Source organism: Eudoraea sp., assembly GCF_039969275.1.
In the GTDB taxonomy this organism is placed as follows: domain Bacteria; phylum Bacteroidota; class Bacteroidia; order Flavobacteriales; family Flavobacteriaceae; genus Eudoraea.
In genome coordinates this window covers 519,043-733,297 of record NZ_JBDVOC010000010.1, presented here as the reverse complement: position 1 = coordinate 733,297, position 214,255 = coordinate 519,043, and the positions used below count along the sequence as shown (strand labels likewise).

The following is a 214,255-nucleotide window of genomic DNA, read 5'->3' as shown; positions in this document are numbered from 1 at the left end:
CGACGGGGTCCACCCCTTTCCATACCGAACAGGGAAGTTAAGCCCGTCTGCGCCGATGGTACTGCCGTAACTGGTGGGAGAGTAGGCCGCCGCCTTCTTTGAAAGCACTTATCATGTATTTGATAAGTGCTTTTTTTTTGATCAATAATTATTTGACCTGCAACTTTATTGGAATAATGAATGATCATTTTAGGAAAAAATCTTTCATAGTCCGAATAATTGGATAGGCTATTGAACAATTTTTCCTAATTTCAACAATATACTTTATACTTTTATAGCCAACCAACTTTTTATTATGAAAAAAAACTACCGTATTGTAGTCCTGATTCTAATTACATTTTTTGTCATTTCGTTTTTGACCAATATTTTGGGTGCCCTTAATCCAAGTGTATCATTAAGTTTTGGGCTGAGTGAAACTATGGCAGGGTTTTTACCTTTTACCTTCTTTATAGCATATGGGGTAATGTCTATTCCTTCGGGCTTTATGCTCGAAAAATATGGCGAAAAACGATTGATGCTATTTGCCTTTTTTTTGGCACTAGCTGGCTCAATTCTTTTTGCATGTATTCCTACTTTCGGAGTGTTCTTAATGACGCTCTTTACCATTGGTACGGGGATGGCGATATTACAAGTTGTAATTAACCCCTTATTAAGAGTAGCTGGTGGAGAGGAAAATTACGCCTTTACTTCGGTCCTGGCACAGCTGATCTTTGGGGCGGCATCATTTATCAGTCCCCAGGTATATTCATGGTTGGTTACCAGTTTGGCGGATACAGATAAAGCAGGAAATTGGTTTATAGATATACTTTCCAAAATTGTACCGGCTGATATGTCCTGGGTTTCAATGTATTGGTTATTCGCCATAGCTAGTTTAATCATGATATTTATTATAGTTTCAATTGCCTTTCCTAAGGTAGAATTAATAGATGAGGAGAAAGTTGGATCAAAAGAGACCTATTTAAATCTGTTCAAAAGTAAAATTGTCATTTTATATTTTCTGGGAATATTTGCCTATGTTGGTGTGGAACAAGGTATTTCCTACTGGATGTCCAAGTTCCTGCAGATATATCATGGATTTGATTACGAAACCACCGGTGCTGTAGCTGTTGGCAATTTTTGGGGACTCATGACGATTGGGGGATTAATAGGATTGGTTTTATTAAAAGTTATGGACAGCAAAATAGTTTTAAGACTGTTTAGCAGCCTGGCAATAATTAGTTTGGGAGTTGCCTTATTTGGAAACGCCAATAATTCACTATACGCCTTTCAAATCTGTGGTATTTTCTTATCAGTGATGTATCCCATTATCCTGTCTCTAGCCTTAAATTCTGTAAGCAAACACCATGGCTCGTTTGCAGGAATATTGATGACCGGAATTATGGGTGGAGCTGTAATGCAATTACTAATTGGGTTTATAAGTGACCTGACCTCATTGAGAGTTGGAATGTTATTAAATTTTGTTGCCCTGTTATTTGTTTTTAGTATTAGCATTTGGGCGAAACCTATCATAAAAAATAAAACAATACGCTTAAGGAAAAGTAAGAATTAGAATGGATAAATCTAAATCGGTAAAATTAATTGGAGTTGATCTGGGAGGTACTAAGGTCAACGTTGGATTGGTTGAAGGAAATAAAATTCTAAGCAATGAATCTGTGAAACTTCCAAAGGATTCACAAAGTGAATGGAATGTTATCAATATTATTATTGATTTAATTAAGAAGCAACTTGGCGGACATAAAGTGGAAGGAATAGGTATAGGTGTTCCTAGTATTGTCGACAGGGAAAAAGGCATTATTCATGAGGTTCAGAATATTCCTTTGTGGAAGGAAGTTCCTTTGGCAGAAATTTTAAAAAAGGAATTTGGAATCCCTGTCTTTATAGATAATGACGCTAATTGCTTTGCCTACGGAGAATTAAAGTTTGGTTTGGGAAAAGGGTATAGACATCTGGTTGGACTTACCTTAGGTACTGGTATGGGATCAGGGATCATTACGAATGGACATTTAATGGGTGATGCAAATTGCGGGTCAGGAGAATTTGGGATGATTCCTTATAAGGATGGTATTCTGGAAGATTATTGCAGTGGTAAGTATTTCAAAAATTTTTACGAATCCAATGGGGAAGAATTAATGACCCTTGCCAAGGTAGGAGACACCAAGGCCCTTGAAGCCTTCAATAATTTTGGGGAACATCTGGGAAATGCGGTTAAAACCATTCTTTACGCTGTAGATCCTCAAGTAATAATAATTGGAGGTTCAGTGGTTAATTCAGTGGAATTTTTTGAGACGAGTTTGACAGATTCAATTAGTGATTTTGCCTATAAAAAAGTTCTGGAGAAGTTTGAGATTTTGTACTCCAAAACTTCAAATATTGCCATATTAGGGGCTGCCTCACTCTATTATGACCGGATTGGAAATAACAACTTATAGATAATTATACAAAGTAGCTACTTCCAAAGGGTTTTCAGTCGTTTGTGAAAATTTTTAAATTCTTGGCAATTAATCTCTAAAAATACCTCAGGATGGCCATAAAACTTGATGAAGCTTAGTAGAAAGTGCCCCAATCCAAATTATCCCGAATTACTATCCTATAGATAATATGACAAACAGCACTTCATTTGGTATTTAAATAGGAATGGACTCCACAGAGTTCACGGAATAATCAATTCGTTTATTTTCTCTTAAAACCTATATATGATAAGCATCATGGCAGGGATTACAGCTGTGTAATACTTTTAATATAAATACCCTTTATAACAGATAATCCATGATACACCTATTAAAACCAAAAGATTTAAGGAAAGGCCTGGCCATAAAAAAAATAGACTGGACGCAAATTAGAAAATCAGAGCCATCTAAATTGCTAATTGGACAGGAACGTGCGCTGAAATCTCTTGAATTTGGTATTGGGAATAAAAGAGGTGGTTTCAATATATTCGTATCTGGCTATCCCGGAAGCGGAAAATTGAAAGCTGTTAACCACTTTTTGGAAGAAAAAGCAAAATTGGAAGTAACCCCGGATGATTGGTGCTATGTTAACAATTTTCAGGACTCATTCTACCCTAAAAAGCTCAAATTGCCGAATGGCGGCGGACAAATTTTTAAACTTGAAATACAGCGTTTGATCATGGAAATACAAAAAATCCTGATCAATGCCTTTGAAAGTAAAGAATATCATGATAGGAAAGAGCAAATTATTGAAGATTTTAGACAAAAGGAGAAGGAATTATTCCAGAATATACATAAGAAGGCAAGGGAGAATAATTTTACCGTTACCAAAACTCCTATAGAAATATTGGTTATCCCAACTGATGATAAGGGAATGCCCTTAAATGACGAAAAGTTTAATAAACTAGACAAGAATAAACGTAATACTATACTCAAAAGACAATCGCAATTAAAGAAGGAACTTTTTGACTTAATTCGAAAAAATCGTGAATTGGAACGCGCCAGTAATGAATCTCTCATACAATTAGATGAGAGTATAGCTTCTTATGCCATAGACACATTATTGCAAGAATTGAAAGAAAAGTACAGGGACTTTGACGACGTACTATTACATCTGGACGGGATTAAAAAAGACATAATTGCCAGTTTACATGGTTTCTTGAAAGCGAGCTTAAATCAGGACAAGCATGATTATAAACAGGAACTGAAATTCCAAAAATATGAGGTAAATGTAATAACCGATAATTCAGATATATCTGGTGCGCCTATTGTACTTGAATTAAATCCAACTTTAAATAATCTCTTTGGAAAGGTAGAACACGAATCGTATATGGGAACACTCATTACGAATTTTACTCTTATAAGAGGAGGAACTTTGCATAAAGCAAATGGAGGTTATCTGATAATAAGCTTGAAAGATTTACTGATGTCCTACTTTTCCTGGGATAGCCTTAAAAGAGCCCTAAAGAATAACGAGATTGTTATTGAAGATGCACGAGAACAATTAGGCATTATCGGTGCTAAAAGCTTGAAACCCGAACCAATACCACTCGATATTCAAGTAATTTTAATAGGGTCTCCCAGGTTGTACTATCTATTATATGAGCTTGACGAAGATTTTAAAGAACTATTCAAGGTTAAGGCGGAATTTGATACTTCTATGGACTATTCCTCTCAAAACATTAAAGATTTTGCCGGCGTTACCTATAGGATACAAAAGGAAAACGACTTATATCCTATTAATGACGAAGCTATGGGAAAGCTTGTGGAACATGCATCCAGAATGGCAGAAGATCGCGAGAAAATTTCTATTAAATTTCGTGAAATAAGAGATGTTATCCATGAGGCAGATCATTATGCGCGAATTGCCAAAAAAGATGAAATCGGATCTGAAGACATCAAAGAAGCCATTGAATCACGGTATTATCGTTCCAATCTGATACAGGACAAAATAAACGAAATGATAAAGAGAGGACAACTTATGATTGATCTGAAAGAATCTAAGGTGGGTCAGATCAATGGAATTTCTGTACTTGATCTTGGGGACATCCGCTTTGGCAGGCCTAATAAAATAACAGCCAGTATTGCTTCTGGTAAAGTGGGGTTGATTGATATCGAAAGGGAAGCTAAATTGGCAGGACCAATCCATACTAAAGGAATCTTGATATTGCAAGGGTATTTATTAGAAAAATATGGACAGGACAAAGCTTTGAGTCTCTTTGCCAGTTTGGTTTTTGAACAGAGTTATTCCGAAATTGAAGGGGATAGTGCTTCGTGTGCTGAATTATTCGCCTTGTTGTCCAGTCTTGCACAGTTACAGATTAAACAAGGAATTGCGGTTACTGGTTCTATTAATCAAAAAGGTGAACTACAACCTGTTGGTGCCATTAATCAGAAAATTGAAGGATTCTATGCAGTATGTGCTCAAAGTGGCTTGAATGGTGATCAAGGTGTCATTATTCCCAAACCTAATTTGGAAAATTTAATGTTAAAAGAAGAAATTTTAACAGCTGTTGAACAAGGTCTGTTCCGTATCTGGGCAATAGATACTGTTGATGACGGTATTGAAATCTTAATGGGCTTAGCGGCTGGCAAAAGATTGCAAGGTGGCTCTTTCTCAAAGAATTCTGTTCACTATAAAGTAGATGAAAGGCTCAGGGAACTTAACAGGAATGTGCTGCCAGTTGCAAATGCCGGGAAGGAAGAACACAGTAACACGTATTACCTGTGAAATCGGTTTGTAAATCGATCAGCTGGCATAGCTCCTGGATATGTAGTTCAATTAAATTCTTGGCAAATCGCCTTCTCCTTTAAGTGGTAAATTAGAATTTCCCATTAAATAGGTGTCTATATGATAAGCGGCCTGTCTGCCTTCTGAGATAGCCCATACAATTAAAGATTGCCCCCTGCGCTGGTCTCCGGCAACAAAAACTCCCGAGACATTTGTCATATAGTCTTTTATTGATGCTTTTATATTGGTTCTTGGATCAGCCTCCAGGCCCAATTGTCCTACAATAGTCATTTCAGAGCCTGTAAAGCCCATAGCCAGCAATGCCAGTTCACAGGGCCATTCCTTTTCTGTACCTTCAATTTCTTTTAAAACAGGTCGCTGCCCGGGTACTTTCTCCCACTCCACATCTACTGTAATAAGGCTTTTTAAATTTCCATTTTTATCTCCTATAAACTCTTTGGTAGAAATACTAAAAAATCGTTCTGCTCCTTCCTTATGCGATGAACTCGTACGCAATCTCATGGGCCAGAAGGGCCATGGTTGGTCTTCAGGTCTTTCTGTAGTAGCTTTGCCCAATATTTCAAAATTGGTTACCGAAGCCGCTCCCTGCCTGAAGGAGGTTCCTATGCAATCAGAACCTGTATCGCCTCCGCCAATAACAATAACATTTTTATCTGTGGCTTTAATTTCTTCACCGGGGTACTTTAAGCCATCTACTCTTCGGTTGTTTTGTCCTAAAAAATCCATAGCCTGCACGACGCCCTTTAAATCTGCGCCCTTAATAGGTAACTTTCTTCGAACAGTGGCCCCACCACACAATACAACAGCATCATAATCTTTGTGTAGCTCTTCGGCCTTAATATCAATTCCTATATGAACACCACATTTAAATTCAATACCTTCTTCTTTCAAAATTTCGAGCCTTCGGTCTATAACATGTTTCTCCAATTTAAAATCAGGGATCCCATACCTTAGCAGGCCACCAGGTTTTTCGTCTCGTTCAAATACCGTAACTGAATGACCTGCCCGGTTAAGTTGCTGAGCGGCTGCTAAGCCTGCAGGTCCTGAGCCTACCACGGCAACTTTTTTACCCGTTCTAAATTCTGGCGGATTGGCCACTACCCACCCTTTTTGGAAAGCGGTTTCAACAATATTCTTTTCAATATTTTCAATAGACACCGGATCTTCATTGATTCCAAGGACACAGGCTTCCTCACAAGGAGCGGGGCATAATCTTCCGGTAAACTCAGGGAAATTATTTGTCGCATGTAAAATTTCGGCGGCTTTTTCCCACTTGCCTCTGTAAACCGCATCATTAAAATCCGGTATTAAATTACCCAGAGGACATCCACTATGGCAAAAAGGTATGCCACAATCCATACATCTGGCACCCTGATTTTTGAGTTCTTTTTCCTTCATGGGAAGTGTAAACTCTTTATAATTCTGAATGCGCTCATCTACCGGAGCATAATTCTCTACTTTTCTATCGAATTCCAAAAAACCTGTTATCTTTCCCATGTATCGATTATATTGTTTCTAATTTTTCTCTTTCCAGTCGAATTAGTGCCTGCTTGTATTCTTCAGGGAATATTTTAATAAAGCTGGGAAGGTAATCTTCCCAATTCTCAAGAATTCTCTGAGCAAGTGGACTTAGAGTGGTATTGTAATGATTTTCAATTAATTCCCTAAGTTGCTTTATGTCATTATCTTCTTCAACCGCCAGTAGGTTTAACGCCTCCTTATTACACCTTTTCTCAAAAGTCTTTTTCTCATCAAAAATGTAGGCGATACCTCCGCTCATTCCAGCGCCAAAGTTTCTTCCAACTTCACCGAGTATTACGGCTACGCCACCTGTCATGTATTCGCATCCATGATCTCCAATTCCTTCAACCACGGCCTGTGCCCCGGAATTCCTTACGCAAAAACGTTCACCGGCTTTTCCATTTATATAAGCTTCGCCTGAAGTGGCACCATAAAGCGTTACATTTCCGGTTATGATATTATTTTCCGGTTGTAAAGTTGATTTATCCGGAACTTTTATAATCAACTTAGCGCCTGAAAGTCCTTTCCCTAAATAGTCATTTGTGTTTCCATTGACCACCATAGTCAGGCCTTTGGTAGCAAAAGCCCCAAAACTTTGCCCTGCAGAACCCGTAAAATTTAGTTTCAAGGTGTTTTCAGGGAGCCCTTCAGCACCATATATTTTGGATATTTCATTACTAATAATCGCACCTACTGCCCTGTCAGTATTGTGAATTGGAAAATCTAAAGATATTTTTTCCTTTCTAAAAAGCGCAGGATGTGCTTTCTCAATAATCTCGAACTCTATAGAATCATCAATATGATGTTGTTGCTTTTGGGTATTGTAAAATTTCGTATTCTTTGGAACATCTATCGTATGAAGTATAGGTGTCAGGTCTATTCCGGCAGACTTATAATGATCAATTGCGGCATTTCTATCTAGTTTTTGTACCTGGCCTATCATTTCATTAACTGTACGAAAACCTAGCTGAGCCATTATTTCTCTCAATTCCTCGGCTACAAAATACATATAGTTGACTACATGTTCTGGCTTACCTTTAAACTTCTTTCTCAGCTCAGGATTTTGCGTTGCAATACCCACCGGGCAGGTATTTAAATGGCAAACTCGCATCATAATACATCCGGAAGCCACAAGAGGAGCTGTTGCAAATCCAAATTCCTCTGCTCCTAAAAGACAGGCAATTGCTACATCTCTCCCTGTTTTTAATTGTCCATCGCACTCCAGCACTATTCTGTTTCTCAGGTCATTCAGCACCAAAGTCTGCTGTGCTTCAGCAATTCCTAACTCCCATGGAAGGCCTGCATGTTTAAGTGAGGTCAATGGAGATGCACCGGTTCCGCCGTCGAATCCGGAAATAAGAATTACATCGGCCTTAGCTTTGGACACCCCCGCAGCAACTGTTCCTACACCGACTTCAGAGACGAGTTTCACATTAATCCTGGCCTTGCGGTTTGCAGATTTAAGATCATAAATTAATTGCGATAAATCCTCAATGGAATAGATATCATGATGCGGTGGTGGTGAAATAAGACCTACATAGGGTGTTGAATTTCGTGTTTTAGCAATGGCGGGGTTTACCTTTGGGCCGGGTAATTGCCCTCCTTCTCCAGGTTTTGCACCCTGAGCCATTTTAATCTGTATCTCCTGAGCATTTGTAAGATAATCTGAAGTAACACCAAACCTTCCGGAAGCAACTTGTTTAATTGCGCTGTTGCGCCAATCTCCTGTCTGGTTTTTATAGAATCTATCAGCATCTTCTCCGCCTTCCCCTGAATTGCTTTTGCCTCCAATCCTGTTCATGGCAATAGCCAGATTCTCATGCGCCTCTTTACTAATGGAACCATAGGACATAGCACCAGTCTTGAATCTTTTAACTATTTCCGTCCAGGGTTCTACTTCTTCAATAGGAATTGGGTCATAATTTGAAAATTCGAATAAACCGCGAATGGTCATTAAATTTTTGGATTGTTCATTTACCATGTTGGCAAATTCTTTATAGGTGTCCGGCTCGTTATTTCTAACAGACTTCTGAAGTTTGGCAATAGATAAGGGATTGAACATATGTTTTTCCCCATCGCGCCTCCAGCGGTATTCCCCTCCAATTTCAAGATCTAGATTAGCTGCAACATGCTGATCCTGATAGGCTTTTTTATGTCTTTTGGATACCTCTTTTTCTATTTCATACAAACCGATACCCTGAATACGCGTTGGTGTATTTGGAAAATATTTATCCACAACTTTGGTGTTAATCCCAATACATTCAAAGAGTTGGGAACCCCTGTATGAATTTAGAGTAGAGATACCAATTTTATTCATAACCTTTAAAATACCCTTGCCAATGGCCTTATTGTAGTTTTTAATGGCCTCATCAAAAGTGTATTCCGTAATATCATGTTCTTCAATTTGTTCTGCAATTATCTCATTTACCAGGTAGGGATTAATTGCACTTGCTCCAAACCCGAACAATAGTGCAAAATGATGGACTTCCCTTGGCTCTGCAGATTCTATAATGATGCTTAATTTGGAACGTTTACCCAAGCGCTGAAGTCCGCTATTTACATAAGAACAGGCAAGTAAAGCAGGTATAGGCGCTTTGTCTTTATCGGAGTCTCTATCAGATAAAATAATAATGTTTGCTCCGTCATCAATGGCTTTCTCTGCTTCTCTTAAAGTTTTTTCAAGAGCTTCCTCCAAACCGTTATGTCCTCTGGCAATAGTATAGAGAATGGAAATGGAAACGACTTTATAGTCAGGGCTGGCATCGTAGTTTTTAATCTTATCGAGATCTTCTTTGGAAATAACAGGATTTTGGATTTTTAACTTTCGACAACTCAATTCAGTAATGTCAAAAATATTATAATCACTTCCCAATGTAAGGGAAATATCTGTTATTAATTCTTCACGAATACCATCTAAAGGTGGATTAGTTACTTGTGCGAAAAGCTGTTTAAAATAATTATACAAAAGCTGAGGCCGCTCAGATAGTACTGCGATAGGGGTGTCTGACCCCATTGAGCCTATGGGTTCTTTTGCATGTTGCCCCATTGGAAGAATAATTGTATTTATGTCCTCCAGAGTATACCCAAATACTGCTTTTCTTTTCTCCAGAGAAGCTTCATTTAGAAAAAGTGGGCAATCATTATATGGGATCTTTTTCAGGTGAACCAAATTGGTGTCCAACCACTTTTTATAAGGGTTCTTCTTTGCTATTTTTTCTTTAATCTCCTCATCGTTTATAATTCTTCCGGCTTCCATATCAACCAGAAACATTTTTCCCGGTTCAAGTCGGCCGTGATATTCTATATTCTCAGGCTTTATTTCTACCACACCTGTTTCAGAAGACATAATTACATAACCGTCTTTTGTAACCGAGTACCGTGATGGTCTAAGGCCATTTCTGTCTAAAACAGCACCTATGTAACTGCCATCCGTGAAGGGGATAGATGCAGGGCCATCCCATGGTTCCATCACACAGGAATTGTATTCGTAAAAAGCTCGCTTCGCTACTGACATTTCCTGGTTCTTTTCCCAGGCTTCGGGAACTAGCATCATCATTACTTCCGGAAGAGACCGCCCTGTCATTAATAGCAATTCTACTACCATATCCATAGATGCAGAGTCAGATTTTCCAGGTAAAATTACAGGTAGAATATTTTTTATTTCCTCTCCAAACAGATTACTTTTTAATATGGCTTCCCTTGAACGCATTCGCATAACATTACCTCTAAGGGTGTTGATCTCCCCGTTATGACACATGTACCTGAAAGGTTGGGCAAGATCCCAGGTCGGAAAAGTATTGGTGGAAAAGCGCTGATGAACCAAGGCTAATCTGGTAACTACCCTCGCATCCATTAAATCTGTAAAGTAGAGCTTTATATCATTAGGCATTAATAGCCCTTTGAAGATGATAATTTTTGTTGAAAGACTGGGAGCATAGAAAAAATTACTTTCCGATAATTTTGAGTTAATAAGTGTATGTTCTGTTACTTTCCGAGCGATATACAGCTTAAGGTTAAAATCAAAATCCTTTTGCTCCTTATTTTCTTTACCAACAAAGATTTGTTTAACAAAAGGCTCTGTTTCCCCCGCGATTCTTCCGGGAATAGCTTTGTTAACTGGAACATTTCGCCATCCTAGTAATTGTAATCCCTGTTTTTTTATATTTTCTTCGAAGATCGAGACACAATAGTCCCTTTGATTTTCCTTTTTTGGAAAGAAAACATTACCCACAGCATAATCACCTGCTTTAGGAATTGTAAAATCACATTCATCCAGGAAGAACTGATGAGGAATATCAATCAGGATACCGGCACCATCTCCTGTCTTACCATCCGCACTTACAGCTCCCCTGTGTTCTAATTTATCAAGGATTTCGAGTGCCTTGTGAATGATATCATTCGACTTTTTTCCTTTTAGGCTGCAAATAAATCCAGCACCACAGTTATCATGTTCAAATTCAGGTAGATACAAGCCTTGTCTTTTCATCATCTTTATTACAGTATTTACTCAAAAATATCATTTTAAATGAAATATATACATCATTTAATAATATAGTGTGCAAAATATTTAACGTTTACAATAAAACGTTAAAAAATATTCAATTTGAAATTTTTAGGGGCCCTAAATTGAGATTATAATAAAACATAAGTATAAGTTGCCTACTAAAGAGAAGGTTGGAGGGGGTAAATAGGTCAAAGTTGAGATTATTTTACTCTGACCCCTGCATTTTGAAATATTATTGAAAAGATTAAATGGTTATTCGTTCGGTTTCCCTAATAATTTTAGGGCTGTTGATTATTTATAGTATTCAAGGGGCTAATTTTTTAGTATACTTCTGGATATTACTATCTTTTGTATCTCCGATGTTCCCTCATATATTTGGGTGATTTTTGCATCCCTCATCATTCGTTCAACATGGTATTCTTTAACGAATCCATTTCCTCCAAATATTTGTACAGCTTCCACTGTTGTTTCCATGGCAATTTGTGAGGCATAAAGTTTGGCCATTGCACCAGAAATATCGTAATCATTACCCTGATCTTTATCCCACGCAGCTTTGTAAACGAGATATCTGGCCGCTTGAATTTGTGTATGCATGTCTGCCAGTTTAAAAGCAATAGCCTGATGGTTAGCTATTTCCGTGCCAAATGCTCTGCGTTCTTTTGAATACTTTTTGGCTAATTCATAAGCGCCGGCGGCTATTCCCAGTGCCTGTGCTGCAATACCAATTCTTCCACCGGCAAGGGTCTTCATGGCAAATTTAAAACCAAAACCATCTTCACCAATTCTATTTTCCTTGGGTACTTTTACATCGTTGAATATTAAAGAATGCGTATCGCTCCCTCGTATTCCTAATTTATTTTCTTTAGGTCCTATTTCAAATCCCGGCATTCCTTTTTCAACTATCAGCGCATTTATTCCTTTATGCCCTTTTTCTACATGGGTTTGAGCAATTACTATATATATAGATGCAGAATTACCATTTGTGATCCAATTTTTTGTTCCGTTCAGAACATAATGGTCACCTTTATCAAGAGCTGTGGTTTTTTGAGATGTGGCATCACTACCCGCTTCCGGTTCTGAAAGGCAGAAAGCACCTATAATTTCACCTGAGGCCATTTTTTTCAGATATTTTTCTTTTTGCTCCTTGGAACCATAGGTCTCTAAACCCCAGCATACCAATGAATTATTTACAGATACAACAACCGAAGAGGATGCATCTATTTTTGAGAGTTCCTCCATGGTTAAAACATAGGACAAGGTATCTAAACCACTCCCGCCGTATTCGGGATCTACCATCATTCCCATAAAACCGAGCTCTCCCATTTTTTTCACTTGTTCGGAAGGGAATTGCTGTGTCTCATCACGTTCAATTACACCGGGTAACAATTCGGCATGGGCAAAATCTCTGGCCGCCTGCTTAATCATTTCCTGTTCTTCTGTTAGCGTAAAATTCATTGCAATAGAATTTGATATAAACCATTACAAAGATACAAGACTGATGTAAAATATGTATGGATAGATTACCTTATTTATAAAAGTGAAAGTCTTTACAAAAGAGTTAACTTTTGCTACCAAGTATGATCTAAAAAGCTTTTAAAGTAGCACAATATTTTTATATTTGTCTGAGGTGCACCTATTACCTAAAATATCAAATATATTATGAGACAACACTAGCTTCATTTGGTTTATTTATAGTTATAACACCAATTTTAGTTCACATATTTAAATCTTGTCACATAATTAGTTGATAATCAAATGAAAAAGCTATTAAAAATATATGAAAACAAACCGCCAGAGATAGTCTTTAACTGGAAGGATTCAGAAACTGAAGCTGAAGGATGGACAGTTATTAATTCTCTAAGAGGTGGTGCAGCGGGGGGTGGAACCAGAATGCGCGAAGGTTTGGACATGAACGAAGTGCTATCCCTGGCAAAAACAATGGAAGTGAAGTTTACGGTATCTGGCCCGCCAATTGGAGGAGCGAAGTCGGGTATTAATTTTAACCCTCATGATCCAAGAAAAAGAGGAGTTCTGGAAAGATGGTATGCAGCTGTTTCTCCCCTACTTAAAAGTTACTATGGTACCGGAGGAGATTTAAATGTAGATGAAATTCATGAGGTTATACCAATAACAGAGGATGTTGGCGTTTGGCACCCGCAGGAAGGCGTGTTTAATGGTCATTTCAGGCCCACAGAAGCCGATAAAATAAATAGGATAGGACAGCTAAGACAGGGAGTTATTAAGGTTTTGGAAAGCAATACTTATTCCCCTGATGTCAGCAAAAAATACACAGTTGCCGATATGATAACGGGTTTTGGTGTTGCAGAAGCAATAAGGCACTACTATGATATCTTTGGCGGAACTGTGATAGGTAAACGAGCTATTGTTCAGGGATTTGGGAATGTAGGATCAGCTGCAGCTTTTTATTTGGCCCAAATGGGTGCCAGGATTGTTGGAATTATTGATCGTGTAGGTGGTGTTATTAATGAAGACGGTTTTTCATTCGAAGAAATAAAGACCTTCTTTTTGCATAAAAAGGGAAATACATTAATAGCAGATGCAGATAAAATGATTCCTTTTGATGAAATGAATAAACGTATCTGGAGTTTACCCACGGAAATTTTTGCACCTTGTGCGGCTTCCAGGTTAATCACCCAGGAACAAATCTCTGAAATGATAGATACAGGCCTAGAGGTCATTTCATGTGGCGCAAATGTGCCATTTGCAGACCCTGAAATATTTTTTGGGCCAATTATGGAGTATACAGATGAAAGGGTAAGTCTTATCCCTGACTTTGTTTCTAACTGTGGAATGGCCAGATTATTTGCCTATTTCATGGAGCGAAGAGTGGGTATGGATGATGAATTAATTTTTAATGATACTTCAGATACCATTCGAAAAGCAATTTTGAATATCTTTAAAGAAAATGTAACAAAAAAGAACATGAGCAAGACGGCATTTGAAATTGCCCTAAAACAACTAATCTAAAACCAACCAACATGGAGACCATTATTATTATTGTATTCTTAGCAGGCTATTTGGCTATTACCCTTGAGCATAATCTAAAAATAGACAAACTAATTCCTGCATTGGCCATGATGGCAATTTTATGGGCCATTATAGCATTGGCTCATTTGCCGGTATTTGAAGTAAACACCGACTTAAAAGAACTGGAACCTTCACATATTGATGAAATGCTGTTGCACCATTTGGGTAAAACCGCAGAAATTATTGTGTTCTTATTAGGGGCAATGACTATAGTGGAGATTATAGATTATTTTGATGGGTTTGCTACAATTAAGGGTTATATCCGCACCAGAAAAAAATCTAAATTACTGTGGCTTTTTTCCATATTAGCTTTTATTCTTTCCGCAATTATAGATAACCTTACAGCTACCATTGTATTGGTAACCATATTGCAAAAAGTAATCAAAGAACGTGAGGTTAGGCTTTGGTTTGCAGGGATGATTATTATTGCTGCTAATGCCGGAGGGGCATGGTCTCCTATTGGAGATGTTACAACTACAATGCTATGGATCGGCAATAAGGTTTCCGCTCTGCAACTCATTAAATTTGTACTGATACCATCAATAGTTTGTATGGTCCTTCCTGTTCTTGTGGCATTGCGGTACAAGGCATTTAAAGGAAATATTAAGGCTGAATTGGAAGATAAAGAAATGGCAAAATCACAATCCCCGTTTGGAGCAACCATGTTATATCTGGGATTGGGTTCTATTGTTTTTGTACCATTTTTTAAGACCATTACGCATTTACCTCCCTATGTGGGGATGATGCTTTCCCTGGCAGTTGTGGCTGCGTTTGCAGAAATTTATACAAGCGCTAAGTTCAGTATTTCGAGCGTTGATTCGGCGGAGAGTCAGGAAGGAGCTCACCATAGTGCTGTGCATGCTTCCTTATCCAAAATAGAGCTTCCAAGTATACTATTTTTCCTTGGGATACTTCTGGCGGTGGCTGCCCTGGAATCCTTAGGAATGTTATTTCATTTTGCAGGTACACTAGATTCTACAATGCCATTCCTTGGCACTGAAGCAATAAACGGATCTGTATCAGATTTGGTAATACTATTATTGGGGGTTGGATCCGCTGTAATAGACAACGTACCTTTGGTGGCTGCCAGTATGGGGATGTTCTCAATACCTTTAGATGATTCTGTCTGGCATTTTATTGCTTATTCCGCAGGAACAGGAGGAAGCATGTTAATTATTGGATCGGCAGCCGGCGTTGTAGCTATGGGAATGGAGAAAATTGATTTTTTCTGGTATTTAAAGAAAATTGCAGTGCTGGCATTCATTGGTTTTATTGGCGGAGCGGCTGTTTTTATACTTATTCGAAATTTACTATTAAACGCATAATTTAATTGATAAAATACCGTTATAAGGGCAACTTTTAATAGGGAAAAATATGATTATGATTCAGGATCTTGTGGACGAAGCACAGGTTGGCGAAGTTATTTCGGAAGAAAAAACACTTTCAGTTATTGATCTTATCTTTAATGGGGGAGCAGGAAGTATTATAATTATTTCAGTTTTGTTTGTGATGCTGGCTGTTGCGTTATACATTTATTTTGAGCGCTTGTTGGCTATAAAGGCAGCCTCAAAAATAGATAAGAACTTCATGAATCAAATACGCGATCATGTAATGAATGATAAACTGGAAGCTGCTAAAATATTGTGTGCCCAAACAGATTCTCCGGTTGCGAGATTAACAGAAAAAGGGATTTCCAGAATTGGTAAGCCCTTAGATGATATTAATACAGCTATTGAGAATGCCGGAACTCTGGAGGTTTACAAATTAGAGAAAAATGTAAATGTTCTTGCTACGGTTGCTGGCGCTGGACCCATGATTGGGTTTTTAGGAACCGTTATTGGTATGATTATAGCATTCCATCAAATGGCCAGTAGCGGCGGACAAGCAGAAATGGGCGCTTTGGCATCAGGTATTTATACCGCAATGACTACCACAGTTGCAGGTCTGATTGTAGGTATTGTAGCTTATATGGGCTACAACCACCTTGTGAATCGTACAGATAAGGTAGTTCATAAAATGGAGGCAAATGCCGTGGAATTTCTTGATTTACTAAATGAACCTGTTTAAAACAGTCTTATGAAAATTAAAGGAAGAAATAAGATCAGTCCGGAATTTAGCATGTCCTCAATGACGGACATTGTATTCCTGCTGTTGATCTTCTTTATGTTAACCGCTAATTCACCCAATGCGTTGGACCTGCTTTTGCCAAAGGCAAAAGGAAAATCTACAAATAAGCAAAATGTTTCGGTAACGATTAATAAAAACCTGGAGTATTTTGTGAACAGCGAGAGAATAAACGGAGAATACATAGAAATTGAATTAAAAAAAGCACTTGAGGGCCAGGAGAAGCCCACTGTTATTCTAAGGGCTGAAGAAAGCGTGGCCATAAAAGAAGCGGTCAATGTAATGGATATTGCCAATAGGAATAGTTATAAAGTGATCCTGGCTGTGCGGCCAAATTAATGTCCTTTTTAGACACGAGACACAAAAAAAAATCATTTACGCTTACAACTATTTTGTTAAGTGTACTCCTCCTTTTACTTTTTTATGTTGGCCTTACTTATATGGATCCGCCCATAGAGAAAGGGATCACCGTAAATTTTGGTACAATGGAATTTGGTATGGGTGAGAAGCAACCCGTTAAAAAAATAAAGTCTCAGCCTGCGGAACCCGTGAAAGAGTTAGAGGAGGAAGTAGTAGAAGAAAAGCCTGCTGCTCAACCGGAAGAAGTAGTTGAAGAAGATCTAACAGAAAAGGCCACTGAGAAGCTACTTACCCAGGAAGATGAAGAATCTGTAAGAATCAGGCAACAGGAGGCTGCAAAACGTGAAGCTGAAGAAGCGGCAAGGAAAGCCCAGGCCAAAGAGGAACAATTGGCAAGGGAACAAAAGGCTGCAGAGGAAAAAGCCCAGCGAGAAAAGGAAGCCAAAAAGAAAAAGCTGGATGAACTTATGGGCGGACTTAATAAATCTGACGGTGAGGTTCAGGGTGGTGAGGGTGATGATGACATGGCAGGAGATAAAGGACAACCAGATGGAGATCCGTATGCCACAAGCTATTATGGTAGTCCCGGATCCGGAAGTGGAACTGGCGGATATGGCCTCAGCGGACGCTCTCTGGTGAGTAAGGGCAAAGTGCAACAAGAATGCAATGAAGAAGGAAGAGTAGTTGTTAAAATTACTGTAGATAGAAATGGTAAGGTTATTAATGCTACTCCGGGGGTAAAGGGCACTACTAATAGTCATCCCTGTTTATTGGAACCTGCAAAAAAAACAGCATTTCTGCACAAATGGAATCTGGATTCCAAAGCGCCCAGTCAACAGATAGGATTTGTTGTGGTGAACTTTAAACTGGGGGAGTAATTAATGAACTACAAGGAGACCCTGGATTGGATGTTCGCACAACTTCCAATGTACCAGGAAAAGGGATCAAAGGCATATAAAGGCAAACTAAAAAACAGCCTGTCTTTGGCCACACACTTAGAAAACCCACATCTAAATTTTAAGAGTATTCATGTGGCAGGAACAAATGGGAAAGGTTCCAGCAGCCACATGCTCGCATCCATATTGCAGGAAGCTGGATATAAGGTCGGGCTGTATACTTCTCCCCATATGAAAGATTTCAGGGAGCGGATTAAGATTAATGGAAAACCTATTAGTCAAAATAATGTCATAGAGTTTATTGAAAAGAATAAGGGATTTCTGGAAACAAATAAGCTGTCTTTTTTTGAAATGTCTGTGGGAATGGCATTTGAGTATTTTTCCAGGAAGAAGGTATCCATTGCTATAATTGAAGTGGGCCTGGGCGGACGTTTAGATGCTACGAATATTATTACTCCCGAAGCTTCACTTATAACGAATATTGGCTTAGACCATACAGATTTACTGGGTCATACAATGGAATTGATATCAAGAGAAAAGGCCGGAATTATAAAAGAGGAAGTTCCTTTAGTGATTAGCGAATATCAGGATGAGATTGCCCCTGTTTTTGAAGAAATTGCAAAGGAAAGAAATTCATATCTGATCTATGCGGATAAGCAAGATTTGATGGAGTATAAAACCTCTCTTTTTGGGAGTTATCAAAACAGGAATATTAAAGGGGTGTTGGCGACTATTAATTTACTTAAAGAGTTTAATATAAGTGAGGAACATATAAGAAATGGCCTTATGAAGGTGGTTGAGAATACAGGACTGCTGGGTAGATGGCAGATTCTGCAAGAAAACCCCAAAGTTATGTGTGATACGGCCCACAATAGTGAAGGCCTCACTTTGGTGCTGGAACAAGTTAAGCTGCAAAAATTTAAAACCTTACATATAGTTCTCGGTTTTGTAAAAGAGAAGAATCTTGATGTACTATTACCCTTGTTTCCTAAAGATGCGATTTATTATTTGGCCAGACCTGATATTCCAAGGGGGTTAGATGCAGAAATCTTAAAGAAAAAAGCGTCGGAATTTGGATTAGAAGGAACAATATATGCTTCTATACCAAAAGCCTATAAAGCAGCACTAAGCAAAGCAGATAAGGATGATTTTATCTATATAGGCGGCAGCACATTTACGGTTGCAGAGGTCCTGTGATTTTTTCTTATTTTTTGTTTTAGGTAACAAAAAACTATTCTATATTTGCATCCCCTTAGGGGCTCTTAGCTCAGTTGGTTCAGAGCACCTGCCTTACAAGCAGGGGGTCACTGGTTCGAATCCAGTAGGGCCCACATCAAGCAGATAACCTGCGCCAAACGGCGCAGGTTTTTTTATTCCCGGCATAAAGCCAAACTCGCTTGAGCTTTTGTTAGGGAATAAAAAAAGCAGGCATTTAAAGCCTGCAAGTTATCTATTTGCAGGTGCGGTTTCCCGATGGATATGTAATCCAGTAGTTTAGAGGGAATAAAAAAAGCAGGCATTTAAAGCCTGCAAGTTATCTATTTGCAGGTGCGGTTTCCCGATGGATATCTAATCCAGTAGTTTAGAGGGAATAAAAAAAGCAGGCTTTTAAAGCCTGCAAGTTATCTATTTGCAGGAGCGGTTTCCCGATGGATATGTAATCCAGTAGTTTAGAGGGAATAAAAAAAGCAGGCTTTTAAAGCCTGCTAGTTATCTATTTGCAGGAGTGGTTTCCCGATGGATATGCAATCCAGTAGGGCCCACTTGATTATCAAAGAGTTACATGTTATTTCCATGTAGCTCTTTTTTTATTTGCACAAAATGTTAGAATTATTAGTATAATATATTCCAATTATGATCAATAGATGGAAGGTTTAAACCAGGGCGACTTCACATTCAATATATAGGATTTAGGCAGATGGGACTTCTTCTTTATAGCATTAGATTACTACAACTTTTTTTATTTGTATTAATACAATACTACTGTTGAGGAGATTACGAAAGCTCTTTTACGACTTCAACAAAATTCGAATATGATACTCATGTAAGAACTCAAAAGGCACACTTATTTGGAAATATTTAGGGATATGTGAGTATATTAGTATGCATATAACGAGTTAGCGAAAACATTATGATGAATACTTTTATTTATGAAAACATATGGTAGATTGAATACAACATTAATTAGTGTTTAAAAGGAATAATAATTTACAAATCTTAGTCATGGTAAAAATTAGGTATTCTATATTACTAACAGGTCTTGTCTGGCTGGTATTTTTTCCGTATAAAATCAGTGGACAAGAAACAAATGCATTAAATGAAAAGTTTATTCATGAAGTGGACTCTATAGTGAATCTAGTGCAATCAAAATGGAATGCGCCCGGAATTGCCATAGGCATAGTAAAAGATGGCGAGGTTCTTTATAAAAAGGGGTATGGATACAAAGACCTTCAAAAGAAAGAACCTGTTACTTCAAATACCTTATTTTCAATTGCATCTTCTACCAAAGCATTTACATCTACAGGTATTGGTTCATTAGTTGAAGAGGGAAAGCTATCCTGGTATAAACCTGTACGAAGTTATTTTCCCATTTTTCAATTAAGTGATACTATGGCTAACAATAATTCAACTCTTATTGATATTTTAAGTCATAGAACGGGTTTGGCAGGACATGACGTGATGCAAATTGCCATTGCAAAACAATACGATCGAAGAGAAATAGTAAAAAGATTAAGGATCCTTGAATTTTCAAAACCCTTTCGGACTAAATTCATTTATCAAAATCAGATGTATCAAGCTGCTACTGTTATAACTGAAGAAATTTCTGGAATGAAATGGGAGGATTTCATAAGACAGCGCTTATTTGAACCATTAAATATGAACTCAACTATTTTTGCAGGTCCTGAGCTTATTCAACATAAAGATAAAGTCGCAACACGATATACATTTACTCCCGAAGGTGAAATCATTCCTGCTACACCAATAAATTCCTTTATGGAGGAAGTTTCAGGAAGCGGATCAATTTATTCCAATGTTGATGATTTATGCAATTGGATAATCTTCAACCTAAATAGAGGAAAATATAATGGTAATATTATTATTTCGGAGGAAATAATGGACATGATTCAAAAACCTCAAACTATTATTCAAGGTGTCCTATTGCCGGAATTATTAATGCATTCTTATACTGTGGGTTGGAATTCCATGGTTTATAAAGGCCATTTTATGCTTAACCGGCCTGGTGGATATATTGGGATTGCATCTAACATTGCTTTTTTCCCTTTGGATAATATAGGAATTGTCGTACTCGGAAATTTACAATCGACAACTGCTCACATGATTCTATCATTTGAAATCATTGACAGAATGCTGACTCTCGATTCAACACCCTGGTTTGAAAAATTATGGCCCCTCGAAGAATACAGTAAACAACAATTTATAAAGCAACTGAAACCTTCTAAAAAGGAGGGTGAAGTTATCAAGCCATCAAAATCGTTAGTAGATTATGCAGGCGAGTATCAGAATGATGCTTATGGAAACATTATTGTTAAATACGAAAATGATAAATTGTCTATTGACTATATAAATAACTCAGAATTACATCATTATGATCAGGATATATTTGAGGCGTATCAATTATATAAGTTTTATAAATTTGAATTTAGTAAAGACCTTGAAGGGAAGATTTTAGCATTAAAATGTCCTTTTGAACCAGCCACTTCTGACATTGTATTTAAGAAAGTCTTCGAATAGTTAATACTTTCGCTAACACAGCATATAAATAATGGCGGGGTTAGTTGGCTGCCAATGGTAGAATTTCTATTGTAATGTCCACATTGGCTGATAAGAACTCGCTTCGAAAACCGCCACTACTCATATGCTAAACCGTTAGAGAACATTGCTGATTTAAATCTATGATTAAGTTAATATAATATGAAACTTTTCAAAGGATGGATAGGTGAACAGAAAACTGCCCTCAATATGTGGTTTTCACTCAGCGCGAATACTTACCGCAGGTTTCATAATATCATCCTACCTTCCAAAAATGGTACGACCCAGATTGACCATCTTTTGATTTCACGTCATGGATTATTCATTGTAGAAACTAAGAATAAGAAAGGTTGGATTTTTGGATCAGAGAATCAATCTAAATGGACACAAACTTTGTATAAAAAGAAGTATACGTTTCAAAATCCACTAAGACAAACATAGAGACAAAAAAAGGTTTTATCTGAATTCTTAAGTTTGAACGAATCAAAGATATATACCATTGTCTACTTCGTTGGAGATTGTAAGTTTAAGACTTCTTTACCTTCTAATGTAATAAAATCAGGGCTAAATGGATACATAAGGAAATTCCGAAATAAAATACTTTCAGATCAAGAAGTTGATTGTATAATTAATGAAATTGAACAGTTTATTTCAAAATCATCTTTAACGAAAAGGGATCATTTACGGTCTTTAAATAAAAGACATACCTCCAAAACGATATGCCCAAAATGTGGCTCAGATCTAGTTGAAAGAACAGCTATTAAAGGTCCTAGAGCAGGAACAAAGTTTCTAGGATGTAAAGATTATCCGAAATGTCGCTTTACAAAGAATTTATAAAAAAAGTAGATGTCATTTTGAGTTTGGAAAATAATTAGTTAAAAACTAAAACGTTCTCTAACAACGTGGCCTGCAAGTTATCTATTTGCAGGAGTGGTTTCCCGATGGATATCTAATCCAATATTTGGCAGAGAATAAATAAACAAGCCGTCAATGAATAGTTATATAAGTTACTCAGGTCTGCTTATTCCTGTGAAGTGGCATTCATTTCCTCTTCACTTAACCAGCCACCACCAAGCGCTTTATAAAGATTTACATAGCCGGTAAAAAGCTTCTGGGTAGCCTCAGATAAACTCAATTCTGCTTCAAATGCCTGTCTCTGGCTTTCAATTAATTCAAGAAAACTCGTAACACCTTTGTCGTATCGTTCACCCGAAAGATATTGGGCATTTTTAGCTGCAGTAACATGATCCTGCCTGGCTTGAACTTCTCCTTTTAGGGTGGCTATTTCAATAAGAGCATCTTCCACTTCCTGGAAGGCCACTATTACCGTACGTTCGTATTCATAGACCACCTGCTCTGTTATCTTCCGTTCAATTTCAACCCGCCTTTTGTTTTTGCCAAATTCAAACAAAGGTCCAAGAAGGCTACCACCAATAGCCCAGGCGGCCGGATTAGCGGTTAAATTGGAAATATCACCACTTACTACCCCCAGCATTCCGGTGAGACTAATAGCAGGAAACCTCTGAGCAACCGCAATACCTATTCTGGCAGTTTGAGCGTGTAAGAGAGCTTCTGCCTGAAGAATATCTGGCCTCCTTTCCATAAGCATTGAGGGCAAACCAACAGGGATATCAGGAGGTAAGTTTTGTTCATCCAGTTTAGCTCCTGTTGTAATAGGGCCGGGACTTCTGCCGAGAAGTATTCCTAAGGCATTTTCAGTTTGCGCTACAGATCTTTGAAAAAAAGGTACCGCGGCAGCGGCGATTGCCCTCTGAATTTGAGCCTGATTCAGGTCAATTTCAGGTACAATACCCTGGTCGTATCTGGCTTGTATTATATTAAGAGATTTTTGTCGCAATTCCAGGGTCCTCCTGGAGATATATTCCCTCCATTTAAAATCAAGTAACTGATAATAGGTACTGGTAACTGCTGCAATTAAGCCTATTTGTACAGTACGTTGACCATATTCTGAGGCTACCAACTCCGCTTTAGCTGCCTCGTTGGCACGTCGGAATTTACCCCAAAAATCCAATTCCCAGCTTAATGTTCCAAAACCAGCAAAGATATTTTGCGCAGAAAAATCCTGGGTGGGAGCCCCTCCTACTACATTACCCCTGGAGGCGCCTATATTGTAACCTATCTTTGGATAAAGATCAGCTCTTGTAAAACCCAGTTGAGCAAGGGCCTGTTCTATCCTTGAGGAGGCAATGAGTGCATCTTTATTTTCTCTTAGACCAATTTCAATTAGTTCTTCCAAAACCGGATCGTCAAATAATTCCCACCAACTTATGTTGAGTACAGAATCTGTCATGGCCAATTGAATGCTATCATAGCGATAGACCGCAGTAGAATCTATTTCTGTACGCTGAGTTTTAAAACTAGGACCTACTTTACATGCTTCAAATAAAAAGAGGGTACTTATAGCAATAAGTATAAAGGAAATTTTGATTTTCATTTCTTTTATCTTTTTCATCTTAGTCCTTAATTACTGTTGAGGTTGCCATTTCTTTATCTCGTTTTTTCTCATATCCGGCAAGCTTGCCAATCAGAATAAATAACATTGGGTAGAAAAACACACCCAAAAGCGTGGCCAAAGACATACCCCCTAGAAGTGCCATTCCCATTACTTTTCTCGCTTCAGCTCCCGAACCAGAAGCAATCACCAAAGGAAAAACCCCTAAAATAAAAGAGAAGGCAGTCATAAGAATAGGTCTGAATCTGGATCTTGCTGCTTTTATAGCTGCATCAAAAAGGCTCGCTCCTTTTTTAAATTCATCATTAGCAAATTCCACAATTAAGATGGCATTTTTAGCTGCCATCCCAATTAGCATTACAAAGGAAACCTGAGCAAATATGTTGTTTTCAAAAGTTGGACTAAATAATCTGGCTACCCATAGAAATATAAGGGCTCCAAATATGGCAAATGGAGTGCCAAGCAGGATTGAAAATGGTAAAGACCAACTCTCGTATTGTGCAGCCAGGATCAGGAATACAAATACTAAGGAAAAAGTAAGGATGATCATGAGGGATCCTGAGGATTTTTTCTCCTGATAGGACATGGCATTCCAACTATAATTCATGTCTGGAGGCAGCACTTCATCTCCTACTTCCTCTAGCGCTGCCATTGCCTGGGCCGAAGTATAACCGGGTGCAGGACTACCAGTTACTTCTACCGACCTGTATAAATTAAATCTATTCGTATAATCTGGTCCTGAAACAGGTATTACAGTGGCGATTGTAGCAAGGGGTACCATATTACCTTCCTTGTTTTTTATAAAGAAATTGTTGATCTGTTCTTCATTCACTCTATATTCCGGTTCAGCTTGTATATAAGTTTTATAAAGCCTGCCAAACCTGGTGAAGTTGTTCACATAAGCTCCTCCCATAAAAGCCCCTACAGTGGTGTAGAGATCATTAAGAGAAACGCCAAGTTTTAGAGCTTTCTCTTTATTGATGTCTAAAAATCTTTGTGGAACATTAGCCTGGAAAGTAGTGAAAGCAGCTCCAATTTCGGGTCTTTCATTTGCCGCTTTTATGAATTTCATGGTGTTTTGCCCGAGGTATTCGGGGGTGTTTCCTGCTCTATCCTGAATCATTAGACTAAAACCAGAACCATTACCTAAGCCGGGTAAGGCCGGGGGTCCAAAAGCAAATACCTGAGCCCCTTTTATTTTTTGAGCAAACTCCATGTTCAGGTTATTAATTACCTCCTTGGCTGTTAAGTCCCTGTCTCCCCATTCCGTGAGGGTTACAAACATAAAACCATTATTGGGGACAGCAGAACCCGCCAATATACTATATCCGCCTAGAGTAGTTAAATACTCTATATCAGGATTATTTAGAATGATTTCTTCTACTTGTTTGGCAATGACATCTGTTCTCTGAATAGATGCCGCATTGGGGAGTTGTATGTTAACATAGAAGAATCCCATATCCTCTTCAGGAATAAATCCGCCAGGTACCAGACTCCCAAACAAGCCGGCACCTAAGGTCATCACAAGAATAAAAATGACACCTCTTTTCAGTTTTCGGGAAACTACATTGGTAAAACTCATATAGGAATCGGTTGACTTGTCCATTCCCTGGTTGAATTTATGGAAGAATTTGCCCAACAATCCCTTATATGGTTTAGGTTCTTTTAACAGTAAAGAACATAAGGCTGGACTTAGGGTCAATGCATTTACAGAGGATACCAGTACTGAAACTACTATAGTAATAGCGAATTGTTGGTAAAGTAACCCGGTAATTCCCGCCATCCCGGCAACAGGTATAAAAACGGCTACCAATACTAAGGTAGTCGCAATAATTGGCGCGGTTACCTTACTCATGGCGTCCAAAGTGGCTTGTTTGGCGTTCATCCCCTTAGCAATATTTACTTGCACGGCCTCAACCACAACAATGGCATCATCTACTACAATACCAATTGCCAAAACAAGTCCCAAAAGGGATAAAACATTTATTGTAAAACCTAATATGGGGAAAAAGATAAAGGCTCCTATTAAGGAAACAGGAATGGCTAAAGTAGGAATTAAGGTAGCACGCCAATCTTGTATGAAGATAAATACTACCAATACTACTAGTAAAAGAGCAATAAACAGGGTTACCACAATATCTTTAATACCTGCTGTAATAGGTAAGGTAGAGTCAAGGGCTACATCATATTTAATACCTTCCGGAAAATTCTTGGAAAGATCTTCCATCTCCGTTAATAAATTCTCGGCCAATTCAACAGCATTAGATCCAGGAGCCTGGTAAACCGCTATAATGGCACAAGTTTCTTTATTCATTCTTGGGATCATAGCATAGGTTTCAACTCCAAGATTTACAGTGGCAATATCTTTTATTTTTACTTGAGATCCATCGGTATTTGTTCTTACAACAATATCCTCAAAAGCCTCAGCGGAATTAAATCTTTCTGGTAAACGAACGGTGTAGGTAAACTCCGTACCAGGTGGTGCCGGCTCTGCTCCGAATTTTCCTCCCGGAACAATTACATTCTGTGCATTTATGGCATTTAGAATTTCAGGTACTGTAATGCCCATTTTAGAAAGTAAATCGGGTTTCACCCAAATTCTCATCGAATATTCAGAAGTTCCTAAAATATCAACCCGCCCAATTCCTTTAATTCTTGATAACTGATCTTTTATATTTATCAAAGCATAATTACCCAGAAAATCCTGATCATACCCTCCATCAGAAGTAAGCGTCATGGCCATCATAATATTAGGTAAGGACTTTTCGGTGGTTACCCCAAATTTTGTTACCTCCTGCGGAAGCTTTGCGGAAGCAGCAGAGACCCTATTCTGAGCCAAAACCGTATTCATATCAGGGTCAGTACCTACATCAAATGAAATGTCAATGACCATAGAACCATCATTGGCGTTGGTAGATTTCATATAAATCATGTTATCTACCCCATTGATTTGCTGTTCTAAAGGAGTAGCAACAGATTCTTCAACGCTGATTGCATTGGCTCCTGTATAGTTGGCTCTTACCTGGACAATTGGAGGTGTAAGGTTTGGATATTGTTCTATGGGTAATCCTATCATAGATACACTACCCACGATGACAATAACAATGGCTATTACAATAGCCACAATGGGTCTTCTAACGAAGAAATTACCTGAGTTTTCGGCCATATTAGGTTTAGTTTTCAGAGTTTTGACTATCGAATGTTGTAACCACCGGCCGTATTTCCATACCAGTTGCTACCTTTTGCAAGCCATCAATTACAACCTGTTCGTTTGCAGCTAACCCTTCTTTGATAAGCCATAAATCACCTATTTTGTCTAAGACTTTTACTTGTCTTGCTTTTACCATATTTCCTTTTTCTACAACAAATACGGAATATTGACCTTGTAGTTCCGTAACGCATTTCTGTGGGATAAGAATGGCATCTTCGGCTATTTCAAATTCAACCCGTATTTTGGCATACATTCCGGGTCTAAGGAGTCCTTTATTATTATTAAAAGATGCCTGGACCAATATTGAACCGGTTTCGGAATCTATAGCCCTTCCCAGGAATTCTACGCTTCCTTTTTCCTCATAAATTGTTCCATCTGCAAGGATTAATGTTAAATTACCCTGGTTATTCGGGTTCTGACGATCTACAGTGCCATCATCAGACACGCTTTGTTCAAAATCGCGGGCAATTGATAAATATTCCGCTTCCGTTAGAAAAAATTCAACCCTCATTTTACTAATATCCGATACCACATTAAGAATTACAGGGTTAGGCTCGCGCCCGACAAATTCGCCGGTTCGCGCTTCCGTTTTGCCTATCAACCCATTTATTGGAGAACTTATTCTGGTATAACCCAGCTGTATTTGAGACATTCGTAAATTGGCCTGGGCTGCCTCTACTGAAGATACGGCGGCATCTCTGCTCGCCTGGGCCGCATCCAGATCACTTTTGCTCACCGCATTAATTTCTGCTAAAGGTTTGTATCTGGCTAATTCATTCTCAGCATTAACCAGATAAGTTTGAGCCTCCGCAACCGTACTTTCCAAAGATGCCACCTGTGTTTCAAATGGTTGTGAATCTATTGTGTATAGTAATTGTCCTTTTTTAACCGGATAGCCTTCTTCAAAATGAACGCCAAGAAGAAACCCTTCAACCCTGGCTCTGATTGGGATGTCCTGAAAGCCATATACTTGTCCAACAAACTCCCGGTTTAAAGGGACATCTTTTTTAATGACATTAATAACCTGGATTTCGGGAATAGGTCTTGCTGCTATAGATTTATCCTTACATGATGTAAAAAACACCGAACCTATGCATATTAAAATTAAAATGTGGGAAAAATATATGGACTTCATAGAATTATGAATTAAAAAGTGAAAATAGTATTTATATTGCATTGAAAAAAAAAAAGAGTAACTTGAATATTAAATCCCTCAACAAATACAAGTTTTCCATTTATTTAATCAATTCTAAGATTTAATGATAAGCTGACATATATCATACCCAATAACTCCGTTGATATGTAATTTTATGACTTAACTATATATGCTATTTAATAATCAACACAATAAGATATGAAAAGTATACTCACAATTCTCGTTTTTTTAGTGACATTCGGTTCTGCATTTTCTCAGACTGGGGAGGATAAGCACCCCCTTCTCACGGATAGATTTATAATTGGAGCTGGCTGGTATTTTCCAACCAGAGATATAAAAGTGGAAGTAGCGGGTGATATCGAAGGTTTGGAAGATATAGATTTTGACGAGACCCTTGGTCTTAGTCAAGGGGATAACACCTTTAATTTTGTTTTCTTTTGGAGATTTTCCAAGAATAAATTTTGGTCTGTACGCGGAGAGTCTTTTAGTGTTGGGAGTACAAGAAATGTTATCCTGGATGAAGAGATAGAATGGGAGGATATTACTTATCCCGTAGGTGGTGAAGCCGAAGTGTCTTTTGGGGTTGCCTTATACAGAGTCTTCTTCGGGAGAGTTATAAGTTCCGGACAAAAGCATGAGTTAGGTGGAGGGCTTGGTATACACGGACTTAATGTCAAGGCTTCAGTGGAGGGCGAAGGCTTTGTTGGAGATACATCAGCTGGCTTTGAGAGAAGTGAAACAGAGGCATTTCTACCCTTACCCAACATTGGGTTTTGGTATACTTGGGCACCTACGGACAAATGGGCATTTTCGGCTAATTTAGACTGGTTTGGTATTAAAATTGATAATATATCCGGGGGTTTATGGAATGTTAGTCCTGGGGTTACTTACCAGATTATAAGAAATCTTGGGGTGAATCTTAATTATGAGTTTATGAACTTTAACGCGGATATTGACGGGACTGATTTCAGAGGTAGTTTTGATTTGACATTCAGTGGCCCTTCAATACGTGTTATGGGTAATTTTTAGATCAAAGCAGATTTAATTTTCCTTATAATTTTGGTGATGAAGAATTATTTATGGCTTTCCTTTGTGCCATTTAGCATGGGGTTGCCTAACTACTCATTTTATTTGATTACACTTTGATTTTTTTATCAAAAGTAAAATAGTGACCTTTTGGTTATTGATCATAAAAAAAGAATTCAACATCTTCTCTTTTTTGTATTTTCACGTCTTAATATGTCCAAAAACACTATAAAATGAAAGACATTCTTACAATTGTTATTTTTTTGGTGACATTCGGTTCTGCATTTTCTCAGCAAGAAGATGATAAGCATCCCCTTCTCGCGGATAGATTTATAATAGGAGCTGGCTGGTATTTTCCGGCCAGAGATGTGAAACTGGGAATTGAGGGCAGTGTCGACCTTGAAGAACAGGAAGAAATCGACTTTGACGAGACCCTTGGTCTTGAAAAGGGGGAGAACACTTTTAATTTCAATTTCATGTGGAGATTTTCTAAATCCAAATTGTGGTCTGTACGTGGTGAATCTTTTAAAGTTGGGGCTACAAGAAATGTAACATTAGATGAAGAGATAGAATGGGAAGATGTTATTTACCCCGTAGGTGGAGAAGCCAAGGTGTCTTATGAGATAGGTTTATACAGAATCTTCTTTGGCCGGGCAATTAGTACAGGACAAAAGCATGAGTTAGGAGGAGGACTGGGTATTCATGGGCTTAATGTCAAGGCTTCTGTTGAGGGTAATGCTATTATTGATGGCCAGTCGGCAGGCTTTGAAAGGAGTGATGTATCAGCATTTCTTCCCCTACCCAACATTGGTTTTTGGTATTTTTGGGCTCCTACAGACAGGTGGGCATTTTCGGCTAGTGTAGACTGGTTTGATGTAAAAATAGATAATATATCCGGGGGTTTATGGAACGTTAGTCCGGGGGTTACTTTCCAGATTATCAGGAACCTGGGAGTGAATGTCAATTATCAGTTTTTAAAATTTAATGCGGATATAAATAAGGATAGTTTTAAAGGTAGTTTTGATTTAAAATTCAGTGGCCCTTCAATACGTGTTATAGGTAATTTTTAGATCAAAGCAGATTTAACTTTCCTTATAAATTTGGTGATGAAGAATTATTTATGGCCTTCCTTTGTGCCATTAAGCATGGGGTTGCCTAACTACGCATTTTATTTGGTTACACTTTGATTTTTTTATCAAAAGTAAAATAGTGACCTTTTGGTTATTGATCATAAAAAAAGAATTCAACATCTTCTCTTTTTTGTATTTTACGTCATAATATGTCCAAAAACACTATAAAATGAAAGGTATTCTTACCATTGTTGTTTTTTTGGTGACATTCGGTTCTGCATTTTCTCAGCAAGAAGATGATAAGCATCCCCTTCTCACGGATAGATTTATAATTGGAGCTGGCTGGTATTTTCCGGCCAGAGATGTGAAACTTGGAGTAGAGGGTAATATCAGCATAGGTGAAATAGAAGAATTAGAAGACATTGATATAGATCGGACACTTGGTCTTAATGAGGGGGATAAAACCTTTAATTTTAATTTCTTGTGGAGATTTTCCAAGAATAAATTTTGGTCTGTTCGCGGAGATTATTTTAGAGTTGGGACTTCAAGAAATGTTATCCTGGATGAAGAAATAGAGTGGGATGAAATTACATATCCCGTAGGTGGAGAAGCCAATGTGTCTTATGAGATAGGCTTATACAGAATCTTCTTTAGACGGGCAATTAGTACAGGACAAAAGCATGAGTTAGGTGGAGGGCTTGGTGTACACGGACTTAATTTCAAGGCTTCAATTGAGGGCGAAGGCTTTGTTGGAGGTACATCAGCTGGCTTGGAAAGGAGTGATATATCAGCATTTCTTCCCCTACCCAACATTGGTTTTTGGTATATTTGGGCCCCTACAGACAGGTGGGCATTTTCGGCTAGTGTAGACTGGTTTGGTATTAAAATTGATAATATATCCGGGGGTTTATGGAATGTTAGTCCTGGGGTTACTTTCCAGATTATCAGGAACCTGGGAGTGAATGTCAATTATCAGTTTTTAAAATTTAATGTGGATATAAATAAGGATAGTTTTAAAGGTAGTTTTGATTTAAAATTCAGTGGCCCGGCCTTGCGCATTTTAGGTAATTTTTAAATCCAAGCGGATTTAAATTTTACGCATAAAACCAATGATGAAGAATTATAATCGGATTCCCTTGGTGATTCAAAACCCAACGTTGATTAGCTGCTTCTAATATTTGGTTTTGTGTCTTGAATTTTTTAATTAAAATGAAATAGTACCACTGTAGTAATAGATGATAAAAAAAATTAACAGGTTGACATTTTTTGTAATTTAGCACATTAATATAAACGTAAATAAAAAATACTCAAAAATGAAAACAAAAACTATTTTGCTCGTTATTGGAATGACTTTAATGATGAGTCCTGCATTTTCTCAGTCTTTTGATGATTACCTGGAGGTTGTAAGAGATGTATTGAATACCGAAAAGAAAGCAGCAGTAGCAGAAACTATGGCACTAAGTGAGGCTGAGAGTGGTGCATTTTGGTCGCTATACAATGAATACAATGCAGAACTGTACAAGGTCCATACAGAACGAGTGAATATAATAAAGGATTTTGCGGCCAATTATGAGTCAATGACAGATGAAAAAGCCGATGACCTTGTGAAACGTTCATTGGCTTACCAGACAAAACTACTCAAGCTAAATAAATCCTATTTCAAAAAGTTTAAGAAAATTCTACCTGCCACAAAAGCAGCACTTTATTTTCAGGTTGAAAGCAAGATTGATGATTTAGTTAATGCCTCGCTGGCATTGGAGATACCTCTTGTTAATACCAATTAAACTAAATGATAAAAGTGTTCTATTTGTTATAGGTCTTCTTATATTCTCATTTACTGGATATATTTAAATTTGGCTTATAACAAATAGTACATTTAATGGTGCTTGATCTGATCACTCAAATCAATACCTATAGCTATAGATATCTTTGAGTTTAACCTTATCGCCCTTCACATTGATTATTTCTAAATCGTAACGGATAGTTATCGCAGTACCTGGCGGCGCATAATAGTAAATGATCCAGGCATCGGATTCTCTCGTTCCAAGACAGCCATTGGAACTTGCTTTACCTAAGGTTTTAGGGTTGGTGGTTGGATGTATCATCTGCCCATTTCTAATCCCGTTTATTTCAGTTTCAATCCAGGGAATTTGAGGCATTAAAGTTCTTTTATTATCATCTCTTTTTGTTATATAAAAGCGCTTTTGGTCTACAGGGTTATAAAATTTAGGATTTCTTTCCAGACGGACAATTTCTCCCCTTCCGGTTATTGTTCTTAAGTCGGTGATTTTATCACCCATGGCCAGATATTTTTTCGTGTTTTTTCCTACTCTAACCGGAAAGGTAAATAGCAAGGCAGTATCCTGATAAATACGAAGCTTAAACTCGGGGATATTTACATCGAGATGCGTTTTTTTAAAAGAATCTATAATACAGGCTGCCGACAGGGAATCCGGGATCAATATGGAGTCCGGGGATTTTAGAACTAACAGTTTCCGCTGATCATACACAAAAGAATCCCGTGCTATCATTCGATAGTAATCTGTATTGGCGAGGGTATCTATTATCCATGGATTGGCACGAACCAGAAGGTGTTCTGTAAGAGGGTAAGAAACCAAAGAGTCATAGGCATTCACCAGGGAGTCCATGTATTCAAAATACTCACTAATAGCCACATTACGGGTTATGTGGATCCATCTGACTGCCATAAGCTTTTTTGTTGAATCTCCTGCATGTACAGTCGAGCTCATTTGAGATACGCTCAACGGCCTAATAAAGCTAATGGCAGGTTTTACTGAAGCACATATACATAAAATTGAAATCCCAAGAAGAAATACAGGTTTGAAGATCATCGCTCTTGCTGTTTAGTTCAATTTTCTTTTGCCTTAGAATCACCAGAGACAGTATAAAATTACTGCTCAAATGAAGATAAGACAATGAGTAAGATCAGTCCGTACATATGACTTATATCATTTATGGAATAGAGTATTAAAGGTATATTTGAAGTATATAGTCTACATGATAAAAAACACCTATGAGTACGGTAAAACGAAGTTTGGGTGGAATAAAACAATTCTTTATAGAAATAGGGGAGCTGGCATATTTTGCAGGCCGCTTTTTTAAAGAACTGTTCAGGCCTCCTTTTGAGTTTAAGGAGTTGCTTAGACAGTGTTATCATATGGGTAACCGTTCCCTGGTTCTTGTATTGGTAACGGGGTTCATTATTGGGTTAGTCCTTACCTTACAATCCAGGCCTACGCTAATTGAGTTTGGTGCTGAATCCTGGATGCCTAATATGGTGGGGATTTCTATTGTTCGAGAACTGGGTCCTGTGATTACTGCGCTGGTTTGTGCAGGGCGAATTGCTTCAGGTATCGGAGCCGAATTGGGTTCCATGCGGGTTACTGAACAAATAGATGCCATGGAAGTATCAGGAACAAATCCGTTTAAATATTTGGTCGTGACAAGAATCTTAGCAACTACTCTTATGCTTCCATTGCTTGTAATCATGGGAGACGCCATTGCGTTATACGGATCTGCACTGGTTGAAAATTTTAAAGGAAACGTCTCTTTCCAGCTCTATTTTAATCGTGTTTTTGACGCCTTGGATTATCGGGATTTGGTTCCTGCAACTATAAAGTCATTCTTTTTTGGTTTTGCAATTGGACTGGTGGGATGTTTTAAGGGCTATTACAGTAAAAAGGGAACCGCAGGTGTAGGTTTAGCAGCCAATACTGCTGTGGTCTTTACATCCATGTTTTTGTTTGTAATAGACTTTATAGCTGTTTTAATATCTGATATATTTTACGATTTGTGATGTTACAAGAAAAAGAAAGTTCCAATAATACTGTGGCCAACGAAAGTGAAGTCATAATCCATATCAAAGATCTTTATAAGCGCTTTGGAAAGAACCATGTACTCAACGGCTTTAATATGAAACTGTACAAGGGGGAAAATTTAGTGGTCATGGGAAAATCGGGTTCAGGAAAATCTGTAATGATCAAATGTCTTGTAGGATTAATGCAACCCGATAGTGGTTTTATATCGGTTATGGGAAATGAGATTAAATTATTGGATAGGCCAACCCTGGATATTCTTCGTTCAGAAATTGGATTTTTGTTTCAGGGAAGCGCTTTGTATGATTCTATGACAGTAAGGGAAAATTTGGAATTTCCTATGCGACGGCATAAAGAGAAACTTGGTGATATCTCAGATACAACTCCTTTGGTACTTGAGGCTTTAGAGAGCGTAGGTCTTGCAGACGCTATAGATTTAATGCCGGTAGAACTTTCCGGTGGAATGAAAAGACGTGTGGCATTGGCGCGTACCCTGATTCTCAGACCTAAAATTATTTTATACGACGAACCAACCAGTGGTTTGGATCCCATAACTGCGAAAGAAATTATTGAATTAATGCGAAGTATTCAAAAAAAATATGGTACATCTTCCCTGATCATTACGCATGATGTGGACTGTGCACGTGTAATTTCAGAACGTATGATTCTACTTGTAGATGGTATTAATTACGCCGAAGGTACTTATGATGAACTTGTTAAATCTAAAGACCCTAAGGTAGAAGCATTTTTTAAAAAATAACGATATGGAAAAAACAAGCCTGGAAAAACTAAGATTGGGCATTTTTGTGATCCTGGGAACGGCATTGCTGGTATTTGCAGCCTATGTGATAGGAAACAGACAAAATATGTTTGGTAACACTTTTACGATCCACGCCGTTTTTAAAAATGTAAATGGCCTTGAAAAAGGCAATAATGTGCGTTACTCAGGAATAGGTGTTGGTACTGTAAAAGATATAGTAATGGAAAATGACTCTACTATAGATGTAGTAATGGTCATTCAGGATAATATGTTGAAGCATATTAAAAATGATGCTATAGCTACTATAGGCTCTGATGGCCTGGTGGGCAGCATGATTGTAAATATTGTTCCCGGAAGTGGAATGGGAGCAATGATAAAGTCTGGAGATGAAATTGTTTCTTATAGTCGTATTGGCGCTGAAGATATGATGAGTACCTTAAATGTAACTTCTGAAAATGCAGCACTGCTAACTGCCGATTTGTTAAAAGTTACAGCAGCTCTTACGAAAGGAAAGGGTACCTTAGGCCGCCTACTTAATGATACCCTAATGGCTCAAAATCTTGAACAGACCATCTTGAATCTGAAACTGGCTAGTGCCAATGCCAATAATACGCTGAAGGAAGTGAATAGATTTGTAGACGCAGCCAACTCTGAGAATTCTGTGGTTGGTGTCTTATTGCGCGACTCCCTGGCCGGACTTGAAATAAAACAAATTATTCACAATCTTGAGTCCGCCAGTTATAGGATGGAGAAGTTGACAGTAAATTTGGATAGTGTGGTTACCGGTATTTCGGAGGGGGAAGGAGCTTTAAATTACTTAACCAAAGACACTGTTTTGGTCCAACGGCTCGAAGCAACCATGAAAAGTATAGAAGAAGGTACAGCAAGGTTTAATGAGAATATGGAAGCGTTTAAGCATAACTTTTTAACCCGCGGTTATTATAAAAAAATGGCCAAGGAGGAACAAAAAGCTGCAAAAAAGGAGCAGAAAAAAAATTGAATGGAATTTATGTAATGCTCATTCTCATATATAAGGCTGTCTTACTATAGTCTTCCATTTTTCGGGTGCAGCCCTCCTAATATCTGAAAGGTAGATTTCATGATGCTTTCCCGAAAGCTTGTGCCCATCATTTATTATGCAGTCATGAACTTTTTTAATAGTAGGTCCTTCTTCCGAAAATGGCCCAATATGTAAAGTTTGTGCCGTTTTTCCTTCAGTAAAAGCTTCAAAACGAATTTTAGATAATGCTTTTGGGTTCTTTTTTTTTCTAACCTCTTCTGTGGCGATAGCTATCAATTCATTGGTCACCACTTCCGGTTGCATAATCATAGCGGTCCATTTCCAATCTTCCTTTTTGTTTTGATCAAATTTTGACATATCGTCCACCCACCAAAGTCCCTCCAGTGGCATAACGCCATAGTCAATCTTTTGTTTTCCTTTTTTAATCATAAATTTTAGGGTATAGGATAGGGTATACAGCGCCTCTATCGCTTCTTTATACGCCAAGGAAGTATTTGGATCTCCTGCGCCGTCTATCATCAAAAAGTTCATTATAGGGACATCTCTAAATTCAATTTTTTTTTGAGATGGTTTGTAGAGATGTTTCAATTCTTTTTTGTAATCAATCTTGTCCATCTTATGGTCGTTTTGAGGTGTATATCTATTAATTTTAAAAATAGTCAGGCTCTTTTAATAGAACCTTCTTATCCAACTCAGGTCTAAGGACCGTTTTGTTCAATATTAAGCCGTCTTTTGTCTTTTAGGGCCCAGTAGATACCTTTGACTCCGGCAACCCATTGGTCATATAAATAAATGAGTGTAATTTCTTCAATAGTTTCTAAAACACCTATAATTATCATTGTATAAAATAACCAATAAACAGGACCAAAGAATAACAACCAGAGTATAAATACCCCTTGAATAACAGCGGATAATTTGGCCAGATAGGTATGAAAAGCGGTGGCTTTACCATATTTTTTATACGCAATTATCATTTGCAGAATGTAGGGTACAAAAGCAATTAAAATCAGAGGGTAGTTCTCCTGCATAAAATCGGGCTCAAATTTTATCAAACCTATCAAACCAACCACCAGCGTCACTTGGTCCCCATAAGAATCCAATTGTGAGCCACGTGCACTGGTAATCTTAAGTTTTCTTGCTAAAAAACCGTCAATAGCGTCAGTGGAATAGCTAACAAGCAAAAACCAGCTAAATAATTCTCGTTCATTAAGCCATATTAAAGTAAGCAAAAAGGGTACGGCAGCTATCCGATAGAATGAAAACCAATCTGCGATATTGAAATCTCTGAATCTTGCCATATCCTGGTATTTAAATTCCCTTACGGGTACTTTTAAAGATCTTACATAAAACTAAATCTGGTGCCTATAGGTTATATTCGAAGGATATCCGTTGGAGTTTCGACCAAAATGGTGATTTTTCCACGGAGCGCAATCGGTTGTTTCATAATTTCGGGATTGTGTCTTATCATTTTAATCCAATCTTCAGAAGAGAATTCATGAGGTTCAAATTTGGAAGTATAGGCCGGATGATTTTGATTAACTAAATCTTTTACTTCTATACCTAACCTATCTGCCAATTCCGCTATTTGTGTTCCGGTGGGTGGTGTTTTTAGAATATCTATCTCTTGTACGGGCCAACCTTCAGATTTGGCGTAGGCCAAAGTCTGCTTCGCCCTTTTGGATTTAGAACTATAAAACAGGGTGATTTGTCTGTCTGAAGTAGCTATTTCACCCATAAGCTTGGTTTTTATTGAGTTTAAGATAAAATTAGTCCATTTAATCATTTGTAAAAATGACAATTATCATATAGCCGTTTTCTTACGGAATATGACTTAGGTCATTTTTAGTTGTTTTTCTTTTTGCTAGATTCATCTCGTTAATTCAATTAATTCAAAATGCGTATCCTATGAAAACCATACTCTGTGCCACGGATTATTCGGATAATTCAATTTCAGCATTGAAGTTGGCCAATGTGTTTCGCAAAAAACTTGATGCCGAGCTTCATGTTATTCACGTATTTGATATTTCAGCAACTTTTATTAGTACCGTGAGTTTGGCATATGCCAGATTAGAGGAGGCTGCATTTAATAGTCACCGGGAAAAACTAGATGCTTTTTGCTGGAAGTATTTAGAAATGATGGAGGGTGATAAGGGTCCTGTTATTCATGTGGTTGAGAATAGTATCGAGTCTGATGGTATATTGGTAAAGGCTGAAGAAATAAGCGCCGAGCTCATATTTGTCGGGATGACAGGAAGTAATATTGTAAAAGACTTATTTATAGGAAGTACAGCCACTGCTCTGATAGAAAAATCTCCTGTACCTGTATTGTCTGTCCCACAAAATTCCAGGCTTTCAGGGCCAAATACCATTGTATACGCAACGGCCTTTGAAGAAGCAGATGTCCTGGCCATTGAAAAGATTTCTGAGTTTGCATCCGTCTTTGATACTGAAATTAAATTAATACACGTTTCAACCAAAAATGAGTACGCTGCAGAAGATCAAATGCTTTGGTTCAAGGAGTTGCTTAAGGAAAAGGTTGCTTATAAAAATATCAGTTTTGAATTTAGATTATCAGATGATATTTTCAACACCTTAAAAGACTATTTAAAGGAGGTAGATGCAGATATTCTGGCAATGTTGGAAAGAGAAGGTCACACCTTAATTCCGAATCTTTGGCATTTTGATCTCGTAAAACGAATGAAATTGGAGCGGCTGGTTCCATTGTTAAGCTACCAAAAAAATAGTATTGGAATTACATGATAATTGATTGCCATTAACTCTTTATTAATCTTATTAAAGATATTTACTCGCAAAACTTATCGAAAGAGATAATTTGATTCGGTCAAAACCTAAACAAGGCATTCATAGAAATGTTTTTAACCTGCATTTCTTCCTTTTCAAGAAAGAAGACATTTCCACCCTGGAGAAAGGTGCATATGGCAGCCATATTTAATAAGGAGATATTTCGCATTTCTTTTCGGGAATCAAGAATTAAGCACCCTTTAGAACTGTTATAGGTGCCAAAAACATCTTCTTTTTGTTGTACAAAAAGGGTATCTATTTTTCCTTTGACAGCTGCCGGAATAATTTCTGAAAGTTGCCAGGAAGTTTTTGTAGTATGAAACTTATCAATAAACTTTGCCAGTTTTTCACGCATTGTCGTTTCAAAATAATATTGAACCAAACCCCAGGATTCTTTGTGTAACTGGTTTGCACCTTTAAATTCAGGATCTCCACTTAGATTGGTATCCCATAATTTATGGTATGAATTTATTTTCTTGTAAATAGGGTACAACTCATCGGTACATGCCAAAATCAAAGGAGTCTTTTTATTTGATATTATTTTAGCAACCCCTTGATTAACCTTTCTAAAGAAGCTAACCAGCTCTTTTTTTTCGTCTTCCTTACCTTCTCCCTGACCATGAAACGACCCTGCCGGATACATCATATGACCTGTTCTGTATTGTAACATATTTTGCTCAAAATCATAACCCACAACTTCTTCTAACTGTTTGGGAATTATTTTTTTAATTTGAAGTTCCCTGAAGTTATTTCTGGAACCCTTATATAATTTTATATAGTCCCGGCTTAGTTCCAGGAGATAGTAAATACCGTTGTTGTGAAACAAGGGGAGCAACGGAATTAAATAAAAATGATCGGCAACATAGGTTTTTATTTCAAAGGAAAGAGGTAATTTATAGTATCTGATCCCATTCTCTCTATCTAAAAATATTGCCAGACCTTCTGAAGGATTTCTCCATAAACTTAGATCAAAAATAAGGTTTCGGATTGGTTTAAGATAGGTATTAATTTTAGTTTCATGCATTCCATATTCAGCCAAAAGCGTATGTACTTTTTTCAGACAAGATTTTAAATTAGATTGCCCCATACCTTCATTTTGCTCTTTCCCTTTTTTATACATTGGCAGATAAATGGAAATGCAATGCTGGTCCTTTATTGCAGCTAACTGCTCAAAAGTTTTTTTTGTAAATGTGTGTGCTAAAAAATTATTCATGATCTTAATTTTCGCCAATTTATTAAATGATGTAGAAATCTGAAATGACAAGGATCAGGGGAGTAATGTTAATTCATGATTTTGGATGCAAATGTGTCTTAAGCATAAGAAATTCACTTACGTTATTAACATCAATTGCACCAACAAGTTTGTTGGTTTTGTCGGTTACAGGAAAAAAGCGTTGCTTCTCAGTATTGATCATTCCAAAAAATTCTTTTAACTCATCAGTGGCTTTCATGGTCTTATATTTTGTGTTCATAATTGCCTTCACTTTAATTGAACCATTTTGAGCATTATTAAGAATGTTTTTATGATTTAAAATACCTGCTATTTCCCCATCTTCTGTAACTACAAAATCCTTTTCTGTACCTGCTAATATTATCTCAAAAACATCTTCAAGATTATTTTCAGGATGCAGTAGCGTAATATTAGTCAACAAGGCTTCCTGTACAAAATGACCTTCAACCAGGGATTTCTGTTTGACCATTTGATTTTCACTATAGGCAGCTAGAAAAATAAAGAGTGCAATTAGTATCAGAAAGGGATTGAAAAAAAGACCCAGCATGAAAAAAACAACAGCTAAAGCCTGCCCCAATCCTGCGGCTATTTCAGTAGCTCTTGCTCTATCCATAGTAAATGACAATAAAGCGCGAAATACACGACCACCATCCATTGGGAAAGCTGGAATTAAATTAAAAACTACCAGCATTACATTGGCTATGAAAAGATAAAATAAAAGTGTCTCCAAAGTTGGTGCCGATAATAACTGCATCAAACTATCCGCATCCAGTCCAAAATAACTTCTCATGGGGACGACCATATAGAGTAGTATTGCAATTATCACATTTACAGCAGGCCCTGCCAAAGCTACGATCAATTCTTGCTCTGGTTTCTCAGGCATTTTTTCTAAAGATGCCACGCCACCAATAGGCAATAACGTAATTTTTTTAGTACTTATATTAAATCTCCTCGCAGTTAGGGCATGTCCTAATTCATGTAGTATCACGCAAAGGAAGAGCAACAAGATTAAAATTATATTCATCAAGGCTGTATTCGCAGTTCCACCTCGTTGTATATCAAGAAAGACTACCCATATCAATAAAAGAGTAAATGTCCAATGCACCTCTATTCTAATTCCGGCAATTTTTCCGAGCTTTAATACACCCTTCATTTGTTGATTTTTCATGAAAGTATTTAGATATGGGAATTTTAGCAATGACCAATGTCATTACATCATTATTATTTGAGTTGTAATTTTAGAGATAGTACCCTTCAAATCATCTCTTATGAACACTTTAAAGGAAGATAAATATGTACTCCTGGACGATATAATTTCGATCTGGGATCAAATTTTCACTATAGCTCCTTTGGTCTTAATTGGGACAAAAGAAAAGCAAGGTTATGATCTTGCGCCAAAACATATGGCAATGCCCTTAGGCTTTGGCAATTATTTTGGGTTTGTCTGTACCCCAAGGCACAATACATTTAGTAATGTGTTGGCCACTGGCGGTTTCACGGTTAGTTTTCCAATCCCCGACCAAATAATCACAAGTTCTTTGAGTGCCAGTCCGCGAATGGAATGTATTTCCAAATCGGAAGGCATAGTTAACGCCTTGCCTATTTTAAAAGCACCTTCTATGGATGCGCCTATACTAGCCGATGCCTATTTTTATTTGGAGTGCGGGTTACATAAAATTATTGATGGCTTTGATGATTATAGTATTATTACGGGAACAATTAAGGCTGCTTATGCCCATAGAGATTATATAAAAGTTTCGGAAATGGACGAGCAGGAACAAATTTTAAAGAACCCCTTACTTGTATATATCGCCCCAGGTAGATTTGCTAAGATCACGGAAACATATGACTTTCCCTTTCCAAAAAATTTTAAGCGATGAAAAACCCGGAGAAAATAGCGGCTGCGGCGCAAGAATATCTCTTGACTCATAAGGAACAGATGATTCTCTTTTTAAAGGAATTGGTTGGTATGGAAACCCCCTCTGACAAAATTAATTCCCAGCACCAAATATTGGCTTATTTAAGAGATAGATTTACTGCTATGGGTTATTTGGCAATTCATGTATCCGGTAAAAATACCGGCGGTTACTTGTATGCAAGGCCCAAAATTAGAAAGAAACATTTACCCCTTCAGCTTTTGATAGGTCATTGCGATACCGTTTGGCCCTTAGGGACAATAGAAAAAATGCCCCTAACTTACATTAGAGGTAAGATAAATGGGCCAGGTGTTTATGATATGAAAGCTGGTATTACCCAGATGGTTTTTTCCCTGATGGCGATCAGGGAGCTGAATATAACACCAAAGGTTGAGCCTGTAGTATTTATAAATTCTGATGAAGAAATTGGAAGTAGAGAGTCTACTTATGCCATTAAAAGATTAGCAAAACTTGCGAACCGGGCCTATGTTTTGGAACCCCCTTTAGGATTAAATGGAAAATTAAAAACAGCGAGAAAGGGCTTAGGCCGTTTTACTATAACAGTTCGCGGAAAGGCAGCACATGCCGGATTAGATCCTGCCAAAGGGGTGAATGCCATAGTAGAATTATCACAACAGGTCCAGAAGCTTTACGCTATGAATGATCTGGACAAAGGGATTTCAGTAAATATAGGCATGATCGAAGGGGGTATCTCACCCAATGTCATTGCACCTTTAAGTAAAGCCGTAATTGATGTTAGAGTCCTTAAAGTTGAAGATGGGGATGTGATAACAAAAAAAATAAAAGCCTTAAAGCCTATACATAAAGATGTTGAAATGGAAATTGAAGGGGGGATAGGCAGACCGCCGATGGAAAAAACTCCCCGTAATCAGCATTTATGGAAATTGGCAAAAAAACAGGGACAAGAATTAGGACTGGACCTTGAAGAAGCAACTGCCGGGGGAGGTTCAGATGCCAATACAACCAGCCTCTTTACTGCTACTCTGGATGGCCTTGGAACCCCTGGTGATGGTGCGCATGCAGCGCACGAGTATATTTTACAAAATAAGCTTGTTGAAAGAACAGCACTTTTGACACTCTTATTGTTATTAGAACCTTTAAATGAAAAAACATGAACCATCAATTTATTTATACGTCATTAACCAGAATTTCTGATTTGGCTGAAATGGAATTCAACATTGAAAAACTTCACAGGGAACATTGGGAAACCGGCGATTATGTTGTAAGTAAGATCCTGGATCCTGGAAGTAACACCTTGAATTTGGAGCTTACAACCGGCAGAATGCGGGGAGTAATTGGAGGGGAGTCAGTCGTTGGTGCACTGGGAGAGCGTTTTGCAACTCTTGAAGCGACAGGGACATGGCGTAAAGTTAAATCCGACCTTAAGATGAATGTTTTAACCGGAGCTGGTTTGATGGGAAAATTAACCTCAAAATCTATTTTTTTGCCAAACATGATGGAAGTAGATTATACAGGTCATGCATTCAGAAATGGCAAAAAACTTAGTATGAACGATTTTGTGGAAACAGTTGAGCCAATCCCGTTTAATACACCGGTGATCCTATTTGTAGGGACTTCCATGTCTGCAGGAAAAACAACTTCTGCCAGAATAGTGGCCAACCTTTTTAAAGTTGCCGGATACAAGGTAGTTGGCGCTAAGCTGACCGGTGCCGGACGTTATAAAGATATTCTGGCCATTAAGGACGTAGGGGCAAATGCGGTTATGGATTTTGTGGATGTTGGGCTGCCATCTTCAATTTGCCCGGCAGACGTTTACAAGACAAAGTTAGATCAGCTAATGAGCAGAATCGAGCATCAAAATGCTGATGTAGCTATTATTGAGATAGGTGCATCGCCTTTGGAGCCCTATAATGGAGATCTGGCTATTAACGCTTTGAGAGAGCATATTAAATGTACGGTTCTTAGCGCTTCGGATCCATATGCTGTATACGGTTTAATGAAAGCCTTCGAGATTATTCCGGACATCGTAACCGGGATTGCATCCAATACGCTGGCAGGAGTTAGTATGGTTGAAAAACTTTGTAATGTTAAGGCTCTGAATTTAATTGATTCTTCAACTTCTGAGGAGTTAAAAGAGGTGCTGTCGGCAAAAACGGGTTTTTCTTTATCAGGAAAAAGGAGTGTTTATGGTTAACACGCCCATAAGCTGATAAATATCATACTGAAATAATTTCTTGAGTTTTATCTTAGAAATGAAAAATAAAATTAGTTTAAGCATGAAAACTTCAGAAAAGAATATTTGTCAGAGTTGTGGTATGCCAATGAAGAATATGACAGATTTTGGAACGGATAGAGATGGAAGTATAAATACGGAGTATTGCCATCATTGTTATGAAGAAGGCCAGTTTATCGATCAGGGGATTAGCCTTGAAGAAAAAATGGCCAGGAATATTAAGATTGCCGAAAAACTCGGAATGTCAAAAACTACCGCTTCTAAATTAGCCAGGAATACACTTCCTAAATTAAGGCGTTGGAGGAAATCAAATAAAGCCAAACAGAAAAGAGAATAACGCTGAAAAGCTAACCATGGGAACAGTTTCACTTAATGAACAACGAAGATCACGCTTTACACTCCTTCAGGTTATGGAAGGAGTAGAGGGAATACTTATAATTATATCTGCCTTTTTAACCTTGTTTTTTAAACCATTAAGAGATCGCTGGGGATTGAGCCACAAGGAGGCCAATTCTCCATTTCCTGGAGATCATTTAGTACCACAGCCGCGCTCAGAGTTTGTTCACGCCATAGAAATAAATGCCCCGGCAAAATTGGTCTGGCCATGGATTGCACAAATAGGGCAGGGAAGAGGTGGTTTCTATAGCTATGAGGCATTAGAAAATATATTTGGCTTGCAAATCTATAATTCGGATAAAATTTTACCTGAATTTCAACAACTCAAAATAGGCGATTTAATTCCTTTTAGTCCAAAGGATACTTACCCTGTTGTAATTTGCGAACATGGAAAAGCTTTGGTCATTGAAAATTGGTATGATTTAAATAAAAATTCTGTTTACAATCAGGCTTTAGAATCCCCAATGAATTATTTGCATCTAAGTTGGTTGTGGATGGTAGAACCAATTGATGAACATAGGTCCAGATTTATCTCCAGAAATAGAGTAGATTACAGCCCTTCCCTCAAAAACAGTTTGCTATTTGGACCCATGGCCGAACCTATTGTGTTTGCTATGGACAGGAAAATGTGTTATGGTATAAAAAGAAGAGCGGAGAATTTATACAGGACTACTCTGCAATAGTCATTCATTCCTTTAGGCACTTTATTAACTCGGAATACGATAGGCTTATGAAAATAGATATACTCCCGGTAGTTCCTAAACCTTTTATAATGCTCTTACCACTTGCAGGAATGGGTTTATTTGTTCTACTGTATATTTTGGCAGCCATAAATTATCCGGGAGGTTCATGGATAGTAATAGATCAGGAAGGATTCAATTTTTGGAACAATTATCTCTGTGATTTATTAGACCGTAATGCCATAAACGGTGAACTAAATCCTGCGCGTTTTTTTGCCAGAGCTTCGCTGGGAGTACTTTGTATAAGCCTGGTTTTATTATGGTATTATTTACCCGGGTTATTTTCGAATAAAAGCATCAATCTCATTGTTATGTGGTTGACTGGGATTTTGGCATTACTGATTACAATGTCTCTCACATCAGGAACTCATGATATTACAGTTCGTATCGCAGGAATTTTTGGGGTAATAGCCTTTATAAGCTGTTTTGTTGAGCTGTATAAGGCGAAATATTTCTCACTTGTAATTTTAGGGCTTGTATGTCTGATAATTTTTTTGGTTAACTATTATATTTATGAAACCGGGACCTTTATAAGAAGCCTTCCCGTTATTCAAAAAGTCACCTTTTTTTGCTTTATTCTGTGGTTTGCTTTTCTGGATATAACCTACTACAAATATTTAAAATTTAAACACGATAAAATTAAGGTTAGCCACAAATAAAGTGCTAGATATCAAGCCTTTCACAAAATTAGCAAAGGCATTTGCATCAATGTTTTTTGAGGTGTAAATGTTTTGTTTCAGGGCATTTATTTCGTAACTTGAAAAGACGGGTATTTTAACCTGAAGGAGGTCTTTATCTTCTATAAGCATTGAGAAGAATAAGCTTAATATGGGTTAAAAAAATAAACGAAGAGCAGATCTAAGGACTTTTTTACGAGAAAACAAAAATAATTTAAAACTTACATTATGAGCGCATTATTCGTATTTACCATAGTATTCTTACTTTTTCTGTTGGCAGGAATAAGAATTGTTTTTGAATATAAAAGAGCATTAAAATTTCGATTCGGAAAGTATATGAAAATACTAAATCCGGGATTCAGGTGGATAATACCTATCGTAGACACAATCCAAGTTGTGGATATAAGGGTCATCACCATAAATATCATATCTCAGGAGGTAATGACTGAAGATAATGTACCCTGTAGTATAGACGGAGTGGTTTTTTTTAAGATCTATGATCCTGAAAAGGCAGTTCTGGAGGTTGAGGAATTTTCTTTTGCCATTACACAACTTTCTCAGGCGGCTCTGAGAGATGTATGTGGAAAAGTAGAACTGGATACCATTTTATCAAAACGTGAAGAAATGGGTAAAAACATTAAGAGCATTGTTGAGCAGGAAACTCACGAATGGGGTATTGAGATTATAGATGTAAAAATCAAGGATATTCAGTTGCCTGAAAATATGAGGCGCATGATGGCAAACCAGGCTGAAGCCGAAAGATCAAGAAGAGCAAGAATCATTTTAGCACAGGCAGAAGAACAGGCTGCGGGCAAGTTACTGGAAGCAGGGCTACAAATAGATAAATCACCTTCTGCAATTAAGTTGAGGCTATATCAAACATTATCCAATATTGCATCGGAGAAAAATTCTACAATACTCTTTCCGTTTCCTGAAGAGGTATTACCGAAAAAATCTAAAAAAAAATCGGGCAAGTAAAACAGATTATGGAGAAGGAGAAGCTTCCGGATCAGGATTGTGAATCAATGATCTCTTGTGTATAATCTCTCTTTGTATTGGGTGATTGACTAAGTATTATAATTAGCACTCCCAGGATAGTATAAGAGAAGTGGAGGTTATTATAAGCAATTCCAAAGTAAAGTTGCATATTAATCCAAAGAATTAATAAAAGTCCTATGTAAAATGAAAAGGTACAGGACCAGTGGAATTTCTTATCCCAATTGATCTTCTGTGCCCAATTCAACTTTTTTCTGGTCAGTAACCCATACAAAGTAATTAAGGGTAAAAGACCTAAAAATACAAACAGGAACAATCCGGGGATCAAAAAATTCTTAAATGGGGCACTTTCAAGTATATCCGTAGGAAGACCAATACCCTTGCCAGAGGGGTCACTAATAAGACTTAACGCCGCAGGTACAGCACTAATGGCCTGAAGAAATATTAAAACTATGAGGAGATAGCTAGAAATTGATCTTTTCATTAGTATTATGTATGATTTTTATACAAATAGCCAATTCCCCATAAACCATAAATGGTTATTAATGATAAAGTGATGGGAAAGGAAATGTATTTTTCGGGGTTCAATACAATCGCGTTAGTTTCGATAGAAATAGTATATAGATGAACGATAGGCCAATAAACGGAAATAGCCAAACCACCAAACATAAAAAAAGCCCCCCATTTTTTTCCTTTAATTAGTCCCAGTATTCCAAGTACCAGCATGGGGATATAGATTATTGTATCTCCAAAAGCGAAGCCCTTGGCAAATGCTATTCCAACTTTACCAATTTCTTTTTCTGATTCTTGTAAACCCAGATCTATGGCTAAATCATAATTTATTAATGATAAGGTTTGGCCTACGATCAAAAAGAGAATTAAAACAATTGCCGTTGAAACTAAAACCCAAAAACCGATACCTTTTTTATTATTCATGACTTGATGTATAATCCTGGTTGCAATCTATTATTTTTTTAATTGGGCGAATAGCACCATGTAGTTATTGCCAACTTCTTTTGCACATTTAGGGCAGTACGCATAATGCACATAATATCTTTGTGCCTTTACTTTGCGCATTTGTAAATAAGCGTCCATTTGCTTTATGAATTTTGGGATATCTTTATAAGCACCATCAAAAACCTTACTCATAAATGTTCCGGAAAGTGTTGTGTTATTGGCGTTTGCCACGGTGTCGGTAACAGAGAGATAGATTTCTGACATAAAAGCATGCGGGTCTGTAAATAATACCAAAATATCTTCTTTATTGTTTGATAGTTTTTTGGAATCCTCTGCCAGTTTCATCATTTTAGTAATTCTCTTTCCTATCATGGGGGGTAAAGGAATATGAAAGAAAGTAGGGACTGTTGCTTTGATAAATTTCTTATGATTCCAATTGAATGTCTTTTCATTCCATTTTTCAGGGTGAAATTTTGGACAACATTCTTGTTTTACTGCTTCCATTACCAATAATTTTAAACCAAGATTTGGACTTTATTAGTAAACAATCAAACTAATTAGCTTTCTTGCAATAATTCTTTCTTTAATATATTCCTAAATCGGGTTGCGCTTAAATAATGATCTTCAATTAGTTCTCCATCGTGCAATAAGCTGAAAACCCCATAGCCGGAAGGAGCTTGTTTTGCTTCACTTGCGCTTCTTAACTTATTTACTTTAAGATCAATACCGTAGTCCAAAGCCGTATTTAGAAGGGCAAATACCGACTTTTCGTGCCACGGACATTGGTCTGCATAGACTAATTGCCAGCCATTGTATTTCTTTTGATTTGCAGTCCAATCTATAAGTTTAGGGTCTTTAGCTTTTGGCTCCCATTTTTTGGTCATTAATTCAAACCTGCCTCTTTGATCTACTTGTATAAAGCCGTTATTTTCAAAGATCCTTTTGTCTGATATCCATGCGCCCTTACTGGCCATCGCGCAAATACCGACCATTTTTTTCTTTTTGGCCTCGTTTTCCACTTCCTTAATAAGTAATGAACCATACCCTTTGTTTTTATTTTTATTGGGGTATACATACATACAGTGAATAAACATAAAGTCATGACCCAGAACAGGTCGCCAGGCATTGGACACAGGGATATACTCTATGAAACCTATCATTTTATCTGTATTGTCCTTTAGAATTTTCATCCGCAATCCAAGCTTATATTGTTTCTCAAACCATTTGCGCTTGCTTTGGAATCCCGGTTTCTTTATATCCTTGATACAAAAAAAAGTTTCTTCCTGTACATTTTCAGGTGTAACATCTATAATTTTTGTCGGTTCCATATCTTCTGATGCTTCAATGAGCACTGGTTATCTTCCAGAAGTCTTCGGCTTCTTTTTCCATTTTTTCCAGCCTGGTATAATAATCCGGAAATTCCTTTAAATGAGCCCAGGCAATTTTTCCAGTAAGGTATTTGTCATCATTAGTGACATTGGTTTCAGGAAACCGTGTACCATGTTCAAATTCAACATTAATTCCATCAGTAAATTCGTCTAAACTTACCTCTTCCCAATTGATACCAAGAGATTGTCCAATCTCTTTGGCATCTTGTTTTTTAATTTTTTTCATTTTTATTTTTTGTTTTATTTTGAGTTCTTTTATGCCCCAGGGGATATAGGCTATACACATGAGTGCAGCTCCTACTGAGCTGATCAACTCTATATCCGGGTTTATTAGTAATAACAGACCAATGATTATAAATGTACCCTGCCATTTAGCAATAATCTTTTCCTTCATTAATCCTATGGCCTGTAGAATTCCACCTACCATCAAGGCAAATATTAGCCATACGATAAATAAAAAACCCTTTTTATCCACAATTACCTGTAGGTAGGGTACCAGATTGTTAAATTCTTCTTCCGGAAGGGTGTCAAATGCCGAGAGCACTAAGCACAATGCACCTTTATCTACGGCTAAAATAAAAGCTCCAAATACTCCAATTACTCCTCCCCAAAATCCATATTTCTTGCCTTTACCCTGAAGTAAATTCATGGTTCCCACAAAATATACAATGATCACAGGTACCGCAAAAGTTACAATTAGATGACCGATATGATACATAGGATTATTGTGAAACCGCCCCACGAGTTGCTCAACTGTAAATAAAGGTTCCATCGCAAGTAGGTTGGGATGGGTGACAAAGCCAATAAGAAGCATAATCGGATATACGATTATAGATAGGGCATATCCTTTCTGTTTAATTTTATCGATAACATCGTTCTTCATCTTGTATTATTATAATGGTTGGTCCAGATAGCTCTGATATTTTTGAAATCCTTGATTAATCATTTCTACCGTGGCTTTACAAGTAATTGTAGATCCGGAGATACCATCAATCATTGTGTTACCTTTAATTAAGGACACACCGTTCTGTTTTAAACCAAAGTCATTTAAATCAGTCTGGAATACTTTTCCAACAAATTGACTTTCATAAGGTTCCTGTGTGATTCCGGCACCATACCCTTCTGATTCTGCCTTGTGTTTAAATTGAAGCCCCAGAATTTCTTTTCTATTATTATCAATTAGGATTTTTGCCCAGATGGATCCTGAAAATCCCCTGTTTTGTACAGCCAGGATCACCTTATCTGATCCAATAATTTCAAATATAGGCAGGGAAGAAGTCGACCTTCCCTTTATTATATTTTTATAAATCTTCGTAGTTGTTTCTGAATCAGAAATAATAACATCATCATTTTCATCAATAAGCTTAAAAACCAATAAACTGGAAAGTTTAGTTGTATCTGCAAAAGAGATTTTTGCGAATTCTAGTAGCTCTTTTAATTCCGGGGAAATTTGCTTTGTAACATTCGCTTCTTTTAGTGAATGCTCCACAACAGCTTTTTCCCTGCAGTTCCAGGTTAGAGGAAGCAAGAGTATTAATACCAAGCAGATCTTTTTATTTTTTACTTTGGTATTCATGTTACTATTTTTAACCAGCCATTAATCCGCCATCTATAACATAGGTGTTTCCGTTAACGTATTTGCTTTCATCAGAAGCGAGATAAAGAACCAGATTAGCAATTTCTATAGCTTCTGCATACCTGCCAAAGGGTACAATGGCTTCAAAACCTATTTGAACCTCTGCAGTATTATCAGGAGAAATATCCTTTTCTATTCTTCGCATCATTTGGGTGTTTACCGGCCCTGGATGTATGGTATTTACACGTATTTTTCTATCTGCAAATTCTAATGCAGACACTCTCATTATCCCTATTACCCCATGTTTACTGGTTACATAAGCTCCTAAACCACTAAAACCTTTCAGTCCTGCCACCGAAGATGTGATAATCACAGATCCTCCTTCATTCATCTTGGGGATTACGTATTTACACCCATACCAGACTCCCTTTAGGTTAACGGCTATTACCTTATCAAATTCGTCATTAGGATAGTCTTCAATTGAACTTGAGGGCCCTTCGATTCCTGCATTATTGAAGAACAGATTTATTTTGCCAAATTTAGACAAGGTTTCAGCAGTATATCTTTCTACATCAGCTGGCTTGGATACATCGGCAACGCAATAGGCCAAACGTGAAGAATCCAGTTCTTTGGAAGTCGATTCCAGCTTTTCTTTATTTATATCAACGAGCATAACACTTGCCCCTTCTTTGAGAAACAATGCAGCTGTACTTTTGCCTATTCCGGCAGCTCCCCCGGTAATAATGGCGACTTTATCTTTTAGTTGTTCCATGATAATTTTTATAAGTTAAGTTTTCGGATTTCCCATGTATTTTTAGGGGATTTGACGGCTAAAGTATTTACAGATAGAAATTTTGCACGGAGTTCAGGCAATTCATAGCGCCTTACAGACATCGAAATACCATCTCTTTTATTTATTAGCAACATAATATCACCCGCAGTATCTAAGAGAACTTCACTAAATCTATAATCATAGATATTCAATTGGAAATTATTTTTACCTCTAAAGTCTTTGGTAACAAGTATACCAACGGCATATCCTTCATTGAATTCAGTTAGATTCAAATATTCGGGTTCTATAATTACTTTACCTTCTTTATTTATAAAACCATAGGTCATAATCTCCTCTTCCTCCATGAGTTTTTTAATCATACATCTCCCATTTTTAAATTGAGGAAAACGTATGGCATTAACATCGTTCACTGAGGTATTAGGTAAATTGTTCCAAACAAAATCATCTCTAAAGTCTATTACCAATTGGCCTTCTTTATTTATAAAGCCCCATTCATTACCCTTTCTTATTGCTGCCAATCCTTCACTAAATGGCGCTATTTCATCAATTCCGGTAAGTTCCTGCGCAAAGAGTAAAAAAGGCAATATGATTAAAGCGAAAAGCGGGAATATTTTATTCATAAGATTTTATGTTTAAAAGTGTTAATATCAGCGCAAAATTACGTTGTGGTTAATAGGTGTAAAATGACCTTAGTCATATAAAAAGCAGAACACCAGCAATCTATGCCTTGTGTATCACAAGGCTAAAGGAAGGTATATCTCTTCTTATGTTTTAAAACATTATATTAGAATAAATCATACTCTTAAGGTCCTTTGGAAGTCCATCCCTAATATCTTGCATCTCACCCAGGGAAATATATTTTCTCAAATAAATAAAGGTGGTATCTATATATTGCTCGGCCACTTCATCACTGTATTCAAAATCATTAATAGCTGAAGGACCATCGTGTTTTCTTACCAGGTCTATAAATTCTGCCATATGTTTTATTTTCAACTTCTTTTTTTTTCTAAGCGTCCATCCGTTAACATAAACTCCCTTTAAGAACATAGGTAATTGCGCAATAAATTGTAAAGATTCCTCGGTTGAAATCACATCGCGTAAACTGTGCAGAATAGAAGCTAATATTCTGCCTGCTTTGTCTCTGTCGTTACCAAGATTCATTTCCTTGGTGTATTCTTTAAGAAATGTATTACCCTCTGTAGCATATTGATTAAAATTTAGTGCCATGATTATAGTTTTTATATGTGAATCATAAAGATGAGCAGTAGCGTTGCCATTACAAATGATTTTGGTCACCCGAACCATAATTATTAAGATTTTATTTATCAATCGGCAACTGCATCCTTTCTAAATGATTCTACTGATTAATATCATAGTTATCATCTCTGATGCTCAGTAAATTTGAGATTTAGATAAATACCATTATTATGAACATACTTCTTCCTACAGATTTTTCTAAAAATTCCGGGAACGCTATTAGTTATGCCATGGAATTATTTAAAAATGAAAAATGTAACTTTTTCTTCCTTCATACATATACCCCTTCATTTTACCGGATGGATTATATGCTGGGAGGGCCTTTATTTAGTGCTATTCCCGATACCGGTGTTGATATCTCACTGGCCGGTTTAGAAAAAACGCTTGAAGATGTTAAGAAATCTTATGAAAATCCAAAACATAGCTATAATATCATTTCAGCTTTTAATACACTTACAGATGAAATCAATGAAGTAACAATAGAAAAGGAAATTGATATGGTCGTGATGGGAACTCAGGGCGCAACCGGGGCTAAAGAGATATTTCTTGGGACAAACACAGTTTATGTTCTCCGAAAAGCCATTGCACCGATCTTGGTAATTCCGGAAAACTACACCTTCCAAAAAATTCAAAAAATATTGTTTCCATCAGACTATTTGTCAAATTATAAGGAGAACGAATTGAGTGCTGCTATAAAAATGGTCAAATTGAATAAAGCAAAACTTATCGTTTTACATGTTAAAGAGGAGTATGATCTGACCGCGAGTCAACAGGAAAATAAGATGGCCCTATATCGTGGTTTAGATGGCTTGTCTACTACCCTCACAGAACTAAAAGGTAGTCTAATGCCAAATGCAATTTTAAATTATGTCCAAGATAATAAGATTGATCTCCTTATGATGATGAATAGAAAGCATTCATTTTTTGAACGACTTGTTGAACGACAAAATGTAGATCAAATAGGTTTTCATATAAAAATACCCTTCCTGGTCATTAGAGATACGGCCCAGGTTGTTAAATAACAGTTATAGATGAAAAATATTTTACTGCTTACCGATTTTTCCAATAATGCTTGGAACGCCATATTCGCAGCTTTGAAAATGCATGAACATATGGCTTGCCATTTTTGGCTATTAAACACTTATGAACCCAGTTTTGCAAATATTCTTGGAGCCAAGAGTAAAGAAAGATTAGGTGTAATCTACGATTCTCTTGCAAAGAACTCTTCAATCGAACTTGATAAGATATTACAATATTTAGAAATAAATCATTCAAATAAAAACCACACATTTGAAAAACGTTCTGTGTCAAATGATATAGTAAATGCTGTAAAGGAAATTTGCAATGAAAAAGATATTGATCTAATTGTCATGGGAACTAAAGGCGCTACTGGCGCCAAAGAAATTTTTATGGGAAGTAACACGGTAGAGCTTATTAAGATGATAAACAGCTGCCCCATATTTGCCGTTCCAAGTAAGCATGACTTTAAAGATTTAAGTAAGATTTTGTTACCTACAGAGTTTACAAGATCATATACAAAATACGAATTGGATCCGCTTATAGAACTGGCAACAAGCTGGAAATCAGAAATATTAATAATTCACATCGCGCAGGAATTTTTGTTGAATGAAGAACAACTAGCTAATAAAAAAGTTCTGATAAAACGTTTGGGTAAAGTTGAGCATTCTTTTCACAATGTGGAGATGCAGGCTAATGTAGCTGATTCAATTAGTACGTTTGCGAAAGAGAGCAGAGCAGATATTATTGTTTTAATTAATTATAAGCATACTTTTATAGAGAAATTAACCCGCGAAGCTGTGGTAAAAAAAGTGGGCTTTCATTCACAAATACCATTGCTGGTTCTTCCGGAATGAACAGGAACATTTAGTGTCTTACACAAGATGATCAAAAAATAAAATTTTACTATGATTCGAATAGTTTTACCTACAGATTTTTCTAAAAATGCATGGCACGCAATAAAGTATGCAACATTTCTTTTTGAACAATCACCTTGTACTTTCATTATAATTCATGCACACCAGGTAAGCCCATCGGGTTTAATAAGTACAATAAATAAAGAACGAGAAACCAGACTTCATGAGATTACTCTTAAAGAATCTGAACGAAAGCTTAATAAAATAGTAAATCACTTAAATAAAATAAACAAGGTTCCGGGACACGAATTTGAAGGAGTACTGGTTGCCGATACTTTATTAAATGCGATAGGTCGTGAAGTAATAGATAAGGATGCTGACTATATTATTATGGGAACCCAGGGAGCTTCTGGTTTAAGTGAAATATTTATGGGTAGTAATACGGTAAGTGTTATAAAGAATATTAACTTTTGTCCGGTTATTGCAGTTCCCAATTCTTATGATTTTAGCTCTTTCAATGAAATTTTGTTTGCGGCAAATTTTAAACACATGTATCAAAGAGTTGAATTACAACCATTGCTGGATCTCGCTAAACTTCGTAAAGCCAGAATTAATGTTATTCACATAAATGAGGAAGAGGAATTAAGCGAGGAACAACTAGAATTAAAGAAATTGCTTCGCAACTTATTAGGAGAGAAGGACAGTGTTTTTGAAGATTTTGACTATCACCCTAACATTGCCTTAAAGATTAACGATCTAACTGAAAAGAAAAGCGCTGGGTTGATAACAATGATAAATTCTCAACATAGTTTTTTTAAAGGGCTGACTCACGAACCTGTTGTCAAAAAAGTTGCTTTTAAAACAAAGATCCCCTTTTTGGTCCTTCCCGAAGTGGAGTAATAACCTTTATTCAGCTACGCAAATTCAATAAATCAAAACCTATTTCACTATTTATGTGCCCTAACAAATCCGGGAGCTATTTATAAGCATAGTTTATCGTTTGAGTAAACAGAATACCATAAATTTGCACTTGAAAATCCAAGTATCAATGAGCAAAGCCATTTATGTAGCTACCATCGAGCCGAATAGCGGCAAATCGTTAATATCATTAGGACTCATGCATTTATTATTGGGGAAAGCTGCTAAAGTAGGCTACTTCAGGCCAATAATTGATGATTACGGACCGGGGGAGAAGGACAATCATATTAATACGGTGATTTCCTACTTTGGAATACAAATGGAATATAATGAGGCTTATGCCTGTACCAGAAGTGAGGTAATTCAAAAATACAATCAAGATAAGAGTGATGAGGTATTAGACAAGATCATAGAAAAGTATAAAGCCATTGAATCTCGTTTTGATTTTGTTTTGGTTGAGGGAACCGACTTTTCTGGGGAGGGATCTATTATAGAATGGGATATTAATGTTTATATGGCCAAAAACCTTGGGATCCCCACTGTTATTCTGGCTAGCGGAGTGGGCAAAACCTTGGAAGAATTGGTTGATAACCTTTACCTCGCTTATGATTCCTTTACCAATAAGGGTGTTGAAGTCTTAATGGTAGTTGCCAACAAAGTAGAACCCCAAAATGTAACCCTGGTAACCAATGGTCTTTTAAAAGCACTTCCAGGCGAAGTGCTACTTGGCACCATCCCAATAAATCCAGACCTTGGTAATCCTACCATGAAAGAAATTGTTAAAGAACTGAAAGGAGATGTTCTTTTTGGTCGGGACTTTTTAAATAACCAGGTGAGTAATTTTAGTGTGGGGGCCATGCAGTTACGAAATTATCTCACTCATTTTAAGGAATATGGATTGGTCATAACTCCAGGTGATAGATCTGATATTATCCTGGGAGCCTTGCAGGCTAACTTATCTTCTAATTATCCAACAGCCTCAGGAATCGTGCTCACTGGTGGACTTGTTCCAGAAGATCCGGTTATTCAATTAATCGAAGGTCTCTCGGAAATCGTTCCCATCATCTCAGTTCAGGGAGGTACCTTTTCTATTGCGAATAAGGTTGGGGCAATACGTCCTAAAATATATGCGGAGAATAAACAAAAAATAGAGGGGTCTATTCAGGACTTTACAAGATTTCTTCCTATAAATGCTTTGGCTGAGCGCCTCATAACCTTTGAAGCAAACGGAATAACTCCACGAATGTTCCAGTATAATCTCCTTAAAAGGGCCCAGAGTGTCAAAAAGCATATTGTTTTACCGGAAGGTACTGATGAACGCGTACTTCGGGCAGCTAAGGAGCTAATCGATGCAGATGCTGTTAAACTAACTCTTTTGGGTGATCCTTTACAGATAAAGGAAAAGGCAAGACAACTGGATTTGCTGCTTGATTTTGAAAAAATTAGCATTATAGATCCTATAAATTCAACTTATTTTGGAGATTATACGGATACGCTGTATGAATTACGCAAGCATAAAAATGTAGATAAGGCCATGGCACAAGATCTTATGGCAGATATTTCTTATTTTGGAACAATGATGGTCTATAAAGGGGATGCGGACGGTATGGTTTCCGGGGCTATTCATACAACCCAACATACTATTAGACCGGCACTTCAGTTAATTAAGACTAAACCCAATGTGTCTATTGTTTCCTCCGTATTTTTTATGTGCCTAGAAGACCGGGTTTCAGTTTATGGTGACTGTGCAATAAATCCCAATCCGAATGCAGATCAATTAGCTGAAATTGCTATTACTTCTGCTGCAACTAGTTTGGCATTCGAAATAGATCCCAAAATAGCTATGCTTTCTTATTCTTCCGGAAGTTCCGGTTCAGGGGAAGATGTAGAAAAGGTACGTGAAGCTACAGAGCTTGTGAAAAAAAGAGCGCCTTATCTTAAAGTTGAAGGCCCTATCCAATACGATGCTGCCGTAGACAAAAATGTAGGTAAAACTAAAATGCCCGACTCGGAAGTGGCCGGACAGGCAAACGTTTTTATTTTCCCCGATCTTAACACGGGCAATAATACATACAAAGCGGTACAGCGAGAAACCGGTGCCCTGGCTATAGGTCCAATAATTCAGGGACTAAATAAACCTGTAAATGATCTCAGCAGGGGGAGTACAGTTAACGATATATTTAATACAGTTATTATAACTGCCATCCAGGCCCAGGCATTATAACTTAATCATTTCAATGAATATTTTAATTATTAACACGGGGAGTTCTTCAATTAAGTTTCAGCTAATGCATATGCCATCAGAAAACGTTTTGTGCTCTGGTATGGTAGATAGAATTGGACTGGAAAATGGAAATTTGAAGTATGTAAAGGCAGATTACCAAACTAATGAAATACTCCAGTTTTCATCGCACAGAAAGGGACTGAAGCGCGTAATAGAATTGGTTTTGGACCCTGTTCACGGAGCCATTGGCGACGTAAATGAGATAGATGCCGTGGGGCACAGGGTAGTCCATGGCGGAACTGCTTTTTCTGAAACTACAATTATTACCAGGGAAGTAAAAGATAAGATTGGTGAATTGAGTCAGTTAGCGCCATTGCATAATCCGCATAACCTGGAAGGGATATTAATTGCTGAAGAATTATTTCCAAATGCCAAACAGGTTGCGGTCTTTGATACCGCCTTTCATCAAACTATTCCATTGAAGGCTCGAAAATATGCAATACCGGAAAAATTTTACTCGGATCACGGAATACAACTTTATGGCTTCCACGGCACGAGTCATAAATATGTAACAGAAAAGGCCACAAGCTTTTTGGATAAAAAAGCAGCGAAGATTATTAGTATTCATTTGGGTAACGGCTGCAGTATTACTGCCGTCCAAAATAGAAAAAGTACGGACCATAGTTTAGGTTTTGCTCCCTCAAATGGACTTATCATGGGCTCCAGAAGTGGAGACATTGATCATTCCATGATTTTTTATCTTGTAGAATCATTGGGTTATAGTTTGCAGGAAATAAATGATTTGCTCAATAAGAAAAGTGGAATGCTGGGACTTACTGGTTATAGTGATTTGAGGGAAATTCAAGCTAAAGCTAATGAAGGTGATTCGAAATGTCAGCTAGCATTGGAAATGAATGCATATAGGATTAAAAAATATATTGGGGCTTACAGCTCTGCCATGAACGGATTGGATACCTTAATATTTACTGCGGGGATAGGTGAAAATTCAAGTTATCTTAGGGGGCTGGTCTGTTTTGAGATGGACTTTTTTGGAATTGAGCTTGATACAGAAAAGAATAACCACAAATCTTCTGAATTTCGGGAAATACACAAAAGCTCTTCAAGGGTGAAAATTTTGGTCATCCCCACCAATGAGGAATTGGAAATTGCAAAGCAAACCTTTCAATTGCTAAAAACCTCCTGACAACAAAAAAATACGCTAAAATTACTCTGTGAAATGATTAAGATCATTTCGCATAGAAAATTTATACTCTAACTTGACCAATTATTAGTATTAACCTAAAAAAATTTATCATGTCAGACAACAGTATTAAAGTTTTGTTAGCTCTTATATCAGGGGCAGCAATAGGAGCAGGTATCGGTATCTTATACGCTCCTGACGAAGGGAATAAAACCCGAAAAAAAATAAAAGACAAGGCACTTGAAATAAAAGATAAGGCACTTGAAACCAAGCACGATTTAACAGAACGAATTTCTCATGCCAAAGATGAACTCACCAAAGTAGCAGATGAGAGGAAAGAAGTTTTTGAACAAAAATTAGAGGATACCATCTCTACAATGAGTTACAAAGCAGATGAAATTATTGTTCAATTAGAGCGTAAGCTTGAAGAGATCAGAAAGAAAAATGCACAATTACAGAAATAGGCTATTATGGCTTTTGAAGGTTTAAGACAAAATATTTCTGAATTAGACGAAAATGTTAGCTCGTATGTAGAGCATAGCATAGAATACGCCAAGCTTAAAAGTTTTAAGATATCCATGGTTTTGGTTACCTCTTTAGCTAAGGTTATGCTAGTTGGTGCCATAGCAATTTTGGCTTTGATATTTTTGAGCCTGGCGGCTTCTTTTAGCTTAGGTTACGCAATTGATAATACCGTTTATGGATTCGCTATAATTGGGTTTTTATATCTGTTGTTTGCGATTATAGGCTATGTATTTCGCGACAGATTGAATAAACCTTTACTGCAATTATTTTCTAAATACTTTTTTGAGGGGCCATGATAGGAAAATACAACTCGTTTAGGGAAATTGATGATGATTTGAAAATCCTTGCTCTGGAAAGAGAGATCAATAAGGAGTATACGAAGTATAGTGTACAAGAGCTTAAGACTTATTTCTATCCCTTTAATTTAATTAGAAGTTTTGATGGTTTCGTTGCCTCGGTGATAATTCCCTTTGTTTTAAAAAAGGTGTTTAAAAAAAGACTGTCAGAATAGCAATTTTTAAAGAATTCTAATAAGACCATAGGTGTTAAATCTAATACCTATGGTCATTTTTATTCTAATTTTCTTACTGCTAAAAAAGTATCTTTGCTTGTATTAGGGCTATTTTATGAATACAGGTTTAGTATTGTCTGGGGGAGGATTTAAGGGTATTGCTCATATAGGGGTAATAAAAGCTTTAGATGAAGTTGGTTTCGAGATTACTCATATAGCAGGAACCAGTGCCGGTGCCATAATTGGGGCATTATATGCAGGGGGCTTAGATTGGAAACAAATCCTCGAATTTATAAAGAAGGTGAATATTTTTAGTATTAATAACTATGCGGTTGGTAAACCGGGGTTTGTTGATACTGAAAAATTTTGCAGCAAGTTCGCTGAGTTCTTTCCTGCAGATAATTTTGAGAGTCTTAAAATTCCTTTATTCATCACTGCCACTAACATTCTGGAAGGAAGTTTAAAGGTTTTTTCTGAAGGAGAACTTATTAGGCCAATATTGGCTTCAGCTGCATTTCCAGGAGTTTTTACCCCAATAAAAATAGCAGATTCGTATTATGTAGATGGTGGAGCCTTGAACAATTTTCCTGTAGATCTGATTAAAAACCATTGTGATCAGATCATTGGTGTATATGTCAATCCTTTTCTTAAAGTAGGGATAGAACAATTAAAACACTCTTTTAATGTATTGGAACGAGCCTATAAGATACGCTCTGCTAAAGATTCACTTTCTAAGTTTGCAGATTGCAATTTGGTAATATCACCCAAAGATTTAATCAATCACAGTACATTTTCCATAACTGATGTGGATGCTGTTTTTGATTTGGGATATAAGGCTGCCATAAAGGCACTGAAGAAACCAGATAATCTTCAAATGCCATAAAAAGATTAGCCAGGAATAATTTGGAGAGTTATTATTTAAAAACATACCAAAAGATATGCCCTCCTTAAAGGCCTTTTACTAAATGGACAAACTAAAGGTCTTCTTCAGAGGGCATTTTAAGTTAAAAGTGAAATTTTAACTAATCTCAATTACTTTTGGTTTTGCCTTTAGGACAACTTCTTTTTTTTCTAGTTTGAAGCGAAGAATTCCGTCACTGTATTTGGCTTTAATTTCCTCTTCTTTTACATTTTCTGGTAAAAGCAAGGATCTTTCAAATGCATTATAACTAAATTCTTTTCTTGTGTAATCTTCATCCTTTTTTTCCTTAGTAAACTCTTTTTTTGCGGAGATATTAAGGTATCCTTCATCAATGGTAATTTCAAAATCCTTTTTAGCGAAACCAGGTGCTGCTAATTCAATTTCAAAGTAATCTTCTTTTTCCATGATGTTTAAAGCAGGTTCTCCTGCTCTTGCGTTCCAGAAACGATCATTTATCAATTCACGATTCCAAAATTTGTCATCAAAAAAATTCTCCATATCAAAAAAATCAGAAGTAATTAAGTTTCCAAAAGGTCTTGCCCTTTTTTTAAATTTAACTAGTGTCATAATATTAGATTTAAGGTTAAACATTATTTGAGCCACGAAGGTAATCAGGACATGTACTATTCGGAATGATCTTGATCAGTCGTACTCAATATTTGTTTAAATCGAGAATGAAGGCCTTGAAAACCTTGAAGAGAAATTTTCAGAGGAATTTTTAATTGTAATAAATATACTTATAAAATGACATTGCTAACACAATGTATTATTTGCCCTCAGATTCAAAAATTGCCAGAATTTAAATATATTCGCGTCCTATGGATTACTTTATCATTACCAGTATACTTGTATTTATATCCGCTGTCTTTGGTTATCTCAATGTAAGGTTCATTAAGCTTCCAAACACCATAGGGCTTACAGTTATTACCATCTTATTTACACTTGGAATATTTGCGCTGAGTTATTTTGATGATACCTTATTAAACGCGGAACGCTACATCATAACACATATAGATTTCAGATCTGTTTTGCTTGATATTATGCTTAGTTTTCTGCTATTTGCCGGGGCCCTGCATACCGATTTGCAAAAACTAAGAGAACTTAAATGGCCCATTCTGTTTTTTGCAACTTTTGGTGTTCTCGTTTCTACTTTTCTCATAGGAATAGCTGTGTATTTTATGCTACAGGGAATAGGATTAGATGTGCAATTCATTTATTGCCTTCTTTTTGGGGCTCTAATATCCCCGACAGATCCTATTGCTGTTTTAGGAATATTAAAAAAAGCCAATGTGCCTAAAAAGCTGGAAATCAAAATTGTAGGTGAATCACTTTTCAATGATGGTGTTGGGGTGGTAATTTTCCTGACGATTTTCGGATTGGCTAATGGAACCGGTGGAGACTTTTCTTTTACGAGTGTTCTTACTCTTTTTGTACACGAGGTGGGAGGGGGTTTACTTCTTGGGGCTTTATTGGGCTGGATTACATTTAAGCTAATGAAATCTATAGACGATTATAATATTGAAGTCATTATAACTTTAGCCACTGTTATGACAGGTACCGTTGTTGCGCAATACCTGCACGTTTCTGCACCATTAGCTATGGTGGTTGCAGGATTGATTGTAGGTGGAAATACAACCAGACAAGAGGCAATGTCCGAACTTACAGAAACTTATGTGGACAAGTTTTGGGAGCTGATAGATATTCTTTTAAACACCCTACTCTTTGTCCTAATAGGAATGGAATTGTTGGTTCTGGACCTTGAAACGGAATTTGTACTGGCAGGACTCCTAGCCATTCCCATTGCCTTAGTTTGCAGGTATGTCTCCCTGGTTATTCCTGTAAATGTGTTTAAGACACGTCTTGATTTTGTTCCCAACACCAATCTAATAATGACCTGGGGGGGATTACGAGGGGCAATTTCTATAGCCCTGGCACTGGGCCTCACAGCAGAAATGCATAGAGAATTGTTTTTAGTTATGACTTACCTAGTGGTAATTTTCTCTATAATTGTTCAGGGGCTTACTGTTGGCAAGTTGGTTAAAAAACTCAGAAGAAAGAATGTTGGAATTTAGAGGTTTATAGCTTTATTTCCAGTAAAATAGGGCAGTGGTCAGAACCAAAAAATTCCGTAAGTATCTTAGAAGATTTTACTTTGGGCATTAAAGAATTACTTATCAAAAAATAATCTATTCGCCAGCCCGTATTTCGTTCACGAGCCTTAAAACGATAGCTCCAATATGTAAAGGCTACTTCATCAGAATTGAAATATCTGAATGAATCGACAAAACCTGAATTTATAAAATTATCCATTCCATCAATTTCTATTTGCGTGTAACCAGCCGTTTTATTATAGTTAGATTTATCATTTTTTAAATCGATAGCCCGATGGGCAACATTGAAATCCCCGCATATTATTAGCGGTTTTAATTTTTCTTTTTCTTTTAAATAATTGAGAAAGTCTGCATCCCACTTACGGCGATATGGCAAGCGGTCTAATTGCTGGCCCGAATTGGGGACATAGACATTAATTAAATAAAAATCGGCATACTCTGAGCAGATTATTCTTCCTTCCGAATCATGTTCTGAAATAGACATATCCAAACTGACAGCAATGGGATCAGGTTTACTTAAAATCGCGGTGCCGGAGTATCCTTTTTTTTCTGCGGAATTACTATAAAGATGATAATCTTTTAAGGGCAATAAAGCTTTTTCTACTTCAATATTCTGCGCCTTAGTTTCCTGAATACAAAGGATGTCAGGACCCAAAACATTGACAGTTTCAAAAAATTCTTTTTTTACGATGGCCCGAATGCCATTTACATTCCATGAAACGATCTTCATTTTTAAAAAATTTAATATGAATAAAAATAACACACTTTATTCATATACAGGCATTAATTAGTAACCCTTAAGGCCATGAAAGTAAAATGGAATTTAAATGTCTTTTCTTAATGTTCTTGTCTGATATTTTATGGATGATCCCGATAATTTTACGATATTGCAGCCTCCTTTAGTAGGGGGTTTAATAACGACCCGCTAAACTAAAAACAGGAGTGTTAGCTCAGTTGGTTTAGAGCACCGCCTTGACAGGGCGGGGGTCGTTGGTTCGAATCCAATACACTCCACATCAAGCAGAAAATCCACGCAAGTTTGCATGGATTTTTTATACCTGCTAAACAGGGAACTTGTTCCTGAGTTTGGCAGGTATAAAATATCAATACCGGTTTTAACCGGTATTGGGTTTTCTATTTGCAGCAGCGGACGTTATTTGGATCAGCGAGCTTATCGAGCTAATCCAATACACTCCACAACTTTTACTGGTTTAAAGATAATCCAGAATTCTTTCCAGGGCCATGCCCCGTGATCCTTTAATTAGGAGATTACCTTTTTTTAACTTATTACTTTTAAGGTAGCTGGATAAGTCATCAAAAGTGGCATATTTTGCTAGGTCCGACTTCGTTTTGTAAAAATTCTGTCCTACCAAAAACACCTTATCGAAATTCATCCCTGAGACTAGCTCAACAACTTTTTGATGTTCTTCATTGGCTTTTTCACCCAGTTCAAACATATCTCCCAGAAAAACAATTTTTACACTCCCCGGAAAATTCTTAAAATTTTTTAGGGCCGCTTCCATGCTATTCGGGTTTGCATTATAGGCGTCGAGAATAATGTGATATTCCTTCTTATCTATAATCTGTGAACGATTGTTTTTTGGAATGTAGGCTTCAATCGAATTTTTAATATCCTCTAATGGCACATTAAAATATTTTCCCATTAGCACTGCGGCACAACAATTATTAAAATTATAACTCCCGATTAACTGGGTGTTAATTTCGGTTTCTTCTGTTTCCAGCTTTACAAAAGGATGTGCTCCCAAATAATTTATCCTATAATTATTAGTATCTGAAGTGCTAAAGCCAAATTTATGTGTGTAATTTTTTAACTTTCTCTTCTGAATAACATCATCTGCATTTAAAAAAGCAAACTTTTTGTTGGCAATAAGGTGGTCGTAGAGTTCACTTTTGCCCTTTATAACACCCTCTACACTTCCAAAGCCTTCCAGATGGGCTTTCCCAAAATTAGTTATATAGCCATAATCTGGTTGAGCAATATTGCACAAAAACTCGATCTCTTTTACGTGGTTTGCACCCATTTCAATAATGGCGAATTCTGTATTTTTTTTAATGGTAAGTAGGGAAAGCGGAACCCCTATATGATTGTTTAAGTTTCCCTTGGTGGCAACCGTATTATATTTCGTAGACAAGACAGCAAATATTAATTCTTTGGTTGTGGTTTTTCCATTACTTCCTGTGAGCCCAATAATTTTTGCTTTGCAAAAATTCCTGTGATAGCTTGCCAGTTCTTGAAGGGATTTTAAAACATCGTCTACTAAAATAAAAGCATCACCTTTTACATACTTTTCTTCGTCTACAATAGCATATGCCGCACCATTCCTTATGGCTTCAGACGCAAATTTATTGCCATTAAAATTTTGACCCTTAAAGGCGAAGAATATACAATTAGGTAGAATGTTACGGGTGTCTGTGGAGACCTGAGGATACTTTAAAAAAAGTTGGTGCAATTTCTCAATTGTCATAAAACAAATATATAAAAAAGCCCCGATGCTAACATCAGGGCTCAATTCATATTCTGCATATAAAACTATTTGGCTTTTGCTTTTTTACCTCGTACAGTTTTATTTTTAGTCTTTGCTTTAGATCCAACTCTTGACATCGCACATCTGAATCCTATATAATCTGTGGCCATGTATTGTGGTAAAAATCTTCTCTGTGCAGGATCTAGCCAGTATGCCCGGTCTTTCCAAGAACCGCCTTTATAAATCCTGACTTCATCATTTATAAGTGTTGACCTATTATTACTTTTGTCATACTCGCGAATTATTTGTCCGGCAGAATCGCGCTCTACTCTGTGTTTTGGAGAATCATACATCTTTCGAGCCGGATCTTCATCATCATCCCCCGCAAATCGGTCAAAGAATCTGGATGAGCCCGGATCACCATCCCTGTAGGCTCTGTTATCACTTTCTGAGAAATTGGTTCTTAAATAGGTTTCCTGTTCATCAACAGCTACCATTTTAATTTCTCCAGGTAGATTTACAGCTACAAGTTTTCCATTAGGTAAAGTATCAAAAATTATACTATCTCGAAGAATAGTTACTTTTCCGTCTTCGCCTATCGCCGTTTTCATGTAAATATTACCTCTATAGTAGTTGAAATCACTTATTTGGTCATCCACTATTGGTCGATAAACATCGGCAACCCATTCTGCAACATTACCTGCCATATCGTACAGACCAAGGTCATTGGGTTTGTATGATTTTACCTCTGCGGTGATATCAGCACCGTCATCGGACCAACCAGCTATTCCGCCGTAGTCACCTTTTCCTTGCTTAAAGTTTGCTAACTGATCACCTCTACCCACTCTTTGGCCATTTCTTGTATAATCGCCTTCCCATGGATATTTTTTTCTACCTCTATAATTATTGTATTCTCTTGTTCCTTGTAAAGCAGCAGCTGAATACTCCCATTCGGTTTCCGTAGGCAGTCTATATGCAGGCATAATAATACCAGTACTTCTTGTGGCAAAGTTGGAAACTGAATCTTTTTTCATTTTGCCCTGTAATGAATCTATTTGTCCGTTATATACAGATTCTGGACGGTTTAGATAGGCTTCAGTACTAAAAGTGCCTTCGACCTCACCGGACATTGCCTGGTATTTTGCATCCTGAGCCAAATAACCTTCTTTTTCCAGCATTGCTTCGTTTACCCTGTCTGTTCTCCATTCGGCAAACTGAACCGCTTGTATCCAATTCACACCAACTACCGGGTATTCAGAATATGCAGGGTGTCTTAGGTAATTATTGGTCATAGTTTCATTATATCCCAATCTGTTTCTCCATACTAAAGTATCCGGAAGTGCGCCTTTATAAATATTAGCGTATTTAGGGTTTTCTGGTGGGTATACCGCTTTAAGATAATCAAGGTATTCCTTATACATTACATTGGTTACTTCAGTTTCATCCATATAAAAAGATTGAACATGCTGTGCGCTGGGAGTATTATTCCAGTCATGCATTACATCATCCTGTACCTTTCCTTTTGTGAATGTACCTCCTTCTATAAAAACAAGTCCGGGACCCGTTTCTTGTTCTTTAAAGTCAGAATTGTACTGAAAACCACCCTCTTTGGCGTTTATTTTCCAGCCTGTAGCTCTTGATACATTCTTTGATGATGATGAGGCAGATTTTTTACAACTATTAAATGTAAAACTTCCCATTATCACTGCACAAGAAAGTACAACTTTGATCAACTGTTTTTTCATCTGTATTTAGGACTTAAGTTCAATATCAAACCACATTTATCGCAATTTGATAGAATATTTAAAATAAAATTGTGTCACTTTCGGCTTATAAAACGATGATTATTACATAATATTTTATAGTTCCGAAAATATTTTTGCCCATTTGCACAGGCAAGATTTATTGGGACCTTGTCCATTTTGATAACGGCACAAAACATAATATAGTATGGATAGAAACATTTCTTTTAAATTATTAAGGACAATCTCTGCTTAATACCTTATAATCTAATGAACTTAGATTTAAATTGTAATCTGAACAAACTTCTGATTTTCAGATTTATTGGACTAAATTCAAAAATAATATACCTCGAAATGCAAGATATTTTTGAAATGCTCGTTACTTAACAAGTAATAAGACAAAATAAAGTGATTATTAAATAGTAATTATTTTGGATTTTGTACGAATTCTACATTAGATGACAAAAATGAGAAAATTAGTTATTCTAGCCTTATTTGCCTTTGTATTTAAGGCATCTGCCCAGGAGCAGAATAGGGTAATAACCACAGCGGTACCCTTTTTAACTATTGCCGCAGACGCAAGGTCTGGTGGCTTAGGAGATATGGGCGTTTCTACTTCCATTGATGCATTTTCGCAGCAGTGGAACCCTGCGAAGTTTGCATTTGCTGAGCGAAAAATGGGAATAGGGTTAGGTTATACACCTTATCTGGAAAGCATTATTACAGATGTCTCCTTATTAAGCGGTAGTTTTTATAATAAAATAAACGACAGAAGCGCATTTGCCTTCAGTTTGCGTTATTTTACTTTAGGTGAAATTGAATTAAGACAATTTGCCGGAGACCCGGGCGTAATAGCCAAACCCAATGAATTGGCAATAGATGGTTCATATGCATTAAAACTTAGCGATGTATTCTCTATGGCTATTGCGGGTAGATATATAAATTCAAATCTTAAATTACCTGAAAATGGTGATGTAGATTCAAAGGCGGCAAGTTCATTCGCAGTGGATATTGCCGGTTACTTTCGCTCCAGGGAAATAGCCTATAATAGTTTTGATGGTAGATGGAAAGGTGGCTTCAATATCTCAAACCTCGGAGGTAAAATGCAATATGATGAAGGTGGTCAAACCAATTTTTTGCCTACAAATCTGGCCATAGGCGGAGGATTTGATTTTATTTTTGATCAGGATAATGTACTGGGCTTAAATTTGGAATTCAACAAACTTCTAGTGCCTACCCCTCAGGATTTTACCGGCGATGGGGTTATAGATTCTGCAGATAATGATATATATCAGCAAATTGGCTGGCTTGAAGGGGTATTTAAGTCATTCGGAGATGCACCTGACGGGATTAGTGAAGAACTTCAGGAGGTAACCTGGGCATTAAGTGCTGAATATGCTTATCAAAATGCTTTTATGTTTAGAACAGGTTATTTTCACGAAAGCGAATTTAAAGGAGCAAGACAATTCTTTACACTTGGAGCCGGATTTAAATTCAAATCTGTCCAGATAGATCTTTCGTACCTCTTCTCTACTTCCAAAGTGAAGAATCCTCTTGAAAATACGCTTCGATTCTCGCTTACCTTTAATTTAGGGGCGGAATATTACAATGATTAAACAAAATTAGACATATAAAAAAAACCTGTCTCCGGACAGGTTTTTTTATTTGGGTAAGAAGCAGTTTTGCACAACTATCTAAAATAAAGTACATTTAGTTTTAACTCAGGTTAGCCTGGACATTTATCTCATTTTATGGAAAAACGCAGGATTTCCTTTGATTTATTGGTTTTTGAAACTTTGGATGAGCTTTCCAAAAGCGAAAAAGCACTCATGAAAATTGCCGTGGAGGCCAGAGAAAACGCCTATGCTCCATATTCTCAATTCATGGTCGGGGCAGCTGTCCTTTTAGCTAATGAGGAAATCGTGATAGGGAATAATCAGGAAAATGCCTCTTACCCTTCAGGTTTATGTGCAGAGCGGGTAGCACTTTTCCAGGCAGGTGCAAAATATCCCAAAGTTGAAATAAAAACAATTGCCATTAGTGCATCATCTAAAACCCATAAAGTAGACAGGCCTGCAGCGCCTTGTGGAAATTGCAGGCAAGCCATTGCTGAATATGAACAAAAGCAAAATTCACCAATATCTATTTTAATGATGGGGGATTCGGGTAAAATATTTAAATGCGAATCCCTGGAAGACATCCTTCCTTTGGCATTTGGAAGTTCATACTTAAAATAATCTTTTTTTATACTCCTGAAGAAATTAGATTTAACCATAAATTCATTTTTTATAAGGGATTTATACCTTTTTTATCATTTTTTTTTCACTATTGATTTAATGTGTATTTTTGTTTTTCCTTGATATTCCTGAACTATTCAGATCTGAATTTTTCGGCAAAAAACAAGGCCACTATAAAGAAAATTATTTGATGAAAAAAGTTACCAAAGAGGTATACCTAAAATGGTACGAGGAAATGTTGTTCTGGAGAAAGTTTGAAGATAAACTGGCTGCCGTATATATTCAACAAAAAGTTCGCGGATTTTTACACTTGTACAATGGTCAGGAAGCTGTCTTAGCCGGCGCATTACATGCTATGGACCTTACGAAAGATAGGATGATTACAGCCTATAGGAACCATGTTCAGCCCATAGGAATGGGTGTAGACCCCAGGAAGGTAATGGCGGAATTATATGGCAAAGTAACAGGTACTTCTAAAGGAATGGGTGGTTCCATGCATATTTTCTCAAAAGAATATAGGTTTTATGGAGGTCATGGTATTGTTGGCGGGCAAATACCTTTGGGTGCCGGATTGGCATTTGCCGACAAGTATTTTAAAAGAGATTCAGTAACTCTTTGCTATATGGGTGATGGCGCGGTAAGACAGGGCTCGCTGCACGAAACGTTTAATTTGGCCATGTTATGGCAATTGCCGGTAGTATTCGTTTGTGAAAATAATGGTTATGCAATGGGGACTTCCGTAGCAAGAACTGCTTATACCACAGATATTTGGAAACTTGGTCTGGGATATGAAATGCCTTGCGCTCCCGTTGACGGAATGGATCCATTAACAGTGGCGGAGGAAATGAGTAAGGCTATAGAAAGAGCTAGAAGTGGCGGCGGCCCCACGTTCTTGGAAATGAAAACATATCGTTACAGAGGGCATTCTATGTCTGATGCTCAACACTACAGGACAAAAGATGAGGTTGAAGAATATAAGAAGATAGACCCTATTACTCAGATTCTTGATGTTATTAAGGAGAAGAAGTACGCCAATGAAGCGGAAGTTAAAGCGATTAATGATAGGGTGAAAAATCTTGTAAAAGAATGTGAAAAATTTGCTGAGGAGTCTGAATATCCTCCTGTAGAACAGCTTTACGATATGGTTTATGAGCAAAAAGACTATCCATTTGTAAAACACAAATTATAAATAAATGGCAGAAGTAATAAATATGCCCAGATTAAGCGATACCATGGAAGAAGGTACCGTTGCAAAATGGTTGAAAAATGTTGGTGATAAGATTGAAGAGGGCGATATCTTGGCTGAGATAGAAACAGATAAGGCCACCATGGAATTTGAATCTTTTCACGAAGGCACCCTACTCCATATTGGTATTGCTGAGGGAGACGGGGCACCAGTTGATACATTATTAGCAATAATTGGTGACGAAGGTGAAGATATATCTTCCTTATTAAACGGTAAACAGGGGACATCAAATAATAAAGCAGAAGCAGAGGAGGACACAACAACGTCAGAAAAAATAGAAGAATCTACAGTAAAAGAAGAAAGTAATATTTCTAGTGAAATACCTGAAGGTGTGGAGATTATTAAAATGCCGCGCCTCAGTGATACCATGGAAGAAGGTACCGTTGCCACTTGGTTAAAAAAAGTAGGAGATGAAGTGGAAGAGGGTGATATACTGGCCGAGATTGAAACTGATAAGGCAACGATGGAATTTGAATCCTTTTATTCAGGGCAACTTCTTTATATAGGAATTCAGGAAGGCGAATCGGCACCTGTTGATGAAGTATTGGCCATAATTGGTCCGGCCGGGACTAATGTTGAGGCAGTATTGCAGTCTAAACCTTCTTCGAAAACAGAAAAAGTTACGACTGCGGAAACAGAGAATATAGCTCCTCAGGAAGCAACAAATAAAGAGGAAAAACCATTAAACTCAGGACAGCGGGTATTTGTTTCTCCGTTAGCGAGAAAAATTGCTACTGAAAAGGGAATTGATCTTATGGCTGTTAAGGGTAGCGGAGATCATGGTAGGATTGTTAAGCGAGATGTAGAAAATTTTGTACCGTCTAAGGATGTTATTGCTCCTGCTGCGGTCGCTGAAACCAAAATAACTCCAGAGAGTCAGGTAACTGCACCGCAATTCGTTCCAATTGGGGAGGAACATTTTGAAGAAGTGAAAAACTCTCAAATGCGTAAGGTAATAGCCAAACGCCTAAGTGAATCTAAGTTTACAGCTCCTCATTATTACTTAATGATTGAGGTTGATATGGATAATGCCAAGGCTTCGAGGGAAAAGATCAATAGCCTTCCGGATACCAAGGTTTCATTTAATGATATGGTGGTGAAGGCCTGCGCTATGGCCCTTAAAAAACATCCACAGGTTAATACTTCCTGGAAAGGAGATACTACCCGATATAATCAGCATATTCATGTTGGTGTGGCTGTTGCGGTAGATGACGGTTTGGTAGTGCCCGTATTAAAATTTACTGATCAGATGAGTTTAACACAGATTGGAACCTCGGTTAAAGATTTGGCAGGAAGAGCAAGAGTTAAAAAATTAACTCCTGCCGAAATGGAAGGAAGCACTTTTACGGTTTCTAACCTTGGAATGTTTGGTATTCTTGAATTTACATCAATTATAAATCAGCCTAATTCTGCCATTCTCTCAGTGGGTGCTATCGTTGAAAAACCTGTTGTTAAAGGCGGACAAATAGTTGTTGGAAATACAATGAAGATTAGCCTGGCATGTGATCATAGAACGGTTGATGGTGCTTCAGGGGCCCAGTTTTTACAGACCCTAAGAGCCTATCTGGAGAATCCGGTTACTATGTTAGCTTGATAAAAAAACGATTTCTTGAAAAACAGTCTGATTATTCATAAAATAAGGTATCCGGTATTCTTAGGGTACCTTTTGTTATTTAGAATACAAATGAAGCATGCAATTGTATTTTTAGTATTATTTCTTTTAACAGCCTGTGGTTCGTTAAAAAAAACGCAATCGAATAATCCCCCTGACGGGCTTAAAGGAAATTTGGGAAGTACTTTAGTAGATAGCACCAGCGTGCTCGAAATAATGAACTTTTTAGCATCGGATGATTTAAAAGGAAGGGATTCTGGAAGTGAGGGGATAGAAAAAGCTGCAGAATTTATAGAAGGTATTTTTGTTCAAAATGGATTAAAACCCTATTTCGCAACTTTTAAGGATACATTAGCCAATTTTCAAAAACCGGCTTATAATATAGTTGGCGTTCTGAAAGGAACCGATAAAAAACTTCAAAATGAATATATCATAATTGGAGCACACTATGATCATATTGGCGTATTAACAGCCGAAAATGGTGATACAATTGCCAATGGGGCAAATGATAATGCCTCGGGAACCACTACAGTCCTGGAATTGGCCAGGTATTTTGGAGCGTCTAAAAGCAATAAAAGAAGTCTCATTTTTGCGCTATTCAGTGCCGAAGAGAAAGGTTTAATAGGATCCAACCATCTGGCGAAAAAATTAAAGGAAGAGGACCTTAATCTTTATCTGATGCTTAATTTCGAGATGACAGGTGTACCCATGATCGACAAGGATTATATGATGTATGTTACAGGTTATGGTAAATCCAATCTGGCAGAGGAAACTAATAAATATGCGAATAAAAATTTGGTTGGCTTCTTACCCACGGCAAAAGAGTTTGGCCTTTTTCAAAGATCAGATAACTATCCTTTTCACAACGAGTTTAATATTCCTTCACAGACCTATTGCACTTTTGATTTCACTAATTTTAATTTCTACCACAAGGTAGGTGATGAGTTGGATCAAATGGATTTTGAACATATGTCCCGGGTGATAAATAATATGATACCTGTATTGGAAGGGTTTTCAAATTCCCCCGAACAAGAAATAAAGTATTATTAAATGGCTAATGTTATAATTACAGGGTGTAGCAGGGGTATAGGATACGACCTGGCCCGTCTTTTTGCCCAAAGTGGGCATAAGGTTTTGGCGCTTTCCAGAAATGATAAGCCAATTAAGGAATTAAAGGAAGGTAATATTACTGCATTTCCGTTTGATATTTGCAATGATAGAGATTTGGAAAAGGTTCAACATTTTCTAAAAGACAATTGGAAAACTGTAGATATTCTAATTAATAATGCCGGACAATTATTGAACAAACCTTTTCTTCAAACAACCAGGATTGAATTTGAAGAAATATATAAGGTAAATGTATTCGGTGTCGCAGAACTTACAAGACTGCTTATTCCAAAAATGACTATTGGGGGGCATGTGGTAACCATTAGTTCTATGGGAGGTGTACAGGGTAGCCTCAAATTCCCAGGGCTTTCGGCCTATAGTTCTAGTAAAGGTGCGGTTATTACACTAACCGAATTATGGGCTGAAGAATTTAAAGAAACGGGCCCTTCGTTTAATGTGTTGGCTATTGGAGCAGTCCAGACAGAAATGTTAGAAGAGGCTTTTCCCGGTTATGAAGCACCTATAACTGCTGAGGATATGGCCCATTATATAATGGATTTTGCATTAAATGGTCAGCGCTATTACAATGGGAAGCTATTACAGGTAAGTAGTACTACTCCTTGATTTAAAGAATATTTTGCTCTTTTAAATTTATTTTATCACTTTTTCTATGTAAAAAAGGGTCTTTATTGCAAGGCTAAAAACATTAAAAACTATTTTTACTTCAATGAACGAAACATTGTTAAAATACCTTCCTGAGAATGCAGTCACGCCCTGTCTTGAACTCATAAAGGTAAATGGTGTAAACCTAAAAATAGTTAATCAGAGAGTGACCCGCCATGGAGATTATCGTCTCATGCGTAATGGTTCGCATCAAATTACCGTTAACGCCACTCCGAATAAATATCGTTTTTTAATAACGCTTATTCATGAAATTGGACATTTGGTAGCGTTTGAAAAATTTGGAAGAAGAATAAAACCTCATGGCATGGAATGGAAGCAGACTTTTCAGTACCTGATGCTTCCATTTATTAGACCGGAAATATTTCCTTCCTCTCTTTTACCAATCCTGGCAAAACATTTTAGAAACCCGAAAGCCAGTAGTACTACGGATGCTAATTTGTCTATGGCTTTGAAAGCTTATGACATTCCTAATGATAAAATTCAAGTTTTTGAATTACCTTCCGGTAGTATTTTTAAGTTATATAATGGGAAGTTATTTAAGAAGGGGCAAAGAAAAGTAAAAAGATACGAGTGTATTGAAATCTCATCGGGAAGGATATACCTGTTTCAACCCCATGCGGAAGTTGAGGTAGTAACTAATAAATAATAAATGAACAAAAATAAAAACTATTATGCGGTTCTAATGGCCGGGGGAGTGGGTTCCAGGTTTTGGCCGGTTAGCACATCTGCATACCCAAAGCAATTCCATGACATGTTGGGTGCCGGTGCTACACTTTTACAAAAAACCTTTAGTCGTCTCAACAAATTTATACCTTCAGAAAACATACTAATTCTTACTAATGAAAGGTATAATGACCTTGTTCTGAGTCAGCTTCCCCTGATAAGCTCTAATCAGGTGATTTTGGAACCTGTAATGCGCAATACCGCCCCTTGTATTTTATATGCAGCTCTGAAAATAAAAAAAATGAACCCCGAGGGGCTAATGATTGTGGCTCCCAGTGATCATTGGATAGAAGATGAAAAGGCATTTGAACTCAATGTTAAGAGTTGTTTTGATAAATGTGAAAGGGAGGAAGTAATATGCACCCTCGGAATAAAGCCTACTTTCCCTAATACCGGATTTGGTTATATCGAATTTGAACAAATAGCATCGCTGAAAACAAATTCAGACTTGTTTGCAGTCAAACAATTTAGAGAGAAACCGGATTATGAAACAGCTAAGGCATTTTTAAAACAAGGAAATTTTCTTTGGAATGGCGGCATTTTTATCTGGAGCATCAGAACTATTTTAGCAGCTTTCAAGGAATTTCAATCGGAGCAATATGAGTTGTTCAATTCCGGATTTGATATATTTAATACCGAGGGAGAAAAAGATTTCATCGATAAAAATTATCCAAAAGCAGATAATATTTCAATAGATTATGCCATTCTTGAAAAAGCCAGGGAAATATTTGTTCTTCCCGCTACTTTTGATTGGAATGACCTGGGTACCTGGGGTTCGTTATATCATAAGCTCGAGAAGGATGAAGATGACAATGCTATTGTTAACGGTAAAGTTTTAAGTGAGGATGCTTCGGGAAATATGATTCGATTACCAAAAGATAAAATTGCGGTTATTGATGGATTAAAAGATTATATAATAGTTGATAAAGAAGAAGTACTGATGATTTACCCTAAATCCAAAGAACAGGCTATTAAAAGTGTTTTGGCAGAAGTAAAAAAGCGATTTGGAGACCAATACATTTAATTATGAATGAAGAGTTTAATGAAAAAAATCCATTATCCGATGCTGATGAGGAGTTCAGCGGAGAACAAGCGAAAAAAGATTTTCAGGGATTTTTAGGAAGCACCAAAAAATTTCTTACAGACCTTTTAAACATCCGCAAGGATACAGATCAGGAAGCTACAAAACAAGCTATTATTGCCGACATACCTTTTAAAGGGCATACGATTTGGATTTTAATATGTTCAATATTTATAGCTTCAGTAGGTTTAAATGCTAATTCTACGGCTGTTGTAATTGGAGCCATGCTTATTTCTCCTCTAATGGGTCCTATTTTAGGGGTGGGCATGTCCATTGCCATAAATGACATTGATACACTAAGACGCTCTTTGAAGAATTTTGCCGTAATGGTAGTCTATAGTATACTTACAGCATATTTATTTTTTGAATTTTTTCCGTTAAGAGACGAATCCTCTGAGTTATTGGCCAGAACGGAGCCGGATATCAGAGATGTGTTAATTGCTTTTTTCGGTGGTTTCGCCTTGGTCATAGCGAGGGCAAAAAAAGGCACTGTGGCCACTGTAATTTTTGGGGTGGCTATTGCAACCGCATTAATGCCGCCTTTATGCACCGTAGGTTTTGGACTGGCAATTGGTAATTGGGAATATGCTACCGGGGCTATGTACCTTTTTATTATCAACACAATTTTCATTGCTCTTGCCACAGTGATTGTTCTAAAATTACTCCGCTTTCCAATGGTCCGATACATGCATTCTAAAAAGAGACTATATTATGCCAGAATCGCCACTTTGGTTTCCCTCTTGGTCATGATTCCGGCCATAATTACCTTTTATAATGTTTGGCAGGAATCCCGATATATGAGACAGGCACAGGATTTAATTAAACAGACTATTGAAGTATATAGGTTTAAGGACAGGGGAAGGTATTTAGATAACCTTACTAAAATTAGCTATAACAGGGAAGGTGGTTCTTCAATTGAATTAGTTTGTATGGGAGATGAACTTATACCTGATAATGTAATAGCCAGCTGGAATGAACAAAAAAACACATTTTCCAGACTTGAAGATACAGAACTAAAAATTGTTCAAGGGGGAAGAGACGATTCTGAAATAAAATTCAATTATATAAATGAATTATACGAATCCAAGAAGGCCGAATTATTAAATAAAGATGAGCGTATTAATCTTCTGGAATCTGAATTAGCCAATCTGAGTAAACTAAGCGCAAAACAAATTCCCTTTAGGCAAATTAGTGCAGAAGCCAAAGCTAATTTTGAGAATCTCGATAGCATAGGGTTTGCTTATACCATAACTACTGACTTTACTAAGATTGATACAATTCCTATTTTTGAGGTAGTATGGAAAAAGGACACCAAGAAGCGCGACATAAAGGAAGATACCCAAAAACTAAACAATTGGTTAAAACTGCGATTAAATGATAATAAGGTCAGGGTAAAGTAGGAACAGAGCTAGTTTCGCTCTTCAATATACATTTGTCGGACCTTTTTAAATAATTCTGAGGAATACACAAAATCAGTTATTGCTTCATTATCTGTTTTAAAGATTTCCTTATTGGTGCCTTCCCATTCTTTAATTCCATTTTTAAGAAAGATTATTTTTTCGCCAATTTCCATCACAGAATTCATGTCATGGCTATTAATTACTGTAATAATGTCAAATTCTTTTGTGATCTCCTGAATCAAGTTGTCAATTAAAATCGCTGTATTGGGATCAAGGCCTGAGTTTGGCTCGTCGCAAAATAAATATTTGGGATTCATTACTATAGCCCTGGCAATAGCAACTCTTTTTTGCATACCTCCCGAAATTTCTGCAGGGTATTTTTTATGTGCATCAATGAGGTTAACCCTTTTTAGTACAATGTTTGCTCGGTCTTCCATTTCCGATCGGGATTGATGGGTAAACATATCCATAGGAAACATAACGTTTTCTTCAACGGTCATGGAATCAAATAATGCACTTCCCTGGAATACCATCCCCATATCCTGTCTTAAATCTCGTTTTTCTGTAACAGACAATTTGGAAAACATGCGACCGTCATAACTAATTGTTCCCTCATCTGGCTCAATTAAACCCAAAAGACATTTCATAAATACCGTCTTACCAGAGCCACTTTGACCTATAATCAGATTGGTTTTTCCTTTTTCAAAGGAAGTGGTTATACCCTTTAATACCTGGGTATCTCCAAATGATTTATTTAAGTTTTCTACATCTATCATTAGCCTAATAATAGTTGTGTAAGAACAAAGTTAGATATGATGATCACCACACTGGTCCAGACAAAAGAGGTTGTGCTTGCTTTGCCCACATCCAGGGCACCTCCTTCCATATAATACCCATGAAATGAAGGGACGGTAGCAATTATAAATGCAAATACAATAGATTTAATAAATGAATAGGTTACATGAAAGGGGATGAAATCCAATTGGATGCCTTGAATAAATTCAGCAGATGTACTGTAATTCCCTAAAGAATTAGCAATTAACCCTCCAAAAATTCCCACATACATGGAAATAGCAATTACAAAAGGATAAAATAACATTGCTATTATCTTAGGAAAAACCAGATAATTAAGAGAATTCACCCCCATAACTTCCAATGCATCTATCTGTTCAGTTACGCGCATAGTACCTATGCTGGACGTAATATAAGAACCCACTTTACCCGCCATGATGATAGATGTAAATGTAGGGGCAAACTCGAGTATAACCGATTGCCTGGTAGCAAACCCAATCAGGTCTTTAGGGATCAATGGATTTGTAAGGTTTAATGCTGTCTGAATGGCCACAACACCTCCAATGAATACAGAAATAAAAATTACGATCCCCATTGAACCATAAATTAGTTCATCAATTTCCTTTAAAATTAAAGTTTTCATTATTGACCACTTTGTAGGTTTTTTAAAAACCTCTCGAACCATAATGGAATAGCTGCCAATTGATGAGATGTAATTCATAAAACTATGCGATACTTCTAGCTGTAAAAATAGTAATATTAGGCTTCATTTAACCTTCATTTAAAATTTTAAAACTTAATTTAGGCATTTTTAAAACCAGAACTTGTATATAATGTTTTCCAAAAGCCATTTCACATCAATATTATTAATTGGATTCTTTTTGTATTCTTCGGGAGTAATATGTCAGCGAAGGGCTAAAGAATCTGCTAAAACAGAAGTTACTGCTCCCCTAAAAACCACGCCGAAGTTGGTTGTTGGTATTGTGGTTGATCAAATGCGCTATGATTATCTGACACGTTTTTGGGACCATTACGGGGATGATGGTTTTAAGCGTCTTGTGAATGAGGGCTTTAATTGTAAAAATAACCATTTTAATTATTCGCCTACCAGTACGGGTCCGGGACACGCATCCGTGTACACTGGTACCACTCCGTCAATACATGGAATTATTGGAAATAACTGGTATGATAAAGAAATTGATAAACCGGTCTATTGTGCATCCGATGATTCTTACGCCACAGTTGGAGCGATTTCAAATGCAGGAAAGATGTCACCTCATAGAATGACGGTTACTACTATTACCGATCAATTGCGATTGCACACTCAAATGAAGGGTAAAGTTGTTGCAATTGCTTTAAAAGACAGAGGCGCTGTTCTTCCCGGTGGTCATACGGCAAATGCCGCTTACTGGTTCCTCGGTGGAGGCCAAGGGAAATGGATCAGCAGTACCTATTATATGGAGAATTTGCCTAAATGGGTTGTAGATTATAATTCTTCTAAGGTTGTAGAGAAATATAAGAAGCCCTGGAATACTGTTGAGGATATTACTTCTTACAGGGAAAGCGGTCCTGATAATAACACTTATGAGGGTTTGTTCACAGGCGAAAGCAATCCTGTTTTTCCGCATGACCTTCCCGGTTTATGGGATAAGAATAGTAAATATGAGCTGCTAAAGGTTACACCTTTTGGAAATAGTATAACTACGGATTTTGCGATAGAAGCGGTGAAAGGAGAACAGCTCGGTACAGATGATATCACAGATTTTTTAGCAATTAGTTTTTCAAGTACAGATTATGTTGGACATTGGTTTGGTGTAAATTCTAAGGAAATACAGGATACCTATATACGTTTGGATCGCGATTTGGAACGAATATTAAAGTATCTGGATACCAAAGTGGGAGCAGGGGAATATACCGTTTTTCTTACGGCAGATCATGGAGCAATTAATGTTCCTGCTTATTTGAAAGATCAAAAAATACCAGCGGGATATATTAATAGGGCTGAAATACAATCAGAATTAGGAGAATTTATTAAATATAAGTATGGTTCCACAGAATTAATTAAAAATTATTCTAACAACCAGCTTTTTCTTGACCATAAGATTATTCAAAATTTAGATCTGAGTCTAAAGGAAGTCCAGGAGACTTTGGCCAGCGAATTACTTTCATACCAAGCCTTTGAAAAGGTATACACCGCATATCAAATGCAAAATAATGAGTACACGACCGGAATCCCATACATTATTCAAAACGGATACAACATGAAACGCTCTGGTGATATTTTAATAGTGCCAAAACCTGGAATTATTGATTATAGCAAAACGGGATCCACACACGGATCTGCTCAGATTTATGATACCCATACACCACTTATTTTTTATGGAAAAGGCATAAAACCGGGCTCAACGGCTCTTAGAACAGAAATCCCTGATATTGCACCTACCATAGCCACATTGTTGGGGATTGCATTTCCTAACGGAGCTACCGGCAAGCCTATCGCACGGATATTAGAATAATTTATTAAGAATATTTTGCCATCTTAATTTGCGAATAAACTCGCCTTCTTTTTGAGAAACCAGAAAAGGAAGACTCTTTTTTTTGGCCATGGCATAGCCTTTTAAAGTATCTATAAATAATGTCGTCTTTTTTCTTTTCAATGCCATTTTAAGCGAGGCAATGAAACTAATTAAATAGCCATAGCGCATCAGATACATGGCTTCACCTTGTAAATAACGCGCCTGTTTGTTATAGGATGCTCCCAGAGGTCGTAAATGCTTTATTTTTAGCGAATCATCTGTAATTACACTAAAATCATTATACCGGGCTAATAGCTCATCAACTGTATCCCAGCCTATCGAATTTTTTAATCCACCTATGGCATTAAAACATTGTTTGGTATAACTTTTAAAAGCACCGCGAATATGATCTTTGTTCATAGGGTGATTTAATTTCCACACTCCTTTTGAATCTTGTTCATAAGCAAATCCACCTAAAATTCCAGCCCTGGAATCTGAATTAATTAGTTCTGATATTTTTTCAAAGTAGTTTTCCGGGAGTATAATATCAGCATCCAGTTTGACAATAAAATCGTATTGGTCGTCTAGCAGCTCAAACCCTTCATTAAATGCTTCCACAACTTTAGCCCCCGGCATATGAAGGGTAGAGGAGGATCTGTTGACTTTTATAATATGGCTGTTCCCGGAAACAAATTCATCTATAATAGTTTCGGTTTTGTCTGTAGAATTATCATTCACAACCAAAACTTTCTTTGGTTGCATGGTTTGGGATAGAACAGCATTGAGCGTAGCAGCTATGTATGATTCTTCATTATGTGCACAGATTACAATATAATAATTCACGATAGTAAGGTATAATTATTCCGGTGCAATAAATCCGGTGCTTTCGGATATCCTTTTTCGCTCTGCATAAACAATATAATAACGAGGAGTAAAAGTCCGTAATAAAGGCCTAAGTCCTATTTTATTAACGGGATTAGCCCAGCTAAGGGTATCTTTTATCTCCCAACCAGCTTTTTCGAGCAACCAATTAAACTGCCAGGCCTCAAATTCATGATAGTGTCTATCCCAGGGGTCTGTTTTACTCTTATATGCTGAGGCAAACCAAAGTCGTAATGGAACACTGGTAACAATTTTATCAGCCTTTATTGCTCTCAAAATATTGTAAGGTGCGAGCAGGTGTTCAAAGATTTCAAATGCTGTGACTACATTGGCATTCGAATTCTGTACAAAGTCAAAATCTAAATCCAGGTCTTCGCCGCTAGTATTTTCAACATTATAGCCATTCTGCTTCATTATTTCAGAAAATGGGTTGGTAACCCCTAAATCCAATATGGCTTCCTGAGTAGTTATATGTTTTTGAAGAAAGGCAAGTGTATTTTTATACCTTTTATCCGGAAAAGTTTTTTCATACATATTTTCAGCATCTATAGACTATGGCGTTGATATTCATACCTGCGCCAACACTGGCAAAGATAACAACATCTCCTTTTTCTATTTGCTGATTTTCTATTTTCCCGGTTTTAACCATATGAAATAAGGTGGGAACAGTTGCCACAGAACTATTTCCCATTTCACGAATATTCATTGGCATTACTCCTTCAGGCATTTCCAAGTTAAAAGACTTGTAAAATCGATTTACAATAGCCTCGTCCATTTTTTCATTTGCCTGATGAATAAATATTTTTTTGATATTTTCAATTGGTATTCCACTTTTTTCCAAAGAATTCCTCATGGCATTTGGAACATGATTTAGCGCAAATTCATAAATTTTACGCCCATACATTTTAATATATTGAGTTTTGCTGGGACAAGATTTATTATGTGATTCGCCGAAAAATAGATAATAGGCTTCTTCGTTGGTAAATGTAGCTGAGGTATGTGCCAGAATCTCACCGGAATCCTCAGAATCTTCAATAATACAAGCTCCGGCACCATCTGAATAAATCATGGAATCCCGATCGTGCTGATCAATTACCCTGGAGAGTGTTTCCGCACCAATTACGAGACATTTTTTTGCTATACCACTTTTGATAAAAGCATTTGCCTGTATTACTCCTTCAATCCAACCCGGACAACCAAAAAGCATATCATATGCAACACAATTGGGGTTTTTAATTCTTAGGAGATGTTTTACCCTGGTTGCTAAACTAGGCACGGTATCGCTTTGGGAGTGCCCATGGCTCACGTTTCCAAAATTATGCGCAAAAATTATATAATCCAGTTCTTCAGCATCGATTCCGGCATCTTCAATAGCATCCCGGGCTGCAAAGAATCCCAAATCTGAAGTATTTAGTTCTTTATCAGCATAGCGCCTTTCCGCAATACCCGTTATTGCCTTAAACTTCTCAATGATAATCTCGTTGGTATAGGCAAAGGGAGTTCCCTCACTGGTAAGAAAATTATGTTGCTCAAAATCTTTGTTTTGAGTAGTGATCGACGGGATATAACACCCTGTGCCGCTGATTCCAATACTCATATTTAGGGGAGTTGACTTAGTTTTGGGAAAAATAATAAAAAATTCCGTCGTACTATATGGGCATAGTAATCAATTACGATGTTCAGAAGAAATCTACAACATTAGAAATAATTCTTCAGCTTTAATATAGTCTTTCAAACCCCTCTTTATAGGGGATAGACTAAGCTTCCACATATGCTTCAATTGGAGCACAAGTACATATTAAATTACGATCTCCATACGCTTCATCTACCCTTCTAATACTGGGCCAAAATTTATTTTCGAAAATGTAGGGTAACGGGAAGGCAGCCTGTTGTCTCGAATATGGGAAATCCCAGGAATCATTGGTCATCATATGCAAGGTATGTGGTGCATTTTTCAGTACGTTATTTGTATCCTTTGCTGAGGAATGATCAATTTCTTCCCGGATTGATATCATAGCATCACAAAATCGATCTAATTCATCAAGATTTTCACTTTCAGTAGGCTCTATCATAAGGGTCCCTGCTACAGGAAAAGATACTGTTGGAGCATGAAAACCGTAGTCCATTAATCGTTTAGCGATATCTGTAACCTCTATTCCGTTTTGTTTAAATGGTCTGCAATCAATAATCATTTCATGCGCTGCACGGCCTTTTTCCCCTGTGTAAAGAACATCAAATTTTCCACTCAACCTATTCTTTATATAGTTCGCATTTAGAATAGCAATTTTTGTGGACTCAGTTAAGCCAGCTTCTCCCAGCATCTTAATATAACCGTAAGAAATTAAACAAACTAATGAACTGCCCCAGGGAGCCCCTGAAATTGCTGTAATTGCTTTTTTACCACCAGTTTTAATAACCGGATTACCCGGTAAGAAAGGAACCAATTGTTCAGCAACACAAATAGGCCCTACTCCGGGTCCTCCGCCTCCATGTGGTATTGCAAAAGTTTTGTGCAGGTTGAGATGGCATACGTCAGCTCCAATAGTCGCCGGATTTGTTAATCCTACCTGTGCATTCATATTGGCTCCATCCATATAAACCTGCCCCCCATGGTCGTGAATAAGTTGTGTTATTTTTTTTATGGAGGATTCAAAAACTCCATGTGTTGAGGGATATGTGATCATTAATGCAGCCAAATTTTCTGAATGTAATTCTACTTTCTCCTCCAGGTCCACCATATCGATATTTCCTCGAGCATCTGTTTTGGTTACAACAACCTTCATTCCGGCCATTACAGCCGAAGCCGGATTAGTACCATGAGCGGATGCCGGAATAATGCAGATATTTCTATGAACTTCGCCTTTGGATTCATGATACGCTCTTATGGTCATTAATCCGGCAAACTCACCTTGTGCACCGGAATTAGGTTGCAAGGAAGTACCTGCGAAACCCGTGATTTCCGTTAAATCTCTTGCTAGTTCCTGCAGTATTATATGATAACCTTCTGCCTGTTCGACAGGAACAAATGGATGAATATTTCCCCATGCAGGCATACTCAAAGGCAGCATTTGGCTGGCAGCATTTAATTTCATAGTACAAGAACCGAGTGAGATCATAGACTGATTTAGGGCCAGGTCTTTTCGCTCTAATTTTTTGAGATAACGCATTAGTTCTGTCTCGGAATGATATGAATTAAAGACCTCGTTTTCCAGGAATGGTGTATTGCGTATTAAGGAGTGTGGAATAACATCCTTTGTTTTCTCATCAATAGAAGTAATTTCTTCGGATTCAATCAATTCACTAAAGCAATTGTAAATTAGTCTAATATCGTCCTTGCTTGTGGCCTCATTGATCGATATTGAAACGGTATTATTATCAATATAATTGAAATTAATACTATTTTTTTCGGCGATTGATTTTAAGGACTTGCTATCGGGAACCCGCACCATAATGGTGTCGAAAAAAGTGGTGTTCAATTGTTCAAATCCTTGTTTTTCAAGCAACTGACTTAATACCTTTGCATTATAATGAACTTTATCTGCTATATATCTTAAGCCTTGTGGTCCGTGATAAACAGCATAAGCCCCTGCCATCACTGCTAGTAACACCTGTGCTGTACAAATGTTAGATGTTGCTTTGTCTCTTTTAATATGCTGTTCTCTGGTTTGTAAAGCCATACGCAATGCCTGATTTCCATCTGTATCTCTGGTTAGCCCTATAATTCTTCCGGGGATATTTCTTTTGAAAGCCTCCTTAGTGGCAAAAAAAGCAGCATGCGGGCCCCCGTAGCCTAAAGGAATTCCAAATCTTTGTGTGGTTCCAACAACTACATCTACTCCAATTTCACCGGGCGGGGTTAATAAAACCAAACTAAGTATATCTGCAGCTACTGCAACTTTTATCTCTTTATCTCTGGCTTTTTGTACAAAAATTTTATAATCATTTACCTGACCATATTTACCGGGGTATTGCAAAAGAGCACCGTAAAAACCCTCACCAAACTCGAATGCTTCATGATCTCCGCTTACCAATTCAATTCCAAGGGGTTTTGATCTGGTTTGCAGTAGCGATAGGGTTTGTGGCAATACCTCATTGGAAACAAAAAATTTAACGACTTCATTTTTCTTTTGTTCCCTGTTTCTTACATCAAAAAGCATGGTCATCGCTTCCGCGGCTGCAGTGCTTTCGTCTAAAAGTGACGCATTGGAAAGCTCCATCCCGGTAAGATCGCAAATCATGGTTTGGAAGTTTAATAAGGCTTCCAATCTCCCTTGCGCAATTTCTGCCTGATATGGCGTATAGGCTGTATACCACCCTGGATTTTCAAGAATGTTCCTTTTAATCACAGATGGAGTAATACATTCGTTATATCCCAGACCGATATAAGTTTTGTATACCTTGTTTTTTAAAGAAAGGGAATTTACATGTGACAGGAATTCATGTTCGCTCATTTCCCTGCTAAGATCTAAAGGTTTTTTAAGCCTTATTTCACTGGGAATAGTTTCATATATAAGCTGGTCTATATTTTCCACGCCAATGGTTTTAAGCATTTTAGGCAGATCTTCTTTTCGAATACCTATATGTCTTGAAGCAAACAGGTCTGTCGTCATAATTCACGATTTTATAGCTAAAATAATAGTGAACAAAATTAGGGATTAATTCTTGTAAAATAATCTATTTCAAAGCGCAGTAGCCTAAAGTTTTTAACGAAAAAGATACGTTATGAACAGTTTGGCTATTTTTGTTTAATGGGGTGGTTGAGCCGTATTTTTAATTTTTATCTGGATGCAAGCATTCATGTGGCATTTGCTGTGATAAGCTTATTATTGATCACCAATCTGTATTTAAACATTTTACCAGATCAGCATTTAATTCTTTTCGTTTTTTTTGGAACCATACCGAGTTATAATTTTATTAAATACGGGGTTGAAGCAAAAAGATATATCCTGGTAAAGAATAGCTATCACAAACAAATACAAATTTTCAGCTTAATTATATTAGCGCTTGCAGGCTATCATTTCTTTTTTTTGAGCTATGCGGTATGGTTCATTTGCTGTGCATTAGCCCTACTTATAGGTTTGTATGCATTGCCTGTTTCTCCTAAGCACAAGAATTTAAGGAATTCAGGTATCTTAAAAGTAATATTGGTGGCACTGGTGTGGACAGGAACTACGGTCATAATTCCTGTAATATCCTCGGCCATTTCATTTTCATGGGACATTTGCCTTCTAATGCTCCAACAGTTTATTCTGATTCTTGTATTGCTAATTCCATTTGAGATTAGGGATCTTGAATATGATGAATTGCATCTTAAGACAATACCACAGCGAATCGGAGTATCTCAAACCAAAAACCTTGGTCTGCTCTTGTCTCTTATTTTCTATTTAATAACATTTCTTAAGGACGATTTAAGTCAGTTAGAAATTATTGGAAAGACAATACTATTTTTGATTTTAATAATTATGCTGCTAATGACTCACAGAAATCAATCAAAATATTTTGCCTCATTTTTTGTAGAAAGTATTCCGATATGCTGGCTTGGAACCCTAATATTACTGGAAAGTTATATTTAGCTATTAAGTTCAATCTTTACTTTCATTTTTTCCTTTTCCTGTTCAGAAAGGTTATGTAAATTGGCCTTGTCACAAAGTATGGTTAGTTTTTTGTTCTTCTTAGAAAATGCAGCACAGGCTTTACAGAACAAAAGGTGAATACCAAATTTGATTTGTTCAAGAAGTGTCGCTTCTTTGTATTGTTTTTTATTGCAAATTGTACTTGCTTTCTCGCAACTAATCATAACTTAAACCAATTTTCATTGAGACAACCCATAAGATTCGTTCTAGCTCTGTGGACCATTACCCAAAGGTTAGACGGATTAATCCCAAGTTCATTACATATATCTTCTGTACTTAATCCTCGTATAGTTTTCATAACAAATACCGCAGATTGCTTTTTTGGCAGCTTAGAAATACATTCCTGAATAGCTTGTCCCAATTCTGCATTTTCTATTTGGTCATTTTCAAGTGTGCTAAATGGATCCGCTACATTTTCTTCCAGCCAATCTCCTGCCGAATCACTTTGACTACTATAATTAATTCGTACTTCGGCCTTGCCTTTCTTTGAATTAATTTTTCTGTAATAATCTATGACTTTTCGTTTTAATATAGCAATGAGCCAGGTGCGTTCTGATGCAGCCCCCTGATAATTTTTAGCCGATTTTAAAGCGGCCAGGAATGTTTCCTGTACCAAATCTTTAGCGATCTCTGCATCACTCACCCGCACCACGGCATAGTTAAATAGATAGTCGGCGTATTTGTCGACCCATGAAGCAGGATTTAAAGAATTTTCTGTCATTTTGATGCTTGTGGAATCCAAAAATAAAGTAATTTTAATGAAATTATTAATTTTAAGTGTAATACGCCCAATTATGAAAAATATCGGTTATCTCATTCTTTTGCTATTTATTCAAATAAGCTGCACCCAATCTAAATCCATGTCAATCACAGAATTGACACCTCAAGATCTCGAAAATGCAGTACTTGTCGATGTTCGCACTCCTGAAGAGTATGTTGAGGGTCATTTTGATGATGCAGTCAATATTAATTGGTATGATGAGGATTTTATTAAGCAATTCGAGAAGGAGAAAATAGAAAAAGACAAAACTATTTATGTCTATTGTAAAAAAGGAGGACGTAGTGCAAGCGCCGCTGAGTTACTCACCTCGTCTGGTTATAAAAATGTAATAGACCTGTTGGGAGGTTATGATGCGCTGGAAGAAAAAAATTAGTTAAGCCGTCTTTTTCATTAATCCAGCACGCTCTAAAAGAGCTTCAATTTTAGGCTCCCTGCCCCTAAAGCGCTTATAAAGGATCATTGGTTTTTCAGTTCCTCCTTTGGAAAGAATATGATCTTTAAATTTTTGAGCTACTTCTCGATTAAAAATTCCTTTTTCTTTAAAGTAATCGAACGCGTCGGCATCTAATACTTCAGCCCATTTATAGCTGTAATAGCCCGCGGAATAGCCGCCCTGAAAAATGTGGGCGAATGATACACTCATGCACGTCTCCTGGTTATTTGGGTAAAGTAAAGTGTCTTCGAAAGCTTTAAATTCGTGTTTCTTAACATCTGAAATAACAGATGGATCAGAAGCATGCCATGACATATCCAGGAAACCAAAACTCAGTTGACGCATTGTGGCCATCCCCTCCTGAAATGTTGCAGATTCCTTTATACTTTCAACTAATGACATAGGAATAGGTTCTTCTGTCTCATAGTGCCGGGCAAATAATTCCAGAGCTTCTTTTTCATAACACCAGTTTTCCAATATCTGACTGGGTAGCTCAACAAAATCCCAATAAACAGAAGTACCGGATAAGCTTGGATAGATCGTATTTGCAAGAATACCGTGAAGAGCATGCCCGAATTCATGAAAGAGCGTTGTAACTTCATTAAAAGTTAACAGTGATGGTTTATTTTCTGTAGGTTTCGTAAAATTACAAACGTTAGAAATCTGAGGTCTTTCATTCTTGTTATTCAATATGAACTGGGGCTTAAATGAAGTCATCCAGGCACCAGCGCGCTTCCCTTCCCTTGGATGAAAATCGGCATAGAATAAGGAAACAAATTTATTATTACTATCATAAATTCTATAAGTCTTAACTTCCGGATGATACTTGTCTACATCAAATACTTCTTCAAAAGACAATCCGTATAGTCTTTCGGTTATCATAAATACTCCTTCAATAACATTTTCCAGCTTAAAGTATGGTTTGAGCTTTTCATCGTCAAGGCTGAAGCGTTTTTGCTTTAATTTTTCAGAGTAAAAAGATCCATCCCAGGACTCTAGTTGCTCAATTCCATCCAGCTCTTTGGCAAACTCTGATAGTTCTTTAAATTCACGTTTAGCTGCGGGCTTTGCCTTTATTAACAATTCCTTTAAAAAGTCATATACTTTTTCCGGGGTTTCGGCCATTCGTTCTTCTAAAATAAAATTCGCATGGCTTTTATAGCCTAATAAATTAGCTCTTTCATGTCGAAGATTGGCAATTCGAAGAACATTAGCCTGATTGTCCAGGTCATCATTATGGAAGCCTTTGCTCCCAAATGCCATTGACAGCTCTTTTCTAAGTTCTCTGTTGAGTGCATATTTCATAAATGGAATATAACTTGGATAATCCAGAGTTATAATCCATCCTATTTTACCTTTACTTTTTGCTAACTGCGCTGCTGCATCTTTTGCACTTTGTGGAAGCCCGTCAAGGTTATCTTCGTTTGTGAGATGCATTTCATATTTATTTGTCTCCTTTAAAATGTTTTCACCAAATTTTAATTTTAGTGTTGCAAGTGCTGTATCAATCTCCCTTAGGCGTTTTTTTTGTTCTTCATCCAGGTTGGCCCCATTTCTGCTAAAATTTTTATACTTTTTATCAAGTAAGGTGTCTTGTTCTGCGGTAAGTTGGTATTCGTCTTTATTCTCAAAAACCTTTTTTATTCTTCTGAATAATTTTTCATTTAGGGTAATATCATTACTAAACTCCGACAACAATGGGGATACTTCCTGGGCAATCTTCTGGATGTTATCATTGGTTTCCGCAGAATTCAAACTAAAAAATAAACTGGCAATACGTTCCAAATGTTGTCCTGAGAATTCTAAAGCCTCAATAGTATTCTCAAAAGTGGGTTCTTCTTCGGAATGAGTTATGTCATCAATTTCTTTACGAGCATTTTCTATAGCGTGCATAAAGGCCGGCATAAAATGTTCATTCTTAATACTAGAAAAAGGTGCGGTATCAAATGGGGTTAATAAAGGATTCATATATAGACCGATGTTTATTACTTTATTTATGAAGAGGAATTAATCTGCGGAGGATAACAATGTTTAAATTTCCTATTTAGGTTTATTTAGTTCCTGAGCGCCCTTAACTACTTTGTCCTTTAGTCCTTCTTTGTATAAAAGAATTTTATCCATTACACACTTATCACTGCTACCTATGATTTGCGCTGCAAGAATACCAGCATTTTTTGCGCCGTTAAGAGCAACGGTGGCTACCGGAACACCCCCGGGCATTTGTAAAATAGACAAAACCGAATCCCATCCATCAATGGAATTACTGCTTTTAACCGGCACACCTATTACCGGCAGAGGGGAAAGTGAAGCTACCATTCCGGGTAAGTGGGCTGCACCACCAGCCCCTGCTATGATAACTGAAAATCCATTTTTATGAGCTTGTTTGCTAAATTCATATAATTTATCCGGCGTTCTGTGGGCAGATACAATATCAACTTCTACTTCAATATCAAATCCCTTTAAAATATCAACGGCTTCCTGCATAACGGGAAGGTCACTTAAGCTGCCCATAATTACTGCTACTTTGCTCATATTTTTATTTTTTGCTTATTACTTTGATCGTTTTCTTTACTTTTTCGGCTATAATTCGGGCCTCATTTATATCCTCATGTATAATAGTTACATGCCCCATTTTCCTAAATGGTCGTGTCTCCTTTTTACCATAAATATGAGGTGTAACCCCGCTTAGTTTAAAAATATCTTCAATATTTTGATAAACAACTTCGCCGGTATGCTCTTCATCACCAACCAAATTAACCATTACCCCTGCCAATTTACTATCTGAACATCCAAGAGGAAACCCAAGGATGGCTCTTAGGTGCTGTTCAAATTGATTTGTATAACTGGCCTCTATACTGTAATGACCGCTGTTATGCGGTCTGGGTGCTACCTCATTGACTAAAATCTCATCCTCTGATGTTTGGAACATTTCAACTGCCAGAAGGCCTACGTGCTGTAATTTTTCAGACAACTTTAAAGCGATCTTCCTTGCTTTATCAGCAACTTTTTTGTCAATTCTGGCCGGGCACAGGACATATTCAACCTGATTGGCTTCCGGATGAAATTCCATTTCCACTACCGGATAATCGATTACTTCGCCCTGGACATTTCTCGATACTATAACGGCCAGTTCATTTTTAAAAGGGATAAGATCCTCAGCAATACATTCTACATTGGGAAGGTTTTTAAGATCATCCAGGGAACGTACAATTTTTACGCCTTGACCATCATATCCAAATTGAGCACTTTTCCATACAAAAGGAAAAGCAATACCTCCATGAGCAACACTATCCTTTATTTCACTTGTATATGCAAATCTGGAAAAAGGTGCCGTAGGAATTTGATTGTCAATATAGAATAACTTCTGTTTAGCCTTATTTTGAATAGTGCGAAGTACCCTTGAAGAAGGATAAACCGTTTTGCCTATTTCCTCCAACTTTTCAAGAGCATCTAAATTTACATTTTCAATTTCAATAGTAAGTAAATCTACTTCTTTTCCAAAGTTGTAAACTACATCAAAATCCATCAAACTGCCCTGAATAAATTCATTACAGGCAATTTTGCACGGGGCCTCGGGCGATGGATCCAGCACTTTGGTATAAATGTCAAACTTCCTTGTTTCATACAGCAGCATTTTACCCAACTGACCTCCTCCAAGAATGCCTAACTTAAAATCAGAAGAAAAGAAATTCATGAACTTATACTTTCTCAGGTGAATAAGATTATTTTGACTGGCTACAAAAATACATCTAAATGTTAGAATCTGCTGCCCTAAGCTTAAAAAAGAGAAAGCAAAATACTATCTTTGCCATCCTATAAAACCGATACCATTGATAAAGCTGCATGATAAATTGTTTAAGCCATTTCTGAAAGAAGAAGAAATACAACTTGCAATTGAGAGAATTGCAGCTGAAATCGCTAAGGACTATAAAGATGAGGTACCCATATTTGTTGGGGTTCTTAATGGGGCCTTTATGTTTATTTCTGATTTATTGAAATGTTATCCCTATCCATGTGAGGTTTCATTTGTAAAACTGGCTTCATACAGGGGCCTGATATCTACAGGAATTGTAGAAACACTCTTAGATCTTCCCGAAAATTTGGAGGGGAGAAGTGTAGTTATTATAGAAGACATTATTGACACCGGGAGGACCCTGCAGGAATTGGTCCATTTATTTGCAAAGACGAATGTCAAGGAGTTTAAAATAGCAAGCCTGTTTTATAAACACGAAATTTACAACGGAGAATATCCTATTGACTATATTGGAATAGAAATTCCAAATAAGTTTATTGTAGGTTATGGGCTGGATTATAAAGAACAGGGAAGAAATTTAAGAGATGTATACCAACTAAACCAAAACCATATGATTAATCTTGTACTTTTTGGAAAACCAGGAGCAGGTAAGGGAACACAAGCTGCTTTTTTAAAGGATCAACATAATCTATTGCATATTTCTACTGGAGATGTTTTTAGATATAATATTAAGAACAATACCGAACTGGGAAAGTTGGCACAAACCTATATGGATAAGGGCGAACTGGTTCCGGATGAAGTTACCATTAAGATGCTAAGGGATGAAGTTGAGAAACATCCTGAAGCTAACGGATTTATTTTTGATGGTTTTCCCAGAACCGTAGCCCAGGCAAAAGCACTGGATAACTTAATGGATTCAAAGGAAATGCAAATTGACGCAACTATTGCCTTAGATGCCAATGATGAAGAGCTTATTCAGCGCTTATTGGAAAGAGGTAAAATAAGCGGCAGAACGGATGATCAGGATGAGGATAAGATTAGAAATCGCTTTGAAGAATACAATCAAAAAACAGCTCCTCTTAAAGAGTATTATCAAGCTCAGGATAAATTCTATAGCGTAAATGGTATTGGAGCCATAGAAGAGATTACGGAGCGCCTTGGCACCGTAATTCAGGCGATACAGGTCGAAGGATGATCTGAATAAGAACATAGGCCAGATTATACTGCTACCATTTTTAAAACGAATATTGAGCGATGACCGAAGGGAATTTTGTGGACTATGTAAAGATGTATGTTACCTCAGGTAATGGGGGTAAAGGATCCATGCATTTGCACAGGGAAAAATATATAACAAAAGGCGGGCCCGATGGAGGTGATGGCGGTAGAGGTGGTCATATCATTATTCGCGGTAATGAAAACCTTTGGACGCTCCTTGGGTTTAAGTTTAAACGGCACTTTAAGGCCGGGCATGGTGAACATGGGAGTAAAAACAGAAGTACGGGTGCCGATGGAGCGGATGTATTTTTAGACGTACCGCTGGGAACGATTGTGCGCGATTCGGACACCAATGAATTGCTATTTGAGATTACAGCACACGGAGAAGAAGTAATTGCGGCTGAAGGAGGTAAAGGAGGTCGTGGTAATTGGCACTTTAAAACAGCTACAAACCAAACCCCCAGGTACGCACAACCTGGTATCCCCGCACAGGAAAAACAATTAACCCTTGAACTTAAAGTTTTGGCAGACGTAGGATTGGTTGGATTTCCCAATGCCGGAAAATCTACATTACTATCAGTATTAACATCTGCAAAACCTAAAATAGCGGATTATGAATTTACTACGCTCAAACCGAACTTAGGAATTGTTAAATACCGCGATTTTAGGAGTTTCGTAATGGCAGATATTCCTGGTATCATAGAGGGAGCGGCAGAGGGTAAAGGATTGGGGCATTATTTTCTAAGACATATAGAACGCAATTCCATTCTACTTTTTTTAATACCTGCAGATAGTAATGATATTAGTAAAGAGTATGAAATTCTCTTAAATGAACTAAAAAAGTATAATCCAGAACTTCTTGACAAAAACAGATTGGTAGCAATCTCCAAGTCGGATATGCTGGATGATGAGCTAATTGGGGAAATGAAAATTCAATTAGATAAGGATTTAAAGCAAACCCCTTATATATTTATCTCTTCGGTATCAGAATTGGGTCTTAATGACCTTAAAGATGAGCTTTGGCAGCTATTAAACGATTAAATAATACAATTTTCAGCTTCCCTGTTTTTTTTCTTTATTTTTATATAAAATCGCTTATGAGAAATATAATGATCTTATTGGTTATTGTATGCGTGCTTTCCTGCAGCACGGTAAGGGTAAACTATGATTTTGATAAAACTGTGGATTTCACCAATTACAGCACTTACAATTATTATCCTGAAATGCAAACCGGTCTGAGTGATTTGGATTCAAAGCGCCTTTTTAATGCGATCGATTCAACTATGCAAATGCGCGGAATTTTATTATCCGAGGAACCGGATTTTTATATCAATATTCAAAGCGAATCTTTTGCAACTCCAAATAACAGCACTGTGGGTGTAGGCGTAGGCGGCACAAGTGGCAATGTAGGAGGGGGCGTTTCTATTGGAGTTCCCTTGGGTGGTTCTAATCTGGAACGGGAATTAATTTTTGATCTGGTAGATAGCCAAAAGGATGCCTTGTTCTGGCAGGCAATAAGTCTTAGTAATTTTAGCGAGAATAATTCCCCAAGAACCAGAGAAAGGAAGCTTAATGAAATAGTAACCAAAGTATTTTCAAAGTATCCCCCGGTCATAAAGAAAGACAAAAGAAAATAGACTAAAATTGCTTGTTAATGCTCTTGGACTACCCTAAATAAAGCCTCCAGATTACAAAAATAGCGCCGTTCACTTCCTCAATTCTACCGTTTGTCAGAAGTTGGATTCGCTATTTCTTATTAGGTAATATGTTTATGTGATTATTTTGCATTCCCTTCTGTAACAAAAAAGTAATTTTCTATACTAATGGAAGTATATAATTTCACATTATTGATAAGTATTAACTCGAAAATCATTTTACTATGAATTTAAACTTTAAAATATTTAGGCCAGCTATGTCTCTGGCCCTTTTCCTTTTGGGAGCAAGTATCTTTGCACAGGACGCAGTGGGTTCCTGGAAAGGAAACCTTGCCGTACAGGGAACTGAGATGCCATTGATATTCAATATAATTGAAACGGATGGAAATTACTCTTCAACAATGGATAGCCCATCCCAGGGAGCAACAGACATTCCAATGGATGAAACTTCTGTTTCAGAAAATGAGTTAACCATTATTTTTAAACAAGCTGGAATTAAATATGTAGGAAAGATTGAAGGAGAAAAAATGGAGGGTACCTTCTATCAAGGTGAAAAGGGACTTCCCTTGTTGCTTGAAAAAACAGTTAAAACTATTCCTGGAAATCCGGAATTAGTTAGTTCCGATGAAGAATTAAACAAGATGGCTGCAATGGATAGCGGTAATTACAGATATACCGTGGAAGATTATTTTGCAAAGCCTAAGGCTTCTACTTTTAGATTTTCTCCGGATGGAAAATATATGTCTTATCGCGAAAAAGATGATAATGGAAAGCGTCATATTTATGTAAAAGAAATATCAACAGGTACAATAACACGGGCAATTGAAGAAAAAGAAGAGTTGGTTAGGGGTTACGGTTGGGTGAATAATGAGCGCATGGCATATTTGATGGATAACGGAGGAGATGAAAATTATCATGTGTATGCCGTCAATCTGGATGGTTCAGATCTTAAAGATTTAACTCCTTTTGAAGGTGTGCGGGCACAATTCTCCGATTTATTGAAAGACGATAAGGACCATATTATTGTTCAAATGAATAAAAACAATCCTCAGGTATTCGAACCATATAAGATTAATGTGGTAAACGGGGAATTAAAACAACTCTACAGTAATGAAGATGCTTCTAATCCCATCTCAGATTATGATTTTGACAAAGAAGGAAATTTAAAAGCATTCACCAGGATTCGGGATGGAGTGGAACAGGATATCTATTATGCAACTGAGGAAGGTAAATTTGAGCTTTTCAAAAGTCTTAATTGGAAAGACGCCTTTGGGATTTTACAATTTAATTATGCCACTCCAAATCCGCATGATGCTTACATGGTAACTAATTTGGAAAGTGATAAGTCAGAAATTGTCCTTTATGATCTTAAAGAAGATAAACAAATAAAAAAGATATTCAGTAATGATAAATATGATGTTTCTGACATAGCTACTTCCAGAAAAAGAAATTGGGAGTTAGATTATTTTCAATACGAAGGGGAGAAACAAGTTATTGTTCCTGTAAGTGATTATTACAAGAAATTACACACCAAATTTGAAAGAAAATTTGAAGGCAAACAATATAATATAGCAGATTTTACTGATGACGAAAATAGCTATTTGATTTTTGTTGCCAGTGATAAACTTTATGGGGTTTATTACTCCTACGATGTTAGTAAAGATGAGTTTAAAGAGCTATATAACTTAATGCCACAGCTTAAGGAGCAGGATATGGCAGAAATGCGCCCAATCACATTCAAAAGCCGAGATGGCATTACCTTACATGGATACATTACCCTGCCTAAAGCTGCCTTAAGTGGCCAAAAGGTTCCTGTAATTGTAAACCCTCACGGAGGTCCACAAGGTATTCGAGATTCCTGGGGATTTAATCCGGAAGCGCAATTATTTGCAAGCAGGGGTTATGCTACCCTTCAGGTAAATTTCAGGATCTCGGGCGGGTATGGTAAAGAATTTTTAGAATCCGGATTTAAGCAAATAGGAAGGAAAGCTATGGATGATGTAGAAGATGGTTTACAGTACGTAATTGATCAGGGATGGGTAGATAAAAATAAAGCAGCTATTTATGGAGGTAGTCACGGTGGATATGCTGTATTAAGAGGATTGACTAAAACGCCCGATTTATATGCCTGTGGTGTAGATTATGTTGGTGTATCCAACCTATTTACTTTTATGAAAACCATTCCACCATATTGGAAACCTTATCTTAAAATAATTAAAGAAATTTGGTACGATGAGGATATTGCTGAAGAGAAAGTCATCATGGAGGAAGTCTCCCCGGTCTATCAAATAGACCGCATTAAGAAACCCTTATTTGTAGTACAGGGAGCTAATGATCCCAGAGTAAATATAGATGAGTCAGATCAGATAGTGAGTGCTCTTAGGTCGAAAGGATATGATGTTCCTTATATGGTTAAATATGATGAAGGTCACGGCTATGCCAAAGAAGAAAATTCAATAACGTTGTATAAGGCTATGATGGGTTTCTATGCCACGCATCTTGGGCAGCAGGAAATTGAACGGCCTCTAAAGGACTAATCATACTACGACACATATATTTTTAAATATTATAGAAAAGGAACCATTTGGTTCCTTTTCTTTTTTTCACTGCCTTTATCAATTCACCTTTCATGTTATTTTGAAGGACCGGATGAGTATATAAAAAAGACGGAAGTTTATTGAACTAAAAAACCTCCGTCTTAATATTACACAACCATATGCTACTGCTGCAGCAATGGAGCATATTTATCCTTATATCCGATAAGCACAGCTACATTTAATATTAGTAATACCAGCGCACCCATAATATTTTCAGGGTCCAGAGTTGCATGGAATAAAACTGCATTTACAGATACACTCATTAAAATTAATGCCAATAAAGCTCCATATTTGTTGAAAATTAAAGCAATTCCGGACACAACCTCAACAATAGCTACCATGGTGAGTGTTTTTGAGCTCATTAGTGCTCCAAAATAGGCTCCGGCATCACCCGTTGGTGCTTCCATTGGAATAAAATTTAGAAATTTGTTGAGTCCGAAAACCAGGACAAACAGCCCAAGAAGTATTCTTAGGACCATAAAGACTTTTGAATTCATAATATTTGGTTTTTGTTTAGATCTAAAACTAATAAGAAATTTTGATATTGAACAAAATTTAACTTGGGGGGTAATTTAAACAAAGCTCAGATAATACTTTTGTATGGGTCATTTTTATCTTTTATCAAACCTCCGGTAATTTTTAAGGTTTATATTTCGTTTACGACATAGTAGTTGGGTAAAGAGAGATAATGTGAGACACTTAATTTTCATTTTAATTTTTTTGGTTTCTATTGGTTCAGAAGCACAAAGAGTTTCCCCGGATATAACCTATTCAATGGGCGCCGGTAATTACAAGCATGCCAGTGAATTATTATTACAACAACCCAACCTGCATTCTAATCCTGTTTTATTGGACAAGTTGGGTGAATCTTATGCATATCTGGAAGAATGGGACAAGGCTGTGGAGATTTATAAAAAACTTACCATCTTAATTGAGGATAACCCTTCCTATTTTTTTAAATATGGTGGCGTTTTGGCAAAAAAAGCCCAAAACAGTAATCCTTTTGTTGGACTCACTCTTTTAGGGCGTATAAAATCGAGCTTTAATAAAACCCTGGTTCTAGACCCGCGTCATCCAGGAGCGCACTGGGCTCTGATAGATCTCTATGTTTCATTGCCTGGAATTGTTGGCGGAAGCTATAATAAGGCTTACGAATTGGCAAAAGAACTCCGGAAGATTTCACCTCTCGACGGCTATTTGGCCCTTGGCTATGTATATGAATATGATAATGAACCAGCTAAGGCCAAGACAAGTTATTTTGAAGCGTTGGCTTTGGTAAAAGAAGATAAATTATTTGAAAGAAATCAATTAAATTATCAGATTGGTAAGGTATGTAGTGATTATGGCATTCAATTAGATACAGGAATTAAATATATGACCAGATATATTGAGAACCATTCTATTAAGGATGGTGTGCCGATGGAATGGGCTTATTATAGGATGGCACTTTTGTACCGGAAAAAAGGAAACAAACAGAATTCCTTATTTTGGATAAACAAAGCCTTGAAAAAACGAACTGATTTTAAAAGGGCAAAGGAAGAAAAACAAAAAATTCTTGCTTTAAATGGGTAGATTTTTGATCTTAATTAAATGATATGTCTGTTTTATTAAAGTGATTTTAATAAACCGCCATCAATGGGAATATTCGTTCCTGTTATATACGCCGCTTTATCCGAAGCAAGAAAAGCAACCAAATATCCGTATTCAATGGGATCCCCAATACGTTTTATAGGTACCTGATCTTCCATGGCCTTACGGACTTTATCTAAAGGGATACCCATTTGTTCCGATTTCTTTTTATTCAAATCTGTGATCCGCTCCGTGTCAAAATATCCCGTTAAAATATTGTTTACCGTAATTTTATCAGGAGCAACCTCATTTGCTAATGATTTTGCCCATGTAACCACTGCAGCCCGGATAGTATTTGAAAGTGCCAAATAACCCAATGGTTCCTTTACAGATATTGAGGCCACGTTAATTATACGTCCCCATTTATTTTGCATCATGTGTTTTAAAGCCAGCTGCGTGGTATAAACAACAGACTTAAACAACAGGTCGAAGGCCACCTGATAATCCGCAATATCTTTTTCTAACGCACTGCCCGCAGATGGCCCCTGTGTATTATTTACCAGGATGTCTACCTTATGAGTTTCAAAATATTTTGTGATTTTTTTTTGGTAACTATCAAAATCCGTAAAATCTACAACCAGATAGCTATGAGGGGGTCCTTCATTATATGCAAGCCCCTTTACAATAGTGTTTAATTTATCTTCACTTCTGGCCATAAGCGTAACAATGGCGCCACTTTCCGCCAACTGCTCGGCAATTGCTTTACCAATACCACGGCTGCTGCCACCAATTAAAGCTCTTTTGCCTTGTAATGAAATCTGCATAAAACTATTTTTTAAAAAGCTTTAAATTCGAATGTTTTTAAATGCCTATTTGTATTCTTCCCTAACGGGGCTAAAGATATCCATTAACTTACATGGCGTTAAGGCCTTACCACTATGTGGGGCAAACGGCGGAATAATTACCAGATCATCTGGTTTACAGAGTTTAGTAAGTCCATTGACCGTAAACTCAAAAGTACCTTCTAAAACCTGCATAATTTGTTCATTTTTATGAGAATGCTCTGGTACTATGGCACCCTCTTCCACTTCCCAATAGGCTAGAGTCATATTTTCTGTATGTATCATTTTGCCATGAAAACCAGGCATAATTTCTTTTGTTTCGATGTCTGTTAATACTAAATTCATGAGACACTAGTTTTTTTGTTTTTTTAAAAGATACATATGTTCATTGAGAACATCTTCTTTAGGTAAGGTCCGTTTGGGCTTATAAATGGCCGAAAGACTAAACGTATCCTGATGGTCTATTAATTCATAACCTTTTAGGTTTGCATAAAACTCATCAGGAACGGTTTGATATTGAAATCGCTCATTTTTTTCCAGATTATCTTCTACGTAATCGATCAGTTTTTTAAAAACCAATTGCTGTTCCAATTGTGGCACGAAAGAAACACTTCCAAGATATTCATCAGGTTCTTGAATTTTATAAAAGAGTTCGAAAAGCTGTTCTGTATCTTCTTTACTTAAAAAGAAAAGCACTCCTTCCAGCAGGATAAAGGATTTTTTTCCATTTTTCAGAGTTAAAAGCTGCTCATAAAGTTTATCCTGTGATGCAAGATTAAAATCGGCTTCCAAATAGGTTATGTTCCTGCCGGGTAATTTCCCGGCCTTTTCCCATTTAGCAGTTATTTCCTTTTTGTGCGCTACCACATCCGGTTTGTCAATTTCAATAAAGTGAAGTGAATTTTCTATCAAATAGGGATACATACTGAAGCCACAGCCAAAATTGATAAGAACTTCAATATTATTTTGGACCAGGAGTTTGTTCACAGTATCATAAAAATAACGGTTGCGTAAACAGTGCGCATAAGGTTCATAGGAAGAAACAGAGGCGCTGTAGCGATTGGCATAATCCATAATACTGCTACTGGACCATAGATGGGCATACCTATCTTTGCTTAGAGCTACATCACGCATTCGAAAAGAAGCGGTAACAAAAGCAGTTTCATCTATGTTTATTTTGGTGTTCAATTTCTGGAAATAAAGTATCTTACTAAGATAGAAAGATTCTGAGTGATATAATGATTTGAGTTGCACTTTTCAATGCCTATCTTTAGCATCTAATTTTATTGTAAATGCGCATACATTTTATTGCAATTGGAGGCAGTGCCATGCATAATCTGGCCCTGGCTCTGCATCAGAAAGGGTATACTGTTACCGGCAGTGATGATGTAATATTTGAACCCTCTAAAAGCAGATTGGCAAAACAAGGAATCCTCCCTTCACAGTTTGGTTGGTTTCCAGACAAAATAGCAACTTCTTTGGATGCCGTAATCCTTGGAATGCATGCCAAGGCCGATAATCCTGAATTGATAAAAGCCAAACAGCTTGGTCTAAAAATCTATTCTTATCCAGAATTCCTCTATGAACAATCTAAACACAAAACTCGTGTTGTTATTGGAGGAAGTCATGGAAAGACTACCATTACATCAATGATCCTTCATGTAATGAATTATCATGGAAGACAGGTAGATTATATGGTTGGTGCTCAATTGGAGGGATTTGACCGCATGGTGCATCTTACTGAGGAAAATGATTTTATAGTTTTAGAAGGAGATGAGTATCTTTCCTCTCCTATAGACCGAAGGCCAAAGTTTCACCTGTACAGACCCAATATTGCCTTGTTAAGTGGAATAGCATGGGATCATGTCAACGTTTTTCCCACTTTTGAAAATTATCTGGAACAATTTCGGATTTTTGTTGACAGTATAATTAAAGGTGGGAGTATTGTGTATAATGAGGAGGATGTAAATGTAAAAAGCATCGTTGAAGCCTCGGCAAATTCAGTACGGAAACTTCCTTATTCTACTCCAGATTTTTTTGTTGAACACGGGAAGACTTTTTTAAATACCGGGGAAGGTCCAATGCCCCTCGAGATTTTCGGACATCACAATTTGAATAACCTGGCTGGGGCAAAGTGGATTTGTCAAAACATGGGAATTGATGAGGAAGACTTTTATGAGGCAATTCCTTCTTTTAAAGGCGCTTCAAAACGCCTGGAAAAGATTGGTGAAAGTAATAATACGATAATCTATAAAGATTATGCTCATTCGCCTAGTAAAGTGGCAGCAACCACAAAGGCGGTAAAAGAACAATTTCCGGATCGAAAACTGATTGCTTGTTTAGAACTACATACCTATAGTAGTTTAAATGCTGAATTTTTAAAGGAATATAGGGGGTCTTTAAAAGAAGCAGATGTATCTGCGGTATTTTATATTCCTGAATCAGTCAAAATAAAGGGTTTAGCCGAAATAACGAAAGATCAGATAGGGCAGGCATTTCAACAGCAAGACATTAATATTTTTACCAATAGTGCCGCCTTTAAAGAATTTCTTTTTAAACAGGATGTTACTAACAGCATCATATTATTTATGAGTTCCGGAAACTATGGTGGCCTGGATTTGAAGGAGATCGTAAACATGATTGAAATTAACTAACCCTGTGTAATTAATTATTACTCTCCTTTAAACACGTCTGTCAGACCCCAAATTGCCGGAGATGGTGATCTAGATGCTTGTATTCCAATTTACCCCATTGTTCAGGGGTAAAATCGCCAAAAATTGGATGTGCGTTCCAGTCCTTTTTATCTCGCAGGCTATATAGCTCTTTAACTAGTTCCTGTAACTTTTTATGTTCAACCTCAAATTCCTTTTCTTCTTTAGCCTTAGCAAAAGGCGTGGTTGGTAAGTTTTTTCGCCAGGGCTTATCACTGTACATAGACTTTTTAAAGAACCAGCTAATAATTGGATTTCCCCGTTTGGTATATTTTTTATTCTTTATCGCGTCTTTAACAAAAACCTGGCAATGCCATAGCATTTGGCCAACGCTCATTTTACCCCATAAACCTTCTGAATCCGGACTTAGTTGGTTAAATCGTTCTTCAACTTCTTTAAATGAAGATTCATCAAATATTGATTTCATGAGCTCTTAGTTAGGATTTTATGAATGAAATTTACAATATTTTTTTTTGTTGATTATCTTTAGGCCATGCAACAAAAACCTTCTTCTTTTTCCATTAAGAATTGGTCTGACGATGACAAACCAAGGGAAAAATTAGTGCATAAGGGGCGTTCGGTTCTTTCTAATGCCGAACTTATTGCTATTTTAATAGGTTCAGGGACCAAAAATGAAACAGCAGTCTCTCTTTCTAAAAGAATTTTGGCCTCCACTAATAATAACCTTAACGAATTAGGTAAGGTATCCATAAAACAATTAATGAAATTTAAAGGTATTGGTGAGGCCAAGGCCGTATCTATTGCAGCGGCTTTAGAGATAGGCAGAAGGAGGCAAAATGAGAAGACGATGGAGAAGGCACAGATCTCCGGTAGTCAGGCGGTTTTCGATCTTTTACAACCCTTGGTTGCAGACCTTCCTCATGAAGAGTTTTGGATTGTTTACTTAAATAACTCAAATAAGGTTATTCATAAAGCTCAATTGAGCAAGGGAGGTATAACTGGCACTTTGGTTGACGTTCGTTTAGTTATGAAACAAGCACTGGAATTAGGGGCAGTGTCCTTAATATTAGCCCATAATCATCCATCGGGGGCACTAAAACCGAGTGAGGCGGATAAAAAAATTACAAATAAACTTCAGAAAGCTTCGGAAGCCATGGATATTAGGGTACTGGATCACGTAATTATTACCCAAAACAAATACTATAGCTTTGCCGACAATAATTTGATATAAATATGCTTTTAATATATACTCATAAAATTACTTCACGTTTCAGTTATACCATGAAGCAGGTTTTTACAAGGATACTTGGGATAGATATCATTTTCACCACAAAGGTTGAGGATTTTATCAAACATACCGGCCCCAAGATCACTTACAGTAAACAACCTTTACAGAATGAGTTTTTTGTCAGAAGTAATGAACTGTTATTTGTACATGGGATAAATGATTTACAAATAACTTTTGAAGACTGGGAGGGTACTCCTTGTTTTTTCAGGACAAATGAACCTAGTGTCATTCCCTATGATATTTTTTCTGCAAGCTTTTATCTTTTAACTAGATATGAAGAGTATTTACCATACCTAAAAGACACGCATGGCAGATTTCCACCATCAGAAAGTATTGCTTCTACTTATAACTTTTTGCAATTACCTCTTGTGGATATTTGGGCATACAGAATTCTTGATAAGCTTAAAGAACGTTTTCCTACGGTAGTTAGTAAAAAACGAAAGTATCAACATACTTCTATTATTGATGTTACTTCATCACACTGTTTTGCACACAGAGGTGCTATGAGAAGCTTAGCCGGATTGTTGTATGACTTAGGGACTTTTAAATTGAAGCGTGTTGTGCAGCGCACTTCCGTATGGCTAAAGATCAAAAAAGATCCTTATAATAACTACGTCAGCTTAATAGAGATTCAGAAGAAATATCAAATAAAAAGTATATTCTTTTTTCAGTTCGCCGATTATTCAACCTATGATAAAAATGTTTCACCCGAAAATAATAATTTTAAATACCTGATTAAATCTGTGGCAGACTATAGCCTGGTATCTCTGGCAGCTTCATATAGTTCTTTTAGGGATATTGAATTATTAAAAGAAGAGAAAAAGAGGTTATCCAACGTTGTAAACAGGCCAATAAATTATTCAAGGATGAGATATAACAGGGTAGATATTCCTCAGACATACAGAAACCTTGTAGAAGCCGAATTTACAGATGATTACACTATGGGATATACTCATGAAATGGGCTTTAGAGCAGGTACATGTACGCCTTTTTATTTCTATGATATTACAATGGAAGAAAAACAACCCATTAAAATTCACCCATTCGCCGTACATGACTACGCCTTACTTAATTCCAATTCTGAAGATGAAGCACTTGAGAAGATTCGTATTTATTATGATCAGGTAAAAAAGGTAAATGGGCACTTTGTTACCATTTTCTCTAACGAATTATTGGGTGGAGATCAGAAGATTAATTGGTTAAGTTTATATAATAAAGTAATTGAGAAGTATCATGTATAGCCAAAATATTTCGGATATATTTTTTGACTTGGACCATACACTTTGGGATTTTGAAATGAATTCGGCGCTGACATTCAAAAAGATATTTGACGAAGTCGAAGTTGATGTGAATCTTTCTAAATTCTTAGAAATCTATGTACCGGTGAATCTCGCTTTTTGGAAATTATATCGAGAAGATAAAATCAAGAAACCGGAATTGCGTTACCAGAGGTTAAAAACAACTTTTGAAGCAATACAATACAACATTGAGGATGAAGTAATAGATATTTTATCGACGGAATATATTGCTAAACTTGCAACATACAACAACCTGTTGCCTTATACAGTTGAAATTCTGGATTATTTAAAACCAAAATATAAACTGCATATTATTACAAACGGATTTGAAGAAGTGCAGACCAGAAAACTGGTAAACGCAAATATTTTTGGATATTTTGACCAGGTTATTAACTCGGAAATGGCCGGAGTAAAAAAACCAAATCCTGAAATTTTTGAACTCGCACTAAAAAAGGCTAATGCCGCGGCGGATAAGTCACTTATGGTTGGTGATAATATTGAAGCAGACATACTAGGTGCTAAGGCTGCAGGATTTCATGCTTTGCATTTTAACGCTCATAATGACCCGAAACATGAACATTGTGTAATGATTCATAATTTGAGTGAAATAAAAAACTATTTATAGAGTTATAAAGGGGAGAATAGTATAGGAGGCAAATACCTATTTAGGTGGTTTCAGTAAATAATTAACCATTTCATAACTGGTATATAGCAATGAAATATATCCCAAAATATCTTTATACACTTATTATGTGTGCTGCAATCTTAAGTTCCTGTGTGGATAAGCAGGATTTTGATCAGCTAGATAATCTTAATGTTACTCCAACCGCAGAAGCCAGTATTCTTTATGTTGAGACCCCTGAACGAATCATTAATCAGGTATCCGGGACAAACTTTTACTCTCAAACATTTAATTTCGATGCTTTTAGCGAAGAGTTTTTTGCTGATAATGTCTTGGATGGTGTTGTAACCTATGAAGTGGAAAATACTACAAGTAAACCTCTTGATATCACATTTGAATTTTTAGATGATGCAGGGAATTCTTTGGATTCTGAAAATTTTACCGTTAATGCCGCCCCGACCGCAATATTACGACGTGAAATTGCTTATGGACCGGCCGGCAGGAGCCTTGATATTATTAGAAATACGTCTGCCATTAGAGTAAGTGCCACAAATTTAGGTGATAATACCAGTGTATCTACTTTGCCCAACCCAACGGTTTACTTAAGGTCCAGTGCTAAATTCAGGATTGGGCTAAAATGATTCGAAACCTGGTCCTTTTTATTACTCTCATCGCAGGGTATATGACTATCCATGCCCAAAATAAAGAGGTGCTATATGATTTCATTGAGATTCCGCAGGCTTTAATGGTTAATCCGGGAATGAATACAATTTATAATTGGTATGCCGGGGTCCCTTTAATATCTGGTATTTATGTGCAGGGAGCAACAAGTGGACTTACGGTAAATGATATATTTGCTGCTGATGGGCTTGATATTAATCAAAAAGTAAGAGATCGTGCATTGAATTCATTGAGTAAACGCGATGAAGTAAATGGAATATTTCAAGTTGATATATTAAACGGTGGATTCCGTGGACAAAAGGACCCGGCTAATTTCTTCTCATTTGGAATGTATGTTGAAGGCTACGCCTTAAATTATTGGCCAAAAGACCTGGCAATTTTAGCTTATGAAGGAAATGCAGACAGATTAGGGCAAAGATTTGATCTAAATGATCTTAATACCAGTGGTCAATTTATAAATGTCTTGCATTTCGGAATTAATAGACAAATAAAAAATAATCTCACTTTGGGTGCCCGGATCAAATTGTATTCAGGTATTGTAGATTTTAATTCCACAAACAATAGCGGCTATTTCGAGACCACAGTAGGTCAGAATAACTTGTTGCGAAACACCCTGGTTTCAGATATGCGATTAAGAAGTTCAGGTCTGGATGCTCTTTTAGATGCCAATGATAATGGTGGAGGTATAGGAAGTTTACTAACAAAAAGAGGGCTTTTTGGAGGTGATCCCGGGCTTGGTTTTGATGTTGGAGTTACTTATAATCTCAATAAACAAACAGTAATTACCGGAAGTCTTTTGGATATCGGATTATTATATCACACCTCTGATGTAACTAATTATACTCTTGAAGGGAGTGCCTCTATTGAGGGGGTTGAAATTATTTTGCCAGATGCACTTAGCGATCCTAATGCCGATTTTTGGGAAGATCTGGTGAATGAAATTGAAGAGTTAATTCCTTTTGAAGAGAACAGTAAGAATTATGTAACTTTCAGGCCGATAAAATTTTATTCGTCCATTCGTTATAATTTTGGTAAGCAAGGAGAACCAACTGCAGCTTGCGATTGTGACAATCAAACTGATAGCGGTGATAGATCTTTATATTATCTGAACAGTGTCGGAGGGCAATTATATGCGATAAACAGGCCACGGGGTCCGCAGTTTGCAGTAACGGCATTTTATCAAAGAAGATTTGCTAAAGTTCTTGCACTAAAAGCGACTTATACCGTTGATAAATTCACGGCTTCCAATATAGGTTTAGGCATGAGCCTCCAGGCCGGACCTGTGAACCTCTATATTATGGGAGATAATTTATTGGCTTACGGTAATATTGCTGACGGCAACTACGCTTCTTTTCAATTAGGATTAAATATCATATCTTGGGAGAGAAATTGATATATAATTTAAATGAAGAATATATTTTCCTGCCTTTTTTTAGTTTTTGTATTTTCATATGGACTGCAAGCCCAATTAAATGATTATAAATATATAATTGTACCAAAAAGTTTTGAGGGTTTTAAAAATGAAAATCAATATAAGACCAGTACTCTATTAAAACATCTCTTTACAAAAAAAGGATTTGAGACCTATTATGAGGATGATCTGCCTTCAGACTTAAATTCCAACAGATGTCTTGGCCTATTGGTAAAATTGAATCACAAATCTAGTATGTTCGCAACTAAAGTTACGATTACTCTGGAGGATTGTAATTCTAAAAAGATATATACGAGCCTGGAAGGCACGAGCAAAGAAAAGGATTACATATCGAGCTATAAAGAAGCCATAGAAATGGCTTTTGCATCAATTAGTGCCCTTGCGTATACTTATAATCCTGTTCAGAATAAAAGCGCCACGAACGATGCCATAATACCCAAAACTAAGGAAGAAAGTGTGCAACCAGTGACTATGGGGGAACAACCACCTATCCCAAATCAAAAGAATTTAGAGCAATCTGGGATGGATGCAAATCCCGTAGCAGTAGCGGCGGTGGTTGAAACAGCTACGGTAAGCACCATTGCAGCCAAATCAGAGTCCAATGTATTGTATGCACAAGAAATACCTAATGGTTATCAACTAGTGGATAGTACCCCAAAAATTCGTTTGAAAATATTTAGTACATCTATGCCGGAGGTCTATATTGGTATAAATGAAGAAGGAAATGGTATTGTATATAAACACGGATCCCAATGGTATTTTGAACATTATGTTTCCGATAAATTACAAATTGAAGAACTTAATATTAAATTCTAGTATTTACCCTTCCATCTTTTTTCTAGAAATTCTTTAAGCGCAGTTTCTCTTTTATTATTTCCAGGGATGTAAAAAGAAGTCCCTTTTATTTCGTCGGGCAAAAATTCAAGCTCTGTAAAATTATCCTCAAAGTCATGCGCGTATTTATAGTTTTCACCATATCCCAGGTCTTTCATTAACTTGGTAGGAGCATTCCGTAGGGGTAAGGGAACAGATAAATCTCCAGTTTCATTAACATTGGCTTGAGCTTTTTTGATAGCCATATAACTAGAATTGCTCTTCGGTGAAGTTGCCAGATAAATGGCACATTGGCTAAGAAGAATTCGGGCCTCTGGATATCCAATAGTACTAACAGCCTGAAAAGTAGAATTGGCGATAACCAAGGCAGTAGGGTTGGCCATACCTATATCTTCAGATGCGGATATCAATAAACGTCTTGCAATAAATTTCACATCTTCTCCGCCTTCTATCATTCTGGCAAGCCAATAGACGGTACCATTCGGGTCACTGCCGCGAATAGATTTTATAAAAGCAGAAACAATATCGTAATGTTGTTCCCCTGTTTTATCATATAATACAGTGTTTTTCTGGACCTTATGCATTACCAGTTTATCGGTGATAACAATATCCTTTTTATCTTCAGAGGTGACCACCAGTTCGAATATGTTCAATAGTTTTCTACCATCACCTCCGGAAAGCCGCAAAAGTGCTTCTGTTTCTTCAAGTTTAATATTTTTCGACTTCAGCATTATATCTTCAGCCATAGCTCTTTGTAATAATGCTTCTAAGTCTTCTTTCCCAAAAGAATTAAGTATGTAAACCTGGCAACGCGATAAGAGGGCCGGAATAACCTCAAAACTGGGATTTTCTGTAGTTGCCCCAATGAGTGTCACCCAGCCTTTTTCCACGGCCCCTAATAAAGAATCCTGCTGTGATTTACTAAATCGATGGATCTCATCAATAAATAGAATTGGATTTTTAGAAGTGAATAAACCACCACTTTGCTTTGCTTTATCTATTACATCCCGGATATCCTTAACCCCGCTGTTTATAGCACTTAAGGTATAAAATGGCCGCTGGCTTTCATTTGCAATAATATGTGCCAAAGTGGTTTTCCCGGTCCCCGGTGGTCCCCAAAGAATTAGTGATGGAATGTTTCCTTTTTTTATCTGGATGGTTAAAGAACCATCTGTACCAACTAAATGGCGCTGACTAATATAATCCTCAAGAGTTTTTGGACGTACACGTTCTGCAAGTGGTTCATTCATATGATAAATGTAATAAATACGTTTATACCCTGTACGTTAACTTAATTTATAATAAGTTGGTAAATCTATAAGCAAAAAGATTACCCTGACAATTTATCATGTTTTGTATTTATGGCCAATAATTTGAGGAAATAAAGTATATTTTAATATTATGTCGGAGGAAACCTATTTTAAATTTTCAAATAAAGTGCTGCTAGTTCCTATGATAGCGGTATTATTAATTTGGACTGTTTTTTGGGTGGAGATTCGATTTCAGATCAATTTAAATCAGTACGGCATATTTCCACGCAGTTTAAAGGGATTAAGAGGCGTACTTTTTAGTCCGTTTATACATGGATCAATAGAACATCTCTACAATAATACCATACCTATTGCTATTCTAACCGCTTCTTTGGTCTATTTCTACAGAAGCATCTCTTTAAAAGTATTGTTCTGGGGAGTACTACTATCCGGTTTGTTAACCTGGATTATTGGCAGACCATCCTATCATATTGGAGCCAGTGGTGTAATCTATGTGTTGGCCAGTTTTATATTTTTTAAAGGGATTTTTACCAAACATTACAGGCTTGTGGCGCTTTCATTGATGGTAGTATTTATTTATGGAAGTTTATTGTGGTTTATATTTCCTCTGAAGGATGATATTTCCTGGGAAGGTCATTTGTCCGGGTTTATTACGGGTTTGTTCCTTGCTCTTTTTCTAAAGGCTAAAATACCGACAACCAAAAAGTATGCCTGGGAATTGGAGAATTACAATGAAGAGGAGGATGAGTTTTTAAGGCATTTTGATGAAGATGGCAACTTTATTGAAAACAAAAACGAAGTTGAAAAATCAGAAAACCCCGCTTTCAAAATAACGTACCACTTTAAAGAAAATAGAACTAAAGACAAGCCCAATTAAACTACATTGCCCTTTGCCTTAGGGCTTCATACAAAAAAACACCGCAGGCCACTGATACATTTAGAGAGGCAATTTCACCCATAAGAGGCAGCTTTGCTTTGTGATCTACAGTTTTAAGAATTGAAGGGGATATCCCGGAATCCTCTGAACCCATAATAATGGCGCAGGGGACTTTAAAATTTATATTGTAAATACTGTGTTCCGTTTTTTCCGTAGCCGCAATTACCTCTATTCCGGAACCCTGCAAATAAAAAACAGCATCTTTGAGATGATCTATTTTAGCAATTGGCACTTTAAAGGCAGCCCCTGCTGAGGTTTTAATGGTGTCTTCTGTTACAGGTGCGGCGCCTTTTTTTTGAATGACAATTCCATCAACACCTGTACATTCTGCTGTTCGTATAATCGCCCCGAAGTTTCGTACATCAGACAATTGATCTAAAAGAAGAAACAGAGGAAATTCTTTCTTTTGAAGTACGTCTTCAACTAAGGTTTCAAAGTTGTGGAATTCAATGGGTGAAATATTTGCAATTACACCCTGGTGGTTGTTTTTGGTAAGTCTGTTGAGTTTTTCTACCGGGACAAAGGAGAAACTAATTCCATTTTCCCGGATCAGGGATTCTAATTCTTTATATAGACTCCCTCCAAGACCTTTTTGAATAAATATCTTATCTATAGAGCTTTTAGAATTAATAGCTTCAATAACGGCCCTTATGCCATAAATGCGGGAAGTTTTTTGCATGCCTTAAAGATAGATAAATACAATCCATTAATAAGGACTGTTTTGACTTATTCATGGGATAATTACCCGATAATATTTCTGGTATATAGTCTATCCTGAAGGGTAATAGTTTAGAAGTTTTGATCATTAAAACCCAAGCGCTTCAATTTCCGGGGCATCTTTATTATAATGATAGCCTCTCCAGAAAAAACCTTCCGAACTTAGTTTCCAAACAACTTCCCCACCCTCTGTGACTTCCCAAAAACCAAAATCTCCTTCGGTGATTAATCTATTCCCATTAGGTAATGTCACCGCTCCGGAAACTTTAGGGGAATACAATTCGGGATCTGTAAAACTCCAGACTATCTCGGGTTCATTGTTCGTATTAGGTAGTAATTCAAAGATATTGGGAAATTGCAGTTCATAAACCACAGATTGTTCGGTATTATTCATATTGTTGACAAAAATCAACATATTCTTTTGTCCTGAAACTTCTGTATCTATTAAATTAGGAAAATGGTTGTTATAGAACAATCGATCACCCATAGAATTATTGTAAGCTGTAGGATTGCCAAAACGGTAGACCAAATCACCTCCTTTTTCGTAATTACCACCTGTACTAGAAGTCGCTTCCATAGTATTTGTACTATGATCTATGACCCAAACTTCATGGAAAAAGTTTACACTCATAAAAATCAGATCATTAACTTCATCATAGGCTATACCGTTGGAATGCATAATATCACCGTCTTCTTGTTGTTGGGTATAATTAAAATTTATCAATTGAGGATTATCCGATATGATTCCAAAGTTTTCCTTGGTATCATCATAGTCCTGAACGAGATGGTCCCATGAATGCCATTCCCATACAATCTGATCTGTCTTAGGATCTATTTCAATAATTGCTTCAGTATAAATGTCCCGGTTATGGACCGAACCATTAACGATTGCAACCTGAACGGGCATTCGTTCCCAGACCAAAGCAATTATATTACCATTTGGCAGCAATTCCACGTCATGGTGTGTTATATAGTCTTCTGTTGAATAATCGAAGTTCCAATCAATTGTACCGTCTTTTTGAATAAACTGAATTTTTCCTCCTTTGCCTCCGAAGGTAATTAAGGGCGTATCAGCCTCAAGAATTGCAAGTAATCTGTTATCCGGCAAAAGGAAAACATCATTTCCTATATTATTTCCCAATGGCCATTCAAACAATAAATTGGCATTTTTGTCAATTAGAAATGCCCTGTTACTATTAGCGTCATTAACAAGTATATAGCTATCAAAAACAAGATCTGGATTTATGAAGTCTGTACTACCATCAAAAACTGCTGCTGTATCCTCATCTTCTCCTGAATTTGAATCGTCCGTTGAATCCGGATCTTCAGTAGTTTCGGGTTCAATATTGAAAGAATCATCATTTTTACAGGAAAGGACGACAAAAGCCAGAAAAATGAGCAATATGAGTGAAGTAATCCTTAGGTTCTTCATAAAAATAAAATGTACACAAATTTACATCATATTAACGAAAATGAGATCTTAATTAACAAAACAAAAAGCTATGAGTCAATTATTTGCATAATCTACCATAGCTTTTAAGATATAAATCTGAAAGTATCTTCAGAATAAACGAGACACTTCCAGATTAAGTAATTAAATTAGTTAACACATGGTGCCGGAGCTGGTCCGTAACTACCATAGAATCCATCAGGAGATGTAAGATCGAACGAATGTTCTCCTTCAAAGGCTCCAGAAGTATATGAAATAATCAATTCTGCTCCATCCGGCACATCTATTTCATGAATTTTTCCAAAACCATCTCCTCCTGAAACTGTATAGTCAGTTGCACTTCCATCAATTTCAAAAGTAAGGAAAGCACCATCCCAACCGTCTCCATAGCTATCCATTAAATCAGCGATCCATGTTCCACCAACAGTTGCATCAGTTATCGGAGCACATTTTATCAAAACAACAAAACTATATGACTGAAACTGTTCCGATTGCCCCGTAATACTGGCACTAAAGTTGTCTATTGTATAAACTGAGCCGTCGGTTCTAGTGGAAGTACCCAAAAAGCGAATAAAATCGCCCGCAGCAATATCTGCTGTAGTTAGACCTAATACGGATGCTATTTCATCATAGGTAACAGAAATATCAGTAGGAAAACTGGTTACAGAAACTACCGCTGCAGGACCTGCAACAATGTCGCCCCCACGTTCAATCTGAACCGCAAGATCATAGGAAGCCACATTACCGCGCCGATCACTAACAGTCGCTTCGAAAACAGCATCTGGTACTTCAGTAACAGGAACAATGGTCTGATATCCTTTTATTCTTACATAGGCCGGTATGTTATCCGGATCTTCATGTACCACTAAAGGGTCTTTGTCATCATCACGACAGGAAGTAAATGCGAGGGAAACTACAAGTAAACCTAAAATGATTTTATTTATATTTTTCATATTTTTCATTTTTTTCATATTTAAATAGATGTATTAATTTACAAAACCTGGAGGGTTAGTATCCCAGAATACAGCAGTATCCGGTTCTGCTTTCTGAGTAATGTTGGAATTATTATCAGCAGCTGTCTGTGGATACCACATAGATCGAACAAAAGTTCCAGGGTTTTCTACTACAAAGGCAGGAGTTAAATTATCTGGTTGTCCTGTTCTTCTGTATGTATTGTAGGCTTCCATACCATTACACCAGGAAGCAATAAACACCTGTTCTGCAATGATTCGCAATTTTCCGGTAGCATCGGCGGCATCATAAGCAGCCAGGATTTGAGCTACGTGCGCATCTATTGTGGCAGGAGTAGCTTCAAAACCACTACCTGTAGCCAAAGAGGCACCAAAGGCTGCTACTTTGTCCATAGATTGTCTCACACCAGCTTCCAAATATGTCCTTGCGTCACCCGTGGTCGACAGGGTCAGAGCAGTTTCGGCTAGCATTAAGTTCGTATTTGCAGAAAGGAGGAATGGCGAGACTCCTGCGCCAGCCAGACCTTCACTTACGGCTGCAGACCCTGATACAAGTCGGAATGAATTGTCATCAAAAGGACCCCCTATAGGATATGTGCCATGTAGCGTACGGAAAGCGTCATCTGGTGGAATACCGTCATCGTCCATGTGATTCCTACCCCACGCACCATCATAAGCATTTAAATTTGGTACTGTACAGTATTGAGGGAAACCGGCCCACCAGGATGGTATACTTACTTCTGTAACACATTCCTTGGTGACTACATCGGCTCCGGAAAAATCACTTTGCTGTCTGTAAAAGTAATAGCGGGTTCTGGGATCAATGTTAATGTATTGATTCGCCATCAAATCCATAAAGTAATTACATGTGTAGTAGTCAGAACTGGGACCAGCACCATCGTAATTGGCGTCAAAATAAGGATGTCTGCTATCTGGAGCCGCATTGGCTGTGCTCCACTGAAACTGTAGGTCGTCAGCATAATTTAATATTAACTGTCCCTCAGCTACCAGGCTGTTTATTAGAGACGTAGACTCTGCCGTATTAACCAATCTGGTTTGTACTGCCAGCTTTAACCTCATAGTGTTAGCTGCTTTTCGCCATTTACCTTCGTCACCATCGTAGAACAGGTCATTGGTGGGTAAAGCTATTTCTGCCTTCTGTAAATTAGCGATAGCATCTACTAAAAGCTGGTCGGCCGCTTCATAAATAGAAGCTCCCGAATCTATAGCAGGATTGAAAATGCCCTCTTCACCACGTGCTGCTTCAGAATAAGGAACGTCTCCGAATAAATCAACAAGGTTGGTTATCAAATAAGCTTCTAAAATCTGACCTATCGCAATATGTGTAAAGCGTCCGGATTCTTCCGCTACAGGGTTCATTGTTCTTATATCTATCAAAACCCCGGAATACGCGTCTTCCCAAACCTGGTCAAAATCAGATGGTTCATACAATTCTCGGTAAGTAGGACCAAATCCGTGTTGAATACGAACCGGTTCCATCCCAAACTGTGCCAAACCATTCTCTGCACGTCCTTCAGTGCCGGAATGAATGTTTGCAACTTTAATCTGAATAGCATTCAGGAAAAAATCAACATCCGCCTGAGCCGGGTTTAAAAAGTTTGGATCCGGCTGAACACCTAGTTCGGTGGTTTCGCATCCATTTATTAGTAACATTGATGTGGCAACAAAGGCCAAACCAATAAACTTATACCTATTTTTCATAATATTCTTTATATTTTTCATTTCTTATCTATTAGAAGGTAGCTCTTACAGTTAATCCTAATCGTCTTGAAGAAGGACCGGTAAAGAAATCAATACCTTGTCCGTTACCTACACCAGTACTGGAGGAGTTGGTATCATATCTTACATTTTTCGGCATATTTACAGCTTTAAACCATAAATTTTGGCCGGAAAGAGAGAATGACAAGCTTCCAAAAAATGTATCTCTCAACCAATCTGATGGTACATTATAAGCTAAAGAAGCTTCCTGCAATCTGATGGTAGTTCCGTCAAAAATATTTAAACTGTTTATACCACCACCAAAATAAGTATTGAAACCTAATTCTGTGGCGCTGATTGCGACATCGTTAGGTGAACCGTCTGATTGTTTTACTCCAGGTAAAATATACTGACTTTCTCTGTCTATAGGATTGTCGGCATCTACAGTACCCCGGCCTATCAAGGCTGCTGAGGTCACAGAATATATATCTCCACCATGTCTGTATTGTAAATTAGCAGATAACGTGAAATTTTTAAATGATACCGTGGGTATTATTGCCGCAGTCCAATCGGGGTTAGGATCACCTATTTCAGTAAGCGTGTTATCAACAAGGTAACGACCAGCATCATTCACCAAAATGTTTCCAGCATCATCCCTAAGATTTACCGATCCTAAAAGTACACCAAATGGCCTTCCTTCTACAGCGTAGTTGGCTGCCTCTCCGGTAATACCATCGGTTAGCAGAATATTCTCTGTAGCCAACTCTGTAACCGTGGTTTCAATGGCAGCAAAGTTAGCTGCAATATTAAATCCAACTGCGTGCTCAAATGGTTTTATGATATCAATGTTGGTGTCTATTTCAATACCTTTAGATTTAATTTCACCAATGTTCACTGTAGTACCCGTAAAACCTGTAGAGTTATCTAGTGTCTGCAGTGTGATCAAATCTGTGGTCTTCTTATCAAAGACACTCACATTTAAGTTCCAGATGTTAAAAAGTCGGGTGTCTAATCCTAATTCAAGTTCCGACACACGTTCCGGTTTTAGACCTGCGTTACCCAAATTATCGTCTACCGTATTAGATGAAACGACATTTCCATTTAAGTCTACCAGGTTTCTTGCATTTAGCCCTAATACACTCCTTGTTTGATATGGGCCAGGGAATCCTGCAGAAGAACCGTAACCAAAACGGAATTTCAAATAATTTAGTGCTTTTCCTTGCATTGAATCCCATATGGAGGTAGGAATAAAGGAAACACTGGCTCCAGGATAGAATAAGGAATTATTTCCCGATTCTAAAGTTGAAGACCAATCGTTTCTACCTACCAGGTTCACATAGATCCAATCCTCATATCCGAAAGTTAAATCCAGATATGCACCAACCAAATTTTCCTCAGCACTTTGTGATAAATTTGGATTACCGTTCCTCACAAATGAGTTTTGAGAAGAAGGGGTAGTAAAGTTATAATGTTCCAACACACCAAAAACGAGCTGGCCTGTACTTTCAATACCATCTGATACAAATTCATCACGTCTGGTATTTAAACCAAAGATTGCCTTAAGATTAAGGTCATCAGTAATGTTTTTATCTGCAGTCAGGATAAGGTCATGGTTCCATACCGTATTCCTAATAGTACGTGTCCTTAGCAAACCTAAGGTTTGACCATCGACTCCACCTTTGTTTTGTCCGTAGGAATTCAATTCGGTATAGGTATCTAACCCTAATCTATAAGAAAGATTCATCCAATCGTTAATTTCATATGAAATGCCTGCATTCCCTATAAAACGATCTGTGTTCTGCTTAGTTTGAACATTAGCAACGGTCCAATAAGGGTTTTGGATATCATTTCCAGACCTGTAGTAGACACTTCTACCATCAGCGGCCGTATTAGGAAGATTGGTAAGGTCTACACTACGAGGGGTATATAAAATATCCCCGAAGACAGAACCACCATTAAAGGCTGCTCCACTTCCTGTACTAGGTGCTACCGGTGGAGATCGATAACCTGTTTTAATAAAGTTAAATACTCCGTTTATGCTAAATTTGTTATTTAATTTGGCATTTCCACCTAACTGGAAGTTATTTCGCAATACTCCGTTTCCAGGCGTAATTCCCTTGTCTTCTGTTCTTCCATAGTTAGCGTTAAAACTAACTTTTTCACTACCACCTCTAACATTCACATTGAGAGTGCTTACATAACCTGTTCTGAAAAAATCTTCAACCCCATTATATGGCTTATAAGGGTATGGAGTGGTAAGAAGAGCTTCATTACCAGCTGCTAATGAAGGATCAGCGAGGAAATTTAAAGGATGTCTAAGTTGAGCAGCGCCAGCAGGATTTCCCAAAAACTGAGCAGCGTTAGAGATAGCGTCATCATCAGTTCTATCAAACCTAGGTCCCCAGTTACTAAAAAAGAAACCGAAACCCTGGTGGAAACCACCACCGTAATTATCCTGATATACAGGAAGGATGGCCTCCGAATAGAATGTGCCAGCACTTACGGTAACTTCTGTTTTGCTTGGCGCGTCACCTCTAGCAGAAGATTTCGTAGTAATCAATATTACCCCGTTTCGTCCTCTGTTACCATATAGTACAGTAGCACTTAAACCTTTAAGTACACTCACTTGATCAATTGTGTTTGGATCTATATCTAAAAATCTACTGGAGGCAGTATTACCATCCAAAATAGACCCCTGGTTATTGGTGCCTGAATCAATTGGCACTCCATCAACAACAAAAAGCGGTTGGTTAGACTGCGTAACTGAAGAATAACCACGTATAATGATGTTGGTACCAGATCCGGAAAGACCATTACTCGCGGTAATGTTAACACCCGCAACTTTACCTTGAAGAATCCTACCTAAGTCTGATTCGGGTCTCGCTGCTACTTGTTCCTCGTCTACCGTTGCAACTGAATATCCCAAGGCCCTTTCTTCTCTTTCAATACCTTGTGCAGTTACTACAACTTCTTCAAGAGCCTGAGCATCTTCTTCCATTTGTACACTAATAGTATTACTTGCACCTACAACGACTCTTACATCTCTTTGACCAATGTAGGAAAAGAGCAAGGCTTGACCTTCACTGGCACTAATTGAGTAATTGCCATCGAAATCAGTTTGGGTACCAGTTGTTGTACCTTCAACAAGGATGTTTACACCAGGTAGCGGCAGACCTTCGAAATCTGTAACCGTACCTGAAATCGTCTTGTCTTGCGCAAATGATAAATGCACAACAAACGCCAATAACAGCGTCAAGATTCCATTTAAATTTGTTCTCATTTTTTAATTATTTGAATTAGCTAACCACGAAAATCCAAATTTCATGTTAATAAACCAAACTTATTTTAATAAAACTTTATGAAGTAATCCAAGAAAAAAACAATTCTACAGACTATTGTTAAATAGATTATCAAAAATATTGTTAAAAAAATGCTTATAAAATATCATATTTCATAATAAAGTAATAATTCTAAGATATCTTTAGAAAAGTATTGTAAACTTCACAATTTTATCTTGTATTGAAATTATATCCATAATATATATATTTTTTGTCGCAGGTTGAAATTAAATTTAAAACTATATATATATAAGGTATAAACTATAGATTAATTAAGTCTTAAAAAGATTCCTTTTGACCATTACTGACCTTCAATAAAAAGCACAAAAAAAAAATCATATAAATTTATGGGATAGCATTTGAATTATAATGAATAATTACTACATTTGCCAGCCCTTAAATGAGGGTAGTATTTATACATATATATTAGTATGCCAACAATTTCACAATTAGTACGAAAAGGAAGGGCCACAATTACCAAGAAGAGTAAATCGGCTGCTTTGGATTCGTGTCCCCAGCGAAGAGGGGTTTGTACGCGGGTTTATACCACTACGCCTAAGAAACCAAATTCTGCAATGCGAAAGGTTGCAAGGGTTAGGTTAACCAATGGTAAAGAGGTAAACGCATACATCCCAGGCGAGGGTCACAATCTCCAGGAGCACTCGATAGTATTGGTTAGAGGCGGAAGGGTGAAAGATTTGCCAGGAGTTAGATATCATATTGTCCGAGGGGCTTTAGATACAGCAGGAGTTGCTGGAAGGACCCAAAGAAGATCTAAATACGGAGCAAAACGCCCTAAAAAGTAATCTAAACTTGTAAAAAGAAGAGATGAGAAAAAGACAGGCGAAAAAAAGACCACTATTACCGGATCCAAGGTTTAATGACCAACTGGTAACACGTTTTGTGAATATGTTAATGTGGGATGGAAAGAAATCAGTTGCCTTTAAAGTATTCTACGATGCAATGGATATTGTGGAAGAAAAGAAAACAGATGAAGAGAAATCTGCTTTGGAATTGTGGAAAGAAGCTCTTTCCAATGTAATGCCACACGTAGAAGTTAGAAGCAGAAGAGTAGGTGGTGCAACTTTTCAGATCCCCATGCAAATAAGACCGGATAGAAAAATATCCACTTCCATGAAGTGGCTTATAAGCTTTGCACGAAAGCGTAATGAAAAGTCCATGGCTCAAAAATTGGCTGGAGAAGTATTGGCAGCTTCTAAAGAAGAAGGTGCCGCAGTTAAAAGAAGAGTGGATACTCATAAAATGGCAGAAGCTAACAAAGCATTTTCCCACTTTAGATTTTAAAAAGTATAATGGCTAGAGATTTAAAATACACACGAAATATAGGTATTGCAGCGCATATTGATGCAGGTAAGACCACCACTACTGAACGGATTTTGTATTATACGGGCGTTAGTCATAAAATAGGTGAAGTGCATGATGGTGCCGCAACTATGGACTGGATGGCGCAGGAACAGGAACGTGGTATAACAATTACCTCGGCAGCTACAACATGTACCTGGGATTTTCCAACCAAGAACGGACAAATAATTCCTGAATCTAAACCCTTCCATTTTAATATTATAGATACCCCCGGACACGTAGATTTTACCGTTGAGGTAAATCGGTCACTTAGGGTATTGGATGGTTTGGTCTTTCTGTTTAGCGCAGTTGATGGTGTTGAACCACAGTCTGAAACTAACTGGAGATTGGCAGACAATTACAAAGTTCCACGAATAGGCTTTGTTAACAAGATGGATAGACAAGGTTCTAACTTTTTAATGGTTAGTAACCAGGTTAAGGATATGTTGAAATCCAATGCAGTTCCAATTGTCTTGCCTATCGGGGAAGAAGCAGATTTTAAAGGTATCGTTGACCTTGTAAAGAACCGTGCCATTGTATGGCACGAAGAAGACATGGGTTCTACTTTTGATATCATTGATATTCCTGAAGAAATGAAGGACGAGGTACACGAATATCGTGCTGCTTTGATTGAAGCGGTAGCTGAATACGATGAAGGATTGATGGAGAAATTCTTTGAAGATGAAGATTCTATTACTGAAGATGAAGTACATGCGGCTTTAAGAGCAGCAGTTATGGATATGAGTATTATTCCAATGATATGCGGCTCCTCCTTTAAAAACAAAGGGGTGCAATTTTTATTGGATGCTGTTTGTCGTTACCTGCCTTCTCCTATGGATAAGGAAGGAATTGTCGGTATAGATCCAAAAACGGATAAAGAAGTATTAAGAAAACCGGACGTTAATGAGCCATTTGCGGCTTTAGCGTTTAAAATTGCCACAGATCCGTTTGTAGGCCGTTTAGCTTTCTTCAGAGCGTATTCAGGTCAGTTAAATGCAGGATCTTACGTCCTTAATAACCGCTCAGGGAATAAGGAAAGAATTTCAAGAATATATCAGATGCATTCCAATAAACAAAACGCCGTAGATTCTATTGCGGCTGGTGATATTGGTGCAGCCGTAGGTTTTAAAGATATTAAAACAGGGGATACCCTTTCAGATGAAAAGCATCCTATTATTCTGGAAAGCATGAATTTCCCTGATCCTGTTATTGGGATTGCGGTGGAACCTAAGACAAAGGCTGATGTTGATAAATTAGGGATGTCATTGGCAAAATTGGCTGAAGAAGATCCGACTTTCGTGGTTAAAACGGATGAAGCGTCTGGCCAGACCATTATTTCTGGTATGGGCGAATTGCATCTTGATATTATTGTGGATCGCTTAAGAAGGGAGTTTAAAGTTGATGTCAATCAAGGAAAACCTCAGGTAGAGTACAAAGAAGCAATTACTCAAAGCGCTAATCACCGGGAAACTTATAAAAAGCAAACAGGTGGGCGTGGTAAATTTGCAGATATCGTATTTACAATGGAACCTAGAGAAGACGGCATATCCGGATTGGAATTTGTAAATATGATTAAGGGAGGTAATATACCCAGGGAATATATTCCTTCAGTAGAAAAAGGATTTAAAGAGGCTATGAAGAATGGTCCTTTAGCCGGATTTGAAATGGATAGTATGAAAATTACTCTCAAGGATGGTTCATTTCATCCTGTGGATTCCGATTCTCTTTCTTTTGAACTTGCAGCTAAAATTGGATATAAAGGAGCTGCAAAGGCTGCAAAGGCAGTGCTTATGGAGCCCATAATGAAATTGGAGGCACTTACGCCCGAAGAGAATATGGGTGATATTGTTGGAGACCTTAACCGAAGGAGAGGGCATGTTACTAATATGGACGACAGAGCGGGTGCTAAGGTCATAAAGGCAGAGGTACCTCTTTCAGAGATGTTTGGTTATGTAACTGCGCTAAGGACACTATCCTCAGGTAGGGCAACTTCAACCATGGAATTTTCACATTATGCGGAAACCCCTTCAGGTTTGGCTGAAGAGGTTATAAAAGCAGCAACAGGTGTAACCGCCTAAATTTTAGTATTATGAGTCAGAAAATTAGAATAAAACTAAAATCGTACGATCATAACCTGGTAGATAAATCTGCCGAGAAGATCGTGAAAACGGTAAAATCGACTGGTGCTGTTGTTACAGGTCCAATTCCTTTGCCAACGCATAAAAAGATATTTACAGTTTTGCGCTCACCCCATGTGAACAAGAAATCGAGAGAGCAGTTCCAGTTGAGTTCTTATAAAAGACTTCTGGATATTTATAGTTCCTCATCAAAAACAATAGACGCACTTATGAAGCTGGAGCTTCCGAGTGGTGTTGAGGTGGAGATAAAAGTGTGATAGACTATTCTGTTTCGGTTTGAAACGGATAACATGTCCGGAGCGTTTCGCAAAGGAAAAACGGCAACAAAAATATATTCGGGATCGAATTGTTTTTGATCCTGTTTTTTTTGCAGAAAAAAATAGTTTAAGAATAATTAATAAATAATAGTAATAATATGTCTGGGTTAATAGGAAAAAAAGTAGGCATGACCAGCATTTTTGACGACAACGGGAAAAATATTCCCTGTACTGTCATAGAAGCTGGGCCGTGTGTAGTTACCCAAGTCAGAACCGAAGAGGTAGACGGGTACAATGCCCTTCAGCTTGGTTTCGATGACAAGGCAGAAAAACGTGCTAATAAGGCTGAAATGGGCCATTTTAAAAAAGCAGGTTCTTCCACCAAAAAGAAAGTCGTTGAATTCCGGGATTTTGAAGGAGATTTTAAATTAGGTGAGACCGTTGGTGTCGACGTATTTGTTGAAGGCGAATATGTCGATGTCTCTGCAACATCTAAAGGGAAAGGATTTCAGGGAGTTGTTAAGCGACACGGATTTGCCGGGGTTGGACAAGCAACTCACGGTCAGCATAACAGACTGAGAGCTCCTGGTTCAATAGGGGCTGCCTCATATCCTGCGAGAGTTTTTAAGGGAATGAAGATGGCAGGAAGAATGGGCGGTGGTAGAGTTACCGTTCAAAACCTAAGAGTTTTAAAAGTTGTTCCGGAAAAAAATCTTTTAGTATTAAAAGGTTGTGTACCCGGTCATAAAAATGCTTACTTAACTATAGAGAAGTAATGAAGGTAGCAGTTTTAGATGTAAAAGGAAAAGAAACTGGGCGGAAGGCAGACCTATCGGACGCAGTTTACAAAATAGAACCCAACAAGCATGCAATTTATTTGGATGTTAAGCAGTACATGGCTCATCAAAGGCAAGGTACCCATAGCACCAAAGAACGAGCGGTAATAGTTGGAAGTACCAGGAAGATTAAGAAACAAAAGGGAACTGGGACCGCGCGAGCGGGAAGTATTAAATCCCCAATTTTTCGTGGTGGAGGAAGAGTTTTTGGACCTAGGCCTAAAGATTACTCCCAAAAACTTAATAAGAATGTAAAGAGGTTGGCCAGAAAATCTGCTCTAAGTATTAAGAGTCAGGATCAGGCTATTATGGTCGTAGAAGACTTCAATTTTGAATCCCCAAAGACTAAAGATTTCATGCAGGTTTTGAAATCCTTGGGATTGGAAAACAAAAAATCTTTGTTTGTGTTGGGTGATTCAAATAATAACGTATATTTGTCGTCGCGTAATTTGAAAGGTTACGAAGTCGTAACTAATTCAGAATTAAGTACTTACAAAATTCTTAATGCAAATCAAATCGTTCTTCTGGAAAGTTCATTAGAAGGAATTGAAACGAACTTAAATAAATAGGTTAGACATGAGTGTGTTGATAAAGCCAATTATAACGGAAAAAATGACAGCGGACAGCGAGTTGTATAATCGCTACGGTTTTGTTGTGGATCCTAAGGCCAATAAACTACAGATCAAGGATGCCGTTGAAGCGGCTTATGGCGTTTCAGTGAAAAAAGTTCGAACAATGAATTATGGACCTTCACGCAAAACCCGTTTTACAAAAACAGGGGTTCAGCACGGGAAATCTAATGCATTTAAGAAAGCCATAGTTGATGTTGAAGAAGGGGAAGTAATCGATTTTTACAGTAATCTATAAAGACACCAAATGTCAGTTAGAAAATTAAAACCGATCACTCCAGGACAGCGTTTTAAAGTAGTAAACGGGTTTGACGCCATTACTGCTGATAAGCCGGAGAAAAGCTTGCTTGCTCCGTTAAAAAAGTCTGGAGGTAGAAACAGTCAAGGAAAAATGACCATACGCCATAGAGGTGGTGGGCATAAAAGAAGGTATCGAATTATTGATTTCAAACGGGATAAGCAGGACGTTGCTGCAGAAGTAAAGTCTATCCAGTATGATCCAAATAGAACAGCTTTTATCGCCTTAGTGGAATACAAAGATGGTGAAAAGCGATATATTATTGCTCCAAATGGGTTGCAGGTAGGACAGAAAATATCTTCCGGTGAAAATGCAGCTCCAGAGATAGGTAATGCTCTTCCCTTAAGTAAAATACCATTGGGAACTATTATTTCTTGTATTGAATTACGTCCCGGTCAGGGAGCGATAATGGCAAGAAGTGCAGGAACTTTTGCTCAACTAATGGCAAGAGAAGGAAAGTATGCCACAGTAAAATTACCTTCTGGTGAGACAAGATTGGTACTGGCAAATTGTTTGGGTACTATTGGTGCAGTCTCAAATTCAGACCAGCAGTTGATTGTTTCTGGTAAAGCAGGAAGAAGCAGATGGCTGGGTAGAAGACCAAGAACTAGACCGGTGGCTATGAACCCTGTAGATCATCCAATGGGTGGTGGTGAAGGTAGAGCCTCTGGTGGACATCCAAGATCTAAAAACGGAATTCCTGCTAAAGGATTCAGGACTAGGTCAAAGACCAAGGATACAAATAGGTATATATTAGAACGTAGAAAGAAATAAAAAGAAGAAAGAAATGGCACGTTCACTAAAAAAAGGACCATACATTCATCATAGTTTGGATAAAAAAGTCCAGCTGAATATAAATTCTGGTAAGAAGTCGGTAATAAAGACCTGGTCCAGAGCATCGACAATTAGTCCGGACTTTGTAGGTCAGACCATTGCGGTTCACAACGGAAGACAATTTGTTCCCGTATATGTTACCGAGAATATGGTAGGACACAAATTAGGCGAATTCTCTCCAACAAGATCTTTCCGAGGTCATGCAGGGGCAAAAAATAAAGGTAAAAAGTAAGTAAGCTATGGGAGTTCGAAAAAAACAAATGGCCGAAAGACTAAAGGCGGAAAAGCAAAAAATAGCATTTGCTAAATTAAACAACTGTCCCACCTCACCAAGAAAAATGCGATTAGTTGCAGATTTGGTTCGTGGAGCAGAAGTAGAAAAGGCCCTTGCTATTCTTAGATTCAGTCCTAAAGAAGCCTCCCGTAGGTTGGAAAAGTTATTGCTTTCAGCAATCGCAAACTGGCAGGCGAAAAATGAAGAGGTAAATATTGAAGAAGTTGAGCTATTTGTAAAAGAAATAACAGTAGACAGCGGACGAATGCTAAAACGATTAAGGCCGGCACCTCAGGGTAGGGCTCATAGAATAAGAAAACGTTCCAACCATGTTACCTTGGTATTGGGATCTAACAATAATACACAAAGCTAGAAATTTTAGTATGGGACAAAAAACAAATCCAATCGGAAATCGTCTAGGAATTATCAGAGGTTGGGAATCCAACTGGTATGGTGGAAACGATTATGGCGATAAACTAGCGGAAGACGATAAGATCAGAAAATATGTTCATACACGTTTAGCGAAGGCTAGTGTATCCAGAGTAATTATTGAAAGAACGTTAAAGCTTATTACAGTTACCATAACCACGGCCAGGCCAGGTATAATTATCGGGAAAGGTGGTCAGGAAGTGGACAAATTAAAAGAAGAGCTTAAAAAAATTACAGATAAGGAAGTACAAATAAATATTTTCGAGATAAAAAGGCCTGAAGTTGATGCAAATCTCGTAGCGGCAAGTGTGGCCCGGCAAATTGAAAATAGAATTTCCTTTAGAAGAGCAATTAAGATGGCTATTGCCGCGGCAATGAGAATGAATGCTGAAGGGATAAAAATACAGATTTCAGGAAGGTTGAACGGAGCGGAAATGGCCAGGTCAGAATCTTATAAAGACGGTAGAATACCTTTATCCACTTTTAGGGCTGATATAGATTATGCCCTTCATGAAGCACATACTACCTATGGAAGATTAGGAATTAAAGTATGGATAATGAAAGGCGAAGTATATGGTAAAAGAGAGCTTTCTCCGCTAATTGGAATGTCTAAAGGACAGTCCAAAGGAAAGCAACATGATGGAGGCAAAAAGCAACGTCGCAGAAAGTAATAATTAAAGAAGAAGTTAGAGATTATGTTACAGCCAAAAAGAACGAAGTTTCGCAAAGCGCAGAAAGGCCGTATGAAAGGGAATTCCGGTAGAGGGAATCAACTTTCTAATGGAATGTTCGGGATTAAATCTTTGGATTCCTGCTTTCTTACTTCCCGCCAGATTGAGGCGGCTCGTATTGCTGCGACCAGGTATATGAAAAGACAAGGGCAATTATGGATTAAAATTTTCCCGGACAAGCCTATTACCAAAAAACCTTTAGAGGTTCGTATGGGTAAAGGTAAAGGAGCCCCGGAATATTTTGTCGCCGTAGTTAAGCCCGGAAGAATAATGTTTGAGGTAGCTGGTGTGCCCATGGACGTGGCTAAAGAAGCTTTAAGGCTTGCAGCGCAAAAATTACCAGTAAAGACAAAATTTATAGTGGCTAGGGATTACGAAGCGGCATAATTTTTATAATTAGGATGATGAAACAATCAGAAATAAAAGAATTATCGGTAGAAGAATTGAAGGAGAAAATGGCACATTTTAAGAAGCAGCACGCAGATCTTAAAATCGCCCACTCTGTAACACCACTTGAAAACCCCCTTCAAATTAGGAAGGCAAGAAGAACTGTGGCTCAATTAGCTACTGAATTAACAAAAAGGGATAACCAATAATTGGTTCTGCTTTATGGAAAAAAGAAATTTAAGAAAGGAAAGAATAGGCGTTGTAACTAGCAACAAAATGGAGAAATCTATTGTAGTAGCCGAAGTTAAGCGCGTTAAGCATCCTATGTATGGAAAGTTCGTACTGCGAACAAAAAAGTATGTTGCACATGATGAGACCAATGACTGCAATATTGGAGATACTGTTAAGATAATGGAGACACGTCCATTGAGTAGAACCAAATGTTGGAGACTGGTTGAAGTCTTAGAAAGAGCCAAATAATTATGTTACAGCAAGAATCAAAATTAAAAGTAGCAGACAATACGGGTGCCAAAGAGGTATTAACCATACGGGTGCTTGGTGGTACAAAGAGGAGATATGCATCGGTTGGGGACAAAATTGTAGTTACTGTTAAAGAGGCCACTCCAAATGGGGGTATTAAGAAAGGTACCGTTTCAACGGCCGTTGTGGTAAGAACAAAAAAAGAAGTAAGGAGACCGGATGGTTCTTATATTCGATTTGATGATAACGCTTGTGTTTTGTTAAATCCTACAGGTGAAATGAGAGGAACTCGTGTCTTCGGACCTGTTGCCAGGGAGTTGCGTGATAAACAATTCATGAAAATTGTTTCATTAGCTCCTGAGGTACTTTAAAATATTGTAAGATGAAATTAAGAATAAAAACGGGAGATAAAGTAAGGATAATTGCAGGTGACCATAAAGGAACAGAAGGCAAAGTTACTCTTGTGGACCGTGAAAAAAATAAGGCGATCGTAGAAGGTACCAATATGGTATCTAAACACGAAAAACCAAGTGCACAAAATCCTCAGGGAGGAATTGTGAAAAAAGAAGCTCCTATACATTTATCTAACTTATCTCTTATTGATTCCAAATCTGGTGAAACAACAAGAGTGGGTTATGAGGTAAGAGATGGGAAGAAAGTACGATTTTCTAAAAAATCTAACGAAGTAATTTAGTTATGGCTTACGTTCCAAGATTAAAGCAAGAATATGGAGAGCGAATTGTTACAGCTCTTAAAGAAGAATTTGGTTACAAAAATGTAATGCAAGTACCCAAGCTGCAAAAAATTGTGGTTAGTAGGGGAGTTGGTGCAGCAGTAGCCGATAAAAAATTGGTGGATCATGCCTTAGATGAGTTAACCCTAATCACTGGGCAAAAGGCGATATCAACAATTTCAAAAAAGGATGTTGCGGCGTTTAAACTAAGAAAGGGTATGCCCATTGGGGCTAAAGTCACTCTTAGAGGTGAGCGCATGTATGAATTTTTAGATAGATTAGTGACTACTGCCTTGCCAAGGGTAAGAGATTTCCAGGGAATTAGAGCTACAGGTTTTGACGGAAGAGGAAATTACAACCTTGGTGTAACAGAACAGATTATTTTTCCGGAAATTAATATTGATAAGATTAATAGGATTAATGGAATGGATATCACTTTTGTAACTAGTGCTGATACAGATAAAGAAGCAAAATCATTGTTAACCGAATTGGGATTACCTTTTAAAAAGAATTAGTATGGCTAAAGAATCAATGAAGGCCCGTGAAAGAAAAAGGGCGAAGGCTGTAGCAAAATATGCGGAGAAGAGAAAGGCTTTAAAAGAAGCCGGCGACTACGAGGCTTTGCAAAAACTGCCTAAAAATGCTTCTCCTATTCGTATGCACAATAGATGTAAATTGACAGGTAGACCTAAGGGGTACATGAGAACTTTTGGTATTTCTCGTGTGATGTTTAGAGAAATGGCTAACAAAGGATTGATTCCCGGTGTTAAAAAAGCAAGTTGGTAACCCAATATAAAAGTTAAGAAGATGTTTACAGATCCAATAGCAGATTATTTAACAAGAATTAGAAACGCCAGTAGTGCGGGTCATAGGGTAGTTGAAATTCCTGCTTCTAATTTGAAAAGAGAAGTAACTAAAATATTATTCGATCAAGGATATATTTTGAGTTATAAATTCGAAGAGAATAAGGTACAGGGAATTATTAAAATTGCCCTGAAGTATGATAGGTTGACCAAAGAACCGGTGATTAGAAAGATTCAGCGTATAAGTACGCCAGGTCTTAGAAAATATGCCAGTTCCGGAGATATGCCCAGAGTACTTAATGGCTTGGGAATTGCTATTGTGTCTACTTCGCATGGAGTTATGACTAGCAAACAAGCTCATCGAGACAATGTGGGCGGAGAAGTTTTATGCTACGTTTATTAAGAAATAAAGAGATAGGAAAATGTCAAGAATAGGTAACAATCCAATAGAAATTCCGGAAGGAGCCACAGTAGAACTGCAGGATAATCTTATTATTGTAAAAGGGAAATTGGGTGAATTAACTCAGGAATATTCAGGGGTTTCCATAAAAGCTGAAGACGGCCAGGTTGTAGTAACAAGACCTTCTGATTCTAAAGAACATAAAGCCAAACACGGACTGTATAGATCCTTGATTTCCAATATGATTTTGGGAGTGACCAATGGATGGTCTAAAGAGCTTGAATTGGTGGGTGTTGGTTACCGTGCAGGTAATCAAGGTCAAAAGTTAGATTTGGCTTTGGGTTTTTCACATAATATTGTTTTGAATTTAGCTCCTGAAGTTAAAGTTGAGACTATTTCTGAAAAGGGAAAGAACCCAATTATAAAGCTTAGCTCACCTGACAAACAATTGGTAGGCCAAATTGCGGCCAAAATAAGATCATTCCGCAAACCAGAACCTTACAAAGGAAAAGGGATAAAATTTGTCGGAGAACAATTAAGAAGAAAAGCAGGTAAATCCGCTTAAGAATTGAATTATGGGATTATCAAAAACTGAAAGAAGAGAGCGTATTAGAAGAAGGATAAGAAAAGTTTCCTTTGGTACAGCAGAGAGGCCTAGATTGTCTGTTTTTAGAAGTAATAAAGAAATTTATGCCCAAATAATAGACGACAATAACGGGACCACTTTAGTTGCCGCTTCTTCAAGGGATAAGGAACTAAGTAAGTCAAAGGGTACAAAGACAGAGATTGCCAACCTTGTTGGTAAGGCAGTAGCTGAAAAAGCAAAGAAAGCCGGTATAGAAGCAGTTGCTTTTGATCGTGGCGGTAATTTGTATCATGGTAGAGTAAAATCATTGGCCGAAGGTGCCAGAGAGGCCGGTCTAAAATTTTAATAGGAAATATGTTCGGGAAGTACAAAAATGTAGAAACTGTTAAACCGGGAGGTCTTGAACTAAAAGACAGACTGGTTGGTGTTCAAAGAGTTACTAAGGTAACTAAAGGTGGTAGAGCTTTTGGTTTTTCTGCGATCGTGGTAGTTGGTGATGAGAATGGTGTAGTAGGTCATGGTCTTGGGAAGTCTAAAGAAGTAGCTACAGCTATAGCTAAAGCTATTGAGGATGCTAAAAAGAATTTAATTAGAATACCACTGAGCAAAGGCACTTTGCCACATGAGCAAAAAGGAAAGTATGGAGGAGCACGTGTATATGTGCAGCCTGCTTCCCATGGTACAGGAGTAATTGCCGGAGGTGCGGTTAGAGCCGTATTGGAATCAGTTGGAGTACAGGACGTTTTGTCCAAGTCTCAGGGATCTTCTAACCCACATAATGTGGTAAAGGCTACATTTGATGCTTTACTGCAATTAAGGGATGCCAGGACTGTAGCAAAACAAAGAGGTGTTTCGTTAGAAAAAGTCTTTAAAGGATAAGTAGCAAGAGTATGGCAAAGATTAGAGTTAAACAGGTAAGAAGTAGCATTAAAAGGCCACAAAATCAGAAAAGAACACTGGAGGCACTTGGATTGCGTAAGATTGGTCACGTTGTGGAGCATGATAACACACCCAATATTATAGGGATGATCAATAAGGTTAAACACTTAGTTTCTACGGAAGAAGCTTAAAAAATATTTGTAATGAATTTAGGGAATTTAAAACCAGCCAAAGGATCTGTTCATAAAGCCGGGAAAACCATAGGCCGAGGCCAGGGTTCTGGTAAAGGCGGTACAGCAACAAGAGGGCATAAAGGTGCTAAATCAAGATCCGGGTATTCCAGGAAGATCGGTTTTGAAGGAGGTCAAATGCCTTTACAGAGACGAGTACCCAAATTTGGTTTTACCAATATTAACAGAAAAGAATATCAGGGCATTAATCTGAATAAACTTCAGGAACTTGCAGATAAAGGATTGGTTAAAAAAACAGTCACTGTAAAAGATCTTGTGGATAACGGAATGGCTCATAAAAACGATTTGGTTAAGATATTAGGCGGTGGTGAACTAAAAGCGTCTCTTAAAATAACCGTACATAAATTTACTGCAACTGCGAAAGCTGCGATTGAAGCCGCTGGCGGTGAAGCAATAAATTTATAAGTAAAGAAGATTATGAAGAAATTTTTTGAGGTTATATCAAATATCTGGAAAATTGAAGAACTAAGGGGCAGAATTATTGTAACCCTGGGTCTTTTATTGGTGTATCGTTTTGGTGCTCAGGTTGTTCTTCCCGGTATTGATACTTCTCAATTAGCAGAATTATCTTCTAATACAGAATCAGGTATATTAGGTTTATTAAACGCCTTTACAGGTGGTGCATTTGCCAATGCTTCTGTATTTGCTCTTGGAATTATGCCCTATATCTCTGCATCTATTGTGGTTCAATTAATGGGAATCGCAGTGCCTTATCTTCAAAAACTAGATAAGGAAGGTGAAAGTGGAAGAAAAACAAAAAACCAGATAACCAGATGGCTAACCATTGGGATCTGTATTGTGCAGGCTCCGGCCTACCTCTATAGCCTTGGTGCTCTAGGTGTTCCGGATAGTGCATTCCTGTTAGGTAAAGGCTTGAGTTTTATAGTACCCGCAGTAATCATTTTGGTAACAGGTTGTGTCTTTGCCATGTGGTTAGGAGAAAAGATTACAGATAAAGGAATTGGTAATGGTATTTCGCTCCTTATTATGATTGGTATTATAGCGAATATGCCACAATCTTTTGTTCAGGAGTTTGTTTCCAGAACGGCGAATAATACAGGCGGACTGATGTTTATGCTTATAGAAGTTATTCTTTGGTTTCTTGTTATTCTGGCCAGTGTTCTATTGGTTATGGCAACGAGGAGAATACCGGTTCAATATGCGAGGAGGACGGCCTCCGGAGGATATGAAAAAAATATTGCCGGTTCCAGACAATACATTCCTTTGAAATTAAACGCTTCCGGGGTAATGCCTATAATTTTTGCACAGGCTATTATGTTTGCGCCGGGGTTGTTAGGAAGAACATTTAATAATACAGCAGTAGGACAATGGATGGAAGTGCAGTTTCAGGATATTTTTGGATTGGCCTATAATATTTTATTTGCATTGCTGATTATAATATTTACATATTTCTATACAGCCATTACAGTTCCCACGAATAAAATGGCCGATGATTTGAAACGCAGTGGTGGATTTATACCGGGCATCAGACCAGGTAAAGAAACAGGAGATTTTCTTGATAAGATAATGTCACTAATCACCTTGCCAGGATCTGTTTTCCTTGCCCTATTAGCAGTATTACCTGCCGTAGTGGTTAAACTGATGGATATTCAGGCGGGATGGGCCTTATTTTATGGAGGTACATCACTTTTGATCATGGTGGGGGTAGCTATTGATACTGTACAGCAGGTTAATTCTTACTTGTTGAACAGGCATTATGACGGATTGATGAAATCAGGTAAAAACCGAAAAGTTGCATAAGTTATGGCCAAACAAGCACCCATAGAACAAGACGGTAGCATTATAGAGGCTTTGTCCAATGCAATGTTTCGAGTGGAACTTGAAAACGGACATGTGGTTACTGCTCATATTTCCGGGAAGATGCGTATGCATTATATAAAATTGTTACCCGGAGATAAAGTAAAACTGGAAATGAGCCCATACGATTTAACAAAGGCTAGAATTACATATAGATACTAACAAAGACGAAATGAAAGTTAGAGCATCCATAAAGAAAAGAAGTGCCGACTGCAAAATAGTACGCAGAAAAGGCACATTGTACGTAATCAATAAAAAGAATCCTAGATTCAAACAAAGACAAGGGTAATTATGGCAAGAATTGCAGGTGTAGATATACCAAAACAAAAAAGAGGTGTCATAGCACTTACCTATATTTTTGGTATCGGTAAAAGCAGGGCACAAGAGATATTAGAGAAAGCCAAGGTAAATCAGGATAGCAAAGTATCAGACTGGAACGATGATGAAATTGGTCGTATTCGTGATGCTGTTTCCTCTTTTAAAATTGAAGGGGAACTTCGTTCAGAAAATCAGTTGAATATTAAGCGTCTGATGGATATTGGCTGTTACAGAGGAATCCGCCACAGATCTGGACTTCCACTTAGAGGACAAAGGACCAAGAATAATTCCAGGACCAGGAAAGGAAAAAGAAAAACGGTTGCTAATAAGAAAAAAGCAACTAAATAATTAGCATAATATGGCAAAGACAAGTACCAAAGGAGCTAAAAAGCGCAAGGTAATCGTTGAATCGGCTGGTGAAGCCCATGTAACGGCTTCCTTTAATAACATAATAATTTCTTTGACCAACAAAAAAGGCGATGTTATTTCATGGTCTTCTGCTGGTAAGATGGGATTTAGAGGTTCTAAAAAGAATACTCCTTATGCTGCTCAGGTAGCGGCCGAAGAATGTTGCAAAGTAGCTCATGAAGCGGGATTGAGAAAGGTGAAAGTTTATGTAAAAGGACCGGGTAACGGAAGAGAATCTGCAATTCGGTCAATTCATAATGCTGGTATTGAAGTTACCGAGATTGTAGATGTAACACCATTACCACATAACGGTTGTAGACCACCCAAAAGAAGAAGAGTTTAATTAAGTTACATATTTATAAAAGGTTAATTCACAGGAAGTGCAATTACGATTATCGAAGGATAAGCCTTAATTCATAATCACATTTCCAAATTAAAAGAAGATGGCAAGATATACAGGACCTAAATCAAAGATCGCACGTAAATTCGGCGAAGCAATTTTCGGAGACGACAAAGCTTTCGAGAAAAAAAATTATCCCCCGGGACAACACGGTAATAACAGACGTCGTGGTAAAAAATCTGAATATGCTGTCCAGTTGATGGAAAAGCAGAAAGCAAAATATACCTATGGCATATTGGAGAAACAATTCAGAAACCTCTTTGCTAAAGCTAACAGGAGTAAAGGTGTAACCGGTGAAGTTCTGCTCCAATTGTGTGAGGCACGTCTTGATAATGTAGTTTACAGGATGGGAATTTCAAATTCCAGAAGAGGTGCAAGACAGTTAGTTTCTCATAGACACATTACTGTTAATGGAGAATTGGTAAATATTCCTTCTTATTCCTTAAAAGCTGGTGATGTTGTAGGGGTGAGGGAAAAATCAAAATCTCTTCAGGCCATACAAGATGCACTTAATGCAAATAGCAGTGTGTATGAATGGATGACATGGAACAATGATAAAATGGAAGGAAATTATGTTTCCATTCCGGAAAGAATTCAGATACCAGAGAATATTAAAGAACAATTAATCGTGGAGTTATACTCTAAATAAAAACAACACAAATCCGACTATGGCATTATTAAATTTTCAGAAGCCCGATAAAGTTATAATGATAGATTCCTCAGATTTCGAAGGCAAATTTGAATTTCGCCCTTTGGAACCTGGTTATGGTTTGACTGTTGGGAACGCCTTGCGAAGGGTATTGCTTTCTTCTTTGGAAGGATTTGCAATTACATCCGTAAGAATTGATAAAGTAGAGCATGAATTTTCGGTTATTGAAGGTGTTGTGGAAGATGTTACCGAAATCATCCTAAACCTCAAACAAGTTCGATTTAAAAGACAAATTGAAGATGTTAATGAGGAAACCGTTTCCATATCTGTAAGTGGTAAGGATCAGCTTACTGCAGGAGATTTTCAAAAATTCATCTCTGGTTATCAGGTGTTGAACCCGGACCTTGTTATTTGCAACATGGAGCCGAAGGTGAGCATAAATATGGAGGTAATCATTGAAAAAGGTCGTGGTTATGTACCGGCAGAAGAAAATAAAAAGTCTAATGCACCTTTGGGAAGTATAGCTATCGATTCAATTTTTACCCCGGTAAAAAATGTAAAATACAGCATTGAAAACTTCCGTGTTGAGCAAAAAACGGATTATGAGAAATTGGTATTTGAGATCGTTACCGATGGTTCTATTCATCCAAAAGATGCATTGACAGAAGCGGCCAAAGTACTGATACACCATTTCATGTTGTTTTCTGATGAACGTATTACTCTTGAAGCTGATGAAATAGCGCAAACAGAGACCTACGATGAAGAATCTCTGCATATGCGTCAACTTTTAAAGACTAAACTTGTTGATATGGATCTTTCTGTTAGAGCTTTAAATTGTTTAAAAGCTGCGGAAGTGGATACATTAGGCGATTTGGTTTCGTTCAACAAAAACGATTTAATGAAATTCAGGAACTTTGGTAAAAAATCATTGACAGAATTAGAAGAGCTGGTTATAAACAAGGGCCTTAATTTTGGAATGGATCTTTCAAAGTACAAATTAGATAAGGATTAATTTATCAATAAAGACAGGATTTTTCCTGTTTTAAGTAAGCATTTATATAAGTAACGATGAGACACGGTAAAAAATTCAATCATTTAGGAAGAAAGTCAGCCCATAGAAAAGCTATGTTGGCTAACATGGCTTGTTCGTTGATTGAACATAAAAGAATTAATACAACTGTGGCAAAGGCTAAAGCCTTAAAGCAGTTTATAGAGCCACTAATAACTAAATCGAAAGCTGAGAATAATCAGACTACCGAAAAAGGATCCCATAACAGGCGTATTGCATTTAAGAACCTTAGGGATAAGTATGCGGTTACAGAATTATTTGGAAGTGTTTCCGACAAGGTTGGTGAGCGACCCGGAGGTTATACCCGAATTATTAAGTTGGGAAATAGGCTTGGAGATAACGCAGATATGGCAATGATAGAACTTGTAGACTATAATGAGGTTTACAATGCTGGTAAAGCTGCTAAAAAGAAAACTACAAGAAGAAGTAGAAGAGGTAAAAAGGCCGATGAGGCTATAGTTGAAAAAGCTACTGATACTGCTGTAGTTGAGGAGGCTGCGGAAACGGTAACAGAAGAGATAAAGGAGACAGAGGCAGTAGAAACCGAGGAAGCCACTCAAGAAGTTGAGGAGGTTAAAAAACCAAAGGCAACTAAAGAAGAAGTGTCAGAACCTGAAGGAACTAAAGAAGAAGTGTCAGAACCTGAAGCAACTGAACCAGAAGATTCCGAAGAAAAGAAAAATGATTCTGAAGCATAAATTGTTTATAAAATCTTTAATATTTAATAAAGGATAGACTTAAAAGTCTATCCTTTTTTTATGTTTATTTGTCAAACGTAATCTTATTTAACAATATGAAGTATCAATCTAAAAAGAAAGCACTATTATTATTGGAAGACGGGACTATTTTCTTTGGTAAGGCAGTAGGTAACAAAGAAGGATCTGCATATGGAGAAGTTTGTTTTAATACCGGGATGACGGGTTATCAGGAAATATTTACAGATCCTTCCTATTTCGGTCAACTCATGGTTACAACAAATGCTCACATAGGTAATTATGGGACCAATATGGATGAGGTGGAATCCGGTTCTGTAAAAATAGCGGGATTGATATGTAAGAATTTCAGCTATGAGTACTCAAGACCCATTGCAGATCATAGTCTAGAGGAATTTTTGGACGCAAGCAATCTTTTCGCTATTTCCGATGTAGATACCAGAGCCCTGGTAAGCCATATTCGGGATCAGGGTGCTATGAATGCCGTAATCTCTACGGAAGTAGAAGACATAGACAGCTTAAGGGAATCCTTAAAAAAAGTGCCTAATATGGAAGGATTAGAACTTGCTTCGAAAGTATCAACCACAGAACCTTATTTTTTTGGAAACGAGAATGCTCAATACAAAATAGCAGCCCTGGATATTGGAATAAAAAATAACATTTTACGTAATCTGGCTAAAAGAGATGCTTATATAAAAGTCTTTCCTTATAATGCTACCTATGAGGATATGAACGAATGGCAACCTGATGGTTTTTTTATTTCCAACGGGCCCGGAGACCCGGAACCTTTGCATGAAGCTGTTGAGGTAGCTCGTAAGATAATGGCTAATGATAAACCTTTATTTGGTATTTGCCTCGGTCATCAGGTTATCGCGTTGGCTAATGGGATATCTACGTATAAAATGCATAATGGTCATAGAGGGATAAACCATCCGGTATTGAACCTTTTGACAGGCAAAGGTGAAATTACCTCCCAAAATCACGGGTTTGCCATAAGCAGGGCAGAAACGGAATCTAATCCGGAAATTGAAATTACTCATGTCCATCTAAACGATAAAACCGTGGCCGGTATAAGGCTGCAAAATAAAAATGTTTTTTCAGTTCAATATCACCCTGAAGCCAGCCCGGGACCTCATGATGCAGATTATCTTTTTGATCAATTTTTTGAAATGATCGCTGCCACAGTTAATAAAGATACATTGGTTTAAGGAATTGTTATATTCTGGTCTTTATAAGACTCAATATTGCGTTGTGTCCATCAGCCTTTTGTATCTTTGTTAAATAATTCAACCTTAAAATTTAGCAATATGAGTACCATAATTGATGTGCATGCAAGACAGATTCTGGATTCAAGAGGAAATCCAACTGTAGAAGTAGATGTTATAACCGAAAATGGCGTTTTAGGACGCGCTGCAGTTCCTTCCGGTGCTTCTACTGGTGAACATGAAGCCGTTGAATTACGTGATGGAGGGAAGGCCTTTATGGGAAAAGGTGTTACCAAAGCCGTAGAAAATGTCAATAATAATATAGCCAAAAAAATAGTTGGGATGTTGGTCTTTGATCAAAACCTAATAGACCAGACCATGATAGACCTGGATGGTACTCCAAATAAATCCAAATTGGGAGCCAATGCAATCTTAGGAGTGTCTTTAGCAGTAGCTAAAGCGGCTGCCAATGAGCTTGGAATGTCCCTGTACAGATATGTAGGTGGTGTTAGCGCTAATACTTTACCGGTGCCTATGATGAATATAATTAATGGTGGTTCGCATTCAGATGCGCCTATAGCCTTCCAGGAATTTATGATTATGCCAATCAAAGCAAAAAGCTTTTCGCATGCTATGCAAATGGGGACTGAAATATTTCATAATCTTAAAAAAGTATTGCATAGTAGAGGTTTGAGCACTGCAGTTGGTGATGAAGGTGGGTTTGCACCTACACTGGATGGTACAGAAGATGCTATAGAGACTATTGGACTAGCGGTTAAAAATGCCGGATATTCTTTTGGTGATGAGGTTATGATTGCACTTGATTGTGCTGCTGCAGAATTCTACGAGAATGGTAAATACGATTACACCAAATTTGAAGGAGATTCGGGCGCGATTCGCACCTCAGAAGAACAGGCAGCGTATTTGGCCGATCTCAGTAAAAAATATCCTATTATATCTATTGAAGACGGGATGGATGAAAACGACTGGGATGGATTTAAGACATTAACTGACATGATTGGTGATAGCGTTCAATTAGTTGGAGATGATTTATTTGTTACCAATGTAGAAAGATTATCAAGGGGAATTAAGAACGGCATTGCCAATTCAATACTGATAAAAGTTAACCAGATTGGTACGCTTACAGAAACGATTGCCGCTGTGAATATGGCTAAAAATGCGGGATATACTTCCGTAATGTCTCACAGGTCAGGTGAAACTGAAGATAATACTATTGCGGATTTAGCCGTAGCACTTAACACCGGTCAGATAAAAACAGGTTCGGCTTCCAGAAGTGATCGTATGGCTAAATATAACCAATTGTTGCGGATAGAAGAAGAACTGGGTGATGTGGCCTATTATCCGCAGGAAAAAGCATTTAAGTTAGGATAGAGATAATCCTCAAAATCACAAAAGCCTTTCTTCTAAGAAGGGCTTTTTTGTTGAAATGAATATATTAAAATAGCCGGATAATAAATCTCGAATTCGAAAACTATTTGAATAAGAATTAATCGGTGTGGGAGTACTATTTGAATCTAAATGAAAATGGTCATTCAAACTTTAAAGTGGCTGTTATTTAGAACAACTATTTTCTTTAATTTTTACACTTCTTATTCGCCTCAGTAATTGTTAACGTCCTTCCTTTTTCTTAAATTTACACTACTCGTTCTATAAATCAAAATCAAGCACATGTCAGAAAAAGCTACATTGCAAGTTAATGGGGAAAAGTATGAATTTCCTGTTGTTGAAGGCACTGAAAATGAATTAGCCATTGATATTAAAACACTACGTTCGTCTAGTAGTATTATCACCCTGGATCCGGGTTACAAGAATACCGGTTCATGTGAAAGTGCTGTTACTTTTCTAAATGGGGAAAAAGGCATTCTGAGGTACCGTGGATATGCTATTGAAGAATTGGCAGAGAAAGCAGATTTCCTGGAAGTTGCCTACTTGCTTATTTTTGGAGAATTGCCAAATGAGGAGCAATTAATAAAATTTGATAAAGACATTAAAGCAGAGTCCCATGTAGATGAAGAAATGAAAAAAATCCTTGATGGATTTCCCAAATCTGCACATCCGATGGGTGTATTATCTTCATTGACGAGTGCTCTGATCGCTTTTAACCCAAGTTCTGTAAACGTGTCTTCAGAGGAGGATATGTATCACGCAATAGTTCGGATTTTAGCAAAATTTCCCGTATTGGTCGCCTGGACACTGCGCAAGAAAAAAGGACTTCCATTGGAATATGGAAGTAGCTCATTGGGTTATGTGGAAAATATTCACAAAATGATGTTTAGAAGGCCTGATCAAGAATATCACAAGAATGAAATCGTAATTGAAGCTTTGGACAAACTATTAATTCTTCATGCAGATCATGAACAGAATTGTTCTACGTCCACTGTTAGAATAGTTGGATCGTCTCACGCAGGATTATTTGCTTCGCTATCTGCTGGTATTTCTGCTCTTTGGGGCCCATTACATGGGGGTGCTAATCAAGCCGTACTTGAAATGCTTGAGGCGATTAATAATGATGGAGGTGATTCCAAGAAATACATGGCCAAAGCCAAGGATAAAAGCGATCCGTTCAGATTGATGGGATTTGGACACAGGGTTTATAAGAATTTCGACCCAAGGGCCAATATTCTTAAAAAAGCTGCAGATGAGGTTTTGGCAGATCTTGGGATTGCTGATCCCATATTGGATATTGCCAAAAGTCTCGAGAATGAAGCATTGGAAGATCAATATTTTGTAGATCGGAAGTTGTATCCAAACGTTGATTTCTATTCCGGAATCATCTATAGGGCTTTAGGGATACCTGTAGACATGTTTACGGTGATGTTTGCCTTAGGCCGCCTTCCCGGATGGATAGCCCAATGGAAGGAAATGAGGCAAAGAGGAGAACCAATTGGAAGACCGAGGCAAGTTTATATAGGAGAAAATTTAAGACCTTTTAAAGCATTGGAAAAACGATAGCTTTACATAGACAAAAAAAATGCTGCATTTAAACGTCTATGATGAGACATCCAGGTTAAGATCTGTATTATTGGGTACAGCTCAAAGCAATGGCCCAGTACCCAAACCGGAAGACGCTTATGATCCTAAATCTCTGGAACATATCCTGGCCGGTACATATCCCCATGAAGAAGATATGATTGAGGAAATGGAGGCGTTTGCCGCTGTTTTCAAGAAATATGACGTGGAGGTGTTCAGGCCTGAGATAATAACTGATTGTAACCAGATTTTTTCCAGAGATATCGCTTTTGTCATAGAGAATAAACTCATTAAAGCCAATATTCTTCCGCACCGTGAAGAGGAATTTCAGGCAATTCTCCATGTTCTCGAATTTATTGCCATAGAAAACATCTTATATCCACCTGAAGAAGTGCACATTGAAGGCGGGGATGTTATGCCATGGCATGAGTATATTTTTGTTGGTACCTATACAGGTCATGATTACCCTGATTATATTACTGCAAGAACCAATTGGGAAGGTGTTGAATACATCAAGAAGATGTTTCCGCACAAAAAGGTAAAACCCTTTGAATTGCGTAAATCAATCAGTCATCCAAAAGAAAATGCTCTTCATCTCGATTGCTGTTTTCAGCCCATTGGCCATGATAAGGCCATCATTCATAAAAATGGTTTCCTAATTGAAGAAGATTACGAATGGCTGGTTTCCCATTTTGGCAAGGAAAATATCTTTGAAATCACCGGAGATGAAATGTATCAAATGTTTAGTAATGTATTTTCCATAAGTCAGGATGTCATTGTCTCCGAAAGAAATTTTACAAGGTTAAATAATTGGCTTAGAGATCAGGGCTTTACTGTAGAAGAAATACCATATGCAGAGGTCTCAAAGCAAGGCGGGTTATTAAGATGTAGTACCATGCCTTTGGTCCGGGACTAGCACTTTTGTTCCACATATTCTTATAATTCATATTTGGCTTACTCGGGATGATTAGTTGCATTTACCCATTAATTTTACTTTCTCCTCATTTTATTTTTCAGCACTTCTTTATAAAAATATGATTAGTTATTAATATCCATTGCCATATAGTTCTGTTATACCATAAGTTGAAATTTGTAGCAAAATGATTTCGGAAATGGTTACTTTTATCCTGAATTTTTAACTAACTAATGAATCAGATTACCAACACCATTTTGATGATTCGTCCGGTACAATTTCGCATGAATGAGCAGACCGCGGTGAATAACTATTTTATGGAAGATATCGACCTCCAAAACAATGCAATTAACCTGAAGGCGCAGCAGGAGTTTGATACATTTGTTAATGTATTAAGGGCTAAAGGAATTGAGGTCATAGTAATTGAGGATACACCTGATCCCGATACACCCGATTCAATTTTCCCAAACAACTGGATTTCTTTTCATTCAAATGGTACAGTAGTTATTTATCCGATGTTTGCCGAAAATCGCAGAAAGGAGCGAAGAGAAGATATTCTCGATATTCTTGAAGCCAATGGTTTCCTGATAGAGAATATAATAGACTATACTTCTGCGGAAAAAGAAGGGCTTTTTCTCGAGGGTACGGGAAGTATTTTAATGGACCGTGTAAATCAAAAAGCGTATTGTGCACTTTCTGACCGTGCACATGAAGAACTGGTAATTGAGTTTTGTGAAGACTTTGAATGTACTCCGGTCATCTTTACTGCATATCAATCTGTTAATGGAGAGCGATTACCAATATACCATACCAATGTTATGATGAGTTTGGGCGAGGCCTATGCCGTAATTTGTTTAGACGCTATAGATGATAAGAAAGAAAGAAAAAACGTAATAAATCATCTGAAACAAGACGGGAAAGAGATTATTAGCATTACTGAGGAACAAATGCACCACTTCGCAGGAAATATGCTTCAGGTAGCCGGGGTGTCAGATCAACGTTATCTAATTATGAGTTCTGCTGCATATAATAGCCTCAGACCGGATCAGATAAGTATTTTGGAAAAGTACAACCCTATAGTGCATAGTACTTTAGATACCATTGAGACCTGCGGTGGCGGGAGCGCGCGTTGTATGATGGCAGAAGTGTTTTTGCCCAGACAATAGTTTTAAAACACTTCGGCCAAACTAACTCTTATTTATCAGATACTGTAAATTCCCGAATAGCCTTATTGGGTTCCATAATATCATATCCTTCCCAGAATTCAGGATTGTAACGGGAAAGGTATGTGGCCTTAACACTGTCATTTTCAACGGAATTGGAAAATTCCCCAGTACTTATTAGCTCAGAATCAAAGACAACTAATTCGTATTTCTCCGTATTGAAGTTAATAATATCCAGTTCCATAGACAATTCATTTTGCTTCCTTCTTCCCTTTACATGCTTGTTTTTCTCGATTACACTCAAAGGTCTTCTTACACCCATTTTACGACCGAATACCTTATCAATAAATCTCAAATCATACTTATTATTACTGCCCTTACTGAAAATTGTAGTTCCTTTATAAGTGATTTCCTCATAGGAGAAACCCAACAATTTTATTCTTTTCAATGAATTTACGTTCTCATAGTCTATTCGCATTATTGCAAAGTCTTCTATGTTTACATAGATTGTTCCTCTAAAATCTTCTGACCTTTTTGGGCCAAATTCTATCACATATACGCCTTCGTCTTCAAGGGCAGTAAAACCTTTTAATCTAAATTCATAACGGTTAGATTTGTCAATAAAATTTAGTTTGGTGTCATCATTATAGAAGAGTTCAGAATAAAGATCGTGCAGTTGATTTTTTTTGGATGAAAGAAAATGTTTATTGCCATCGTCTTTGAGTTCATCTTCTAACTCAGCAGCCTCGTCTGAAGAATCAAATATGGAATCTAACTCTACTTTTTGACCAAACCAGCCCGACTTAATTTTTAAATAGGAATCAGGTTTTACATTTTCTTTAAAAATGCGCTCTAATTTGGCGGAAAGAGCTTCCATAGAACCTTCATTATTTTTATCGTATAATTCAGCCGCCTTTTCTATGTATAAGCGGTGCTCGTCCGGTTTTCTGTAAAAATCACACAAACTTTCTGTATAATAGGATGCATTTCTTGGTAAAATGGAGATCACACTGTCCAGAAATTTTTTATTAAGCTCTTCTATAGTAGATTTTTCAAATTCAATATCCAGCTTAGTCATGGTATTGAGGCTCGATTGTCTAAAGAACAAGCGTTGTTTTATAGGTTCTCTATTATAATTAGTCGGTAAATATTCTTTCACTTTATCAATGATTTCATCAATACTGAGATCATTATTAAATAGATATACTTCATTTAGTTCAATAGCCTGTGGTTCTATATATATAACGCTATCCAAAGTGGCGTTGAAGTGGATAGCTGTTTTTTTATACCCCATACTGGATATATAGATGGAATCCTGCCGTTCCAGCCTGGGGTTTAAATTTATACTAAACCTGCCTTCCTCATTAGTAATAATGCCGCGATGCTCAGCAAATTGAATCGTTGCATAAGGAATACCTTCGTTAGTTTTGGTGTCTACCACCCTGGAGGAAATAGATTGGCAATGTACAGACATAGATGCAAGCAGGAATATGTAAAGAAAAATGTTAGAAATGGGTTTGCTCATAAGTCAAATTATTGATTACTGTTTCATCTAAGACGAGTTAACCTTATAAAACGTTACTAATTTTATAAAATATTTATGCTTTTGCCAGATTTCTCATCATGCCTCCAAAAATGAAATAATGAAAAGGATGTGTATTTAACCATAAACAATAAAACTTTGTGGACCAAAAGGTTCCAGTCATAGCTGATAACGACATCTCATAATATTCAATAGTTCCTGTTAACAGAATTTTCATCGATTATAAATCTTCAATAGAGGTTGGTAAATTGTCCGCTTTAAAATCCAATATTTTTTTAAAGAATTTCTGAATAGCTTTGGTATCCGATTTCACTTTTATAAAGTAATGGTCGCGAAAGATTGAATAAATAGCAAAATTACCTTTGTAGATAGTTAGCTTGTAATACGGAATTACCAGGGCATAGGTCTCTAAAAGGGCTCGGAATCGCACAATTATTCCTTTTGGACGCATTTCCACATTGCAACTATTCAGATTGTTATCTAAAAGCAGAAGATTTCCAATTTCAATACTGGTTTCGGTTATAAATAGTTTAGGGGAACCTATTCCTTTCATCGCCCAACGTTCTTTTAATGTAAAAGGTTTACCTACTTCACTATCAATTTTCTTTGTAAGATCTCTGTTATTATAGGATACGTTTACCAGCATGGCTTTAATTTTATTCAATAACATTACTTCTTAATTGTAGCTATTTCCAATAAAGTTGACGAAAACTCTATATTTTTGTAAACACCTAAGGCTACGAGCTATAAAAGTCTAAAAATTCATTAGTTTTGCAGCCTTAATTGGGGAAATTTTATGAATATTCAGGAGGTTATTCAGACGAAGGTAATAGAGGCAGTAGCTTCGCTCTATGATATTGCGATACCCTCGGTTGAATTTCAACCTACCAGAAAAGATTTTGAGGGCGATATCACCGTAGTCGTTTTTCCCATGCTTCGCTATATAAAGGGAAATCCGGAGCAAATTGGAATTCAAATAGGCACCTATTTGGAGAAGGAACTAAATGAGGTTAAGGGATATAACGTAATAAAGGGATTTTTGAATTTAGTAATTACCGATAATTACTATAAGAATTTCTTTGATTCCACCAAAGATGATCAGCGCTATGGGCGCGAGCCAGAACAAGATAGAAATGCTATCCTGGTTGAATATTCGTCACCCAATTCCAATAAGCCGCTGCATCTTGGTCATATCCGGAATAATTTACTCGGCTATTCTGTGGCAGAAATTCTAAAGGCTAACGGGAATAGGGTATATAAAACACAGATCATAAATGACAGGGGTATTCATATCTGCAAAAGTATGCTTGCCTGGCAAATGTTTGGGAATGGAGAAACTCCTGAAAGTACCGGATTAAAGGGCGATAAATTGGCAGGTTTGTATTACGTAAAATTTGACCAGGTCTATAAGGAAGAAGTGGAGAATCTTATCGCAGCCGGAAAGGATAAAACAAATGCCGAACGCGAAGCTCCAATGCTTCTAAAAGCCCAGGAAATGCTTCGAAAGTGGGAAGACGGAGACTCTGAAGTAGTGGAGCTTTGGAAAAAAATGAATGGCTGGGTATATAAGGGCTTTGATGAGACTTACACAAATTTGGGAGTAAACTTTGATAAACTCTATTACGAGAGTGAGACTTATTTGTTGGGGAAAGATGTAATTGCCGAAGGGATAGATAATGGAATATTTTACAGGAAGGATGACGGGAGTGTATGGATAGACCTTACTGCTGAAGGACTGGATGAGAAAATTGTTCTTAGGGCAGACGGCACCGCAGTGTATATGACACAGGACATTGGTACCGCTATTCAGCGTGTAAAAGATTTTCCAGATATTGGAGGAATGGTATATACGGTGGCTAATGAACAAGATTATCATTTTAAGGTATTGTTCCTAATCTTAAAGAAACTCGGTTATTCCTGGGCGCAACATTTATACCATCTGAGTTATGGGATGGTTGACTTGCCGGAGGGGAAAATGAAAAGCAGGGAAGGAACCGTGGTTGATGCCGATGATCTGATTAACGAAATGACCAATACAGCTGCCCAAATCTCTCAGGAATTGGGGAAACTCGATGATTACTCCGAAGAAGAAAGACAAAAACTATATCGCATCATTGGTCTGGGAGCATTAAAGTATTATATATTAAAGGTTGATCCTAAAAAACGAATTTTATTTAATCCTGAGGAATCGGTTGATTTTCAAGGAAACACGGGTCCTTTTATTCAATATACTTATGCCAGGATTCAATCTATTCTTCGGAAAGCAGACCTAAGCGCCAGTGATCTTATAAATAATCAGGGGCAGAATATTAAACTTCATACGAAAGAGAAGGAATTAATAAAGCTCTTGGAAATCTACCCTGAAACTGTAAATCTTGCCGCTGAAAATTACAGCCCGGCCTTAATTGCAAACTATACTTACGATCTGGTAAAGGAATTCAATTCATTTTATCAACAGGTCTCGATATTAGGTGAATCGGAGGAAGAGATAAAGGTATTTAGAGTACAGCTTGCAAAGAAAGTAGGGGAAGTAATTAAATCTGCTTTTCAGCTGCTTGGTATAGAAGTTCCTGTAAGAATGTAATGCATCCAAACAAAAGGACCATTTTCTGGGGTTTATAAAAGACTTCTTGTATATTTTTTTTGATCCAAAAAGGTTAAAAAGATACGCGAAAACTTAAATTGGGCGTGAATCCTAAGGAAACACTTTCAATGGTCACTATTTCATCCTGCTCGTTTAATCTGTAATAGGTATTCAATATGTTTTCCTTATTCAGAATATTTAATATGGATACGCCTGCTGTGGCCTTTACCCTTTTAGAAATGCTAAAGTTGTAAATTGCAGAGGCGTCAGCCCTCAAGTAATCAGGGAGTCTGCTACTATTTGGTTCCTGATAATTGATTGAGACTGGGAAAGTGGTAAAATCTATTCCGTCTGATCCTTCCTGTGGCTTTGTAAAAGGTTTACCTGTCCTGTAATTAATACCTATTCCAATTTTCAAATTTTCATAGGTATAGGTACTGGCAAAGGTTAGGGTATGGCGGATGTCCAGATTATTAGGAAAAACATTTGGAACGATATCCTCGAAGGTATAATTATTTAAATTATAGGCATAGCTCAACCAGGTACTGAAAAGATTGTTTTTGTGATTTATCAAAAATTCCAATCCTTTCACATCGTACTTTCCAATTTCACCATTGAACTGATTTTGGTTCTGAAAGCCCTGTGTTGTGGTACTGATGCCATTTACTTCTTTATAATACCCTTCCAGACCAATAAACCATTGTCCCTTATCATAATTTATTCCCATAGAGCCTTGTTTACTTTTCACTATGGGCAAATTTGGATTTCCCGGAACTGTATCATTCTTGTTGTTGGATAACATCCAGCGCCTTTTTTCTATTCCTAGAAAATTCTGTTCCAAATCAATTATTTGATTTGTGGTCTGGTTCTTAAACTCCCCTTTTACTTCTAATAGAAGATTTGGGTAGAGCGAATAACTTAGGTTTAATCGGGGTTCAACAATCAATTCATCAAAATATTGCACATTTACAATGTAATTCAATCGGCCACCTCCTCGGGCGACTAATTTCTTGTCAGGCGATACATAGGCAATTTCACTGTATAATGAATTTGTGCGTATTACGCCTTTTATGTTACTCTCATAAGGTGGTTGTGTAACATCGGTAAAATTGGTGATACCAACTTCTGAAAATTGATATCCATTGAGCCAATTTAAAGTAGGGGTGAGTTCGTAATTCGTATTTAATTTTATGGAGGTCTCTATTACTTCATTTCTTTGATCAAGGATTTGTTGACCATTGTTTATTCGGTTCTCAGAATCAAGATTATAGTTAGAATAATAAGCGATTAACTTTGTTGAGAACCTGTCTGTCCATTCACTTTCGAGATTTCCTCCAAAAGATAGATTGGTTTGATTCAGATTGCTCTGGTCTGTTCTTGCTGAACTTACTGCCGTTTCCGTGTAATCTAGATTGTTGTTGATATTAATAAAACTAAATCGGGCTTTATGTTGGTCATTAATATCATACAATATTTTGGCTGTAAAATCATAGAAATAAAATGTTTCATCCTGATTTATATCCACATCGCTGTTTGGGTTAGAACCCCCTTCAATTTCGGTATCCTGAAAGGCTCTTTTCGAAAACTGTTTATAGGTTGGGGTGTTTAGTATATCTGTAATGGAACGTCTTGCGGAAAATTGCAAAGCTAATTTATTTGAGATAGGAATCTGACCAAAGAGGTCACCGTTAATCATGTTTATTCCCGCGCCACCAAAGAAATTACCTGCGATTTTATTTATTGATTGCATATTAATGATTCCGCTTACACCATCTCCATATTCAGAGCTCGTCCCATCTTTGATTATGGTTACATGTTCAGTCAAATAGGGATTAAAGGCAGAAATTAATCCAAAAAAATGACCGGATTGATACATTTTAATATCATCCCAAAGAATAAGGTTCTGATCGTTTGTCCCTCCTCTTATATTAATGTCTGATACCGTCTCATCTATACTTTTTATTCCGGGAAGGGCCTGCACGGTTTGAAGAACGTCGGGTTCCAAAAGTCCCGGAAGAATACCAAATTCTTCGGTATTAAGAGTAATACTGCCATCAGTTTCTTTGGTAATTCCAGTGGTCAAAAATTTATAAATTACAACTTCATCCAGCTGTTGGTAGTTTAAACTGAATAATAAGGTAGTACAGGGATTTTTACTTACCAGATCCTCTGCGGTTACGTATTTTGGTTTAAAACCTATATGTTTTATTCGGATGGAAGCTTTTCTGGGGATATTATCCAGAGAAAATTGGCCGTTCATGTCTGTTACCGTAGAAATGCTACTGCCTAATACTTCTACTGACGCTCCAGATGTGGTATTCTCACTGTAATTATCCAGGACATATGCACAGATATCTACCGTAGTGCTTTTGGAGAGCGTATAGTAGCGTTCATTTAGTTTCTTAATGATTAATTGGGTCTGATTCCGGATATCATTTAATATACTCTCAAGAGAACTACCTTCGGGAGTATCTATAATCAAGGGTTGAAGGTCCTCATCAACATAAGAAAACTTTACATCAAAATCCTTCTCTAACTGCCGGATATAAGAAATCAGACTAATATTTTTTGAGAAGGTATCTACCTGTGCCCTGCCTGAAAAAAGGGCAAACAAAAGTATTAGGTATAAAAGTAGTATACTATTATGGCGCGTTTTCGGCATAGAATAGCACGTTGTTCCCCTCTAATTCATACTTGATCTGAGAAGGAGTACTAATACTCTGTAACGCCAAATTTATGTTTGTGTTGCTAAAAGAGCCGGTAAATAATTGCTCAAGATTAACATTTTCAGTTTTAACCTCAATGTTGTATTGTCTTTCAAACTCATCCAGGACATAATTCAACGGTATACTTGTAAAAGTACTTTCACTACTCATCCAAGAAGGAGTAGTGTTTACAGGAGACTCTGTTTTCAATACATTTCCATTAATTGCTATAAAAGAATTCCCGGCAGGAAGTTTTGTTTCTTCACCATTAAAAATGACACTTACCAGGCCTTCATAACAGGTAACCTCAAAAAAGCCTTTTCTATTTTCAACATTAAATTGAGTACCCAATACGGTAACTAAACCATCGTTGGTAGCAACCGTAAATTTTTGTCCTTTGGCAACCTTAAAGAAAGCTTCTCCTTCCAGGGAGATATTTCGTTCTTTATCCCAGTTTTTTTCACTATAGGTAATCCTTGAATCCGCATTTAAGATAATCTCCGAATTGTCCGGAAGTCTCACTTCATTGCGTTCTGCATACTGTGTAGAAACAGATTCATCTAAAGTTGAGATATAAAAGTAAGATGCTGCAAAAATAACTGCTATGGCAGCTGCAATGCGCCATAACTTTCGCATAGGATTCATCCTGATTACTTTAACATCTTTATTAAGTATATTGTTATTGAGATCATTCAAGGCCTTATCCATATCAAAATCCGGCGCCTCTAAAGTACCGCTGACCTTCATTAACTTCTCATAAGAAGCATACTCAGCAGATTTTTTAAATACTGCGAGTTCTTCCTCCGAGAGGTCATTATTCAGCCATTTTGCTAAGTAATTTTCTTGCATGATTTCTAACTTTATAATAGTAAAACAATTAATTCTAACAAAACCCTACCCTCAACATTAAAAATAATTCTAAATCATCCGGCATTTATTTCCCTGGACATGCCACTATAACCCTTCTATTTGATCTCTTAGCGCTTTTAAGGCCAGAGACATACGCTTTTCAATAGCTTTCACACTTACACCTTCCATCTCTGCTATTTCTGCATATTTTTTACCATCAATCCTATTTAACAAAAAAGTGGTTCTCTGATTTTCAGGAAGACTATTTAAGGCGCGATCCAGCTTTGCTTTATACTCTTTTTCTTCCATCAAGAATTCCGGAGATTCATAAGAAGTATTATTTGACCTGTCTGCATACTTTAAACGAACCTTTTCCGCTTTAATAACATTTAAATAAAGATTGTTTGCTATAGTATACACATAAGATTTTGCCTTTTCAGGACTAACTTTGGCACAATTCTCCCACAGTTTAACAAAAGCCTCCTGAACTACGTCATAAGCTTTCTCTTCGTTTCCGAATTTATAATATATATAGTTAAAAACCGTTTTGGAATTGGCTTTGAAGAGGGTACTGAACACTTCCTCCTCACATACGTTGTCCATAATATTAAAGTTCTTACAGTTGGTTCTGTTCCAAAGATATTTTAAAAAAAATTAAAAAAGGAGTAGGGTATTTTAAAATGTAATTGTTTTAAAGATGTACGAACAACAAATAAATCCAAATCGTTATGAAAAAGTTTTTAAAGTATTCACTGCAAACCCTACTTCTTGTAGTGGCATTTTCATTCAATGCCTGTCAGGAAGCATTTGAAGAATTACCACAACCGGACGAACAGCAAACTATTATTGCAAGTTCCTCTACAGCTAAGCTTATTGAAGATACCGCCTCCAATGACGGTTCCTTTGATAATATTGTTGATGGTGCCAGCTGCTTCGCGGTTGAATTTCCATATACTGTTATGGCAAATGGTGTTACGATTACCATTGAATCTAAAGAAGGCCTTCACTTAATTGAAGAAATATTTGATGAAATTGAAGGTGATGAAGATATTTTGGAAATTATTTTTCCAATTGTTATCACACTTGCCGATTATACCGTTATTGAAATAAACGGAATAGATGACCTGCGCGAATTGGCTAACGAATGTATTGAAGGTGGACAGGATGATGACATAGAATGTATAGATTTTGTTTATCCTATTACGATATACACGTTTGATCTCAATGAGGTTGAAACAGGTTCAGTTACTGTAGAGTCTGATAAAGATCTTAGAACATTTTTTGCCGGTCTGGACGAAAATGACTTAATCGGGATTGATTTTCCTGTAGCCATGGAACTTTACGACGGTACAAAGATTGAAGTAAGAAGTAATGCTGAATTGGCCAATGCACTTGAAATGGCTAAAGAAGCATGTGATGAAGATGACGATACTGATTATAACGATGATGATTTTACTCAGGAGCGTTTAGAAAATCTATTGGTAGAATGTCCATGGTTGATTCATGAGGTTGTCAGAGATGAAGTTAATCAAACTGATCAGTACTTTGAATACTTAATGATTTTTACTGAAGATGGTGGTGTTACGGTTAAAGATAGAATGGGTAACAACATAATTGGAACCTGGAGTACACGGGTTACTGACCATGGAATTGCTATTAAACTTGAATTTGATGTATTGGTAGACTTTAACCTTGAATGGTTTGTTTATGAACTTGGTGAAGGAAAAATTAAGCTCTACTCTGAAGGCGGTAACAGAATCATTATGAGCATAGCTTGTGATCTTTTTAATACCGACCCCAATACCCTTAGAGAGATCTTGAAAGAATGTAGCTGGGTAATAAAAAAGGTGAAAAACCAGGGTGAGGAAATAGACAGATTACTTGGTTATGAGTTTAACTTTATGCCAGAAGGTTTACCTGTAGGTACTGTAACCCTTGGTAACGGTGAAAACACCTCTGAAGGAACATGGGAAATTATCATGAATGATCAAGGAAGGCTTGTGATGGCAATTACTATGGGATCAGAACCAGGAGTAAGCTTTGAATGGCCATTATCTGACTTAAGAAATGACAGATTGAAGTTTGAAGTTGAAGATATAGGTTACGAGCTTGTTCTACAAAGAGTTTGTGATGACAATAATAACGATGGTGATGTTCTTGGGATCAGAAACATGATGATGGGCGGTGATTGGATGGTTGCCCTTTATGAAGACGGTGATATGAATGAAACTGAAAATTATATGGGTTACACCTTTAATTTTATGGCTAATCATCTAATATCTACCACACTTTCTGAAACTGGTGCTTCTTATCCGGGACTGTGGCGAGTGCTTCGAAATAGCGATAGTAAACTTAAAGTATACCTGAACTTCGGAGATGTAGATCCTCTTGCTGAACTTACAGACGATTGGGAATTAGTGTCTATCACTAATGACCGGATAGAATTGAAACATGTAAGTGGCGACAATGTCGGTACAGCTGAAAAAGTGAGTACGCTGATTTTTGAAAAGCAATAGACAAATCCTTAATAGGAAAAGTATTTAAAATACCTTATTTGCCCCCCTATTTTGCTGAAAAGGGTAGCTTCTAACAGAAGTTACCCTTTTCTCTTTTATATTTCTTTCTTCAGTCTTCCATCATCCCATTGTTATTATTAAATTTGCACTTCGCCATAATTAACATAAAAAGATGTTTGATAATTTAAGTGATAAGCTGGATAAAGCCTTACATGTCTTAAAAGGGCATGGCCAGATTACGGAAATTAATGTTGCAGAGACCACTAAAGAAGTAAGAAGAGCCCTTCTGGATGCGGATGTTAATTTTAAAATAGCCAAGGAATTTACAAATAGAGTAAGAGAAAAAGCCTTAGGTCAGAATGTTTTAACCAGCTTACAGCCCGGCCAGTTAATGGTCAAAATAGTTAAGGATGAACTTACCCAGTTAATGGGAGGGGATACAGAAGACATTAATCTTTCCGCTAATCCATCCGTTATTCTTATGTCTGGTCTTCAGGGATCTGGTAAGACTACCTTTTCAGGCAAGCTTGCGAATTACCTAAAGCAGAAAAAATCTAAAAACCCTTTATTGGTAGCCTGTGATGTTTACAGACCCGCAGCTATTGATCAGCTGCATATTGTAGGAGAACAGATAGGAGTGGAGGTGTTTTCAGATAAGGAAAATTCGGATCCGGTGGCCCTTGCCAAGGCCGGATTGGCTCATGCTAAAAGTAATGGTTTCAATGTCGTAATTATTGATACCGCAGGCCGGTTGGCTATTGATGAGCAGATGATGACCGAAATTGCAAATATCCGCGATGCCGTAAAACCACAGGAAACCCTCTTTGTGGTAGATTCCATGACAGGTCAGGATGCGGTGAATACGGCAAAGGCATTTAATGATGTGCTAAATTTTGATGGCGTTATTCTAACCAAACTGGATGGGGACACACGTGGTGGTGCGGCCATTTCTATTAAATCTGTGGTTGATAAACCCATTAAATTTATTGGTACAGGGGAGAAGATGGATGCTATAGATGTATTTCACCCGGCACGTATGGCCGATAGAATACTGGGAATGGGTGATGTTATTTCTTTGGTAGAACGAGCGCAGGAGCAATTTGATGAGGAAGAAGCTCGCAAAATTCAGAAAAAAATTGCCAAGAATAAGTTTGGTTTTGATGATTTCCTCAAACAGATACAACAGATCAAGAAGATGGGCAGCATGAAAGACCTCATGGGGATGATACCGGGAGCAGGTAAGGCCCTAAAAGGAATGGATATAGATGATGACGCATTTAAACATGTTGAAGCCATTATTCACTCAATGACTCCCGATGAAAGATCCAATCCTTCTAAACTTGATGCCAACAGGAAAAAAAGAATCGCCAAGGGCAGTGGACGAACTATACAGGAAGTAAATCAATTGCTAAAGCAATTTGACCAAATGAGTAAAATGATGAAGATGATGCAAGGGGGTGGTGGCAAAAAAATGATGCAGATGATGCAGAATATGAAATAATAGTTTTTAAATCAATAATTAGTTAATAAATGACCCTTCTCAACGGAAAAGAAATTGCAAATCAAATTAAAGATGAAATAGCCGCTGAGGTTGGCGAGATTAAATTACGTGGGGAAAAAGTTCCTCATTTAGCCGCTGTACTTGTTGGTAATGACGGCGCCAGCCTTACCTATGTTGGAAGCAAGGTACGCTCATGTAAACGCATAGGTTTTGAATCTACTCTTAAACATTTACCAGAAGACACTTCAGAAGATGAATTATTAAAACTGGTCAATGAACTCAATACCGACCCTGAAATCGATGGTTATATAGTGCAATTGCCTTTGCCTAAACACATTGATGAACAAAAAGTGTTAATGGCAGTGGATCCGGATAAGGACGTAGATGGTTTCCATCCTGCAAATTTCGGTAAAATGGCCCTGGATATGGAATCTTTTATATCTGCTACCCCGTTTGGTATTATGGAATTATTAAGAAGGTACGAGGTAGATGTTGAAGGGAAACACGCTGTTGTTATCGGCCGCAGCCATATTGTGGGCAGGCCTATTAGTATATTACTTAGCCAGAAAGGTAAATTTGCCAATGCCACAGTAACCTTAGCGCATAGTAGGACAAAAGACATCAAAGCCTTAACCTTACAGGCAGATATTATCGTTTCTGCCTTGGGAGTTCCCGGCTTTCTAACTGAAGATATGGTACGTGACGGAGCTGTTATTATTGATGTTGGAATTACAAGAGTTCCTGATGAGAGCAGAGAGAGAGGTTATTACATAACAGGGGATGTTGATTTTGAGGCTGTTAGTAAAAAAGCATCTTATATAACACCCGTTCCCGGTGGAGTGGGCCCTATGACCATTGCAATGCTTTTGCAAAATACACTCCTGGCGCGTAAAAGGCGTACTCAAAAAAAATAGCAAAATTCTCTTTTTAATCTGGCCGGAATAATGAGTTGAGAAATTTGATGATTTAAGGGAAATGAGTACCTTTTGTCGCAAATCCAACTTCTATGTTCAAACCTGTTTTTATTCTTAGTATTCTAATTATTTGCTTGTCGGGATGTCAATCGGCTGAAGAAAAAACATCCGAGTTCACCGTTAAAGTTTCATTCTCTGATAATATTAGTGCCAAGGCACAAGATGGTCGTTTACTGCTTATGCTATCTACTAGTGATGAAGATGAACCGCGTTTCCAGATAAATAGTGGACTTAACACACAGTTAATATTTGGGATTAATGTAAACGGAATGGCACCAAATGTTGAACAGGCTTTTGATGCTTCAGACCATGGATTTCCGTACGCAAGTTTAGCAGAGTTACCCCCGGGAGAATATTGGGTACAAGCTTTATTACATGTTTATGAAGCCTTTAATTTGAGCACTGGTCATACTGTAAAATTACCTATGGATAATGGAGAAGGACAGAAATGGAACAGGTCTCCCGGAAACTTATACAGCAAACCAATTAAGGTTAATATTACAGCTGAAGGTGCGCAGGAGTTAAAAATAGTAATGGATGAAATTATTCCACCTATTGAAGAACCTGAAGATACAGAATGGATAAAACACATTAAGATGCGTTCCGAAAAACTTTCAGAATTTTGGGGAAGGGATATCTATTTAGGAGCACATATCCTACTTCCAAAGGGTTTTGATGAGCACCCGGAAGCAAAATATCCGCTCATGATATTCCATGGGCATTTCCCAAATGATTTTGGAGGATTCAGAACTGTTCCGCCAAATCCTAACCTTGAACCGGATTATGCTGAGCGCTTTAAGGTTTCAGGTTATAATATCATACAGCAACAGGAAGCCTACGATTTTTATAAAAGATGGAACGAACCCGATTTTCCAAGGTTCCTGATCATTGAAATACAACATCCTACCCCATACTATGACGATTCATATGCCGTGAATTCTGCCAGTCAGGGTCCTTATGGCGATGCCATAACCCATGAACTCATTCCATATATTGAAAAAGAGTTCCGGGGCATGGGCGAAGGCTGGTCTCGTTTTTTATACGGAGGCTCTACAGGAGGCTGGGAGGCACTTGCGGTTCAGGTTAAATACCCGGAAGAATATAATGGTTGTTTTGCTGCCTGTCCAGATCCTATTGATTTTAGTGCCTACGTCCTTACCAATATTTATGAAGATGAAAATGCATATTATTACAAAAGCGACCATAAAATGCTGGAAGTGCCTGCTCATAGAGACTATTTAGGTCAGATCCAATCTACCGTACGTGACGAGAATCATCTGGAATTGGTTTTGGGAGATAAATCGCGCTCCGGTCAGCAGTGGGATATTTGGGAAGCCACCTATTCCCCTCAGGGAAAAGATGGTTATCCTGAACGCATATGGGATAAAAAGACGGGAATTATAAATCCTGATGTAGCAAATTACTGGAAAGAGAATTATGACCTCCGCCACATTCTGGAAAGGGACTGGGATAAGCTGGGCGAGAAGTTAAAAGGTAAAATTAATATTTACTGTGGGGATATGGATAACTATTATTTAAACAACGCGGTTTATAAAATGGAGGAATTCCTTGAAAATACCTCCGATCCTTATTACGATGGAGAAGTTTTATACGGTGACAGGGCAGAACACTGCTGGAATGGTGACCCAAAGGAACCCAACCATATTTCCAGGCTAAGGTATAACAGCATGTATGTTCCTAAGATAATGAAACGAATAGCAGAAAGTGCTCCCCCCGGAGCGGATCTAAAAAGCTGGAGGTATAAATAGATTGAATTATCATGGATAAAAAGAAATTCACAAGCCAGGTACTGGCCGCTATTTTTTTATATACTTTATTTTCCTGGATTCTTGGAAAAGACTATTCTATGGAAGCTATTTTTAGTGAATTGAAAGAAGGAGTAGTTTTTGGTGTAATCTACGGCATTGTCATGTGGTTATGGTACAGGTATAAAAAAAAGACTAAGTAATTTATGTTTATTTGGCAAATAACTGCCCCATATCTTTAAAAGCCTTGAACTCCAGGGCATTTCCAGCCGGGTCCAAAAAGAACATCGTAGCCTGTTCCCCTACTTGTCCCTCAAAGCGAATATATGGATCAATAACAAAAGATATTCCTTTATCTTTCAATTCCGCCGCAAAAAGGTGGAAGGTATCCCAAGGTAATACCACCCCATAGTGAGGCACCGGAACATCTTTCCCATCCACCGGATTAGAATGCAACTCTTCTTTCGACTTTGGTTTGTAATGGATTACTAGCTGATGACCAAAAAGATTAAAGTCAACCCAATGCTCGCTACTTCGTCCCTCTTCGCATTTAAGGACTTCTCTGTAAAAAGTTCGGCATTCGTCCAGGTTATGCACAGGAATCGCGATGTGAAATGGTGAAATAGTTGACATAGGAAGAGATTTAAGCACTAAAATTAGCCCTTTTCTTTGATTTCAAAAAATCTATAATTTGATTATTTACATCGTCTTGATGCATAGAATGTCCTAATCCCCGGGTGCTAATTAGTTTACTGTTTGTCCAATTAGCATGCACTTTTTCTGAGTTGTGATAGGGAGTTATCGGATCTTCTATGTCGTGGATTAGTAATCCTTCAATTTTTAGCTCCTGAACAAAACGTGAAATGGAAAAATCCCAAATTCCAAATCCAAAATGGGCACGAAAATAATCGTCCAGAGCAGAAAGCACATTGTTATTGAACCCTAACAAATTTTGATAGTGTTCCATGAGTTCATATAATTCGGATGGGGAGCCGATGGTTATGATCTTTCGAATGGAATTATGTGGATAAACGTATTGGTGATACAAGGCCGCCATACCTCCAACGGAATGCCCGATTATAAAGGTGGGTTTATAATGTTTAACAATATGATGCGTACACTCTGCATATAACGGAACATTAAAAATTCCCCCGGATGAATTCCCGTGGGCAGGAGCATCAAAAGCAACTATAGCAAAATTTGCTTCACTCAGAAAACTTATCAGGTTGCGCCAGCGAAAAGAATTACTCTCCCAGCCGTGGAGCAATAAAACGGTTTCTTTAGTTCCGGCCCAGGAATAAGTTTGTATTTGCTTACCACCTACTTCAATCATTATATCCTCGGCTTGTTTTAAAAAGGAAGCTTGTAAGGGAAGCACTTTGCCTTTTCGGGGTGAACTAAACAGAGTAATAGCCTTTTCTCCAGCCAGTTTTTTTGAAAAAAGAGCAAGTATATTAAAATAGGCCCCATAAGCCCGTGCAAGAATACTATTTACTAATTTTTTCATTTTGCTATCAAATTTACCAGATGGGTGCAAAAATACAGCAATACCGTCATTGATAACCTGGCCAAAAATAAAAATTGATGGGGTTTAGATCGTATTGAATTCAATTGATTTTTTTAGCATCCAGTTTATGGAAACACAGGAATATTATCAATTCACAGCAATCTTTTGCAAGAATTTAGTCCAAAGCCCATTTCATTCCCATCCAACCATCATGTATTTGATTTTGGCATTATCGGGGATTTGCACTTCTTCAATATTAATACTGGTATCATATCTCAGACTTGCCGGTAATTCTTCTTTATCAATGGTGAAATACACATCGCTATTCTCAATAAATATAATTACATTATTTAAAGAGGTTACTATTTTCTTAATGATGTATTTATCTTTTATTTCCTTAAATGTACTTTCGAGTCCAATTCCTTTTTCTGTTTTAAATCTGGGGTCTAACACACGTATTATCCCAATTTTTGGAATACTATCACCATTTGGGGTTAAAGTCAGCAATTGCTGTCCCCCTTTTGCATAGACTTTTATAGTATTAGAATTAGACACCAAGGTGGGCTGCGAAGTATCCTTTACTATTGAATCATTGCTATAAATACTTTCCAGTTCACTTACAGGACTGGTTCGCATTAATTTTCCAACTTGTGAATTATTAATCAAAAAGTTGGGATCTCTCTCCTTTTTACAATGTGTTAGGATCAATGCAACTACTAAAAGGGATATAAATTGAATGTTTTTCATATAATGTTATCGGATCACTTTTTTTAATACCCCCAATACACCCCTAATAAAGGTTGCACTGGTTAAAACTTTTATAACCGGATTTTGACGTGTACTTCTCCGTGTTGTAGCTCTTCTTGTAGATGTTTTTCGTGTTCGAATTTCTTTTTCTTTTTCTGCCTCCTTCTCAGCTTCTATTTCAGCCCTTTCTATTTTTTCATTTAAGATCTCGTAAGCACTTTCTCTATCAATAATATCATTGTATTTCCTTACCAGTTTTGAATTATTAATTACGGAATCTAATTCACTATCAGATAAAACATCCATACGGCTCATTGGGGCACGTAACATTGTGGCAGCAAGTGGGGTTGGCCTTCCTTTTTCATCTAATACGGTAATAAGTGCCTCCCCGATGCCTAATGAAGTTATTACTTCTTTGGTGTCATAATACTCTGAGATAGGATAGTTTTCCGCGGTTAGTTTAATTGCCTTGCGATCTCTTGCCGTAAAGGCTCTCAGGGCATGTTGAACTTTCAATCCTAATTGGGCGAGCACTGCGTTGGGTACGTCTGTTGGATTCTGTGTAACAAAATAAAGTCCAATACCTTTAGAACGAATTAGTTTTACGATACTTTCTATCTGGTCCAATAAGGCATCTGAAGCTTCTTTAAAAATTAAATGAGCCTCGTCTATAAAGAAAATCAGTTCAGGTCTGTCACTGTCTCCCTGCTCGGGGAATGTGGAATATATCTCTGCCAATAAACTCAGCATAAATGTGCTGAATAATTTAGGTCTGTCTTGTATGTCTGTTAAACGAACAATATTTATGTAACCTCTTCCATTTTCATCAATACGTGTAAGGTCTTCCACGTCAAAGGATTTCTCGCCAAAAAACAAATCGGCTCCCTGTTGTTCCAATTCTATAATTTTCCTTAGAATAGTTCCTGTTGAGCTTGTTGAAATTCTTCCATATTCCTTTGCAAACTCTTTTTTACCAGTTCCCGTGGCATATTGCAAAACCTTTTTGAAGTCCTTCAGGTCTAATAAAGGAAGTTTGTTATCATCACAATATTTAAAAATAACGGCTACAATTCCTTCCTGTGTTTCGGATAAATCCAGGATACGGGAAAGTAAAATGGGTCCAAATTCTGAAACAGTCGCACGGAGTTTTACGCCATCCTGTTCTGAAAGGGAAAGAATTTCAACCGGAAAGCTTTTGGGTTCAAAAGGAAATCCAATCTTCGCGTGTCTTTCATCTATTTTAGGATGTCCTGGGCTGGGCTGGGCTATCCCGCTTAGGTCACCCTTTAAATCCATTAAAAGTACTGGGATTCCTTTATCAGACAGGTTTTCCGCAATTACTTGTAGTGTTTTGGTTTTACCTGTCCCGGTGGCACCAGCTATTAGCCCATGTCTGTTCAGGGTCTTTAAGGGAACTTTTACATAAGCTCCTGATACGGTTTCTCCTTCTAACATTGCCGCACCCATTGTCACAAAATCGCCCTTAGTTGTATACCCTTTCTCTATATGTGCAAAGAATTCTTCTTTGGTGCTCATTTGGTCTATTTTTGATAAAAATAGGGTAATTTTAACCAACAATAAAACCAAAATCGAATGAAAAATTATTTACAATTATTTACTATTCTCTCATTAGTTTGTTGTTCAACGTTGAGTTCGCAGGAAGATTCGGTTATTACTTTTCACCAATCTCATGAGGAAAAGAAAAGAAGTGCACCATATAGTGATGCTGTAGAAGCCGGAAATCTATTTTTCCTTGCCGGTCAAATAGGAATGGATCATACTACCAGAACTATGGTTGAGCCCGGAATTAAAACGGAAACGGAACAGGCAATTAAGAATATACAGGCAGTATTAGAGCATCACGGACTAACCTTAAGCAATGTTGTGAAATGCACGGTGATATTGAGTACTATAGATGATTTCTCAGCATTTAATGAAGTTTATTCCAAATATTTTACAAAGAAACCTGCGCGAACAACTTTTGCTGCCAGTGGCCTGGCCAGAAATGCGAAGGTGGAGATAGATGTAATAGCCGTTAAAAATTGAATTTATTCAGGAAGTAACACTGGCTAATCAATTACTCATTTATTTCCGGAAATTACATTTAAAATACCGTCTTCTATATGTTATCTTTGCGGGATGATTAAAAAGGAGGTTTTAGAATTGGTAAACGCAGGGGAAATGCTCCCTCTCATGGAGGAATTCTATACTATTCAGGGAGAGGGTTTTCACAAAGGTACAGCTGCCTATTTTATCAGGGTTGGAGGTTGTGATGTTGGGTGTCATTGGTGTGATGTAAAGGAAAGTTGGAATGCAGAAACCCATCCGCCAACCGCTATTAAGAGTATTGTGGAGAATGCCGCTAACTATTCAGATACGATAGTTGTAACCGGGGGGGAACCTTTAATGTGGGATATGGGACCTTTAACGGAAGCGCTGAAAAAGAAAAAACTCAATACCCATATAGAAACTTCAGGGGCCTACTTCTTGTCGGGCATATGGGACTGGATATGTTTGTCGCCTAAAAAAAACAAACTGCCTGTAGATCCTATTTACGAAGAGGCTCACGAGTTAAAAGTAATTGTCTATAATAGGAATGATCTGGTTTTTGCAGAAGAGCAGGCTAAAAAGGTTAGCAAAACCTGTATTTTGTATTTGCAACCAGAGTGGAGTGTAAGGGATAAGGTAACTCCTATGATTGTAGATTATGTAATGAAAAATCCCAAATGGAAAGTATCATTACAAACTCATAAATATCTGAATATTCCTTAAGGTTTAGCCTTTATGCTATCATTAACCTGCTTTAGCTGGGTTAGTAAATGCTGAATAATTAAGCAAACACCTATAAGAAAAAGTGCATTATTTTCCTCCGTTATTTTGAAGATCAAGGATACATTCAGGATCCAAAGCGGGAACTGCTACACCTTTAGAGATTTTACTTTTTTCTAAAACGCCCATCATCCCTCCTCCAAATTGCAATTCACCTCGCATAAGGCATCCAGCTACATCGCAATGATTTTCAGCATCCGGGTCCTCATGATTATTCACCATTTCAGATCCAAGATCAACCAAACCAAAAAGATGTCCAAATTCATGGTGAAGGGTGGAGGTTTCCACATCTGTAATTGTAATAAGTGAGCTCTGATTTGCGAGTTGGCGCACCACGCCTTCATGGATGACCATTGATGTGTTTCTATATACAGCCCCAAGAGTTAAAATACCTTCATCTTCATCATCTGAATCTGATGGTGCATCAGAAAAATAAATATAAATGGCAAGTGTCTCCCCATTATTATATTCTGTCCTGTTTTCGCTTTCAAGATCGGCAATCTCCTGTAATGTTAGAGTTTCTTCATTAGGAGAAGGCAATTCCCGGTATATTACTTGAATGTTGTCCTTAAAGGTTCGATCTCTAAGATAGGTTTCAAAATTATTCATCGTCTCCACTGTAGGCCTGAAACCGGTAACATAGGCAGCTTCTATTAGCAAAGTTGTGAATTTGGTATTGGAGAGGATATCATTTGCCGAAGCTCCGGTGGCCAGTAAATTGGCAGATTTGTCAATGCCACCATCTGGCGTATCGTCACTGTCTTTTGAACAATTTAAGAATAAACCAATAGTTAGTAATATAATTAGTATTCGAAATTTCTTCATAGCATCTTTTATTTTCTTTCAGGACTAAATTTACATATAAAATACAACGTAAATATCAGGTTTCTATTATGGCTGTGTTCTAAGCCTGGCTAAATAGTCGTAATGTGTACCTTTACAAACAAGCTCGCAGCTTAAATTTTGCTGCACAGCAAGCTGTTTAAGTCTATTATAGTCTAAATACAACCAATTAAAAGGAGCGCTCTTTAGCCCTTTGTACTCCATGGTAAATTGGACTTCACCATAATATTTCCCATTATTCGGGATCCAGTAACCACCATCGCCATCTACTTCAAACATATAAATAATATCACTGGAATCTACCAATATCTGCCCTCCCGGATTCAATAATCCTTTTAAATGGTTTAATAAACGATGTGCCTCTTTTAACTGCCCTGCTATTCCTATCCCATTCATTAACAGCAAAATAGTATCAAATTTCATACCAGAGTAATCGTAGATATTTGAATGCATTACATTGTATACGCCCCTTGACTTAGCTGTGAATATAGCCCCTTCAGATTCGTCAAGCCCGAAAACTTCAACTCCTTTACTTTGCAAATAGAGACTGTGGCTGCCAGACCCACATCCCACATCCAATACAGTTCCACGGCAAAGATCTAAAGCTTTTTGCTCTATTAAAGGCATTTCATCATAATCCCGGAATAAATAGGGCAGAGGTAGTACGTCTTTCTCGTCCAGTGAGGAGTAAGTCGTAATATCTTCGGAATAATTTCCATTTAGAAAATCTATCAAAGCCATGCCAAAAATATCCCTGGTCATTTAATTAGTAATTTTACCTGCAAAAGTGAACTTTTTGAATGGAAAGTAAAAACAGCCAACTAATAAATTGAATTTATAGATCCGGATGAACGAACAACTAAAAAACTTACCCTTAAGGGCAAAAGAGAAGCATACGGAAAACAAAAGGTTCTTTTCGAAACTCAAAAAGAGGCCTCCGCGCAATTTGGACTATATAATGCAGGAATTACATCAGGCAGAGTTTAAAAAGACAAATTGTCTTGATTGTGCTAATTGTTGTAAGTCTACCGGACCGCTTTTTACCAATGCAGATATTGTTCGAATATCCAAAAGTCTTAAACTAAAACCACAAAAGTTCATAGATACTTATTTAAGAATTGATGAAGACAATGATTTTGTGCTAAAGCAAGTTCCTTGTGCCTTTCTTGGAGAGGATAACTTTTGTTCTATATATGATGTCAGACCCAAAGCCTGTCAGGAGTTTCCCCATACCGATCGCAAAAAATTTCAACAGATTACAAATCTCACACTTAAGAATGTGGCTATATGTCCGGCTGCGTATAACATTGTTGAAGACATGAAACGTAGAATTAAGCTCTAGGTTAATACCGAAATAGTTAGTTTTACAAGACCGCTCTCCCGAAAATTAGTAATCTGAAAATAAGTAACTTTACATTTATGGAGGTTATATTAAACTATTTTGAAAGCATACCTTCTTCACACAGGAGCCTGATTCTGGTTTTGGGAATAACCTTTTTTTGGCTTCTTGAAGGAGCATTGCCTCTTTTTAATTTCAAGTATAAGAAATGGAGGCATGCCCTGCCCAATTTTTTCTTTACACTTACGACAATAGTTATCAACTTTGCGCTGGCTTTTGTACTATTGAAATCCAGCGATTGGGTCACAGCAACTAAATTCGGTATTATAAATTGGTTACCTGAAATTCCTCTATGGCTCTATGTTATATTAGGTGTTTTACTTCTCGATTTTATTGGAGCCTATTTGGCACATTATGTTGAACATAAGGTGAAACCCTTATGGATGATTCATTTGGTTCACCATACAGATCATGAGGTAGATACAACCACGGCTAACAGACATCACCCATTGGAGAGTCTTATCCGTTTTACGTTCACATTAATGGGAGTATTTATAATTGGCACACCCATAGGTATAATAATGCTCTATCAATCTTTGTCTCTTGTTGCTACTCAATTTAGCCATGCTAATATCCGTTTGCCAAAAAAAGTAGACGATATTCTAAGTTGGGTGATTGTATCTCCTGACATGCACAAGGTACATCACCATTATAGGTTACCCTATACTGATTCCAATTATGGAAATATCTTCTCTGTCTGGGATCATATCTTTGGGACTTTTATGAAACTCGATCGTAGTCGCTTGGTTTATGGTGTAGATACTTTTCCGGACAAAAAGGAAAATGGAAGTGTAACCGGCCTTCTGAAGCAACCTTTCCATAAGTATCGAAAGCCAACTACTACGCCAGCAGATAAGTAGGCATTATTTGTAAAGGAGGTATTTACCGCGTATTTCTCTGAATTTATCCAGATCCCTCTGCCAGCTGTTTTTTATCTCTTTTTCGCTCAGCCCTGCTTCAATTTGTTGCTGAAGTTTTTCTGTGCCGGCATGTTTGGTAAATCCGCTGCGGTTAAAGATTAATTTTTTATCCGTGGCATTATTATATGCATCAATTAACCATTGTAATGAAACTTCGCTCATTCTAGGCTGTGCAGAGAGATCCTTGCCGAAGCATTTTTCTCCCATATGTTTAGGGTTTTTGGAACCAAAATTGGGTTTTGGAACATAGCTAAAATCATAGGCAGTACTGTCCAGGAAAGGAGCTCCATATCTTTGAAATTGACTTTCTGTACCACGACCGGCATTAATATTAGTGCCTTCAAAAAGTCCCAGACTTGGATAAAGGTTAATGGCTTCCTGGTTAGGAAGATTAGGTGAAGGTCTAACAGGAATACTATAGCTTGAATTATGTGTATAATTTCTGAGGGCAATTACAGTTAAATCGGCCTTAAGGCCTTTTTCGAGCCATCCTTCATTATTAATCATTTGGGCATATTCTCCAATGGTCATACCATAGACCAGGGGAATGGGGGTAAGGCCCAGAAATCCCTTATGTTGAATTTCCATTGTTGGCCCATCAACATAATGACCATTGGGATTGGGGCGATCAAGGACTAGAACAGGAATACCATTTTCCGCACAGGCTTCCATTACTAATTGCATGGTGGCTATGTATGTGTAAAATCTAACCCCGACATCCTGAATATCAAATACCACAATATCTAGCTTGTCTAATTGTGAGGAGGTGGGTTTTCTGTTTTTACCGTAAAGTGAGATAATGGGAAGTCCGGTTTTTGTGTCCGTACCATCTTTCACATGTTCTCCGGCATCTGCCATTCCACGAAACCCGTGCTCAGGAGCGAATACTTTTTTTATTTCAATATCCAGTGATAATAAGGAATCTACCAGGTGTGTGAAGTTCTCGTTCTCTCCATTTTCCAAGATGTTCTTCTTAAAAATAATACTGGTCTGATTGGCAACTACCCCCACTTTTCTTTTTCTAAGGTAAGGAAGGTATTCTTCAGTAGAATTGGCACCAACAAGTATGACTGAATCTAGTAGTTTTTTAGTATCTGGTAATTCCACAGCTGCTGAATCCTTATCTTTTTTTAAGGGGTTTCCACAGGCTGTTAGTATCAAAAGCCACAATAAAAATGTATTTTTGAATCTGGATAAAAAAGCCATCTATTGAATTTAGAATTTTTTATAGCAAAACGCCTTATTAAGGGTAAGGAGCATAAAATTAGTATATCCGCACCAATAATAAAAATAGCCATTGCTGCAATTGCATTGGGGATCATAATGATGCTTATTGCTATTGCCACCGGGGTAGGTTTAAAACATAAGATTAGGGAGAAGGTTGCTGCATTCAATGGCCATATCCAAATCTATAATTACGATAATAATGTTTCTGATGTTTCCGTGGTTCCTGTATCTGTGAATCAGGAATTTTATCCGGAATTTACATCTGTGGAAGGAATTTCACATATCCAGGCGGTTGCCAGTAAGGCAGGGATCATAAGAACCGAGGATACATTTGAAGGAATTATTGCCAAAGGAGTTGGGAAAGATTATAACTGGGAAGTATTTAGTGAATATTTACAAGAAGGGCGATTGCCGGACTTTACAGGAGAATTAAACACCGAGGTACTAATGTCATCATTGATGGCAAGAAGGCTTCAATTGATAGTAGGGGATGAATTCTTTACATTCTTTTTAAAGGATGAGGACCCATCCAAAACTCCGAATCAAAGAAAATTTAAGATTGTAGGAATCTATGATAGCGGATTTGAAGAGTTCGATGCCAAATATGTTTTTACAGATATCCGTCATATTCAAAGGGTTAACAAATGGCAGGAAGATCAGGTAGGTAACTTTGAAATTTTCCTTCTAAACTTTGAAGATATTGATACTAAAACAAATGAAATATACGGTAAAACACTTAGTGATCTGGATACCCAAAATATAAAGAACAAATATTTCCAGATTTTTGAATGGATTGGCTTGTTCGATTTTAATATTGCCCTTATCATAGGTATAATGATTATAGTTGGCGGGATAAATATGATCACCGCTCTTTTAGTGCTAATATTGGAAAGAACACAGATGATAGGAATTCTTAAAGCCCTGGGCTCACCAAATTGGAGTATTCGCAAAGTGTTTTTATATAACGCTACATATCTGATAACTATTGGTTTGCTTTGGGGCAACCTAATTGGACTTGGGATTATCTGGTTTCAGGGGACATATCGGGTTTTCAAATTTCCTAATCCCAAAGAGTATTATATCGACTATATTCCTGTGCATATAGATTTTCCAACAGTTTTTATATTAAATCTTGGTGTACTTATATTATGTCTTCTTATGCTTTTAATACCGTCTTATATTATTACAAAAATCACCCCGGTAAAAGCTATTAAATTTGAATAACAAAGACAGTTTTTTACTTTCCTGTAACAGAAGGCTCTATCTATGAACTAACTTAAAATTATCTGAATCACGAACCATTCCCAAAAGGAATTGCTGAAATCTACTTCTTGAAAATACTATCTTTACATTGCTTATGAAATACGCCAAAAATATCCTGGAAACCATTGGTAATACTCCATTGGTTAAAATAAATAAAATAACAGCAGAATTACCATGCCTGGTTTTGGCTAAATATGAAACATTTAATCCCGGAAACTCCGTAAAAGACCGGATGGCTGTTCAGATGGTTGAAGATGCCGAAGCTGAAGGCAAATTAAAGCCGGGAGGAACCATAATTGAAGGAACTTCTGGTAATACAGGAATGGGGTTGGCACTTGTTGCAGTTGTAAAAGGGTATAAAATGATCTGTGTGATCAGCGATAAACAATCAAAGGAAAAAGTAGATATCTTAAAAGCCATGGGAAGTGAGGTGTATGTATGTCCTAATGATGTGGCTCCCGAAGATCCGCGAAGTTATTATTCTACTGCCAGAAGGCTATCAGAAGAGATTCCTAATTCCTGGTATGTAAACCAATATGATAATCCATCCAATACTAAAGCCCACTATTTGAGTACAGGTCCCGAGATCTGGGAACAGACAAACGGTAAGGTAACTCATTTTGTGGTAGGGGTAGGCACCGGAGGAACAATTTCAGGTGTGGGCACCTTTTTAAAGTCACAAAATCCGAATATTAAAATTTGGGGTGTTGATACTTATGGCTCGGTATTTAAAAAATATCACGAAACAGGAATATTTGATCAAAACGAGATATACCCTTATATAACTGAAGGTATCGGAGAAGACATTTTGCCAAAAAATGTAAATTTTGATATCATAGATGGTTTTACTAAAGTAACAGATAAAGATGCCGCAGTATATACACAGCGTCTGGCAAAGGAAGAAGGGATGTTTCTTGGCAATTCTGCAGGTGCAGCAATTAAAGGTGTTCTCCAGCTAAAGGAAAAATTTAACAAAGACGATATAGTGGTGGTTCTTTTTCACGATCATGGCAGCAGATACGTGGGTAAGATTTATAATGATGACTGGATGCGTGAACAAGGTTTTTTAGACTAATGAATTTAATTACTCTTTATATATGACTTTTATTAGATTAACAAGCGTACTATTATTTCTCTTTTTTTGTGTTCAATTACCAGCCCAGAAACTTTCAAAAGTTGAAAGAAAATTGGTAAAAACGGTTGAGGCCAATAATTCTGAATCCATCAAATTTTTGGAAAATGTTGTAAATATTAACAGCGGTACTTTAAATGCAAAAGGGGTCAGGGAAGTAGGGATGGTTTTTAAAAATGCCTTTGAAAACATCAATTTTAATTCTCGATGGATTGAGATGCCTCAAGAAATGAATAGAGCGGGTCACTTCTTTGCGGAAACAGAAGGTACGAAGGGTAAAAAACTTTTGCTGATTGGTCATTTGGATACCGTATTTGAGGAAAACAGCCCTTTTCAGGAATTTACAAGAGTCAATGACAGTATAGCACAAGCACCCGGGGGTAATGATATGAAAGGTGGTGATGTAATTGTCCTTTATGCCTTAAAGGCTTTACACGCTAATGGATTGCTGAACGATGCCCAGATAATAGTGGCATTTACAGGTGATGAGGAAAGTACAGGAAAACCTCTCGAAATAAGTAGAAAAGATTTGATTGAAGCGGCAAAGAGAAGCGATATTGCACTCGGATTTGAGAATTCTACCGGGTTTAATTATGCCACAGTAGCAAGAAGAGGAGCTTCCGGATGGCAGCTTGAGGTTGAAGGAAAGCGCGCCCATAGCTCAGGTATATTTAATGAGCGGGTCGGGGCCGGCGCCATTTTTGAGATGTCAAGAATACTAAATTCATTTTATGAAGAAGTCCGCGGTGCAGAATACCTTACGTTTAACCCCGGGATACTTATGGGGGGTACTTTTGTTGATTATGATAAAACTACTGGTAAAGGAGAGGTCTTCGGGAAAAGTAATGTGGTCTCACAAACCGCTATGGTAAAAGGAGGTTTGCGTTTTATTTCTGAAGAACAGAAGGAAGAGGCGAGAAACAAGATGAGGGAAATTGTCACAAATAATCTACCTCAGACATCGGCAACAATAAGTTTTACAGATAGTTACCCGGCTATGGTACCCACTGAAGGAAATAACAGGCTATTAGCAGAGCTAAATCAGGTAAGTCTGGACCTTGGACAGGGTGCGGTAATAGGCTATGATCCGGGTAAAAGGGGCGCTGCAGACACTTCTTTTGTGGCCAAATATGTTGATTGCCTGGATGGTTTGGGAACAATGGGAAGCGGAGCCCACACGCCGGAAGAGACGGTAAATTTGAACACTATTGAAGATCTGACAAAGAGAACGGCAGTGCTTATTTATAGATTGATCAATCAATGACAAATGGTAAATCTTAGCTCAGGAAAAGCAAAAGTAAGAATAGAGGAAGGTGAATTAGTAAGTTACCAGGTAAACGACTTTGAATATATACATCAAAAGGGGAGTCCTGGCTGGCGCAACTCGGATACTGAAATGTTTCCTGTAATAGGACCTACTGCAGATGCCGGCTTTCGGGTACATGTACCCAGAGGAAATGCCATTCAGGATCAGCATGGATTATTGCGCGAACTGGATTACGAGCTTCTGTCGAGTACAGGAACAACAGCTCAATATGTAAAATCTTATAAGGCCGGGACTGTTATCAATAATTCGAAATTTCCTGACAAATCTACTGCCCGGTTACTTATCTGGCCCTTTAATTTTGAATTTTACAAGAGTTTTAAACTCTCTGAAAAAAGTCTTGAGATTAGCTTCAGGATTTCTGGTGAAAAAGATATGCCCTTTATGCTGGGATATCATCCTGCATATAAACTATATACAGATAAACCCACTGTTATCGCGGAAGATCAGACCATTTCATTAGATTCTGTTCTTGCAGCCGGGAGCAGGGCCCTTGAAGTGGCAGATTGCCAAAGTATTGTTTTAAAAGATCAAAAAAAGTTAAGTATAAAAACCGAAGGCTTCAGCCATTTTATGTTGTGGACTGAGGTCCCAAATATGATATGTGTAGAGCCTATAACTTTTTACCCGTATGCCGTAGATCAAATGCAGCTGCATGATGGTTTTGATTACTTAACTGATGATGACAGGAATTTTAAAGTCACTTTAATTCCATAATTTAATAAGCTATTTATAAAAAATAAGAATCTGTATTAATCCAAATAATCTAAAAAAATGAGAGTACTCCTGGAACGTCACTACGGTTATCTTTTTGAACCGGAACTGTTAGATGAGATAGAAGCTACAGGAAAATGTAAACTCATAAAACAAGGGGAACGTTTATTGGATATTGGCCAGGAAATAACTGTTATGCCCTTAATTTTTAGCGGGGCAGTAAAGATTCTCAGAGAAGATGATCAGGGTGATGAATTGCTTCTTTATTTTATTGAAAAAGGGGATACCTGTGCTATGACATTTTCTTGTTGCTTGGGGAGCGGTAAAAGTGAGATAAGAGCGATTGCAGAATCAGATACAGAGTTATTAATGATTCCTATAGAAAAAATGGATGAGTGGATGGTGAAATACCAAAGCTGGAGAGAATTCATATTGGATAGTTACCACACCAGAATGTCAGAGTTGCTGGAAATGATAGATACTTTAGCATTTATGAAAATGGATGAGCGTATAATGAAGTATCTTCAGGACAGGGCAATGGTAACCAATGATGATGTAATATATTCCACACATCAGGATGTGGCCCAAGATTTACATACCTCACGGGTAGTGGTTTCCAGACTGCTGAAAAGTTTGGAGAAAGAAGGTAAAATAGAGTTGAGCCGTAATCATATAAAGGTTATTGAATTATAGCCGGATGTATTTACTTAAGATGTAACAATTGCGAGGAAAATTCATCTTTAAGTTGTTCTAAATAAATAAACGAAAAGATGAAATTATCATTAATCCTTACTGCAATTCTGGTTTTGGCTATAATAAATCATAACACTGCTCAAACTGAAGTACTTTTTAATGGAGTTGAGCTCCAGGAATCCCTACAAAGCGCAAAAGCCAAAATGGAACCTTTTGTCGAGAAAATGGATTTATTTGAAGTAGAAAACCCAACTTTCCCTTTATCCAAAGACCTTGAAGCACACTTGGTTTGTAGCAATTACAAATCCGGGTACGGTACTATTTCCGAGTTGGTATTTACTTTTGCGGATGATAAATTGGTATATATTCAGGCCCATGGGAATGCAGTTGAGAGCATTACCGCTAAAAGAAAAGACACTGCTCAGGCCTATATGAATTATGAATTCTATCCAGAAGGTCGTATTGTTACCAAGCCTTCTGAGGATAAAGTTTGGATTTTATCGGAAGATGCTATGCATCCAAATTTATTTACCTGGGATAACCCTTATTTACCCTCGAACAAGAAACTTAAAAAAGTCTATAGCCCGTCGGCAAGAATTCCAGATTTTATAAAAATGGGAGGTAGTCTGGATCAGTTAAAACCAAATTTAGAAAGAGAATCTAATTTCACTAATAGCATGGAATTGGATGGGAGTGATCCTAATGCTCAATTTCAATTAGATTGTTTTGGAATTGAATATGCGGGTTTTCCAAGAAAATTTGAGGCACGTTTTGGAGATGGTAAACTCAATGTTTTGTGGATTTTGACCGGTAAGGGGGAGGAAGATCGCATTAGGCAGAAACTTATTTCTGAATATGGACCGGTTATTTTTAAAGATGACAACTGGGAAGTTTTTAATAACTGGCAGGTATTGTTGCGCAAAGACAAACCAGAAGTCCTTGTGCTTACCTCAGATATGGCCGTTTTTTACAAGAGAGATTACTTTAAGCAATAGAGCTCGAATATCGCAGGACATGTTATTTCGCAATAGCAGTTGGAAGGCCTTTTATTTATGATTAAATAGTACTTTTGATTAATGCGAAAATATTTCCCAATTCTACAAACTCTGCGAAGCTATAAAAGGAAAGAGCTTCCAAAAGATATTCTTGGGGGTTTTGGTGTAGGTATAGTGCTTGTTCCACAAGGGATGGCGTATGCCATGATAGCCGGTCTGCCTCCGGTATACGGCTTGTATGCCTCCTTAATGCCCGTGCTGGTGTATTTGCTGTTTGGTACTTCAAGATCACTTGCAATTGGACCTGTTGCCATGGATTCTTTGCTCGTCGCTGCAGGTTTGGGCACCCTGGCAATCGTGGGATTGGAAAACTATATTGCTCTTGCTATTTTACTCGCCTTTATGGTGGGCGTCATTCAATTTGTTCTGGGCATTTTTAAAATGGGGTATCTGGTTACCTTTTTAGCCAAGCCGGTCATCAGCGGATTTACATCTGCAGCTGCAATGATTATAATTTTTAGTCAGTTAAAGCACTTACTTGGAGTGGATATAGAAGGGAGTAATCAGTTTCACCGAATTTTTATAAACGCCTTTCAAAAAATCCCGGAAACCAATTTTTATGATCTGGCTATTGGCTTAGTCGGTATTTTACTGCTTATTGGCTTTAAAAGATGGAGTAGACATATCCCCGGAATTCTAATCATCGTTGTTTTTGGAATATTAGCAGTGTATTTTTTAAATATGGAATCGCTGGGCATTGAGATTGTTGGTACAATTCCTAAAGGTCTACCAGGTTTTGTTTTACCGGCTATTAAAATAGACAATATGATACAACTATGGCCTATTGCGCTAACACTCGCTCTGATTGGCTATCTTGAAGCAATTTCAATTGGTAAAAGTATTGAAGAGAAGAATGAAGAAGATCTGATTGACGCCAATCAGGAATTAGTGGCATTAGGTTCTGCAAATATGCTCGGTTCCTTTTTTCAGTCTTATCCTGTTGCAGCAAGCTTTTCCAGGTCTGCAATAAATGATGAATCCGGATCAAAAACCACTCTCTCAGGATTGTTTACGGTACTTCTGGTTTTGGTAACGCTCCTATTTCTTACACCTCTTTTTTATTTTTTGCCAAATGCAATTCTGGCAAGTATTATCATGGTATCTGTTTCTGGTTTGATCGATTTAAAATATGCGAAACGCTTGTGGATCTATAGAAAAGATGAATTTATTGTTTTGACACTCACATTTTTGATAACTCTGTTTATCGGAATTACCCAGGGCATTCTCACAGGGGTCTTGCTCTCTCTTTTGTTGATGGTTTACAGAACTTCCAAGCCTCATTTCGCAGTTTTAAGTAAAATAAAAGATTCAGAATATTATAAAAATATTTCACGCTTTGAAGATGAAGTTATCTTGCGGAATGATCTGCTCATTGTGCGTTTTGATTCGCAATTATATTTTGGAAATTCCGACTATTTTAGAAATCAGCTTTATAAGTATATGGACAAAAAAGGGGATAATCTAAAAGGAGTAATATTAAATGCTGAGGCGATTAATTATATAGATTCTACCGCTACCAGAATGTTAACTAAAGTCATTAAAAAAATCAGGCAGGATGGAATTCAGTTCTATATTGCCGGTGCCATAGGTCCGACAAGGGATATCATTTTCAGGAGTGGGATAAGTGAGGTACTTCCCAGAGAATTCCTGTTTGTTAAGATAAAGGAAGCCGTTGCGTACTTTGATGATCCCGAGAACGCCTCCGTCAGCCACGAAAAAGTGGCGTACCAGCGGAATGAACCCAGGAACTAATGTTACTCATTTTAAAGCAAGAAGCAGTATTTTTGAAAAAAATTTAAGAAAAGAAATGATAATAGAACAGATTTATACCGGATGCCTTGCTCAGGGAGCGTATTATATAGAAAGTGATGGTGAGGTAGCTATCATTGACCCCTTACGCGAAGTAATTCCTTATATAGACAGGGCGAAAAAGAATAAAGCTGAAATAAAATATATTTTTGAGACCCATTTCCACGCCGACTTTGTAAGTGGGCATGTAACATTGTCTAAAGAAACCGGCGCACCTATTGTTTTTGGCCCCAACGCAAATCCTGCTTTTGAGGCAATCATAGCTAAAGATGGTCAGGAATTTCCACTTGGGAATATTACCATAAAAGTATTACATACGCCCGGACATACTATGGAAAGTACCACTTACCTGTTAAGAGATAAAACAGGTAAAGACCATGCTATTTTTTCCGGGGACACTTTGTTTTTAGGTGATGTAGGAAGACCGGATCTTGCCCAGAAAGCAGCGGATATGACCAAAGAAGACCTTGCCGGACTTTTGTTTGAAAGTTTAAGAAGTAAAATTATGCCACTGGCAGATGACGTAATAGTTTATCCTGCGCATGGTGCGGGTTCGGCTTGCGGCAAGAACATGATGAAGGAAACAGTGGATACCCTGGGAAACCAAAAACAAATGAATTACGCTCTGCGGGCCAATATGACACGGGAGGAATTTATTAATGAAGTTACCGATGGCCTGCTTCCGCCACCTAAATATTTCCCTTTGAATGTAAAAATGAATAAGGAAGGATATGAAGATATAGGTGATGTGTTAAAACGAGGTATGGCAGCACTTTCACCAGATGCTTTTGAATTGGCAGCGAATGAAACCGGGGCTCTTGTATTGGATGTGCGGAACCAGGAAGAATTTGTAAAAGGGCATATTCCAAGGTCCATTTTTATTGGTTTGAACGGTGATTTTGCTCCCTGGGTGGGCGCTTTGATTGCCGATGTTAAACAACCGATATTATTGGTGACGCCCAAAGGAAAGGAAGAGGAGGCAGTAACTCGCTTGTCCAGGGTAGGATTTGATAACACTTTAGGTGTCTTAAAGGGTGGTTTTGAAGCCTGGGAAAAAGCGGGTAAAGATTTAGATTCAATCATCGCATTATCCGCCGAAGAAGCCAAAGAGGTATTAAAAAATAAACATTTACCAATTTTTGATGTTCGGAAGGAAAGCGAATATAAAGCTGAACATTTAGTTGATGCAAATAACACCCCATTGGATATATTAAACGATCATTTGGCTGAATTACCCAAAGACGAAACTTTTTACGTTCATTGTGCCGGGGGTTACAGGTCTGTTATTGCTGCTTCTATCCTTAAAGGCAGGGGCATACACAATTTGGTAGACATAACGGGCGGTATTGCTGAGATGAAAAAGGCGGGAATGGAGGTAACCAATTATATCTGCCCCACTACGCAGTAATATGATTTATATCATGGTTTGTGTTAAGCACCAATCTTACTTTTAAAGTCAGAATTTAAAGGTGAAAGAATTTTTTCCTTTTTAAAAGGTGGAATTATGAAACGAAACATGGGAAAAATCGATAAGATTTTGCGATTCGCCATTGCTGTTATTATTGCCTTATTGATATATTATGAGGTAATTGGAGGGGCGCTTTCTTATATTTTATTGACAGTAGCTGCCGTTTTTTTATTGACCAGCCTAACAGGCTTTTGTCCGCTTTATGGTGTTTTAGGTTTAAATTCATGCAAGATAAAAAAGGTGGATAAGCCTTAATTTTTGAATTAAAAAACTTGATTGTATTAATAATATATTAAGTCTTCTGTGATATGAAATTAATAAGTATTCCTTTAGTTGATTGGAGTAACGGTATAATAATGATTGCCGTTTTTGCATTTGTTGTGATTGGAATGATTGCCATCTTGGTAAGTCTTATGAATAGTGGCAAAAGGAGATAGGGTTTTTGACCTTGCAAGTTGTTCCAGCCAGTTTATGATTATGGTTGCGTCAGATCTTTATTTTTAAAGGGTCAGGCAACTTTTTTATCTGTATCCTACAACTATTTCCTTTCATTTTTTTTCAAATTCCTAAAAAGTTAATAGATTTAGATCTTTAATAAGCGGCTCTTGATATTTTCAATATCTTTTTGCTTCTTTTAGCTACCAGAAATGTTAAAAAATTTTGTTGAAAAAATCGGAGCAATGAACGTTTTGTTACTTCTCGTTGTTCTTTCCATTATTGTAGTCGCAGAATATTTGTTTCTATCCGGAAACAAATTAGATGCCATTTTTGTTGCCTTCTGGGCCCCAACCATTTTGGGCTTTATGAACTATTTAAAGTATAGAAAATAATGGATTTTATCTTGATATATTCCATTGTTGTTGCCATCATCTTTGTGATCTGGATGCTTTTTGTAGTCAGGATGTACAACGAAATGGATAAATAGAATCACTTTCGGACTGACTTCTGACCAAAATTTACATCGTATATTTTAAACGGATTTAAGTATACCTGAAGAAAAATCAAGAATCGAGTTCGGGTTTTTTACCCTGTGTGTTTGGATTAGTCGGGTTGTTTCCAGATTGTCTTTTTGGGGGATAAGAAAAGCCATAATATCTTCAATGGAGTTAATTGAAACACTTTTTGGAACAAATCCGTAACCCGAATAAACGGCCTCCTGAACAATCACCACCGCATCTTCATCAATAGTTCGTCCTTTGTCTTTTATGATATAAGTTTGCTTTTCCGACAACATATTTTCAATTGCGGCCTGCACCCTTTTATTATAGGCCTCTGCAGATTCTTTACCCCGGCAAATACCTTTGCAGTTGGCTACCCTGAAATGTGAACAAGAATCTACGTTTTCCTGTAAATGGCAATATTTGGGACATAAATTATAGGCGATACACATTTGTTCTATAAAAAGACGGCAATCTGTTGTATTGTAAAAAGTAATTAAGGATCGTGGTACCTGACTTAATTTATTAAATGCAAGGTGTATTATCCCTTGCCGGTCTTCATAGGAGAAAACCCCATAAGGAACTACATTTCTTTTTTGTGCCCGGTTGAATAAGGGGTAATGATGTTTTATGGCAGCAGATTCCATTAAAAGTGCCAGCAGCTCATTCCCTGAAAGCTCAAAATCTATATTGGATGTCTCTCTGCACATTTGTACTTCTTTGGCAGACTTATCGTAAAAGTGGCTCAGGACCCTTTTCTTTATATTTTTGGCTTTTCCAACATAAATGATTTCCCCTTTGCTGTTTTTAAAGTAGTAGACCCCGGGTTTTGAAGGCAGCCTTTCATATACTTCCCTCTGTAGTGAAGGAGGCAGTGTTGCTTCCTGAGATCGGGCATTTAAAAATGAGCTAAAAACAGTCTCGGAATTTTCTGTTTCCAGAAGTTTTCTGAACAAATGTACAGTTGCATACGCATCACCCCTTGCCCTGTGCCTGTCGGTAATAGGTATATTCAGGGAAGAGCATAGTTTACCCAGACTGTACGAAGAATATCCCGGAATCAGCCTTCTCGACAAACGTACTGTACAGAGTTTTTTTCTGATAAAGGAAATACCAATAGTCCTGAATTCTTCTTTAATTACGTTATAATCGAAATTAACACTGTGTGCCACAAATATGGTGTCCTGTGTTATTTCCAAGATCTGTGACGCAATCTCCGAAAGTGTGGGAGCATCGCGTACCATATGGCTATCAATTCCTGTTAGTCCGGTAATAAAGTAAGGAATTTCACATTCAGGATTTACCAATGAGGTGAATTCATCCACCACCTTTTGGCCATCAAACTTAAAGATGGCTATCTCGGTTATTTTATTACCCTTAATACCGTTTCCGGTAGTTTCTATATCTACTATGGAATACAATACTTCTATTTAATGGAATTTGAAGAGGTAAGTTAATAAGAAAAATCAAGCCGCTCAAAATCCTTTTCCTGCATTCATCTGCAACGATATCAGATCCTGTTGAAGAAATGGAAAAATATGATTAGATTTAAACTGCCACATATAACGAATAAGGAAACTTTTAAAAAGAACAATGTGAAATTTGATTTAACGGATAAAAAAGCCATTGTTACTGGAGGTGGTAGTGGTATTGGAAGGGCAATTGCCATGGCCCTCGCAGAGCAGGGGGCTGACGTGCATATTCTTGAAATAAATGCGAAACCGGCAAAAGAAACAGCTGCTGAAATTAAGGCTACAGGAGGAATGGCACAGGCACATGCCTGTGATATTTCCAGCCAAAAGGAAGTTATTAAAACGGTTGAGGCCATAAAAGTAGAAGGAGCAATAGACATTCTGATCAACAATGCGGGGATTGCCCATATTGGTAATGTTGAATTGACTACCGAAGCGGATATCGACAGGGTATATCAGGTAAATATTAAAGGGGTCTATAATTGCATTTATGCCTGTATAAAAAACATGAAAGAAAGGGGAGGGGTGATCATAAATATGGCTTCTGTTGCGGCGTCTGTAGGAATATCAGACAGGTTTGCTTATTCTATGACCAAGGGTGCCGTACTTACTATGACCTATTCTATAGCTAAAGACTATCTGTCCTATGGTATACGATGCAATAGCATCTCCCCGGCAAGGGTACATACCCCTTTTGTTGATGGTTACCTCAAACAAAATTACCCGGGTATGGAAAAAGAAATGTTTGAAAGGTTGTCCGAAACTCAACCCATAGGCAGGATGGGCAGGCCGGAAGAAATAGCCAACCTGGCTGTGTATCTGTGTTCTGATGAAGCCTCATTTATTACGGGTACGGACTTTCCAATAGATGGAGGTTTTATTAAGCTAAATGGTTAGACCGTATGATGATCTCCTTTCTATTTAAAACCCAGCCAAATGGTCATTGACAGCCATCAGCATTTTTGGAAATATGATCCAGTGAGGTATAGCTGGATTGACGATTCTATGAAAATCCTGCAGAAAGACTTTCTCCCCTCAGATCTGGGTCCGATCCTTAAAAACAACAAGGTAGATGGTTGTGTTGCGGTACAGGCAGATCAATCTGAGAGAGAAACTGAGTTCCTGCTCCGGTTGGCAGGGGAAAATGAATTTATTAAAGGGGTAGTTGGATGGGTAGATCTGAGAGCTGATAATGTATATGAGAGATTAGCACATTTTTCACAGCATAAAAAGCTTAAAGGGGTAAGGCATATTGTACAGGAGGAGCCGGACCCAGAGTTTATGCTTAGAAAAGATTTTCAAAATGGTATTGGGCGTTTAGCCCAGTTTAGCCTTACGTATGATATTCTGGTATATCCAAATCAGTTAGCTGCAGCGGTGCTATTGGCCAGGGCTTTTCCGGATCAGAAATTTGTATTGGACCATATAGCAAAACCGAGAATTTCTGAAGGCCTGGATAGCCAATGGGTGAACCACATTAAGGAATTGGCATTAAACCCTAATGTAAGTTGTAAAGTATCGGGGATGGTTACAGAAGCAAAGAATTTCAAATGGCAGCAGGAAGATTTTTCCCCATTTATGGAAGTTGTCCTGGATGCCTTTGGTTGGCAACGCCTTCTTTATGGATCGGACTGGCCGGTATGCTTACTGGGTGCAGGTTATAAGGAAGTAATTACTATAGTCAGGGATTATATCAGTAAATTATCGGACAATGAAAGAGCGGGAATCATGGGGCTAAACGCAATAAATTTTTACTCCCTTTAATTTGAAAGAGATAGTGTATAGATGAGAAATAAAAAAGCCATAATGTTCAATTCCAGCTACCCTTCAATTGAAGATCTTAGAGCAAGGGCTAAGCAGCGTATTCCGGGCTTTGCTTTTGATTACCTGGACGGCGGGTGCAATGAAGAGGTAAACTTGCGAAAGAACACTTCAGAGATCCGGGAAGTAGAGTTAAAACCCGATTATTTGAGTGAATACAAAGGGTTCAATATGGAAACTGAGCTTTTCGGTCACACCTACAATGCCCCTTTTGGAATTGCACCGGTAGGGCTTCAGGGCCTGATGTGGCCCAATGCCTCGGAAATTCTTGCAAAAGCTTCACTAGACTTTAATATTCCCTTTGTGTTGAGTACGGTTACCACTATGAGTATAGAACGAGCCAGTGAGCTTACAGAGGGACGGGCCTGGTTTCAGCTTTATCACCCTGCGGAGGATGCTGTGCGCGATAATATCCTTGCAAGGGCAGAAGCTGCAGCTTGCCCTGTTCTGGTCTTGCTCTGCGATGTGCCTACCTTTGGTTTCAGGCCAAAAGAGATACGTAACGGCCTTTCTATGCCACCTAAGATGACACTGAATAATATACTTCAAATGCTGGGTAAACCAAACTGGGCACTTCAAACCTTAAAACATGGGCAGCCCAATTTTGAAACGCTAAAACCTTATATGCCAAAAAATCTTGACCTGAAACAACTGGGCTTATTTATGGATCAGATGTTTTCGAAAAGGATGAATGAGGAAAAAATAGCTCCTATCCGGGATAAATGGAAAGGAAAGATCGTATTAAAGGGAGTAGCTACTGAGATTGATGCAGAAAAAGCAATAAAACTGGGTCTGGACGGCATTATTGTGTCTAACCATGGAGGCAGGCAATTGGATGCCGGGGAATCTACTATAAAACCCATGACTAGGATTACCAAAAAGTATGGCGACCAGATTACGGTAATGATGGACAGCGGACTTCGTTCCGGACCGGATGTGGCCCGGGCACTTGCCAGTGGGGCTGCTTTTACTTTTATGGGCCGCTCTTTTATGTATGGGGTATCTGCCCTGGGGAAAGAAGGAGGAGCCCATACTATTTCATTGCTGCAAACCCAATTACAACAGGTAATGGAACAACTGGGCTGCAGTAAGATAAATGATTTCCCGAAACATTTAGTTTAGTTACTACACATTTTCCAGGAATCCACGAAGAAACTCATCAATAATATTTGTGAAAACTTATGCATTAAGGCATTATAATTATGGCCATGGCTATGGCTATGGTTCAGATAAAAAATAGGCCATTAAATGAATTTCTAAAACTTAAATGATAGCGGTGCATCCGCCTAGCTACCCTCTTCCCTAACTTCAACAATTTCGTACATATCTTCTCCATCCAGTTGTATAGGCTGGTAGTAGGTCTCCCCAAACTTAACATAGGTTTGATCCCCTACTTTTACTTCTTCACCACCTTCCGGTAAATGTGGAACAATTGTGCCTGCAGTGGCAGGAACCACGGTATAACCCTCATCAGATTTTTCGTAATAGGCGCCACCATAGTAATAATTATTGGTGGTTTCATTCACCTCCACTACTTCGGCTTCTTTGGGAATGGTCTCAACGGTTGCCCCTACAGGTGCCTGAACCACCGTATAGCCGCCGCTGGATGATACATAGTAAACTCCCTGATCATAGTGATATTGCTGATTCTCAATGCTTATAATAATTGCCGTAGTGGCCATGGCAGCTACAAAAAAGCCCCATGGATGCCAGACGGGTCCCCAGTAGAAAGGACGATAAGGATGCCAAAAATAAGCCCTGTGGCAATAATACCCGAAACCGCCATACCTGTACGGGGGTCTGACATAAGGGCGCACACCGACTCGTACATAGGTATTACCCCTGTTAATATTTACGTTTCTACTATTGTCTATATTTATATTTCTTCTGCTGTTATCAATATTTGTTCTGTTTCCGCTATTGTTTTTAATATCCGAAGTTCTATTTCTTTCATTGGAAGTGTTTGGCCTTGCAGCATTAGCACCACCTGATCTGTCAGATGTCCTTTGCCTTGGAGCAACATCTCTTTGCTGGGTACTTGGCGTTCTGTTGTAACTGCGATCATTGGTTCTGGTATGTCCTCCGTTAATAGACCTGGAAGGTGTATTTGATGTAGAAGGCCTGGTAGTAGATGAGCGCTGAGTGCTTTGACGCGGAGCCGTGGATCTGGAGGGCGCTGAGCGCTGAGTGCTTGGACGAGATGACATGCTCCTGCTGCCTCCTCTGGAAGCCCTGTGACCCATTCTTTGGGCATTTATGGAAGCTAAAGGAGCTATAAGCAGCAGGATTAATACAATAAGTCCTGAAATTTTATTTACCATGGATATCTCTTTAAGCATAATATATTTTGATTTAATAAAATAAAAGGTAATTACGATTTTTCCATTATGTCAATTAGTTTGGCATTAGGAGGAGGTAAAAATTCAAATATGGTATTGGGTAAGTTTGGGTTAATTTCCCAATCTTTAAATACAGACTCAAAACGTAAATTTTGTTTCCCTTTTTGAATTAATATAGAGCGTTTTGGTAAATTCAAAGAGCTGCTTGAGATCCATAACTGAAAATGCATATGCTCATTAGTGGCTCTGATATAAAAACAGTCTTCGCCGTCAACTACTGTTTTTCCTAAATACTCCAGTGTATTGAAATCTGCCAAAATATCATCAGTAAAAGAAGGATAGAAAAAATCCGCGGCCGGGAACTGAAAATCAAACCTGGTATGTAAGTTATCCATCATCTCAATTAAATTTCCGGGAGCCTCAAGGGTAACGTAATTATTTTCTTTAAAGGAATACATGGAGGCAAATGTTCCGTTAAACCAAAAACCATGTTTCCCATTATCTCCAAATCTATGGTAAACCATTTTATCGGGTCCTGCCATACTAACATGGCTGGTACTGTAATGGGTTTCTATTTTTTGTTTATCATCCAACCGGTCTGTTGCAGTTTCAATAGAAAAACTCACAGCCTCAAGTTCACCAATAATATCCGCCATCCTGTCCAGAAGATATACCGCAGCGGAATCTATTTGCCTAACCACCTGGCTTTTGCCAAAAAAGGGAAGGGTCAATAAAAGAAATGTTATTACGTATTTTTTCATAGGCTTAATATACTTATTATTTGGATTTTTAGCTCGAAGAATATAGATGCAGGATTAAATAATGAACGATGAAATAGTGTAGATTTTATTATTCAAAGCTTTAATTACAAATACAAATGAATAAACCATACAATAACAATAATTATTATAAAGATAAAACTAAAAGCAAAGTACTTTATGGCGTGTTCTACATTTTTGAATTTCTTATCAATAATTTTACTTTCAATATAAATTTGCTGACTTAATTGGGAGTAAAATTCTTCATCTTTACCAAATATTTCAATCACCTTTTTGGAGTATTTCTCGATACTTCCGAATGAGTATACAGCATCTCGGAAGAATAAAACATTTTTTTCATACTTCTTAGTAATCTGAGGCTTAAAACACTTAAAGCAAAAGAAGATGGAAATCAATGAGCTGGTCATCCATAAACAAGCCAATACAATAAATACAGCACCTCCTTGGAAAAGAGGGCTAAGCTGTTCTAATCTATCAAAAAACACCCCTAAAATTAGCCCATGAAAAGAAAATATAACGCCCGCTTTGAGTTCTGACGCCCGGATTAGTTTTTCCAATCGTTCCAATTGCTCCCAATAATTGTTAGGGTCTTGTTTCGGTACTAAACTCTCTTTATCTGACATTCCTTATTAAGTGTATTTTGAATTAATCGACGATTTAAATATACAATAAATACAATTATGTTAAATAATTAAAGGCCGAAGGAATTAGATATTCTATTATCTTTATCCCAGGACCAACCAATATTAGTTATGAAATTAGCCATTACCAGCCAGCGCCTATATTCACTGGATGCTCTTCGGGGATTTGATATGTTCTGGATCATTGGTGCAGAGGAAATCTTTCACAAAATGGCAGAGATTACTAATTCGCCATTTTGGAACTCTTTATCTGTTCAGTTTATACATCCTGCATGGCATGGCTTTGCTTTTTACGATTTGATCTTTCCTTTGTTCTTATTTCTGGCTGGGGTAGCAACGCCTTATTCTGTTGGAAAACAACTTGAAAAAGGAGTAAGCAGGAAATCATTGCTAAACCGAGTAATTAAAAGGGGTCTGATCCTGTTTCTCCTCGGGGTCATTTATAATAATGGCCTTGAAATACGCCCCCTGGAAGAAATCCGCTTTGGAAGTGTTTTGGGACGTATTGGATTTGCCTATATGTTTGCCAATATAATATACCTTTATACCAAACAACGCGGCCAAATCATTTGGTTCTGCGCATTGCTTCTGGGCTACTGGTTCCTTTTAATGTTTAATTCTACTCCCGGTTATCCCATGGGAGACATGACTATGGAAGGTAATTTTGTCTCCTATCTTGACACCCTGATTATGCCCGGTAAATTGTATCTGGATATACATGATCCAGAGGGTTTTGTATCCACAATTCCTGCCATCCCAACCTGTCTGCTGGGTATTTTTGCAGGAAATTTGTTGAAAAACGGAGCTGTTGATAAGCAAAAAGAAACTGCTGTCCGATTGATAGTAATTGGTATTATTCTCATTATTGTAGCTCAATTGTGGAATCTGGTTTTTCCAATCAACAAAAATTTATGGACCAGTTCATTCACCTTGCAATGTGGTGGTATAAGTATGCTATTGATGGCTGTTTTTTATTACATCATAGATATCCTGGGGCATAAAAAATGGGCATTTTTCTTTAAAGTAATTGGCATGAACTCTATTTTGATTTATATGGCCGGTGGTTTTATAGATTGGGCTTATACCACATCAGCTTTTTTCAAATGGCTGGGTCAGCTTGCTGGCGATCCTTTCAACGCAGTGGTTATGGTCTTTTGCTATATAGCCGTACAATGGGCATTTTTGTATGTGCTCTATAAAAACAAGATTTTTCTGCGTGTGTGAAATTTTAATACAAAAACCTGTCAGAAACAGGTTTTTGAATTTTTAAAAAGAGAGTTTTTAAAGGAGTTACTATGGTTAGATTTTAAAACCTGAGGGAATTACCGCTTCCTTTTTTAAGACCACAATACCATCCTTAATGACATAGGTATCGGTTTGAATGTCTTCCAAATGAGGACCTCCATCAATGGTTACATCATCACCTATACGGCAATTTTTATCAATGATGGTATTTTTAATAAAGCATCGCTCCCCGATTCCCATCAGTATTTTAATCTTATTTTCTTCTATTTCTTCCAAAGTTTCATAAGAATCACAACCCATCATATAGGTATTGATAACGGTAGAGCCTGCCCCTATTCTGGAACGTATTCCAATTACTGACCGCTCTATTTTGGTGGCATGAATTATACATCCGTCGGCAATGACTGCTTTGTCCATCTGAGTTCCGCTAATCTTTGAGGTGGGCAACACTCTGGCTCTTGTATGTATGACTCTTTGCGTATCATAAAGGTTAAACTTTGGAATACTGTCTGTTAATCCCAGATTGGCTTCAAAGAAAGAATCGATATTTCCAATATCCGTCCAATAGCCTTCAAATGGATAACTGATGACCTTGTGTTTTCCAATGGACTGCGGGATGATCTCCTTACCAAAATCCATGGTATCCGGATTATTCATCAGTTCTATAAGCAGATCGCGATTAAATATATATATGCCCATGGAGGCCAAATAATAGCGCTCTTCCTGCTTCATTTCTTCACTCACTTCTGATTGCCAGTCCGGCAACAATTCGGATACCGGTTTTTCTATAAAGGAAGTGATATTATCTTCACTGTCATTTTTTAATATCCCAAAAGAAGGGGCATCATTGGCATGAACGGGAATAGTTCCTAATGTTATTTCCGCATTACTCTCAATATGCCTCTTGATCATCTCATTAAAATCCATTTGATACAACTGATCCCCTGATAGGATTAGGGCGTATTCAAATTTGTGCTGCAAAAAATGATGCATACTCTGTCTGACTGCATCAGCTGTACCTTTAAACCAATCGCCACTGGTCATCGTTAGTTCGGCTGCTAAAACATCTACAAAAGCTTTACTGAAAAAGCTAAAATGATAGGTGTTTTTAATATGCCTGTTTAGAGAAGCAGAATTAAACTGTGTTAATACATACATTCTCTTAATTTCCGAGTTAATGCAATTGGAAATAGGAATATCTACCAATCGATATTTACCTGCGATGGGTACTGCAGGTTTTGATCTCTTTTCGGTCAATGGAAACAGACGTGATCCCTGACCTCCTCCTAATATAATAGCTAGAACGCTTTTCGTGAACATATTTTTAATGCTTTAAAGATTTGTATAAGGTTTCAACTTGTTTGGCTATAGCCGACCAGTCGAACGTTTCTTCTACTCTTTTTCTGCCTTTATTGGCCATAGATTCCTGCAATTCTGTATTGTTTATGACGACGTTTATTCCTTTGGCAAGATCCTGGGCAAATTTATCCGGATCTACGGGTTCAAAAGGGGCCACATTTTGTTGCTCCAAAGGTACCAGGATTCCAGTTTCACCATCCACTACAACTTCTTTTATTCCTCCTACAGCACTGGCGACCACTGCTGTGTTGCAGGCCATGGCTTCAATATTGATTATTCCGAAAGGTTCGTATATCGAAGGACAGCAAAAAACATCTGCATGGGAATATAGTTGAATCACGGAGTTTTTATCGAGCATTTCAGCTATCCATATAACATTATCCCTGATTTTCTTCACTTCAGCAACACTTTCTTCCATTTCCTTCTCAATTTCGGGAGTATCTGGTGCCCCTGCACACAAAACAACCTGCGTATCCGGATCAATATATTTGATGGCGTTTACCAAATGAATGATTCCCTTTTGCCTTGTAATTCTTCCTACAAAAAGCACATAGGGTTTGGACTTATCGATATGATATTTATCCAGAGCTGTAGTTTCTTTAGTAGCAACATATTCTTCAAGATTAATCCCATTATATATTACCTCTATTTTATCCTGATCTACATCAAAATATTTTAAGACATCATCTTTTGTTTCATTTGATACTGCAATAACAGCATCTGCCATTTCTATTGCCGTTTTTTCAATCCATAATGAGGCATCATATCCCCTTCCCAATTGTTCTCTTTTCCAGGGCCTTAAGGGCTCCAATGAATGAGTGGTAACTACCAGTGGAATGCCATATAGCAGTTTTGCAGTGATACCGGCAAAGTGCGAATACCAGGTATGGCAATGCACTATATCGGCATCTATTTCATCAGCATTCATATGAACACAGGTGCTTAATGTTTTTAATACTGCTTTAAGTTTATCATTGGAATTGTTAAAAACGGGATTGTCATAGGGATATCCTTTAACAGATAGGTTATCGGTTTTTTCATCCTGATCCCCAAAACATCGCACTTCCAGCTCCATAAGTTTGGCTAATTCGGCAGCCAAATACTCAACATGTACCCCTGCACCTCCATAAACATAAGGAGGAAATTCTCTTGTATAAAAAAGTGCTTTCATATCATTTCTTTAATGCCCGGTCTCAACACCAATATGCATATAATTTAATCTATTTTTTAATAGTAAACTAACCTGGATTATTTTTCATAAAGGTATTTATAAAATTCGTTTTCTTTCAATAGATAAGCATATAAAACAAGCATAAATTGATTGTCCGGAATAAGTTTCTGGCATAGGCCATACAAAGAAGAGCGGGGCATAGGAATTTCGCATTCAAAACCGTTAAATTTCCATTCTCATCCTACAAGTAATCAAATGTTTGACTTAACTTTATACTAACTCAGTTGGCTTTCAGTTGACCGTCTAAAATATTGATATGGGAAAAATAGTTTTACCTCTCTTAATGGTCCTGCTTTTTACGAATTGTAAAAACGAGGATTCTGGATGGCAGTCTTTGATTGTGGATAATTCGCTTGATGGCTGGCATATTTTTCAGAACGCAGAATCTACAAGAGGATGGATCGTTCAAGAAAACACCTTGATTTTTAACGGGATTTCGGATATGGAATCGGGAGAAGGTGATGCAAGCCTATTAACGGACAAAGAATATGGAAACTTTGAAATAAAATTTGATTGGAAAATTATACCCGGAGGCAATAGCGGTTTTATGTGGGGGGTAAACGAAGATGAAAAATATAATTACCCGTACCAAACAGGACCGGAAATTCAAATTTTAGACCCTGCAATTTATGACAACCCTAAAATAGCTCTCGGGGGAGAGATGGAAATAAATAATGCCGTAGAAGATCTGGAAGCTCATAAACATTTTGTAGGGGCATTATATGATCTGTCGGCTCCTACTAAATTAAATGCTACTAAACCTGCCAGTGAATGGAATTCTTATCATATCAAAATAGATTATAAAGCCAATCGAGGGGAAGTAATCCTCAATGATGTTCTAATTAATTCATTTCCACTACAAGGACCAGAATGGGATGCACTAGTTCAAAAGAGCAAATTTAGCAAGTCTGAGTCAGAAGAATCAGAATATTTGGGCGATGCCCGTTGGTATGATTTTGGAAAATATTCCAGGGGTCATATTTGTTTTCAGGATCATCCGGGCGAGGTCTCCTTCAGGAATATTATGATTAAAGAGTTGGATTGAGATCGCAGTTAAATTGGAGAGACAACTATTTTCTTCTTAAAACGAAATCCGGTCAGTTTCTTAGGATTTGATTCAAAAAAACGCCTTCGCTTTCGGTATATCCACCAATTGGACTCAATTATTCTCGTAAAATAAAAAGACTTCCTTCAAGATTGCTTGACCGCGATATTAATCAATATGCTAATGATGATCTACATCATTGTCAAAGGTTTTTAGGTATCCTAATTTTGATTTTATTCCCAAGGCATGAAATGCAATGGTAAAAACAAAAAGTTTTCATTCTAATTTAAAAAATAAAATCCTATGAAAATATGCAATAACTTATATTTCAATTTCGTGATGATGTTAGTATGCCTGATAAGCCTGTCAATTGTATTTCAATCATGTAAAAGAACGAGTGAAAAGACTAGTGAGAAGATCATAGAAAAGTCTTTAGGTAACGATGCCGAGGTAGATATCGATGATGAGAAAGTGGTGATAAAGACTGATGAAGGTACATTTACCACTGATGCAACTATGAATAGCTGGCCTAAAGAAGCTCCTGGCGAAGTACCGGAATTTAAATATGGTGATGTAATAGGTGTTACTACACAAGAAGTTGATGAAGCTAATAACTGGGTTGTTATTCTCGAAAATGTTCCTGCTAATGCTCTCCAGGAGTATAAGGAAATCCTGGAAAGTGAAGGTTTCAAAATTAATTTTACAACTACCATCGGAACGGGTGGCCAGCTTATGGCTGAAAAAGGCAAACTAGCCGTAATGGTTATGGCAGGGGAGGGTAATGCCACTGTTACTATCGGTTTCAATAACTGATATTTTGGAATCAATGAAATCTTGAGTCAAAGTTTTAAAACATCCGCAAGGTAGATATCATCGCTCTGCGAAGTGGAAATTGCTAAAGATAGGATTCCAGCGTGCAAAATGATTTCAGTTTTCGCCTACGCTTTCGCTGTGCAAAAGTTTCGGTGCAAAAAGTACCTACAGAAAATTTTAGTAAACTTCGGAACGGTTTAATATTTATAGTGGACGGTGGCCACCGAAGCCCACTGTTCAGAGCTCGTTTTTTGGTTAGAGGTGAAATTAAAAAGCCCACCGCCGCTCAGTTGGCACTGAGCTATGGTGGGCGAAAGTGGAGCCGGGGAGGTTACCTTGCGGTGTTCTCTATGTCTCGCAATGCTGCAAATAAAAATACCCATTGTTGTCACAATGGGCATATTAAACCTCGTCAAAATACGCAAGCAAGCTCCGTATTTTGCCTTACTTTAATCTGCTGAGTATTTTTAAGTGTCGTGGAGCCGGGGAGAATCGAACTCCCGTCCAAACAAGCAATAACAACGCTTTCTACATGCTTAGTTTTTGTTCAATTTTCGATGTGTAGCTGACCAAAAACCGCCTATTACACACTTAGCTTCTTAAGATTTTGGTGATACTAACAAAGCAATAGTACCCTTGTGTTGACTTTTCTGGTGCCCCTAAATGAATCGCCGTCAACAAGGGCTATCCGGGGACATCTCGCTTCTCTACCTGGTAGAGACGAGGCTAAATCCTACTATAATTCGGATTAAGCGGCAAGAGCGTAATTATTATCGCCAACTAAAAGTTTGAAATATGAGTTTTACGAGCTATATCCCAGCGCTCGACATGCTTACATCGCCATTGGTCTCGCTGTCAAAACCAGTCGGCCCCTTCAATGAGCTAGGTATGCAATTGCGTACCGTTAGCGAATTGAATCCCGCCAAGGCGGGATCTCATTCCCTCATCTTTTTTATCAATGAACGTTTGCCTTAAAAAAGGATTGCAAAGTTAGCAAAAATAGAACTCCTTATTCATATTCATGATTAATGAATTTGGCTACCACTGCAAATCCATGTATTTTCACGCAAAATTTGTACCAAATTATACCTATGCATTTCGGAATCATCAGAGAACGCAAAAACCCACCAGACAGGCGGGTTGTGCTATCACCACAGGCCTGTCAAAAAGTCCTGGAAACCCATGCCGAAGCGCAGATTACGGTAGAACCTTCTTCTATTCGCGTCTTCACCGATCAAGAATATGTAGCAGCAGGTTTAGAGGTGGCCTCTAAAATGGAGGAATGCGATGTACTGTTAGGGGTAAAGGAAGTTCCCATTGAACACCTTATACCAAATAAGAAATACTTTTTCTTTTCACATACCATCAAGAAACAATCCTATAACCGTAAGCTACTACAAGCTATATTAGAAAAGAACATTGAACTCTATGACCATGAGGTGATCACCAACCAAAATGGAATACGCCTGGTAGCTTTTGGGCGTTATGCGGGGATAGTAGGAGCCTATAACGGCTTTAGAGCTTATGGATTAAAATCTGAGCTATTTCAATTGCCAGAAGCTACAGCTTTAGCAGATAAGGCGGCATTAATAAACCAGCTTTCAAGCCTAAAATTACCTAACATAAAAGTACTGCTTACAGGAAAAGGCAGGGTAGGGAACGGGTCTAAGGAAATGCTTGATGGAATGGGCCTTAAGGAAGTTGGGGTAGAAGCCTTTTTGAATGATACTTTTGATGAAGCCGTATATTGCCAGATAGATGTTGACGACTATAACCTTAGGAAAGACGGTTCCGAAGGCAGTATGCAAGACTTTTTTGAACATCAGGATGCTTATAAGTCCAATTTCTTTCGTTTTGCCAGAGTCACAGATTTCTATATTGCCGGGCATTTTTACGCTAGCGGTGCGCCCTATCTGTTTACCCGTGAAGATGCGAAACGGGCCGATTTCAAAATCAAGGTGGTTGCGGATATCAGTTGTGATGTAGATGGTCCTGTGGCATCTACGCTAAGATCATCTACCATTGCCGAACCGGTTTATGGGTACCATGCACAATCCGAATCCGAAGTGGACTATAAAGACCCTAACGCCATAGCCGTCATGGCTGTTGATAATCTCCCTGCTGAGATTCCCAGAGACGCAAGCAAGGGTTTTGGGTTTACCTTTGTGGAAAGCGTTATCCCTGCCTTTTTCAATAATGATGCGGACGGGGTTTTAGAACGCGCTCGTATGACACAAAATGGCAAACTCACAGATCGATATTCCTATTTACAGGATTATGTTGACGGGAAGGAATAGTTCCTACTCTACCTGGATTTCCCAGCTAATCATGGGCTGCTCTTTTGGTGCAGTATAGGCGCCCAGTGCTTTAAGATCAAGAGAAATTGATTCCTTTTTTTCCAGTGTTTTAATCTGAAGTGTAACCGTTGCTCCTGCGGGAATCTCAAAAACCGGAGGTTTACTGTAAAGGGTATAGGGCATTTGGTTTTCAAATATCAGGTCGCTGCTTGAAATATTTTCCAGATCTACTTTCAACACCTGTGTTTCCGGAATGTACGTAGCTTCTTTTATTTGGATACTTGCTTTGATTAAAGGTATTAGAAATTCTGATTTGCCCACTAAAAGAGAATTATAGACGGCCACGGTACGTCCAGCAAACAGTGCTTCCCGCATACTTGCCAGGCTTTTGTCTTTGGCAAAGACCAGTGTTATGGGTCTGTGCATTCCTTTTTCAGTATAATCCCAATCAATTAATCCGTGAATATCACTGGTACCCATTATAGTCAGGTTGTATTTCAACGCCAGAGCTAAAGATTCCTCGGCATAATCAAATGTATTAATGACCTCAATACCATGAAGTTCACCATTTTTTATTCGTTCTTCCTGGAAATCACTTAAAACAGGATTTCCACTGGGACTTTGAGCGTGCCAGGCCGGATGGTTCCAGAAAACAAAGGCATTTTGTTTTTTGGCTTCTTGAAAAGGAATTGCGGGATCATCGGCCATAAGCTTATTGGCGTCTGAAATAAAAACCGCATTGCTGTGCCCCACAGGTTCTTCACGGGTAATCTCTGAACCAGGTATAATAAGGAGACTATGTTCTTTTGCTTCTTCCAAGGCCAAATGATAAGACCTATTGCGGTCCGGATGAGGTATATCGTCTATATGCGGCTGGTATTCCAAATGTTCCGTTAAGGAAATAGCATCTAAATTTTCCCTTAGTGCTTCCTGCACCCGAATAGTGGGCCAAACATTACCGTCTGAAAAAACGGTATGCTGGTGCAAGTCGGTTTTAAGTGTAAGGTATCCCTCAATATCAGGATAGGTCAAAGCCAAATTACCGCTATGGGAATGAGATTGTGAGTTTATGGTTTGTAAGGTGGAAAAAATTGAAAGTAATAAGAGTATTCTTTTCATCTGGAATTTGTTATAATGTTCTTGATTAGTTATTGAGTTCCTTTACAATTTTAAAATTTAATATGGGTTTATCATCCATAAAAACAGTTAGTAAATTATGATTTTTATGTAATTTTTTCTTCAACCGAATTTTGGATATGTATGATTTGTCTTTTCCTTTTTTAAAACCCATTCTCCGAATTTCGGAACTGCCATGTACCCAATAATACATTCCATGATCCCGTGGCAATTGATCAAAATATATATAGTTGTTATCTTCAGAGGAAATACTGAATATTCCTTTCGTTTTAGGAGATAGTTCGATTCCCTTTCCAAAAAAGTCGGTTAAATAGATAGGCGAACTAAAAAATTGTTCTATATCCACCGGATTATCCAATAACTGCCATTCCTCATTAGTTGGGAAATGGTGCTTAACGAATTCATCAGGTTTTGTAAAATAATAGTGGTCCAATTGTTTCCTGATAAATTTATTACTTACCAGATCTAAATGACCTGATGCCCATGTGGGATCCATAAGTTTCCACACCCCATCTAATTGTACCGCATTCCAGGTATGATTTTTAAAAGTCTGATCTCCTTTTACAAATCGTATATCCGTCTTGGCAATGCCCACAATTACTTTAGACGGCAGACCAAATTGCTGGCAAAGTTCATTAAGGATCAGGGAGTATTCTAAACAAACTCCTTTACGGTCTCTGAATGCCTTTTCAACCCAGCCCAGGACTACTCGTCTTATCTGGTTTTTTCTCCCATATTCGGATTGGTAAGAGATTATTTGCCCAGTCTTAAAAATGTCATCATATGTTCTTTCGTACACCATATTTTGGGTAAGCCAAACAAAAGCTGCACGTACCCTTTCTTCGTCGGTGTTAAAATCGTTTTGAATTCTGTATCCCAGGTCATGGACTTTTTTAAAATTTGGGTAATTCCTCACTTTCTGGTCCACCCTTTCATACTCATTAGAAAAGGCAAGAGAAGAAACCAGGAATAAAAGAGAAAATAATAACTTAGACACTTCGACTTTTTTCTTAAAGATATGAATCCTGCAGAGAATTACATACTAAGTCAGCCAGAACCATACAGAAGTATTCTTTTGCATTTGCAATCTGTAATTGAACAAACAGTACCAGAAGTGGATTTGAAGTTTAAATACAAAATACCCTTTTACTATCTGCAAGGAAGACCTTATTGTTATTTGAATCAAAGTAAAAACTACGTAGACCTCGGATTTTGGAATGCTGCTCATCTCACAGTTCATTTAGAACACATGACAACAGCCGGCCGCAAAATAATGCGCTCACTAAGGTATACTTCTCTCGAAGAAATTGATCATACAATTTTGAAGGAAGTATTAAAAGATGCTTATAAAGTAAAGGACCAAAAATTTTGGAAAAAATAGATTGCTATTCTATCCAACCTTTCTCTTTATATAGTTTAATATACTGATTGCTAAGGGAATCATTGTCTTTATATTTTAATCTGACTTCCTGAAGTTTTTGCTTCATTTCAATAACTACATTGGCATATTTTGGGTCGTGATACACATTATTCAACTCCAATTTGTCATTCTTACGGTCATATAACTCCCATTCATTCACGTCGTAGTAAAAGTGAATAAGTTTATAGTCTTTTGTAGCAATACCGTAGTGCCTTTTTACCGCATGCTCGGCAGGGTATTCGTAGTAATGGTAGTACACTGCTTCTCGTTCCCATTTTTCTTTTTGGTCTTTTAACAAGGGCACTAAACTTTCACCCTGCATGTCTGAGGGGGGTAAAACACCTGCCACCTCCAAAAATGTCTGGGCAAAGTCTAGATTCTGGACCATTTCGTCTTCTGTAATTCCTGCATCTATAACATGTGGCCATTTTATTAATAGGGGAGTTTTAAATGATTCCTCATACATAAAGCGTTTATCGAACCAACCGTGTTCTCCTAAATAAAACCCCTGATCTGAAGTATATACTACCAGGGTATTTTCACTCAACCCATTTTTATCCAGATAATCCAGTAACCTGCCCACATTCTCGTCTACTGCAGCAATAGTTCCCAGATAATCCTGTAAATATCGCTGGTATTTCCATATCATAAGGGTAGAATCATTCATCGAAGGATACATTTTTCTAAAATCTTCATTTATTGGTCCATAGACGGAATCCCATACTACTTTTTGTTCTGTGGTCATTTTTTCCAGCGGATCAAAAAGTTTGCGATCCTTAATCTGTAATTGATCTATGACTTCAGGAAAGACCTTGTTATCATAATTAAGCACCATATGTTCAAGGATATTCATTTCTGCCGTGCGAGCCGCATCTCCTCGTGTGGAATAGTCATCAAAGAGTGTTTCAGGAAGCGGAAAAGTTTTTTTGGTAAATTCCTTGTAATGCCTTTCTGCAGGTAGCCACGATCTATGCGGGGCCTTATGGAGATGCATTAATAGAAAAGGTCGTGCAGTATCTCGTCGCTTTTCTAACCAGTCTAAGGTTAGGTCTGTGATTATGTCTGTGACATAGCCAACAATTGTGGTATCTCCCTGCTTGGTATTGAATGTAGGATTATAGTAATCTCCCTGGCCGGGTAGAATTTTGAATTCATCAAATCCTTTTGGATTATTACCAAAATGCAGTTTTCCAAACATGGCAGTTTGGTAACCGGCGTTTTGTAAAAGCTGAGGAAAGGTAATATTGGTAGTGTCAAAAGGGGAAAGGTTGTCTATTTTTCCGTTGATATGGCTGTGCTTTCCCGTTAAGATTACAGCTCTGGAAGGTGCGCAAATAGAATTCGTAACACTGGCGTTTGTAAAAAGCATACCCTCATTGGCAATCCTGTCAATATTAGGGGTTTGAATTAATTTATTATTGTAAGCACTGATAGCCTGATAAGCGTGATCATCAGACATGATAAAGACTATATTTGGTCTTTTCGTTGACTTTTTTTCTTTACTATCGGACTTACATGATATAAAAAAAATCAATGTACTGCCCAAAATCAGTGATAAACACCAGCTTGCTTTCATAAGTACTTATAGGAATTAATCAATTCCAATGTACTGATTTTTACGAAATTTATGTGAATTACTGAAGACTATTGACTGTTTTACGAAGAGCTGTTAAATTGGTTAGAAGTTGTTCCAGCTGATCTAAATGCAACATATTGGCCCCGTCGCTTTTGGCATTTGCAGGATCAAAATGGGTTTCGATAAAGATTCCATCTACCCCTGTAGCTATCCCTGCACGTGCTATAGTACTAATCAATTCGGGTCTCCCTCCGGTAACTCCTGAAGACTGATTGGGTTGCTGCAAAGAATGGGTAACATCTAATATTACAGGGGCGTATTGCTTCATGACAGGTATTCCCCTGAAATCTACTACCATATCCTGATAGCCAAACATTGTCCCTCGATCTGTAATCATAACCTGTTCATTGTTTGAGTCAATTATTTTATTTACAGCGTGTTTCATGCTTTCCGGGCTCATAAATTGCCCTTTTTTTAGATTTACTGCTTTTCCGGTATTTGCTGCGGCTACTAACAAATCGGTTTGACGTACAAGAAAAGCCGGAATTTGAAGGACGTCTACATATTCAGCGGCAAGTTCAGCGTCGGATATCTCATGTATGTCGGTAACGGTCGGAACCTGAAAAGTTTCGGAGACTTTTTTCAATATTTTTAGGGCCTTCTCGTCCCCAATACCTGTAAAAGAGTCAACCCGGCTTCGGTTTGCTTTCTTAAAACTACCTTTAAAAATGTAGGGAATCTCCAATTTATTTGTGATATCCACTACTTTTTCTGCGATTCGCAATGCCATTTCCTCGCTTTCTATGGCGCACGGTCCGGCGAGCAGAAAGAAATTGTTACTCTGGGTATATTTTAGTTGAGGTATAGAGTCGAGTTTCATATACAAAAGTTAGATTACAAAGATAATTGTTTTTTAAAGCTATTAGTTGTACCGCTAATCCCTCAAAATCAATAGAATAAAAATAACAGAACTTTATAACTGTAAGCAAAAAATAGGAGTATCTTTGCAGGCTCAAAACAAGAAGATGTCCAATACGAAAAACATTGCCATAATTGCCCACGTCGACCACGGTAAAACAACACTGGTAGATAAGATATTACATTATTGCCAGTTATTCCGGGAAAATGAGAAAACCGGAGATCTTATTTTGGACAATAATGACCTTGAACGTGAAAGAGGTATTACCATTACTTCAAAGAACGTATCGGTACTTTATAAAGATACCAAGATCAATATCATTGATACTCCCGGCCACGCGGACTTTGGAGGTGAGGTTGAACGTGTTTTGAATATGGCTGATGGGGTTTTGCTATTGGTGGATGCCTTTGAAGGGCCTATGCCCCAAACCCGATTTGTATTACAAAAAGCAATCGACATGGGTTTAAAACCCTGTGTAGTAATCAATAAAGTAGATAAGGAGAATTGTACCCCGGAAGAAGTACATGAAAAGGTCTTTGACCTTATGTTTGAACTAGGTGCCGAAGAATGGCAGTTAGACTTTCCAACAGTCTATGGTTCAGCCAAAAATAACTGGATGAGTGATGACTGGCAGAATGAAACAACAACTATAGAGCCTTTATTGGAAATGGTTGTTGAGCATATCCCAAGTTTTGAACCTCAGGAGGGTACTACACAAATGTTGATTACCTCTTTAGATTACTCTTCATTTACAGGTAGAATTGCCATTGGACGTCTCCAGCGAGGTTCTTTAAAAGAAGGACAGCAAATCTCTTTGGTAAAACGAGATGGCAGTATCGTAAAATCTAAGGTAAAAGAACTATTTACTTTTGAAGGTCTGGGTCGCATAAAAGTGAAGGAAGTAGCCATGGGCGATATTTGTGCTATAGTCGGACTTGAAGGATTTGAAATTGGAGATACCATTGCGGATATCGAAAATCCTGAAGGCCTTAAGACCATTGCAATTGACGAACCAACAATGAGTATGTTGTTCACCATTAACGATAGTCCGTTTTTTGGTAAGGACGGCAAATTTGTTACTTCAAGGCATATCAAGGAAAGGTTGGAGAAAGAATTGGAAAAGAATCTTGCATTGCGTGTGGAAGAGACAGATAGCGCAGAAAAATTTATGGTTTTTGGAAGGGGTGTTCTACACTTGTCTGTACTCATAGAAACTATGCGAAGAGAAGGCTACGAACTACAGATAGGTCAGCCTCAGGTTATTATTAGGACCATTGACGGAGTAAAATGTGAGCCTATAGAACAGATGACCATAGATTTACCAGAAGAAGTATCAGGAAAAGCTGTGGAAATGGTTTCTATCCGTAAAGGAGAATTAACCAGCATGGAGGCAAAAGGTGAAAGGATGGTATGTGAATTCCTTATCCCTTCTCGTGGAATAATTGGATTGCGAAATCAACTTTTAACCGCAACAGCCGGGGAGGCAATAATGGCCCATCGCTTTTTGGAATACCAACCTATGAAAGGAGATGTTCCTCAAAGGCAAAATGGCTCATTGGTTTCTATGGAAAATGGAAAGGCTATTCCTTATTCAATAGATAAATTACAAGAAAGAGGCAGGTTTTTTGTAGATCCGGGTGAAGACATCTACGAAGGTCAGGTTATTGGTGAGAATACCAGAGGTGACGATATGGTAATCAATATCACCAAAACCAAGAAACTTTCAAATGTACGTTCTTCCGGGGCGGATGATAAGGCAAAAATAGTACCGGCCATCAAATTTTCTTTGGAAGAAGCCCTGGAGTATATTCAAAAAGATGAATATGTAGAGGTTACCCCTAAACATTTACGCCTGCGTAAAGTATTTCTAAAAGAGGTAGACCGCAAAAGGAATAAAATCACTTAAATTTTTCGAAACTGTGCAGGCTTAATCTCTAGGTGCCTCATGCAATGCTGCCGCTGCTGCGCCAACTATTCCTGCCTGGTTTCTTAATTCTGCCGGAATTACAGGAGTTTCAATGGTGATATAATCTTTGTATTCACCAAATTGTTTAGAAGTTCCACCACCTAAAATAATGTGGTCAGGAGAAACTAGAAGTTCCACATATTTTAAGAATATATTAAATCTCTTTCCCCATTGTTTATAAGAAAGCCCCTCATTTTCCTTTGCAGATGCTGCTGCCCAGGTTTCAATTTTTTTATATTTCTTATAGGGTATTTGGCCAAGTTCAAAGTTGGGAATTAATTCGCCATTAAAAAATGCCCCGCTTCCTAAACCGGTACCAATAGTAATCATTACAACAAAGCCTTCTTTGTCTCTGCCTATCCCATAATTCATGGTGGCATAGCCAGCCGCATCCGCATCATTGATAACAGTTACCGGCAGTCCGGTGGTATTACTGAATAGTTCTTTTACATTTACATTCACCCAGGATTTATGTAAATTTCCTCTGGATTTGCATATCCCATGCCTGATAATTGAAGGGAATCCAACTCCAACCGGACCTTGATGATTAAAGTGTTCAACTAACTTTTTAACCACTTCCGCCATTTCTTGTGGTTTTCTGGATACAGGAGTAGGAATTCTGTAACGTTCCGTCAACATTTCTCCTGTTACGGAGTTTACCAATGCACCTTTCATTCCGGAGCCACCAATATCAATGCCCAATACCACCATTTATAAATTTTAAATTAATATACAGGTTTATAAAATTGCGTTTAAATGTAACGAAAAACTTTTAGTGGTTCATTGGATTTTTATATTAGATATCCTTTCTTATTAAGAAAATTAAAAATAAGTTTATCAACTTCAGATACCATATTTCTGTCTTGGTAACTTAGCCATACCATTTCAGAAATTTCAGAATCGGGGCACAACTCTCCTGTGAAACCCCCTGTATAACATCGCATTCTAACCATGACGCCTGGCTGAAGTCCATCCGCGGAGGCCTCAAATATCCCCATTAATTTTAATGAAGAAATGTCTAAAACTACCTGTAATTCCTCCTTTATTTCTCTGGAAAGAGATTGCGTATCGGATTCACCAGGTTCTCTTTTACCCCCCGGAATATAATAGACATCCTTACCTGCGCTCCTGGTACATAAGATTCGGTTGTCCGCAATATGAATCCATGCCAACACATCCAGGACAACCTGCGATGGTTCAATATAATAGTCGATGGAGTTAAGGGAATGGTCAGGGTCTAATTTATCCAGTATTTTATCAATAAAAATCCCAAAACGGGTTAATGTACCGAGTCTTTTGTTTCGGCCCAGGGCACTGGAGATAGTCTCATCCCTGTTTCCAAATTTGTAACCTCCTTTTTTTACCCATAGTGTATTTAGTAAATGCTGCATCAGTACATTGCCCAACTGGTCTATAGATACGGCAATCTTTAATAGATATTCTCCAATACCTCTAAAGCCTTTTGTGAATAAGGAATATAGGATGCCGTATAAAAATCCTAAAGGGCCGGTAAGAATTAGCAAAACTAAAGACACTATAAAAAGGAGTATCCCGACAAAAGGGCTGGATTTTCTATTTGGAAGACTTTCTTGTTTTTTAAGAATCACATCAGATTTAGTTGCTCAACCACTAAGTTAATGGATATTTAGAAAACATAATTAATCAATACTCATGGTCGCTTTTGACGGATTCAAGTTTTAATTCTTAAGACCCAGCGGGGTTCTTTTTATTTAGGATTCCATATAAGAAGAATCCAATGCTCAAGCCTAATACTACATAAGTGAGTATGGAGTATAATTGAGATTCTGAAATTATATTTAAAAAAGGAAGTAAAATTATAGGGGATAAAAACTGACCCATAAACCAAAATGTGGTTAACCTGCCAATTTCCTGACCTCGAATCTGTTCGGGGGCTAATTGCATTACCCAAATATTTGCATTAGGGATCATTAGACCCATACCCAGGCCAGCAAGCAACATTCCTATCATAACCATGCCGTATGATCCCCCATAGGAAATACTGGCAAAAGCCATTGCCATTAATAAATAGCCAATCCCAAAAATCTGTTGATAGCTCAATTTGTCTTTAATACGTGAAAATGAAAGCGAGGAAATTACCGAGAAAAGAGTGCTTGAAGCTATTGCGATGCCAATCAAAGTGTTTTTTTCAATGCCGATAGATTTTAAATAGAATGGTATCTGCACGGGGATAATAAAAAACAGAATCCACATAATCATCACATTTATAAAGACAAGCCAAATTATTCTAGGTGATTTAACAGAAGTATCCTTACTTTTTGCAATATGTACTGTTTTTGGTTCTTTTAGAAATAAATTGGTCATGGGAAGGATTACGATGGGAAATAAATAGAGTAAAAAAGGAACCCGCCATGATATATCGGCCAATACGCCCCCCAGAGTAACAAACATTATACCTCCTAAAGACATCACTGCTATTTGTAAACCTGCAAACTTTTGTCTGGATTTGCCCTGATAATAATCTGCTATAAGCGTTGTAGCAATGGTCATTGTGATTCCAACACAAATACCCAGCAAAGCTCTTCCAACCAGGATAAGATATATATTCTCCAACCAATAACCCGAGCTTCCGGCAATGGCGTAAAGGATTAAGGCAGCGCCTAAAAGTCGTAATCTTCCAAATTTATCTATGAACTTCCCTGCGATTATCGCAGTTAGGGCGATAAAAAGAGCAGGAAAGGAAAGTGTGAGTTTTACCAGGTTTTCAGCATTTGGCATTGAAGAAAATGCCTTTGTCATATCAGGCAAAGAAGCAGATATGGTAATCATAGACATAATGGTAAGGCTACTTACCAGTAAAAGGGTAACTTTTACCTGCCAGCTTTCAGTATTCATGGTGAATCATATTTATAATTAACCCCCGGTAGGTAAAAAGCACCGAGGGAGTTTGTAATGTTAGGTTTTAAACATATCTGTTTTAGACCATTTCCCCTTTCATGAGTTTTGGAAGCATAGCCATAAAGTTCTCTTTTTTATTTAAATGTGGCAGGGGTTCAGTTGGCTCCGGTAAACCTAGAAATGTGCATAGAGGCCCCCAGCCGTCGCGCACATCATAAACCAGTAATTTATCTTCAGGTACACTGGCTTTTACATCTGCCAAATGATCTTCCCAGAATTTTTGGGCAAATTCTTTATCCTCAAATTTTCCTTGAAGTCTTTCAGCAAAAAAGCACTTCTTGAACCATTTAATACACTTCACTACATTTCTGATCCTGGCATTGAAAAGTAATTTTCCAATCATTTTTATCTTTTCACCCGGAGTTTGAGGTCCGGCTCTGAATACTGTGCTATCCACACTTTTGTACCAATCTTCAAAATCCCTTACTGTGAGGATGACCTTGGCATCGGGGTATCGTTTCATATGTTCTTTGTACCAGGGGTAGCCAGGAAAATCTACTGTCCCGTCGTACCCTTGGTAAAGCGCATCCCAGTCAGTATCCCCGGTTTCGTCGAGGGTCTTCCAATAATGGAGTTTCTCGGGGTTTACCAGTAATTCCTTCATGTGGTAAACATGTTTTAGGCCCAATTGTTCCAGGCTTTGTTTTAATGTATTTGTACCGGTCCTTGGTAACCCGGCTCCTATAATTTTAATTGACATTGGTATTGTTTTAAGTTAGTTAATAATTGATTTTCTATTTATTGTACGCTATCCTGCGCTACAGGCGGGGGTGGCATTTTAAATATAAAAGGATCGGGTTGCTCCGCAATAGGGGCCAGGTCTTTGCCTGCAAATGCAGGAAAGTCCTCGGTAATATGTGTTGCCCTAAATTGCATATATTTAAAGGGGCCAATTGGTGACGGCACCGTGCCATCAGGCATTTTGTAATTGTCGTTATAAGGATTCCAATATTCCCATACAATTTTTTGGTCTGGGGTAACTTCCATCAATCGCCCTTTGGCTCCAGAAGTTATTAGGGTATTCCCATTTTTCATTCGATGAGCTCCTGACACAAATGCCGAATAAAAAGAGTACTTGTCTGGGGAGGTATAAGACCAAACAGGGCCTTCAGGCCCAAAAGTTCCATTCTCTTCCAAAATATAAGCTCCCTCTGAATTTGTTGGTGGCACAAATTCGAAAACCGCGCTATGATTGCCAAGAACTCCAATAGGAGCTTTAACCTCTGGAGATTTGCTTGTCATTAAGACTGCCCACATAGAGGGTGCTGTGTTGTCTGGATGTTCAATATCATTATTAAAAACCATTAAATGACCTTCACCGGGATATCCTTTGGGAATCCATTTTATATCGTGTTCAAAAAAGAGTTTCTTGTCTTCTTTAGTACCTCGTCCGTAATTAGCTGGGTTACCCCAGCGGTACAAAAGATCTCCTCCATGGCCCCATCTGCCACCGGTACTTCCTTTGGCTTCTTCAATGGTTGTGCCATGGTCTATGATCATTATTTCATTGTAAGCAGGGACACTGATGACAATCTGATCTAATTCTGCATTATAGGCAATAGCATTGGTGTGGGTAAAGTCGGAATGCTGGTTATCTACGGTGGCATTTCCTGTCATCATACCCATTTTTATCCCTTGTTGAACCTGTTCTTCTGTCATTGGAGGATATATATCCCCGTGTACATTAAAGTTAATTTTTCTGGGATTTTCTGCCAGAACCCCATAATTGTTTTTGGTACTGTCTATATCCTGGATTAAATGGTCCCACATATGCCATTCCCATACAATTTCACCCCCGGTCGGTCCGGAAGGTTTTATTTCAATGATCTTATCCGGCCAAAGCCCAGCTTTCGTAACATGTTTCGGGTCTCTACCCGCCTCGATAGCTTCTTTTTCAGATTTGGCTTCGTAAGAAATGGCAAGAATATTTCCGTTAGGTAATAATTCAATATCATGATGAATCAATTCATCTTCATCTGCCCATTCAAAATCCCACAAGATATTTCCGTCCCATTCGTATTCCCTAATTCTTCCTGCTTGTCCTCCCGCTGCAAAGGTAGGAAAGTCGGGATCTACTTCTAATCTAACCAGGTTGCCATTCTCTTTTAAATATTGGTTAACTACCGCCAATTCTGCTTCCCAGGTATGAACTACTTGCCCATCGAGATTAATAAGATGTGTTTTAGTACTTGCGGGAGGTTGAATCATAACATAGCCAGGGGTAGCTTTTGCTGTTTTTTCTTTAAGTCCCCGTTTCACGGTCAGACCTGTTATACTTCTGGTATCTTCAGGTTTCCATTCGCGGATCTCAATTTTTTCTACAACTTCTGGTGTGGGCTTTTCTTCTTTACAAGAAAAGAAAAATAATAGGACAAAACTAAAGAGTAAAGACTTGAATATCTTCATAATTTGTTGGTTTGTTTGATTTCGATAAAAAAACATTTAAAATTCAATTAGCTATCAACTAAAAGGGTTAATTCAGCTGAATTGCTAATGTATTAGCAATTGAATAGCCAGAAAGATAATTATAAATTTAGAAAAATTCACTTTTAGAATCGCTAATTATTTTTTAAGGACATTAGTAAATTGATTCTTCGGTAAAGTAGATGGTTTATCATCAAACTGATTAAACTGCTTTCTGAATTACCTCGAATACTTTGGCGCTTTCACATTTTAGGGTTTTGGAAGGATATTTGAGAAGTAGCGCGTAATCATGAGTGGCCATTAGGATGGTTCTTCCTGTCTTATTGATTTCCTGTAATACTTTCATGACTTCTACACTGGTCTGTGGGTCCAGATTACCTGTTGGTTCATCTGCCAGGATAATTTCTGGGTCATTCAATAAAGCTCGCGCAATGGCAATCCGTTGCTGTTCCCCTCCGGATAATTCATGAGGAAATTTAAACCCTTTTGTTTTCATACCTACCTTATCCAGTACGCCCTCAATTTGCGCATCCATTTTTTCCGGATCTTTCCAGCCTGTTGCTTTGAGAACAAACATAAGATTCTTGTTGATGTTTCTATCAGGAAGCAGCTTAAAATCCTGGAAAACTATGCCCAGTTTTCGCCTTAAAAAGGGGATATCCTTTTCTTCAAGAGTTTTTAGATTAAACCCTACAATTCGCCCATGTCCCTCTAATAATGGAAGATCTGCGTAAAGGGTTTTCATGAGACTGCTTTTTCCACTTCCGGTCTTTCCTATCAGATATACAAACTCTCCTTTTTTTACCTCCAGCGTAATATCATTCAGCACCATATTATCTTTTTGGAAAACGGCAACATCTTTAAGATTTAGTATGCTTTCACTCATAATTTAAATGTTGATATAAAAGTAATAAGTTCCTTCTTAATTCGAGCTCACATGAACTAAAAATCTATTATTTAGTTGTTGAACATACTTAGTAACAATATTTGACGTTATTATGGGAAATTACGGTACTTCTTAACAGCTAGAGAACATTATGCGAAAGAAAAAAACCGCGCTACTTCTATATTTCATTGGGATTGCTATTTCTGGATTCACCCAGGAATCAAAAGTTTATACCCATCATCAAAAACAGTATCAGGACGCGCTGGCGCTGTACAATAGCCAACAATATCAGGCTGCTCAGACCATTTTTGAAAAAGTGCAAATGAGTACCAAAGATTTTGAAACAGAAGCCAATAGTGCATATTACGTTGCAAATGCCGCAGTAAGATTAAATCAGCTTGGTGCAGACAGGTTGATGGAAAATTTTGTAGCTAACTATCCAACTTCCACAAAGCGAAACTCCGCCTTTATGGATGTTGCCGATTATTATTTCGAAAACGGTAAATATCCCTATGCGCTTACATGGTATAGAAAAGTGGATCAAAATTCTATGTCGGCTGTGGAAAAGGAGCGGTTTAATTTTAATATGGGTTATTCCTTGTTTAGCTCCAAAAAACCTAAAGAAGCAGAGCGCTATTTAAGCAAGGTTACAACATCCTCCACATATGGTTCCCAGGCCAAATACTACCTGGGTTATATTGCTTATCAGCAAGATGATTATGAAGGTGCTAACGAGCGTTTCGATCAGATAACGGACCAGGAATTACTAAGTGATAAGCTTTCCTATTACCAGGCCGATATGAATTTTAAGCTGGGTAATTTTGAAGAGGCAATTGAACTGGCCAAGTCACAGTTAACAAAATCTGACAGACAAGAGGTATCTGAACTAAACAAAATTATTGGGGAGAGTTATTTCAATTTAGGACAGTATGCAAATGCAATACCCTATTTGGAAGCTTATAAAGGGAAACGTGGTAAATGGAGCAATACAGATCACTATTTGCTGGGCTATTGTTATTATAAACAGGCAGACTACGCTAACGGAATTAACCAATTCAACAAAATTATTGATGGTAACAACGGAGTAGCCCAAAATGCGTATTACCATTTAGCTGAGTGTTATTTAAACCTGGATAAAAAGCAGGAAGCCTTGAATGCTTTCAGGAATGCTTCTCAGATGGATTTTAATACTGAGATACAAAAGGATGCATATCTTAATTATGCTCGCCTGAGTTATGAAATTGGGAATCCTTATGAAGCAGTTCCTAAGGTGCTCTCTGCCTACCTTGAAACCTATCCTAATGATCCTTATTCCAAGGAAATGCAGGAATTATTGGTTGACTCCTATATTACATCTAAAAACTTTGAAGGCGCACTAGCTCTATTGGAGGAAAACAGCAGTTTCGCCAGTAAAGCAACTTATCAGAAGGTTGCGTTCTATAGGGGAGTAGAATTGTTCATTGAAACAGATTACGCCTCTGCGCATGCTTTGTTTACGAAATCACTTAATAATGCGCCAGATAAACTTTTCGAGGCACGAGCCAGATATTGGAAGGCGGAATCTCAATATATGCTAAATGCTTTTGAGGATGCACTTTCAGACTATCTTCAGTTTAAAAACAACCAGGCAGCAATGCAAACTGAAGAAATTCAGGATCTTGATTATAACCTCGGGTATACCTATTTTAAACTGAAAAGCTACAACAACGCAATTTCTTATTACCAGGCTTATGCAAACAAGGGAACGGATGATGATAAAAAAAATGATGCCAATGTTCGCTTGGGCGATTGCTATTTCGTAACCAGCAAATACTGGCCGGCCATTGAATCGTATAATAAAGTTTTGCAGTCCGGTAGTCCCGAAAAAGACTATGCTGCCTTCCAGAAGGCTATAAGCTATGGTTTTATTGACAGGAGTGCCACAAAAATTGAGGAACTCAATGGTTTTATTTCCAGGTATCCCAAATCGAGTTTAAAGGATGATGCGCTATTTGAACTGGGGAACTCCTATATTAAAGAGAATCGGGAGCAAATTGGGTTAGAAACTTATGACAGGCTAATAAGTGACTATCCTGGCAGCACTTTGGTTCCCCGGGCATTACTCAGACAGGGATTGGTTTATTATAATTCCAATAAAAATGACCTGGCTTTAAATAAGTTCAAAACAGTAGTTCGAGATTACCCTAATTCCCAGGAGGCAATACAGGCAGTGGCCACAGCCAAACTCATTTATGTAGACACAGGGCAGGTAAGTGAGTATGCCAGATGGGTAGAAGGAATAGACTTTGTTGAAGTATCCGATGCGGAATTGGATAATGCCAGTTATGAATCTGCTGAGAAGCAAAGCCTTCAGGGTAGAAATGAAGCGGCAATTAAAGGATATGAAAACTATATAAGGGATTTCCCAAATGGATTACATGCAATAAATGCCAACTTTAACCTTGCTCAGTTATATTTTGCGAAGGAGGATAAAGACCAGGCACTTGCCGGATATACTTATGTCGCCAACAGTGGCGCTAGTGAATATTCTGAACAAGCCCTTACCAGGGTTTGTGAAATTTATATTGGAAATAAAAACTATGCCTCGGCACTTCCTTTCCTTCAGAGATTAGAATCAATCGCGGATATTCAACAGAACAGAACATTTGCACAATCTAACCTAATGAAAGGGTATTATGAACAAAAGAATTATGACCAGACCATAGCCTACGCGGAAAAAGTTCTGGCAACGGGTAATATCGACGATAGAATTAAAAGTGATGCACAGATCATGATCGCTAAATCGGCCATTGCAACAGGCAACGAAGAAAGAGCGGAGTTGGCTTATTCTGAAGTTTTAAAAATAGCTAGTGGCGGATTGGCGGCAGAGGCTTTGTATTATGATGCATACTTTAAGCAAAAGGCAGGGTCTTTTGAGGCTTCCAATACTTCTGTTCAAAAATTGGCGAGAGATTATGCAGCTTATAAGGAATGGGGTGGTAAAGGTCTAATTCTTATGGCTAAGAATTATTACGCTCTGGACGATGCTTATCAGGCAACATATATTCTGGAAAGTGTAATTGCAAATTTTGGTGATTATGCTCAGATTGTCGCTGATGCGGAAGGAGAATTAGCGATTATAAAATCGAAAGAAGCACAACGAAATTCATCCATTGTTCCGGACGGAAACTAAATAGATAAGAACACATTATGCAAAGGGAACTAAAAGTTACGATAATTGCTTTAATAGGTTTAGTGCAGCTCTTATCGGCACAAGACGAAAAAGACATTGGAACGGAAACTGTTACGGTGGTAAGGCCATATTCACCGACAGTTTCAGATGCCTTCAAGGTAAAATCTATTCCAAATCTCAATGATTCTATTGTACTTCAAAAAAAGAAGATTGAGTACAGCATTTTTTCAATACCTGTTGCTTCGACTTTTACACCGGCCAAGGGGAAGGCGTCTGTTGTGCAAAAAGCCAAACCGGAAAAACTATATAATTCCTATGCTTCTGTCAATTTTGGAAATTTTAGCACTGCCCTCGCAGATTTTTATACCAGCAGAGACATAGACAGGGGTAATAAAAGAGTAGATTTTGGACTTAATCATCATTCCTCACGCGGAAACCTTGAAGATGTTTTGCTCGATACCGATTTTTACAATACCAAATTGAATGCTTCTTATAATCAAAAAGAAAGAGATTTGAATTGGCGTGCCGATATTGGATTTCAACATCAGAAATACAATTGGTATGGCCTTCCTGAAGGGGTTTTTGATGAAGCAACAATTAGTACAATTGATGAAAACCAAAATTATTTTGGCCTTGAAGCTGGTGCCAAACTCCAGATGGAGGAGTCTGTTTTTGCTGGCGGCGAAATATTGTATCGAAGATTTTGGGATGCAGTGGATTCCGGAGAAAATAGATTTTTGATAAAACCAGAATTTCAATTTCCAGTCTCGTCAGAATTAGTGACTTTAAAGGTCAATTTTGATTATGTAGGTGGGAGTTTTAAAAATGCTGGCATAAATAGCTCAACGAACACAATGGGAATAGATTACGGCCAAATGCAAATTGGTGCAAATCCAAACTTGGTATTATCCGGGGATAAATACACCTTAAACCTTGGAGTTTCTTTAATATATGGTCTGAATACAGAGGTTAGTGACAGCAATTTTTATATTTATCCGGAAATTACGGCCTCGTACAGATTGTTAGAAGATGCGGTTATTGGTTATGGAGGCATAGAAGGGGGGTTAGATCAAAATTCTTATTATAGTTTTGTTGGAGAAAACCCATTTGTATCTCCCACTTTAACTATTATGCCTACAGATAGGCAGTATGATGCATTCCTGGGTATAAAAGGTCAAATTATACCTAGTCTGAGCTATAACATAAGAGGATTCTATAGAGCTGAAAACAGAAAACCACTTTATAAATTAAATCCTCAAAATGATTTTAGAGATGATGAAAAGGGATATTATTATGGCAATTCATTCGAAGTATTTTATGATGATATTAAAACCGTCGGATTGTTTGCCGAATTAAATGTGGATATAAACAGAGATTTCACGCTTGGAGTAAACGTAGAACTATTTGATTACAATACGGAGACTGATAATCCTGCATGGAACCTTCCTGATGTTAAAGGGTCATTGCTTTTGGATTACCAGATAGGAGAAAAATGGTTTCTGGGGGCTAATTTATTTTATGTAGGCGAGCGTCAGGATTTAAGTGCCCAGGTGGTAGAAAATATTCTGCCTGCAGATTTCCCTTCCACAGTGATCACTTTAGATAGTTTTTTTGATGCAAATGCCCATGTGGGATATCATTTCAATGAACAACTTTCTATTTTTGCCAAAGCAAATAATATCGCAAATAATTCGTATCAGCGATGGGCCAATTTTAGAGTGCAGAGCTTCCAGGTATTGGCAGGGGCATCCTATAAGTTTGATTTTTAAATAACATTATAAATAATAAAGTTAAATTTTAGCTCAATCATCTGTAAAAGACACTGTTTAACGGTATTAACTTCATGCCAGAAGATTAATTCTTAATTTAGGGTAAGGTAATAGCCCCCTCATTATTTTGGTTGCAAAGTGTACATACAGCTTGTTGTTCACCTACTTTTGGTGTATTGCGAACCTTCTGTCCCAAAACCTGATACAAAATCCAAGTTTTGAGCAGTACGATGCTTGCCCGGCACGTCTCGGTAATTTTGAAACTGATGTCGCTCATTGGAGTACACCAACAAAAGGATCTACTGATTATTTTAATGGTTGCAGCACGATAATGGGGACCCCTGAAAATTTTAATGGGACACAACCACCAGATTTTGGCAAGGGCTATGCCGGCCTTTATCTTTATGCCCCGGATGATTATCGGGAATATATACAGGTACCGCTTACTCAAACCTTAGAGAAAGGTAAAACCTATCAGGTTTCTTTCCACGTTAGTCTTGCCGAACGTTCGGACTTCGCCGTAAAAGATTTTGGAGTACTGTTTTCAAAGGATAAACTGGACTTGAATATAAAAAAAGAGCTCTCAAAAATGCACATGTATAAAATTGTGGGTAATGCCTATAATTTTATGGAGATTGGATATACAAATTTTTATAGAGATACAAAAGATTGGGTTGTAGTAAGTACCAGATTTGCAGCCAAAGGCACAGAAAATTATATGATAATAGGCAATTTTAAGAATAATGCCGGTACCAGAAAGTTTAAAATAAAAAAAGGAGCCAAACAGGGAGCTTATTATTACCTGGATATGGTTGCATTAAATCTGGCAAAATCTATAGGTTCTATTGTGAATTCATCTCATGATCCGGATCTGGAAACTGAAAATTACGAACTCGACAAAATTCATGTTTTTAAAAATGTCCTATTCAATTTTGATGAATTTAAGTTATTGGATTCCGCTAAAACAGATGTTCAAAAAATATATAACTACCTGGATGCAAACAAGTCACTTCAGATAACCGTTGACGGACATACAGATAATATTGGAACTAGTTCTTATAACCAGTATTTATCGGATAGACGTTGTTCTGCAGTTGCTAAATATTTAATTGAACTGGGAGTTTCAGAGGATAGGATAAGTTGGAAAGGTCATGGTGGAAGTGCACCTATAGCAAGTAATGAAACAGAAGAGGGCAGGCAGAAGAATAGGCGCGTAGCTTTTATTATTTCGGAAAAGGACTAAGCCTTACTTCAAAAAAATGCTGTACATTTAGACATAAACGTAATAACTTTTCTGATGAAAACAATTTTTAAAAATTTCTGCCTTATAATATTAATACTGATATTTTCTAATGGATATTCTCTTGAAAGGTGTAATGCTTTAAATGGGGTTGAAAGTTCTGATATGCTTGTTAAAAAAAAGAAATGGACCGGAAGTTGGGACTATTCAGTTCAGGATGTTCCGGTAGAATATAGTTCCGGGGTATTGCATATCTCTAAAAAAAAGAAGGTGTATACTGTGAAACTGGAATTGCCGGGGGGTGATCTGCCTGCGGATAACGTAAAAGTTGATAAAAACAAACTGACTTTCTCTGTAGATATAGAAGGAAGTATGGTGGACGTTGCTCTTATTATGGATGGGGATTCTTTTAAAGGCGAAAGCAATACCCCTGACGGCACCTTTATGCTTGAAGGTAATCGCCGAATTTGAGGTTTTACAAACTAATTAAATAGCTACTATCTACTTGTCCTGCCATGAAATAAGGGACTAAGGAAATATTTTACTCAATCTTTAATATATAAATGTTTACATCAGAAACCTCGTATTAATTTTGGCTCTTATTCTCGCTGTTTGCCGAGTTCCAAAGAATATTCCGAAAATTATGGCAGAGCAGGTATATATAGATGGGAGACTTCAGACAGGAAACCTAACAGATTAATTCTTAAAGTATAAAACAAAAAAAGCCGAAGTGTTTAACTTCGGCTTTTAACTTTTATCTATGTTTATTACATACTCATACTAAAAGGAACCGCGACTCTTGTGGTGCCCCATCCTAATACCATATGTACTCCATTGTCTACTTCCTTGAATCCGATAGAAAATGCTTCCAATGATTCATCTCCCATACTAACAGAACCTTTAGTCTTAGCTACATCAGCAGACTCATCATAAGAATAAGCTCCCCATTGATTTAAATTGCTATTCAAAATAACCGTCCATTCAGATTCCCCTGGCACAGTGAATAGAGAATAAGTTCCTGCTTTCACAGAAGTATCTCCAAACATCATATCTTTATAAAGGGTAATCTCGGCAGCTTCGTTTGCTCCTGTTCTCCAAACTTTACCTTCAGGTGCAAGTTGTGAAAGTGATCTTTCTTTTAATTGTGGTCTGCTATATACAACCTTTATCAACTTATCGGAAACTTTGTAACTGGAGGGATATGAGGCAATATCCGCTGGACTTTTATCCATCCCACCAAACTCCTGCGCTGTAATTTCATTCGTAAAAACTATGGCTAAGGCCATGATAGTTAGTGTCAATACTTTTTTCATAATTGTGCTTGTTTTTATATTTATCAAATCTAATTAGTAAACCCTTTGGGTTCTTATAAAAAGTCGTTAAAATTTTAACTGCTTACAAAATGTTCGTTCAATACTCCTATTTTTGGAGTTTTGATTGAAAATCTTATCAAATATTGCTTATTTGATTACAATATGAAATAAATAACCTTAGTTGTGTTTCAATTTAATAAGTTTATTCGCATCTTTGCCTAATAACTGATAAAATATTTATAGAATGTGTGGAATAGTGTGTGCATTTGATGTAAAGGAAAGTACAGAAACCTTGAGACCCCAATTATTGGAAATGTCCAAGAAAGTAAGGCACAGAGGTCCTGATTGGAGTGGGATTTATGCAAATGAGAAGGCTATATTGGCTCATGAACGTTTGGCAATTGTGGATCCTGCATCTGGAAAACAACCCCTATTTAGTGAAGATCAGAAACTTATTTTAGCCGCCAACGGGGAAATATATAACCATAGAGAATTAAGGAAGCAATTTAAAGGATCTTACACTTTCAGTACAGAATCTGACTGTGAAGTTATTCTGGCGCTATATCAGAAAAAAGGACCTGATTTTTTGGATGATATGAATGGGATTTTTGGATTTGCAATTTATGACTCTGAAAAAGATGAATATTTTGTAGCCAGAGATCATATGGGTATAATTCCACTATATATGGGTTGGGATAAAAACGGGACCTTTTATGTTGCTTCTGAACTTAAGGCATTGGAAGGTACATGCACAAAAATAGAGCTTTTTCC

The 214,255-nt window shown here is 37.6% G+C and carries 208 protein-coding genes, 2 tRNA genes, 1 rRNA gene, 1 other RNA gene and 1 pseudogene (1 of these 213 cut by a window edge); 136 read left to right on the top strand and 77 right to left on the bottom strand.

Annotated elements, in window-relative coordinates; translation table 11 throughout:
* From rrf to ABJH90_RS11215, 4 genes are all read left to right on the top strand, one after another.
* Positions 1–98, top strand: a 5S ribosomal RNA gene (gene rrf / locus ABJH90_RS11230); the annotation flags it as partial.
* Between the two features lie 197 nt (positions 99–295).
* A complete protein-coding gene (locus ABJH90_RS11225) occupies positions 296–1,549 on the top strand; it encodes an MFS transporter (protein WP_348139349.1) in 1,254 nt (417 codons plus the stop codon).
* Between the two features lies 1 nt (position 1,550).
* On the top strand, positions 1,551–2,429 hold the full coding sequence (locus ABJH90_RS11220) for an ROK family protein (protein ID WP_348139347.1): 879 nt from the start codon (positions 1,551–1,553) through the stop codon (positions 2,427–2,429).
* A 337-nt stretch (positions 2,430–2,766) separates the two neighbouring features.
* Positions 2,767–5,178 (top strand): ATP-binding protein, encoded by a 2,412-nt coding sequence (locus ABJH90_RS11215; protein ID WP_348139345.1) that lies wholly within the window; start codon positions 2,767–2,769, stop codon positions 5,176–5,178.
* Between the two features lie 51 nt (positions 5,179–5,229).
* Here the strand turns inward: ABJH90_RS11215 and ABJH90_RS11210 are convergent, their stop codons facing one another.
* From ABJH90_RS11210 to ABJH90_RS11200, 3 genes are all read right to left on the bottom strand, one after another.
* A complete protein-coding gene (locus ABJH90_RS11210) occupies positions 5,230–6,696 on the bottom strand; it encodes a glutamate synthase subunit beta (protein WP_348139343.1) in 1,467 nt (488 codons plus the stop codon).
* Positions 6,697–6,703: 7 nt separating this feature from the next.
* Positions 6,704–11,206 (bottom strand): glutamate synthase large subunit, encoded by a 4,503-nt coding sequence (gene gltB, locus ABJH90_RS11205; RefSeq protein WP_348139369.1) that lies wholly within the window; start codon positions 11,204–11,206, stop codon positions 6,704–6,706.
* Positions 11,207–11,536: 330 nt separating this feature from the next.
* The gene (locus tag ABJH90_RS11200) at positions 11,537–12,679 is read right to left on the bottom strand and encodes an acyl-CoA dehydrogenase family protein (protein ID WP_348139341.1); all 1,143 of its coding nucleotides are present in this window, start codon (positions 12,677–12,679) and stop codon (positions 11,537–11,539) included.
* A 300-nt stretch (positions 12,680–12,979) separates the two neighbouring features.
* Here ABJH90_RS11200 and ABJH90_RS11195 point away from each other — a divergent pair, with 300 nt between their 5' ends.
* The 9 genes from ABJH90_RS11195 (at position 12,980) to ABJH90_RS11155 (ending at position 21,864) form a co-directional block, all read left to right on the top strand.
* Positions 12,980–14,212 carry a Glu/Leu/Phe/Val dehydrogenase dimerization domain-containing protein gene (locus ABJH90_RS11195; protein ID WP_348139339.1) on the top strand — a complete coding sequence of 411 codons (1,233 nt, stop codon included), beginning with the start codon at positions 12,980–12,982 and terminating at the stop codon, positions 14,210–14,212.
* Positions 14,213–14,223: 11 nt separating this feature from the next.
* Positions 14,224–15,597, top strand: a complete 1,374-nt coding sequence (gene nhaD / locus ABJH90_RS11190; protein ID WP_348139337.1) for a sodium:proton antiporter NhaD — start codon at positions 14,224–14,226, stop codon at positions 15,595–15,597.
* Positions 15,598–15,646: 49 nt separating this feature from the next.
* Positions 15,647–16,339: a MotA/TolQ/ExbB proton channel family protein gene (locus ABJH90_RS11185; RefSeq protein ID WP_348139334.1), complete on the top strand. Its 693-nt coding sequence runs from the start codon at positions 15,647–15,649 to the stop codon at positions 16,337–16,339.
* Positions 16,340–16,348: 9 nt separating this feature from the next.
* Positions 16,349–16,735, top strand: coding sequence for a biopolymer transporter ExbD (locus tag ABJH90_RS11180; RefSeq protein WP_348139332.1), 387 nt, complete (start codon positions 16,349–16,351; stop codon positions 16,733–16,735).
* Entirely contained in the window at positions 16,735–17,634 is a 900-nt protein-coding gene (locus ABJH90_RS11175; protein ID WP_348139330.1) for an energy transducer TonB, read from the top strand. The genes ABJH90_RS11180 and ABJH90_RS11175 overlap by 1 nt, the downstream gene beginning before the upstream one ends.
* Positions 17,635–17,637: 3 nt before the next feature.
* On the top strand, positions 17,638–18,849 hold the full coding sequence (locus ABJH90_RS11170) for a folylpolyglutamate synthase/dihydrofolate synthase family protein (RefSeq protein ID WP_348139328.1): 1,212 nt from the start codon (positions 17,638–17,640) through the stop codon (positions 18,847–18,849).
* A gap of 59 nt (positions 18,850–18,908) precedes the next feature.
* Positions 18,909–18,983 (top strand) — tRNA-Val (locus tag ABJH90_RS11165).
* Positions 18,984–19,875: 892 nt separating this feature from the next.
* Positions 19,876–21,405: a serine hydrolase gene (locus ABJH90_RS11160; RefSeq protein WP_348139326.1), complete on the top strand. Its 1,530-nt coding sequence runs from the start codon at positions 19,876–19,878 to the stop codon at positions 21,403–21,405.
* A 180-nt stretch (positions 21,406–21,585) separates the two neighbouring features.
* A complete protein-coding gene (locus ABJH90_RS11155; RefSeq protein ID WP_348139324.1) occupies positions 21,586–21,864 on the top strand; it encodes a nuclease-related domain-containing protein in 279 nt (92 codons plus the stop codon).
* Between the two features lie 580 nt (positions 21,865–22,444).
* Here ABJH90_RS11155 and ABJH90_RS11150 read toward each other — a convergent pair.
* The 3 genes from ABJH90_RS11150 to ABJH90_RS11140 are packed head-to-tail and all read right to left on the bottom strand — an operon-like array spanning position 22,445 to position 28,242.
* The gene (locus tag ABJH90_RS11150) at positions 22,445–23,878 is read right to left on the bottom strand and encodes an efflux transporter outer membrane subunit (RefSeq protein WP_348319626.1); all 1,434 of its coding nucleotides are present in this window, start codon (positions 23,876–23,878) and stop codon (positions 22,445–22,447) included.
* A 19-nt stretch (positions 23,879–23,897) separates the two neighbouring features.
* A complete protein-coding gene (locus ABJH90_RS11145) occupies positions 23,898–27,062 on the bottom strand; it encodes an efflux RND transporter permease subunit (protein ID WP_348139320.1) in 3,165 nt (1,054 codons plus the stop codon).
* 7 nt (positions 27,063–27,069) lie between these two features.
* On the bottom strand, positions 27,070–28,242 hold the full coding sequence (locus tag ABJH90_RS11140) for an efflux RND transporter periplasmic adaptor subunit (RefSeq protein ID WP_348139318.1): 1,173 nt from the start codon (positions 28,240–28,242) through the stop codon (positions 27,070–27,072).
* Between the two features lie 219 nt (positions 28,243–28,461).
* On the opposite strand from ABJH90_RS11140, the gene ABJH90_RS11135 reads away from it, so the two are divergent.
* The 4 genes from ABJH90_RS11135 (at position 28,462) to ABJH90_RS11120 (ending at position 32,143) form a co-directional block, all read left to right on the top strand.
* Positions 28,462–29,292, top strand: a complete 831-nt coding sequence (locus tag ABJH90_RS11135; RefSeq protein ID WP_348139316.1) for a hypothetical protein — start codon at positions 28,462–28,464, stop codon at positions 29,290–29,292.
* A 230-nt stretch (positions 29,293–29,522) separates the two neighbouring features.
* On the top strand, positions 29,523–30,359 hold the full coding sequence (locus tag ABJH90_RS11130) for a hypothetical protein (RefSeq protein ID WP_348139313.1): 837 nt from the start codon (positions 29,523–29,525) through the stop codon (positions 30,357–30,359).
* Positions 30,360–30,588: 229 nt separating this feature from the next.
* Complete coding sequence (locus tag ABJH90_RS11125) at positions 30,589–31,434, top strand: hypothetical protein (RefSeq protein WP_348139311.1); 846 nt, start codon at positions 30,589–30,591, stop codon at positions 31,432–31,434.
* A 238-nt stretch (positions 31,435–31,672) separates the two neighbouring features.
* Entirely contained in the window at positions 31,673–32,143 is a 471-nt protein-coding gene (locus tag ABJH90_RS11120; protein WP_348139309.1) for a hypothetical protein, read from the top strand.
* A 120-nt stretch (positions 32,144–32,263) separates the two neighbouring features.
* On the opposite strand, the gene ABJH90_RS11115 is transcribed toward ABJH90_RS11120, so the two are convergent.
* Entirely contained in the window at positions 32,264–33,109 is an 846-nt protein-coding gene (locus tag ABJH90_RS11115; RefSeq protein ID WP_348139307.1) for a L,D-transpeptidase, read from the bottom strand.
* Positions 33,110–33,393: 284 nt separating this feature from the next.
* On the opposite strand from ABJH90_RS11115, the gene ABJH90_RS11110 reads away from it, so the two are divergent.
* The 3 genes from ABJH90_RS11110 to ABJH90_RS11100 are packed head-to-tail and all read left to right on the top strand — an operon-like array spanning position 33,394 to position 35,955.
* Positions 33,394–34,176: an ABC transporter permease gene (locus ABJH90_RS11110; RefSeq protein WP_348139305.1), complete on the top strand. Its 783-nt coding sequence runs from the start codon at positions 33,394–33,396 to the stop codon at positions 34,174–34,176.
* Positions 34,176–34,955 (top strand): ATP-binding cassette domain-containing protein, encoded by a 780-nt coding sequence (locus ABJH90_RS11105; RefSeq protein ID WP_348139303.1) that lies wholly within the window; start codon positions 34,176–34,178, stop codon positions 34,953–34,955. Before ABJH90_RS11110 ends, ABJH90_RS11105 begins: the two co-directional genes overlap by 1 nt.
* Positions 34,956–34,959: 4 nt before the next feature.
* A complete protein-coding gene (locus ABJH90_RS11100; protein ID WP_348139301.1) occupies positions 34,960–35,955 on the top strand; it encodes an MlaD family protein in 996 nt (331 codons plus the stop codon).
* A 24-nt stretch (positions 35,956–35,979) separates the two neighbouring features.
* On the opposite strand, the gene ABJH90_RS11095 is transcribed toward ABJH90_RS11100, so the two are convergent.
* The 3 genes from ABJH90_RS11095 to ABJH90_RS11085 all read right to left on the bottom strand — a co-directional run bounded on the left by ABJH90_RS11095 (position 35,980) and on the right by ABJH90_RS11085 (position 37,711).
* Complete coding sequence (locus ABJH90_RS11095) at positions 35,980–36,591, bottom strand: GyrI-like domain-containing protein (protein WP_348139299.1); 612 nt, start codon at positions 36,589–36,591, stop codon at positions 35,980–35,982.
* A gap of 83 nt (positions 36,592–36,674) precedes the next feature.
* Complete coding sequence (locus ABJH90_RS11090; protein WP_348139297.1) at positions 36,675–37,274, bottom strand: CDP-alcohol phosphatidyltransferase family protein; 600 nt, start codon at positions 37,272–37,274, stop codon at positions 36,675–36,677.
* Positions 37,275–37,345: 71 nt separating this feature from the next.
* Positions 37,346–37,711, bottom strand: a complete 366-nt coding sequence (locus tag ABJH90_RS11085; RefSeq protein ID WP_348139295.1) for a hypothetical protein — start codon at positions 37,709–37,711, stop codon at positions 37,346–37,348.
* Positions 37,712–37,881: 170 nt separating this feature from the next.
* Here ABJH90_RS11085 and ABJH90_RS11080 point away from each other — a divergent pair, with 170 nt between their 5' ends.
* A complete protein-coding gene (locus ABJH90_RS11080) occupies positions 37,882–38,736 on the top strand; it encodes a universal stress protein (protein WP_348139292.1) in 855 nt (284 codons plus the stop codon).
* Between the two features lie 82 nt (positions 38,737–38,818).
* Here ABJH90_RS11080 and ABJH90_RS11075 read toward each other — a convergent pair whose 3' ends face one another.
* Positions 38,819–39,991 carry a hypothetical protein gene (locus tag ABJH90_RS11075; RefSeq protein WP_348139290.1) on the bottom strand — a complete coding sequence of 391 codons (1,173 nt, stop codon included), beginning with the start codon at positions 39,989–39,991 and terminating at the stop codon, positions 38,819–38,821.
* A gap of 73 nt (positions 39,992–40,064) precedes the next feature.
* Complete coding sequence (locus ABJH90_RS11070) at positions 40,065–41,177, bottom strand: site-2 protease family protein (RefSeq protein WP_348139288.1); 1,113 nt, start codon at positions 41,175–41,177, stop codon at positions 40,065–40,067.
* 100 nt (positions 41,178–41,277) lie between these two features.
* On the opposite strand from ABJH90_RS11070, the gene ABJH90_RS11065 reads away from it, so the two are divergent.
* The 7 genes from ABJH90_RS11065 to ABJH90_RS11035 all read left to right on the top strand — a co-directional run bounded on the left by ABJH90_RS11065 (position 41,278) and on the right by ABJH90_RS11035 (position 46,931).
* The gene (locus ABJH90_RS11065; protein ID WP_348139286.1) at positions 41,278–41,889 is read left to right on the top strand and encodes a flavin reductase; all 612 of its coding nucleotides are present in this window, start codon (positions 41,278–41,280) and stop codon (positions 41,887–41,889) included.
* Positions 41,886–43,061, top strand: a complete 1,176-nt coding sequence (locus ABJH90_RS11060; protein ID WP_348139284.1) for a M20 family metallopeptidase — start codon at positions 41,886–41,888, stop codon at positions 43,059–43,061. Before ABJH90_RS11065 ends, ABJH90_RS11060 begins: the two co-directional genes overlap by 4 nt.
* Positions 43,058–44,101 carry a hypothetical protein gene (locus tag ABJH90_RS11055; RefSeq protein WP_348139282.1) on the top strand — a complete coding sequence of 348 codons (1,044 nt, stop codon included), beginning with the start codon at positions 43,058–43,060 and terminating at the stop codon, positions 44,099–44,101. The genes ABJH90_RS11060 and ABJH90_RS11055 overlap by 4 nt, the downstream gene beginning before the upstream one ends.
* An 82-nt stretch (positions 44,102–44,183) precedes the next feature.
* A complete protein-coding gene (locus ABJH90_RS11050) occupies positions 44,184–44,477 on the top strand; it encodes a zinc ribbon domain-containing protein (RefSeq protein ID WP_348139279.1) in 294 nt (97 codons plus the stop codon).
* 16 nt (positions 44,478–44,493) lie between these two features.
* Positions 44,494–45,219: a hypothetical protein gene (locus ABJH90_RS11045; RefSeq protein ID WP_348139276.1), complete on the top strand. Its 726-nt coding sequence runs from the start codon at positions 44,494–44,496 to the stop codon at positions 45,217–45,219.
* A 47-nt stretch (positions 45,220–45,266) separates the two neighbouring features.
* Complete coding sequence (locus tag ABJH90_RS11040; protein WP_348139273.1) at positions 45,267–45,935, top strand: hypothetical protein; 669 nt, start codon at positions 45,267–45,269, stop codon at positions 45,933–45,935.
* A gap of 246 nt (positions 45,936–46,181) precedes the next feature.
* Positions 46,182–46,931 (top strand): slipin family protein, encoded by a 750-nt coding sequence (locus tag ABJH90_RS11035; protein WP_348139270.1) that lies wholly within the window; start codon positions 46,182–46,184, stop codon positions 46,929–46,931.
* Between the two features lie 31 nt (positions 46,932–46,962).
* Here ABJH90_RS11035 and ABJH90_RS11030 read toward each other — a convergent pair whose 3' ends face one another.
* From ABJH90_RS11030 to ABJH90_RS10990, 9 genes are all read right to left on the bottom strand, one after another.
* Positions 46,963–47,433 carry a hypothetical protein gene (locus tag ABJH90_RS11030; protein ID WP_348139268.1) on the bottom strand — a complete coding sequence of 157 codons (471 nt, stop codon included), beginning with the start codon at positions 47,431–47,433 and terminating at the stop codon, positions 46,963–46,965.
* 5 nt (positions 47,434–47,438) lie between these two features.
* Positions 47,439–47,885, bottom strand: coding sequence for a hypothetical protein (locus ABJH90_RS11025; protein ID WP_348139266.1), 447 nt, complete (start codon positions 47,883–47,885; stop codon positions 47,439–47,441).
* Between the two features lie 30 nt (positions 47,886–47,915).
* Positions 47,916–48,410, bottom strand: a complete 495-nt coding sequence (locus ABJH90_RS11020; protein WP_348139264.1) for a hydrolase — start codon at positions 48,408–48,410, stop codon at positions 47,916–47,918.
* 53 nt (positions 48,411–48,463) lie between these two features.
* A complete protein-coding gene (locus ABJH90_RS11015; protein ID WP_348139262.1) occupies positions 48,464–49,234 on the bottom strand; it encodes a GNAT family N-acetyltransferase in 771 nt (256 codons plus the stop codon).
* Between the two features lie 13 nt (positions 49,235–49,247).
* On the bottom strand, positions 49,248–50,177 hold the full coding sequence (locus tag ABJH90_RS11010; protein ID WP_348139260.1) for a DUF5661 family protein: 930 nt from the start codon (positions 50,175–50,177) through the stop codon (positions 49,248–49,250).
* A gap of 9 nt (positions 50,178–50,186) precedes the next feature.
* On the bottom strand, positions 50,187–50,870 hold the full coding sequence (locus tag ABJH90_RS11005) for an FMN-binding protein (protein ID WP_348139258.1): 684 nt from the start codon (positions 50,868–50,870) through the stop codon (positions 50,187–50,189).
* Positions 50,871–50,880: 10 nt separating this feature from the next.
* Positions 50,881–51,642, bottom strand: a complete 762-nt coding sequence (locus ABJH90_RS11000; protein ID WP_348139256.1) for a glucose 1-dehydrogenase — start codon at positions 51,640–51,642, stop codon at positions 50,881–50,883.
* A gap of 8 nt (positions 51,643–51,650) precedes the next feature.
* Positions 51,651–52,283 carry a WG repeat-containing protein gene (locus ABJH90_RS10995; RefSeq protein ID WP_348139254.1) on the bottom strand — a complete coding sequence of 211 codons (633 nt, stop codon included), beginning with the start codon at positions 52,281–52,283 and terminating at the stop codon, positions 51,651–51,653.
* Positions 52,284–52,434: 151 nt separating this feature from the next.
* Positions 52,435–52,890, bottom strand: a complete 456-nt coding sequence (locus ABJH90_RS10990) for a DUF2267 domain-containing protein (protein WP_348139252.1) — start codon at positions 52,888–52,890, stop codon at positions 52,435–52,437.
* A gap of 200 nt (positions 52,891–53,090) precedes the next feature.
* On the opposite strand from ABJH90_RS10990, the gene ABJH90_RS10985 reads away from it, so the two are divergent.
* The 9 genes from ABJH90_RS10985 to ABJH90_RS10945 all read left to right on the top strand — a co-directional run bounded on the left by ABJH90_RS10985 (position 53,091) and on the right by ABJH90_RS10945 (position 61,056).
* Positions 53,091–53,942 carry a universal stress protein gene (locus ABJH90_RS10985; RefSeq protein ID WP_348139250.1) on the top strand — a complete coding sequence of 284 codons (852 nt, stop codon included), beginning with the start codon at positions 53,091–53,093 and terminating at the stop codon, positions 53,940–53,942.
* Between the two features lie 9 nt (positions 53,943–53,951).
* Positions 53,952–54,794 carry a universal stress protein gene (locus ABJH90_RS10980; protein WP_348139248.1) on the top strand — a complete coding sequence of 281 codons (843 nt, stop codon included), beginning with the start codon at positions 53,952–53,954 and terminating at the stop codon, positions 54,792–54,794.
* A 51-nt stretch (positions 54,795–54,845) separates the two neighbouring features.
* Complete coding sequence (locus tag ABJH90_RS10975) at positions 54,846–55,694, top strand: universal stress protein (protein ID WP_348139246.1); 849 nt, start codon at positions 54,846–54,848, stop codon at positions 55,692–55,694.
* A gap of 148 nt (positions 55,695–55,842) precedes the next feature.
* Positions 55,843–57,936, top strand: a complete 2,094-nt coding sequence (gene pta, locus ABJH90_RS10970) for a phosphate acetyltransferase (RefSeq protein ID WP_348139244.1) — start codon at positions 55,843–55,845, stop codon at positions 57,934–57,936.
* A 13-nt stretch (positions 57,937–57,949) separates the two neighbouring features.
* A complete protein-coding gene (locus ABJH90_RS10965) occupies positions 57,950–59,140 on the top strand; it encodes an acetate kinase (protein WP_348319622.1) in 1,191 nt (396 codons plus the stop codon).
* Between the two features lie 110 nt (positions 59,141–59,250).
* Positions 59,251–59,601 carry a YtxH domain-containing protein gene (locus ABJH90_RS10960; RefSeq protein ID WP_348139240.1) on the top strand — a complete coding sequence of 117 codons (351 nt, stop codon included), beginning with the start codon at positions 59,251–59,253 and terminating at the stop codon, positions 59,599–59,601.
* A 6-nt stretch (positions 59,602–59,607) separates the two neighbouring features.
* Positions 59,608–59,958: a hypothetical protein gene (locus ABJH90_RS10955; protein WP_348139238.1), complete on the top strand. Its 351-nt coding sequence runs from the start codon at positions 59,608–59,610 to the stop codon at positions 59,956–59,958.
* A complete protein-coding gene (locus tag ABJH90_RS10950) occupies positions 59,955–60,173 on the top strand; it encodes a DUF6327 family protein (protein WP_348139236.1) in 219 nt (72 codons plus the stop codon). The genes ABJH90_RS10955 and ABJH90_RS10950 overlap by 4 nt, the downstream gene beginning before the upstream one ends.
* Positions 60,174–60,288: 115 nt before the next feature.
* Positions 60,289–61,056, top strand: a complete 768-nt coding sequence (locus ABJH90_RS10945) for a patatin-like phospholipase family protein (RefSeq protein WP_348139234.1) — start codon at positions 60,289–60,291, stop codon at positions 61,054–61,056.
* 135 nt (positions 61,057–61,191) lie between these two features.
* Here the strand turns inward: ABJH90_RS10945 and ABJH90_RS10940 are convergent, their stop codons facing one another.
* A complete protein-coding gene (locus ABJH90_RS10940) occupies positions 61,192–61,662 on the bottom strand; it encodes an Hsp20/alpha crystallin family protein (RefSeq protein ID WP_348139232.1) in 471 nt (156 codons plus the stop codon).
* A gap of 251 nt (positions 61,663–61,913) precedes the next feature.
* On the opposite strand from ABJH90_RS10940, the gene ABJH90_RS10935 reads away from it, so the two are divergent.
* Positions 61,914–63,167 carry a sodium:proton antiporter gene (locus tag ABJH90_RS10935; RefSeq protein WP_348139230.1) on the top strand — a complete coding sequence of 418 codons (1,254 nt, stop codon included), beginning with the start codon at positions 61,914–61,916 and terminating at the stop codon, positions 63,165–63,167.
* 4 nt (positions 63,168–63,171) lie between these two features.
* On the opposite strand, the gene ABJH90_RS10930 is transcribed toward ABJH90_RS10935, so the two are convergent.
* Entirely contained in the window at positions 63,172–63,936 is a 765-nt protein-coding gene (locus ABJH90_RS10930) for an exodeoxyribonuclease III (protein WP_348139228.1), read from the bottom strand.
* A gap of 209 nt (positions 63,937–64,145) precedes the next feature.
* Here ABJH90_RS10930 and ABJH90_RS10925 point away from each other — a divergent pair.
* A tRNA-Val gene (locus ABJH90_RS10925) sits at positions 64,146–64,220 on the top strand.
* Between the two features lie 197 nt (positions 64,221–64,417).
* Here ABJH90_RS10925 and murF read toward each other — a convergent pair.
* Together murF and gldJ are read right to left on the bottom strand one after the other, a co-directional pair.
* Positions 64,418–65,692 (bottom strand): UDP-N-acetylmuramoyl-tripeptide--D-alanyl-D-alanine ligase, encoded by a 1,275-nt coding sequence (murF, locus tag ABJH90_RS10920; RefSeq protein WP_348139226.1) that lies wholly within the window; start codon positions 65,690–65,692, stop codon positions 64,418–64,420.
* A 65-nt stretch (positions 65,693–65,757) separates the two neighbouring features.
* Positions 65,758–67,437 (bottom strand): gliding motility lipoprotein GldJ, encoded by a 1,680-nt coding sequence (gene gldJ / locus ABJH90_RS10915; RefSeq protein WP_348139224.1) that lies wholly within the window; start codon positions 67,435–67,437, stop codon positions 65,758–65,760.
* A 464-nt stretch (positions 67,438–67,901) separates the two neighbouring features.
* On the opposite strand from gldJ, the gene porV reads away from it, so the two are divergent.
* From porV to ABJH90_RS10870, 9 genes are all read left to right on the top strand, one after another.
* Positions 67,902–69,050 carry a type IX secretion system outer membrane channel protein PorV gene (porV, locus tag ABJH90_RS10910; protein ID WP_348139222.1) on the top strand — a complete coding sequence of 383 codons (1,149 nt, stop codon included), beginning with the start codon at positions 67,902–67,904 and terminating at the stop codon, positions 69,048–69,050.
* Positions 69,051–69,185: 135 nt separating this feature from the next.
* A complete protein-coding gene (cdd, locus tag ABJH90_RS10905) occupies positions 69,186–69,671 on the top strand; it encodes a cytidine deaminase (protein WP_348139220.1) in 486 nt (161 codons plus the stop codon).
* Between the two features lie 190 nt (positions 69,672–69,861).
* Positions 69,862–70,860, top strand: a complete 999-nt coding sequence (pdhA, locus tag ABJH90_RS10900) for a pyruvate dehydrogenase (acetyl-transferring) E1 component subunit alpha (protein ID WP_348139218.1) — start codon at positions 69,862–69,864, stop codon at positions 70,858–70,860.
* Between the two features lie 4 nt (positions 70,861–70,864).
* Complete coding sequence (locus ABJH90_RS10895; protein WP_348139216.1) at positions 70,865–72,511, top strand: 2-oxo acid dehydrogenase subunit E2; 1,647 nt, start codon at positions 70,865–70,867, stop codon at positions 72,509–72,511.
* A 90-nt stretch (positions 72,512–72,601) separates the two neighbouring features.
* A complete protein-coding gene (locus ABJH90_RS10890) occupies positions 72,602–73,579 on the top strand; it encodes a M28 family peptidase (protein ID WP_348139214.1) in 978 nt (325 codons plus the stop codon).
* Positions 73,580–74,260: an SDR family oxidoreductase gene (locus tag ABJH90_RS10885; RefSeq protein ID WP_348139212.1), complete on the top strand. Its 681-nt coding sequence runs from the start codon at positions 73,580–73,582 to the stop codon at positions 74,258–74,260.
* 103 nt (positions 74,261–74,363) lie between these two features.
* Positions 74,364–74,966 carry a SprT-like domain-containing protein gene (locus ABJH90_RS10880; RefSeq protein WP_348139210.1) on the top strand — a complete coding sequence of 201 codons (603 nt, stop codon included), beginning with the start codon at positions 74,364–74,366 and terminating at the stop codon, positions 74,964–74,966.
* Between the two features lie 3 nt (positions 74,967–74,969).
* Positions 74,970–76,067: a mannose-1-phosphate guanylyltransferase gene (locus ABJH90_RS10875; RefSeq protein WP_348139208.1), complete on the top strand. Its 1,098-nt coding sequence runs from the start codon at positions 74,970–74,972 to the stop codon at positions 76,065–76,067.
* A gap of 2 nt (positions 76,068–76,069) precedes the next feature.
* The gene (locus ABJH90_RS10870) at positions 76,070–77,524 is read left to right on the top strand and encodes a DUF389 domain-containing protein (RefSeq protein WP_348139206.1); all 1,455 of its coding nucleotides are present in this window, start codon (positions 76,070–76,072) and stop codon (positions 77,522–77,524) included.
* Positions 77,525–77,532: 8 nt separating this feature from the next.
* Here ABJH90_RS10870 and ABJH90_RS10865 read toward each other — a convergent pair whose 3' ends face one another.
* On the bottom strand, positions 77,533–78,300 hold the full coding sequence (locus tag ABJH90_RS10865; RefSeq protein WP_348139204.1) for an ATP-binding cassette domain-containing protein: 768 nt from the start codon (positions 78,298–78,300) through the stop codon (positions 77,533–77,535).
* The gene (locus ABJH90_RS10860; RefSeq protein WP_348139202.1) at positions 78,300–79,037 is read right to left on the bottom strand and encodes an ABC transporter permease; all 738 of its coding nucleotides are present in this window, start codon (positions 79,035–79,037) and stop codon (positions 78,300–78,302) included. Before ABJH90_RS10860 ends, ABJH90_RS10865 begins: the two co-directional genes overlap by 1 nt.
* A gap of 112 nt (positions 79,038–79,149) precedes the next feature.
* On the opposite strand from ABJH90_RS10860, the gene pafA reads away from it, so the two are divergent.
* A complete protein-coding gene (gene pafA / locus ABJH90_RS10855) occupies positions 79,150–80,832 on the top strand; it encodes an alkaline phosphatase PafA (protein ID WP_348139200.1) in 1,683 nt (560 codons plus the stop codon).
* Here pafA and ABJH90_RS10850 read toward each other — a convergent pair.
* The 4 genes from ABJH90_RS10850 to gcvP all read right to left on the bottom strand — a co-directional run bounded on the left by ABJH90_RS10850 (position 80,824) and on the right by gcvP (position 86,324).
* Entirely contained in the window at positions 80,824–81,675 is an 852-nt protein-coding gene (locus ABJH90_RS10850) for a glycosyltransferase family 2 protein (RefSeq protein WP_348139198.1), read from the bottom strand. The genes pafA and ABJH90_RS10850 overlap by 9 nt on opposite strands.
* Before the next feature lie 15 nt (positions 81,676–81,690).
* Complete coding sequence (locus tag ABJH90_RS10845) at positions 81,691–82,248, bottom strand: methyltransferase (RefSeq protein WP_348139196.1); 558 nt, start codon at positions 82,246–82,248, stop codon at positions 81,691–81,693.
* Positions 82,249–82,252: 4 nt separating this feature from the next.
* A complete protein-coding gene (locus tag ABJH90_RS10840; RefSeq protein WP_348139194.1) occupies positions 82,253–83,311 on the bottom strand; it encodes a ketoacyl-ACP synthase III in 1,059 nt (352 codons plus the stop codon).
* A 160-nt stretch (positions 83,312–83,471) separates the two neighbouring features.
* A complete protein-coding gene (gene gcvP, locus ABJH90_RS10835) occupies positions 83,472–86,324 on the bottom strand; it encodes an aminomethyl-transferring glycine dehydrogenase (RefSeq protein WP_348139192.1) in 2,853 nt (950 codons plus the stop codon).
* 138 nt (positions 86,325–86,462) lie between these two features.
* On the opposite strand from gcvP, the gene ABJH90_RS10830 reads away from it, so the two are divergent.
* Entirely contained in the window at positions 86,463–87,287 is an 825-nt protein-coding gene (locus ABJH90_RS10830; protein WP_348139190.1) for a hypothetical protein, read from the top strand.
* Here the strand turns inward: ABJH90_RS10830 and ABJH90_RS10825 are convergent.
* Positions 87,284–87,511 carry a hypothetical protein gene (locus ABJH90_RS10825; protein ID WP_348139188.1) on the bottom strand — a complete coding sequence of 76 codons (228 nt, stop codon included), beginning with the start codon at positions 87,509–87,511 and terminating at the stop codon, positions 87,284–87,286. The two genes, ABJH90_RS10830 and ABJH90_RS10825, sit on opposite strands and share 4 nt — an antisense overlap.
* Positions 87,508–88,068, bottom strand: coding sequence for a sigma-70 family RNA polymerase sigma factor (locus tag ABJH90_RS10820; RefSeq protein WP_348139186.1), 561 nt, complete (start codon positions 88,066–88,068; stop codon positions 87,508–87,510). The genes ABJH90_RS10825 and ABJH90_RS10820 overlap by 4 nt, the downstream gene beginning before the upstream one ends.
* Before the next feature lie 139 nt (positions 88,069–88,207).
* On the opposite strand from ABJH90_RS10820, the gene ABJH90_RS10815 reads away from it, so the two are divergent.
* Complete coding sequence (locus ABJH90_RS10815; RefSeq protein WP_348139184.1) at positions 88,208–88,501, top strand: rhodanese-like domain-containing protein; 294 nt, start codon at positions 88,208–88,210, stop codon at positions 88,499–88,501.
* On the opposite strand, the gene ABJH90_RS10810 is transcribed toward ABJH90_RS10815, so the two are convergent.
* The 3 genes from ABJH90_RS10810 to ABJH90_RS10800 form a co-directional block, all read right to left on the bottom strand.
* Positions 88,502–90,529, bottom strand: a complete 2,028-nt coding sequence (locus ABJH90_RS10810; protein WP_348139182.1) for a M3 family metallopeptidase — start codon at positions 90,527–90,529, stop codon at positions 88,502–88,504.
* Positions 90,530–90,601: 72 nt separating this feature from the next.
* Entirely contained in the window at positions 90,602–91,093 is a 492-nt protein-coding gene (gene purE / locus ABJH90_RS10805) for a 5-(carboxyamino)imidazole ribonucleotide mutase (RefSeq protein ID WP_297706821.1), read from the bottom strand.
* 4 nt (positions 91,094–91,097) lie between these two features.
* Entirely contained in the window at positions 91,098–92,255 is a 1,158-nt protein-coding gene (locus ABJH90_RS10800; protein WP_348139180.1) for a 5-(carboxyamino)imidazole ribonucleotide synthase, read from the bottom strand.
* A gap of 136 nt (positions 92,256–92,391) precedes the next feature.
* On the opposite strand from ABJH90_RS10800, the gene ABJH90_RS10795 reads away from it, so the two are divergent.
* From ABJH90_RS10795 to ABJH90_RS10780, 4 genes are all read left to right on the top strand, one after another.
* The gene (locus ABJH90_RS10795) at positions 92,392–93,510 is read left to right on the top strand and encodes an adenylate kinase (protein ID WP_348139178.1); all 1,119 of its coding nucleotides are present in this window, start codon (positions 92,392–92,394) and stop codon (positions 93,508–93,510) included.
* A 59-nt stretch (positions 93,511–93,569) separates the two neighbouring features.
* The gene (gene obgE, locus ABJH90_RS10790; RefSeq protein WP_348139176.1) at positions 93,570–94,571 is read left to right on the top strand and encodes a GTPase ObgE; all 1,002 of its coding nucleotides are present in this window, start codon (positions 93,570–93,572) and stop codon (positions 94,569–94,571) included.
* A 56-nt stretch (positions 94,572–94,627) separates the two neighbouring features.
* Positions 94,628–95,167, top strand: a complete 540-nt coding sequence (locus tag ABJH90_RS10785) for a DUF4136 domain-containing protein (RefSeq protein ID WP_348139174.1) — start codon at positions 94,628–94,630, stop codon at positions 95,165–95,167.
* Between the two features lie 242 nt (positions 95,168–95,409).
* Positions 95,410–97,722: a S9 family peptidase gene (locus tag ABJH90_RS10780; protein ID WP_348139172.1), complete on the top strand. Its 2,313-nt coding sequence runs from the start codon at positions 95,410–95,412 to the stop codon at positions 97,720–97,722.
* A gap of 182 nt (positions 97,723–97,904) precedes the next feature.
* Here the strand turns inward: ABJH90_RS10780 and ABJH90_RS10775 are convergent, their stop codons facing one another.
* Positions 97,905–98,279 (bottom strand): DoxX family membrane protein, encoded by a 375-nt coding sequence (locus tag ABJH90_RS10775; RefSeq protein WP_348139170.1) that lies wholly within the window; start codon positions 98,277–98,279, stop codon positions 97,905–97,907.
* Positions 98,280–98,472: 193 nt separating this feature from the next.
* On the opposite strand from ABJH90_RS10775, the gene ABJH90_RS10770 reads away from it, so the two are divergent.
* Positions 98,473–99,354 (top strand): hypothetical protein, encoded by an 882-nt coding sequence (locus ABJH90_RS10770; protein ID WP_348139169.1) that lies wholly within the window; start codon positions 98,473–98,475, stop codon positions 99,352–99,354.
* A gap of 35 nt (positions 99,355–99,389) precedes the next feature.
* On the opposite strand, the gene ABJH90_RS10765 is transcribed toward ABJH90_RS10770, so the two are convergent.
* Genes ABJH90_RS10765 through ABJH90_RS10755 form a run of 3 tightly spaced genes read right to left on the bottom strand, consistent with a single transcriptional unit; the run spans position 99,390 to position 101,381 of the window.
* Complete coding sequence (locus ABJH90_RS10765; protein ID WP_348139167.1) at positions 99,390–100,175, bottom strand: SDR family oxidoreductase; 786 nt, start codon at positions 100,173–100,175, stop codon at positions 99,390–99,392.
* 45 nt (positions 100,176–100,220) lie between these two features.
* Positions 100,221–100,538, bottom strand: a complete 318-nt coding sequence (locus ABJH90_RS10760; protein ID WP_348139165.1) for a cupin domain-containing protein — start codon at positions 100,536–100,538, stop codon at positions 100,221–100,223.
* Positions 100,539–100,544: 6 nt separating this feature from the next.
* The gene (locus tag ABJH90_RS10755; RefSeq protein ID WP_348139163.1) at positions 100,545–101,381 is read right to left on the bottom strand and encodes a class I SAM-dependent methyltransferase; all 837 of its coding nucleotides are present in this window, start codon (positions 101,379–101,381) and stop codon (positions 100,545–100,547) included.
* Between the two features lie 104 nt (positions 101,382–101,485).
* Between ABJH90_RS10755 and ABJH90_RS10750 the strand changes: the two genes are divergently transcribed.
* On the top strand, positions 101,486–102,847 hold the full coding sequence (locus ABJH90_RS10750; protein WP_348139161.1) for a Mur ligase family protein: 1,362 nt from the start codon (positions 101,486–101,488) through the stop codon (positions 102,845–102,847).
* A gap of 40 nt (positions 102,848–102,887) precedes the next feature.
* On the opposite strand, the gene ABJH90_RS10745 is transcribed toward ABJH90_RS10750, so the two are convergent.
* Complete coding sequence (locus ABJH90_RS10745) at positions 102,888–103,331, bottom strand: DUF1569 domain-containing protein (RefSeq protein ID WP_348139159.1); 444 nt, start codon at positions 103,329–103,331, stop codon at positions 102,888–102,890.
* Between the two features lie 66 nt (positions 103,332–103,397).
* Between ABJH90_RS10745 and radC the strand changes: the two genes are divergently transcribed.
* The 6 genes from radC (at position 103,398) to ABJH90_RS10715 (ending at position 109,002) form a co-directional block, all read left to right on the top strand.
* Positions 103,398–104,096 (top strand): DNA repair protein RadC, encoded by a 699-nt coding sequence (gene radC, locus ABJH90_RS10740; protein WP_348139157.1) that lies wholly within the window; start codon positions 103,398–103,400, stop codon positions 104,094–104,096.
* Between the two features lie 2 nt (positions 104,097–104,098).
* Positions 104,099–105,394 (top strand): polysaccharide deacetylase family protein, encoded by a 1,296-nt coding sequence (locus ABJH90_RS10735; protein WP_348139155.1) that lies wholly within the window; start codon positions 104,099–104,101, stop codon positions 105,392–105,394.
* Positions 105,387–106,076 (top strand): YjjG family noncanonical pyrimidine nucleotidase, encoded by a 690-nt coding sequence (locus ABJH90_RS10730; RefSeq protein WP_348139153.1) that lies wholly within the window; start codon positions 105,387–105,389, stop codon positions 106,074–106,076. Before ABJH90_RS10735 ends, ABJH90_RS10730 begins: the two co-directional genes overlap by 8 nt.
* 89 nt (positions 106,077–106,165) lie before the next feature.
* Positions 106,166–106,714, top strand: coding sequence for a hypothetical protein (locus ABJH90_RS10725; RefSeq protein WP_348319616.1), 549 nt, complete (start codon positions 106,166–106,168; stop codon positions 106,712–106,714).
* Positions 106,711–108,147 (top strand): DUF5723 family protein, encoded by a 1,437-nt coding sequence (locus ABJH90_RS10720; protein ID WP_348139149.1) that lies wholly within the window; start codon positions 106,711–106,713, stop codon positions 108,145–108,147. Before ABJH90_RS10725 ends, ABJH90_RS10720 begins: the two co-directional genes overlap by 4 nt.
* A 12-nt stretch (positions 108,148–108,159) precedes the next feature.
* Entirely contained in the window at positions 108,160–109,002 is an 843-nt protein-coding gene (locus ABJH90_RS10715; RefSeq protein WP_348139147.1) for a hypothetical protein, read from the top strand.
* Here the strand turns inward: ABJH90_RS10715 and ABJH90_RS10710 are convergent.
* The gene (locus ABJH90_RS10710) at positions 108,999–110,270 is read right to left on the bottom strand and encodes a replication-associated recombination protein A (protein WP_348139145.1); all 1,272 of its coding nucleotides are present in this window, start codon (positions 110,268–110,270) and stop codon (positions 108,999–109,001) included. The genes ABJH90_RS10715 and ABJH90_RS10710 overlap by 4 nt on opposite strands.
* A 151-nt stretch (positions 110,271–110,421) precedes the next feature.
* On the opposite strand from ABJH90_RS10710, the gene ABJH90_RS10705 reads away from it, so the two are divergent.
* The gene (locus tag ABJH90_RS10705) at positions 110,422–111,168 is read left to right on the top strand and encodes a rhomboid family intramembrane serine protease (RefSeq protein WP_348139143.1); all 747 of its coding nucleotides are present in this window, start codon (positions 110,422–110,424) and stop codon (positions 111,166–111,168) included.
* 1 nt (position 111,169) lies between these two features.
* On the opposite strand, the gene rlmB is transcribed toward ABJH90_RS10705, so the two are convergent.
* The 5 genes from rlmB to ABJH90_RS10680 form a co-directional block, all read right to left on the bottom strand.
* Complete coding sequence (gene rlmB / locus ABJH90_RS10700) at positions 111,170–111,907, bottom strand: 23S rRNA (guanosine(2251)-2'-O)-methyltransferase RlmB (protein ID WP_348139141.1); 738 nt, start codon at positions 111,905–111,907, stop codon at positions 111,170–111,172.
* Between the two features lie 126 nt (positions 111,908–112,033).
* Positions 112,034–113,377, bottom strand: coding sequence for an aryl-sulfate sulfotransferase (locus ABJH90_RS10695; RefSeq protein WP_348139139.1), 1,344 nt, complete (start codon positions 113,375–113,377; stop codon positions 112,034–112,036).
* A 167-nt stretch (positions 113,378–113,544) separates the two neighbouring features.
* On the bottom strand, positions 113,545–114,348 hold the full coding sequence (locus ABJH90_RS10690; protein ID WP_348139137.1) for a hypothetical protein: 804 nt from the start codon (positions 114,346–114,348) through the stop codon (positions 113,545–113,547).
* A 33-nt stretch (positions 114,349–114,381) separates the two neighbouring features.
* Positions 114,382–116,109 carry a SusD/RagB family nutrient-binding outer membrane lipoprotein gene (locus ABJH90_RS10685; protein ID WP_348139135.1) on the bottom strand — a complete coding sequence of 576 codons (1,728 nt, stop codon included), beginning with the start codon at positions 116,107–116,109 and terminating at the stop codon, positions 114,382–114,384.
* A 10-nt stretch (positions 116,110–116,119) separates the two neighbouring features.
* Positions 116,120–119,365 (bottom strand): SusC/RagA family TonB-linked outer membrane protein, encoded by a 3,246-nt coding sequence (locus tag ABJH90_RS10680; protein ID WP_348139133.1) that lies wholly within the window; start codon positions 119,363–119,365, stop codon positions 116,120–116,122.
* A gap of 489 nt (positions 119,366–119,854) precedes the next feature.
* Between ABJH90_RS10680 and rpsL the strand changes: the two genes are divergently transcribed.
* From rpsL to ABJH90_RS10495, 37 genes and pseudogenes are all read left to right on the top strand, one after another.
* Positions 119,855–120,229: a 30S ribosomal protein S12 gene (gene rpsL, locus ABJH90_RS10675; RefSeq protein ID WP_013305196.1), complete on the top strand. Its 375-nt coding sequence runs from the start codon at positions 119,855–119,857 to the stop codon at positions 120,227–120,229.
* A 22-nt stretch (positions 120,230–120,251) separates the two neighbouring features.
* Entirely contained in the window at positions 120,252–120,728 is a 477-nt protein-coding gene (gene rpsG / locus ABJH90_RS10670) for a 30S ribosomal protein S7 (RefSeq protein ID WP_348139131.1), read from the top strand.
* Between the two features lie 8 nt (positions 120,729–120,736).
* Positions 120,737–122,863 (top strand): elongation factor G, encoded by a 2,127-nt coding sequence (gene fusA, locus ABJH90_RS10665; RefSeq protein WP_348139129.1) that lies wholly within the window; start codon positions 120,737–120,739, stop codon positions 122,861–122,863.
* An 11-nt stretch (positions 122,864–122,874) separates the two neighbouring features.
* Positions 122,875–123,180 carry a 30S ribosomal protein S10 gene (gene rpsJ / locus ABJH90_RS10660; protein WP_010181931.1) on the top strand — a complete coding sequence of 102 codons (306 nt, stop codon included), beginning with the start codon at positions 122,875–122,877 and terminating at the stop codon, positions 123,178–123,180.
* A 158-nt stretch (positions 123,181–123,338) separates the two neighbouring features.
* Positions 123,339–123,956 carry a 50S ribosomal protein L3 gene (gene rplC / locus ABJH90_RS10655; protein ID WP_348139126.1) on the top strand — a complete coding sequence of 206 codons (618 nt, stop codon included), beginning with the start codon at positions 123,339–123,341 and terminating at the stop codon, positions 123,954–123,956.
* Complete coding sequence (gene rplD / locus ABJH90_RS10650; protein ID WP_348139124.1) at positions 123,956–124,585, top strand: 50S ribosomal protein L4; 630 nt, start codon at positions 123,956–123,958, stop codon at positions 124,583–124,585. Before rplC ends, rplD begins: the two co-directional genes overlap by 1 nt.
* A 7-nt stretch (positions 124,586–124,592) precedes the next feature.
* On the top strand, positions 124,593–124,883 hold the full coding sequence (gene rplW / locus ABJH90_RS10645; protein WP_348139123.1) for a 50S ribosomal protein L23: 291 nt from the start codon (positions 124,593–124,595) through the stop codon (positions 124,881–124,883).
* Positions 124,884–124,892: 9 nt separating this feature from the next.
* Entirely contained in the window at positions 124,893–125,717 is an 825-nt protein-coding gene (gene rplB, locus ABJH90_RS10640) for a 50S ribosomal protein L2 (RefSeq protein ID WP_348139121.1), read from the top strand.
* Positions 125,718–125,730: 13 nt separating this feature from the next.
* Complete coding sequence (gene rpsS, locus ABJH90_RS10635; RefSeq protein WP_348139119.1) at positions 125,731–126,009, top strand: 30S ribosomal protein S19; 279 nt, start codon at positions 125,731–125,733, stop codon at positions 126,007–126,009.
* A gap of 7 nt (positions 126,010–126,016) precedes the next feature.
* Positions 126,017–126,424 carry a 50S ribosomal protein L22 gene (gene rplV, locus ABJH90_RS10630; protein ID WP_348139117.1) on the top strand — a complete coding sequence of 136 codons (408 nt, stop codon included), beginning with the start codon at positions 126,017–126,019 and terminating at the stop codon, positions 126,422–126,424.
* A gap of 10 nt (positions 126,425–126,434) precedes the next feature.
* Positions 126,435–127,151 (top strand): 30S ribosomal protein S3, encoded by a 717-nt coding sequence (rpsC, locus tag ABJH90_RS10625; protein WP_348139115.1) that lies wholly within the window; start codon positions 126,435–126,437, stop codon positions 127,149–127,151.
* A 24-nt stretch (positions 127,152–127,175) separates the two neighbouring features.
* Positions 127,176–127,598 (top strand): 50S ribosomal protein L16, encoded by a 423-nt coding sequence (rplP, locus tag ABJH90_RS10620; RefSeq protein WP_348139113.1) that lies wholly within the window; start codon positions 127,176–127,178, stop codon positions 127,596–127,598.
* Between the two features lie 17 nt (positions 127,599–127,615).
* Complete coding sequence (gene rpmC, locus ABJH90_RS10615; protein WP_348139111.1) at positions 127,616–127,807, top strand: 50S ribosomal protein L29; 192 nt, start codon at positions 127,616–127,618, stop codon at positions 127,805–127,807.
* A gap of 13 nt (positions 127,808–127,820) precedes the next feature.
* Entirely contained in the window at positions 127,821–128,078 is a 258-nt protein-coding gene (gene rpsQ, locus ABJH90_RS10610; RefSeq protein WP_348139109.1) for a 30S ribosomal protein S17, read from the top strand.
* Positions 128,079–128,080: 2 nt separating this feature from the next.
* Entirely contained in the window at positions 128,081–128,449 is a 369-nt protein-coding gene (rplN, locus tag ABJH90_RS10605; protein WP_348139107.1) for a 50S ribosomal protein L14, read from the top strand.
* An 11-nt stretch (positions 128,450–128,460) separates the two neighbouring features.
* Complete coding sequence (gene rplX / locus ABJH90_RS10600; protein WP_348139105.1) at positions 128,461–128,772, top strand: 50S ribosomal protein L24; 312 nt, start codon at positions 128,461–128,463, stop codon at positions 128,770–128,772.
* Positions 128,773–128,774: 2 nt separating this feature from the next.
* Positions 128,775–129,326, top strand: a complete 552-nt coding sequence (rplE, locus tag ABJH90_RS10595; RefSeq protein WP_348139103.1) for a 50S ribosomal protein L5 — start codon at positions 128,775–128,777, stop codon at positions 129,324–129,326.
* A gap of 1 nt (position 129,327) precedes the next feature.
* Positions 129,328–129,597 (top strand): 30S ribosomal protein S14, encoded by a 270-nt coding sequence (gene rpsN / locus ABJH90_RS10590; protein ID WP_297792593.1) that lies wholly within the window; start codon positions 129,328–129,330, stop codon positions 129,595–129,597.
* Positions 129,598–129,618: 21 nt separating this feature from the next.
* On the top strand, positions 129,619–130,017 hold the full coding sequence (rpsH, locus tag ABJH90_RS10585; protein ID WP_348139100.1) for a 30S ribosomal protein S8: 399 nt from the start codon (positions 129,619–129,621) through the stop codon (positions 130,015–130,017).
* A gap of 19 nt (positions 130,018–130,036) precedes the next feature.
* A complete protein-coding gene (rplF, locus tag ABJH90_RS10580) occupies positions 130,037–130,579 on the top strand; it encodes a 50S ribosomal protein L6 (RefSeq protein ID WP_348139098.1) in 543 nt (180 codons plus the stop codon).
* 10 nt (positions 130,580–130,589) lie between these two features.
* Positions 130,590–130,946 (top strand): 50S ribosomal protein L18, encoded by a 357-nt coding sequence (gene rplR / locus ABJH90_RS10575; protein ID WP_348139096.1) that lies wholly within the window; start codon positions 130,590–130,592, stop codon positions 130,944–130,946.
* 8 nt (positions 130,947–130,954) lie between these two features.
* Positions 130,955–131,479, top strand: a complete 525-nt coding sequence (gene rpsE, locus ABJH90_RS10570) for a 30S ribosomal protein S5 (protein WP_297706016.1) — start codon at positions 130,955–130,957, stop codon at positions 131,477–131,479.
* Between the two features lie 11 nt (positions 131,480–131,490).
* Complete coding sequence (gene rpmD / locus ABJH90_RS10565) at positions 131,491–131,670, top strand: 50S ribosomal protein L30 (protein WP_348139093.1); 180 nt, start codon at positions 131,491–131,493, stop codon at positions 131,668–131,670.
* 12 nt (positions 131,671–131,682) lie between these two features.
* Positions 131,683–132,135 (top strand): 50S ribosomal protein L15, encoded by a 453-nt coding sequence (rplO, locus tag ABJH90_RS10560; protein ID WP_297706013.1) that lies wholly within the window; start codon positions 131,683–131,685, stop codon positions 132,133–132,135.
* A 12-nt stretch (positions 132,136–132,147) separates the two neighbouring features.
* On the top strand, positions 132,148–133,491 hold the full coding sequence (secY, locus tag ABJH90_RS10555; RefSeq protein WP_348139091.1) for a preprotein translocase subunit SecY: 1,344 nt from the start codon (positions 132,148–132,150) through the stop codon (positions 133,489–133,491).
* A gap of 3 nt (positions 133,492–133,494) precedes the next feature.
* Positions 133,495–133,710 (top strand): translation initiation factor IF-1, encoded by a 216-nt coding sequence (gene infA, locus ABJH90_RS10550; protein WP_015753973.1) that lies wholly within the window; start codon positions 133,495–133,497, stop codon positions 133,708–133,710.
* 10 nt (positions 133,711–133,720) lie between these two features.
* Entirely contained in the window at positions 133,721–133,837 is a 117-nt protein-coding gene (ykgO, locus tag ABJH90_RS10545) for a type B 50S ribosomal protein L36 (RefSeq protein ID WP_122514977.1), read from the top strand.
* A gap of 2 nt (positions 133,838–133,839) precedes the next feature.
* Positions 133,840–134,214 carry a 30S ribosomal protein S13 gene (gene rpsM, locus ABJH90_RS10540; RefSeq protein ID WP_348139088.1) on the top strand — a complete coding sequence of 125 codons (375 nt, stop codon included), beginning with the start codon at positions 133,840–133,842 and terminating at the stop codon, positions 134,212–134,214.
* 10 nt (positions 134,215–134,224) lie between these two features.
* Complete coding sequence (gene rpsK, locus ABJH90_RS10535; protein ID WP_348139086.1) at positions 134,225–134,617, top strand: 30S ribosomal protein S11; 393 nt, start codon at positions 134,225–134,227, stop codon at positions 134,615–134,617.
* Positions 134,618–134,717: 100 nt separating this feature from the next.
* Positions 134,718–135,323 (top strand): 30S ribosomal protein S4, encoded by a 606-nt coding sequence (gene rpsD / locus ABJH90_RS10530; RefSeq protein WP_348139084.1) that lies wholly within the window; start codon positions 134,718–134,720, stop codon positions 135,321–135,323.
* A 19-nt stretch (positions 135,324–135,342) separates the two neighbouring features.
* A complete protein-coding gene (locus ABJH90_RS10525; protein ID WP_348139082.1) occupies positions 135,343–136,335 on the top strand; it encodes a DNA-directed RNA polymerase subunit alpha in 993 nt (330 codons plus the stop codon).
* Between the two features lie 56 nt (positions 136,336–136,391).
* Positions 136,392–136,835 (top strand): annotated as a pseudogene (gene rplQ / locus ABJH90_RS10520) (50S ribosomal protein L17); the annotation flags it as partial.
* A gap of 350 nt (positions 136,836–137,185) precedes the next feature.
* The gene (gene carA, locus ABJH90_RS10515; protein ID WP_348139080.1) at positions 137,186–138,313 is read left to right on the top strand and encodes a glutamine-hydrolyzing carbamoyl-phosphate synthase small subunit; all 1,128 of its coding nucleotides are present in this window, start codon (positions 137,186–137,188) and stop codon (positions 138,311–138,313) included.
* A 99-nt stretch (positions 138,314–138,412) separates the two neighbouring features.
* The gene (eno, locus tag ABJH90_RS10510; protein ID WP_348139078.1) at positions 138,413–139,702 is read left to right on the top strand and encodes a phosphopyruvate hydratase; all 1,290 of its coding nucleotides are present in this window, start codon (positions 138,413–138,415) and stop codon (positions 139,700–139,702) included.
* A gap of 297 nt (positions 139,703–139,999) precedes the next feature.
* Positions 140,000–141,283, top strand: coding sequence for a citrate synthase (locus ABJH90_RS10505; RefSeq protein WP_348139076.1), 1,284 nt, complete (start codon positions 140,000–140,002; stop codon positions 141,281–141,283).
* Between the two features lie 19 nt (positions 141,284–141,302).
* Complete coding sequence (locus tag ABJH90_RS10500; RefSeq protein ID WP_348139074.1) at positions 141,303–142,217, top strand: arginine deiminase family protein; 915 nt, start codon at positions 141,303–141,305, stop codon at positions 142,215–142,217.
* A 230-nt stretch (positions 142,218–142,447) separates the two neighbouring features.
* A complete protein-coding gene (locus tag ABJH90_RS10495; protein ID WP_348139072.1) occupies positions 142,448–143,380 on the top strand; it encodes an arginine deiminase-related protein in 933 nt (310 codons plus the stop codon).
* 28 nt (positions 143,381–143,408) lie between these two features.
* Here ABJH90_RS10495 and ABJH90_RS10490 read toward each other — a convergent pair whose 3' ends face one another.
* Entirely contained in the window at positions 143,409–144,902 is a 1,494-nt protein-coding gene (locus tag ABJH90_RS10490) for a carboxypeptidase-like regulatory domain-containing protein (protein ID WP_348139070.1), read from the bottom strand.
* Between the two features lie 238 nt (positions 144,903–145,140).
* Positions 145,141–145,566, bottom strand: coding sequence for a hypothetical protein (locus ABJH90_RS10485; RefSeq protein WP_348139367.1), 426 nt, complete (start codon positions 145,564–145,566; stop codon positions 145,141–145,143).
* Positions 145,567–145,716: 150 nt separating this feature from the next.
* Between ABJH90_RS10485 and argS the strand changes: the two genes are divergently transcribed.
* Complete coding sequence (argS, locus tag ABJH90_RS10480) at positions 145,717–147,504, top strand: arginine--tRNA ligase (RefSeq protein ID WP_348139068.1); 1,788 nt, start codon at positions 145,717–145,719, stop codon at positions 147,502–147,504.
* A gap of 73 nt (positions 147,505–147,577) precedes the next feature.
* Here the strand turns inward: argS and ABJH90_RS10475 are convergent, their stop codons facing one another.
* From ABJH90_RS10475 to ABJH90_RS10465, 3 genes are all read right to left on the bottom strand, one after another.
* A complete protein-coding gene (locus tag ABJH90_RS10475; RefSeq protein WP_348139066.1) occupies positions 147,578–150,166 on the bottom strand; it encodes a carboxypeptidase-like regulatory domain-containing protein in 2,589 nt (862 codons plus the stop codon).
* On the bottom strand, positions 150,147–151,058 hold the full coding sequence (locus ABJH90_RS10470) for a FecR family protein (protein ID WP_348139064.1): 912 nt from the start codon (positions 151,056–151,058) through the stop codon (positions 150,147–150,149). The genes ABJH90_RS10475 and ABJH90_RS10470 overlap by 20 nt, the downstream gene beginning before the upstream one ends.
* Positions 151,059–151,163: 105 nt before the next feature.
* On the bottom strand, positions 151,164–151,661 hold the full coding sequence (locus ABJH90_RS10465; protein ID WP_348139062.1) for a sigma-70 family RNA polymerase sigma factor: 498 nt from the start codon (positions 151,659–151,661) through the stop codon (positions 151,164–151,166).
* A 125-nt stretch (positions 151,662–151,786) separates the two neighbouring features.
* On the opposite strand from ABJH90_RS10465, the gene ABJH90_RS10460 reads away from it, so the two are divergent.
* The 5 genes from ABJH90_RS10460 (at position 151,787) to ABJH90_RS10440 (ending at position 158,018) form a co-directional block, all read left to right on the top strand.
* A complete protein-coding gene (locus tag ABJH90_RS10460) occupies positions 151,787–153,574 on the top strand; it encodes a hypothetical protein (RefSeq protein ID WP_348139060.1) in 1,788 nt (595 codons plus the stop codon).
* 172 nt (positions 153,575–153,746) lie between these two features.
* Positions 153,747–155,075: a signal recognition particle protein gene (ffh, locus tag ABJH90_RS10455; RefSeq protein ID WP_348139058.1), complete on the top strand. Its 1,329-nt coding sequence runs from the start codon at positions 153,747–153,749 to the stop codon at positions 155,073–155,075.
* A gap of 29 nt (positions 155,076–155,104) precedes the next feature.
* Complete coding sequence (gene folD / locus ABJH90_RS10450) at positions 155,105–155,989, top strand: bifunctional methylenetetrahydrofolate dehydrogenase/methenyltetrahydrofolate cyclohydrolase FolD (RefSeq protein ID WP_348139056.1); 885 nt, start codon at positions 155,105–155,107, stop codon at positions 155,987–155,989.
* A 92-nt stretch (positions 155,990–156,081) separates the two neighbouring features.
* Positions 156,082–157,818, top strand: coding sequence for an alpha/beta hydrolase-fold protein (locus tag ABJH90_RS10445; RefSeq protein ID WP_348139054.1), 1,737 nt, complete (start codon positions 156,082–156,084; stop codon positions 157,816–157,818).
* An 11-nt stretch (positions 157,819–157,829) separates the two neighbouring features.
* Positions 157,830–158,018 carry a hypothetical protein gene (locus ABJH90_RS10440; RefSeq protein ID WP_348139052.1) on the top strand — a complete coding sequence of 63 codons (189 nt, stop codon included), beginning with the start codon at positions 157,830–157,832 and terminating at the stop codon, positions 158,016–158,018.
* A 7-nt stretch (positions 158,019–158,025) separates the two neighbouring features.
* Here the strand turns inward: ABJH90_RS10440 and ABJH90_RS10435 are convergent, their stop codons facing one another.
* The 4 genes from ABJH90_RS10435 to ABJH90_RS10420 all read right to left on the bottom strand — a co-directional run bounded on the left by ABJH90_RS10435 (position 158,026) and on the right by ABJH90_RS10420 (position 161,605).
* A complete protein-coding gene (locus ABJH90_RS10435) occupies positions 158,026–158,448 on the bottom strand; it encodes a VOC family protein (RefSeq protein WP_348139050.1) in 423 nt (140 codons plus the stop codon).
* A gap of 10 nt (positions 158,449–158,458) precedes the next feature.
* Positions 158,459–159,322, bottom strand: a complete 864-nt coding sequence (locus ABJH90_RS10430) for an alpha/beta hydrolase (protein WP_348139048.1) — start codon at positions 159,320–159,322, stop codon at positions 158,459–158,461.
* Positions 159,323–159,514: 192 nt separating this feature from the next.
* Positions 159,515–160,069: a hypothetical protein gene (locus ABJH90_RS10425; RefSeq protein WP_348139046.1), complete on the bottom strand. Its 555-nt coding sequence runs from the start codon at positions 160,067–160,069 to the stop codon at positions 159,515–159,517.
* 6 nt (positions 160,070–160,075) lie between these two features.
* Positions 160,076–161,605 (bottom strand): helicase HerA-like domain-containing protein, encoded by a 1,530-nt coding sequence (locus ABJH90_RS10420; RefSeq protein WP_348139044.1) that lies wholly within the window; start codon positions 161,603–161,605, stop codon positions 160,076–160,078.
* A 57-nt stretch (positions 161,606–161,662) separates the two neighbouring features.
* Between ABJH90_RS10420 and ABJH90_RS10415 the strand changes: the two genes are divergently transcribed.
* Together ABJH90_RS10415 and ABJH90_RS10410 are read left to right on the top strand one after the other, a co-directional pair.
* Positions 161,663–162,115, top strand: a complete 453-nt coding sequence (locus ABJH90_RS10415) for a Rid family detoxifying hydrolase (protein WP_348139042.1) — start codon at positions 161,663–161,665, stop codon at positions 162,113–162,115.
* Positions 162,116–162,208: 93 nt separating this feature from the next.
* On the top strand, positions 162,209–162,841 hold the full coding sequence (locus tag ABJH90_RS10410) for a 7-carboxy-7-deazaguanine synthase QueE (RefSeq protein WP_348139041.1): 633 nt from the start codon (positions 162,209–162,211) through the stop codon (positions 162,839–162,841).
* Between the two features lie 87 nt (positions 162,842–162,928).
* On the opposite strand, the gene ABJH90_RS10405 is transcribed toward ABJH90_RS10410, so the two are convergent.
* Both ABJH90_RS10405 and ABJH90_RS10400 read right to left on the bottom strand, forming a co-directional pair.
* Complete coding sequence (locus tag ABJH90_RS10405) at positions 162,929–163,723, bottom strand: hypothetical protein (RefSeq protein ID WP_348139040.1); 795 nt, start codon at positions 163,721–163,723, stop codon at positions 162,929–162,931.
* Positions 163,724–163,789: 66 nt separating this feature from the next.
* Entirely contained in the window at positions 163,790–164,503 is a 714-nt protein-coding gene (locus ABJH90_RS10400) for a class I SAM-dependent methyltransferase (protein WP_348139038.1), read from the bottom strand.
* A gap of 85 nt (positions 164,504–164,588) precedes the next feature.
* Here ABJH90_RS10400 and ABJH90_RS10395 point away from each other — a divergent pair, with 85 nt between their 5' ends.
* Together ABJH90_RS10395 and ABJH90_RS10390 are read left to right on the top strand one after the other, a co-directional pair.
* The gene (locus ABJH90_RS10395; protein ID WP_348139036.1) at positions 164,589–165,083 is read left to right on the top strand and encodes a YkgJ family cysteine cluster protein; all 495 of its coding nucleotides are present in this window, start codon (positions 164,589–164,591) and stop codon (positions 165,081–165,083) included.
* A gap of 77 nt (positions 165,084–165,160) precedes the next feature.
* Positions 165,161–166,000, top strand: a complete 840-nt coding sequence (locus ABJH90_RS10390) for a sterol desaturase family protein (protein ID WP_348139034.1) — start codon at positions 165,161–165,163, stop codon at positions 165,998–166,000.
* A gap of 3 nt (positions 166,001–166,003) precedes the next feature.
* Here ABJH90_RS10390 and ABJH90_RS10385 read toward each other — a convergent pair whose 3' ends face one another.
* The gene (locus ABJH90_RS10385; protein ID WP_348139032.1) at positions 166,004–167,266 is read right to left on the bottom strand and encodes a DUF1343 domain-containing protein; all 1,263 of its coding nucleotides are present in this window, start codon (positions 167,264–167,266) and stop codon (positions 166,004–166,006) included.
* Positions 167,267–167,269: 3 nt separating this feature from the next.
* Between ABJH90_RS10385 and ABJH90_RS10380 the strand changes: the two genes are divergently transcribed.
* From ABJH90_RS10380 to ABJH90_RS10330, 11 genes are all read left to right on the top strand, one after another.
* Positions 167,270–168,511, top strand: a complete 1,242-nt coding sequence (locus tag ABJH90_RS10380) for an FtsX-like permease family protein (protein ID WP_348139030.1) — start codon at positions 167,270–167,272, stop codon at positions 168,509–168,511.
* A 133-nt stretch (positions 168,512–168,644) separates the two neighbouring features.
* The gene (locus tag ABJH90_RS10375; RefSeq protein ID WP_348139028.1) at positions 168,645–169,625 is read left to right on the top strand and encodes a cysteine synthase family protein; all 981 of its coding nucleotides are present in this window, start codon (positions 168,645–168,647) and stop codon (positions 169,623–169,625) included.
* Positions 169,626–169,647: 22 nt separating this feature from the next.
* Positions 169,648–170,946 carry a M20/M25/M40 family metallo-hydrolase gene (locus tag ABJH90_RS10370; RefSeq protein WP_348139026.1) on the top strand — a complete coding sequence of 433 codons (1,299 nt, stop codon included), beginning with the start codon at positions 169,648–169,650 and terminating at the stop codon, positions 170,944–170,946.
* Between the two features lie 3 nt (positions 170,947–170,949).
* Positions 170,950–171,723: an aldose 1-epimerase gene (locus tag ABJH90_RS10365; RefSeq protein WP_348139024.1), complete on the top strand. Its 774-nt coding sequence runs from the start codon at positions 170,950–170,952 to the stop codon at positions 171,721–171,723.
* Positions 171,724–171,780: 57 nt separating this feature from the next.
* Positions 171,781–172,413, top strand: coding sequence for a Crp/Fnr family transcriptional regulator (locus tag ABJH90_RS10360; RefSeq protein WP_348139022.1), 633 nt, complete (start codon positions 171,781–171,783; stop codon positions 172,411–172,413).
* Positions 172,414–172,490: 77 nt separating this feature from the next.
* A complete protein-coding gene (locus ABJH90_RS10355; RefSeq protein WP_348139020.1) occupies positions 172,491–173,408 on the top strand; it encodes a hypothetical protein in 918 nt (305 codons plus the stop codon).
* A gap of 81 nt (positions 173,409–173,489) precedes the next feature.
* Positions 173,490–175,220 carry a sulfate permease gene (gene sulP / locus ABJH90_RS10350; protein WP_348139018.1) on the top strand — a complete coding sequence of 577 codons (1,731 nt, stop codon included), beginning with the start codon at positions 173,490–173,492 and terminating at the stop codon, positions 175,218–175,220.
* A 55-nt stretch (positions 175,221–175,275) separates the two neighbouring features.
* Positions 175,276–176,685 (top strand): MBL fold metallo-hydrolase, encoded by a 1,410-nt coding sequence (locus tag ABJH90_RS10345; RefSeq protein WP_348139365.1) that lies wholly within the window; start codon positions 175,276–175,278, stop codon positions 176,683–176,685.
* Positions 176,686–176,781: 96 nt separating this feature from the next.
* On the top strand, positions 176,782–177,000 hold the full coding sequence (locus ABJH90_RS10340; protein ID WP_348139016.1) for a DUF2892 domain-containing protein: 219 nt from the start codon (positions 176,782–176,784) through the stop codon (positions 176,998–177,000).
* 53 nt (positions 177,001–177,053) lie between these two features.
* Positions 177,054–177,182, top strand: coding sequence for a hypothetical protein (locus tag ABJH90_RS10335; RefSeq protein ID WP_348139014.1), 129 nt, complete (start codon positions 177,054–177,056; stop codon positions 177,180–177,182).
* Between the two features lie 243 nt (positions 177,183–177,425).
* Positions 177,426–177,575, top strand: coding sequence for a hypothetical protein (locus ABJH90_RS10330; protein ID WP_348139012.1), 150 nt, complete (start codon positions 177,426–177,428; stop codon positions 177,573–177,575).
* A 140-nt stretch (positions 177,576–177,715) separates the two neighbouring features.
* Here the strand turns inward: ABJH90_RS10330 and ABJH90_RS10325 are convergent, their stop codons facing one another.
* The gene (locus ABJH90_RS10325) at positions 177,716–179,104 is read right to left on the bottom strand and encodes an exonuclease domain-containing protein (protein WP_348139010.1); all 1,389 of its coding nucleotides are present in this window, start codon (positions 179,102–179,104) and stop codon (positions 177,716–177,718) included.
* A 174-nt stretch (positions 179,105–179,278) separates the two neighbouring features.
* Between ABJH90_RS10325 and ABJH90_RS10320 the strand changes: the two genes are divergently transcribed.
* Genes ABJH90_RS10320 through ABJH90_RS10310 form a run of 3 tightly spaced genes read left to right on the top strand, consistent with a single transcriptional unit; the run spans position 179,279 to position 182,098 of the window.
* On the top strand, positions 179,279–180,052 hold the full coding sequence (locus ABJH90_RS10320) for an SDR family oxidoreductase (RefSeq protein ID WP_348139362.1): 774 nt from the start codon (positions 179,279–179,281) through the stop codon (positions 180,050–180,052).
* A 39-nt stretch (positions 180,053–180,091) separates the two neighbouring features.
* The gene (locus ABJH90_RS10315) at positions 180,092–180,919 is read left to right on the top strand and encodes an amidohydrolase family protein (protein WP_348139008.1); all 828 of its coding nucleotides are present in this window, start codon (positions 180,092–180,094) and stop codon (positions 180,917–180,919) included.
* Positions 180,920–180,940: 21 nt separating this feature from the next.
* Positions 180,941–182,098: an alpha-hydroxy acid oxidase gene (locus tag ABJH90_RS10310; RefSeq protein WP_348139006.1), complete on the top strand. Its 1,158-nt coding sequence runs from the start codon at positions 180,941–180,943 to the stop codon at positions 182,096–182,098.
* A gap of 164 nt (positions 182,099–182,262) precedes the next feature.
* Here the strand turns inward: ABJH90_RS10310 and ABJH90_RS10305 are convergent, their stop codons facing one another.
* The 3 genes from ABJH90_RS10305 to ABJH90_RS10295 all read right to left on the bottom strand — a co-directional run bounded on the left by ABJH90_RS10305 (position 182,263) and on the right by ABJH90_RS10295 (position 184,717).
* Complete coding sequence (locus ABJH90_RS10305; RefSeq protein ID WP_348139004.1) at positions 182,263–183,315, bottom strand: DUF6515 family protein; 1,053 nt, start codon at positions 183,313–183,315, stop codon at positions 182,263–182,265.
* A 32-nt stretch (positions 183,316–183,347) separates the two neighbouring features.
* Positions 183,348–184,076: a DUF2092 domain-containing protein gene (locus ABJH90_RS10300; protein ID WP_348139002.1), complete on the bottom strand. Its 729-nt coding sequence runs from the start codon at positions 184,074–184,076 to the stop codon at positions 183,348–183,350.
* Between the two features lie 104 nt (positions 184,077–184,180).
* Positions 184,181–184,717 (bottom strand): Pycsar system effector family protein, encoded by a 537-nt coding sequence (locus ABJH90_RS10295; protein WP_348139000.1) that lies wholly within the window; start codon positions 184,715–184,717, stop codon positions 184,181–184,183.
* A gap of 129 nt (positions 184,718–184,846) precedes the next feature.
* On the opposite strand from ABJH90_RS10295, the gene ABJH90_RS10290 reads away from it, so the two are divergent.
* Positions 184,847–185,959, top strand: a complete 1,113-nt coding sequence (locus ABJH90_RS10290; protein WP_348138998.1) for a DUF5009 domain-containing protein — start codon at positions 184,847–184,849, stop codon at positions 185,957–185,959.
* 75 nt (positions 185,960–186,034) lie between these two features.
* Here the strand turns inward: ABJH90_RS10290 and ABJH90_RS10285 are convergent, their stop codons facing one another.
* Positions 186,035–187,300 carry a glucose-1-phosphate adenylyltransferase gene (locus tag ABJH90_RS10285; protein ID WP_348138996.1) on the bottom strand — a complete coding sequence of 422 codons (1,266 nt, stop codon included), beginning with the start codon at positions 187,298–187,300 and terminating at the stop codon, positions 186,035–186,037.
* 4 nt (positions 187,301–187,304) lie between these two features.
* Positions 187,305–188,510, bottom strand: coding sequence for a glycogen synthase (gene glgA / locus ABJH90_RS10280; RefSeq protein ID WP_348138994.1), 1,206 nt, complete (start codon positions 188,508–188,510; stop codon positions 187,305–187,307).
* 316 nt (positions 188,511–188,826) lie between these two features.
* Here glgA and ABJH90_RS10275 point away from each other — a divergent pair, with 316 nt between their 5' ends.
* Together ABJH90_RS10275 and ABJH90_RS10270 are read left to right on the top strand one after the other, a co-directional pair.
* On the top strand, positions 188,827–189,615 hold the full coding sequence (locus ABJH90_RS10275) for a DUF1080 domain-containing protein (RefSeq protein WP_348138992.1): 789 nt from the start codon (positions 188,827–188,829) through the stop codon (positions 189,613–189,615).
* A gap of 303 nt (positions 189,616–189,918) precedes the next feature.
* A complete protein-coding gene (locus tag ABJH90_RS10270; protein ID WP_348138990.1) occupies positions 189,919–190,428 on the top strand; it encodes a hypothetical protein in 510 nt (169 codons plus the stop codon).
* 474 nt (positions 190,429–190,902) lie between these two features.
* On the opposite strand, the gene ssrA is transcribed toward ABJH90_RS10270, so the two are convergent.
* Positions 190,903–191,301: a transfer-messenger RNA gene (gene ssrA / locus ABJH90_RS10265) on the bottom strand.
* Between the two features lie 218 nt (positions 191,302–191,519).
* On the opposite strand from ssrA, the gene ABJH90_RS10260 reads away from it, so the two are divergent.
* Positions 191,520–192,725: an NAD(P)-dependent oxidoreductase gene (locus ABJH90_RS10260; protein ID WP_348138988.1), complete on the top strand. Its 1,206-nt coding sequence runs from the start codon at positions 191,520–191,522 to the stop codon at positions 192,723–192,725.
* A gap of 3 nt (positions 192,726–192,728) precedes the next feature.
* On the opposite strand, the gene ABJH90_RS10255 is transcribed toward ABJH90_RS10260, so the two are convergent.
* Entirely contained in the window at positions 192,729–193,844 is a 1,116-nt protein-coding gene (locus ABJH90_RS10255; RefSeq protein WP_348138986.1) for an Sb-PDE family phosphodiesterase, read from the bottom strand.
* A gap of 25 nt (positions 193,845–193,869) precedes the next feature.
* Positions 193,870–194,859 carry a transglutaminase domain-containing protein gene (locus ABJH90_RS10250; RefSeq protein WP_348138984.1) on the bottom strand — a complete coding sequence of 330 codons (990 nt, stop codon included), beginning with the start codon at positions 194,857–194,859 and terminating at the stop codon, positions 193,870–193,872.
* 21 nt (positions 194,860–194,880) lie between these two features.
* On the opposite strand from ABJH90_RS10250, the gene ABJH90_RS10245 reads away from it, so the two are divergent.
* On the top strand, positions 194,881–195,243 hold the full coding sequence (locus tag ABJH90_RS10245; RefSeq protein WP_348138982.1) for a DUF1801 domain-containing protein: 363 nt from the start codon (positions 194,881–194,883) through the stop codon (positions 195,241–195,243).
* A 4-nt stretch (positions 195,244–195,247) separates the two neighbouring features.
* Here ABJH90_RS10245 and ABJH90_RS10240 read toward each other — a convergent pair whose 3' ends face one another.
* Together ABJH90_RS10240 and kdsA are read right to left on the bottom strand one after the other, a co-directional pair.
* Positions 195,248–196,858 carry a sulfatase gene (locus ABJH90_RS10240; RefSeq protein WP_348138980.1) on the bottom strand — a complete coding sequence of 537 codons (1,611 nt, stop codon included), beginning with the start codon at positions 196,856–196,858 and terminating at the stop codon, positions 195,248–195,250.
* A 58-nt stretch (positions 196,859–196,916) separates the two neighbouring features.
* Positions 196,917–197,738 carry a 3-deoxy-8-phosphooctulonate synthase gene (gene kdsA, locus ABJH90_RS10235; protein ID WP_348138978.1) on the bottom strand — a complete coding sequence of 274 codons (822 nt, stop codon included), beginning with the start codon at positions 197,736–197,738 and terminating at the stop codon, positions 196,917–196,919.
* A 145-nt stretch (positions 197,739–197,883) separates the two neighbouring features.
* On the opposite strand from kdsA, the gene typA reads away from it, so the two are divergent.
* Entirely contained in the window at positions 197,884–199,683 is a 1,800-nt protein-coding gene (typA, locus tag ABJH90_RS10230) for a translational GTPase TypA (RefSeq protein ID WP_348138976.1), read from the top strand.
* 21 nt (positions 199,684–199,704) lie between these two features.
* On the opposite strand, the gene ppgK is transcribed toward typA, so the two are convergent.
* The 6 genes from ppgK to ABJH90_RS10200 all read right to left on the bottom strand — a co-directional run bounded on the left by ppgK (position 199,705) and on the right by ABJH90_RS10200 (position 205,990).
* Positions 199,705–200,454: a polyphosphate--glucose phosphotransferase gene (gene ppgK / locus ABJH90_RS10225; protein ID WP_348138974.1), complete on the bottom strand. Its 750-nt coding sequence runs from the start codon at positions 200,452–200,454 to the stop codon at positions 199,705–199,707.
* 80 nt (positions 200,455–200,534) lie between these two features.
* Positions 200,535–201,350 (bottom strand): NUDIX domain-containing protein, encoded by an 816-nt coding sequence (locus ABJH90_RS10220; protein WP_348138972.1) that lies wholly within the window; start codon positions 201,348–201,350, stop codon positions 200,535–200,537.
* A 97-nt stretch (positions 201,351–201,447) separates the two neighbouring features.
* Positions 201,448–202,617: an MFS transporter gene (locus ABJH90_RS10215; RefSeq protein WP_348138970.1), complete on the bottom strand. Its 1,170-nt coding sequence runs from the start codon at positions 202,615–202,617 to the stop codon at positions 201,448–201,450.
* Between the two features lie 82 nt (positions 202,618–202,699).
* The gene (locus ABJH90_RS10210; protein ID WP_348138968.1) at positions 202,700–203,380 is read right to left on the bottom strand and encodes a sulfotransferase family protein; all 681 of its coding nucleotides are present in this window, start codon (positions 203,378–203,380) and stop codon (positions 202,700–202,702) included.
* A 38-nt stretch (positions 203,381–203,418) separates the two neighbouring features.
* Complete coding sequence (locus ABJH90_RS10205; protein ID WP_348138967.1) at positions 203,419–205,086, bottom strand: aryl-sulfate sulfotransferase; 1,668 nt, start codon at positions 205,084–205,086, stop codon at positions 203,419–203,421.
* A 220-nt stretch (positions 205,087–205,306) separates the two neighbouring features.
* The gene (locus ABJH90_RS10200; protein WP_348138965.1) at positions 205,307–205,990 is read right to left on the bottom strand and encodes an ATP-binding cassette domain-containing protein; all 684 of its coding nucleotides are present in this window, start codon (positions 205,988–205,990) and stop codon (positions 205,307–205,309) included.
* Positions 205,991–206,141: 151 nt separating this feature from the next.
* On the opposite strand from ABJH90_RS10200, the gene ABJH90_RS10195 reads away from it, so the two are divergent.
* The 4 genes from ABJH90_RS10195 to ABJH90_RS10180 all read left to right on the top strand — a co-directional run bounded on the left by ABJH90_RS10195 (position 206,142) and on the right by ABJH90_RS10180 (position 212,642).
* On the top strand, positions 206,142–209,162 hold the full coding sequence (locus ABJH90_RS10195; protein ID WP_348138963.1) for a tetratricopeptide repeat protein: 3,021 nt from the start codon (positions 206,142–206,144) through the stop codon (positions 209,160–209,162).
* A gap of 17 nt (positions 209,163–209,179) precedes the next feature.
* Positions 209,180–210,931 (top strand): TonB-dependent receptor, encoded by a 1,752-nt coding sequence (locus ABJH90_RS10190; protein ID WP_348138961.1) that lies wholly within the window; start codon positions 209,180–209,182, stop codon positions 210,929–210,931.
* Positions 210,932–211,085: 154 nt separating this feature from the next.
* Positions 211,086–212,174: an OmpA family protein gene (locus ABJH90_RS10185; RefSeq protein WP_348138959.1), complete on the top strand. Its 1,089-nt coding sequence runs from the start codon at positions 211,086–211,088 to the stop codon at positions 212,172–212,174.
* 54 nt (positions 212,175–212,228) lie between these two features.
* Positions 212,229–212,642 (top strand): hypothetical protein, encoded by a 414-nt coding sequence (locus tag ABJH90_RS10180; RefSeq protein ID WP_348138957.1) that lies wholly within the window; start codon positions 212,229–212,231, stop codon positions 212,640–212,642.
* 296 nt (positions 212,643–212,938) lie between these two features.
* On the opposite strand, the gene ABJH90_RS10175 is transcribed toward ABJH90_RS10180, so the two are convergent.
* Positions 212,939–213,484 (bottom strand): DUF2911 domain-containing protein, encoded by a 546-nt coding sequence (locus ABJH90_RS10175; RefSeq protein WP_348138955.1) that lies wholly within the window; start codon positions 213,482–213,484, stop codon positions 212,939–212,941.
* A gap of 244 nt (positions 213,485–213,728) precedes the next feature.
* Here ABJH90_RS10175 and asnB point away from each other — a divergent pair, with 244 nt between their 5' ends.
* Positions 213,729–214,255: the 5' end (the start) of an asparagine synthase B gene (gene asnB, locus ABJH90_RS10170; protein WP_348138953.1), read on the top strand. 1,141 nt of this gene lie beyond the right edge of the window; only the first 527 of its 1,668 coding nucleotides appear in the window; the start codon lies at positions 213,729–213,731; the stop codon falls past the right edge of the window.

Bases quoted from the DNA above. Each gene is read 5' to 3' on its own strand.
- ABJH90_RS10215 (WP_348138970.1), bottom strand. From the start codon at position 202,617: ATGAATACTGAAAGCTGGCAGGTAAAAGTTACCCTTTTACTGGTAAGT.
- ABJH90_RS11105 (WP_348139303.1), top strand. From the start codon at position 34,176: ATGTTACAAGAAAAAGAAAGTTCCAATAATACTGTGGCCAACGAAAGT.
- ABJH90_RS11055 (WP_348139282.1), top strand. From the start codon at position 43,058: ATGAACCATCAATTTATTTATACGTCATTAACCAGAATTTCTGATTTG.
- ABJH90_RS11095 (WP_348139299.1), bottom strand. From the start codon at position 36,591: ATGGACAAGATTGATTACAAAAAAGAATTGAAACATCTCTACAAACCA.
- typA (WP_348138976.1), top strand. From the start codon at position 197,884: ATGTCCAATACGAAAAACATTGCCATAATTGCCCACGTCGACCACGGT.
- ABJH90_RS10375 (WP_348139028.1), top strand. From the start codon at position 168,645: ATGAAATACGCCAAAAATATCCTGGAAACCATTGGTAATACTCCATTG.
- ABJH90_RS11035 (WP_348139270.1), top strand. From the start codon at position 46,182: ATGAGCGCATTATTCGTATTTACCATAGTATTCTTACTTTTTCTGTTG.
- ABJH90_RS10195 (WP_348138963.1), top strand. From the start codon at position 206,142: ATGCGAAAGAAAAAAACCGCGCTACTTCTATATTTCATTGGGATTGCT.
- ABJH90_RS10860 (WP_348139202.1), bottom strand. From the start codon at position 79,037: ATGAATTACATCTCATCAATTGGCAGCTATTCCATTATGGTTCGAGAG.
- ABJH90_RS10495 (WP_348139072.1), top strand. From the start codon at position 142,448: ATGAATCAGATTACCAACACCATTTTGATGATTCGTCCGGTACAATTT.
- ABJH90_RS11020 (WP_348139264.1), bottom strand. From the start codon at position 48,410: ATGGAAGCAGTAAAACAAGAATGTTGTCCAAAATTTCACCCTGAAAAA.
- ABJH90_RS10295 (WP_348139000.1), bottom strand. From the start codon at position 184,717: ATGTCAGATAAAGAGAGTTTAGTACCGAAACAAGACCCTAACAATTAT.
- ABJH90_RS11145 (WP_348139320.1), bottom strand. From the start codon at position 27,062: ATGGCCGAAAACTCAGGTAATTTCTTCGTTAGAAGACCCATTGTGGCT.
- ABJH90_RS10345 (WP_348139365.1), top strand. From the start codon at position 175,276: ATGATAATAGAACAGATTTATACCGGATGCCTTGCTCAGGGAGCGTAT.
- rplE (WP_348139103.1), top strand. From the start codon at position 128,775: ATGGCTTACGTTCCAAGATTAAAGCAAGAATATGGAGAGCGAATTGTT.
- ABJH90_RS10180 (WP_348138957.1), top strand. From the start codon at position 212,229: ATGAAAACAATTTTTAAAAATTTCTGCCTTATAATATTAATACTGATA.
- ABJH90_RS10405 (WP_348139040.1), bottom strand. From the start codon at position 163,723: ATGAAGAAATTTCGAATACTAATTATATTACTAACTATTGGTTTATTC.
- ABJH90_RS11060 (WP_348139284.1), top strand. From the start codon at position 41,886: ATGAAAAACCCGGAGAAAATAGCGGCTGCGGCGCAAGAATATCTCTTG.
- ABJH90_RS10485 (WP_348139367.1), bottom strand. From the start codon at position 145,566: ATGCTGGTAAACGTATCCTATAATAACAGAGATCTTACAAAGAAAATT.
- ABJH90_RS10285 (WP_348138996.1), bottom strand. From the start codon at position 187,300: ATGTTCACGAAAAGCGTTCTAGCTATTATATTAGGAGGAGGTCAGGGA.
- ABJH90_RS11110 (WP_348139305.1), top strand. From the start codon at position 33,394: ATGAGTACGGTAAAACGAAGTTTGGGTGGAATAAAACAATTCTTTATA.
- ABJH90_RS10385 (WP_348139032.1), bottom strand. From the start codon at position 167,266: ATGGCTTTTTTATCCAGATTCAAAAATACATTTTTATTGTGGCTTTTG.
- rplF (WP_348139098.1), top strand. From the start codon at position 130,037: ATGTCAAGAATAGGTAACAATCCAATAGAAATTCCGGAAGGAGCCACA.
- ABJH90_RS10430 (WP_348139048.1), bottom strand. From the start codon at position 159,322: ATGAAAAAATTAGTAAATAGTATTCTTGCACGGGCTTATGGGGCCTAT.
- ABJH90_RS11220 (WP_348139347.1), top strand. From the start codon at position 1,551: ATGGATAAATCTAAATCGGTAAAATTAATTGGAGTTGATCTGGGAGGT.
- ABJH90_RS10765 (WP_348139167.1), bottom strand. From the start codon at position 100,175: ATGCAGATTTCATTACAAGGCAAAAGAGCTTTAATTGGTGGCAGCAGC.
- cdd (WP_348139220.1), top strand. From the start codon at position 69,186: ATGGAAAAACGCAGGATTTCCTTTGATTTATTGGTTTTTGAAACTTTG.
- porV (WP_348139222.1), top strand. From the start codon at position 67,902: ATGAGAAAATTAGTTATTCTAGCCTTATTTGCCTTTGTATTTAAGGCA.
- ABJH90_RS10370 (WP_348139026.1), top strand. From the start codon at position 169,648: ATGACTTTTATTAGATTAACAAGCGTACTATTATTTCTCTTTTTTTGT.
- ABJH90_RS11150 (WP_348319626.1), bottom strand. From the start codon at position 23,878: ATGAAAATCAAAATTTCCTTTATACTTATTGCTATAAGTACCCTCTTT.
- ABJH90_RS11010 (WP_348139260.1), bottom strand. From the start codon at position 50,177: ATGAAGAACGATGTTATCGATAAAATTAAACAGAAAGGATATGCCCTA.
- ABJH90_RS10785 (WP_348139174.1), top strand. From the start codon at position 94,628: ATGAGAAATATAATGATCTTATTGGTTATTGTATGCGTGCTTTCCTGC.
- ABJH90_RS10310 (WP_348139006.1), top strand. From the start codon at position 180,941: ATGAGAAATAAAAAAGCCATAATGTTCAATTCCAGCTACCCTTCAATT.
- rpsQ (WP_348139109.1), top strand. From the start codon at position 127,821: ATGGAAAAAAGAAATTTAAGAAAGGAAAGAATAGGCGTTGTAACTAGC.
- ABJH90_RS10200 (WP_348138965.1), bottom strand. From the start codon at position 205,990: ATGAGTGAAAGCATACTAAATCTTAAAGATGTTGCCGTTTTCCAAAAA.
- pdhA (WP_348139218.1), top strand. From the start codon at position 69,862: ATGAAAAAAGTTACCAAAGAGGTATACCTAAAATGGTACGAGGAAATG.
- ABJH90_RS11070 (WP_348139288.1), bottom strand. From the start codon at position 41,177: ATGAAAAATCAACAAATGAAGGGTGTATTAAAGCTCGGAAAAATTGCC.
- rpsL (WP_013305196.1), top strand. From the start codon at position 119,855: ATGCCAACAATTTCACAATTAGTACGAAAAGGAAGGGCCACAATTACC.
- ABJH90_RS11200 (WP_348139341.1), bottom strand. From the start codon at position 12,679: ATGAATTTTACGCTAACAGAAGAACAGGAAATGATTAAGCAGGCGGCC.
- ABJH90_RS10890 (WP_348139214.1), top strand. From the start codon at position 72,602: ATGAAGCATGCAATTGTATTTTTAGTATTATTTCTTTTAACAGCCTGT.
- obgE (WP_348139176.1), top strand. From the start codon at position 93,570: ATGACCGAAGGGAATTTTGTGGACTATGTAAAGATGTATGTTACCTCA.
- ABJH90_RS11085 (WP_348139295.1), bottom strand. From the start codon at position 37,711: ATGGGTGAAATAGCTACTTCAGACAGACAAATCACCCTGTTTTATAGT.
- murF (WP_348139226.1), bottom strand. From the start codon at position 65,692: ATGACAATTGAGAAATTGCACCAACTTTTTTTAAAGTATCCTCAGGTC.
- ABJH90_RS10500 (WP_348139074.1), top strand. From the start codon at position 141,303: ATGCTGCATTTAAACGTCTATGATGAGACATCCAGGTTAAGATCTGTA.
- rpsN (WP_297792593.1), top strand. From the start codon at position 129,328: ATGGCTAAAGAATCAATGAAGGCCCGTGAAAGAAAAAGGGCGAAGGCT.
- rplW (WP_348139123.1), top strand. From the start codon at position 124,593: ATGAGTGTGTTGATAAAGCCAATTATAACGGAAAAAATGACAGCGGAC.
- fusA (WP_348139129.1), top strand. From the start codon at position 120,737: ATGGCTAGAGATTTAAAATACACACGAAATATAGGTATTGCAGCGCAT.
- purE (WP_297706821.1), bottom strand. From the start codon at position 91,093: ATGAGCAAAGTAGCAGTAATTATGGGCAGCTTAAGTGACCTTCCCGTT.
- ABJH90_RS11100 (WP_348139301.1), top strand. From the start codon at position 34,960: ATGGAAAAAACAAGCCTGGAAAAACTAAGATTGGGCATTTTTGTGATC.
- pafA (WP_348139200.1), top strand. From the start codon at position 79,150: ATGTTTTCCAAAAGCCATTTCACATCAATATTATTAATTGGATTCTTT.
- ABJH90_RS10290 (WP_348138998.1), top strand. From the start codon at position 184,847: ATGAAATTAGCCATTACCAGCCAGCGCCTATATTCACTGGATGCTCTT.
- ABJH90_RS10820 (WP_348139186.1), bottom strand. From the start codon at position 88,068: ATGACAGAAAATTCTTTAAATCCTGCTTCATGGGTCGACAAATACGCC.
- ABJH90_RS10730 (WP_348139153.1), top strand. From the start codon at position 105,387: ATGTATAGCCAAAATATTTCGGATATATTTTTTGACTTGGACCATACA.
- ABJH90_RS10275 (WP_348138992.1), top strand. From the start codon at position 188,827: ATGGGAAAAATAGTTTTACCTCTCTTAATGGTCCTGCTTTTTACGAAT.
- rpsM (WP_348139088.1), top strand. From the start codon at position 133,840: ATGGCAAGAATTGCAGGTGTAGATATACCAAAACAAAAAAGAGGTGTC.
- rpmC (WP_348139111.1), top strand. From the start codon at position 127,616: ATGAAACAATCAGAAATAAAAGAATTATCGGTAGAAGAATTGAAGGAG.
- ABJH90_RS10735 (WP_348139155.1), top strand. From the start codon at position 104,099: ATGCTTTTAATATATACTCATAAAATTACTTCACGTTTCAGTTATACC.
- ABJH90_RS10950 (WP_348139236.1), top strand. From the start codon at position 59,955: ATGATAGGAAAATACAACTCGTTTAGGGAAATTGATGATGATTTGAAA.
- ABJH90_RS11065 (WP_348139286.1), top strand. From the start codon at position 41,278: ATGAACACTTTAAAGGAAGATAAATATGTACTCCTGGACGATATAATT.
- gltB (WP_348139369.1), bottom strand. From the start codon at position 11,206: ATGAAAAGACAAGGCTTGTATCTACCTGAATTTGAACATGATAACTGT.
- rpsK (WP_348139086.1), top strand. From the start codon at position 134,225: ATGGCAAAGACAAGTACCAAAGGAGCTAAAAAGCGCAAGGTAATCGTT.
- ABJH90_RS10475 (WP_348139066.1), bottom strand. From the start codon at position 150,166: ATGCCGAAAACGCGCCATAATAGTATACTACTTTTATACCTAATACTT.
- ABJH90_RS10870 (WP_348139206.1), top strand. From the start codon at position 76,070: ATGAATGAAGAGTTTAATGAAAAAAATCCATTATCCGATGCTGATGAG.
- sulP (WP_348139018.1), top strand. From the start codon at position 173,490: ATGCGAAAATATTTCCCAATTCTACAAACTCTGCGAAGCTATAAAAGG.
- ABJH90_RS10355 (WP_348139020.1), top strand. From the start codon at position 172,491: ATGAAATTATCATTAATCCTTACTGCAATTCTGGTTTTGGCTATAATA.
- rplV (WP_348139117.1), top strand. From the start codon at position 126,017: ATGGGAGTTCGAAAAAAACAAATGGCCGAAAGACTAAAGGCGGAAAAG.
- ABJH90_RS11215 (WP_348139345.1), top strand. From the start codon at position 2,767: ATGATACACCTATTAAAACCAAAAGATTTAAGGAAAGGCCTGGCCATA.
- ABJH90_RS11175 (WP_348139330.1), top strand. From the start codon at position 16,735: ATGTCCTTTTTAGACACGAGACACAAAAAAAAATCATTTACGCTTACA.
- rplR (WP_348139096.1), top strand. From the start codon at position 130,590: ATGGGATTATCAAAAACTGAAAGAAGAGAGCGTATTAGAAGAAGGATA.
- ABJH90_RS11140 (WP_348139318.1), bottom strand. From the start codon at position 28,242: ATGAAGTCCATATATTTTTCCCACATTTTAATTTTAATATGCATAGGT.
- rplX (WP_348139105.1), top strand. From the start codon at position 128,461: ATGAAATTAAGAATAAAAACGGGAGATAAAGTAAGGATAATTGCAGGT.
- ABJH90_RS10340 (WP_348139016.1), top strand. From the start codon at position 176,782: ATGAAACGAAACATGGGAAAAATCGATAAGATTTTGCGATTCGCCATT.
- ABJH90_RS10490 (WP_348139070.1), bottom strand. From the start codon at position 144,902: ATGAGCAAACCCATTTCTAACATTTTTCTTTACATATTCCTGCTTGCA.
- ABJH90_RS10720 (WP_348139149.1), top strand. From the start codon at position 106,711: ATGATTCGAAACCTGGTCCTTTTTATTACTCTCATCGCAGGGTATATG.
- ABJH90_RS10810 (WP_348139182.1), bottom strand. From the start codon at position 90,529: ATGAATCCTTTATTAACCCCATTTGATACCGCACCTTTTTCTAGTATT.
- kdsA (WP_348138978.1), bottom strand. From the start codon at position 197,738: ATGAAACTCGACTCTATACCTCAACTAAAATATACCCAGAGTAACAAT.
- ABJH90_RS10360 (WP_348139022.1), top strand. From the start codon at position 171,781: ATGAGAGTACTCCTGGAACGTCACTACGGTTATCTTTTTGAACCGGAA.
- ABJH90_RS10330 (WP_348139012.1), top strand. From the start codon at position 177,426: ATGAACGTTTTGTTACTTCTCGTTGTTCTTTCCATTATTGTAGTCGCA.
- ppgK (WP_348138974.1), bottom strand. From the start codon at position 200,454: ATGGTGGTATTGGGCATTGATATTGGTGGCTCCGGAATGAAAGGTGCA.
- rplO (WP_297706013.1), top strand. From the start codon at position 131,683: ATGAATTTAGGGAATTTAAAACCAGCCAAAGGATCTGTTCATAAAGCC.
- ABJH90_RS10800 (WP_348139180.1), bottom strand. From the start codon at position 92,255: ATGAATTTCTTTTCTTCTGATTTTAAGTTAGGCATTCTTGGAGGAGGT.
- ABJH90_RS11075 (WP_348139290.1), bottom strand. From the start codon at position 39,991: ATGAATAATTTTTTAGCACACACATTTACAAAAAAAACTTTTGAGCAG.
- rpsS (WP_348139119.1), top strand. From the start codon at position 125,731: ATGGCACGTTCACTAAAAAAAGGACCATACATTCATCATAGTTTGGAT.
- rpmD (WP_348139093.1), top strand. From the start codon at position 131,491: ATGGCAAAGATTAGAGTTAAACAGGTAAGAAGTAGCATTAAAAGGCCA.
- ABJH90_RS10875 (WP_348139208.1), top strand. From the start codon at position 74,970: ATGAACAAAAATAAAAACTATTATGCGGTTCTAATGGCCGGGGGAGTG.
- ABJH90_RS10880 (WP_348139210.1), top strand. From the start codon at position 74,364: ATGAACGAAACATTGTTAAAATACCTTCCTGAGAATGCAGTCACGCCC.
- rpsJ (WP_010181931.1), top strand. From the start codon at position 122,875: ATGAGTCAGAAAATTAGAATAAAACTAAAATCGTACGATCATAACCTG.
- rplC (WP_348139126.1), top strand. From the start codon at position 123,339: ATGTCTGGGTTAATAGGAAAAAAAGTAGGCATGACCAGCATTTTTGAC.
- ABJH90_RS10410 (WP_348139041.1), top strand. From the start codon at position 162,209: ATGATTAAAAAGGAGGTTTTAGAATTGGTAAACGCAGGGGAAATGCTC.
- ABJH90_RS10985 (WP_348139250.1), top strand. From the start codon at position 53,091: ATGAACATACTTCTTCCTACAGATTTTTCTAAAAATTCCGGGAACGCT.
- ABJH90_RS11135 (WP_348139316.1), top strand. From the start codon at position 28,462: ATGAAAAGTATACTCACAATTCTCGTTTTTTTAGTGACATTCGGTTCT.
- secY (WP_348139091.1), top strand. From the start codon at position 132,148: ATGAAGAAATTTTTTGAGGTTATATCAAATATCTGGAAAATTGAAGAA.
- gldJ (WP_348139224.1), bottom strand. From the start codon at position 67,437: ATGAAAAAACAGTTGATCAAAGTTGTACTTTCTTGTGCAGTGATAATG.
- ykgO (WP_122514977.1), top strand. From the start codon at position 133,721: ATGAAAGTTAGAGCATCCATAAAGAAAAGAAGTGCCGACTGCAAAATA.
- ABJH90_RS11225 (WP_348139349.1), top strand. From the start codon at position 296: ATGAAAAAAAACTACCGTATTGTAGTCCTGATTCTAATTACATTTTTT.
- rlmB (WP_348139141.1), bottom strand. From the start codon at position 111,907: ATGCAAAAAACTTCCCGCATTTATGGCATAAGGGCCGTTATTGAAGCT.
- ABJH90_RS10305 (WP_348139004.1), bottom strand. From the start codon at position 183,315: ATGCTTAAAGAGATATCCATGGTAAATAAAATTTCAGGACTTATTGTA.
- radC (WP_348139157.1), top strand. From the start codon at position 103,398: ATGCAACAAAAACCTTCTTCTTTTTCCATTAAGAATTGGTCTGACGAT.
- ABJH90_RS10685 (WP_348139135.1), bottom strand. From the start codon at position 116,109: ATGAAAAATATAAAGAATATTATGAAAAATAGGTATAAGTTTATTGGT.
- glgA (WP_348138994.1), bottom strand. From the start codon at position 188,510: ATGAAAGCACTTTTTTATACAAGAGAATTTCCTCCTTATGTTTATGGA.
- ABJH90_RS10930 (WP_348139228.1), bottom strand. From the start codon at position 63,936: ATGAAGATCGTTTCATGGAATGTAAATGGCATTCGGGCCATCGTAAAA.
- ffh (WP_348139058.1), top strand. From the start codon at position 153,747: ATGTTTGATAATTTAAGTGATAAGCTGGATAAAGCCTTACATGTCTTA.
- ABJH90_RS10470 (WP_348139064.1), bottom strand. From the start codon at position 151,058: ATGCAAGAAAATTACTTAGCAAAATGGCTGAATAATGACCTCTCGGAG.
- ABJH90_RS10690 (WP_348139137.1), bottom strand. From the start codon at position 114,348: ATGAAAAATATAAATAAAATCATTTTAGGTTTACTTGTAGTTTCCCTC.
- ABJH90_RS10845 (WP_348139196.1), bottom strand. From the start codon at position 82,248: ATGTATGAAAAAACTTTTCCGGATAAAAGGTATAAAAATACACTTGCC.
- ABJH90_RS10390 (WP_348139034.1), top strand. From the start codon at position 165,161: ATGGAGGTTATATTAAACTATTTTGAAAGCATACCTTCTTCACACAGG.
- ABJH90_RS10205 (WP_348138967.1), bottom strand. From the start codon at position 205,086: ATGAAGATATTCAAGTCTTTACTCTTTAGTTTTGTCCTATTATTTTTC.
- ABJH90_RS10270 (WP_348138990.1), top strand. From the start codon at position 189,919: ATGAAAATATGCAATAACTTATATTTCAATTTCGTGATGATGTTAGTA.
- ABJH90_RS10465 (WP_348139062.1), bottom strand. From the start codon at position 151,661: ATGGACAACGTATGTGAGGAGGAAGTGTTCAGTACCCTCTTCAAAGCC.
- ABJH90_RS11210 (WP_348139343.1), bottom strand. From the start codon at position 6,696: ATGGGAAAGATAACAGGTTTTTTGGAATTCGATAGAAAAGTAGAGAAT.
- ABJH90_RS10960 (WP_348139240.1), top strand. From the start codon at position 59,251: ATGTCAGACAACAGTATTAAAGTTTTGTTAGCTCTTATATCAGGGGCA.
- ABJH90_RS10750 (WP_348139161.1), top strand. From the start codon at position 101,486: ATGCGCATACATTTTATTGCAATTGGAGGCAGTGCCATGCATAATCTG.
- rplD (WP_348139124.1), top strand. From the start codon at position 123,956: ATGAAGGTAGCAGTTTTAGATGTAAAAGGAAAAGAAACTGGGCGGAAG.
- ABJH90_RS10245 (WP_348138982.1), top strand. From the start codon at position 194,881: ATGAATCCTGCAGAGAATTACATACTAAGTCAGCCAGAACCATACAGA.
- ABJH90_RS11050 (WP_348139279.1), top strand. From the start codon at position 44,184: ATGAAAACTTCAGAAAAGAATATTTGTCAGAGTTGTGGTATGCCAATG.
- ABJH90_RS10435 (WP_348139050.1), bottom strand. From the start codon at position 158,448: ATGTCAACTATTTCACCATTTCACATCGCGATTCCTGTGCATAACCTG.
- ABJH90_RS10425 (WP_348139046.1), bottom strand. From the start codon at position 160,069: ATGAAAAACATTCAATTTATATCCCTTTTAGTAGTTGCATTGATCCTA.
- folD (WP_348139056.1), top strand. From the start codon at position 155,105: ATGACCCTTCTCAACGGAAAAGAAATTGCAAATCAAATTAAAGATGAA.
- infA (WP_015753973.1), top strand. From the start codon at position 133,495: ATGGCCAAACAAGCACCCATAGAACAAGACGGTAGCATTATAGAGGCT.
- rpsC (WP_348139115.1), top strand. From the start codon at position 126,435: ATGGGACAAAAAACAAATCCAATCGGAAATCGTCTAGGAATTATCAGA.
- ABJH90_RS11000 (WP_348139256.1), bottom strand. From the start codon at position 51,642: ATGGAACAACTAAAAGATAAAGTCGCCATTATTACCGGGGGAGCTGCC.
- ABJH90_RS11040 (WP_348139273.1), top strand. From the start codon at position 45,267: ATGAAAATAGATATACTCCCGGTAGTTCCTAAACCTTTTATAATGCTC.
- ABJH90_RS10780 (WP_348139172.1), top strand. From the start codon at position 95,410: ATGAATTTAAACTTTAAAATATTTAGGCCAGCTATGTCTCTGGCCCTT.
- carA (WP_348139080.1), top strand. From the start codon at position 137,186: ATGAAGTATCAATCTAAAAAGAAAGCACTATTATTATTGGAAGACGGG.
- pta (WP_348139244.1), top strand. From the start codon at position 55,843: ATGAGCAAAGCCATTTATGTAGCTACCATCGAGCCGAATAGCGGCAAA.
- rplP (WP_348139113.1), top strand. From the start codon at position 127,176: ATGTTACAGCCAAAAAGAACGAAGTTTCGCAAAGCGCAGAAAGGCCGT.
- ABJH90_RS10745 (WP_348139159.1), bottom strand. From the start codon at position 103,331: ATGAAATCAATATTTGATGAATCTTCATTTAAAGAAGTTGAAGAACGA.
- rplB (WP_348139121.1), top strand. From the start codon at position 124,893: ATGTCAGTTAGAAAATTAAAACCGATCACTCCAGGACAGCGTTTTAAA.
- ABJH90_RS10505 (WP_348139076.1), top strand. From the start codon at position 140,000: ATGTCAGAAAAAGCTACATTGCAAGTTAATGGGGAAAAGTATGAATTT.
- ABJH90_RS11180 (WP_348139332.1), top strand. From the start codon at position 16,349: ATGAAAATTAAAGGAAGAAATAAGATCAGTCCGGAATTTAGCATGTCC.
- ABJH90_RS10980 (WP_348139248.1), top strand. From the start codon at position 53,952: ATGAAAAATATTTTACTGCTTACCGATTTTTCCAATAATGCTTGGAAC.
- rpsH (WP_348139100.1), top strand. From the start codon at position 129,619: ATGTTTACAGATCCAATAGCAGATTATTTAACAAGAATTAGAAACGCC.
- ABJH90_RS10760 (WP_348139165.1), bottom strand. From the start codon at position 100,538: ATGAATTTAGTATTAACAGACATCGAAACAAAAGAAATTATGCCTGGT.
- rpsE (WP_297706016.1), top strand. From the start codon at position 130,955: ATGTTCGGGAAGTACAAAAATGTAGAAACTGTTAAACCGGGAGGTCTT.
- rpsD (WP_348139084.1), top strand. From the start codon at position 134,718: ATGGCAAGATATACAGGACCTAAATCAAAGATCGCACGTAAATTCGGC.
- ABJH90_RS10715 (WP_348139147.1), top strand. From the start codon at position 108,160: ATGAAGAATATATTTTCCTGCCTTTTTTTAGTTTTTGTATTTTCATAT.
- ABJH90_RS11080 (WP_348139292.1), top strand. From the start codon at position 37,882: ATGAAAACCATACTCTGTGCCACGGATTATTCGGATAATTCAATTTCA.
- ABJH90_RS10190 (WP_348138961.1), top strand. From the start codon at position 209,180: ATGCAAAGGGAACTAAAAGTTACGATAATTGCTTTAATAGGTTTAGTG.
- argS (WP_348139068.1), top strand. From the start codon at position 145,717: ATGAATATTCAGGAGGTTATTCAGACGAAGGTAATAGAGGCAGTAGCT.
- ABJH90_RS10460 (WP_348139060.1), top strand. From the start codon at position 151,787: ATGAAAAAGTTTTTAAAGTATTCACTGCAAACCCTACTTCTTGTAGTG.
- ABJH90_RS10525 (WP_348139082.1), top strand. From the start codon at position 135,343: ATGGCATTATTAAATTTTCAGAAGCCCGATAAAGTTATAATGATAGAT.
- ABJH90_RS11005 (WP_348139258.1), bottom strand. From the start codon at position 50,870: ATGAATACCAAAGTAAAAAATAAAAAGATCTGCTTGGTATTAATACTC.
- ABJH90_RS11185 (WP_348139334.1), top strand. From the start codon at position 15,647: ATGATTATGATTCAGGATCTTGTGGACGAAGCACAGGTTGGCGAAGTT.
- ABJH90_RS10415 (WP_348139042.1), top strand. From the start codon at position 161,663: ATGAAAAATTATTTACAATTATTTACTATTCTCTCATTAGTTTGTTGT.
- ABJH90_RS10830 (WP_348139190.1), top strand. From the start codon at position 86,463: ATGGGGTGGTTGAGCCGTATTTTTAATTTTTATCTGGATGCAAGCATT.
- ABJH90_RS10300 (WP_348139002.1), bottom strand. From the start codon at position 184,076: ATGAAAAAATACGTAATAACATTTCTTTTATTGACCCTTCCCTTTTTT.
- ABJH90_RS10705 (WP_348139143.1), top strand. From the start codon at position 110,422: ATGTCGGAGGAAACCTATTTTAAATTTTCAAATAAAGTGCTGCTAGTT.
- ABJH90_RS11090 (WP_348139297.1), bottom strand. From the start codon at position 37,274: ATGGCAAGATTCAGAGATTTCAATATCGCAGATTGGTTTTCATTCTAT.
- ABJH90_RS10420 (WP_348139044.1), bottom strand. From the start codon at position 161,605: ATGAGCACCAAAGAAGAATTCTTTGCACATATAGAGAAAGGGTATACA.
- ABJH90_RS11195 (WP_348139339.1), top strand. From the start codon at position 12,980: ATGAAAAAGCTATTAAAAATATATGAAAACAAACCGCCAGAGATAGTC.
- ABJH90_RS10440 (WP_348139052.1), top strand. From the start codon at position 157,830: ATGGATAAAAAGAAATTCACAAGCCAGGTACTGGCCGCTATTTTTTTA.
- ABJH90_RS10260 (WP_348138988.1), top strand. From the start codon at position 191,520: ATGCATTTCGGAATCATCAGAGAACGCAAAAACCCACCAGACAGGCGG.
- ABJH90_RS10240 (WP_348138980.1), bottom strand. From the start codon at position 196,858: ATGAAAGCAAGCTGGTGTTTATCACTGATTTTGGGCAGTACATTGATT.
- ABJH90_RS10445 (WP_348139054.1), top strand. From the start codon at position 156,082: ATGTTCAAACCTGTTTTTATTCTTAGTATTCTAATTATTTGCTTGTCG.
- ABJH90_RS11155 (WP_348139324.1), top strand. From the start codon at position 21,586: ATGAAACTTTTCAAAGGATGGATAGGTGAACAGAAAACTGCCCTCAAT.
- ABJH90_RS11045 (WP_348139276.1), top strand. From the start codon at position 44,494: ATGGGAACAGTTTCACTTAATGAACAACGAAGATCACGCTTTACACTC.
- ABJH90_RS10945 (WP_348139234.1), top strand. From the start codon at position 60,289: ATGAATACAGGTTTAGTATTGTCTGGGGGAGGATTTAAGGGTATTGCT.
- ABJH90_RS10825 (WP_348139188.1), bottom strand. From the start codon at position 87,511: ATGATTAGTTGCGAGAAAGCAAGTACAATTTGCAATAAAAAACAATAC.
- ABJH90_RS11025 (WP_348139266.1), bottom strand. From the start codon at position 47,885: ATGAATAATAAAAAAGGTATCGGTTTTTGGGTTTTAGTTTCAACGGCA.
- ABJH90_RS11115 (WP_348139307.1), bottom strand. From the start codon at position 33,109: ATGAGCTCGACTGTACATGCAGGAGATTCAACAAAAAAGCTTATGGCA.
- ABJH90_RS10710 (WP_348139145.1), bottom strand. From the start codon at position 110,270: ATGAATGAACCACTTGCAGAACGTGTACGTCCAAAAACTCTTGAGGAT.
- ABJH90_RS10175 (WP_348138955.1), bottom strand. From the start codon at position 213,484: ATGAAAAAAGTATTGACACTAACTATCATGGCCTTAGCCATAGTTTTT.
- rpsG (WP_348139131.1), top strand. From the start codon at position 120,252: ATGAGAAAAAGACAGGCGAAAAAAAGACCACTATTACCGGATCCAAGG.
- ABJH90_RS10365 (WP_348139024.1), top strand. From the start codon at position 170,950: ATGGTAAATCTTAGCTCAGGAAAAGCAAAAGTAAGAATAGAGGAAGGT.
- rplN (WP_348139107.1), top strand. From the start codon at position 128,081: ATGTTACAGCAAGAATCAAAATTAAAAGTAGCAGACAATACGGGTGCC.
- ABJH90_RS11125 (WP_348139311.1), top strand. From the start codon at position 30,589: ATGAAAGGTATTCTTACCATTGTTGTTTTTTTGGTGACATTCGGTTCT.
- ABJH90_RS10840 (WP_348139194.1), bottom strand. From the start codon at position 83,311: ATGAGTATTGGAATCAGCGGCACAGGGTGTTATATCCCGTCGATCACT.
- ABJH90_RS10865 (WP_348139204.1), bottom strand. From the start codon at position 78,300: ATGATAGATGTAGAAAACTTAAATAAATCATTTGGAGATACCCAGGTA.
- ABJH90_RS11170 (WP_348139328.1), top strand. From the start codon at position 17,638: ATGAACTACAAGGAGACCCTGGATTGGATGTTCGCACAACTTCCAATG.
- ABJH90_RS11120 (WP_348139309.1), top strand. From the start codon at position 31,673: ATGAAAACAAAAACTATTTTGCTCGTTATTGGAATGACTTTAATGATG.
- ABJH90_RS11015 (WP_348139262.1), bottom strand. From the start codon at position 49,234: ATGGAACCGACAAAAATTATAGATGTTACACCTGAAAATGTACAGGAA.
- ABJH90_RS10975 (WP_348139246.1), top strand. From the start codon at position 54,846: ATGATTCGAATAGTTTTACCTACAGATTTTTCTAAAAATGCATGGCAC.
- ABJH90_RS10955 (WP_348139238.1), top strand. From the start codon at position 59,608: ATGGCTTTTGAAGGTTTAAGACAAAATATTTCTGAATTAGACGAAAAT.
- ABJH90_RS10990 (WP_348139252.1), bottom strand. From the start codon at position 52,890: ATGGCACTAAATTTTAATCAATATGCTACAGAGGGTAATACATTTCTT.
- ABJH90_RS10940 (WP_348139232.1), bottom strand. From the start codon at position 61,662: ATGACACTAGTTAAATTTAAAAAAAGGGCAAGACCTTTTGGAAACTTA.
- ABJH90_RS10680 (WP_348139133.1), bottom strand. From the start codon at position 119,365: ATGAGAACAAATTTAAATGGAATCTTGACGCTGTTATTGGCGTTTGTT.
- ABJH90_RS10315 (WP_348139008.1), top strand. From the start codon at position 180,092: ATGGTCATTGACAGCCATCAGCATTTTTGGAAATATGATCCAGTGAGG.
- ABJH90_RS10885 (WP_348139212.1), top strand. From the start codon at position 73,580: ATGGCTAATGTTATAATTACAGGGTGTAGCAGGGGTATAGGATACGAC.
- ABJH90_RS11030 (WP_348139268.1), bottom strand. From the start codon at position 47,433: ATGAAAAGATCAATTTCTAGCTATCTCCTCATAGTTTTAATATTTCTT.
- ABJH90_RS10935 (WP_348139230.1), top strand. From the start codon at position 61,914: ATGGATTACTTTATCATTACCAGTATACTTGTATTTATATCCGCTGTC.
- ABJH90_RS10995 (WP_348139254.1), bottom strand. From the start codon at position 52,283: ATGAATAAAATATTCCCGCTTTTCGCTTTAATCATATTGCCTTTTTTA.
- gcvP (WP_348139192.1), bottom strand. From the start codon at position 86,324: ATGACGACAGACCTGTTTGCTTCAAGACATATAGGTATTCGAAAAGAA.
- ABJH90_RS10695 (WP_348139139.1), bottom strand. From the start codon at position 113,377: ATGAAGAACCTAAGGATTACTTCACTCATATTGCTCATTTTTCTGGCT.
- nhaD (WP_348139337.1), top strand. From the start codon at position 14,224: ATGGAGACCATTATTATTATTGTATTCTTAGCAGGCTATTTGGCTATT.
- ABJH90_RS10965 (WP_348319622.1), top strand. From the start codon at position 57,950: ATGAATATTTTAATTATTAACACGGGGAGTTCTTCAATTAAGTTTCAG.
- ABJH90_RS10210 (WP_348138968.1), bottom strand. From the start codon at position 203,380: ATGTCAATTAAAATTATAGGAGCCGGGTTACCAAGGACCGGTACAAAT.
- ABJH90_RS10815 (WP_348139184.1), top strand. From the start codon at position 88,208: ATGTCAATCACAGAATTGACACCTCAAGATCTCGAAAATGCAGTACTT.
- ABJH90_RS10725 (WP_348319616.1), top strand. From the start codon at position 106,166: ATGAAATATATCCCAAAATATCTTTATACACTTATTATGTGTGCTGCA.
- ABJH90_RS10395 (WP_348139036.1), top strand. From the start codon at position 164,589: ATGAACGAACAACTAAAAAACTTACCCTTAAGGGCAAAAGAGAAGCAT.
- ABJH90_RS10775 (WP_348139170.1), bottom strand. From the start codon at position 98,279: ATGAATTCAAAAGTCTTTATGGTCCTAAGAATACTTCTTGGGCTGTTT.
- ABJH90_RS10255 (WP_348138986.1), bottom strand. From the start codon at position 193,844: ATGAAAAGAATACTCTTATTACTTTCAATTTTTTCCACCTTACAAACC.
- eno (WP_348139078.1), top strand. From the start codon at position 138,413: ATGAGTACCATAATTGATGTGCATGCAAGACAGATTCTGGATTCAAGA.
- ABJH90_RS11130 (WP_348139313.1), top strand. From the start codon at position 29,523: ATGAAAGACATTCTTACAATTGTTATTTTTTTGGTGACATTCGGTTCT.
- ABJH90_RS10335 (WP_348139014.1), top strand. From the start codon at position 177,054: ATGAAATTAATAAGTATTCCTTTAGTTGATTGGAGTAACGGTATAATA.
- ABJH90_RS10895 (WP_348139216.1), top strand. From the start codon at position 70,865: ATGGCAGAAGTAATAAATATGCCCAGATTAAGCGATACCATGGAAGAA.
- ABJH90_RS10400 (WP_348139038.1), bottom strand. From the start codon at position 164,503: ATGACCAGGGATATTTTTGGCATGGCTTTGATAGATTTTCTAAATGGA.
- ABJH90_RS11160 (WP_348139326.1), top strand. From the start codon at position 19,876: ATGGTAAAAATTAGGTATTCTATATTACTAACAGGTCTTGTCTGGCTG.